The sequence below is a fragment of the Collinsella sp. AF11-11 genome (assembly GCF_003465485.1).
Lineage (GTDB): Bacteria > Actinomycetota > Coriobacteriia > Coriobacteriales > Coriobacteriaceae > Collinsella.
The window spans coordinates 1-207,682 of sequence record NZ_QSAS01000003.1; the positions used below are offsets into that span (position 1 = coordinate 1).

Annotated in this window: 172 protein-coding genes and 6 tRNA genes; 139 read left to right on the plus strand and 39 right to left on the minus strand. The window is 58.6% G+C overall.

The features are described from left to right. Nucleotides 1–223: 223 nt before the first annotated feature. The 12 genes from DWV58_RS02890 to DWV58_RS02945 all read left to right on the plus strand — a co-directional run bounded on the left by DWV58_RS02890 (nt 224) and on the right by DWV58_RS02945 (nt 17,513). On the plus strand, nt 224–874 hold the full coding sequence (locus DWV58_RS02890) for a DUF1819 family protein (protein ID WP_158564509.1): 651 nt from the start codon (nt 224–226) through the stop codon (nt 872–874). 1 nt (nt 875) lies between these two features. Beyond that, nucleotides 876–1,568, plus strand: coding sequence for a DUF1788 domain-containing protein (locus DWV58_RS02895; RefSeq protein WP_117776128.1), 693 nt, complete (start codon nt 876–878; stop codon nt 1,566–1,568). Nucleotides 1,569–1,646: 78 nt separating this feature from the next. Then, a complete protein-coding gene (gene brxC / locus DWV58_RS02900) occupies nt 1,647–5,309 on the plus strand; it encodes a BREX system P-loop protein BrxC (RefSeq protein ID WP_117776129.1) in 3,663 nt (1,220 codons plus the stop codon). A 66-nt stretch (nt 5,310–5,375) separates the two neighbouring features. Beyond that, on the plus strand, nt 5,376–7,892 hold the full coding sequence (pglX, locus tag DWV58_RS02905; protein ID WP_117776130.1) for a BREX-1 system adenine-specific DNA-methyltransferase PglX: 2,517 nt from the start codon (nt 5,376–5,378) through the stop codon (nt 7,890–7,892). 68 nt (nt 7,893–7,960) lie between these two features. Continuing rightward, the gene (locus tag DWV58_RS09835; RefSeq protein ID WP_156333782.1) at nt 7,961–8,107 is read left to right on the plus strand and encodes a hypothetical protein; all 147 of its coding nucleotides are present in this window, start codon (nt 7,961–7,963) and stop codon (nt 8,105–8,107) included. Between the two features lie 14 nt (nt 8,108–8,121). Continuing rightward, nucleotides 8,122–8,712: a hypothetical protein gene (locus tag DWV58_RS02910; protein ID WP_117776131.1), complete on the plus strand. Its 591-nt coding sequence runs from the start codon at nt 8,122–8,124 to the stop codon at nt 8,710–8,712. A 176-nt stretch (nt 8,713–8,888) separates the two neighbouring features. Further along, nucleotides 8,889–9,857 carry a hypothetical protein gene (locus DWV58_RS02915; protein WP_117776132.1) on the plus strand — a complete coding sequence of 323 codons (969 nt, stop codon included), beginning with the start codon at nt 8,889–8,891 and terminating at the stop codon, nt 9,855–9,857. A 23-nt stretch (nt 9,858–9,880) separates the two neighbouring features. After that, entirely contained in the window at nt 9,881–12,589 is a 2,709-nt protein-coding gene (gene pglZ / locus DWV58_RS02920) for a BREX-1 system phosphatase PglZ type A (RefSeq protein ID WP_117583759.1), read from the plus strand. 11 nt (nt 12,590–12,600) lie between these two features. Further along, nucleotides 12,601–15,009, plus strand: a complete 2,409-nt coding sequence (gene brxL, locus DWV58_RS02930) for a protease Lon-related BREX system protein BrxL (protein ID WP_199585971.1) — start codon at nt 12,601–12,603, stop codon at nt 15,007–15,009. Between the two features lie 93 nt (nt 15,010–15,102). Then, entirely contained in the window at nt 15,103–16,455 is a 1,353-nt protein-coding gene (locus DWV58_RS02935; RefSeq protein WP_117776134.1) for a hypothetical protein, read from the plus strand. A 27-nt stretch (nt 16,456–16,482) separates the two neighbouring features. Beyond that, entirely contained in the window at nt 16,483–16,680 is a 198-nt protein-coding gene (locus DWV58_RS02940) for a hypothetical protein (RefSeq protein WP_117776135.1), read from the plus strand. Nucleotides 16,681–16,835: 155 nt separating this feature from the next. Further along, the gene (locus DWV58_RS02945) at nt 16,836–17,513 is read left to right on the plus strand and encodes a DUF3800 domain-containing protein (protein ID WP_117776136.1); all 678 of its coding nucleotides are present in this window, start codon (nt 16,836–16,838) and stop codon (nt 17,511–17,513) included. A 14-nt stretch (nt 17,514–17,527) separates the two neighbouring features. On the opposite strand, the gene DWV58_RS02950 is transcribed toward DWV58_RS02945, so the two are convergent. Beyond that, nucleotides 17,528–19,129: a potassium/proton antiporter gene (locus tag DWV58_RS02950; RefSeq protein WP_117776137.1), complete on the minus strand. Its 1,602-nt coding sequence runs from the start codon at nt 19,127–19,129 to the stop codon at nt 17,528–17,530. A gap of 253 nt (nt 19,130–19,382) precedes the next feature. Here DWV58_RS02950 and DWV58_RS02960 point away from each other — a divergent pair, with 253 nt between their 5' ends. Continuing rightward, nucleotides 19,383–20,222 (plus strand): metallophosphoesterase, encoded by an 840-nt coding sequence (locus DWV58_RS02960; protein ID WP_117776138.1) that lies wholly within the window; start codon nt 19,383–19,385, stop codon nt 20,220–20,222. Between the two features lie 389 nt (nt 20,223–20,611). Here the strand turns inward: DWV58_RS02960 and DWV58_RS02965 are convergent, their stop codons facing one another. After that, nucleotides 20,612–22,186, minus strand: a complete 1,575-nt coding sequence (locus tag DWV58_RS02965; protein WP_233540486.1) for a lipopolysaccharide biosynthesis protein — start codon at nt 22,184–22,186, stop codon at nt 20,612–20,614. Between the two features lie 379 nt (nt 22,187–22,565). On the opposite strand from DWV58_RS02965, the gene pckA reads away from it, so the two are divergent. The 5 genes from pckA to DWV58_RS02990 all read left to right on the plus strand — a co-directional run bounded on the left by pckA (nt 22,566) and on the right by DWV58_RS02990 (nt 27,180). Beyond that, complete coding sequence (gene pckA / locus DWV58_RS02970; protein WP_199585973.1) at nt 22,566–24,236, plus strand: phosphoenolpyruvate carboxykinase (ATP); 1,671 nt, start codon at nt 22,566–22,568, stop codon at nt 24,234–24,236. A 227-nt stretch (nt 24,237–24,463) separates the two neighbouring features. Further along, nucleotides 24,464–25,183 (plus strand): B3/4 domain-containing protein, encoded by a 720-nt coding sequence (locus DWV58_RS02975; RefSeq protein WP_117641034.1) that lies wholly within the window; start codon nt 24,464–24,466, stop codon nt 25,181–25,183. A 173-nt stretch (nt 25,184–25,356) separates the two neighbouring features. Continuing rightward, nucleotides 25,357–25,806, plus strand: a complete 450-nt coding sequence (locus DWV58_RS02980; RefSeq protein WP_022093866.1) for a MarR family winged helix-turn-helix transcriptional regulator — start codon at nt 25,357–25,359, stop codon at nt 25,804–25,806. Nucleotides 25,807–25,925: 119 nt separating this feature from the next. Further along, a complete protein-coding gene (locus tag DWV58_RS02985) occupies nt 25,926–26,780 on the plus strand; it encodes a DegV family protein (protein WP_117641033.1) in 855 nt (284 codons plus the stop codon). Nucleotides 26,781–26,859: 79 nt separating this feature from the next. Beyond that, nucleotides 26,860–27,180 carry an MGMT family protein gene (locus tag DWV58_RS02990; RefSeq protein WP_089572047.1) on the plus strand — a complete coding sequence of 107 codons (321 nt, stop codon included), beginning with the start codon at nt 26,860–26,862 and terminating at the stop codon, nt 27,178–27,180. Nucleotides 27,181–27,565: 385 nt separating this feature from the next. On the opposite strand, the gene trpS is transcribed toward DWV58_RS02990, so the two are convergent. Beyond that, on the minus strand, nt 27,566–28,615 hold the full coding sequence (gene trpS / locus DWV58_RS02995) for a tryptophan--tRNA ligase (protein WP_117776139.1): 1,050 nt from the start codon (nt 28,613–28,615) through the stop codon (nt 27,566–27,568). A 159-nt stretch (nt 28,616–28,774) separates the two neighbouring features. Next, nucleotides 28,775–29,974 (minus strand): MraY family glycosyltransferase, encoded by a 1,200-nt coding sequence (locus DWV58_RS03000; RefSeq protein WP_055310678.1) that lies wholly within the window; start codon nt 29,972–29,974, stop codon nt 28,775–28,777. Nucleotides 29,975–30,499: 525 nt separating this feature from the next. Here DWV58_RS03000 and DWV58_RS03005 point away from each other — a divergent pair. The 5 genes from DWV58_RS03005 to proB all read left to right on the plus strand — a co-directional run bounded on the left by DWV58_RS03005 (nt 30,500) and on the right by proB (nt 34,981). After that, entirely contained in the window at nt 30,500–31,438 is a 939-nt protein-coding gene (locus DWV58_RS03005; RefSeq protein WP_117776140.1) for a radical SAM protein, read from the plus strand. A 151-nt stretch (nt 31,439–31,589) separates the two neighbouring features. Further along, a tRNA-Ala gene (locus tag DWV58_RS03010) sits at nt 31,590–31,662 on the plus strand. 64 nt (nt 31,663–31,726) lie between these two features. After that, the gene (locus DWV58_RS03015) at nt 31,727–32,185 is read left to right on the plus strand and encodes a hypothetical protein (RefSeq protein ID WP_117776141.1); all 459 of its coding nucleotides are present in this window, start codon (nt 31,727–31,729) and stop codon (nt 32,183–32,185) included. Nucleotides 32,186–32,269: 84 nt separating this feature from the next. Beyond that, nucleotides 32,270–33,775 carry a nicotinate phosphoribosyltransferase gene (locus DWV58_RS03020; RefSeq protein ID WP_117776142.1) on the plus strand — a complete coding sequence of 502 codons (1,506 nt, stop codon included), beginning with the start codon at nt 32,270–32,272 and terminating at the stop codon, nt 33,773–33,775. A gap of 78 nt (nt 33,776–33,853) precedes the next feature. Further along, nucleotides 33,854–34,981: a glutamate 5-kinase gene (proB, locus tag DWV58_RS03025; protein WP_117776143.1), complete on the plus strand. Its 1,128-nt coding sequence runs from the start codon at nt 33,854–33,856 to the stop codon at nt 34,979–34,981. Nucleotides 34,982–35,080: 99 nt separating this feature from the next. Here proB and DWV58_RS03030 read toward each other — a convergent pair whose 3' ends face one another. Then, nucleotides 35,081–36,499 (minus strand): alpha/beta fold hydrolase, encoded by a 1,419-nt coding sequence (locus DWV58_RS03030; RefSeq protein WP_117776144.1) that lies wholly within the window; start codon nt 36,497–36,499, stop codon nt 35,081–35,083. A gap of 112 nt (nt 36,500–36,611) precedes the next feature. Between DWV58_RS03030 and DWV58_RS03035 the strand changes: the two genes are divergently transcribed. Continuing rightward, complete coding sequence (locus tag DWV58_RS03035; protein ID WP_117776145.1) at nt 36,612–37,898, plus strand: glutamate-5-semialdehyde dehydrogenase; 1,287 nt, start codon at nt 36,612–36,614, stop codon at nt 37,896–37,898. Nucleotides 37,899–38,069: 171 nt separating this feature from the next. Further along, complete coding sequence (locus DWV58_RS03040) at nt 38,070–38,669, plus strand: HD domain-containing protein (protein ID WP_117776146.1); 600 nt, start codon at nt 38,070–38,072, stop codon at nt 38,667–38,669. Nucleotides 38,670–38,838: 169 nt separating this feature from the next. On the opposite strand, the gene DWV58_RS03045 is transcribed toward DWV58_RS03040, so the two are convergent. Together DWV58_RS03045 and DWV58_RS03050 are read right to left on the minus strand one after the other, a co-directional pair. Continuing rightward, complete coding sequence (locus DWV58_RS03045) at nt 38,839–39,597, minus strand: transposase (protein ID WP_158564510.1); 759 nt, start codon at nt 39,595–39,597, stop codon at nt 38,839–38,841. Nucleotides 39,598–39,953: 356 nt separating this feature from the next. Next, nucleotides 39,954–40,439, minus strand: coding sequence for a CarD family transcriptional regulator (locus tag DWV58_RS03050; RefSeq protein ID WP_022094807.1), 486 nt, complete (start codon nt 40,437–40,439; stop codon nt 39,954–39,956). A 342-nt stretch (nt 40,440–40,781) separates the two neighbouring features. Here DWV58_RS03050 and argS point away from each other — a divergent pair, with 342 nt between their 5' ends. From argS to DWV58_RS03070, 4 genes are all read left to right on the plus strand, one after another. Continuing rightward, complete coding sequence (argS, locus tag DWV58_RS03055) at nt 40,782–42,635, plus strand: arginine--tRNA ligase (RefSeq protein ID WP_117776148.1); 1,854 nt, start codon at nt 40,782–40,784, stop codon at nt 42,633–42,635. A 791-nt stretch (nt 42,636–43,426) separates the two neighbouring features. Next, nucleotides 43,427–45,982, plus strand: a complete 2,556-nt coding sequence (gene rho, locus DWV58_RS03060; protein WP_233540487.1) for a transcription termination factor Rho — start codon at nt 43,427–43,429, stop codon at nt 45,980–45,982. A gap of 313 nt (nt 45,983–46,295) precedes the next feature. Continuing rightward, a complete protein-coding gene (locus DWV58_RS03065) occupies nt 46,296–47,696 on the plus strand; it encodes a hypothetical protein (RefSeq protein ID WP_117776149.1) in 1,401 nt (466 codons plus the stop codon). A gap of 7 nt (nt 47,697–47,703) precedes the next feature. Continuing rightward, on the plus strand, nt 47,704–48,153 hold the full coding sequence (locus tag DWV58_RS03070) for a VanZ family protein (RefSeq protein ID WP_117583742.1): 450 nt from the start codon (nt 47,704–47,706) through the stop codon (nt 48,151–48,153). Between the two features lie 115 nt (nt 48,154–48,268). Here the strand turns inward: DWV58_RS03070 and DWV58_RS03075 are convergent, their stop codons facing one another. Next, nucleotides 48,269–49,156 (minus strand): ROK family protein, encoded by an 888-nt coding sequence (locus DWV58_RS03075; protein ID WP_117776150.1) that lies wholly within the window; start codon nt 49,154–49,156, stop codon nt 48,269–48,271. A 141-nt stretch (nt 49,157–49,297) separates the two neighbouring features. Beyond that, nucleotides 49,298–50,479 carry a pyridoxal phosphate-dependent aminotransferase gene (locus DWV58_RS03080; RefSeq protein WP_117776151.1) on the minus strand — a complete coding sequence of 394 codons (1,182 nt, stop codon included), beginning with the start codon at nt 50,477–50,479 and terminating at the stop codon, nt 49,298–49,300. 164 nt (nt 50,480–50,643) lie between these two features. Between DWV58_RS03080 and DWV58_RS03085 the strand changes: the two genes are divergently transcribed. From DWV58_RS03085 to DWV58_RS03095, 3 genes are all read left to right on the plus strand, one after another. Then, a tRNA-His gene (locus DWV58_RS03085) sits at nt 50,644–50,720 on the plus strand. A gap of 22 nt (nt 50,721–50,742) precedes the next feature. Continuing rightward, nucleotides 50,743–50,818 (plus strand) — tRNA-Lys (locus DWV58_RS03090). Nucleotides 50,819–50,861: 43 nt separating this feature from the next. Next, a tRNA-Lys gene (locus DWV58_RS03095) sits at nt 50,862–50,937 on the plus strand. 83 nt (nt 50,938–51,020) lie between these two features. On the opposite strand, the gene dinD is transcribed toward DWV58_RS03095, so the two are convergent. From dinD to DWV58_RS03115, 4 genes are all read right to left on the minus strand, one after another. Then, nucleotides 51,021–51,881 (minus strand): DNA damage-inducible protein D, encoded by an 861-nt coding sequence (gene dinD, locus DWV58_RS03100; RefSeq protein WP_117776152.1) that lies wholly within the window; start codon nt 51,879–51,881, stop codon nt 51,021–51,023. Between the two features lie 161 nt (nt 51,882–52,042). After that, nucleotides 52,043–53,569: an FAD-dependent oxidoreductase gene (locus DWV58_RS03105; RefSeq protein ID WP_117776153.1), complete on the minus strand. Its 1,527-nt coding sequence runs from the start codon at nt 53,567–53,569 to the stop codon at nt 52,043–52,045. A 256-nt stretch (nt 53,570–53,825) separates the two neighbouring features. Then, nucleotides 53,826–54,830, minus strand: a complete 1,005-nt coding sequence (locus DWV58_RS03110) for a GGGtGRT protein (RefSeq protein WP_117640944.1) — start codon at nt 54,828–54,830, stop codon at nt 53,826–53,828. A gap of 18 nt (nt 54,831–54,848) precedes the next feature. Further along, a complete protein-coding gene (locus tag DWV58_RS03115) occupies nt 54,849–55,583 on the minus strand; it encodes an iron-sulfur cluster assembly scaffold protein (protein ID WP_006235554.1) in 735 nt (244 codons plus the stop codon). Nucleotides 55,584–55,986: 403 nt separating this feature from the next. Here DWV58_RS03115 and DWV58_RS03120 point away from each other — a divergent pair, with 403 nt between their 5' ends. Continuing rightward, complete coding sequence (locus DWV58_RS03120) at nt 55,987–56,787, plus strand: transposase (RefSeq protein WP_158564511.1); 801 nt, start codon at nt 55,987–55,989, stop codon at nt 56,785–56,787. Between the two features lie 65 nt (nt 56,788–56,852). Here the strand turns inward: DWV58_RS03120 and sufU are convergent, their stop codons facing one another. Genes sufU through sufC form a run of 5 tightly spaced genes read right to left on the minus strand, consistent with a single transcriptional unit; the run spans nt 56,853 to nt 62,098 of the window. Further along, nucleotides 56,853–57,287: a Fe-S cluster assembly sulfur transfer protein SufU gene (gene sufU, locus DWV58_RS03125; RefSeq protein ID WP_117776155.1), complete on the minus strand. Its 435-nt coding sequence runs from the start codon at nt 57,285–57,287 to the stop codon at nt 56,853–56,855. After that, entirely contained in the window at nt 57,280–58,605 is a 1,326-nt protein-coding gene (locus tag DWV58_RS03130) for an aminotransferase class V-fold PLP-dependent enzyme (RefSeq protein WP_199585977.1), read from the minus strand. The genes sufU and DWV58_RS03130 overlap by 8 nt, the downstream gene beginning before the upstream one ends. Further along, on the minus strand, nt 58,602–59,873 hold the full coding sequence (locus DWV58_RS03135) for a SufD family Fe-S cluster assembly protein (protein ID WP_117758330.1): 1,272 nt from the start codon (nt 59,871–59,873) through the stop codon (nt 58,602–58,604). The genes DWV58_RS03130 and DWV58_RS03135 overlap by 4 nt, the downstream gene beginning before the upstream one ends. Continuing rightward, nucleotides 59,873–61,285 carry a Fe-S cluster assembly protein SufB gene (gene sufB, locus DWV58_RS03140; protein ID WP_022094821.1) on the minus strand — a complete coding sequence of 471 codons (1,413 nt, stop codon included), beginning with the start codon at nt 61,283–61,285 and terminating at the stop codon, nt 59,873–59,875. Before sufB ends, DWV58_RS03135 begins: the two co-directional genes overlap by 1 nt. 12 nt (nt 61,286–61,297) lie before the next feature. After that, entirely contained in the window at nt 61,298–62,098 is an 801-nt protein-coding gene (gene sufC / locus DWV58_RS03145) for a Fe-S cluster assembly ATPase SufC (protein WP_006235561.1), read from the minus strand. Nucleotides 62,099–62,322: 224 nt separating this feature from the next. Between sufC and DWV58_RS03150 the strand changes: the two genes are divergently transcribed. The 5 genes from DWV58_RS03150 (at nt 62,323) to DWV58_RS03170 (ending at nt 67,362) form a co-directional block, all read left to right on the plus strand. Beyond that, nucleotides 62,323–62,754 carry an Rrf2 family transcriptional regulator gene (locus DWV58_RS03150; RefSeq protein WP_055310594.1) on the plus strand — a complete coding sequence of 144 codons (432 nt, stop codon included), beginning with the start codon at nt 62,323–62,325 and terminating at the stop codon, nt 62,752–62,754. 8 nt (nt 62,755–62,762) lie between these two features. Beyond that, nucleotides 62,763–63,050, plus strand: coding sequence for a nucleotidyltransferase family protein (locus DWV58_RS03155; protein WP_089572006.1), 288 nt, complete (start codon nt 62,763–62,765; stop codon nt 63,048–63,050). Next, nucleotides 63,037–63,456 (plus strand): HI0074 family nucleotidyltransferase substrate-binding subunit, encoded by a 420-nt coding sequence (locus tag DWV58_RS03160; RefSeq protein ID WP_089572004.1) that lies wholly within the window; start codon nt 63,037–63,039, stop codon nt 63,454–63,456. Before DWV58_RS03155 ends, DWV58_RS03160 begins: the two co-directional genes overlap by 14 nt. Nucleotides 63,457–63,584: 128 nt before the next feature. Next, nucleotides 63,585–65,363 carry a hypothetical protein gene (locus DWV58_RS03165; protein WP_117629106.1) on the plus strand — a complete coding sequence of 593 codons (1,779 nt, stop codon included), beginning with the start codon at nt 63,585–63,587 and terminating at the stop codon, nt 65,361–65,363. A 202-nt stretch (nt 65,364–65,565) separates the two neighbouring features. Beyond that, complete coding sequence (locus DWV58_RS03170; RefSeq protein ID WP_158551588.1) at nt 65,566–67,362, plus strand: AAA family ATPase; 1,797 nt, start codon at nt 65,566–65,568, stop codon at nt 67,360–67,362. A gap of 24 nt (nt 67,363–67,386) precedes the next feature. Here the strand turns inward: DWV58_RS03170 and DWV58_RS03175 are convergent, their stop codons facing one another. Further along, a complete protein-coding gene (locus DWV58_RS03175; RefSeq protein WP_117776156.1) occupies nt 67,387–68,406 on the minus strand; it encodes a glycosyltransferase in 1,020 nt (339 codons plus the stop codon). Between the two features lie 237 nt (nt 68,407–68,643). Between DWV58_RS03175 and DWV58_RS03180 the strand changes: the two genes are divergently transcribed. Next, nucleotides 68,644–69,984 carry a hypothetical protein gene (locus tag DWV58_RS03180; protein ID WP_117776157.1) on the plus strand — a complete coding sequence of 447 codons (1,341 nt, stop codon included), beginning with the start codon at nt 68,644–68,646 and terminating at the stop codon, nt 69,982–69,984. On the opposite strand, the gene DWV58_RS09840 is transcribed toward DWV58_RS03180, so the two are convergent. The 3 genes from DWV58_RS09840 to DWV58_RS03195 form a co-directional block, all read right to left on the minus strand. After that, nucleotides 69,981–70,226 (minus strand): hypothetical protein, encoded by a 246-nt coding sequence (locus DWV58_RS09840; RefSeq protein ID WP_117776158.1) that lies wholly within the window; start codon nt 70,224–70,226, stop codon nt 69,981–69,983. The two genes, DWV58_RS03180 and DWV58_RS09840, sit on opposite strands and share 4 nt — an antisense overlap. Nucleotides 70,227–70,326: 100 nt before the next feature. Continuing rightward, nucleotides 70,327–71,124 (minus strand): acyltransferase, encoded by a 798-nt coding sequence (locus tag DWV58_RS03190; protein ID WP_117776159.1) that lies wholly within the window; start codon nt 71,122–71,124, stop codon nt 70,327–70,329. A 4-nt stretch (nt 71,125–71,128) separates the two neighbouring features. Further along, complete coding sequence (locus tag DWV58_RS03195) at nt 71,129–72,229, minus strand: glycosyltransferase (protein WP_117776160.1); 1,101 nt, start codon at nt 72,227–72,229, stop codon at nt 71,129–71,131. Between the two features lie 151 nt (nt 72,230–72,380). On the opposite strand from DWV58_RS03195, the gene DWV58_RS03200 reads away from it, so the two are divergent. The 5 genes from DWV58_RS03200 (at nt 72,381) to DWV58_RS03220 (ending at nt 76,568) form a co-directional block, all read left to right on the plus strand. Then, entirely contained in the window at nt 72,381–73,199 is an 819-nt protein-coding gene (locus DWV58_RS03200; protein ID WP_158564512.1) for a SatD family protein, read from the plus strand. Next, nucleotides 73,196–73,942 (plus strand): DUF3307 domain-containing protein, encoded by a 747-nt coding sequence (locus tag DWV58_RS03205; RefSeq protein ID WP_117776162.1) that lies wholly within the window; start codon nt 73,196–73,198, stop codon nt 73,940–73,942. Before DWV58_RS03200 ends, DWV58_RS03205 begins: the two co-directional genes overlap by 4 nt. A 43-nt stretch (nt 73,943–73,985) precedes the next feature. Beyond that, nucleotides 73,986–74,465: a hypothetical protein gene (locus DWV58_RS03210; protein WP_117776163.1), complete on the plus strand. Its 480-nt coding sequence runs from the start codon at nt 73,986–73,988 to the stop codon at nt 74,463–74,465. A gap of 125 nt (nt 74,466–74,590) precedes the next feature. Next, nucleotides 74,591–75,898 carry an ATP-binding protein gene (locus DWV58_RS03215; RefSeq protein WP_158564513.1) on the plus strand — a complete coding sequence of 436 codons (1,308 nt, stop codon included), beginning with the start codon at nt 74,591–74,593 and terminating at the stop codon, nt 75,896–75,898. Between the two features lie 97 nt (nt 75,899–75,995). Then, a complete protein-coding gene (locus tag DWV58_RS03220; RefSeq protein WP_118260275.1) occupies nt 75,996–76,568 on the plus strand; it encodes a hypothetical protein in 573 nt (190 codons plus the stop codon). A 743-nt stretch (nt 76,569–77,311) separates the two neighbouring features. On the opposite strand, the gene DWV58_RS03230 is transcribed toward DWV58_RS03220, so the two are convergent. Together DWV58_RS03230 and DWV58_RS03235 are read right to left on the minus strand one after the other, a co-directional pair. Then, on the minus strand, nt 77,312–77,713 hold the full coding sequence (locus tag DWV58_RS03230) for a transposase (protein WP_233540489.1): 402 nt from the start codon (nt 77,711–77,713) through the stop codon (nt 77,312–77,314). A gap of 187 nt (nt 77,714–77,900) precedes the next feature. Continuing rightward, complete coding sequence (locus tag DWV58_RS03235) at nt 77,901–78,425, minus strand: hypothetical protein (RefSeq protein ID WP_117776167.1); 525 nt, start codon at nt 78,423–78,425, stop codon at nt 77,901–77,903. Nucleotides 78,426–79,421: 996 nt separating this feature from the next. Here DWV58_RS03235 and DWV58_RS03245 point away from each other — a divergent pair. The 18 genes from DWV58_RS03245 (at nt 79,422) to DWV58_RS03325 (ending at nt 111,876) form a co-directional block, all read left to right on the plus strand. Continuing rightward, nucleotides 79,422–80,399: a DUF2971 domain-containing protein gene (locus DWV58_RS03245; protein WP_117776169.1), complete on the plus strand. Its 978-nt coding sequence runs from the start codon at nt 79,422–79,424 to the stop codon at nt 80,397–80,399. A gap of 484 nt (nt 80,400–80,883) precedes the next feature. Beyond that, a complete protein-coding gene (locus DWV58_RS03250) occupies nt 80,884–81,741 on the plus strand; it encodes a DUF4365 domain-containing protein (protein ID WP_158564514.1) in 858 nt (285 codons plus the stop codon). 562 nt (nt 81,742–82,303) lie between these two features. After that, the gene (locus DWV58_RS03255) at nt 82,304–82,990 is read left to right on the plus strand and encodes a hypothetical protein (protein WP_117583721.1); all 687 of its coding nucleotides are present in this window, start codon (nt 82,304–82,306) and stop codon (nt 82,988–82,990) included. A gap of 566 nt (nt 82,991–83,556) precedes the next feature. Next, entirely contained in the window at nt 83,557–86,619 is a 3,063-nt protein-coding gene (locus DWV58_RS03260) for a C39 family peptidase (RefSeq protein ID WP_117776171.1), read from the plus strand. Nucleotides 86,620–86,649: 30 nt separating this feature from the next. Then, entirely contained in the window at nt 86,650–89,766 is a 3,117-nt protein-coding gene (locus tag DWV58_RS03265) for an NlpC/P60 family protein (RefSeq protein WP_158564515.1), read from the plus strand. 144 nt (nt 89,767–89,910) lie between these two features. Continuing rightward, nucleotides 89,911–92,769, plus strand: a complete 2,859-nt coding sequence (locus DWV58_RS03270; RefSeq protein WP_117776173.1) for a GH25 family lysozyme — start codon at nt 89,911–89,913, stop codon at nt 92,767–92,769. A gap of 177 nt (nt 92,770–92,946) precedes the next feature. Beyond that, nucleotides 92,947–95,982 (plus strand): L,D-transpeptidase family protein, encoded by a 3,036-nt coding sequence (locus DWV58_RS03275; protein ID WP_117776174.1) that lies wholly within the window; start codon nt 92,947–92,949, stop codon nt 95,980–95,982. Between the two features lie 184 nt (nt 95,983–96,166). Next, nucleotides 96,167–99,331: a hypothetical protein gene (locus DWV58_RS03280; RefSeq protein ID WP_117776175.1), complete on the plus strand. Its 3,165-nt coding sequence runs from the start codon at nt 96,167–96,169 to the stop codon at nt 99,329–99,331. A 142-nt stretch (nt 99,332–99,473) separates the two neighbouring features. Then, complete coding sequence (locus tag DWV58_RS09795) at nt 99,474–101,099, plus strand: hypothetical protein (RefSeq protein WP_147345858.1); 1,626 nt, start codon at nt 99,474–99,476, stop codon at nt 101,097–101,099. A 20-nt stretch (nt 101,100–101,119) separates the two neighbouring features. Then, nucleotides 101,120–101,512: a GtrA family protein gene (locus DWV58_RS03285; RefSeq protein WP_117776176.1), complete on the plus strand. Its 393-nt coding sequence runs from the start codon at nt 101,120–101,122 to the stop codon at nt 101,510–101,512. An 11-nt stretch (nt 101,513–101,523) separates the two neighbouring features. Beyond that, entirely contained in the window at nt 101,524–102,504 is a 981-nt protein-coding gene (locus DWV58_RS03290) for a glycosyltransferase family 2 protein (RefSeq protein WP_117776177.1), read from the plus strand. Next, nucleotides 102,497–103,312, plus strand: a complete 816-nt coding sequence (locus DWV58_RS03295) for a glycosyltransferase (protein ID WP_117776178.1) — start codon at nt 102,497–102,499, stop codon at nt 103,310–103,312. Before DWV58_RS03290 ends, DWV58_RS03295 begins: the two co-directional genes overlap by 8 nt. 16 nt (nt 103,313–103,328) lie before the next feature. Further along, nucleotides 103,329–104,228 carry a glucose-1-phosphate thymidylyltransferase RfbA gene (rfbA, locus tag DWV58_RS03300; protein ID WP_117776179.1) on the plus strand — a complete coding sequence of 300 codons (900 nt, stop codon included), beginning with the start codon at nt 103,329–103,331 and terminating at the stop codon, nt 104,226–104,228. A gap of 12 nt (nt 104,229–104,240) precedes the next feature. Then, on the plus strand, nt 104,241–105,260 hold the full coding sequence (rfbB, locus tag DWV58_RS03305) for a dTDP-glucose 4,6-dehydratase (RefSeq protein WP_117776180.1): 1,020 nt from the start codon (nt 104,241–104,243) through the stop codon (nt 105,258–105,260). A 14-nt stretch (nt 105,261–105,274) separates the two neighbouring features. Then, nucleotides 105,275–106,723 carry a sugar nucleotide-binding protein gene (locus DWV58_RS03310; RefSeq protein ID WP_117776181.1) on the plus strand — a complete coding sequence of 483 codons (1,449 nt, stop codon included), beginning with the start codon at nt 105,275–105,277 and terminating at the stop codon, nt 106,721–106,723. A gap of 111 nt (nt 106,724–106,834) precedes the next feature. Beyond that, nucleotides 106,835–108,715, plus strand: coding sequence for a glycosyltransferase (locus tag DWV58_RS03315; protein ID WP_117776182.1), 1,881 nt, complete (start codon nt 106,835–106,837; stop codon nt 108,713–108,715). Between the two features lie 99 nt (nt 108,716–108,814). Beyond that, nucleotides 108,815–110,002, plus strand: a complete 1,188-nt coding sequence (locus DWV58_RS03320) for a LicD family protein (RefSeq protein ID WP_117776183.1) — start codon at nt 108,815–108,817, stop codon at nt 110,000–110,002. A 32-nt stretch (nt 110,003–110,034) separates the two neighbouring features. Next, complete coding sequence (locus DWV58_RS03325; protein WP_117776184.1) at nt 110,035–111,876, plus strand: glycosyltransferase; 1,842 nt, start codon at nt 110,035–110,037, stop codon at nt 111,874–111,876. Nucleotides 111,877–112,251: 375 nt separating this feature from the next. Here DWV58_RS03325 and DWV58_RS10130 read toward each other — a convergent pair whose 3' ends face one another. Together DWV58_RS10130 and DWV58_RS03340 are read right to left on the minus strand one after the other, a co-directional pair. Continuing rightward, nucleotides 112,252–112,998, minus strand: a complete 747-nt coding sequence (locus DWV58_RS10130) for an acyltransferase (RefSeq protein WP_117776186.1) — start codon at nt 112,996–112,998, stop codon at nt 112,252–112,254. Nucleotides 112,999–113,003: 5 nt separating this feature from the next. Then, nucleotides 113,004–113,942: a glycosyltransferase family 2 protein gene (locus DWV58_RS03340; RefSeq protein ID WP_117776187.1), complete on the minus strand. Its 939-nt coding sequence runs from the start codon at nt 113,940–113,942 to the stop codon at nt 113,004–113,006. A 161-nt stretch (nt 113,943–114,103) separates the two neighbouring features. On the opposite strand from DWV58_RS03340, the gene DWV58_RS03345 reads away from it, so the two are divergent. The 5 genes from DWV58_RS03345 (at nt 114,104) to DWV58_RS03365 (ending at nt 117,365) form a co-directional block, all read left to right on the plus strand. Next, nucleotides 114,104–114,949: an ABC transporter permease gene (locus DWV58_RS03345; protein ID WP_233540490.1), complete on the plus strand. Its 846-nt coding sequence runs from the start codon at nt 114,104–114,106 to the stop codon at nt 114,947–114,949. 12 nt (nt 114,950–114,961) lie between these two features. Continuing rightward, nucleotides 114,962–115,729: an ABC transporter ATP-binding protein gene (locus DWV58_RS03350; protein WP_117776189.1), complete on the plus strand. Its 768-nt coding sequence runs from the start codon at nt 114,962–114,964 to the stop codon at nt 115,727–115,729. A gap of 54 nt (nt 115,730–115,783) precedes the next feature. After that, nucleotides 115,784–115,860 (plus strand) — tRNA-Arg (locus DWV58_RS03355). A gap of 141 nt (nt 115,861–116,001) precedes the next feature. Then, complete coding sequence (locus tag DWV58_RS03360; protein ID WP_117776269.1) at nt 116,002–116,493, plus strand: helix-turn-helix domain-containing protein; 492 nt, start codon at nt 116,002–116,004, stop codon at nt 116,491–116,493. Nucleotides 116,494–116,522: 29 nt separating this feature from the next. Next, complete coding sequence (locus tag DWV58_RS03365; RefSeq protein WP_233540500.1) at nt 116,523–117,365, plus strand: IS3 family transposase; 843 nt, start codon at nt 116,523–116,525, stop codon at nt 117,363–117,365. A gap of 102 nt (nt 117,366–117,467) precedes the next feature. Here the strand turns inward: DWV58_RS03365 and glf are convergent, their stop codons facing one another. From glf to aroF, 9 genes are all read right to left on the minus strand, one after another. Next, complete coding sequence (gene glf / locus DWV58_RS03370; RefSeq protein ID WP_117776191.1) at nt 117,468–118,592, minus strand: UDP-galactopyranose mutase; 1,125 nt, start codon at nt 118,590–118,592, stop codon at nt 117,468–117,470. A gap of 78 nt (nt 118,593–118,670) precedes the next feature. Further along, on the minus strand, nt 118,671–119,108 hold the full coding sequence (gene aroQ, locus DWV58_RS03375) for a type II 3-dehydroquinate dehydratase (protein ID WP_117776192.1): 438 nt from the start codon (nt 119,106–119,108) through the stop codon (nt 118,671–118,673). A gap of 99 nt (nt 119,109–119,207) precedes the next feature. Further along, nucleotides 119,208–120,446 (minus strand): shikimate kinase, encoded by a 1,239-nt coding sequence (locus tag DWV58_RS03380; RefSeq protein ID WP_117776193.1) that lies wholly within the window; start codon nt 120,444–120,446, stop codon nt 119,208–119,210. Then, the gene (locus tag DWV58_RS03385) at nt 120,447–121,592 is read right to left on the minus strand and encodes a bifunctional chorismate mutase/prephenate dehydratase (RefSeq protein ID WP_117776194.1); all 1,146 of its coding nucleotides are present in this window, start codon (nt 121,590–121,592) and stop codon (nt 120,447–120,449) included. Between the two features lie 43 nt (nt 121,593–121,635). Continuing rightward, on the minus strand, nt 121,636–122,733 hold the full coding sequence (gene aroC / locus DWV58_RS03390) for a chorismate synthase (protein ID WP_117776195.1): 1,098 nt from the start codon (nt 122,731–122,733) through the stop codon (nt 121,636–121,638). A 1-nt stretch (nt 122,734) separates the two neighbouring features. Then, nucleotides 122,735–124,054 carry a 3-phosphoshikimate 1-carboxyvinyltransferase gene (gene aroA / locus DWV58_RS03395; RefSeq protein ID WP_117776196.1) on the minus strand — a complete coding sequence of 440 codons (1,320 nt, stop codon included), beginning with the start codon at nt 124,052–124,054 and terminating at the stop codon, nt 122,735–122,737. Then, on the minus strand, nt 124,048–125,154 hold the full coding sequence (gene aroB, locus DWV58_RS03400) for a 3-dehydroquinate synthase (protein WP_117776197.1): 1,107 nt from the start codon (nt 125,152–125,154) through the stop codon (nt 124,048–124,050). The genes aroA and aroB overlap by 7 nt, the downstream gene beginning before the upstream one ends. Nucleotides 125,155–125,190: 36 nt before the next feature. Continuing rightward, the gene (locus DWV58_RS03405; protein WP_117564237.1) at nt 125,191–126,105 is read right to left on the minus strand and encodes a prephenate dehydrogenase/arogenate dehydrogenase family protein; all 915 of its coding nucleotides are present in this window, start codon (nt 126,103–126,105) and stop codon (nt 125,191–125,193) included. A 3-nt stretch (nt 126,106–126,108) separates the two neighbouring features. Next, nucleotides 126,109–127,131 carry a 3-deoxy-7-phosphoheptulonate synthase gene (aroF, locus tag DWV58_RS03410; protein ID WP_117776198.1) on the minus strand — a complete coding sequence of 341 codons (1,023 nt, stop codon included), beginning with the start codon at nt 127,129–127,131 and terminating at the stop codon, nt 126,109–126,111. A gap of 204 nt (nt 127,132–127,335) precedes the next feature. Between aroF and DWV58_RS03415 the strand changes: the two genes are divergently transcribed. From DWV58_RS03415 to rsfS, 19 genes are all read left to right on the plus strand, one after another. Further along, a tRNA-Arg gene (locus DWV58_RS03415) sits at nt 127,336–127,412 on the plus strand. A 76-nt stretch (nt 127,413–127,488) separates the two neighbouring features. Further along, the gene (locus DWV58_RS03420) at nt 127,489–130,206 is read left to right on the plus strand and encodes an HAD-IC family P-type ATPase (RefSeq protein WP_117776199.1); all 2,718 of its coding nucleotides are present in this window, start codon (nt 127,489–127,491) and stop codon (nt 130,204–130,206) included. A gap of 103 nt (nt 130,207–130,309) precedes the next feature. Beyond that, nucleotides 130,310–131,452, plus strand: coding sequence for a zinc ribbon domain-containing protein (locus tag DWV58_RS03425; protein WP_158550965.1), 1,143 nt, complete (start codon nt 130,310–130,312; stop codon nt 131,450–131,452). 107 nt (nt 131,453–131,559) lie between these two features. Further along, a complete protein-coding gene (locus DWV58_RS03430; protein ID WP_055249980.1) occupies nt 131,560–132,102 on the plus strand; it encodes a peptidylprolyl isomerase in 543 nt (180 codons plus the stop codon). A gap of 11 nt (nt 132,103–132,113) precedes the next feature. Next, complete coding sequence (locus DWV58_RS03435) at nt 132,114–133,418, plus strand: tetratricopeptide repeat protein (RefSeq protein ID WP_231500813.1); 1,305 nt, start codon at nt 132,114–132,116, stop codon at nt 133,416–133,418. Nucleotides 133,419–133,545: 127 nt separating this feature from the next. Next, complete coding sequence (locus DWV58_RS03440) at nt 133,546–134,577, plus strand: rod shape-determining protein (RefSeq protein ID WP_006236061.1); 1,032 nt, start codon at nt 133,546–133,548, stop codon at nt 134,575–134,577. 78 nt (nt 134,578–134,655) lie between these two features. Then, nucleotides 134,656–135,597: a rod shape-determining protein MreC gene (gene mreC / locus DWV58_RS03445; protein WP_117776200.1), complete on the plus strand. Its 942-nt coding sequence runs from the start codon at nt 134,656–134,658 to the stop codon at nt 135,595–135,597. Between the two features lie 11 nt (nt 135,598–135,608). After that, nucleotides 135,609–136,175, plus strand: a complete 567-nt coding sequence (locus tag DWV58_RS03450; protein WP_233540491.1) for a hypothetical protein — start codon at nt 135,609–135,611, stop codon at nt 136,173–136,175. A 13-nt stretch (nt 136,176–136,188) separates the two neighbouring features. After that, entirely contained in the window at nt 136,189–138,258 is a 2,070-nt protein-coding gene (mrdA, locus tag DWV58_RS03455) for a penicillin-binding protein 2 (RefSeq protein ID WP_117776202.1), read from the plus strand. A gap of 9 nt (nt 138,259–138,267) precedes the next feature. Further along, complete coding sequence (locus tag DWV58_RS03460; RefSeq protein ID WP_055249988.1) at nt 138,268–139,494, plus strand: FtsW/RodA/SpoVE family cell cycle protein; 1,227 nt, start codon at nt 138,268–138,270, stop codon at nt 139,492–139,494. A gap of 18 nt (nt 139,495–139,512) precedes the next feature. Beyond that, nucleotides 139,513–140,442 carry a YcjF family protein gene (locus tag DWV58_RS03465; RefSeq protein ID WP_117776203.1) on the plus strand — a complete coding sequence of 310 codons (930 nt, stop codon included), beginning with the start codon at nt 139,513–139,515 and terminating at the stop codon, nt 140,440–140,442. Nucleotides 140,443–140,452: 10 nt separating this feature from the next. Beyond that, nucleotides 140,453–142,330 carry a TIGR03960 family B12-binding radical SAM protein gene (locus DWV58_RS03470; protein ID WP_117776204.1) on the plus strand — a complete coding sequence of 626 codons (1,878 nt, stop codon included), beginning with the start codon at nt 140,453–140,455 and terminating at the stop codon, nt 142,328–142,330. Then, nucleotides 142,327–143,139 (plus strand): TIGR03936 family radical SAM-associated protein, encoded by an 813-nt coding sequence (locus DWV58_RS03475; RefSeq protein ID WP_117776205.1) that lies wholly within the window; start codon nt 142,327–142,329, stop codon nt 143,137–143,139. The genes DWV58_RS03470 and DWV58_RS03475 overlap by 4 nt, the downstream gene beginning before the upstream one ends. Before the next feature lie 67 nt (nt 143,140–143,206). Beyond that, nucleotides 143,207–143,581 (plus strand): 50S ribosomal protein L21, encoded by a 375-nt coding sequence (rplU, locus tag DWV58_RS03480; protein WP_035138585.1) that lies wholly within the window; start codon nt 143,207–143,209, stop codon nt 143,579–143,581. Between the two features lie 33 nt (nt 143,582–143,614). Then, nucleotides 143,615–143,872, plus strand: coding sequence for a 50S ribosomal protein L27 (rpmA, locus tag DWV58_RS03485; RefSeq protein WP_006236075.1), 258 nt, complete (start codon nt 143,615–143,617; stop codon nt 143,870–143,872). 84 nt (nt 143,873–143,956) lie between these two features. Next, entirely contained in the window at nt 143,957–145,423 is a 1,467-nt protein-coding gene (gene obgE / locus DWV58_RS03490; RefSeq protein WP_199585979.1) for a GTPase ObgE, read from the plus strand. 3 nt (nt 145,424–145,426) lie between these two features. Beyond that, nucleotides 145,427–146,104, plus strand: coding sequence for a nicotinate-nucleotide adenylyltransferase (gene nadD, locus DWV58_RS03495; protein WP_117637231.1), 678 nt, complete (start codon nt 145,427–145,429; stop codon nt 146,102–146,104). A gap of 86 nt (nt 146,105–146,190) precedes the next feature. Continuing rightward, complete coding sequence (gene yqeK / locus DWV58_RS03500) at nt 146,191–146,724, plus strand: bis(5'-nucleosyl)-tetraphosphatase (symmetrical) YqeK (RefSeq protein WP_192924102.1); 534 nt, start codon at nt 146,191–146,193, stop codon at nt 146,722–146,724. Nucleotides 146,725–146,752: 28 nt separating this feature from the next. Next, on the plus strand, nt 146,753–147,208 hold the full coding sequence (gene rsfS, locus DWV58_RS03505; protein WP_035138582.1) for a ribosome silencing factor: 456 nt from the start codon (nt 146,753–146,755) through the stop codon (nt 147,206–147,208). Nucleotides 147,209–147,308: 100 nt separating this feature from the next. On the opposite strand, the gene dinB is transcribed toward rsfS, so the two are convergent. Then, on the minus strand, nt 147,309–148,562 hold the full coding sequence (gene dinB / locus DWV58_RS03510; protein WP_199585981.1) for a DNA polymerase IV: 1,254 nt from the start codon (nt 148,560–148,562) through the stop codon (nt 147,309–147,311). A gap of 201 nt (nt 148,563–148,763) precedes the next feature. On the opposite strand from dinB, the gene rpsP reads away from it, so the two are divergent. The 26 genes from rpsP (at nt 148,764) to DWV58_RS03640 (ending at nt 175,494) form a co-directional block, all read left to right on the plus strand. Then, on the plus strand, nt 148,764–149,105 hold the full coding sequence (rpsP, locus tag DWV58_RS03515) for a 30S ribosomal protein S16 (RefSeq protein ID WP_022094749.1): 342 nt from the start codon (nt 148,764–148,766) through the stop codon (nt 149,103–149,105). A gap of 42 nt (nt 149,106–149,147) precedes the next feature. Beyond that, complete coding sequence (locus DWV58_RS03520) at nt 149,148–149,393, plus strand: KH domain-containing protein (protein WP_171021534.1); 246 nt, start codon at nt 149,148–149,150, stop codon at nt 149,391–149,393. A 34-nt stretch (nt 149,394–149,427) separates the two neighbouring features. Next, on the plus strand, nt 149,428–149,919 hold the full coding sequence (rimM, locus tag DWV58_RS03525) for a ribosome maturation factor RimM (protein WP_226812527.1): 492 nt from the start codon (nt 149,428–149,430) through the stop codon (nt 149,917–149,919). Between the two features lie 10 nt (nt 149,920–149,929). Next, entirely contained in the window at nt 149,930–150,688 is a 759-nt protein-coding gene (gene trmD, locus DWV58_RS03530) for a tRNA (guanosine(37)-N1)-methyltransferase TrmD (RefSeq protein WP_117776208.1), read from the plus strand. A gap of 2 nt (nt 150,689–150,690) precedes the next feature. Further along, complete coding sequence (gene lepB, locus DWV58_RS03535; protein WP_117776209.1) at nt 150,691–151,254, plus strand: signal peptidase I; 564 nt, start codon at nt 150,691–150,693, stop codon at nt 151,252–151,254. 59 nt (nt 151,255–151,313) lie between these two features. Beyond that, nucleotides 151,314–152,225: a glycine--tRNA ligase subunit alpha gene (locus tag DWV58_RS03540; protein WP_006236091.1), complete on the plus strand. Its 912-nt coding sequence runs from the start codon at nt 151,314–151,316 to the stop codon at nt 152,223–152,225. 3 nt (nt 152,226–152,228) lie between these two features. Further along, nucleotides 152,229–154,325 carry a glycine--tRNA ligase subunit beta gene (glyS, locus tag DWV58_RS03545; RefSeq protein WP_117776210.1) on the plus strand — a complete coding sequence of 699 codons (2,097 nt, stop codon included), beginning with the start codon at nt 152,229–152,231 and terminating at the stop codon, nt 154,323–154,325. A gap of 34 nt (nt 154,326–154,359) precedes the next feature. Further along, the gene (locus DWV58_RS03550) at nt 154,360–155,235 is read left to right on the plus strand and encodes a pyruvate, water dikinase regulatory protein (protein ID WP_117776211.1); all 876 of its coding nucleotides are present in this window, start codon (nt 154,360–154,362) and stop codon (nt 155,233–155,235) included. A gap of 329 nt (nt 155,236–155,564) precedes the next feature. Next, nucleotides 155,565–158,315, plus strand: coding sequence for a pyruvate, phosphate dikinase (gene ppdK / locus DWV58_RS03555; protein WP_117776212.1), 2,751 nt, complete (start codon nt 155,565–155,567; stop codon nt 158,313–158,315). 209 nt (nt 158,316–158,524) lie between these two features. Next, the gene (gene rplS, locus DWV58_RS03560) at nt 158,525–158,866 is read left to right on the plus strand and encodes a 50S ribosomal protein L19 (protein WP_006236098.1); all 342 of its coding nucleotides are present in this window, start codon (nt 158,525–158,527) and stop codon (nt 158,864–158,866) included. A gap of 93 nt (nt 158,867–158,959) precedes the next feature. Continuing rightward, entirely contained in the window at nt 158,960–159,748 is a 789-nt protein-coding gene (locus DWV58_RS03565; RefSeq protein ID WP_117639929.1) for a ribonuclease HII, read from the plus strand. A gap of 189 nt (nt 159,749–159,937) precedes the next feature. Further along, complete coding sequence (locus DWV58_RS03570; RefSeq protein ID WP_035138570.1) at nt 159,938–160,423, plus strand: YraN family protein; 486 nt, start codon at nt 159,938–159,940, stop codon at nt 160,421–160,423. Next, on the plus strand, nt 160,423–161,946 hold the full coding sequence (locus DWV58_RS03575) for a YifB family Mg chelatase-like AAA ATPase (protein WP_117776213.1): 1,524 nt from the start codon (nt 160,423–160,425) through the stop codon (nt 161,944–161,946). Before DWV58_RS03570 ends, DWV58_RS03575 begins: the two co-directional genes overlap by 1 nt. Next, nucleotides 161,943–162,878, plus strand: a complete 936-nt coding sequence (locus DWV58_RS03580; RefSeq protein WP_370448357.1) for a DNA-processing protein DprA — start codon at nt 161,943–161,945, stop codon at nt 162,876–162,878. Before DWV58_RS03575 ends, DWV58_RS03580 begins: the two co-directional genes overlap by 4 nt. 14 nt (nt 162,879–162,892) lie before the next feature. Continuing rightward, nucleotides 162,893–164,230, plus strand: coding sequence for a methylenetetrahydrofolate--tRNA-(uracil(54)-C(5))-methyltransferase (FADH(2)-oxidizing) TrmFO (trmFO, locus tag DWV58_RS03585; RefSeq protein ID WP_117736673.1), 1,338 nt, complete (start codon nt 162,893–162,895; stop codon nt 164,228–164,230). Between the two features lie 8 nt (nt 164,231–164,238). Continuing rightward, on the plus strand, nt 164,239–165,147 hold the full coding sequence (locus tag DWV58_RS03590) for a tyrosine recombinase XerC (protein WP_370448358.1): 909 nt from the start codon (nt 164,239–164,241) through the stop codon (nt 165,145–165,147). A 219-nt stretch (nt 165,148–165,366) separates the two neighbouring features. Beyond that, nucleotides 165,367–166,095: a 30S ribosomal protein S2 gene (gene rpsB / locus DWV58_RS03595; RefSeq protein ID WP_117776215.1), complete on the plus strand. Its 729-nt coding sequence runs from the start codon at nt 165,367–165,369 to the stop codon at nt 166,093–166,095. Between the two features lie 45 nt (nt 166,096–166,140). Next, nucleotides 166,141–167,010: a translation elongation factor Ts gene (gene tsf, locus DWV58_RS03600; RefSeq protein ID WP_117776216.1), complete on the plus strand. Its 870-nt coding sequence runs from the start codon at nt 166,141–166,143 to the stop codon at nt 167,008–167,010. A gap of 117 nt (nt 167,011–167,127) precedes the next feature. Beyond that, a complete protein-coding gene (pyrH, locus tag DWV58_RS03605) occupies nt 167,128–167,850 on the plus strand; it encodes a UMP kinase (RefSeq protein ID WP_117776217.1) in 723 nt (240 codons plus the stop codon). A gap of 2 nt (nt 167,851–167,852) precedes the next feature. Further along, nucleotides 167,853–168,389: a ribosome recycling factor gene (gene frr, locus DWV58_RS03610; RefSeq protein ID WP_006236112.1), complete on the plus strand. Its 537-nt coding sequence runs from the start codon at nt 167,853–167,855 to the stop codon at nt 168,387–168,389. A gap of 1 nt (nt 168,390) precedes the next feature. Further along, entirely contained in the window at nt 168,391–169,185 is a 795-nt protein-coding gene (locus DWV58_RS03615) for an isoprenyl transferase (RefSeq protein ID WP_117776218.1), read from the plus strand. A 2-nt stretch (nt 169,186–169,187) separates the two neighbouring features. Beyond that, nucleotides 169,188–170,102: a phosphatidate cytidylyltransferase gene (locus DWV58_RS03620; RefSeq protein WP_233502990.1), complete on the plus strand. Its 915-nt coding sequence runs from the start codon at nt 169,188–169,190 to the stop codon at nt 170,100–170,102. Beyond that, nucleotides 170,102–171,289: a 1-deoxy-D-xylulose-5-phosphate reductoisomerase gene (gene dxr / locus DWV58_RS03625; RefSeq protein WP_117776219.1), complete on the plus strand. Its 1,188-nt coding sequence runs from the start codon at nt 170,102–170,104 to the stop codon at nt 171,287–171,289. The genes DWV58_RS03620 and dxr overlap by 1 nt, the downstream gene beginning before the upstream one ends. A gap of 25 nt (nt 171,290–171,314) precedes the next feature. Then, nucleotides 171,315–172,676: an RIP metalloprotease gene (locus tag DWV58_RS03630; RefSeq protein WP_117776220.1), complete on the plus strand. Its 1,362-nt coding sequence runs from the start codon at nt 171,315–171,317 to the stop codon at nt 172,674–172,676. 13 nt (nt 172,677–172,689) lie between these two features. Continuing rightward, complete coding sequence (ispG, locus tag DWV58_RS03635) at nt 172,690–173,772, plus strand: flavodoxin-dependent (E)-4-hydroxy-3-methylbut-2-enyl-diphosphate synthase (protein ID WP_117773531.1); 1,083 nt, start codon at nt 172,690–172,692, stop codon at nt 173,770–173,772. Next, nucleotides 173,773–175,494 carry a proline--tRNA ligase gene (locus DWV58_RS03640; protein WP_233540493.1) on the plus strand — a complete coding sequence of 574 codons (1,722 nt, stop codon included), beginning with the start codon at nt 173,773–173,775 and terminating at the stop codon, nt 175,492–175,494. A gap of 179 nt (nt 175,495–175,673) precedes the next feature. Here DWV58_RS03640 and DWV58_RS03645 read toward each other — a convergent pair whose 3' ends face one another. The 3 genes from DWV58_RS03645 to rpmB form a co-directional block, all read right to left on the minus strand. After that, entirely contained in the window at nt 175,674–176,438 is a 765-nt protein-coding gene (locus DWV58_RS03645) for an aminoglycoside phosphotransferase family protein (protein ID WP_006236119.1), read from the minus strand. A gap of 88 nt (nt 176,439–176,526) precedes the next feature. Beyond that, on the minus strand, nt 176,527–179,175 hold the full coding sequence (adhE, locus tag DWV58_RS03650) for a bifunctional acetaldehyde-CoA/alcohol dehydrogenase (RefSeq protein WP_117776221.1): 2,649 nt from the start codon (nt 179,173–179,175) through the stop codon (nt 176,527–176,529). Nucleotides 179,176–179,689: 514 nt separating this feature from the next. Further along, a complete protein-coding gene (gene rpmB / locus DWV58_RS03655; protein WP_022094725.1) occupies nt 179,690–179,878 on the minus strand; it encodes a 50S ribosomal protein L28 in 189 nt (62 codons plus the stop codon). 452 nt (nt 179,879–180,330) lie between these two features. Here rpmB and pyrR point away from each other — a divergent pair, with 452 nt between their 5' ends. The 27 genes from pyrR to DWV58_RS03790 all read left to right on the plus strand — a co-directional run bounded on the left by pyrR (nt 180,331) and on the right by DWV58_RS03790 (nt 207,376). After that, a complete protein-coding gene (gene pyrR, locus DWV58_RS03660) occupies nt 180,331–180,915 on the plus strand; it encodes a bifunctional pyr operon transcriptional regulator/uracil phosphoribosyltransferase PyrR (RefSeq protein WP_006236123.1) in 585 nt (194 codons plus the stop codon). A 4-nt stretch (nt 180,916–180,919) separates the two neighbouring features. Continuing rightward, nucleotides 180,920–181,864 (plus strand): aspartate carbamoyltransferase catalytic subunit, encoded by a 945-nt coding sequence (locus DWV58_RS03665; RefSeq protein WP_117776222.1) that lies wholly within the window; start codon nt 180,920–180,922, stop codon nt 181,862–181,864. After that, nucleotides 181,848–183,137 carry a dihydroorotase gene (locus DWV58_RS03670; protein WP_117639911.1) on the plus strand — a complete coding sequence of 430 codons (1,290 nt, stop codon included), beginning with the start codon at nt 181,848–181,850 and terminating at the stop codon, nt 183,135–183,137. Before DWV58_RS03665 ends, DWV58_RS03670 begins: the two co-directional genes overlap by 17 nt. Nucleotides 183,138–183,253: 116 nt before the next feature. Then, nucleotides 183,254–184,021, plus strand: coding sequence for a dihydroorotate dehydrogenase electron transfer subunit (locus tag DWV58_RS03675; protein WP_117639908.1), 768 nt, complete (start codon nt 183,254–183,256; stop codon nt 184,019–184,021). Between the two features lie 14 nt (nt 184,022–184,035). Further along, complete coding sequence (locus tag DWV58_RS03680; protein WP_006236128.1) at nt 184,036–184,944, plus strand: dihydroorotate dehydrogenase; 909 nt, start codon at nt 184,036–184,038, stop codon at nt 184,942–184,944. Beyond that, complete coding sequence (gene pyrF, locus DWV58_RS03685; RefSeq protein WP_117776223.1) at nt 184,938–185,654, plus strand: orotidine-5'-phosphate decarboxylase; 717 nt, start codon at nt 184,938–184,940, stop codon at nt 185,652–185,654. Before DWV58_RS03680 ends, pyrF begins: the two co-directional genes overlap by 7 nt. A gap of 239 nt (nt 185,655–185,893) precedes the next feature. Further along, the gene (mihF, locus tag DWV58_RS03690) at nt 185,894–186,202 is read left to right on the plus strand and encodes an integration host factor, actinobacterial type (RefSeq protein ID WP_006236130.1); all 309 of its coding nucleotides are present in this window, start codon (nt 185,894–185,896) and stop codon (nt 186,200–186,202) included. Then, entirely contained in the window at nt 186,203–186,772 is a 570-nt protein-coding gene (gene gmk, locus DWV58_RS03695) for a guanylate kinase (protein WP_099431806.1), read from the plus strand. Nucleotides 186,773–186,777: 5 nt separating this feature from the next. Beyond that, a complete protein-coding gene (locus DWV58_RS03700) occupies nt 186,778–187,059 on the plus strand; it encodes a DNA-directed RNA polymerase subunit omega (protein ID WP_035138532.1) in 282 nt (93 codons plus the stop codon). After that, the gene (gene thiI, locus DWV58_RS03705) at nt 187,060–188,304 is read left to right on the plus strand and encodes a tRNA uracil 4-sulfurtransferase ThiI (RefSeq protein ID WP_117776224.1); all 1,245 of its coding nucleotides are present in this window, start codon (nt 187,060–187,062) and stop codon (nt 188,302–188,304) included. It begins immediately after the preceding gene. A gap of 213 nt (nt 188,305–188,517) precedes the next feature. Then, the gene (locus DWV58_RS03710) at nt 188,518–189,231 is read left to right on the plus strand and encodes a helix-hairpin-helix domain-containing protein (RefSeq protein ID WP_158564516.1); all 714 of its coding nucleotides are present in this window, start codon (nt 188,518–188,520) and stop codon (nt 189,229–189,231) included. Beyond that, nucleotides 189,228–191,531, plus strand: a complete 2,304-nt coding sequence (locus DWV58_RS03715) for a DNA internalization-related competence protein ComEC/Rec2 (RefSeq protein WP_117776226.1) — start codon at nt 189,228–189,230, stop codon at nt 191,529–191,531. Before DWV58_RS03710 ends, DWV58_RS03715 begins: the two co-directional genes overlap by 4 nt. Nucleotides 191,532–191,609: 78 nt before the next feature. Next, the gene (holA, locus tag DWV58_RS03720; protein ID WP_117776227.1) at nt 191,610–192,572 is read left to right on the plus strand and encodes a DNA polymerase III subunit delta; all 963 of its coding nucleotides are present in this window, start codon (nt 191,610–191,612) and stop codon (nt 192,570–192,572) included. 133 nt (nt 192,573–192,705) lie between these two features. Beyond that, nucleotides 192,706–192,972 carry a 30S ribosomal protein S20 gene (gene rpsT, locus DWV58_RS03725; protein WP_022094714.1) on the plus strand — a complete coding sequence of 89 codons (267 nt, stop codon included), beginning with the start codon at nt 192,706–192,708 and terminating at the stop codon, nt 192,970–192,972. A gap of 96 nt (nt 192,973–193,068) precedes the next feature. Further along, nucleotides 193,069–194,880: a translation elongation factor 4 gene (lepA, locus tag DWV58_RS03730; protein ID WP_117776228.1), complete on the plus strand. Its 1,812-nt coding sequence runs from the start codon at nt 193,069–193,071 to the stop codon at nt 194,878–194,880. 4 nt (nt 194,881–194,884) lie between these two features. Further along, the gene (gene dusB, locus DWV58_RS03735) at nt 194,885–195,928 is read left to right on the plus strand and encodes a tRNA dihydrouridine synthase DusB (protein ID WP_117776229.1); all 1,044 of its coding nucleotides are present in this window, start codon (nt 194,885–194,887) and stop codon (nt 195,926–195,928) included. Nucleotides 195,929–195,930: 2 nt separating this feature from the next. After that, nucleotides 195,931–197,163: a radical SAM family heme chaperone HemW gene (gene hemW, locus DWV58_RS03740; protein WP_117776230.1), complete on the plus strand. Its 1,233-nt coding sequence runs from the start codon at nt 195,931–195,933 to the stop codon at nt 197,161–197,163. A gap of 58 nt (nt 197,164–197,221) precedes the next feature. Further along, nucleotides 197,222–198,325, plus strand: a complete 1,104-nt coding sequence (locus DWV58_RS03745) for a DnaJ domain-containing protein (protein WP_187362361.1) — start codon at nt 197,222–197,224, stop codon at nt 198,323–198,325. A gap of 81 nt (nt 198,326–198,406) precedes the next feature. Beyond that, nucleotides 198,407–199,555, plus strand: coding sequence for a molecular chaperone DnaJ (gene dnaJ, locus DWV58_RS03750; RefSeq protein ID WP_117776231.1), 1,149 nt, complete (start codon nt 198,407–198,409; stop codon nt 199,553–199,555). A 9-nt stretch (nt 199,556–199,564) separates the two neighbouring features. Further along, the gene (locus DWV58_RS03755; RefSeq protein ID WP_117776232.1) at nt 199,565–200,857 is read left to right on the plus strand and encodes a MiaB/RimO family radical SAM methylthiotransferase; all 1,293 of its coding nucleotides are present in this window, start codon (nt 199,565–199,567) and stop codon (nt 200,855–200,857) included. Then, nucleotides 200,838–201,824 (plus strand): PhoH family protein, encoded by a 987-nt coding sequence (locus DWV58_RS03760; RefSeq protein WP_089573386.1) that lies wholly within the window; start codon nt 200,838–200,840, stop codon nt 201,822–201,824. Before DWV58_RS03755 ends, DWV58_RS03760 begins: the two co-directional genes overlap by 20 nt. After that, a complete protein-coding gene (ybeY, locus tag DWV58_RS03765) occupies nt 201,821–202,330 on the plus strand; it encodes an rRNA maturation RNase YbeY (RefSeq protein WP_117654802.1) in 510 nt (169 codons plus the stop codon). The genes DWV58_RS03760 and ybeY overlap by 4 nt, the downstream gene beginning before the upstream one ends. Nucleotides 202,331–202,339: 9 nt before the next feature. Continuing rightward, nucleotides 202,340–202,717, plus strand: coding sequence for a diacylglycerol kinase family protein (locus DWV58_RS03770; protein WP_117639888.1), 378 nt, complete (start codon nt 202,340–202,342; stop codon nt 202,715–202,717). 12 nt (nt 202,718–202,729) lie between these two features. After that, the gene (gene era, locus DWV58_RS03775; RefSeq protein WP_187362360.1) at nt 202,730–203,797 is read left to right on the plus strand and encodes a GTPase Era; all 1,068 of its coding nucleotides are present in this window, start codon (nt 202,730–202,732) and stop codon (nt 203,795–203,797) included. A 15-nt stretch (nt 203,798–203,812) separates the two neighbouring features. After that, nucleotides 203,813–204,562, plus strand: coding sequence for a DNA repair protein RecO (gene recO, locus DWV58_RS03780; protein WP_117776233.1), 750 nt, complete (start codon nt 203,813–203,815; stop codon nt 204,560–204,562). A gap of 138 nt (nt 204,563–204,700) precedes the next feature. Continuing rightward, nucleotides 204,701–204,979, plus strand: a complete 279-nt coding sequence (gene rpsO, locus DWV58_RS03785; RefSeq protein WP_006235963.1) for a 30S ribosomal protein S15 — start codon at nt 204,701–204,703, stop codon at nt 204,977–204,979. 150 nt (nt 204,980–205,129) lie between these two features. Next, complete coding sequence (locus DWV58_RS03790; protein WP_117776234.1) at nt 205,130–207,376, plus strand: polyribonucleotide nucleotidyltransferase; 2,247 nt, start codon at nt 205,130–205,132, stop codon at nt 207,374–207,376. The last annotated feature ends 306 nt before the right edge of the window (nt 207,377–207,682 follow it).

Sequence of the window (207,682 nt, forward strand, 5' to 3'; positions counted from 1 at the left end):
GTGCGGATGAATGTGGGAAGTGTTCGGATGAAGTTGCCAATCAAGGTTTAATTTTGTTGCTCAACATTTGACACGCTGGGCGTGGTAACTTTTTTACCAACTGGTATGATTAATGACACGTGCGCCGCGCCTGCCTGCCGGGCTGCGGCGCATTCGTGACAGCCTCTGACACCCTTGGAGCGTGCACTGTGGATGTAACCACAAAAAGCGTTCGGGGGGGGGGGTGCTCACCCGCGAGCAATTCCTCCCGTATGAGATGCGCATCGTCGCTGGCCTGCGTACGCAGGGCGCAAGCGACGAACAGGTCATTGTACGCGTAAAGAGCGATAACCTCTTTCAATATCCTACGGAGCGCATGGTTGCCAACCGCGCAGCCGTGTGCCTTCGCCGCCTCGACGCCATGGTGCCCACGGACGCCGCGTGCGCCGCGCGCGGCATCGACCCCAATACTGCCGCCGAGGCTGCGTTATCCCTAACCGGCCTTATGGCATCTGGTACTCCCGCGCAGGCGGACCAGGCCATCTTTTACAGCATGATCTGCCGCTACGACATCGTGCGCGAGCTCGTGCTCGTCGAGGTAGGGGAGCGCCTGCAAAACTTCGACTATGCCTTCACGGCGGCTGACCTCAACGCCTTTATGACGCGCTTTACCACGGAGTATCCGGACGCGGCCCGCTGGACCGAGGCCACGGTCAAGCGCATTAAGGGCTCGCTGCGCCAGACGCTCCGCCACGCCGGCCTTATAGGCGAGGGTCAGGGCCCGGAGTCCGAACGCCTGTCCCCGCTCTTTCTCGACCCCGAGGTCGAGCAGGGCCTGGTCCAGCTGGGCGAGCAGCCGCTTATCGCGGCCCTTACCGGCAGGGCGGTGATGTAGCGTGGCTTCCGTCAACAGCGCCGCCGACCCTGCTATCACCCCAGCGACTGATCTCACCACCAATATCGGCATCCATTCCCGCAAGAGCGTCGTGGCGGCGTATGCCCGCTCCGAGCACTCTCGTCGGGAATTTGAGCGCCGCGCGCAGCTTCTGCGCGAGTGCCTGTGCAGCGAGGACTTTTTGGCCAACAAGGGCATAGGCAATGAGATCGGCTTCCACACCTTTTGCTATGACCCCGCGCTGGAGTTTGAGGCGCGTGCATTATTTGACGCCCTTTCACGCGATGCCGAGGCCGACAAGCTTCCGTGCACGCTCAAGGTCGTGAACCTCTACGACGCCGTGCTGGCAATTCTCGAAAAGCGCCGTGTCCTTAAGGCCATCCCACGCCAAGAGGAGCGCCGCGGTACCCAGCGCGTGCTCGAGGACGTGGCCAAGTTCGCCTCGTCCGAGAAAGTCGCCGCGTACATCCTTGAGCAGACCGAGCCGCACGCGCCTGGAGACGTCGTTCTCCTCACCGGCGCGGGCGAGGTTTTCCCGTTCTTTCGCATACACACGCTTCTCCACTGCATGCTTGCGGATTTTGATGAGGTGCCTGTGATCGCTGCCTATCCGGGCAGCTTCAACGGCTCTTCTTTCCAACTCTTTAACCGTCTGCCTGCCGATAACTACTACCGCGCCATCGATATCTCGTAAGCACGGCTCCCCGCAGATAAGGCCCTGTCGCCGGTAACAACCCTTTGCCATAACGTTCCCAAACCCAAAGGAGCACCCATGGACAACACGATCATTCGCGACCTCTTTGTAAAAGACATCAACCGCTCCATCAACGGCGTGGTCAAGGTCCAGGATTCAAAAGATGGGTCCATCCGCCAGGAGCTTGACGAGTACGTGGTGACGCGCGAGTTGCAGAGGCACTTTGCCACGTTCTTCAAGGCCTACGGCGATGCCATCGATGAGTCCACCGACAAGATCGGCGTGTGGATCAGTGGCTTCTTCGGTTCCGGTAAATCGCACTTCCTCAAGATGCTGAGCTACCTGCTCGAGAATCGCCAGATCGGTGGTAAGAGCGCCATCCGCTACTTTGACGGCAAAATCGTCGACCCCATGGTCGCGGCTGCCATGGAGCGCGCGTGCTCGGTGCCCACGCAGGCCATCCTCTTTAACATCGATAGCAAGGCGGGCCAGTGGAAGCAGGGTGATACGGCTCCCACGGCGCTGCTTCGCGGCTTTGAGCGCATGTTCTACGAGGCGCGCGGCTTCTACGGCGAGGACCTCAAGCTTGCAAAGCTCGAGGACTACATCGATTCCCTGGGCAAGACCCAGGAGTTCCGCGAGGCCTTTGAGCGCGTCAACGGCGAGGCCTGGCTCCAGACCCGCGATACCTACAGCTACTTTGAGGACGACGTCGTCGAGGTGCTGCAGAGCGTGCTCGGCATGAGCGAGAAGGCCGCATGGAACTGGCTCGAGGGTTCTGAGGACGAGGTTTTGGCCCCTGATGTCTTTGCCAAAAAGGTCAAGGACTATGTGGACGCTCAGGCAGCGGCCCACGGCGGCAACTTCCGTTTGCTCTTTATGGTCGATGAGGTGGGTCAGTTTATTACAAACGACCAGGACCCAAGCCTTATGCTGAGCCTTCAGACCATCGTCGAGGAGCTGGGTGCCGCCTGCGGTGGCCGCGTGTGGGTGATGGTCACGAGCCAGGAGGCCATCGACAACCTGAGTCTGCCCGTGGGCAACGACTTTTCAAAGATTCAAGGCCGCTTCAATACCCGCCTTTCGCTTTCCAGTTCCAGCGTGGACGAGGTCATCCAGCGCCGTGTGCTCGAGAAGACCGCGCCGGCGGCCGATATGCTTGCACGGGTCTACGAGCAAGACACCGCCGTGCTCAAAAACAACTTTACCTTTGAGGGTGGCTCGCGCTCCGACCTTGCCGGCTACGCCAACTCCAAGGATTTTGTGGCCAGCTACCCGTTTGTGGGCTATCAGTTTAAGCTCCTGCCCGACGTGATGACCGAGGTGCGCAAGCACGGTGTCAAGGCCAAGCACATGTCCACGGGCGAGCGCTCCATGCTGAGCGCATTCCAGGAGAGCGCTCAGGTCATCCAGCATGACCAGACCGGTGTGCTCGTGCCGTTCTGGCGCTTCTTCGACACTATCTCCAAAGATCTTGAGCACGGCATCAGCCAGGTGGTTGACCGCGCGGTCCGTGCGGCCGAGAACGCGGAGGGCCTTGAACCCTACGACGTTCAGGTGCTCAAGCTCCTGTACCTGATTCGTTACATCGGCTACGTCAAGGCCACGGTCGAGAACATCTCCATCCTCATGATCGATAGCCTCGACGTGGACAAGCGCGCCCTCAAGGACCGCGTCAAGGAATCCCTCGCCCGTTTGGAGCGCGAGAACTACGTGTCACGCCAGGGCGATACCTATAGCTTCCTCACCGACGAGGAGCAGGAGATAGCGCAGGAGATCGCACGCACCCCGATCGACAACGCACAGGTGATCGAGTCTATCAAAAAGCGCCTGTTCGACAGCATCTACACCGCGCGCAAGCTCAACCGCGGGGCCAACGACTTCCCGTTTGACCGCTATGTGGACGGCTCAATCCACGGTACCAGCATGGGCGGGATGGAGCTTTACGTGGCGACTATGGCGAGCGACCTGGGCCGTGCGGACGATACCGAGCTGGCCTTGGCTTCTTCGGGCAAAGCCATCGTGGCCTTGAGTGACGAGGCGGATTATTGGGCTCCACTCGTCAACGCCGCCAAGATCCGCAAGTACGCCAAGACGCGAAATCTCCAGGAGCTTCAGCCGAGTACGCGCCAGATCGTCGAGTCCAAGATGCGCGAGGCGGCCTATAACGAGAAAGAGGCCGATACCCTTTTGAGCGAGGCCGTGCTCCATGCACGTTGCGCGGTCAACGGCCGCATGGTTGAGGTCCGCGCGGCCAAACCCGTTCAGGTTTTTGAGCAAGTGCTGGCGCAGCTGTGCGATGTGGTCTTTGATAAGGCCGACTATATCGGTGCGCCGGTCACGAGCGATTCCGATATTCGCTCCACTCTGGCGGGCAACGTTCAAGTGGGGCTCGCTGGCATGGACGCGGGTAACACGCGTGCGCTCAAGGAGGTCGAGGACTACCTCAAAGTGCAGCACCAGCGCCACCTGGATACCGCTATGGGCGATATCCAGCGCCAGTACCAGCAAAGGCCCTTTGGCTGGCGCGAGGTCGACATCGCAAATGTGGTGGCGCAGCTTGTGGTGGAGCAGCGCGCGCAGGTGCTGTTTGGCGGTCAGACGGTTCAAGCTAACGACAGCCGCATGGTGGCGCTCCTGCGCAAGGATGCCGATAAGGCCCAGGTGCGCTTGCGCATGCGCATGAGCGACCGGTTGCTACGCGCCGCGGGCGAACTCATGTGTGACCTGTTTGATCTCAAGACCGTGCCCTCCAACGAGGATAAGCTCGTGGCCGAGCTCAAAGAGCGCCTTGAGGGCTTGCGCGAGGCGTGCCTCGCCATAGCACGCGACTACTACACGGGCATCAAGCCGGCCTACCCGTATCCCGGTGAGGACGAGTGCGAGAAGATGCGCTCGGAGGTGGCCGACGTCCTTAAGGACCAGAACGAGGCCGAGGCGTTCTTGACCACGTTCACCAAGCATGAGGAGCGCTTGCTCGATGCTAAGGAAGACTTTGACAAGGTGGTTGAGTTCGTCGAGTCCAATCAACGAACAGCGTTTGACCACGCCAGGGATTTCTTGAACCGCACCGAGGGTATCGAGTATGCCTCCGATGACATTCCCAGCGCGGTGGAGAACGTGGCAAAGGTGCGTGAGATCCTCAAAGATCCCAAGCCCTACGGCCGTATTAAAGACCTGCAGCCGCTTATGGATCCCGTCGAGGATGACATGAAAAAGCTGCTGGGCATCCGCCGCAATGAGTTTTTGTGTCGCATCGAGAGCGATCTGCAAGACCTGCGGGCGCAGGCCGAGAGTCAAAAGGGCTTTGTCAATCAGGCCAAGGATGCCATAGCAGACGCCGGCACCAAATACGAGTCGTTCAAAAACCGTGCCCACAGCGCTCAAAGTCTCAACGAACTGAGCGTTGTTGCAACTAACTGGGGCGACTGGCTCAGTGCGGCGGCCAACGAGATGTACGACGCTGTGGATGAGGCCCGCGTGCGTATGGACAACGAGCGCCGCACCACCGAGGTCATGAGTACGGGTGAGGTGGTCAAGAAGGTCTCCAACAAGGGCGCCGCATCGTCTGCTCCCGTGCCCGCGCCCAAGCCCCAGCGCAAGATCAAGACTGTGCGCCGCGCCGATCTGGCCAAGCCGAGTCGTCTCTTGTCCGCAGAGGATGTGGAGCGCTACGTGGACGACTTGCGCTCCCGCCTTATGCAGGCGCTCGCTGCAAACGACGAGATCCGTATCAACTAACCCGCGGAGCCACCGGTGCCAAAGCGCGCACCGGTGGCTTATGGCGTTTAGAAAGGCTCATCAACCATGAACGATTCTGCTCTTAAGAGCTTCTGCACCTGGGCCCGTACGGAGCTCATCAAAGGCGTGGAGGCGCAGATGGTGCGCTACGGCATCACCGAACCTGCACCCGCGCCCGTTGGGTCCGAGACCGTTAGCGGCCTGCCCCTAAGTCCGGCTGAGATTGAGCAACGCGACGAACTGCTGCGCATGCAGGCAGAGGTGGGTCACGAGGCGCTGCGCGACCGTGCGGCCTACACCTGGTTCAACCGCATCGTGGCCATTCGCTTCATGGATGCACGCGGATGGCTTCCCAGCCGCATGCGCATGCTAAGTCGTGCGGACGGCAGCCATGGCAGCGAGGCCGTGGAGAACGCACTGGACGTAGAGATAGCGACGGCCGATACCGATCGCATAGCCGAGCTCAAGATGGCGGGCTTGGATGAACCGCTGTGGCGCTATCTGTTTGTTGCTCAGTGCGAGGAGCTTGCCGATTGCCTGCCGGGTGTCTTTGAGCGCGTGGGCGGAGCCATGGAGCTGCTGTTGCCCCAGGGCCTCATGATGTCCGACGGCGTGGTGGGCAAGCTCAATGCCGTCCTCACTGACGAGGACTGGCGCAAGGGCGTGACCGTTCTGGGCTGGATGTATCAGTACTACAACGCTGACGTTAAAGACGAGTTCTTCAAGTCCAAGCGCAAGGCAGCGGCGGCGGACATCGCGCCCGCCACGCAGCTCTTCACCCCCGAGTGGATCGTGCGTTACATGGTCGAGAACTCGCTCGGCCGTCTGTGGATGCTCAATAACCCGGGGAGTTCGCTGCGCGAGCGCATGGAATATTACATCGAGCCCGATGCTGGACACGAGGACTTCATACGCATCTCGAGCCCCGAGGAGATAACCCTCTGTGACCCCGCATGCGGCTCGGGCCATATCCTGGTCTATGCGTTCGAATTGCTCTTCCATATGTACGAGGAGCGCGGCTATCGTGAGCGCGAAATTCCCGAGCTCATTCTTACTGAAAACCTCGCTGGCATGGAGATCGATCCCCGTGCAGCGCAGATCGCGGAACTGGCGCTTGCCATGTGCGCCCGCGAGCACGATCGTCGCTTTTTCAAGCGCGCCGTGCGCGCCGACGTTACCGTGCTCTCGAGCATCCCGCTGGGAGAGGACGAGCTCCCGGGCAACAAGAAGCTCGCCGAGGAGCTGAGCCATTTGGGCGAGATCGGTTCGCTGCTCAATCCTTCAGAGGACGAGATCGACGAGCTCAAGGCTGCCGCCGCGAGTTGTTCCGATGACCATTTTGCCGCTACGGCCAAAACTAAGCTCGAAAGCGCTGCCGCCATCTGCGAGAAGCTGTCCCGTCGTTTTACCTGCACCGTTGCGAATCCTCCGTATATGGGCAGCAGCAGCTTTAATCCATTCATGAGCAAGTGGGTCAAGAGAAACTATCCCGACGTGAAGAGTGACCTGTTCTCTTCGTTCATCGTGCGCATTATGGACTTTGCTGGCGAGCACGGCGAAGTCGGAATGATGACTCCATTTGTTTGGATGTTTATCGGTAGCTACGAGAAGCTTCGAAATAGGCTTATCGATGACAAGACCCTAACCACGCTCATTCAGCTCGAGTATTCTGGCTTTGCAGGGGCAACCGTGCCCATCTGCACGTTTACCTATCACAATTCGCATATCGATGGTTATAAAGGCGGATACGTTCGTCTTGCCGATTTTACTGGCCCCGCGGTTCAGGCTCCCAAGGCGCTGGAGGCCATCCAAAACCCCGACTGTGGCTGGTTCTACCGCCGCAACGCCGACACCTTCAAACAAATCCCCGGCACTCCCATAGCCTACTGGGCCAGCGATGCTCTTGTTGAATCGTTCACAAAAGGAAAGAGGCTCGATGCCATTGCTACTCCGCGACAGGGCTTGGCGACGAGCGATAATGGCCGCTTTTTGAGGAAATGGTGGGAAGTGGTGCCTTCCAACACATCGCGAGATTGCAGTGGCAGGCCCGAGGCAAAGCAAAGTGGTTCCCGTTGGTTTCCGATTATTCGGGGCGGCTCCTATCGAAAGTGGTGGGGTGACTACGATGAGGTGGTTAATTGGTTTGATGACGGTCGGGAGATGAAGGAAGCAATTCTGTCCAAGTATACCTATCTCTCTACACCTGATTTTGTGATCAAGAACCAGAACGACTATTTCAAGCCCGCAGTTTCCTGGTCTAAAATTTCTTCCAGCCTCGCCTCCTTTAGGTTTGCACCTCGAGGGATGCTTTTTGAGGTAGCTGGAGCATGTCTTTTTGCGGAGCCGAACGAGCTTCGATACATCCAGGCTTTCTGCAACTGTTCCATTGCCGAAATTGATTTGGCGTTTATGTCGCCGACTCTAAACTTTGAGGTAGGCCAAATCGGTCAGTTACCGATCATCCAAGATAAGGCCGCCGAACCGACTGTTTGTTCACTCGTTGAAGACTCTCGCTCAATTTCAAAGGCTGACTATGACTCGTTTGAAACTTCTTGGGATTTCAAGCGTCATCCTTTAATTTAGCTGTCTTGTTAGGACTCACCTATCTTTAACAAAAGAACGTCATTGGATAGATTGGATTGAAATTAAATATGTCTGAAAAAAAGAAAGATGACAAGAAAAGAAAAGATGAAGGGGCGGGAGCAAAGAAGCCGGTCACGATTCCTGGACCCATAACAAGGTTAACGCAATTTACTTATGAAAAACCGGCGGGTTTACCTGATCGAAAAACCAAGTAGTAAAGGTGACTTTCATGGGCAAAAAGAACAAGCGACATGACGTCGATAAAAGCGCTCTCTCCAAGGAGGGGCAGATTAGCGATTACTTGAGAGACATTGTTCTTTCCTCACTTGAATTTGAAAAAGAGAGGGGGGATAGCTTAAATCGCTACGTTGATAACCTCATGGTTACCATCACGATTCTGTCCGTTGCGTACCTGGCGCCTCTCGACTATATTTCAAATATTCAAGGTCTTGAGGAAGTTTATGGGATTTCAACGAGGCAAATACTGTTTGTCTATTTGATTCTTCTTGGTCTTCTTGGCTGTGCTCTTGTTATAGCTGTCAGTGCAATATTTTTAAGGAGCAATATTGCACTCGCATCTCCTTCTGAACAATTTGATAGGTATTCGACTACTTACAAAGAGGCTTGCGACGAGGGCGGGCAAATTAGGGAACGGGACTTGCTTAAGTCCTACTGCTCTTCCCTAAACATTACCTATCGGGCTTACCTTTTGAAACATAACAACATGTGGAAGCGATTGAAAATATCAACTGGCCTGACTGTTCTGTCATTAATCATGGCATTCGTTTTTCTGTCCCATCTTTTTTTGACTTTATTGTAGTTGTCGTCTCTCACTTATGGGATTTATTGATAGCCAGACTTGTCCTGAAGATATCGGTCGAGCATCGGAAGGCTTTCGCTGTTTTTCAGCTCACGAGTCTTGGTGTTTATTGATTGATGGAATGGGCTCGGGTTTTCTAACTTCTACTGTATTGATAAATTGAAAGGTCTGTAGTTATGGCCACTTTGCTTCAAGATAAATACGAGGCTCGCAAGGCCGAGGTCAATGCTCGCTTTGAGCAACTTCGCGCTAACGAGGAAGAGCTCAACCGAATCTTTGCCAAGATCTACAACATGGAGGGCGAAGTGCCCATCGAGGTCGAGGACAAGTACGTTTCGGTGGCGCGCATCTTTGACACCGCCGACGAGATTCCCGAGAGCTATAAGGGCAACAAACACGTGCGTACCAAGCGCGACGAGATCACCTCGCTCATAAGCTATGCCGTGGGCTGCATGTTTGGCCGCTATTCGCTGGACGTGGACGGTCTGGTCCTGGCCGACCAGGGCGCCACGGTCTCTGACTATCTGGCCAAGATGCCCGATCCCGATCACGTGACCTTTATGCCCGATGGCGACAACGTGTTGCCCATTACCGATGACGAGTACTTTGACGACGACATCGTGCGCTATTTTATTGACTTTGTGCGTACCGTGTACGGCGAGGAGACGCTCGAGCAGAACCTGGCCTTTATTGCCGAGGTGCTCGGCGGCAAGGGCACCTCGCGTGAGGTCATCCGCACCTACTTTTTGAAGGACTTCTTTAAGGACCACTGTCAGACCTACAAGAAGCGCCCCATCTACTGGCTGTTCGACAGCGGCAAAAAGAACGGCTTCAAGTGCCTTGTTTACATGCATCGCTATCAGCCCGACCTGTTGGCTCGCATCCGAACCGACTATGTGCATGAGCAGCAGGAGCGCTATCGCTCGCAGATCGGCTATGCCAACGATGCCCTTGCCAGTGCTGAGCGTGGTGAGCGCGTGCGCTTGGATAAGCGTGTCAAAAAGCTCAATGACCAGCTTAAAGAGACCATCGGCTACGAGGAGAAGTTGCACCACTTGGCAGACCAGATGATTAAGATCGACCTGGATGACGGCGTCAAGGTCAACTACGCCAAGTTTCAGGATGTACTGGCAAAGATCAAGTAAATGCAGATACGGTAAGGATATTCATGCCCAAGATCGATGTAGAAGAACAGCTTAAGCTGCGGTTTTTGCAGCCGTTGTCCGCATGCGCGCCGCGCCGTGTGGTGGTTTGGCACGATGCGGACGGCGAGTTTGCTCCTGAGTTTGAGCGATTGGCTGCCGAGGGTTTCGACGGCGTGGGGGCCGATGCCGGCGTAATGCCTGCTCACGGTGACTTTGAGCGTCCGGTGCGGTTTGTTGAGGCCTGCGAGGGCCGCATGTTTGCCGTCAAGAAGCTCATCAACCGCGATGACCTTGCGAACGATATCTTGCTGTATCGCCGTTGCCCGCGCGGCAGGCTTGAGGGCGATTGGCTTGCCGATGTTGAGCTGTATGCCGATCAGTTCCAGGCTGACTATCTTTCGCTTTTAGCTGATCAGCTGGGCATCGAGAATATCGACGCCGTGCGCGAGAGCCTGCGCGAGCACAAGACCTTCTTTGATGCCAAGACCCGCTGTGCTAAGTTTGCCGCGTGCGTTCCGCACGTCGCGGGCGCATCCGATATCGAGCTTGGAATCCTTACGGTGATCTTTGGCGGCAAGGAGCCGGGCGACGCGCGGCCCGCGTTTGTGCTGCGCGGCTGCATGGCCACACTGCTGCACGAGGGCCCCGAGGCGCTGGCTGCGCTGGTGGATAAGTACAGCTTGCGCGACGTCCTCTCTGCCTTTATGCTGCGCTGCTATGGGTTTGATGGGCCGCTGTACGAGCGCGACTCACTGCTTATGCTTGCATCCCATGTGCTCCTTACGGCGGCATCCACCGCGCTTCCCGAGGGGGCGCTCAAGGGACTCGAAAGCTATGTGGCTCCCGCCTACGGCCCCTATTGTCTTGAGGCGGTGCGTACGTGGGACCAGGCCGCCGATGTCCAGGCATCGAGCGAGGACCTATTTGAGATCTGCCGTTTGGTAGAGGATGCCCGTGGACTCTTTGCGCGGTTCGAGACCCTGCCAATCGATGCGTTGGTCTCGCTTGACGTGTTCCCGTGCGTCAACGAGGCTGTGCTCTCACAGTTGTTCAGCTCGTTTGCTCAGGGTGCGGACCGTGTTGAGAGTGCGCGCACATTTGCTGCGCGCCGTTGCGACCTAAGCTGGTACCGTCGTGTTGAGAGCTACTTTGACTTGCTTGCCGCTGTGGCCGATATGTGCGCGTTTAGGCAGGCACACGCGGGCGGGTTCCATCTGGCGCAACCCCAGCAGGTGTGGGATGCCTATACGTCCGATTGGTATTCCATGGATGCTGCCTATCGCCATATGTGCACCGCGTATTTGCGGGCGCGCTCTGTCGAGTGCGATGTGCTCGAGGAGCCTGCCCGAGCCGTGGTGGACTGGGCGGAGAATCTCTACAGCAACTGGTTTTTGGCCGATGCCAATGCCTGCTGGACATCCGCTGCGCAAGGGGAGTGGGCCGATTGCGGCTACATCGATGGCCCTGCACGGCAGGATGAATTCTACTGGCATGTGCTGCCCACCTTTGTGGGGTCTGCCAAAACGACGGTCGTTATCGTAAGCGACGCGCTGCGCTATGAGGTGGCCCGTGATGTCGCGGCGCTTCTCGAGCGCGAGCGCGGCGGCAACGTCAGGGTTTCTAGCATGCAGGCGGTCTTTCCCTCCATCACCGAGGTGGGCATGCCCGCGCTGCTGCCGCACCAAGCGCTTGAACTTGCAGCGGATGGCTCGCTTGTGTTGGCTGACGGCATGCCCACTGCGACGACTCCGCAGCGCGAGGCCGTACTTACCCACGTTGAGCCCACGGCCCGCGCTTTGCGCTCGAGCGCATACCTCAACATGGCGGGAACCGAGCGCAAGGCACTGCTCAAGGACTCCAAGCTCGTTTTTCTCTACCACAACAAGATCGATGCTACGGGCGAGAAGGCCGCTACGCAGGATGACGTCTTCGATGCCTGTGCGGACACCGTGGAGGAACTTGCTGCGTTGGCGCGTCGCGTGTGCACCGACGCCCCGGGCGCGCGTGTTGTTATAACGGCGGACCACGGCTTTATCTACACGCGTCGGGAGCTCAGCGAGTGCCAGATGCTCGGCAAGCCAGACCTTCCCTTCCTTGACGCTCCTGTCATGCACGGCAAGCGTCATCTGGTGGTGCCCAACGAGGCCGTGGCCAAGCTTTCGGAAGAGGCATGCGGGGTGTTTGTTAATGTTGGCATGGGACGTTTGGGTGCCGGTTTTGAGGGATTTGCCCCGCGCGAGAACGTGCACTTCAAGCGTCCCGGCGGCACTAACAACTACGTCCACGGCGGCATGAGCCTGCAGGAGCTCTGCGTGCCCGTTATCGGTTTTTGGCGTGCGCGCTCGGGTTCCAAGGACTTTGTCGACACGCGCGCGGCGACGCTGCGCGTGCTAAGCGAGGGACGCCGAGTGACCAACTCGCTCTTCTCGGTCAACTTGATCCAGGAAGAACCTGCCCAAGGTAAGGTCTTGCCGTGCGAGTACGAGCTGGTGTTTACCGATGCAAGTGGCAACGAGGTGAGCGATACGGTCAAGGCGCATGCCAACAAGACTTCTGTTAACTCGCAGGAGCGCGTGGTGCATGCCAAGTTTGCGTTGCATGCAGCGGATGGATTCTCGGCCAAGGGTCCGTACTATCTGGTCTGCCGCGAGCGCGAGACGGGCAAGATCGTTTGGCGCGAGACGTACACCATCGCTGTTTCGTTTGCCCCTGTTGCTGACTTTGGTTTTTAGGAGTGTGCCCTATGTTTGATAGCCATGACGACGATCTGTGGGAAGTTCCCTCGATTGATGTGAATGCGCCCGTGCAGGCTGCTGTGCCTGTAGGGGAAGCCGTGCCTGCCCCGGAGGCTGAGACTGTCGAGCCTGCCTCGGAGGCTGAGGCTGCTGCGGAGGCCGTGGCTTCCACGCTTGTCCCGGAGCCGACGGAGACCGCTGCGCCCGCTGAGGCCGAGGTGCCCGTCGAGGACGAGTCCTCGACCGATGGCTATGCCCAGGCCGCGGCCGAGGCTCCCGAGGACGACGGTTACGACATGGATGTGCTGGACGGTAAGCTGCTCGAGCACTTTGGCGGCAAGATCGTGCGCAAGGACCTGACGGCCCTTATGAAGCGCGGCGCCAACGTGCCCACCTTTGTGCTGGAGTACCTGCTGGGCATGTACTGCTCAACCGACGACGAGGACGCCGTGGCGGAGGGCCTGGGGCGCATCCGCAAGATCCTCACCGATAACTACGTGCGTCCCGACGAGTCCGAGCGCATTAAGTCCAAGATTCGCGAGCTGGGTCGCTTTACCATCATCGATAAGGTGACGGCCAAGCTCGACGAGTACAAAGACATCTACGTGGCGTCGTTTGCCAACCTGACCATTGAGCCGTTTGTGATGCCGGCCGAGTACGTGCGCGACTATTCCAAGATTCTCCAGGGTGGTATTTGGTGCATTATGAGCATCGAGTATCGTCGTCCCATGGAAGAGGAAGACGAGTTTGGCATGGAAGTCTTTGGCGACGATGCGCCGCGCCGCTCCAAGGCTAAGCGCAAAAAGCGCGGGCCCGAGGACTCTCCGTTTAGCGTGGCGTCGCTCACGCCCATCCAGATGCCCAACCTGGACCTGGACGCCATGATCGAGGAGCGTCAGTATTTCTCGCGCGACGAGTGGCTCAACATGCTGCTGCGCTCTGCCGGCTATGAGCCCAGCGAGCTTTCGGAGAAGGAGCGCCTGCACTTTATCGAGCGCATGGTGCCGCTGATCGAGCGCAACTACAATCTGTGCGAGCTTGGTCCTCGCGGCACCGGCAAGAGCCATATCTACAAAGAGGTTTCGCCCTACGCCATTTTGCTTTCGGGCGGGCAGACCACCACGGCCAACCTGTTCGGCCGTATGAACTCCATGCGCGCCGATCGCGTGGGCTTGGTGGGTCATTGGGATTGCGTGACGTTCGACGAGGTCGCCGGCATGCGCTTTAAGGACACCAACGCCGTACAGATCATGAAGGACTATATGGCGAGTGGCAGCTACGCGCGCGGCCGCGACCAGATTAACGCCGATGCCTCCATGGTTTTTGAGGGCAACATCAACGACACCGTGCAAAACGTCCTTAAGACCACGCACCTGTTTGATCCGTTCCCGCCGGAGTTTAACAACGATTCGGCCTTCTTCGACCGTATCCACTATTACCTGCCGGGCTGGGAGATTCCCAAGATGCGTTCGAGCCTGCTGACCGGGCATTACGGCTTAATCACCGACTGCCTGTCGGAGTTTTGCAAGGAGATGCGCCGCAAGGACTTTACGCATCATATCGACCGCTACTTCCGCTTTAACAGCGACTTTAACAAGCGTGACGAGATCGCCGTGCGCAAGTCCTTTAGCGGCCTGGCCAAGCTGCTGTTCCCCGACGAGGCTATGGACAAGGACGACGTTCGCTGGCTGCTGGACTACGCCATCGAGGGCCGCCGCCGTGTAAAGGAACAGCTCAAGATTATGGCGGGCGTCGAGTTTATCGACGTCAACCTGGGCTATATGGATGCCGACAATCCGCAGGACGTGCACGTGGTGCGCGTGCCCGAGCAGTCCGAGGATACGCTGATTCCCGACGGGCCGCTGTTGTCCGGCCACGTGTTTGGTGTGGGCAGGTCGCAGGGCGGCGAGGTTGCCGTGTACAAGCTGGAGAACAAGGCCGTTGCCGGCGAGTGCAAGTTTAAGCACGAGGGCGTTGCCTTTAATAAGCCGGTGCGCGATACGCTGGAAGCCGCGTTTGACAACTTTGTGAACCTGGCGAACCGTGTGGCGCCGGGCATGCACATTGGCTCCAAGGATTATTTGCTGTTCTACAACGACCTGCAGAGCAAGGGCCTGTCCGAGGAAGTTTCGCTCGCCGAGTTTGTGGGACTTTGCTCTGCGGCATGCAATCGCCCGGTGATGCCCGCGCTGGCGATTCCGGGAATCTTGCGCATGTCGGGTTCTATGGACGAGATCCGTGGGCTCGAGGACATTATGCGCGTGGCCAAAAACGCCGGCGCCAAGCGCGTGATTTTGCCGCTGAGCGCTATCGCGGGCCTGCAGAGCGTTTCCTCCGAGATTATTTCGGGACTGAGTCCGGTGTTCTACATGGATGGTGACCCGGTTGATGCTGCGAAGAAGGCGTTGGATCTATAGGGATGCGAGCGCGCGGGCTTGCGTGCGCGAGGTGTTTGATGCGCACGTGAGCCCGCGGGCATGTTGGCGCGCTGCGCGTGAGGAGGCCTTGCCATGGCGGAAGAACGTTCTGTTAGCGAGCTGCTCGATGAGCTCTTTGGCTTTGAGTCGGTAGCCAAGCGTCAGACGGCGCTTGAGCAGTGCGATCGCGGGGAGTTATTGCGCAAGGCGCGCTCCCGCGAGCTGCTGGGCGTGATCGGGGGCGTCGAGGCTGCCGAGCGTGCTGCGCGTGAGTCTGCCGTGCGGGCCGTTGACGGGTATGTACGCCGCGTTGAATTTGATTCTCTTGCGCGCGCTCGCAAACAGGTAGGCGTTGTGGGCCCGTTGCAGATGGAGCGGCGCTACGCTGCCTTTTTGCGTATGGAGGACAAGGCCGAGCTGTTGGCCCGCTTGGAGCAGACGCTTGCGTTTATCGAGGTAAAGCTGCGTGCCAATACGGCGGACAGGGTTCGTGCGGCATACGATGCTGCGGGGGCTTTGGTGTTGCAGGGCGCGGCGCGTCTGAGTGACGTGCGCGTTGTGGATGCCGCACCCTTGGATGCCAATCTGCTATGCACGCAGTTGGAGCAACTGCGTTGTGCCGCCGACGCAACGGACCTTGCCGGCATGATCACGGCGACGTTTGAGTCCGAGCTGAGTGCGACCGGCCCGCAGGGTGTTGACGCGTTTGCGAGCGATGTGGCTGGCGATGTGGCGCTGGAGCGCGAGCTTACTAATGTGCGCGGTGCTGCGCAGCGAGCGCGCTTGGCAGCCCAAGCGTATCGGGCCGAACGCGCTGCCCGCGTTGCAGGGAGCACGGTGGAGCCGGTATCGTTGCCGGAGTCTGCTCGCGTTGCGTGCGGGACGGGGTGCGATGCCGTAGAGCTTTCCGAGTTGCTCGCTCAGGTAAAGAAGTCGTTTGAGACCTATAGGCGCGTTGTTGCCGACGGCGGGTTGTTCTGTGCCTTTGGTGCCGGTTCGCCGCATGGGATTTGCCGCGGCAGTAGCTATTTCGACTACGATGATCGGTTTGACGAAGACGTGTTGGTGGGCGAGTACGACGGTGCTACCAGGCACAATGTTCGGCGCGAAGTTGCGATTCCCGAGCTTGTGGACGAGGCTTCGGCCGACGGCGGCGACTCGCTCGAGGTTGCCGTGGCGCGCATGCGTGAGTTTAACGGACGGCGCTACGATGGTGTGCTGGACGAGGATCCTGCGCGCCATGTGAATGCGTTTTGGTATGGACTCAAAAAGCTCAGCCAGTATTGCGAGGCCGCTGTGCGTGTGGATGAGCGCGCTTGGGATTGCTTTATCGATAAGGTTCAGTTTGCCTATGACGAGCCCGCGGGGCGCTTGGCCACGCAGATGGACGACAAACAGGTTGCGGCTTTCGTTGCAGCCGTGAATGTGCTCGGCGCTGCTGAGTAGGGGCCTGATCCGGTAGGGGGTTTCACCATGAAGATCGATGTTGATGTTGACCAGCTGCGCGAGAGTTTACTCGACCGTGCGGGGAGTGCAGCCGGCGTGGGCTTTCCAGTCGCTATGCTCGACGTAGTGGATATCGAGGATGAGTCGCCCCAAGAGCTCCTGACCCGTGCTGAACGCGAAGGCCTCGACCTCCGCGACTTTGCCGTCGACGATGACGCTGAATGATGGCCATCTTTGTTATTGACGAACATATGTTTGTATTTTATACTCATGCTTGAACATACGTCCAACTTCATGGTATAAACTAGGTGGTCATCTCTTAAGAGAGGGCTTCCAAGTGCCGGGGACGTTTTCCCCGGCTTTTTTATTAAGGATTGCCCATGCGAGAGCTGAGTATCTTTATTGATGAATCTGGAAGCGATGATCTTCGTGAAAGATACTATCTTGTGGCCTTTGTTTTTCATGAACAAGATATTCCCATCGCTGAGGGAATAGAGAAATATGAAAGGGCGGTAGCCGAAAGCGGATTGCCGCTTCTTCCGTTCCATGCTTCTCCTCTCATGAATGGAAAAGATCAGTTCAAGGACTTGGGCATCAGCGAGAGAAAAAGGCTGTTCTCACTATTTCGAGTTATGTTTCGACATTTGCCCATCTCGTACAAGGTGTTTGTATTCAAGACGCATCGGTACCGAACTCTTAAACAGATTGCTGATGCGATGCGGCGTGAAATCATCGATTTCATATTCGACAATTTGAGTTGGTTTCAGCAGTTTGATGCTGTAAAGATTTACTACGACGGAGGACAGGGTTCGGTTTCGAGTGCGCTTCACAAGGCAATCGATTACGCTTTGGCTAAAAATGCAGTTATCTATAAGCCGACAACTTCATCGGATTACTATTTGGCTCAGGCCGCGGACTATGTCTGTACCATTGAGTTCACGAGTCTGAAATATCAGGCAAATAAGCAGACTAATACTGACCAGAAGTTTTTTGGTGGTAGTACTGCGTTTAAAAAAGGCTTACTAAAAGAAGTTAGAAAGAAGGCCGTCCCAAATTAGCTGCCCTGTGGCCGCTACGACGCCAGCGTGGCGATGACGGCTTCGTCGCCGGCGTATATGAGGGTGTTGCCATCGGGGATGATCGTCTGGCCTTCGCGCTTGAGCATCACCACAATAAACGGATGCTTGCCTTGCGGCACATCGCGCAGGCGCTGGCCGGCCAGGCGACCGTGGGGGGTCACGGTGACCTCGCGCAGCGTAACCTCGGCACGCTCTTCAAACGTCGGGGCGGCCATAACCAGAAGGTCGCCTTCCTCGATCACGGTATCGCCGTTGGGCAGCACGGGGTGCGCGCCGTCGCGCAGCACCAGAACCACAAGCATGTCCGTCGCACTGCCAATGTCGGCGAGCGAACGTCCGGCAAACGGATGTCCAGCTCCCATCTTGAGCTTGACGAACGACATGCCGTCCTCGTCGCGGTAATCGTTAAAGGTGCGGCGCACGTCGCCTTCCGCGTCGATCATATCGAGTTTCTTCGCCACTGCTGGCAGCAGCGAGCCCTGCACCACAATGCTTGACACGGCAATCACAAACACCAGGTCAAACAGGTCGTGACCACCGGGAACACCGGTTACCACGGCAAAGAGACTAAATACGACCGAAGCCGCGCCGCGCAGACCCGCCCAGCTTACGAGCGCAACCTGGCGAGGGTTGGTCTTAAAGGGCACCAGCAGCAGGCCCACGGCGATGGGGCGGCTCACGAAGAGCATAAACGCCATGAGCGCCAGGCCGGGTAGCAGCATTTGCGGCAGGCGCGCGGGCGTGACGAGTAGGCCCAGCAAAAAGAAGATGGTCATCTCGGCCATCTCGGTGAGGGTGTCAAAGAAGTGCGCCAGCTCGACCTTGCCGGTGATGTCGCTCGCGCCCAGCACAATGCCGGCCAGGTACACGGCCAAAAAGCCGTTGCCGCCCAGGTAGCTCGGCAGCGCGTAGGCGACGATTGCCACGGCGAACAAAAAGATGGTCTGCGCGCCCTCGGCTGTTGCGCGTGCGCGTTCAATCAGGTGGCCCGCCGCCCAGCCGATGGCAAGGCCCAGGCCCACGCCCAGGATAATCTGCTTGGCCAGCAGTGTGGGAATGTTGATGTCGCCGCCGGCTGCGAGTGTGGCGAGCACGGCGGTGAGCATGTAGGCGACGGGGTCGTTGGAGCCCGATTCGACCTCGAGCAGCGAGTCGGTGCCGCCCCTCAGCGAAAGGCTGTGCTCGCGCAGAACGCTAAAGACGCTGGCCGCGTCGGTGGACGCCACAACCGATCCCAGCAGCAGGCCGCCGATCCAGTCGAAGCCCAGTACAAAGTGCGCGAACACGCCGGTAATGCCGGCAGTGATGACGACGCCGAGCGTGCTCAGCAGCACCGCAGGCGCGGCGACGGGCTTGGCACGGTCGATGTTGGTGTTAAAACCGCCGTAGAACATGATGAACAGCAGCGCCGTGCTGCAGACGGTTTCGGTGAGCGCGTAGTCGCTAAAGTCGATGTGAGCCGGGCCGTTGACGCCCAACAGCATGCCGAGCGCGATAAAGATGAGCAGGGTGGGGAAGGGGAGTTTTTTGCCGACGGGCTTGATGGTCAGGCACAGAATAATAACGAGGCCGATAAAGAGAAGGATCTGGTTCATGGATGGTGTCCGCTCCTGGGTGGTTGGCGTGGCACGGTCAGTTGTCTGCGGTTATTTGTACCCAAAGATGGTGGGTTTATGGGGTTGGATTGCGGGCGTGCGCGATATCGTCATAGACGGCTGCCGTCTTTGCCTCTGCTTGGAAACCCTTTCCAGCTTTATTGCAACGGAGTACAATGGGTAACGTTTAAGTTCAACTTGAAGTTTTAGTTGCGGCGCCGGGCTTCGGCCGCAATGCAAGGAGAGGCGTACCATGGCGATCTATGTGACATCTGATGCTCACGGGCACGTGCGTGCGCTTGACGAGGCCCTGTCTAAGATCTCGTTGACGTCCGACGACACGCTGTACGTGCTGGGCGACATGATCGATCGCGGGCCCGATCCGGTCGGCGTTATTAAGCTCGTGCGCTCGCTGCCCAACGCCCGCGTGCTCAAGGGTAATCACGAGCAGATCATGCTCGATGCCATCATTGGCCAGGATCCGCTCGATGCCGAGACCTGGGATATCAACGGTGGCTGGACGACGCGCGAGCAGCTCAACGACATGGAATTTGAGGCATACGAGGAGCTCGTGCGATGGATGGCCGCGCTGCCGCTCTACGCGGTGGCCGAGACCGAGGAGCGCCCGTATCTGCTGGTACATGCTGGAATCGAGATGAAGGCGGCGCGCGCGTTTTTGCTTGAGCATGGCGTCGATTGTGCCGATGGCGTCGGAGCGGTGGGTGCCGATCGCGAGCTGCTGCAGCAGATGCTCGCGGTGCAGTCGTCCGATGACCTGCTGTGGATTCGTCACGGCTATTGGGATGCGCCGACGGGACTGCTTTCTGCCGAGGGCGAGGGCCCGGTCGTGGTGAGCGGCCACACGCCCACGGTGTCGCTTGGGCGCTATTGCGTGGTGGATGGCCTGGCGGGGCTCGATGAGGAATCGGGCCGGGGGCGTTTTGTGCGCCTGGGCGGCGAGGATACCGCCGGCGTGCCCGATCGCATCGATATCGACTGCGCCGCCGCCACCGGCTCCGAGTTCGGCCGCGTCGGCATCCTGCGCCTGGATGACGGGGCCGAGTTCTATGCGAACATCAACCCGGGCGAATAATCGGTGCAAAGGGTAGCTAATTTGGGACGGGGCTTTTTTGACTACTTTCGAAGAGTAGCGCCTTCTTGCTCGGTAAGCGCTAGAAATGAGGAGCGTCTGCGTCCTCGGCAGCGCGAAAATGCTCGAAAAACCGTCGCAACGGAGTCAAACGACGTCGCGACGGTTCTTTTTTGGCTGCCCGCTGGCTAAGTGAGTAGGCTTTTTTGGAAATGCCGAGCAGCCGGCAAATTTGCCTCAACAAAACCGCAGGTCATTGACTTGTGTTTTGCCGGTGTGGTCAGGGATTCGGCAAAAGTCTACTCACTTAGTTTTGCGTGATGCATATTGTCCGCAACGAGACCCCAGCCGGGGTGATTCCATCGCAAATTCCGGTGACCGGGGGCAGCTAATTAGGCGCCGTATGGGTTGCGGTCGCGTTCGATGCGTTGGCGGATGTGGGCGTACTCGATAATCAGTAGCACCAGGAGTAGGGCCATGATGGCTAGGTAGCTCACCACAGCGCCCATCAGACCCAGCAGCTTAATCAGGATCACCGGCACCACCACGCTTACGGCGAAGCAGATCAGGTAGATCTTGGTGACATCGCCGGCGTGGCGCAACACCGTGATAATGGCATAGATAAAGTCGATTGCCGCGGTGACGCCGCCGGCGACAACCATTAGCAGTGCAAGCGTGCGGTAGCGCTCAAAGTTGAGGCCGTACATAAAGCTCATGAGGGGAATGCCGGGGCCTGCCATAAATGCGGCGCACGCTCCAGTAATGACTACGATCAGTGCCATAACGGCAACAATAATCAGATCAAAGCGGCGACGCTTGCGCGGATTCGCCCAAATGCTCGACAGACGTAGGAGCTGCGGTTTATAGATAAATCCAATGCTCAACAAAATGGCCTGCGCCGGAAAAAACAGTGCATTAAAGTACAGCTGATATTTGTATGCCAGCGTGCCCTCCATCACAAACTTGGGCATGCTCTCGATAAGGTTGAACAGGAACAGCGCACCAAAGAGCGGGGCGCACTGGACAAACAGGTGGCCAGCCTCGCGCAGACTCATGCGGCGTGATTTTTCGGTTTCGAGCAGGGCGAGCGGGGCGGTGACCAGTACGAGCGAGGCAATCGCGGCGATGCCCATGGCCATGGCCGCGATGGGCATGCTGCGCGTGAGGAACAGTGCCACGCTAAAGACCGCGATGACGCCGGCGGAACGCAGCGTTTGGCTCATGCCTGCCAAATAGAGCTTGTCGGCCTGCTGCAGGCGGCCCTCGTACACGTCGGCAATGCCGTCGATCACCTTATACAGGTAGACGCCCAGGCCGATTGTGGCCATCTGCGCATCGTAGCCGCGGGCGCTGCTGTATACCAGGCCGCATGCCAGCGCGAGCGCTCCGCAGATCCAGCGGTTGAGCTGGTAAGAGGCAAAGGACGTCTTTTCGTCGATGTCCGAGACCTGGAAATTGCGCACGCCGTAGTTGCACGCGATCATGATGAGCGTGCCGGTGACAAAGGCGATGGAGAATTTGCCAGCCTCCTCGGCGCCCACGAGCTGTGTGGACACGATGGTGAGCAACGGAAACGCCATGCCCCATACGGCGGTGCCCAGGGTATTCCAAAGGTAGTCGCGACGGGTGGCGTGATCTTCGTACTCGGCTTCTTGCGTGGAGAAGCCGCCGCCGTAGACGGCTCCGAGCAGGCGGTTCCACCAGGCATTGACCATGCGGTGGATGGGGCCGGGCTGGCGATCGCGCTCGCGGCGACGGCGTGTGGCCTGGCTGCTGTCGGGACCGCCGGCGTTACGCTGGCTTAGCTCTTGGATTCGTGCGAGCTCCTCGGCGGTGTGCGATGCGGGGAACAGGCCGTTCTCGATGCGTCCGCCCTGCCCGTGCGCCCCGTCCGATACGGTGGGGTCGGCGACGCCATTGTGGCGGGCGATGGCGCGGCGAATGCTATCGATGGGCGTGATGCTCAAAGCGGAGTCCTTTCTATTGCTGCGCTCTAGTATAGACGCGACGGTGTTCGTTCGTGTTTTTGAACAGGTTGTTCGATAATTTCGGCGGCGCCATTCAGTAGCCGGCACTCGGGGACGTTCCTTATGTGCCGGCACTTTAGGAACGTCCCCGAGTGCCGGCATCCGGGGACGCTCCTTGGTTGTTGCCTGTTCAAGAGTGTCCCTAACGATTAGTCGTTTAAAAACGTCCCCAATGACTAGGCCGCTTGCCTGCGATTTTTGACCGTTGGGCGGGCTTGCCGCCCTTGCCGCAAAAACGTTTTTGCATATCGGGTACAACGGGCTTTACGTGAGTAAAGTGCGCGCCTCGTCCACGTGTCGCGCTTTTAAAGGAGGCCCCATGCCAGGTGTTACCCCTGCAGAAGTTCTGTCCAACTTTGGCATTACGCTGGTCGAAGATCCTGCCGAGAACCAGCCCCGCCTGCTGGTCGACCTGCCGGCAGCCGAGCTCGTCGAGCACGCCATCCGTCGCAACGAAGGTCGTATGGCCTCCAACGGCGCGCTGGTGATCGAGACGGGGGAGCGCACTGGCCGCTCGCCTAATGACCGCTTTATCGTTGACACCCCCGATGTTCACGACAAGATTGCCTGGGGTGCCGTCAACCGCCCGCTGTCTGTCGAGAGCTACGAGGCCATCAAGGCCGGCATCGTCGACTATCTCAACGAGCGCGACGTGTTCGTCACTCGCGGTATGGCCGGTGCCGACCGCAACCATACGCGTCGTCTGCTTGTCGCCTGCGAGCGTGCCAGCCAGGCGCTCTTTATTAAGCAGATGCTCGCCCGCCCGCTCGCCCGCGAAATCGCGCGCACCGGCGAGCCGGACTTTTGCGTGCTCGCCGCTCCTGGCTACCAGTGCGATTCCGCCATTAAGGGCCTCAACTCCAGCGCCGCCGTGGTCATCAACTTCCAGGAACGCGTGATTCTGGTCGCCGGCACCGGCTACTCCGGTGAGATCAAAAAGTCGATCTTCAGCGTCATGAACTACCTGCTGCCCGTCGAGGACGACGTGCTGCCCATGCACTGCTCGGCCAGCATGGATCCTGTCACGCACGAGACCGCCGTGTTCTTTGGCCTGTCCGGCACCGGCAAGACCACGCTTTCGGCCAACCCCACGCGGCTGCTGATCGGCGACGACGAGCACGGTTGGTCCGACATGGGCATCTTCAACATCGAGGGTGGCTGCTACGCCAAATGCGAGGGCCTGGACGCGTTCCACGAGCCCGAGATCTTCAACGCCGTCCGCTTTGGTGCCATCTGCGAAAACGTGGTGCTCGACGAGAACCGCAAGCCCAACTACGACGACGTCTCGATCACGCACAACACGCGCGTGGCCTACCCCGTCGAGCATATCCCCAACGCGTGGACCAAGGGCATGGGCACCACTCCAAGCGTCGTGCTCTTCCTGACCTGCGATGCCTTTGGCGTGCTGCCGCCCATCTCGCGCCTGACGGCCGACGCCGCCATGTATCACTTTGTGACGGGCTTTACGGCCAAGATCCCCGGCACCGAGGTCGGCGTCACCGAGCCCACGCCCACGTTCTCTTCGCTGTTTGGCGAGCCGTTTATGCCACTCGACCCCATGGTCTATGCCAAGATGCTCGGTGAGCGCATCGCCGACGGCCGCACGCGTGTGTACCTGGTCAACACCGGCTGGATTGGCGGCGGCTACGGCGTGGGCCATCGCATCGAGCTTGCCTACACGCGCGCCCTGGTGGCCCGCGCCCTCGACGGTACCATCGAGGACAGCGAATTCGTGCATGACGATATCTTTAACGTTGACATCCCCACCACGTGCCACGGCGTGCCCGACGGCATCCTGGTGCCGCGCCAGTACTGGCAGAGCACCGCGCGCTACGACGAGGCGGCGCACAACTTGGCCGTGATGTTCGAGGAGAACTTCGAGAAGAAGTACTCGCACCTGCCCGAGTCCGTGAAGGCCGCCGGTCCGCACGCTCAGGTGCACGCCGACGCCCGTCATCGCGGCCGCGGCCTGCTGGGACTCCGACACTAGCGTTGCTTCAGACCCAAAACCACCATAAAGGGGACAGGCACCTTTGTGGTGGTTTTACTCGCGCGGATGACTCGGGTTACAATACGCCTGACATATTGCCCCCTTCTCCGGATGGGGGCAGCGTAAGCGCTCTTGTGGCGGCACCGTAGGACTTTGAAGGTGGCCGTCGTAAGGGCGCTTTTTGTTTAGGCACCCGGGCTCGGGCGCATGCTATGAAGGGAGAGCACATGAAGAGTTTCGTTGCCGAGGATTCGTTTTGGGAGCTATTTCCGCAGGCGGCTGTCGGTGTTGTGGTCGTAAAGGGCATGAAGCCCGCGGCTCAGATTCCTCAAGAGGACGTTGATGCGATTGCCGCGTTGCTCGACCGCGCCAATATCGATGCGGAGCGTCACCTGACGAGTGATACCATCAGCGAGAATGCGCCGGTTAAGGCATGGCGCGAGGCATATCGCCTATTCAAGACCAAGAAGGGCGCGCGTTGCTCAATTGAGAACCTGCTCAAGCGCGTGCTCAAAGGCAAGCCGGTGGGCCACATTACGCCCGCGGTGGACATCTACAACACGGTGTCGCTGTCCTACGCGCTGCCCGTAGGCGGCGAGGATTTGCACGCGATTGAGGGAGACCTTTGCCTGAAGGTGACCGACGGTGGCGATTCATTTCTGCCGCTTGGCGAGGAGACAGATGACCCGACGCTTCCCGGCGAGCTCGCCTACATCGATGATGCGGGCGCCGTATGCCGCTGCTGGAACTGGCGCGATGGCGTTCGAACGGCGTTGTCCGATGATTCGGCCGATGCTTTCCTGGCGATTGAGTGCGTGGAGCCCGAGCGGATGGGGGATTGCCAGGCCGCGATCGATCGCTTAGCCGAGCTGCTCGAGCGCTATCTGGGAGCGACGGTTGTCGTTAAAACGCTTGTGACCCGCGACAATCCTTGCGTGGGGCTGTAGCGAAGTCTGCGGATCAAACTCGATGCCCCAAACCACCACAAAGGTGCCTGTCCCCTTTGTGGTGGTTTTTATGTTGATGGGTTAACAAATGGGATATTTGGGTACAGGTGTTACCTTGTGCGGCTAAGATGTTTACCCGTAAGCATTATGCAAGCGAAAGGCGGTCGTCTCCCATGCAGCAGAACGACGAGACACGTTTCGAGGACTTTGTCGGACTGATCAGCGGGCTCTACAAGGAGATCCAGCGTATCAAGACGTCCGAAGGCGCAAGGCTGGGCCTCAAGGGCTCCGACGTTATGTGCCTGTACTATCTTGAGCGCAGCAAGGACGGCCTGACTGGCGCCGACCTCGCCCGCATGGCCGGCGTTACCCGTGCCGCCGTTTCGCGCACACTGGCACATCTGGAGGAGGGCGGCTACGTCGAGGTTGACGACTCGGGTGATGCGGCCGTCAAGTATCGTGCTCCGGTGCGCCTGACTGCCCTGGGCGGCGAGAGCATGAGCGAGGCCGATCGCATCATTCGCGAGGTGCTCGATACCACCGGCAAGGCCATGGGCGTGGAGCAGCGCGAGCAGATGTATGCATCGCTGCGCACGATCCTCAACACCCTGCGCGAGATCTAGAGCCGCGCTGGCGCTAGCTTTCAGCCAAGAACTGCATCGTCCCGTTTGAGCGCGTACGCCGTGCCGGGACATTGCTGTCAAAATTCCCTGCGCGAGACCTGCGCAAGAAAGGATTCGTTATGTCCGTCCGCATTATTACCGATTCCGCCAGCGATATGTCGCCGGCGGAGCACCCCGCTCTGCGTGTTCTGCCGCTGTCCGTCACCTTTGGCACCGATGTGTATATGGATGGCGTCGACATCGATCACCAGCGCTTTTACGAGATGCTTGTGGAGCGCGATGAGCTGCCCAAGACCGGTCAGGTCAACCCGTACGCCTTTTCGCAGGCGATTGCCGAAGCGCGTGAGGCCGGCGATGAGGCCGTGATTATTACCGTGGGCGCCAAGCTCTCGGGCACCAACCAGAGTGCTCGTACGGCACTTGCCGAGGCGCCGGGCGGCGACATGTTCGTCGTGGACAGCAATAACGTGACCTTGGGCGAGCGCGTGCTGGTCGAGTATGCGCTGCGCCTGGTGGACGAGGGCCAGGGCGCGGCTCAGGTTGCGGCGGCTGTCGAGGCCGTGCGCGACCGCGTGGTCGTCATCGGCCTGCTCGAGACGTTGGAGTACCTGGTGCGCGGCGGTCGCCTGTCTGCTGCGGCCGGTGCCGTGGGTACGCTGCTCAACGTAAAGCCCGTGGTGGCTGCCGAGGACGGTCTGATCGTGCAGCTGGGCAAGGCGCGCGGTTCCAAGAACGGACGTAACCTGCTCAACCAGAAGGTCGAAAAGGCGGGCGGCATCGACTTTTCCATGCCGCTGGCGCTCGGCTATACGGGCCTTTCGGATGCGGTGCTCAAGAAGTATATCGAGGACAGCGCGGCACTGTGGGCTGGCCACACCGAGGGCGAACTGCCCGTTCACACCATCGGCGCCACCATCGGCACCCATGTAGGCCCCGGCGCCGTAGCCGTAGCCTTCTTCCAGCCCGTTAACTAGCCCACCTGCCAAAACCACCACAAAGGGGACAGGCACCTTTGTGGTGGTTTATGCTATTCCGGGTGGAAGGGAGCGAGCAATGGCGTCTGAGGGCTTTTTTGAGCGGGTGTACGAGGTGGTCGAGCAGATTCCCGAGGGGATGGTCGCCACGTATGGTCAGGTGGCGCTGCTTGCTGGACGTCCACGAAGTGCGCGGTACGTGGGGTATGCCCTGCATGGCAATCCGCGCCCCGGCGAGATTCCCTGTCACCGCGTGGTGTTTGCCGATGGCCGCATATGCGATGGTTTTGCTTTTGGCGGTCCCGATGCTCAACGTGAGCTTTTGCTAGGGGAGGGTGTGGCGTTTAAGGACGACATGCACGTCGACTTGGCCGCCTGTCGCTGGCCTGCAGGGCTCTAGCGGCTCTGCCGTGGTTAAAACCACCACAAAGGTGCCTGTCCCCTTTGTGGTGGTTCTAGTTTACCTGAGCTAACTTATGGAGAAGCTATGGGGGAACATATTGACGCTACAAAGTAAACCACGGTGAACTATATTGTATTCAGCAACGGAGCAGGCAATAGGCGATGAAAAAGCCTGCCCTGTTGAGTTTGATTCGCATTCCTCCCCTCTGTGCGATTCAACGGTGTACTTCGGGAACGGGCCCGCTGGCAACTGACTGCCGGCGGGCCCGTTCCCGTTTATCGGGGGAGTGCAATGGACGGAGCCGAGCTGGTCGGGCTCCAAAAACGGCGGACGCCGTAGCGCCCGCCCCATAACAATCGAAAGCTCAAGCCAGCAGATCGGTCTAGTACACCATGCCCATGGCGTCCCGAACCTCGGCCAGGGTCTGCTCGGCGATCTCGTTGGCACGACGGTTGCCCTCGTGCAGCACGTCCTTCACATAGTCCAGATCGTTCTCGTAGCGCTGGCGACGCTCGCGGATCGGCGCAAAGTACTCGTTGACGGCCTCGGTCACGTACTTCTTGAGCTGGCCGGAGCCGCCCATGCCAATCTCCTCGGCAATCTCGACCTCGGATCGGCCGGTGCAGATGGCAGCCGTCGAAAGCAGGCCGGACACGCCGGGGCGGTTCTCGGGGTCGAACGTGATCATGCGCTCGGAGTCGGTCTGGCTCTTCTTGATGCGCTTGGCCGTCTCCTCGGCGGTCATCGAGATATTGATGGCGTTGCCGTAGCTCTTGCTCATCTTGCGGCCGTCCAGGCCGGGCAGCAGCGGGGTCTCGGACAGCAGCGCCTCGACCTCGGGGAACACCTTGCCGTAGCGGTTGTTAAAGCGGCGGGCGATGGTGCGGGTGAGCTCGATGTGCGGCAGCTGGTCGCGACCGACCGGCACCACGTTGCCCTTGCAGAACAGGATGTCGCAGGCCTGGTGCACCGGGTAGGTGAGCAGAAGGCCGGTAAGTTCGTGGCCCGAGGCCTCCATCTCGGCCTTGACGGTGGGGTTGCGCGCCAGCTCTGCCTCGGACACCAGCGACAGGAACGGCAGCATGAGCTGGTTGGCAGCGGGCACGGCGGAGTGTGCGTAGATCATGGTCTTGTCGGGGTCGATGCCGCAGGCAAGGTAGTCCATGACCATGTTGTACACGTTGTCCTGGATGTGCTCGGTGGTGTCGCGGTCGGTGATGACCTGGTAGTCGGCAATGAGCACGTTGGTCTTGGCGCCCATGTTCTGCAGCTCGACGCGGCCCTTGAGGGTGCCAAAGTAGTGGCCCAGGTGCAGACGGCCGGTGGGGCGGTCGCCGGTGAGCATGGTGAACTTCTCGGGCGTCTTGGCCAGGCCCTCGCGAATGGCGTTGCTCTTTTGCAGCGCGACTTCGTAGCTGTTCTCGTTTGGCATGATTGCTCCTTACGTATGTTCATGGGTCAAGATGATAACGCGTTTATTGGAGGGGTGGGGCGTAAGTAGGCGAGGGGCGGGAGAGGGGTGGCTTGTGCGATGGGCGCGGCGCGGCCGCGCTTGGCCAACGGTGCCTTGGCACATCCTCGGCAGCTTGCCCTAGAGCTTGTGGTGGCGCTCTTCTTTGCGCTCCTCGGCTGCCTGCTCCTCCTGCTTAAAAGCGGGGTCGTCGGGGGTGACCAGCTCGTCCTCGTGCGTGCGCTTGTTGTAATGGTGGCGCAGCACGGGTTCAAACAGGTGCAGGTGCTTGGCGAAGGCAGCCGAGCCAATGGCGAGCACGGTAAAGATGAGCACGCGCATGGGCACCTCGACCTGGTTAATCGCGGCGGCGCCGGCCGAAAGCATGATGCACCAGGCATAGATGAGCAGCACGGCCTGTTTTTGGTTGTAGCCTTCTTGGATCAGGCGGTGGTGGATGTGGCCCTTGTCGGCCTGCCCGATGCTAATGTGGGCGCGCTTGCGGCGCACAATGGCGCTAAACGTGTCGATGATGGGCACGCCGGCAACGATGAGCGGGATGATAAGCGAGGTGAGCGCGGCAGTGCGGCTCACGTTGAGCAGCGAGATGGAGCCCAGCGCAAAGCCCAGAAGCAGCGACCCCGAGTCGCCCAAGAAGATGCTTGCGGGGTTGAAGTTGTAGCGCAAAAAGGCCAGACAGGCGCCAAAGAGCGCAATGGAGAGCGCGGCGGCGTCGATGCGGCCCGAGAGAACGGCCATCGAAAACATGGTGAACGACGCGATGCCGCAGATGCCCGTGGCCAAGCCGTCGAGGCCGTCGATGAGGTTAATGATGTTGGTGAATGCCACCAGATAGATCACGGTGATGGGGTAGGCGAGCCATCCGAGCATGATCTCGCCGGGGGCAAACGGGTTGACGATGACGCCGATTTTTAGGCCGCCCATGCAGGCGATAAGCGCGGCGAGGACCTGTCCGGCCAGCTTTTGCTTGGGCGTGAGCTGGAAGACGTCGTCGATAGCGCCGGTCGCAAAGATGACGGTAAAGGAGAGCGCCAGCATGGGATAGCTAATGTGAAGGCGCGGGTGCGGTACCAGGACGGGTGGCCAGCCTAGGTACCAGGTGCCTAGGATTTGCACAATGCAGGCAACGACCAGGCCCAAAAACACCGCCGTTCCGCCCAAACGCGGGATGGGCTTGGTGTTGATGCGGCGCTTAGAAGGATAGTCGACGGCATCGAGCTTAATTGCCAAGCGCTTGACCAGGGGCACCGCGAGGAAGGTCGTGATAAAAGCCGCCGCTGCCACGCATAGGTACGGTATGTAGCTCGGGGATGAAGCCATGAATCTAAAAACCGCCAAGCGTCGAAGGAAAAGGTCAGAAGAACGCCATGCGCAAAGGGCATAGCCGAACCATAATACTCGACCAAGGGGGGTGCATGTAATTGCACGCAGCGATAATCACGCGCTTACCAGATATTGGGATGTTGCCGATGGCTTGTCGGGATGCCGGCGGGGATCCATATGGACTGTATGGTGATTTTCGGCAAAAGAAAACCACCCCCCACGTTACGAAAATGAACCCACCTAAAACAGGTGGGTGCCCTCATCGACTGTTCCAGCGTCCTTAACAACGAAGGATACCTGTACTAGGTACGACTGTGTGGGCTCCCTAAATAAACGCGACGGTTCACCCAGTTGCTCCGCGGGGGGCGGAATACCTACATCATAAAGCGGCACTTTATCGATTCCAGTCTTGACATTACAAAAATCGTGTCGGACGATTACGGCGCCTTAGGGACGGAGCCGTCTACGCGGTCTGGCCCTTTACGTTTGAGCTGCTGAATCGTTGTTTTGGAGCATGTTTTTATGCCGACGTCGTTGACCGAACTTTTTTCGCCCGCCTGCCATTTGTGTCCGCGCCGTTGCGGTGCGGCGCGCGATGAGGGCGCGCGCGGCGTATGCGGTGCTAACGACACGCTCAGGGTGGCCCGCGCGGCGCTTCATATGTGGGAGGAGCCGCCTATCTCGGGCGAGGCCGGTTCGGGCACGATCTTCTTTAGCGGTTGCTCGCTTAAATGTATCTACTGCCAGAACCACGAGATCTCGACCGGCAATTTTGGCCTTGAGATTTCGTCTGAGCGTCTGGTCGAGATTATGCTGGAACTGCAGGACCAGGGTGCCAACAACATCAATTTGGTGACGGCGACGCACTATGCGCACCTGTTGCCTGCCGCGATTGCCGCGGCACGGGCGCGCGGGCTGGTCATCCCGATCGTCTACAACACGAGTGGTTACGAGCGTGCGAGTGCCGTGGCGGCGCTGGGCGACCTGGTCGATGTGTGGCTCACCGACTTTAAATATGCCGATGCCGGGCTTGCGCAGTCGCTTTCTCATATTAAGGACTACCCGCGCGTGGCCGTGTCGGGTCTGGCCCAGATGGCGCGCGAGATCGATCGCCGCGGGGGAGAGTTGGTGGACGAGGACGGACTTATGAAGCGCGGTATGATCGTGCGCCACCTGGTGCTTCCGGGGCATGCGGACGATTCGTGTCGCGTACTGGACCTAGTGTGGCAGACGGTGGGCGATGTACCGATCTCGGTCATGAACCAGTACACGCCCAATGCGCTTATGCGCGAGCAGGGCAGCGACTTGGCACGCGCCGTGACGCGCGAGGAGTACGAGCAGGTGCTCGACCATGCCGACGACCTGGGCTTTACGACGATGTTCTGGCAAGAGGGCGGCGCGGTAGACGAGAGCTTCACCCCGGTCTTCGACACCACCGGCGTCCTCACCAGCGCAAAGTAGGGCGTTCGTCGATGATTTTTCTGGGACGGGGATTAAAAAATCATCGAGAGGATCGCCTGTCCGAAAAGTTGTCAAAATACCCGCGCCCCAAAAAGACTGGTTATTGGGCGTTGACAGTTGGCGAGCCGTAGGTAAAATATCAACTTGTCCTGGGGACGTAGCTCAGTTGGGAGAGCGCTGCCGTCGCATGGCAGAGGCCGAGGGTTCGACTCCCTTCGTCTCCACCCTTGGATTTGATAAGCCGCTGACATTGTGTCGGCGGCTTTTTTTAAAAGAAAGGGCTGTACCATGGCCGAGCTTGAGTCCCAACCATTGTCCGACGAGGAGCGCGCTGAGTTGGAAGAGCTCCGCGCCGAGAAGGCCCGCCGCGAGGCTCGTGAAGAGGCCCGTCGCGAGCGTGAGGAGCTGGCTGTCCTGCGTGCCGAGCGTGCGAAGGCCGAGGAGATCGCCGCGAACGCCGCATCCGCATCGGCGCCCGCGCCCGCACCCAAGCCCGCTGCTGCGAAGCCTGCACCTGCCGCGCCCAAACCTCAGCCTAAAAAGGCCGCTCGTCCCAAGTCCGTCGAGCCTAAGCCGAGTCGTGACGAGATGACCTTTGCCCAGCGCATGGTTACCTCCAAGGAGCCTACGGGCGAGAACGAGATCCCTGGCATGGCGCCGGCTCAAAAAATCATCATTGTCCTTGCCCTCATCGCGTTTGTTATCTTTATGGGCTGCACGATCCTGACCAGCATGGGCCTGCTCTAACCGATTTGCATCGGGCGTCATGTCCGCATGCTCTGCTCTCGTCCAACCCTCAAATTCTGCACCACACATCCGAAAGGTCGCCCCATGGCTTTGACCGACATCTCTCATCCCACCGACATCGCAATGCTCACCGATCTGTACGAGCTCACTATGGCCCAGGGCCTGTGGGAGAGCGGCAAGGCCAATGAGCAGGGTTGTTTTACCGCGTTTTACCGCGACCATCCCTTTGGCAGCGCCTATGCCGTCATGTGCGGCACCGCCGAGCTGCCCGAGCTGGTCGAGAATCTGCGTTTTACGCCCGAGGACATCGACTACCTCGCCTCGCTCCAGGCCCCTGCTGGCGGTGCGATGTTCAAGTCTGGATTCCTCGACTACCTGCGCGATTTTCGTGCGCATGTAAACATCGACGCCGTGCCCGAGGGCGAGCTCGTCTTTCCGCGCGAGCCCATGGTGCGCGTCACCGGCCCCGCGCTGGAGTGCCAGCTGCTCGAGACGGCGCTGCTCAACATCGTCGGGTTCCAGACGCTTGTCGCCACCAAGACGGCGCGCGTGGTGCTCGCCGCCGACGGTCGCCCCGTGGCGGAGTTTGGCCTGCGCCGAGCCCAGGGTCCCGATGGCGGCCTGGCCGTTGCGCGCGCGAGCTACGTTGCCGGCTGCTCCTCTACGTCCAATGTGCTCGCCGGCCGCCGCTATGGTATTCCCGTCTTTGGCACGCATGCGCACAGCTGGGTGATGAGCTTCGATTCCGAGCTCGAGGCCTTCCGCGCCTTTGCCAAGTCGAGCCCCAAGAACTGTACGCTGCTCATCGACACCTATGACGTGCGCGAGGGCTGCGAGCATGCCATTACGGTTGCCAAGGAGATGGAGGCGGTGGGCGAGCGCCTGTCGGCTATTCGCATCGACTCCGGCGACCTCGCCAAGCTCTCCAAGTATGTTCGCGGCCGTTTTGATGCCGAGGGCCTGCCCTATGTGGGGATCTCGGTTTCCAACGATCTTGACGAGTACACGATTCAGTCGCTGCTGGACCAGGGCGCGCCCATCGATAGCTTTGGCGTGGGTACCAAGCTTGCGACCTGCTATGACCAGCCGGCGCTGGGCGGCGTGTACAAGCTTTCCGCCCGCCGTGCGAGCGAGGCAGATCCATGGACGCCGGTGGTCAAGCTCTCCGAGCAGCCCTACAAGCGCACGATCCCGGGTGTGCAACGCGTGCGCCGTTATTACGACGGCTTTGGCGGCCCGGTCTGCGACATGATCTACGACGAGGACCATCTGGCGGGGGAGGGCGCCGCGCGCGGCAATACCCTCGTGGCCGTGAATGATGCCGCCCTGGTGACCGACGTGTCCGAACTTGAGTATCGCGAGCTGCTGGTGCCGATCGTGCGCGACGGCAGCGCGGTGGCTCCGCGTGAGAGCATCCAGGACGCGCGCGAGCGCTGTGTTTGGGCGCTCGATCATCTGGACGCAGCTTTCAAGCGCTTCCTGTACCCGCAGACCTATGTGGTGGGCATGGAGCAGGGCCTGGCTCAGGTGCGCGACGAGCTCGTGCGCAAGAATATGGCCGCGGCTTCTGCTTTTCCCTGGGCTCACTAATTCTTTGGGCGGTAGGGGCGAGTCACGCTCCCTTGGCCGCCGCTCGGCCGTTCGCTGAACAGTTGATTGGTTTGACGTATGACGACTTCTTATAAAACGATGGTGGTAAAGATCGGTTCGTCCACGGTGGTGGGCGCCGATGGCAAGGTCAACCGCGCCTTTATCGGCGGACTTGCCGATCAAGCCGCAGCGCTGCGCAAGCTCGGCTGGCGTCTGGTCGTGGTGAGCTCGGGCGCTATTGCCTGTGGCTATCCCGTGCTGGGCTTCGACCGCAAGCCGGTCGGTGACCTGCCGAGCTTACAGGCTTGCGCCTCGGCCGGTCAGTGCATCATCTCGTCGGCCTACGACGAGGAGTTCCATGCGCGCGACCTGCTCACCTCGCTCGTGCTGCTCACGCGCCACGATACGGCCCGCCGCACGTCCTACCTGCATGCGCGCGACGCCCTGCTGCGCCTCGTGGAGCTTGGCGTGGTGCCGATCGTCAACGAGAACGATACCGTTACCGTCGATGAGATCAAGTTTGGTGACAACGACACACTGGCGGCGCTTGTGAGCTGCCTGGTTTCTGCCGATCTGTGCGTGACGCTCTCGGACATCGATGGTCTCTATACTGCCAATCCGCACGAGGACCCGACGGCCGAGTTTGTTCCTGTCGTGCATAAGATCGATGCCAAGATTATTGCCTCGGCGGGCGATTCTTCCACATCGGTGGGCACGGGCGGCATGATTACCAAGATTCGCGCGAGCCGTATCCTGATGACGGCGGGCATTCAGAGCGTGATTTGCTCGGGCGAGGAACCCGATGCGCTCGTGCGCCTCGCCCGCGGCGAGAGCGTGGGCACGCTGTTCGATCCGCCGGCGGAGCGTCTGGACATCGCACCCCGCAAGCTGTGGATCGCACTGGGCGACAAGGCGCACGGCTCGGTGACGGTCGATGATGGTGCCGCGAAGGCGCTGGTTAGCCGTGGCTCTTCCTTGCTTGCGGTGGGTATTCGCGAGGTCGATGGCCAGTTTGCCGAGGGCGATGTGCTCGATGTGTGCGATCCGAGCGGTATGGTCGTCGCCCGCGGTATCGCTGAGGCCGATTCGGACGTGCTGGAGCTTGCTGCCGGTCGCCGCCAGGACCAGATCGCCAGCAACCGCCTGCTCGCTAACCTGGCCGAGAAGCCGGCGATACACAGGGATAACTTGATCGTATTTGCATAAAGAAAGACAGCGCTGCGGATCGTTTCCCGCAGCGCTGTCTTTCTCGTGCCGGCACTTGGGGACGTTCCTTATGTGCCGGCACTTTGGGACACTCCTTTGCTAGAAGATCTGGCGCAGGTCTCCGCGGTTGAGGGCTTCGTCGAAGAGGTGCTTGAATACCACGCTGCCGTGCAGGCCGTCGTGCTCGAACTCGTTGGTCACCCAGGCATGCGAGTTGCCCACGCGGCTGAGCGTATCAAGCTGCAGGCCCGAATCCACGTACATGTCGTCGAAATACACCGCGGCCTGCAGGGGCACCTCGTTGCACGCCAGTCGCTGCGGGTCGTAGATCTTGTCCCAGCTGGTGTCTTCCATCAGCAGGTCCATGGCGGGCTTGAAGGGCTTGAGCTCGGGCATCTGCTCGAACATCCACGGGAACATGGCCTCGCCGGTAAACATGAGCGGGCGCGCGAGTGTGTCGAACTCGGCACGATGGGCCTTCTCCTCTGCTGCGGCCCAGCGAATGGGCATGGTGTCGCCGTCGGCGTAGATAAACTCCTGCAGTGTCCAGTACAGCGGGTTCGTGCGTGTGTTGGTGCGCTCGAAGGCGCGCATCAAAAAGCTGTCGGATACTGAGGAGCCGCAGCTCAGCGTACCGTCGCCGTCAACAAAAGCGTGATCGATAATCCAATGCATGCGCTCAAAGCTCGGCTTCATGCCAAAGTCGCTGCCCATGAGCTGTAGGCGCTCGACCGTCATCGGCGAGCCGTCGGGCAGCACGGGCTTCTGAGCCTCGAGCGCATCGGCCAGGGCTGCCACGCGCTCGACGTCGGCAGGGTAGCGGTCGTAATACTGCTGCGTCTTGGCGACCATGCGCGGGAAGGTGTGCGCGTAGACTTCGCTTGCGCTCGCCGGCACGTGGGGGATGCCGCCGCAGGTAAAGCTTGCCGCCACGCCCTCGGGGAAGAGCGACAGATAGCTCAGCGTCAAAAAGCCGCCGTAGCTCTGCCCGAGTGTGACCCAGGGCCTGCCGCCAAAGCCTACCAGGCGCAGGTACTCAAAATCGCGCACGATAGAGCTGGCGAGGTGACGCTTGAGGAAGTCCGCCTGCGAGCGGGCCGCATCGGCGCCGGCTGCCTCGGCGCGCTCGCCCAAGGCCGCGATCGTGCGTCCGTCAACACAGCTGCTGCGTCCGGTGCCGCGCTGGTCGGGCAGGACCACGCGGAAGTGCTTGACGGCCTCCTCGATCCAGCCGTCGCTCGTGGGCGACAGCGGACGCGGGCTCTCGCCGCCGGGGCCGCCCTGCAAAAAGAGAAGGAGCGGCAGGTCGTCGTTGATGCGGTCGGGTGCGCAAACCACGCGGTAGAAGAGCTTGATGCTCTCGGGCGCGCCAGCGATGGGCGCCGGCATGGCGCCGCGGCGCATGGTGCTGCCGACGGCCAAAAGCATGGGCTCCAGGCCGCGCCAGTCGAGGGGGACATCGATGCTGTGGTCCTCGACATACAGGCCGGGGACGTGGTACGAAGTGATGAGCGCCATGTGATGCTTCCGTTCGTTGCGGTGTTTCGGGTTGACCAATTCTACCGCCGTGGGCGAGGCCATGCGCAAATCGGCTACCATGGTTGCAAACTTCTAGGAGAAAGGGCCGCCCATGTCGGTCGATATAGCCACGTATGTCCACGATCTTGCCGTTGCCGCCAAGGCAGCGTCGGCCTCGCTTGCCACGGCGAGCGATGAACAGCGCCAGGAGGCCGTGCGCGCCATGGCCGCAGCGCTGCGCAACGGTATCGACTCCATCGTCGCCGCCAACGAGCTCGATATGTCCGCCGCGCGCGATGCGGGTACCTCGGCCGGACTGCTCGATCGTCTGCTGCTGACGCCCGAGCGCGTCGAGGGCATGGCCGCCGGCCTGGAAAAGCTCGCCGAGCTGCCCGATCCTGTGGGCCGCGTGCTCGACCACCGCGTGCTCGCAAGCGGCGTGGACCTCACCCGCGTGAGCGTGCCGTTGGGCCTGGTCGCCATGGTCTACGAGGCACGCCCCAACGTGACGGCCGACGCCGCGGGCATCTGCATCCGCACCGGCAACGCCTGTATTCTGCGCGGCGGCTCGCTGGCCTATCACTCGTGTGCCATGATTGCCGAGCTACTGGCCGATGCCCTCGAGGCCAAGGGCTTCCCGCGTGAGGCCGTCTCGATGATTGAGTCTACCGACCGCGAGGCAACCGGCGAGCTCATGAAGCTTCGCGGCATCGTCGATGTGCTCATTCCGCGTGGCGGTGCAGGCCTGATCCAGCGCTGCGTGCGTGAATCGCTTGTGCCGGTGATCGAGACGGGCACGGGCAATTGCCATATCTACGTGCATGAATCCGCCGACTTTGATAAGGCACTCAACATTATCGTTAATGCCAAGACCCAGCGCGTAGGCGTGTGCAATGCCGCCGAGTCGCTGCTGGTCGACCGTGCTGTGGCCGATGCGTTTTTGCCTGCGGTCGTGGCCGTGCTGCATGATCACGGCGTGTTCATTCACGGCGACGAGGCAACCTGCGCCGCATGCGCCGATGCCGGGCTTGCCGAGGGTGATGACTACGTCGCCGCGACTGAGGAGGACTGGGGCCGCGAGTATCTGGCGCTCGAGATGAGCGTGAAGGTCGTGGCAAACGAGGACGAGGCCATCGCGCACATCAACCGCTACGGCACGATGCACTCCGAGGCCATCGTTGCCGAGGACACGGATGCTTGCGAGCGCTTCCTGGACGCGGTCGATGCCTCGGCCGTGTACGCCAACGCCAGCACGCGCTTTACCGACGGCGGCGAGTTTGGCCTGGGCGCCGAGATCGGCATCTCGACCCAAAAGCTCCACGCCCGTGGCCCCTTTGCCGCCGAGGCCCTCACCACCTACAAATACAAGCTCCGCGGCACCGGCCAGGTCCGTCCCTAAACCTACCAAAAAGGGACAGGTTTATTTTGGCAGGTTTTATCTGCGGTTTTGCCGGGCGACACGTTCGCCCGGCTTTTTTCTCCGCATAACTTTTTTGCCTTTCGGCTTGAGTCGCGGCGATATACGATAGTGACACCGTGTCCTAACATCGACTCACCTGGAGGTATTGCCATGTCCCAGACGCTTTCCGCCGGAATCACCCGCGACCGCGCGTTTGAACTGCTTAACGAGCACAACAAAGACCCGTTCCACATCACCCATGGCGAGACGGTCGAGGGCACCATGCGCTACTTTGCGCGCGAGTTCGACCCCGAGAACGAGGAGTTTTGGGGCATCGTCGGCCTGCTGCACGACCTGGATTGGGAGGAGCATGAGGACGACCCCATGAACCATACCATCTATGCAGCCGAGATTCTGGAGGGCGAGGGCGCATCGCCTGAGCTTATCCGCGCCATCCAGACGCACACGTCCGATTTCAACTCTTCGCTGCCCAAGCCCGAGTTGCAGATGGAAAAGATTCTGTTTGCCTGTGATGAGCTCACCGGACTGATCGGCGCTGCCGTCATCATGCGCCCGAGCAAGAGCGTCATGGACTTTACGACCAAGTCGCTCAAGAAGAAGTTCAAGGACAAGCGCTTTGCCGCCGGCTGCTCGCGCGACGTGATTTCGCAGGGCGCCGAGATGCTCGGCTGGGAGCTCCCCGAGCTCTTTGACCGCACCATCGCGGCCATGCAGTCCTTCGCGCCCGACCGCGACACCTTCCAGGCCTAACCTGCCAAAAAGGGACAGGTTTATTTTGGTAGGTTTTATCTGGGAAAACGCTTCCGTTGGATGTTTTCAGCGGAAGCGTTTTCTGTTTGACATGGTGACGCTGGCGAATGGCGGCGCCTCGCGGCAGACAGCTGCGCTTCGCCGTATCCGTAACTCGGCAAACGCGACGCTACGACGCGTTCTTGATAACCCATGTTCCCAGGCCGGTCAGCAGCTGAACCTGCTTAATCGTTAGCCCTTGTTTTCGAAGCGCGAGAATCGCCTCATTGCGAAGTGGCTTGGAGGCGGATTTGAGTTCCGTCGGAGCACATCCTGCGACACTCTGCACGATTGCCGTGCCAAATTCGCATAGATCTTCCTCGCGAACCTTGGCTGTTGCGCTGGGGCGATAGGGAAGCGACGGCGTACTTTCCATGAGCCGAAGGTATGAGCGAGGTGTTGGGAATATAACACCGACAACGCTGCCGGTAACATGCGGCCGTGACCTGGCACTCATGAGATACTCGCGATGGCTGCTCCAGGGATATTCGTCGTATGCTGCCAGCCCCGCTTTTTGTGGATTTAAATGAATGTATCGAATTGCCTCGAGTAAATATACTTCTGACTTAATGGGCGAATCCCAAAACCGCTCCTGAAACACGTGGCCGATATGCCCCGTCCGCGCATTGTACCTGCCCGCATACGATACGGCTATCGCATGCATCGCGTCGCTCTTGCGGTCGTCCGGATCGTCGATGAGCAGATGAATGTGGTTTCCCATAAGGCACCAAGCGATAAGCTCGATATTGTGTTTGGGGAGGATCGCATCGAGGATCTGAAGCATGGCGATTCGGTCCTCGGCATCGTTAAACAGCAATTGCCCTCCGTTTCCACGCAACGTGATGTGGAAATAACCGGTTGGTGACTTTGAACGAGGTTTTCTCGGCATGGCCCCTCCTTTAGCTTGGATGGGCTGAAGATACCTCATTCGGAGGCTTCGGCTGTCGAGATTCAGTTCACCGACTATAGCTGCTACCTGCCGAAATGTTATTGCGTTTTCAAATTGATGCTTTTTAATGGTAATTGAGCAAGACGGACGCGCTTGTTGCGGATACGGGCGTTTGTTGCGTCGATCTGGACGGCCCTCGCGTGATGTCATCGCAAATGGGCTTCACACATTTCTACGGATATAGAAAAATGGCCGGGCGCTCACAAACAAAACGGAGCACCCGGCCATTTACTGGTTGTTTGTTGACGTTTGGCCAGATAAAACCTGCCAAAATAAACCTGTCCCTTTTTGGCAGGTTAGTTGAGGGCGGCTTGGGCTAGGCGGGCTTCGGCGTCCTCCTCGGTGACGCCCAAGGCCACGGCAAACTCCTCGATGGAGCGGCGCTTGGCCTCCTTGAGTACGCGCATGTAGTAGGAGCTGGGCTTTTTATCAGCTTCCTCGGCCTGGCGAATGCGGTGCATCATGGTCTTTGCCACGCGGACCGTCTCGGGCGCGCCCAGCTTGAGCTGCTGTTTAAAGTGCGTCTCCTCAAGCGAGCTGTTGCGCTCGGTAAAGGTGTCGCACTCCAGCTCGTCATAGTGGCTCAGCAGGTGCTCGGCATCTTGCTGCGAGATAGCGGCGTGCAAACGGTCAGCCTGCGCCACGGGGTACATGAGGATCGTCTGCGCATGTCCCTGCTTGGTCTCGAGCAGCAGCATGGGCTGCGGTGTGTCGTCCCTAAAGCCGACGACGGTGCAGACTCCCTGACCCGGATGAATGACGTGTTGACCGATTGAGAACATGCTACCTCCAACTTATACGAATTTGCGTATGCTAAGAATACCACGCTGACGTGCGCAAACCATTACTTTATGCAGGAAAAGCACACAACTCCGATAGGTAAGAGTATTCGATAAATAGAACGGCTTATTCATACGTTTATGCATTTCTAGAACGTGTATAAACAGCAGGCAAATCGCCAACTTTGTACCGCCGCGCAAGAGCGGTAGTCATTTTTGTGCATATGCAATATCTATTAGCTTTACCCTGCGACAGTAGTTACCGCTTGTGATAGAGTGCTACAAACTCTGGCTTTTGCCCTACGAGTGACCAAGAGCTCGGGGGCTTTAACACAAGGAGGATCTATGCCCGAGAAGATTGAAGAGCTGGTACGCGCTGCGCTTGCTGCGGCCCAGGAGGCCGGCGACCTTTCCGCATTTGAACTTGACGATTGCGCTATCGAGCGACCGGCTGACACTTCTCATGGCGAGTGGACCTCCACCATGGCCCTGAAGTCCGCCAAGCTGGCTCATTGCGCCCCGCGCAAGATTGCCGAGGCCGTCGTCGCCCATATGCCCGAGGACCCCGCGATCGAGAAGGTCGAGATCGCAGGCCCCGGCTTCATCAACTTCTACCTCTCCGTTGCCGTCAAGAATGCCATCTTTGGCGAGGCTCGCGAGAAGGGTATGGACTTCGCTAAGTCTAACGTCGGTGGTGGCCTGAAGACCCAGGTCGAGTTCGTTTCCGCTAACCCCGTCGGCCCCATGCACATCGGCCACGGCCGCTGGGCCGCGCTGGGCGACTCGCTCTGCCGTGTTATGGACCACGCCGGTTACGACATCCAGCGTGAGTTCTACATCAACGACCACGGCTCTCAGATGAACACCTTCGGCAACTCCATCAGCACGCGCTATATGCAGCTTGCCGACATCATCGCCAAGCAGGGCGTGGATATCGACGAGGCTCACAAGCTGCTGATCGCCGACCGCGACGCCTTTGTTGCCGACGAGAACGACGAGCACCCCGAGACCCATCCGTATCAGGACAACTTTGCCGAGACTCTGGGCAAGGACTCCTACGGCGGCGACTACATCATCGACGAGGCTGCCGAGTTCTGGCGCACCGACGGCGATAAGTGGGTCGACGCCGATCCTCGGGAGCGCATGGAGAGCTTCCGCGAGCGCGGCTACGTAAAGATGGTCGACAACATGCGCGACCTCTGCCACGCCGTCAATTGCGACTTCGATCGTTGGTACTCCGAGCGTTCGCTGTACGTGAAGGACACCGAGGGTGAGACCGCCGGCACCTCTGCCGTCGACCGCGCTTTTGAGAAGCTCGACAAGATGGGCTACCTCTATACCAAGGACGGCGCCCTGTGGTTCCGCTCCACCGACCTGGGCGATGACAAGGACCGCGTCCTGATCAAGTCCGACGGCGAGTACACCTACTTCGCCTCCGACGTTGCCTATCACTGGGATAAGTTCCAGCGCGTCGACCACGTCATCGACATCTGGGGCGCCGACCACCACGGCTACATCGAGCGCGTCCGCTGCGTCTGCGACGCTCTTGGCTATCCCGGAAAGTTTGAGGTTCTGCTGGGCCAGCTCGTCAACCTGCTGCGCAACGGCAAGCCCGTCCGTATGTCCAAGCGCAAGGGCACCATGGTGACCCTGCAGGAGCTCGTCGACGAGGTCGGCTCCGATGCCGCTCGCTACACGCTCATCTCCAAGAGCTCCAACCAGATGGTCGACTTCGACATCGAGGCCGTTAAGAAGCGCGACAACTCCAACCCGGTGTACTACGTGCAGTACGCTCACGCTCGCGTCTGCTCCATTCTGCGCCGTGCCGCTGACGTAACGCCTGAGCAGGCCGACGAGATGGGCATGAAGGCCGTTGCCGCCAAGGCCATCGGTGAGAACGTCGATTACTCGCTGTTGACCGACCCGACCGAGCTCGCCCTTTCGCGTAAGCTCAACGAGCTCACCGACCTGATCGCCAGCTGCGCTCGCGACCGCGCCCCGTTCCGTCTGACGCACTTTGCCGAGGAACTCGCTGGTGACTTCCACAGCTTCTACGCTGCCTGCCAGGTGCTGCCGAGCGAGGGCCGTCCCGTCGACCCCGAGCTTTCGCGTGCCCGTCTGGCCGCTTGCGACGCCGTCCGCGTGACGCTCGCCCTGGTGCTCACCCTTGTTGGCGTCTCCGCTCCCGAGCAGATGTAAGCTACGGGTCATTTGACCGTGTAGGTTCGGCTTTGCTGAACCCTATAAGCCCGATCTCCATGCGGAGGTCGGGCTTTTTTCGTTTGGCGGGGCTTTTAGGCGTGTTGGAAAATGCTACCAAATCGCAACTATACCGGTTTACGGGGCTGAATCGCCAACTGGCGACCATGGTGCCAATAGCAAAATTAAACCCGCAGGTAGATGGCTTATTGTTTCTTGAAAATGCAGGGTATGGTTGGCTTGCAGCATTCTGGCCCCGTAATCCGGCATAGTTGTGAAAATTGTCCCTTGGGGACGGGGGGGGGAACGGATCATTTTTGTCTTGTGGAAGGGTGGCGGGATACCGTCCGTCGCGAATCGTGCCCATCTCCTACGTTTTGCCGCTTACCCCGAACCATGCCGTAAAGTTCGATATTAAAACCGCAGGTAGCGGACTCGCTGTTTTTGATAAAACAAGGGTATGGTCAGGGGTCCGGGGGCAAGCGTAGTAGATAGGCGCGTTTCGTGGCGCGGCGAATCCCGACGCCACGGATTTGCCCCCTAGTCGCTTCATTTCAAGGCGCCTTAGGGGAAGAGTGTCCCTTTTGACTAGTCGTTTAAGAACGTCCCCAATGACTAAGTTGCAGGTGGCGGCGGTTGTGTTACACTAACGCTGCGTATATGACGCAATCATCTCGATACAGATCAATGATGTCCGTCGTTTTGAACGGAACTAGACTGTTTAGCCGCCCTGAAGGTTTATGCAGGGAGCATGTGATCACAGGGCTTGAAAAGAAAGTTGAGCAAACACTGTGTCTGATCAACAGCAAGAAAACGAAATAACGACGACGCAGGCCGCTCCCGCTGCACCGGTTGCGTCGGACCAGGTCGCGGCGCCCGCGCAAGCCTCGGCTCCTGAGACGCCTAAGGCTGCTTCGACACCTACGCCTGCGGCGGCTGAGAAGGCCGTGCCTGCAACTGGCGAGGAGGCTGCTCCGGCAAAGCCCAAGCGTACGCGCCGCACGACCAAGTCTGCTGCTGACGGCGAGGAGGTCACCAAGCCCAAGCGCCGTACCACGCGCACGACGCGCGCCAAGCGCACCGTTGCAGCTGACTCCTCGGCGCCGATTTCCGATGAGGTCGCGCAGGCACGTGCGTTGGCGCAGATTAGCGAGGCTCAGGTGGTGCGCGCCCGCCGTCGTGCTGCCGAGCGCGAGGCCGCGGCTCTGACCGAGCTCGCAGCTCCGTCTGTGCCCGAGACGCCTGCCGCCGACCAGCCGACCGAGAAGCCGGCACCGCGCACACGCCGTCTCACGGCTGCTAAAGCCGAGCAGGTTGCTGAACAGGCAGCCCCCGAGCTCACTGAGGCTTCGGTCCGTTCCGCGGCAGGGGAGGGCACATCGCCTGCTGAGCCCGCTGCGCCTGTCGAGGCCAGCGAAGTTCCTGTTGTCGATCCGGCTTTGCGCCCGCACCGTCGCGGTCGCAAGCCCAAGGCCTTCGTCGAGGCAGAGAAGGCCGCAGCCGCAGCTGCAGCCGCTCGGGATGCTGCGGCGACCGCCGAGTCTGCAACCGCTGCCGATGCACCCGTCCAGGATGCTACGACTTCCGAGGCCGCTCCCGCCGATGTCGAGCCCACCGACGTCCGTCCTGGTCGCAGCCATCGTACTGCTGCTAAGCGCACGTCCAAGGCCAAGGCTGCCAAGAAGGGTGCGTCCGAGGATTCCGCCGAGACGACCGCCGATGCATCGACTGATGCCGCCGAGCCCCAAGACGTCGAACAACCTGCGTCCGAGAAGCCCAAGCGCGGTCGTAAGAAGTCCGCTAAGGCCAAGGCGTCCGAGCAGCAGGCTGATGTCGAAGTGCAGGTCGATTCCGGCGCCGAGGCCAATGACGCCGCTGCGGCCAATGCCGACGCCGCCGCAACCGATGGCGCCGCGCCCGCTGAGGCCGATGACAACGCTCGCCCCAACCGTCGCCAGCACAAGCGCAACGACGAGCGCAATGAGCGCAAGGACGAGCGCAACAACGACCGTCGCAACCGCCAGCGCGATCGCAAACAGCGCAACAAGGAGCGCAACGCCGCCCCCACCGAGCCCACGCTTTCGCGCGAGGAGCTCGCTGCCATGAAGGTCGCCGAACTGCGCGAGAAGGCCAAGGAGTTCGAGATCGAGACGACCGGCAAGAAGAAAGCCGAGCTCGTCGAGGAGATCTACGTCACCGCCGCGAAGGCCGAGGGCTTCCGCGACATCAAGGGCATTCTGCAGATTCGCCCGGACAGCTCCGGCATCATCCACGCCCATGGTTACATGAAGTCCAACGACGACGCCTTCGTGCCCGCCTACCTCATCCGCTCCGCGCGCCTGCGCACGGGCGACGTCATCGAGGGCTCGCTGCGTCCTTCGCGCGGCGGCGACAAGCGCGCCGGCCTCGCCAAAATCACGACCGTCAACGGTCTGGACCCCGAGCAGATTCGCAACCGTCCCAAGTTCGGCGACCTCACCCCGGTCTATCCCAACGAGCCGCTGCGCATGGAGCACGGCAAGGACTCCATTACCGGTCGCGCCATCGACATCGTGTCGCCGATCGGCAAGGGTCAGCGTGGCCTGATCGTGTCCCCGCCCAAGGCCGGCAAGACCACGATCCTCAAAAAGATCTGCCAGTCTATTTCGATTAACAACCCCGAGGTGCACCTCATCTGCCTGCTCGTCGACGAGCGCCCCGAAGAAGTCACCGATATGCAGCGTTCCATCAAGGGCGAGGTTGTGGCGTCGACCTTCGATATGCCCGCCGACAACCACACCCGCGTGGCCGAGCTCGTCATCGAGCGCGCCAAGCGCATTGTGGAGCTGGGCGGCGATGTCGTGGTGGTGCTCGACTCCATCACGCGTCTTGCCCGCGCCTACAACTTGGCGGCGCCCGCCTCGGGCCGTATCCTTTCGGGCGGCGTCGATTCGGCGGCCCTGTATCCGCCCAAGCGCTTCCTGGGTGCAGCCCGTAATATCGAGAACGGTGGCTCGCTCACCATCCTGGCCTCTGCCCTCATCGATACCGGTTCCAAGATGGACGAGGTCATCTTTGAGGAGTTCAAGGGCACCGGCAACATGGAGCTTAAGCTCGACCGCGACCTGGCCGACCGTCGCATCTTCCCGGCTATCGACCCCGTTGCCTCCGGTACACGTAACGAGGACCTGTTGGTCGACGAGCAGATGCGTCCGTTTGTCTTTGGTCTGCGTCGCATTCTTGCCGGCATGAACAACACCGAGCGCGCAGCCGCGTCGTTTATCAAGGGTCTTAAGGGCACCAACACCAACCAGGAGTTCCTGGTGCGTTCGGCCAAAAAACACAGCGACTACGAGCAGACGTTCTAGGTTGTCATCCACACGCAGCGATAGTCATCAATGCAATAAAGGGTCGGGGCTTTGAGCCTCGGCCCTTTTCCATATCGCCGTTCGTCACCATTTTTTGACCATAAGACCGACGAGCAGCAGGTTTCCCGTTTCAATCCGACATCGTCGCTTGCAATCGACGGGGCGGTTTCGCATAATAGCTTTTAAGCTTCGCGACGGAAAACGCAGATGAAACGAACCATATACCGTTGCTTTGGGGCATAGCCCCGCTTCATCTTCTCTCGCGCAGCCAACTGAATGATGCGATTTGGGTGCTGGAAGATGGGGAGAGCTCATGGCTTCTTCTGATGCAACACAACGAGCAGTCCTTGCCGGACTTTCGTGCGGGATCGGCCTTGCCGCTCCCGTGGTTATGTATGCCGCGACGCTGCCGTTTTCGTCGGTGAACGAGACGGTCGTGGCGGGTGCGGTTCCCTTCGCCGTGGGCGCGGTGGCAGGCGTGGGTATCTATGCCGCCTCGCTGGGCATCTCCGAGTACCGTGCGCAGCGTGAAGAGCGTCTGTTCCAGCCCGATGCCATGGGCGGTGCCGCCAATCTCAATCAGCATCAAAGCGAGTTCAAGACCGCCTCGATTCCAGTTCAGCAGCAGGATGCGACTCCTTACGCTGCGGCTTCTGCTTCTCAGGCTCAGTCGGAGCAGTCTACCTCGGCATTCCTTTCCGGCCTGACTGGTGCGTTCCAGCGCCGTCATGCCGATGATGGTGTCCCTACCATCGCTCGAGCCGCAGATGCTATGGACGAGGACGAGGCTTGGTCCATGATCGACAGCATGCTCGACGACGATTCGCCGGTGAGCTGCGACCCTGCACACTCGCGCGACGTCTATCAAGTCGCCATCGACGAGCTCACCAATGGCGGGCAGATCGGCTCCTTCAATCGCGATGACATCGCCGCCGCGGCACGCGCCGTGTCTGGCTCCCAGGCCGCCCCTGCGGGCAGCACGGCGGCTTTCGTGGCACTCGTCGCCAACGCGGCAGCCAATAACGCCTACAGCGCTACCTCGGCGGACGAGAACGCTTCTGCCGACAATTCGTACGTTGATGAAGCCATGGCCGCGGACGAGGAGGCCGTTGCCGCCCGCCGTGCCGCCGAAAGCTCGCTTTGGGGCGCTCCTGCCCAGCAGCAGGCGGCCGAGGCAGCGCCGTACAATGCAAACCTCGCCAGCATGCCTATCATCTCCGGTGCCGCAGACATCGATCTCGATGACCTCGATGAGCCTGCAGCCATCACCGCATCGATTGATGCCCAAGATCGCATCGACACCGGCGACCTTCCGGACGCCTCGCTCGAGGTTGATGTCCCCATGGCCGATTACTCGGGCCACGAGGGTATGTGGGCCGCCGCCACCGCGATTCTGGATGAGATTGACGAGCCTGCTCCTGTTTCAGCCCCCGCTCCCGTCGCTGCCCCTCAGCCTGCTGCCCCCGCCTATGTCGGCCGTCACAGCGCTGTGTTCCCCGAGGATACTGCCCGTATCTCGCGTGAGAGCATCGAGCGGGCCGAGGCTATTGCCGCCGGCATTATGGAAAATCGTCGTCACGAGCGCGTCAATCAGATCCTCGAGGAAGAGATCGAGCGTCTTCAGTCCTCTACCGCCAAGCGTACGGGCCGTGCTTATCTGAGCGTTATCGAGGGCGGTACCGCCAGCTTCGCGCCGCTCCGTGCGGAGGCATAACTTCTGCATGGTTAAGATCAATCGAAAATGGGCGGTCGTAACCTGCCTGATGGCGCTCTTGATCTGGGGCAATTCGCTGGTTCCCGGCTCGGGGTCGGGCTCACTGAGCCTAACGGTCATGGAAGCTATCCGCGGTTTCCTGCACGGCGTGGGACTTCCATATGAATGGGTGACCAACTTTGTTGTTCGTAAGTGCGCGCATTTTACCGAGTATTTGGTGCTCGGCATCCTGGCAACGCACGCCTTTGATTTTGAGGGCCGACGCACCTTTGACGTGCTGCTGCCCACGGCAGTGTTCCTGCTGCTGATTCCCTCGATCGACGAGACGATTCAGCTCTTTGTGCCGGGACGCGCCGGCATGATCACCGATGTGATGATCGACTGCTGTGGAGCGGCAACGGGCGTTGTGCTCCGATATCTCTTACGGTCGCTGATGTGCGCCAAAAAGGCCGCCTAAGGACGCATTGTTTGGTCCTAGGCGGCCTTTTTTATTGGAGGGCTTATATGAGGTGTGGCGGCGTCGTTCCATAGGTCGGATTTGCCGGGTGCGCCACGCCCTGTGGGTGCGTCTGTTACTGAAGCGCCTGTGCGCCTAGGGCCAGGCAGCCCATGATGCCCTGCTTGCCCTCGAGGCTGTTGACGATGTAGGTATCGATGTCGTTGACCTCGGGCGTGACGATATAGCCGTTGAGCATCTCGGCGCACTTCTTGCGCGCGAGCGGCACGATGGGGGTGTGGTCGGCCACGCCGCCGCCGATGACGATCTTCTGCGGCGCATAGCACAGGATGAAGGTCATGAGCGCCTGCGCCAGATAGCCGGCGAGCAGATCCATGGCCTCCGGGTCATCGGCCATCTCTCCGGCGCTCTTGCCACCCCAGCGCTTTTTAACGCCGGGACCGGCGATGAGGCCCTCGAGGCAGTTGTCGTGGAAGGGGCAGCCGCTGTGCTCGCCAATGGTGTCGCGCGGGTCGCGCGTGACCAGGATGTGACCGGCCTCGGGGTGCATCATGCCGTGCACGAGCTGGCCGCCCGAAAGCACGCCGGCGCCCACGCCGGTGCCGATGGTCAGATACGCCACGTCAGTGAGGCCCTGGGCGCAACCAAAGGTGACCTCGCCCAGGCAGGCGACGTTGACGTCGGTGTCGTAGCCGCAGGGAATGTCGAGCTCGTTTTGAATGGTGCCCAGCAGGTCAAAGTAGCGCCATGCCGTCTTGGGGGTCTCCAAGATCTTGCCGTACTGGGGCGAGGCGGGGTTGACTGCGGTGGGGCCAAAGGCGCCGATGCCCAGTGCGGCGATGCCCTTGTTTGCAAACCATGCGTTGACGGCCTCGACGGTCTCCTGCGGGGTCGTGGTCGCGATCTGCTCGCACTCCAGGACCATACCGTCTGCATAGCCCGTGGCGCAGACCATCTTGGTGCCGCCGGCCTCGAGCGCTCCGATAAGCTGCTGCTCTGCCATAGTGTTCCTCTCTCTATGACGAGTTGCTCTGTCACTAAAGTATAGCGCCCTAAACAATGTAAGAAAGCGCTATAAAAAGAATCCTCGCAACGCGGTGGACGGTGCGAGGCTTCTTTGGTTCCTATAGTTGTCGGGCTGTCCTTACCAGCGCGGCTTGATTTTATCTCGCAGAGACTTGAGGTTCTCCAGCGCCGCGTTGAGCGTCTCGTCTCGCTTGGCAAAGTGGAAGCGGATGAGGTGGTTGACGGGCTCGCGGAAGAAGCTGGAGCCCGGAACGGCGCCCACGCCCACCTTGGAGGCCAGATCCTCGCAGAAGTTGAGGTCGCTGTCATAGCCAAACTCAGAGATGTCCATCATCACGTAGTAGGCGCCCTGCGGCACGTTGTGCGTGAGGCCGATGCTGTCGAGTCCCTGACAGAATAGGTCGCGCTTGGCGGTGTAGAGGTCGAGGACCTCCTGGTAATAGCTGTCGTCGAAGTTGAGGGCGGTGACGACGGCCTCTTGCAGGGGAGCGGCGGCGCCTACGGTGAGGAAGTCGTGGACCTTCTTGATGCGCTCGGTGATTTCGGCAGGGGCGATAGTGTAGCCCAGACGCCAGCCGGTGATGGAGTAGGTCTTGGACAGCGAGCTGCAGCTGATGGTTCGCTCGAACATGCCGGGCAGCGTGGCCATATAGACGTGCTCGTGGGGCGCGTAGACGATGTGCTCGTATACCTCGTCGGTGATGCAGTAGGCGTCGTACTTTTTGCACAGGTCTGCGATAAAGGTGAGCTCCTCGCGGGTAAAGACCTTGCCACAGGGGTTGGACGGGTTGCATAGGACGATTGCCTTGGGATCGTTGTCTCGGAAGGCTGCCTCGAGGACCTCACGGTCGAAGTCAAAGGTGGGCGGGTTGAGCGGCACATAGATGGGCTCAGCGCCCGAGAGGATCGTGTCGGCGCCGTAGTTCTCGTAGAACGGCGAGAAAATGACGACCTTGTCGCCGGGGTTTGTGACCGTCATCATGGCGGCCATCATGGCCTCGGTGGAGCCGCAGGTGACCACGATGTTCTCGTTGGGGTTGATCGGCATGCCCATAAAGTGCTCCTGCTTGGTGGCAAGCGCCTCGCGCATGGCCTGGGAGCCCCAGGTGATGGAGTACTGGTGGTAAAGCGGCTTGGGGTCGGTGGCAATGGTGCTGAGGCTATCGAGCAGCTGCGCCGGGGGATCGAAATCGGGGAAGCCCTGCGACAGGTTGACGGCACCATACTTGTTGGAGATGCGCGTCATGCGGCGGATGACCGAATCGGTAAACGCCGCCGTGCGGTTGGAGAGTTCTTTCATGCCTATCCTTTCGAGCATTGGGTGGAGCAAGTTTACTCCTATGGAACCGATGGGATTTGCTCGAAACGGGCTCGAAAAACTCTTTTCAAAATTCTTGAAAATTGGGGCTTGCATCGCGTGGCGTTCCTTGCAATAATAGTCGAGCGCGAAGCGCACAGGACACGGTGGGTGTAGCTCAGTTGGCTAGAGCGACGGGTTGTGGTCCCGTAGGTCGAGGGTTCGAGTCCCTTTACCCACCCCAGTTCTTGCTTCGTGTTGATATCGGGTCGTTAGCTCAGTTGGTAGAGCAGGGGACTCTTAATCCCAAGGTCCAGGGTTCGACCCCCTGACGGCCCACCACACGATATCTCCTCTAAAGTCCGCTATAACGGACTTTAGCTTTGGGTCGTTAGCTCAGTTGGTAGAGCAGGGGACTCTTAATCCCAAGGTCCAGGGTTCGACCCCCTGACGGCCCACCAAAGCATGTTAAGACGGTCAGCGAAAGTTGGCCGTCTTTTTTGTTAACCTCGCATGGGGTCGAACCCGTAAGGGCACAGACGCTTTACAAGTCGAGCCTGCCCTGGGGGTCGGTGAATCCGTCTGTACCCTCCTTGAGCTTTTTCTCGTCTGCTTTCACGCGACGTTCGAGCTTCTTTGTATCTTCGGCAGGCGGTAGGTTCTCGGGTACAATTCCGCGGTCGATGAGGCTGCCACGCACGCTTGTGTTGTTCTCGACGTGCTCTTGCTTGATCTGGTCCAGACCGTACAGGTCGTGTTCCTCGGCGTTGAAGGCCGTCATCGAGTTCGTAAGGTCCTTTGCTTTGATGAGAACATCGGCTAGCCTGTCCGCCAATGCCGAGCTCTTGGATACGCCGAGCTGTTGCTTCATTTCCGCCGTGCTTCTGCCGCCGAATAACGCTTCGTCGCCCTTCGACTTGATGATCGCGAATCCTTTGGAGTCCACGCCGCGTTTGAACGCAATACCCGAGAGCTGTATCTCTGAATCGGATAGCGAGTGGCGCGCCTGTAAGCTCTGAATCTCTGCAAAGCGCTGCTCTATGAGCTCTTGGCGGCGCGTCTGCACGGCAAAGTATGCCTGGGCGAGCGCGATCTCTGGCTTGTTTGAATCTCCGTTTTGGGCGATTAAATAGCATGCATAGCGCGTAAGCTTGTAGTCTTTAACCGCGCGAGCGGCGACACCGGCAGTTATCATTTTCGTGGTGTCACGAAAATGGGAATCAACTGGAGTTTTATTTGTTTCGCACGAGACTTTTGCCCTCTTAACAACTTCGGCGAAGTTCTCCCATCGAGTGTATCCCATGGGTTCCATTAAATCGCGTGCGAGCCAATACTCAACGCCGTCTTCCACATTGGCGTAGCTATCAAGTTCGACACGCCACTTCTCGATATCTCTACTGTCCATATCTCCTCCTCGCTGATCTATTGTCTATGCGCGCTTTGCCCGCTCTGTACTCAGAATAAGGATACGCTGCCGTGTGGACACGAATGGGCCCCGTGCCACTTCGAGGTCACGGGGCCCATAGATATCGATTAGTTGTGCTCTGCTCTAGATAGGTGTCCAGTTTAATTCGATCGATAGTGCGAACCCAGGCTTTCGGTCCGCTTGCGCATGGCTTTGACCATCTCCGTTGCCAGCTGATTCTGCGATTGCAGGCGGGCGAGGGCTGCGATCTCGCTGTCATTGGCATGCGGCTTGCTCAGCGCCGTTGCCTCGTCTTTCAGGCTTTCAAGCTGTTGCAGGGCCTTGGATAGACCTGCTTCGGTCCTGTTGATCATGCAATAGGTGCTCATCGTGTGCTTAAGGCTGTGTGTCAGGCGTTCGGCATCTGTTGTGGCAATGCCATACTGAGGGAGGGCGATATCCATCGGAGCGGCCGCCTCGGGAGCGTCCAGCGCTGCTCGAGCTGCCGATACGCCCGCGATGCGTCCGAACACGATGCCGTTGGCGCTTGACAGGCCGCCAATGCGATCGGCGCCGTGCATACCGCCTGTTGCCTCGCCACAGGCGTAGAGGCCCTCAACGCCCGTGTACGCGGTCTTGTCGATCTTGATACCGCCGTTGGCGGCGTGAGCATACATCGCCACACGCATCTCGTCGCTCGGCGCGATGCCATGCTCGTCTTGCAGCCAGGTAGCAAAGGTCTGCACAAACTCGGGGATGTCCTCGCGAGGGAAGTTGTAGTGGAGCGCCAGGCCTTCGGCACCCGCTTGATCGATGGCGAGGTCGATGGCGCGGGAGACCAAGCGCGACGTGAAGGGGCCATATCCGGATCGCTGCTCAAGCAGATCGTTTAGCTTGCCGTCGGCAATATCGACCGGCTGGTCGAACTTGACGTAGCGCCAGGTCTTTTCGTTAAAGACCAGGTTGCGCTTGGGCTCGATGAAGCCGGGCATCATCTGCATGAATTCTATATTAGTAAGCGATGCGCCGTGCGCCAGTGCGATGGCCTGCGAGGAGCTGAGCACATCAGCCGACGTAAGGCTGCGCTCGAACAGGCCGCCTGTGCCACCGGCTGCGATGATCGTGGCCTTGGCAGCAAAGGGCACGATTCGATTTTCGGTAAGGTCGTAGAGCACGGTTCCGGTGATTCTGCCGTTCGTGTTCTCAACAAGGTCGATAAGCTCATGGCGGGGGAGCAGGCGAATGCCGAGCGACTCGATCCGGGTCGTCAGAGCGTCCTCAAGGGGCTTGCGGGTGAGGCCGCGCCACATGCGCGTCTTGTGGTCAAAGCAGGGGATAAACTGCTTTTGCTGAGCGCTCTCAGCGCTTTGCGGACGCTGGAGCTCAACGCCCAGGTCTTGCTCGAGCCATTCAATTGCCTGGGGAATGCCGTGGACAAACGTCTGGACAAGCTCGGGGTCGGCGACGCCGCCACCAACGGTCTGGATGGTATCGATGAGGTCTTGTTCGTCGTCTTCGTTAACGGGTCCGATAAGCCCCAGGCCCCAGGTTCCGGGGAAGAAGCTCGATCCACTCATAGTCTTGCCGGCGCTTGCCACAGCGACGGTTGCGCCCGTGCGTGCCGCTTCGATGGCGGCGCAAAGGCCCGCAATGCCAGATCCAATTACCAGTACATCAGTCGATTCCATCGGATTCCTTTCTCGTCCGGCGCATTGTCGCATGGGTGATCGGCAATGGGGCCGCAAAGACTCGGCAAATCGGTAAAGGGCAAATATGGCAGGTGGGCGTCATGGACGCTCTGACGTTTCATCTCGTCACATCTCGTATTTCGCCCCAACTGATATATCGGCATTCGCTACCCTGCGATAGCGCAAACAAAAAGAGCCGCTACCTCGAAAGGTAGCGGCTCTAAAGCTCAACTATATGAGCATCGCGCGGGCGCGATTAGGCCTTGAGGGCCTCCTCGACGGCGACAGCGCAGGCGACGGTGGCACCGACCATGGGGTTGTTGCCCATGCCGATGAGACCCATCATGTCAACGTGCGCAGGCACGGAGGAAGAACCGGCGAACTGGGCGTCGGAGTGCATACGGCCCATGGTGTCGGTCATGCCGTAAGAGGCAGGGCCGGCGCCCATGTTGTCCGGGTGCAGGGTACGGCCAGTGCCGCCACCAGAAGCGACGGAGAAGTACTTCTTGCCAGCCTCGATGCGCTCCTTCTTGTAGGTGCCAGCGACGGGGTGCTGGAAGCGCGTGGGGTTGGTGGAGTTGCCGGTGATCGAGATGTCGACGTTCTCGTGCCACATGATGGCAACGCCCTCGCGGACGTCGTCGGAGCCGTAGCAGTTAACGGCAGCGCGGGGACCATCGGAGTAGGGGATGGTCTCGACGACCTTGAGCTCGCCCGTGTAGTAGTCGAACTGGGTCTTCACGTAGGTGAAGCCGTTGATGCGGGCGATGATCTGAGCAGCGTCCTTGCCCAGACCGTTGAGGATAACGCGCAGCGGCTTCTTGCGAGCCTTGTTGGCGTTCAGAGCCAGGCCGATAGCGCCCTCAGCGGCAGCGAAGGACTCGTGGCCGGCCAGGAAGGCGAAGCACTCAGTGTCGTCGGAGAGCAGCATAGCGCCCAGGTTGCCGTGGCCCAGACCGACCTTGCGGTCCTCGGCGACGGAGCCGGGAACGGTGAAGGCCTGGATGCCCTCGCCGATGATGGCGGCAGCCTCAGAAGCGGACTTGGCGCCACGCTTGACAGCGAGAGCGCAGCCGAGGGTGTAGGCCCACTCAGCGTTCTGGAAGGCGATGGACTGGGTGTTGTTGACGATCTCACGCGGGTTGAAGCCCTTGTCGGTGCAGATCTGCAGAGCTTCCTCGAGGGAGGCGATGCCGTTGTCGGCGAGGCACTTGTTGATCTTGTCAGCGCGGCGCTCGTAACCTTCGAACGTAACAGTCATAGTTATTTCCCTCCCTTTCTACTCGTGAACCGGGAACACGCTGGCGACGGAGTGAGTCTCCTCGTCGGTGCGCGGGTCGATGTACTTGGCAGCGTTCTCCCACTGACCATAGTGGCCCATAGCGCCAGCGATGGCCTCCTCGGGGGTCTTGCCGGCCTTGACGGCGTCGGTGAACTTACCGAGGTTCAGGAACTCGAACGCGATGATCTCGTTCTTGTCGTTGAGAGCCATGCGGGTGACGTAGCCCTGAGCGAGCTCGAGGTAACGAGCGCCCTTGGCCTTGGTGCCGAACATGGTGCCGACCTGAGAGCGAAGGCCCTTGCCGAGGTCGTCGAGGGAGGCGCCCACGGGCAGGCCGCCCTCGGAGAACGCGGTCTGGCTGCGGCCGTAAACGATCTGCAGGAAGATCTCGCGCATAGCAACGTTGATGGCGTCGCAGACGAGGTCGGTGTTGAGGGCCTCGAGGATGGTCTTACCGGGAAGGATCTCGGAAGCCATGGCGGCAGAGTGGGTCATGCCCGAGCAGCCGATGGTCTCAACGAGGGCCTCCTCGATGATGCCGTCCTTGACGTTCAGCGTGAGCTTGCAGGCGCCCTGCTGAGGTGCGCACCAACCCACACCGTGCGTAAGACCGGAGATGTCGGAAATCTCCTTAGCCTGGACCCACTTGCCCTCCTCGGGGATGGGTGCGGGGCCGTGGTATGCACCCTTGGCAACGGGGCACATGTTCTCCACTTCCTGTGAGTACTGCATGCCTCTCCTCTCTATCGTGTTGGCGTCCCGTCTGGGGGTCGTGGCTGGCGATTGCCGGGCGACCCTTCGAAAGGGACATGACATGCAGCCCCTATAATACCGCGAAATGCACGGAATATTCGGCGAACGGCTCAGTTTTCGTAGCGAGAAGTCCGGAAGTTTTAATTGAAACGGTTTAACTCTATATTCTGTGGTCGTGAACTTTTGTAGAGGGGGTTCGTCTTGGGCAAGCTTTTGGTCAGCTCTTGTAAGCGTTGCAGGGGCTGACCTGTTGCAACGGTGCCGTTCGCCGCCTGTTTATTGCCTTTGGCCGCGCGAATGTATTGTTTTGCGTGAATGTTTTGGTGGCATGCTTCAATCGTGTTGTATTGGATGGCAAGCAGATCCAGGCGAAGGGAGCGCCATGCAGCGCGTTTGGAGAACGGTTACCGGCTTTTACCATGTTTGTGCCCGCGGTACGGGCAAGCAGCTCATCTTTGAGGGCGATGAAGACCGGTGGGAGTTTTTGGAGCTGATGCGCGAGTGCTGCCGCGAGGCGGGCGTGACGGTTATCGCCTGGTGCCTTATGGGCAATCACGTGCATCTGGTGCTGGCAGATTACGAGGACGCGATGAGCGCGGCGATGCACCGGCTGCTTTTGACGTACGCGCGGCGGTTCAATAAACGCACGGGGCGCACAGGTCATCTGTTCCAGAACCGTTTTGACCGGCGCTCGCTCGATACCGACCGTTATCTAATGGCTGCCATTTGCTATGTTCACGCTAATCCGCAGGAGGCGGGTATCGCCCTGATCGAGCGCTATCCGTGGAGCAGCTTTGCCGAGTATCTGAGAGCGTATGACAACGATACGACGAGGGGATTTTCGGACCCTTCTTGTGTGCTTGAGCTCTTTGAGTCTGCCAAGGGGTTTCTGGATTATTCTCTGTCGATGCCCGATGGTTCCGATCCGGTGATTCACGATATGGATGAGACAGAGTGGGAGCGGCGTGCGTTTGCCGACAAGATGGCGAAGCGCCTGGGCGTGCCGCTCAACGAACTCAAGACCGTAGCGCCCTCGCGGCGAGATGGAATCATTTTCGCCCTGCACGATGTCGGCTACACGGTGCGCGAGATCGAACGATATACGGGAATCAGCAAGAGTACCGTCTCTCGTATCGTGCGCGCTTATGTTCGGGTGAATGCTCAGGCTGAGGGCTCGGAATAGAAAATGGCCGAACCACTCTTGTCAAGCGATTCGGCCAACAAAATTCTTAAGATTTGGGACAAATACTACTGATTATTTTGTCCCGTGAGCATGCCGTCGAGGGTGCGCCAGGCGAGCTCGGCGCATTTGACGCGGGCGGGCATGTGCGAGATGTCCTGGAGCTGGGCGGCTTCGTCCAGGTCTTCCAAGTCCTCCTCGGAGAGCTGCTCGCCGCGGATCATGGCGAGGAAGAGCTCTGCCAGGTGGCGAGCTTCCTCGACGGTCTCGCCGGTGATGAGGTCGGCCATGATGTCGGCACTGGCCTGGCTGATGGCGCAGCCGTGACCGGTAAAGGAGGCCTCCTCGATCACGTTGTTCTCGACACGCAGCTGCAAGGTGAGCTCGTCTCCGCAGCTAGGGTTGATGCCGTCGTGCTCGTGCGTGGGAGCATCCATCTCGTACTTATAGTCGGGGTGCGAGTTGTGCTCCATAAATGTGGTGGAGGTGTACAGATTACCCATTGAATGTGCTCCAAACGTGATGCAGGCCGGCGATGAACTTGTCGATGTCGGCCTTGTCGTTGTAGAAGGCCACGCTGGCGCGGCAGCAGGCAAGGTTCTCGACGCCCAGCCAGGTGAGCAGCGGCTGCGCGCAGTGGTGACCGGCGCGGATGCAGACGCCGTCCATGTCCATGATGCTCGCGACATCGTGCGGGTGGATGCCCTTGACATTAAAGCTCACGACGCCGTGGTGGTTATCCCAATAGATTGAGCCGATGATCTGGACAAAGTCGAGCTGCATGAGCTCGCCCATCAGGTAGTGGACGAGTGCCTGCTCGCGTGCCTGGATGTTTTCGTAGCCCACCGTGTTGACGAGGTAGTCGAGGGCGGCGCCTGTGGCGAAGATGCCGGCGGCGTCCTGCGTGCCGGCCTCGAACTTCTCGGGGACGGGAGCCCAGACGGCGTCCTGCTCAGTAACCGAGTCGATCATCTCACCGCCGGTAAGCATGGGCGGCATGGCGTTGAGCAGGTCCATCTTGCCCCACAGCACGCCGATGCCCATGGGGCCCATGGCCTTGTGCGCACTAAAGGCAAAGAAGTCGGCGCCCAGGTCGGCCACATCGACCGGCATGTGCGGCAGCGACTGCGCGCCGTCGACGACCAGGTAGCCGCCGTACTTGTGCACGAGTTTGCCGAGGTTCTTGACCGGGTTCTCGACGCCCAGCACGTTGGAGACCTGTCCCACGGCTAGGATCTTGGTCTTGGGACCCACCTTGGCAAGAACCTCCTCGGTGGTGAGCTGGCCGGTCTTGGTGGGGTAGAGGTAGACGAGCTTGGCGCCGGTCTCGCGGCAGTCCTGCTGCCACGGAATCAGGTTGGAGTGGTGCTCCATAATGGTGATGACGACCTCGTCGCCCGGTTCGAGCACTGTGGGCGCAAAGCTCTTAGCGACCAGGTTGAGCGACTCGCTCGTGTTGCGGGTGAAGACGACCTCGTTGGCCTGTGAGGCGCCGATGAGGTCAGCGATCTGCTGGCGGACCTTCGCGATGGCGTCGGTGGCCTCGACGGACAGCGAGTACAGGCCGCGCAGGGGGTTGGCGTTCATGCGCTGGTAGAAGTCGCGTTCGGCGTCGAGCACACAGGCAGGGCGCTGCGCGGTGGCGGCGCTATCGAGGAAGGCGATCTCGGGGTGCTGCTGGAACAGCGGGAACTGGCCCTTGTAGGGGTTGGTCTCGATGTCCACGGTGGGCCAGCCGCGCGAAGCCTCGTCGCTGGCGTCGAGCTCCATGGGCTCGGGGGCAGTACAGGTATCGCATTTAACGTGCTCGGTGTCGATCATGCGAGCTCCTCTTCAAAGTTGTCGATCAGGTTGTTGCCTAGGCGGACGACGGCGGCGCGGGTGCGCTCGTCGGTGGCGGAAAGCGCGGCGTCCTCCAGCTTGGCGCGGATGAACAGGTCCTCGGCGGCGTTTTGGTCAAGGCCGCGGCAGGCGAGGTAGAACAGCTGCTCGTCGCGGACGTGGCCGATGGTGGCGCCGTGGTTGCCGGCGACGTCGTCCTCGTCGCAGAGAATGACGGGAACGGTCTTGTTGTCGACGCCCTTGTTGGCCAAAAGCACCGTCTCGCGTTCGGTGCCGGTTGCACCCTTGCAGCCGTGCACGAGGTCGATGGTGCCACGGTAGACCTTCTTGGACGTGCCGGTCAGCACGCCGTTGGCGTCGATCTCGCACTCGGTCTTGCGACCGCGGTGGCGCAGCTCGTAGTTAAAGTCGCGCACCTGCTCGCGGGCGCCCAGGTAATCGGTATCGATGGTCACCTTGGCGGTGTCGCCCAGCAGGTCGCCGGCAAGGCCGGTGGCGCTGGCGCCGGCACCCAGGACGGTGTGCTGCACGTTGACGCGCGCGCCCTCGTCCAGGAACAGGCCGGTGTCGTCGAGTGCGATCCAGCTGTCGTCGAGTGTCTGCGTGCAGGTCACGTTGACGGTGGCGTACTCGTGGGCGCACACGCGTAGCACGGAGCCCACGACACCCTCGCCGGTAACAGGAGAGTCTAGGGCAATATGCAGGTCGAGCGTTGCCTGCGGGCGAGCGACGACGTCGATGGCGGCGATGGCCGCGGCGGCATCGACACCGCTCACACGCACGGTAACCGTGGCGTGCTGGTATGCGGGCACATCGATGACGATGCGCTTGGTAGCGTGCTCGGCCAAGTAGGCGTAGGCAGCCTCGCCCATGCCGGTTTCGAAGGCCTCGGCAGGGGAGAGCTCCTCCTCGAGCTTGATGGCGCCGGCCTGGTAGACGGAGGTGGCGGGCACGTCGAGCTCGGTCTCGGGCGTGATGCGGGCGCGGTCGGCGGCATCACCGGGGGCGGAGGAGCGGCGCTCGGGGAAGCGCTCGGCCATGGCGTCCATGGCGGCGTCGAACGCGTCTGTCACGCCAATAAACTGCTCGCCCAAGCCTTCGACCTCAACGGCCTCCGCGGGAGCGGCGGCAAGCTCGTCAGAGAGCTCGAGCTTGGTCTGATTCATCTTCAGCCAGCCCCAAGTGGCAGCCGGCATCGCGTTGACCTGCTCAAGGGTGGTAGCAGCGGTGTTGGTTTCCTGTTTCATTATCCGATCGCTCCTTCCATCTCGAGCTTGATCAGGTTGTTCATCTCGACGGCGTACTCCAGCGGCAGCTCCTTGGAGACCGGGTTGGCAAAGCCGTTGACGATCATGGTGCGGGCCTCTTCCTCCGAGATGCCGCGGCTCATCAGGTAGAACACCTTGTCGTCGCCGATGCGGCCGATGGTGGCCTCGTGGCCGATGTCGACGTTCTTGGCGCGGATGTCCATGGCGGGGATGGTGTCGGAGCGGCTCTGGTCGTCGAGCATGAGCGACTGGCAGCTCACGGTTGCCTTGGAACCCTCGGCCTTGGGCGTGGCCACGATGGAGCTGCGGAAGGTCTGAATGCCGCCGCTCTTGGAGATGCCCTTGGTCTCGACGGTTGCCGAGGTCTCGGGGGCGTTGAGCACGACCTTACAGCCGGTATCGAGGTTCTGCCCGGCGCCGGCAAAGGTGATGCCGGTAAAGCTCGACCGGGCGCGGCGGCCGTTGAGCACACTCATGGGGTAGAGGTAGCCCACGTGGCTGCCGAAGGAGCCACTGATCCACTCTATGTCGCCATCCTCGTCCACGCGCGCACGCTTGGTGTTGAGGTTGTACATGTTTTTGGACCAGTTCTCGATGGTCGAGTAGCGCAGGTGCGCACGCTTGCCCACAAAGAGCTCGACGGCGCCGGCGTGGAGGTTGGCAACGTTGTACTTGGGCGCGGAGCAACCCTCGATGAAGTGCAGGTCGGCGTCGTCCTCGACGATGATGAGCGTGTGCTCAAACTGGCCGGCGCCCTTGGCGTTAAGGCGGAAGTAGCTCTGCAGCGGGAAGTCCAACTTGGTGCCCTTGGGCACGTAGACAAACGAGCCGCCCGACCATACGGCGCCGTGCAGGGCCGCAAACTTGTGGTCGGTGGGCGGGATGAGCGTCATAAACTTCTCGTGGATGAGCGGCTCCCACTGCGGGTCGTGCAGGGCCTCCTCGATGCCGGAATAGACGATACCCATCTTGGACGCGGTGTCCTGCATGTTGTGGTAGACCAGCTCAGAGTCGTACTGCGCGCCGACGCCCGCCAGGTAGCTGCGCTCGGCCTCGGGGATGCCCAGGCGCTCAAAGGTGTTCTTGATGTCGTCGGGCACCGACTCCCAGTCGTGCTTTTGGTCGGTGTTGGGCTTGACGTAGGTGACGATGTTGTCCATGTCCAGGCCCTCGATGGAGGGGCCCCACGTCGGGTCGGGAAAACGATTGAAGATCTCGAGGGACTTTAAGCGCAGATCGAGCATCCACTGTGGCTCGTCCTTCTTGGCGCTGATCTCGCGCACGATGTCGGGCGTGATGCCGGCGTCGAGGCGCTCGAATCCCTCCTCGCCGTAGGTGAAGTCGTAGAGGCTGCGGTCGATGTCCGCGACCTCGGTGCGGTTCTTGGTCATTGCGTCGCCCCTTTACGCCTGCTGCTCGGCAGCGGCGGCCTCGGCCTGGGCGCGCTGCTCGGCGGCCTCGCGCTCGAAGGTCTCAAAGCCGTTCTTGTCGATCCAGGGGATCAGCGAGGCATCGTCCTCGCGCACGATGTGGCCCTTGACCATAACGTGGACGCGGTCGACATCCAGGTGCTCCAGGATGCGCGTGTTGTGCGTGATGATGAGCATGGAGCCGTCGCAGCTCTTGCGGTAGGCGTCCATACCGTGGCTGACGGTGGACAGGGCGTCGACGTCCAGGCCGGAGTCGGTCTCGTCCAAGATGGCGAGCTTGGGCTGCAGCAGCAGAAGCTGGAGCATCTCGACCTTCTTTTTCTCGCCGCCCGAGAAGCCCACGCCCAGCTCACGGTTGAGGTAGGCGGTATCCATGTTAAGCTCGGCCGCGAGCTCCTTGACGCGACGACGGAATTCCTTGCCCTTCATCTCCAGGCCGGGGCGGCCGGCGATACTGGCGCGCAAAAAGCTCGACAGTGGCACGCCGGGGATCTCGACAGGGGCCTGGAAGCTCAGGAACAGGCCGGCGCGCGAGCGCTTGTCGGTGGTGAGCTCGGTGATGTCCTGGCCGTCAAAGACGATGCGGCCGTCGTTGACCGTGTAGACGGGGTCGCCCATGACCAGGTGGCCGAGGGTAGACTTGCCGGCGCCGTTGGGGCCCATCAGCACGTGGGTCTCGCCGGCGGCGACGTTGAGGTTGACATTGTGGAGGATGGTCTTCTCGTCCACGGAGGCGGTGAGACCTTCGATGGAAAGCAGCGGATTTGCGCTCATGCTGTCCCTCTCTGTATATGGTGTACTCATAGGTGTACTAAACCCTAGGAATCTTCTCGGAATAAAGTTACTATGGGTTCGGCGTTAGTCAAGGGAAAACCCGACTAATCCACTCGACTTTTCAAATTCTGGGACAAAATAACCTGTTGTGTTTGTCCCACTTATTTAAGATTTGGGACAAACAAACCTGGTTATGTTGTTCCAGATGCGATGGGAGGGTAGGTATGCTCATTTCTTCTAAGGGCCGCTATGCCCTCCGACTGATGATCTATATCGCGGCGCTTGGTGACGCCGAGGGCAAGATTGCCCTTCGCGAGGTCGCCGACCGCGAGCATATCTCGCAAAAGTATTTGGAGCAGCTGGTTCGTCCGCTTATGAAGGCGGGCCTGCTTAAGAGTGTGCGCGGCAAGGGCGGCGGCTACATGATGGCCAAGGACCCGGCCGAGGTGCGTGCCGGCGACATCCTGCGTGCCGTTGAGGGCAGCACGGCCCCGGTGGCGTGCGATGGCATCGACAACAGCTGCACCCGCAGCGACCTTTGCTCGACCGTCAAGTTCTGGCGTGGTCTGGACGACGTGATCGAAAAGTACGTCGACGGCGTGACGTTGGCCGACCTGGCCGCCGTCCCCGAGATCAACTTTGACATTAAGCTGTAGGGCTGCAAATGACATCTCTCGACAAGGTGTATAAGCAAATTGAAGTTTTTGCTCGGGAATGTGACGCCGAGAAGGTTGTGCTGTTTGGTTCCCGCGCTCGAGGTGACAACTTGCCTAAGAGCGATATTGACATCGCCGTAGCAGGTTGCCGGGATTTCGGCCGGTTGTCATATTTGATCGAGGAGCGTCTTGATACTCTTTTAGATGTAGATGTCGTCAATCTCGACGAGTCCTTATCGCGTCAATTGCTCGATGAAATTGCCAGGGATGGTGTGATTCTGTATGAAAAAATATGAGAACTTTGTCAGCGCCTTGGCGAATCTTGAGGATGCGCCCAATCAGGATCTCAACAATGATTTTGTTCAGAGTGGTTTGATTAATAAGTTCAATCTTCAATTTGAACTGAGCTGGAAGCTCCTTAAGCGTCTGCTCGAGTATGAGGGCGCCACGCTTGCCGCGTCGGGGTCTCCTCGTGCCATCTTGAAGGAGTCCTACCGATTCTACGACTTTATTGATGAGGCGGCCTGGCTAGATATGCTCAAAGACCGCAATACGAACGTCCATATCTATGACAACAAGCTCGCTCAAGATTTGATTCAGCGCATCTTGAACGTATATATTCCCGCTTTTTGTCAGTTGAGGGACGGGCTGATGGAGCGATACGGCGAGCTTCTGATGGCGCCCGACGACCAGTTTGTTTAATTCCTTAAGTTTTCGCGGAGGGTTGTTGCCGTTTACCGAGAGGTTGTTGTGCAACAACGGGTGAGCTGCAATACTTATTTTTATCTTTGCAAACTGCACTTTAACTATACCAATGCAGGGAGGATCTTATGCAGCCCAAGCATTCTGCGATTGTCGCGGGCCTGACGCTGGCGCTTTCGTTTGGCGCCGTTACCGCACCCGCGCCCGCCGTCGCCGAGGAGCCCACGCCGGGCGTTGCCTCGGATGCCACCGATATTGATAAGGGTCTCTATACCCAGCAGTCCTTCTCGGGCGTGCTGAGGTCGGTCCAGGGCGTTTCGTTTGTTAACGTGACCCCCGAGATGAAGTACTTTACCAAGTACGAGAGCCATGGCAACTATAACCAGGGCTTTTCGTATGGCGACGGCTATAACGCGCTGGGCTATTACCAGTTCGACCGTCGATGGTCGCTCATTCCGTTTATGAAGCAGGCCTACAACTACAACCCCGAAAAATACAGCATGCTCAAGGATGCGATTGATCGCGGCAGCGAGATTTCCAACACGAGCAATGCCATGTACGAGAACGGCCAGCTCACCGAGCTGGGCCGTATTGCGCAGGAGGCCTTCCAAGGTGCGTACAACACCGATCCTGTTGAGTTCTCAGCACTTCAAGATGCCTATGCGTATAACTCGTACTATGCGGTGACCGAGGCGTGGCTCAAGAGCGGCTTGGGCATTGATATTTCGGGCCGCGCCGACTGCGTCAAGGGCATGGTGTGGAGCATCACCAACATGTGCGGCACCGGTGGCTGCAGGGACTTTTTCCGCTGGGCGAATCTTTCTAACGGTATGAGTGATCGCGAGTTTGTGACGGCGCTTTCCAACAGCGTGGTCAATAACGTGGCGACCAAGTATTCGAGCCAGCCCCAGTATCATGAGGGCTGGAAGAACCGCTACCGCAACGAGCTGAAGGACTGCTTGGCTTATATCGCCGAGGATGAGGCTGCCGCTGCGACGCCCGTGCAGCCCGAGCCTACGCCGGCACCCTCGCCGACACCTGATTCGAATGACGACTCGAGTGACGATGCCAACGATGACAGGATGGATGCGCCCTCGACCGATACTGACGGTGATGGTTCTGCTGGTGGTACTACCAACGACGGCTCTACCTCGAACGGCTCCGATTCGAACGGCTCTGCTGCGGGCGATTCGTCTTCAAGCTCTGCCGGCAATACGGACAGCGACGCTTCTGGTTCGACCGGTGCTGGCACCTCTAACTCATCCACCGGCTCGAGCGATTCGTCCGCTGACACCGGCTCTAACAACGGCTCTGGCTCTGATGCAACACCTGATTCCGATGCTTCCAAGGACGACTCGAATAAGGTGCCGGACGCCCCCGTTGCTTCGCCGGACAAGAAGCCTTCTTTCTCCGTGCAGCTTGGTTCTACGCTGGGCTCTTCGCTGATGGCTGGCGTCAATAATGGCTCGACCCAGAACAAGGACAACTCTGATCAGGTTTCCACGGAAAAGACCGAGGCCGCAAAGGGCGACTCCAAGGGCAAGGCTTCCGAAAAGGCTGAATCCGATAAGGGTCCTAGCTCTGATGAGAAGGGCGACAAGTCCGGTCAGAAGAAGGACGAGAGCAAGACCGAGGGCGAAAAGAAACAGCCCGAAGACGACGACAAGAGCGGTGCTGACAACCAGGTCCAAGAGCAAAATGACTCCAAGACGGTGACCACTACAACCACGACGACTACAACGACCAAGTCATCTGGCGGTAACATGCCCAAGACGGGCGACCTTATCGTTATGGCGAGCCTTGCCAGTGCAAGCTTGGCCACACTGGGCGCTACGTCTATCGTAAGTGGTAAGCATAAGCTCGATCAGCAGAAGAAAGCTTCTGGGGAGGACGGCTCGGAGGAGTAGCCTCTTGGTTGCTAGATAACTAAAGAGTTGGGACGGGGTCCGGTGCGAATGCATCGGGCCCCGTTTTGTTGTGCAACGATTAGTTATGCCCCCTCACACCTCTTGTTGCTACCGTTGCCCGATATGTTCGCACGGCGTCGTCGGTACGCGCGAGGCGGTCATTACAATTGGCATCGTGCAGCGATTTAGGGGGAACGTTTTGGTGTCTGAACAGGCAAATGTTGATTGTGCTGCTGGCTTTGGCGTGCGCTTGATCGGCTGTGCCGACGATGCGGTTTTGCCCATTGGCATGCACGACTATGCGGAGGCCCTTGGTTGCTGCATGCTGGTTGACAAGACCATGTTTATTGCCGATGTGTTGGACTGCGACGCGTCCGTTGTGGTGTGCTGTCGACCCGAGGGTTTTGGCAAGAGCATGAACTTGTCGATGCTTAGGGCTTTTCTGGAGCGTCCAGCGGTCGGTCGCTCTGGTCAGCGTTTGTTTGCCGATGCTCAGATTTGGGATGCGAACGGCGGGCGCTATCGGGATGAGTATGCTTGCTATCCGGTGATATCGCTGGACTTTTCTGGCGTCGCGAGGCGTGGCCCCGCTATTGCCGGCGTCGTGCGCGATGCCCTTTCGGGCGAGTGCGCTCGCTTGTTGGCGCTCTTGGAGGCTCCGGATTTAGCTCGAGATAAGGTGCGTCACATCGAACGTGTCGCGCGTGGCGTGGCGAGCGCGGACGAGGTTGACTCGGTGCTCGGTGTGCTCATAGAGCTGCTGGAGGTTGCCTGCGATGAGCAGGTTGTATTGCTCGTTGATGGGTACGATGCGGCGTGGTCTCGCCGTGCGAGCGCGAGGGACGCTTCCGTCGCCGATCCGGCAGAACTACTTGACCGTGTGCTGTTTGACGCCATTGCCACTGCGCGCGATTCGTTGCGGCTGACGTGTCTGATGGGGGAGTGTCCCGGTCCTGCCGAAGCGGCGCTTTCTTCGCGCGGCTGCTCGTATTGTCTGACGACGCCGCTGTCGGCGTGGTGTGACCGATGTTTCGGTTTTTCGGATGCCGAGGTCGATTCTCTTTTGAATCATGCTGGGCGCGAGGAATACCTGGATGATGCGCGTGAATGGCTCGAGGGGTATCGGTTTGGCAGGGCCTATTGCTCGAGTCCAGAGCGTGTGATCGGTTTTCTGGGCCGAGGCTGCACGGCGCCTGTGCGTGCCGATCTGTATGGATATGTCGATTGCCTGAGTAGGGTAGTTGCCGGGTGGAATCTCGACCGCCTTTCGGTCTTGTTTGATTTGCTCGAGGCCCATGGGCGCGCTGAGGTCCCGCTTTGTTTGGGCACTGCAGAGCCAGATGTCTCGCCTGACGATGGCATGTGGACAGCGCTGTATCTGTCCGGTTTTCTCACGACGGATATGACTGAGGAGCCAGAGCATGGCGATCGCCTCCGTGCTTTGCGATTGCCCAATAACGAGCTTCGCCAGGCCTTGCGTCTAGTGATTATTGAGTGGTTTGAGTGCGCTGCAGAAGACATTCGAGACGTCGATGCGTTTCGCGACGGGCTGTGCCATGGGAACGAGGATACCGTGAGGCGGGCGCTAAGCCGCATCTTGGGAGATGCGGGAATCGGTGCGACCGACCCAGATACACCGCTGCCATATCACCTACTCTTGCAAGGACTCTGCTTTGGATTGCCGGGCTATGCCAATCCTGCTTCGAGGCGAAAGTGTGGCGCGGATCGCTGGGACATCCAGGTTTTTCCTACGGGCGCCGTGTTCGACATAGCCGATACGATCGGTATGCTGGGCGAGCGCCCGCTGATAACGATTAACTTGATGTATGACCCCGATGTGGATGCGCTGGGCCTGGAATTGCTGGCCGTGCAGGCGCTACTCGACATAGAGCGCGACGGCATCGACGAAATCCGTGTGCCGCGCCCCGGCGTGGGTCGCATGCGCTGGGGGTTCGGTTTTGATGGGCAGCATGTGGCTACGGTGTGCCAGCGGCTTTAAGCACCAAGGTGTTTCCGGCTTCCGTTACTCGGCGTCCTTCAGGGGCGGCATGGGCTTCCAGTTGGGGTCCTTGACGATCTTGCGGGCGTCCTTCATGCCACGGCGCAGCGCCGGAATACCGGTCTTAAAGCACTTGTCAACGGTGGCCAGGCGAATGAACTCCTTGCAGAAGGTCGCGGCGTTGCCCAGACGGAACAGCATGGGGTGATAGTCGCCATAGATCTGCATGTAGCGGGCCAGATAACCGCGGTTGCGCATGATGTAGTAGCGGTTGGTGTCGCTCGTGGAGTTGAGTTGGCGCTTACCGGCGATGTCCCAGTTAGAGACAGCGCGGGCGCGCTTGAGCACCACGTCGGCAACAACGGCGGCGGGGAAGTGCTGGCTGGCCACGTAGCCATAGCAGGCATCGTCGCCGTAGATGAAGAAGCGCGCATCGGGCAGGCCGATCTTGTCGACCACGCGGCGCGAGAACATGCCGCCCTCAAAGCACAGCTGGTTCATGGCGCGATAGCCCTCGGGGCCCAAGTCCCACTTGGCGACGGGGTTAGGAATGCCGAGCGAAAGGATGAGCTGGTACTGCCAAAAGAAGGCGCCGCCGTCGAAGTCTAGGCGCGAACCCTGGATAACATCGTAGCGGTCGGTCCATTTGGCCAAGCGCTCGATGCCTTCGGGGATGACGAGCACGTCGTCGTCCATGACCCAGAACCACTGGGCACCCAGGTCGTAGGCGCATTTAGTGCCGGCGGAGAAGCCGCCCGCACCGCCGCCGTTTTCGAGCTGCGGGGCGTAGATGACACGGTCGGTTCCGCCCTGCGCGTCGGGCTGCTCGGTGTCGATGCCCCACAGGTTGGCCAGGCGCTCGTTGAATGCGGCGCACATGGCCTCGGTCTCGCGCGAATTCTCGTTATCTACAATCACGATGCGCCAGGGCGTTGCCGTGAGCTCGGTCATGGAGCCGAACAAGTTAGCCAGGAGTTCCTGGCGCTTGTACGTAACGACGACGATGGCGAGCTTATCGATGGGAGCGGGAAGGGTGGAAGTCATGAACGAGAATATCCTTTCGCGTGGGCAGCATATCGGCCCTGCGGAATAAACAACGTGTCCCATGGGACACGACTATTGTAAGCGTAGGCGGGCGCCCGCGGGTAATGTTCCGCTAATCACCAAGAACGTTTGCTGCAAGCCTGGTTGACGTGTGGGCGTAGCGAGATTGCATGCGCGCATTGTGGTATTACATAGGTGCCGATTCTTGTGAACGCAATCTTTCTGTTTGGATGACCTGTGAATAAAACTCGTTTGGCCTCCCTTGCCGATAGCCTTTCCGTCAAGGTCATGTTGCTGTTTTTGGTTCTTCAGGTCGCATTTGTCCTGAGCAATACCGCGGCGAATTGCCTACCGAGGCCCGTTATCGAGTCGCATGCGCAGGGTTCGGAGTCCTCGACCCTGTTGTCTGACATGTATGTCTACGACCACCGTGTTGCAGCTGGTCCTGTTTGCTTTGATAACAATCGTTTTGTCATTGAAGTCGCACAGCAAAAGGATCAAGGTTCTCCGTTTAAGACGATGGCTGTTGCCGAGATCGATGACGTTACGAAAGCCGGCGGGATTACGCACCAGCAGTACTACCGGTATTGGCACGGATGGCAGCTACTTACGAATGTCTGCCTGCTTATTGGCGGTATCGACGTTGTCGTGGTGCCCGCGGCTGCTCTGGCGATTGCCGGCTCCGCTTGCGCTTACGTTGCCTTGCGCGAGCGGTTTTCAATGCCAGTGACGTTGGGTTTCCTTGCAATCCTGTTGTTCTCGACCAATCATTTTTTCAATGTTATCGGCGATCTGCTGCTGTGTATCTCGTTTTTTGTGGCGCTCATCATGATGTCTTGCATGAGCCTTCGTTTGGACTCGGCCCCGAACGCACGGGTTTTCACAAGCCGCCTTGTCCTTTGGTCGATAGCGACTGGCGCCGTGTTTTCGTTTCTTGACTTTTTAACGATTCCTGCCGCAGTTGTCGCCCTGCATTGCTTTTTCGCCTTTATTGCGCTCCCCGAGGGCGAGCGTCCCAAGCGCTGCGTCGTTACGATGCTGCAGGCGCTCTTTGGGTTTGGGCTTTCGTTTGTCTTTACCTGGGCGATGAAATGGGTTGTCGCTGCATCGGTGTTGGGTTTGAACGAGGTCTTTTCGAACGTTCTGGACGAGATGGGCCTTTGGTCTGCACACGGTGCGTCGTCGCTGCTGCCTCAAGCTGACTGGCCTCAGATTTTGAAGGAGTTTTATTGCATGAGCCCGCAGCTGTTTGCCATTTGCTCAACTGCTGGTTATGCGATGCTCTCGAACGTCGTTTGTCTTGTTTCGTTTGCTGCCGTATTGGTGACCTGGATTGCCGTACTCGTATGCTCAATACGGGTTGGCGCGCAAGAGGGTCGTCGTCGCAAAGTGTTGATCCAGTCGCTGCTCATGGCACTGCCTCTGGTGGTTGTTCTGGGTTATTTCGTAGTTATGCACGACCATGCGATCGTTCATATTCCGGTATTTGGCTGCAAGAATTGGGCGATTGTTTTTGCGATTTTATTTGCTTCTGGTGTAAGCGCGCTTCGTGGTCTGCAGGGTCAGAAGGACGTCTAACTGTTCATATGGGCCTTGATGGTGTCGACCACAGTCCGGCGAACGATATCCACGAGGAGCAGGGCAAGCGCGAGACAAAGGCTCATAAGGATTCCGAGCAAAATGGCGGCGGCTGGACGGGGCTCTCCCGTTTGGATGCCTGTCGCCATGGTGTAGATTGCATTGTCGAAGATGGGTCGCCAGACGTTGCAGGTAAACGATTGTACGGCGTAGAAAGCGAGCGTTCCTGCGGCGAGAGACATGATTGTCTTGTCTGCAGCTGAGACTTCGTGGCGCGGCTGATGGAGCGCTGCGGCGGCAACGGATGCGGCGGCCAAGATAAAGGATATGACGGAAGTGGACTTATAAGAGAGCTTCCAGAGCGCGTCGTACTGGCAATTTGCCGATAGCAGGAGCTCGAGCGCGACGGTGGCTGCAATGAGTCCGATAAGCACGATCTTGGATTTTTGAGCGCCGGATGCGTTGCTGTGGCATTCGAGGACAAAACGCATTTCTCCAGCTGCAAAACGCGACCAGGTAGGTAACGGCGCTCATGAGCTTGCGCCACAAAATGATACCGGCAGCTTCGTTTGCCGTCGCCGCGATGTAGCAGTTGATTCCAAATGTTGCGAGCACGAGAAGTGCTACGACAAACGGGGCCCTTATGCTGCCGATTCGCTGCCGTATCGTCGCAATCACTGGGACGAGCAATACGGATGCCGCGTAGACCCAGATAAACTCAATGCCCAGCGTAAGCCAGCCAATCTCATGTAGGGAGATTTCGGGTAGGGGATAGACGTACATCGAGACAAGCAGGCAGACAGCGCAATAAAAGAGTGTGGGCAAGACGATCTTCTTTAACCGCGCAAACGATTTACGAGTGAGGCCCTGCGCGGACGAACCGTTTTGGAGGGCGCGTACCGCCGAGGGAATAAGGAAGTACCCCGAGATCATAAAAAAGACCTCGTTGGCCCAGCAACCTAGCAGGTTAATAAAGCCGAGCGCACCGGAGTAAGGGAAGACGGCGAGTGGCGCATATTCCGGTAGGCCGGTGCAGACGGCTTGGAAGGTCCACTGAAACGTGTGGAATATGGCGATCCCAGCGACCGCGACCAAGCGCAGCGCTTCGATTGAGGTATTTCTGCTTGCTTTTCTGCCCATCAGACTATTTTCCAGCGCGCGCGTTGTATGAACCAAAGTGGGATGCAATCATTTTTAGAGTTTGCTTGGGCCCTTTGTTCCATACGTTATACAAGCCTTCGCCCACGAGGTCCTTGGCGTATGCGCAGTAGCTGATTTTAGGGTTGGCGATGCCCATATACTCGGCATAGAGCTTTTTAGCCGCGGGAGTAACGCGAGGATTGGCAAATACCAGCTCTTGCGGCATGCGTTCGAACATCCTGTGGATGGCCTGCTCGATTTCGGGGTGACCGTCAATTCCTGTGTGCTCAATCATGATGCCCATATAGGTGAAGCCACGTGTGATTTGCGGTGTCCAGACGGCGGAGTCGGTGACGTTGAGCCGCTCAAGAATATCGACCATATCGTTCCAGCGATTAAACGGCATCAAGGGGTCACGCTTTGCCAGGGCGGCTGCCTTTTCGGGTGTTTCCTCGCGGTAGCAGTAATACGGCTTGGGCCAGTAAGCGATGGCCTTTGCCTGGCAGAGCGTTTCGACAAGGAATGGATTGTCGGCCCAGCCCGCACCGGGGATTTCCTTAAACCAGATATTGTTTTGCATCAGAAAGTCGCGACGATAGATTGCCGACCAAATGGACGGATGATGGGCCAGCAGGTGTGGAGCGTCGTGAATGGTGAACGGTTGCCGGGGTGGATTGATGCGACCGCGATATGCGCAATGTAGTTTGACCTCTTGGGGGGTATCGGGGTTGCGAATGATCCAATACGGGGTCTCAATAATATCGAGCTTGTTCGGATTGCCAAATTCGCGCTTGGCAAAGGCAAGCGTGTCGGAGTACATTCCGGGCTCGATCCAGTCATCGGGCTCGAGGATGGCAATCCAGTCGCCCTTTGCCTCGCGAATGCCCAGATTGCAGGTTGCGCCGTAACCCTGGTTTGCCTTATCAATCACTCGAACGCGTGAGTCGCGCGCAGCGAAACCTTGCATAATAGCGAGCGAGTTGTCGGTGGATCCGTCGTTGATGGCGAGGATTTCCAGTTCGATATTCTTTTCGTTTAATAAGCTGCCTATAGCCTGAGAAAGATACGGCTCGGCATTGTAGGTGGGCACGATTACGGTCAGCATTTAAACACTTTCTCTAGGCGATTTGGAAGAATTATAGCCTATTACAACGCAACGATTTCAGTTGCATCCGCCATGAAGAAACTAAAACCGTTGCAAATGAGCGAAAGCAACTAAAATAGTTGCTATAATCGCCATGAGGAAAGGAAGCCTGATGAACAATAGATATTCGGCCCTCATGGTTGATATGAGACATTCGAGATGTCTTTCGGACAGTAGGAGGCAAAGCGCGCAGGAAGATCTTGCGAACGCTATGGACTGCACAAACGAGCTGTTTAAAACTGAGCTCGAAATGCCGCTTATGTTTAGTGCGGGCGATGAATTGCAGGGTCTATTTCGTAGTACGGCTGGCGCATTCTTGGCATACAGATTTATTAAGATACTCGTCCAGACGGTTGATCTTAGGGGCGGTATTGGAGTGGGAGAATGGAAAACTCGGATGCAGTCCGCATTGTCGACGGAACAAGACGGGTCAGCATACCATTGTGCGCGTAGAGCAATTGCTGAGTCTGAAAAGGATAAGTACAGCGATTTAAAGATCATTGATGTTTCGGGCGTTTCGCGCGAGAAGGAACTGTGCGCGGCGGGTTGTCTAGAAATAATTGATCGCAGAAACGAGTCGCAGCGTAATTACTGTGAGGTTGTTGAATTACTGCGACCGCTTATGCTGCATGATGACAGAGACGCGACTTTGAGCAAAAGGTATGCTGAGCTAATCGAGGCGCGTATAGGCAAAAAGTACGGCGCTAAAAGCAATCCGAGCGATTGCGCGCCAGTGGCGTTGGGCAGCTCTCTCAACCTCAACGTAGATAGCATCAGGGCTAGTCATGTAGGGCTTGCGGGACAAATGGGTGTTGCGATGGGGAAGACGAGGCAGGGGCTCGAGAAAAGCCTTAGGCTCGCGAACGTTGTAAGAGAAAGAGAGCTGGCTGCTTTCGCCGTTCATTTCCTTAATGAAATGGAGCCGTCATGAGGGTGTTCGGGTGTTTCCTTCTATTCCACATGCTGTTCGATTTTTATTTTCAGACGAATAAGATGGCAGATAAGAAGGATAGCAATAGAATTGCCCTTGGTCTGCACTGTTTAATTTACGCGGCCGGCGCCGCAGCAACAGTAGCTCTTCTGTTTGAGGCGAGTGTAGCCGCCACGGCTGCGTCCTTTACAGTATTTGCTCTTTCACACTGGTTTATCGATGGCAGCCTGAGAAGAAAGATTGCAGGGCTTGATCTCTCACCGGTTGGTAGTTTTTTGATCGATCAGATGCTGCATATTGTACTTTTGTTTATGTTGAGCGTTCTATGTTGTCACCTCTGGGTCATGCGGCCAATTGCTTCGAATCTCTTGGGCAACCGTGGAGCTGAGCTCTCTTGGGTTTCGACATTGTGCTTTTGCGGACGCCCCTGCAGCATCGCTATTGCCAAGGTCCTCCAATTTCTCCGAAACCCTGGTACGGAGCAGTCGGCGTGCACATCAAATGCACATTCAGGCAAGTGGATTGGAATATTTGAAAGACTGATTGTCGCGGCGCTTTCTCTGCTGAACCAATATTCGGCTATTGCATTTATTTTTACTGCAAAAAGTATCGCGCGCTTTAAACAGCTGGAAAGTGACAAGGATTTCGCTGAGGTTTATTTGCTGGGTTCATTGGCGAGCGTGTTTCTAGCAATGGCTTCTGCGGTCTTATTTATGTACTTGTTTAATAGCGCTGGTTGCTGATGCTAATAAAAGCGTTAATAGGAGAAGGACTGAGAGGGGGCCCATGAATAATTCATCTGATGATTTCAGAAAAGAGCTTATTAACAAAATAAAGCCGTGCATTCATAACTTGACCATGCGGCCCGGTTTTTTTCGCGGTGAATATTGTGAATCCTATGATAGATTTGTTGCTGGAGAGGCGGTGTCGTTTCTCTACGTGCGTGATCCAGGGCCATTAAATAACATGTCAGACGCCGATTTTATCGACGTGTTTCTTCACGGGAACAATATTCGTAACTGTTTCTATTTTATTAGAAACTCTGAAAATCCAGTAGTACGAGAAGAGAATAAAGATCTGTATTTCGACAAAAGCCTAACGAAGAAGGAATTTCTTGACAGCATTTATGAGCAGCTGAAGCAAATGGAAGCTATTGACTGCTTCTCAAAGGATGAGATAGATGATCTTGTTTGTGCAATTGGGAACAGTTTGATTAACATTGAAAATCCTAGCGTCAAGGCAGTTTTTGGTAGCCGCAGGTTTTAGAAGTGCCCTACCTTTCTTTGCATAATTAAATGGCATCTTTTGTGCACTCCTCATTAGGGGCGTCCCTTAGAAGCCAATTTCTCTGTGCGATAATCTAAGCACTGTATATATCAAGTTGAGAGCTGGTGACATGCAATGAAAATCAATGTATAAACATCGGTAGAGTTGCTGAGGCTGATGTTGAAATTGATGGTATTGCCGTAGTCGCAGGAGAGAACGGAACGGGAAAAAGCACGGTCGGGAAAGCTCTCTATGCGGCGTTCAACAGTATGTCCGATTCTGAAAATAAAATCGATCGCATGAGGCGCTATAGCGTTGAGCGTGCTCTCAGAAAGGCTTATATAGGCGGTCCTTTCGGTTCCACGCCTCGCCACAGGCGAAGTGCTGGAAGAATATCCGATTTTATCGATAGGGTTTTTTCGGGTAAGTACACGAGAGATGAACTAATTGATGAGATAAAGGACTATTACGGGAAGGAAATCTCTCGTGAAATTGAATCCGATTTCACGAATGGTGTGGCAGGAGTCGCAGATCAAATTATCGAGATCATGGATATTTCCGATGACGAAGCGTTCCGTGCAATTGCGACAAACAGATTCCGAAGCGAGTTCAACGGCCAGATAAATTCTGTTTTCGACGATGAATCCGGAAGAGTCGAGCTCCAGATAAAGGGCTCTTCTACGCTTTTCTCAATCGCAGGTGATGAGGTAACGGAGGTGTGCGACAGAAGAACCTTGCGATTCAGGGCGCATTATCTAGACGATCCGTTCCTGATTGACTCGCTCGCGGGCCCCTACGGCTCCGCTTTTCGTTCCAGAACTCTACTTGGGCATCAGGAGGAGCTTCGCCAAGACCTGATTAGGTCTACCATCCGCAACGATGACAAAGAGTCCTCGCTATTCGACGAAATTGCAATGGAACGGCACCTGAACGTCCTTATGGAGAAAGTCGTCTCCTTATGTCCGGGTCATTTCGAGAAGAGCGGCAGTCGCGATCACCTTATATATCTTGAAGGGGGTTTTGTTCGAGGGCTAGAGCCAGGCAACCTTTCTGCCGGCTTGAAGACGTTCGCTATCATGAAGGTGCTCTTGAAGTCTGGGGCGCTTGAAGCCGGAGGAACCATTATCCTCGATGAGCCTGAGATTCATCTTCATCCCGCATGGCAGCTTGCCTTTGCCGAGATAATCGTGCTGCTCCAGAAGGAGCTCGGAATGCATGTCTTGATGAGTACCCATAGTCCATATTTCTTGAATGCGATCGAAGTGTATTCTAAAAAGTACGGAATTGATGGATTGTGCTCATACTATCTTGCGGAAACCTGCGCCGATGGACGCTCTCGTTTGACCGACATAACCCGCTCAACGGAAGTGGCCTATGAGAAGTTAGCAGCTCCTTTTGATATTCTTGAGAGGGAGGAGTGCGGTCTTGAGTAGCGACTTGTGCATTTCCTGCCCGCATCCGAAGACTCCCGAGGTGCATGATGACGGTGATGAGTGTGTCCGTTGCAGAACCTGTATTCTAAAGGACTGCATGTCCTCAGTATCCAAAACATCTAAAGATGGGGAGTCTTCCCTAGTTGATGACGACTTCTCTATTGTTAATTTTGACTCCGTTACCGAGAGCTACTGCAAAAGAGTTAATAGGCGAATGGATCTTCCGCGCTCTGCTGATGCACTATATTGTGACCGGGAAACGTTATATCTAATTGAATTCAAAAACGGTAGTCTGACGAAGGGGCTGGGAAAGAGGCTTAATTCAAAGCTTGATGAAGAGCTCGGCATCAATCTTGGCCAGAGGGACGCTCTCGTTGAGAAATGCAAGGACAGCGTTTTGATCTGTTCGGATTTATGGGGAAAGAGAACAAGTTGGTTTCGCGAGCACTGCGTTTTTGTTTTGGTGTACAACGGAAACAAGAATGAGCCGACGAATCAGTCGGCGTCAAAGCTGATTTCCGACTCGATTAGGAAAAAGGCACGCTTTGGGCTTTCGGACAAATTAAAAGGATTTTGCGTGAAGGACGTCTTGACGCTAACAGAAAGTGAATTTTCTAGAACGCTCCTACCGGCTTGGCGAGGCGCAATGGAATCAAGAGAGGACATTTAGGATCAGATTGTGCAGTTTAGATAACGGGTGATGTAGCACCTGCCCCAAGCTGTGGTAGGTCGCGTCGGCCATCGGGATATGGCGTACGACCCTTGCGGTCGGGTCCCATCTACCGCACGCCTGTTGGACCCGGAAGAGGCCAACGCGCCAGTCGGGATGCGCCTGGGTGTTCCGCGGCGACATTCCCGAGTAGCGCCAAAGGCAGCGCTTCAGCCTCGAGCACAGGTCGTTCACTATCTCCATCCGCTCCAGGCGGACTGGGTCGTTGACGTTTGCCCCGTGCGCCTCACTCTCGACCCCGCCATCCTTGGCTAGCGTGCCGTGCGCCGTATCCCGGGCGTTTCGGCGCACGTACGAACGCCCGCCCGGAGGGATTGTCATCAAACAAAGTTCCGGGTGGGCGCTTGGGTATGAATTTATCGTAACTTGTCGTTACTCCTCGGGCATCAATTAACGCAATTCTACCTTCCAAGTCAGCTTGGCAAAATACATAGTGACCCTTTCCGTTGTATCCTTTGTTAATTAATGCCTTGTATCCGAGAATCTCTTTGGTTTTTAACGCAAACGCTTGGCATGATCTTCTGAGAAGGTGCGCCGCTAATGTCAGATGATCTTCGCCGTCAATTTGAGACAGGTGACCTTCGTAGTCAATCTTTTCGAGGGTAGTGTCGAGAAAGTTGGTGCAGCGCCCGATCCGAAACGAGTCGGCCCGGCGTCCGGGAACCTGGAACACGGTTGATATCCTATGCCGCCTCGATCCTGTCCGCAAGCTCGAGGCCGGATTCGATCATCTTCCTGGCCTCCGCCTCCAGCCGCTCCCAGTCGACCGTCCCGTCGATTCCACGCGTGCGGCCCTCGTCGTAGAGCTCCCTCATCTTTGCCTCCGAGAAGTATCTGGACTCCTGCCATATCTCGTCCTGCTCGCACATGACCGCGCCCGCGAGCCGCACCAGCGAGCCCGTTGACGGGAACACCTGCACGACGCGCGACCTGCGCTTTATCTCTCGGTTGGTCCGCTCCTGGACATTGTTGGTGCGCAGGCGCTTCCAGTGGGTTGGCGGGAAGTCGAGGTAGGCCAGCGCGTCCGGCTCGGCCTCCTCGAGGATCGCCGCCGCCCTCGGGCAGCAGCTCTCTGCTCGTGGCAAAGACACTTCCCATGGTGCCTCACGAGTATGTTTCCTAAGAAACTGCAGGCCTACCTCGACTGGTACGTTCGCCTTTTGCGGGTCAACAGGGTCCACGAGAGGTTGGACCCGACCACTAAAAGCGATGTACCATGTGCTGAGGTCCGTGAAAGCCTTTCGCAGCTTAGGGTGGATGGGGTACCATCTGCTATCCAAAGCGTTGAACAATAAAATATAATAGTACCGCTGCCATCGTTCCAAATAAGACTCGAGCTACAGGGTGGAATCTAAAGTACTTTACCGAGGGCAATATATTTTTAGAGACAAAAAATCCGATTAGCAGTACTTCAAGTGCGCTAAGCATATTAGTGAATAAATTGATTGAGGCATAATTGACGGTTGCGTCGTTTTTAACTAATCCCGCAACTGTGTTTAGCATAGATACTAAAATTGCCAGCACACTAATGATAATACTGAAAACGTTTGCGGATTCTTTGTTAGATTCACTCTTATGTTCTTCGTCAAATTGTCGAAGAGCCATTCTGCCTTGCAATGTCAGGAAAACGTTTGAGTGCTCATGTCGAATATAGCCAAGGGCCATTAAATCCTTCAGTGATTCAGTATGTTTTATCCTTTTCAATTCGCTATCTGTTAAGGGAGCACCGTTTGATTTGAGGAATGAGTACATAATTTCATCGGCTCCAAAGGGGATTGTGGTGTTTTTATCTTTCAATTTTGATTCGCTCCTTGCATATTCAGCGCTTGCATTGCTACTGCGTTACTTTTCTGACCTGATGACTGCATTTGCTCAAATTAATGTGATTTTTTAAATGCTTAAATTCTCCGAGTGGTTGTAGGTGCCGCCAAGATTCTTTCGATAATTGATTGAGCCAGTCTCGCTCTGTCCGATGCCCTAGCCCTTATTCTTGTCTTCAGTTCGTCGATCTCTTCCGACTTTGTGATTTCCAGATACCTCCTCTTTATCCGCTCGTGCTCAACGGTGCGCACGAACCTTGCTGTGACGAGCATGGGACCGAGTTTCCATCGATGAAGGTGCTGACGAACCTCACCCTTTGCCTGACCTTGTAGTTTATCCGGTCGATGCCGTTGTTGGCTCGGGCGGGGAGTCCGTGTAGGCGAGTGTGCCTGAATCGGAATCCGTTCTGCGCGGTGAGCTCGCGCATGCTTGACCGCTTCCTCATATGGTTCTCGTTGACCGGGCTGACAAGGCACGCCGACAGTCATAGGTGCGACGCGTTCGAGGTTCAGTTTCGGACGGAACCCACTAGAATGTGCGAGATGACCTAGGGGCACCTTGCGGCTGTACTGGGGTTACTGGAAGGGGCGGCAATATCGTTGGATTAACTTTCTTTAACTGAGACTTTTTTAATTGACACGCACATATAAATCTTTTCTGCATACTCGACTGCTTCTGCAGTCTCTGCGGCGCTCCGTCATTGATAAATCACCTGACAGAGAGGGGAATTCGATGTCATAGCTGGCGTCTTTATTGGAGGATAAGATTGCTTGATAGCTATATGTTTTCATCTCTGGTCATCTCAGACTATTAAAGATATTGTTGGCAGCTTTTATGATTTCCGGTACGTTCCAATCGGAATCATTTTTTGGTAGTTTATAGACATGACTTCTGCTTCGTGTGCGCATTCAGTTTTTTGCACTGGATAAAATCAACTGCATCTAATTTAGCTAGATTGGGAAGCGATATTGCATGGTGCTAAGCTTGACGCAGAAAGAAACATATCGGGAGACGCTGGCTAATCTCGTTGCCAAGCAAAACGATGGCGTTTCCATTGTTTCCGCAGGGAAGGAGCTGGAAGCTCTATCGACTTTTCTCGTCCCACGAATGCTTTACCGCTATCGTCCTCCAACTGAATACGCTTTTGCCGACCTAGAAAACGCAACTGTTACATTTTCTCATCCAAGGGTTTTCAGCGATCAGCGCGACTCGGTGCCGATCTATAACTGGAATGGTATAGATGAAATCGAAAGTTATCTCAATGATGATGAACAAGCGTTAGAGATAATTAATCAAATTGATTTTAGACGACTTGCGTTTGTTTTAGGGGCTCTGGGGGTTCCTTTAAATCGAGCAAGAATTGATGAGTTCGAGATGCTATCCGATGAGGGGAGAGTTAGCCTTTTTCGCTCGGCTGTTAAAAACTTGCGTTTATTTGTTGGAGGATTTATTGCTCCAGTTCATCAGAATAACTGCCGAAATTGTTGCCGCATTTTGTGCCTAACAGACAATCCTAGCGATTCAAATATGTGGAATGTTTATTCCGAAAACCAAGCGGGTTTCGTTCTTGCTTACGACAGAGAAGCTATTTGCAATTGCAATATTGCTAACGGAATGCGTACTGAGATATTGCCAATTTTATATGATGACAAACCATTTAATTGCGACCCCCAAATTGCTTGGACTGCTGCTAGGATGCTTGGTCTTAATGTGGGCAGCGACGACATGCTTAGTGATCTGCGGGCAATTTACAGAAAGGGCAGTGCGTTTGAGTGGGAGAACGAATTTCGTGGCTGTCTTGTACCAGAGCCAGATGAGCTTGAGATGAATTATGTACAACGCCCATGCAAGCCGTTGCGAGTTATTCTTGGGAGCAGGATGACTCAAGAGGATAGAGAGCGTTGCATTTTCGCGGCGAATAAACTGGATATTCCTGTAGATGAACAGTGATAGTTATCCGTTAATAGTGCCGTATAGTCATTTGTTTGTCAGCTGAATCGTGTACTAGTGGACTCCTGAGTTGGCGATTGCTATATCTACTGGGACATTTCGAAAGATAATTTGATGTAATTTACGTTAATGGGAGTTGTTTATCTAAGATTTTCTTATCAAATTGGGATTATTACTTGGTTCTTGGTGAGCCCGTGAGCACGTAATACTGAGCAGTTTAATCAAGCGGGTCGCTCCCCGGGGATTGGGGGCGCTGCTCTTGGCCAATGGTTTTACCGCGTGGTTACTCTGGCGTGCTCGAGCAGGAAGGATGAAGGAGATGATCCATGCCCCTGGACACAGCGAGTGCTTCTTGTTTTATGGGTTATTGTGTCCTTAACCGCTTATTTGATATCAACTGACACGCAGTCTAATTATGTGGGCTATTATCTTTATTTTGTCGTTATTAGGTGCCTTTGCGTTAAGACTGATGGAGATGATTCATATGGCATATCCTCCGAAACGTCCAAGTAGCCACATAATTGAAACAGCGGCATGCTCTTTCGTCACCTCCCTTATGCCTTCTGAAAGCTGGGTTGTTCGAGACTTAACAGAACGTGATTTTGGAATCGATAAAATTTTTGAGCGCTTTGAAAACGGATTCGCTACTGGTGAATTAATGGCAATTCAGGTGAAGGGAACAGATAAACCTCTCGAAGATAAACCTGAAATTCCATTTTCCATTGATACGAAGACGCTTTTATACGCTGAAATGTTTGCAATACCCTTTCTTTTAATCAGGTGCTCTTTGGCGGATGATGGAGCGTGCTATTTTGTTTGGTTGCAAGAGTATATTCGTGTTCGTTTGAATTTTGATAATTCGTCTTGGCGAAAGCAAGGGTCAAATACTATTTTGATTCCAGCTTCCAATAGATTGGGCGATACCTCTGCTGAAAGTCGGTTAATCCATATCTCTCGGTTTCCAAAAATGAAAGAGTCATGGCTTAAATATTATATAGATACATGTGATTTAGCGTATCAACTTCCAAATTTTATTGAGGAGGATACCATCACATTAGATTTCGCAATACAATATGTTTTGCCTGCTCTTGATAGCCTTAAGAAGGCTAATAACATGCTTGGTTTTATTTCTAACCACCTTGTGGCTACTAAATTGAGCCAAGCTATTGAGCTTGGAAAACGTATTTGCGACAAAGAGTTTGAAAGCGAATTAACTGAATCGTTTTTTAAATTCGTTTGCCTGTGTTCTGATGTGCGCAAATCTATAGATATGCTATCACTTAGATTCGACGTCGATCATATGAGGTTTTTATATGAGTTCGAAGGCGTAGCGGAGTATTAGCGATCTGTCTTTTGCTGTGGGCTGAATGTAATGCGGGATTTCTTGTTGAATACTTTAATCCACTGCTTATCTTCAAGAGATTGATTTCCGAACTCAGCCGAACACATTAAGCGAATAGTCCGTTCCCGCAGCTAGCCGAACGCCCCCGAGGTCCCATTCGGGCTCCCGGGGGCGGCATTTTCCCAGTTGAAGGAACGGTGGAGATGTGTTTCGATAGGTCCGGTGGCCATGCTCCGCCTGCCGCCCGGCATCTCTTCCCGCTGGCCGGAGTTCTTCTTGACGGGCGATCCGTGGCTTGGGGCAAACCTATCCTCCGAGAGCGAGTACTTCTCGCTTCGGCGCGAAGCAATCCCAAGATCCGGCATAGTACGCTCAAGAGCCGCGAGGGCGGTGGAAGGTTTAGCTTCGTTATTGGTTTTTGGTGGTGTTATATCTGTTTGAATTTAATTCATAGGGTTGTAGCGCCTCAAAGCTGGTGGCTCTCCCTGATGGATGGTTTTTAATAAACCATATCTTTAGTGAATTCTAATGATATAAAGTTGTGGACTTATGGGAGTGGCGTATGGATGAGTTGAGTCGAGCGCATTATGATATGGAATCTATTGTTTCAAATATCGTGACTATTTTGGAAAACTGTAAAAGTATCGGAGATTCATTGGGGCTGCCGATGGATGCAGTAAGCATCGTGTTTGATGAAACGTTGGACGGCATTTCATTCTTTAAGGCCGTCAAAGCGGTGGCTTCAATCCCTGATCAGCTCTTTTTTAATAAGGTTGAACGCTTCCTTGTCGGACTGGATTCCGTCGATGACGAACAGCGTCGTTCGTTCTTTGCTAAGAACGAGAAGAAGTTGATCGAGAATTTTGAAACTACCTTGAATTTGATCAATAAAGTTGAAGACAGACGAAAGGTGGATTATCTAAGTAAGCTGTTCTCGGCCTTCATTGAGGAAAGCATAGGATACAACGAGTATTTGAGGCTTGCTGGTTTGGTTGCAAATACTCCTTCTACTGATTTGCAGGCGCTTTGCTCCTTAGATTTACGTGGTGACATACATCTCAATGATGTCGAGAAAGAATCTCTCGCGCAGAACGGCTGGCTGATATACGCCGGGCAAGAAGTTCTTGAATTTGATTCATTAAGCGAGAATGACCTTCAGAAATCTGATGATCAGCTATATAAGGCCAGCAAATCTGCTGTCAGTTTTGTGAACCTGATGCGCAGCAAGACTGATAAGGGTCCTATTTAGACCTCAATTTCCTTCAGGCCCGTGCGTAGCCTGCTTTAGAGGCTTGAGTTGTAGATAACACTTTTTGAGCCTTGCTCCGTGTGACAGCACGTAAAAGCTGTACTGTGTTTGGGCAGGTAAAAGTCCAAGACGATTAGATATCCGAGAGGATATCGAGCCCGCGCCTGGGACTTTGATTCCGGCGACAATTAGGTTTCCATGAGGATATCGCGGCTGACAGCCAACAGAAAACCGCCCTATACGCTCCTTCCGCGCGCCGCCTGCTCAAACGATTTGCGCCGAATTGCCTGTTGCTATGGCCTGTCCGTGCGTTTTGCTAGGCGGGCTTTCTTTTACCGCGGACACGGAGAGCATGCTTATAGGCAACGTTGCGTGCTGCGAGCCAGGCGTTTCGGGCGTTGGCTGGGTGTGGATCGATGCCGGTCGTCTGGAACTCAATGGTTATACGAATGAGGCCATTGGCGCCGAAGGTGACCTTGTGGCTAACCGTTCGGCGCACCATGGCTTGGCTCGCGTCCCCCCAATCTAGTAGACTCTAAACCGTTGCTAGATTAGGGGGATTTTCCATGAAGCGCTCCATGAAACGAGTTTCCGGGGCCGTCGTCGCGCTCGCGCTCGCGGCCGCCCTGGCCCTGTGCGGGCCCGCGGCTTACGGCGAGCCCGCCGCCCAGCCCGAGGCCCCACAGGCCGGCGGGGGCCAGGCGGAGCCCGCCCGGGCCGAGGAGGCCGCGCCCGTCTCGCTCTCGTACTCGGCCCACGTCTCCGATATCGGCTGGATGGGCGCCGTCGCCGGCGGCGGCGTCGCCGGCACGACCGGCAGGGGGCTCCCCCTCGAGGCGCTGCGCCTCGTTCTGTCCGACGCCTCGACCGGCGAGCCCCTCGGCTCCGACGCCATATCCGTCGAGGCCCACGTCTCCGGCGTCGGCTGGCAGGCCGCCGTCGGCAACGGCGGCACCGCCGGCACCACCGGGCAGTCCCGCGCCGTCGAGGCCCTGAGGGTCAGGCTGTCCGGGGAGCTGTCCGCCCGCTACACCGTCTGGTACCGCGTCCACTCCGCCGAGTTCGGGTGGCTCGGCTGGGCGTGCGACGGCGCCGACGCCGGCTCGGCGGGCTACGGCCGCGCCGTCCAGGCCGTCCAGGTCGCGGTCCTGCCCAAGGGCGACCCCGCCCCGGGCGACACGTCCACGCCCTTCGTCGACAGGTCCTCCGAGCCCCCCTCGGTCTCCTACCGCGCCCACGTCGCCGGCATCGGCTGGCAGGGCGCCGTCTCGGGCGGCGCCGCGGCCGGCACCACCGGGCAGGGCCGCGCCCTCGAGGCCCTCTCGGGCTCCGTGTCCTGGTACGGGCACGGCTCCTCCTCCCTCGAGGTGAGGGCCCACGTCTCGAACGTCGGCTGGCAGGGCTGGACCTCGGGCGCCGCCGGCACCACCGGGCGCTCCCTGGCGGTCGAGGCGCTCCAGTTCAGGCTCTCCGGCGAGGCCGCCTCGTCCTACGATGTCTGGTACCGCGTGCACTGCTCCGACTACGGCTGGCTCGGCTGGGCCAAGGACGGCGCGTCCGCGGGCACGGTGGGCCTGTCGAAGGCCGTCCAGGCCGTCCAGGTCGTGCTCGTCCCCAAGGGCGGCGCCGCGCCGGGCCCGGCCGGCGGCGCCTTCCGCGGCGCCGGCGAGCGCCTGTCCGGCTCGGCCCTCTCCGTCTCCGGCTCGCCGGCGGGCTCGTCGTTCTCCGGCGGGGTCCTGACGCTCGGCTCCGAGAGGGGCCCCGTGCTGGGCTCCGTCGCCGCGACCGTCGACAACCTCGAGTCCGACGGGTCGGTCGGCTACCGCGGCCTCCTGCTCGGCTCCGGCTGGCAGGGGGAGCCGAGCTCCGACGGGGCGCAGCTCGTCGCCACGGGCGGCGGGTTCCAGCTCAAGGCCGTCCGCTTCGAGCTGTCCGGCGGCCTCGCCGAGCGCTACGACGTCTGGTGCCGTTCCTGCGACTCCGCGCGCGGCTGGACCGGCTGGGCGAGCGCCGGCGAGCCCTCCGGCGTCGAGTCGGGCGCCTCGGGCCTCACCGCGGTCCAGGTCGCCCTCGTCGCGAAGGGCTCCGGCGCCCCCGGCCCGACCGAGGGGGCCTTCGTCTCCGGCGCCGCCCCCGGCCCGTCGCTCGTCCTGCAGGGCCATGTCGCGGAGCGCGGCTGGCTGCAGGCGGTGGGCGGCGGCGAGGACGTCGGCACGACCGGCAGGGGCCTCGCGCTCCAGGCGGTGCGCGCCTACCTCGAGGGGGCGGGCGAGGGGAGCTCCGTCTCCGTCGCGGCCCACGTGGCCGGCATCGGCTGGCAGGACGCCGCCTCCGCCCCCTCCTACGCCGGCACGGTGGGGCAGGGCCGCGCCGTCCAGGCCGTGAGGGTGTCCCTCTCCGGCCCCGTCTCCGATTCCTACGACGTCTGGTACCGCGTCCACGCGGCGGGCTACGGCTGGCTCGGCTGGGCCAAGGACGGCGAGGCCGCGGGCACCGAGGGCCTCGGCGTCCAGGCCGAGGCGCTCCAGGTCGTCCTCGTCGAGAAGGGCGGCGACGCCCCCTCGTCGGGCGCCCCCGCCGAGCTCTCCGTTCCCTCGCTCAGCCTCAGGGCTCACGTCTCCGGCGTCGGCTGGCAGCCCGCCGTCGGCAACGGCGGCACCGCCGGCACCACCGGCCAGTCCCGCGCGGTCGAGGCGATCTCGGCCGAGGTCTCCTCGCCGGTCTCCGGCGGCCTGTCCTACAGCGCGCACGTCTCCGGCGTCGGCTGGCAGGACGAGGTCTCGGGCGGCGCCCTGGCCGGCACCACCGGCCAGGGCAGGGCGGTCGAGTGCGTCAAGATGCGCCTGACCGGCGGCCTCTCCGAGTACTACGACGTGTGGTACCGCGCCTACGTGCAGGACTACGGCTGGCTCGGCTGGGCCAGCGACGGGGCCCGCGCCGGCACGACCGGCATCGGCTACCGCGTCGAGGCGCTCCAGGTCCGCATCCTCGCGAAGGGCTCCGCGGCCCCGGGTCCCACGGACGGCGCGTACAGGGACCGCCCATTGCATCCGAATTCGGTTGTCCTCAACGTTCCCTGCACAATGCAGAATCCTGAGCTTCCGACTGGTTGCGAGTCCGTTGCATTGACTAATGCGCTCAACTATTACGGATTTGGGCTGGGCAAAACCGTTATTGCAGATGCGTATATGCCTAAGAGCAGCTGGGATTTTGTGACGGCGTTTTGGGGTAATCCGCATGGTGCTTCGAACGGAAACTGCATATCCGCTCCCGGCTTGACCAATACGGCTAATTCTTTTTTGATTAGTCGTGGAAGCAGTTTGCGGGCGTATGACGTCACGGGCACTGGTTTCTATGATCTTTATTCCTATTTGGAAGCCGGACATCCCGTTATTATCTGGTCAACGATTGGTATGCAAAACTTGGGAAGCTGCTATGCGACCCAGGCATATGGCGGAAGGGTCTATCGAACCTACACCAATTCCCATACCGTCGTTCTTAGGGGCTTTAATCGTTCCCTGGGTACCGTTTACATGGCTGATTCACTCGCTGGCTATGTCTCTAACTCCGCCCAGCGCATTGCTTCGTTATACTCGCAACGAGGGGCACAGGCGATTGTCCTTAAGTAGGTTCGTTAATTGATGAAGGAAGGTGGAATCGTGAGACGTCTCTTTGATGTGTCCGTTTCTATTCTCATGGCTGCTGTGTTGCTCATGAGTCAATCATGGGCCGTGACTGCTGCATATGCTGATTATTCAGTTAACGGATCTACTGACTCAACTAACTTGAATTCTGAAGACTCGAACGCTATTGATGATGGTTCAGGCCCTGAAGGACAAGAGTCGAATGCGTCCCCTGTTGTTAACGAGTCTCAAGACACGCAACAGGGTTCATCCGAAGATGTAAGCGAGGTCGTTGCTGACGATTCTGCCGTACGCAATCAGCTGACTGTCAAAAACGTAAGTGTTTCTGCCCATGTGCAGAATATTGGCTGGATGGATCCGGTTGGTTCGGGTAAGGTTGCCGGAACGACGGGTAGGGGCCTTAATCTCGAGGCGCTTAAAATCTCACTTGAAGTGGATGGAGCCGCGTCTCAAGAACAGATTGCCGCCGCCATATCCGTCGAGGCCCACGTCTCGAACGTCGGCTGGCAGCCCGCCGTCGGCAACGGCGGCACCGCCGGCACGACCGGCCAGTCCCGGGCCGTCGAGGCCCTGAGGGTCAGGCTGTCCGGCGAGCTGTCCGCCCGCTACACCGTCTGGTACCGCGTCCACTCCGCGGAGTTCGGGTGGCTCGGCTGGGCGTGCGACGGCGCCGACGCCGGCTCGGCGGGCTACGGCCGCGCCGTCCAGGCCGTCCAGGTCGCGGTCCTGCCCAAGGGCGACCCCGCCCCGGGCGATACTACCTCTCCCTTTAAGAACCGTAGCGATGATCCCGCTTCGATTTCCGTTCGCTCGCATACCTCGAATATTGGCTGGATGTCGCCCGTTAGAAGTGGATCTGTTGCGGGGACAACTGGTAGGGGCCTTCCCATGGAGGCTCTTGAAGCCCAGCTTGGCTGGTATGGCCACTCGGGTTCTATTGAGCTTCGTGGTCATGTCTCGAATGTTGGCTGGCAGCAGTGGTCTAAGGGGCACTGCGGCACGACTGGAAAGTCTCAGCGCCTCGAGGCCGTCCAGATTCGCTTGACCGGCGAGGCGGCCGATAAATATGACATTTGGTATTGCGCTCATGTGTCAGGCATAGGCTGGCTCGATTGGGCCTGTAATGGTGCTGCTGCTGGTTCTGCCGGTAAGGGCAGGGCTATCGAAGCGGTCAAAGTGGTTCTCGTGGAGAAAGGCGGAGCGGCGCCCGGTTCCTCGGCTAAGGTCTTTATTGGCGATCCAGACGCAGTTACGGTTTCCGGATCGGCCGTTTCTGGGGAGAGTCTTGGCTCCTCTTCTGGTCAAAAGGCCACGATCGGGGGCAAGGGTGCTAAACTGCTGAACTCTATTGCCCTGAGCGTTGCCGGTCAAACTGATAACGGGTCTATTTCTTATTCCGTTATGGATGGGTATTCAGGCTGGGGCGTTTCTTCATCGGATGGTGGCGCTGCCAAGGCGGTATCCGGTGCACCCATAAAAGCGATAAAAATGTCGTTGATCGGTCAACTTGCTGCCAATTATGACATTTGGTATCGAGTATGCGATTCCGGTAATGGCTGGACTGGCTGGGCGTCAAATGGTCAGGCATGTGGCGTTTCTGGTGGTTCTTCCGGTTTGTGCGGCATCGATGTTGCACTTGTAAATAAGGGTCAGTCTTCACCTGGCTCCTCTGCCAATGCATTTATCGAAACGCCTGGAATCGGTCTTGTATCTCAGGCGCACGTTGCTTCTGCGGGCTGGTTAGCTCCTGTTGGCAACGGTGAAACCGCTGGCCAGACGGGCAAGTCCCGCTCCCTGCAGGCTTTGTATGTTGCAACTCAGGGCATCGATGCCTCCGTCGAAGTGTCGGCACATGTTGCGAATATCGGCTGGCAGCCATACGTCTCGGGTGCTTCCTATGCTGGCACTGTTGGCAAGGGCCTCGCAATTCAGGCGGTTAAATTAAGGCTGACCGGGAACGACGCTTCAAAATATGATATTTACTACCGTATTCATGCTGCAGACTATGGTTGGCTTGGTTGGGCTAAAAATGAAGCTGCGGCTGGCACCGTTGGACTGTCTAAGCAGGCCGAGGCAATTCAAATTAAGTTGGTTGCCAAGGGTTCGTCCGACGCTCCTGTTCAAGACCATGATGCGTTGATCAAGCTTCCTGGGCTATCCGCTAAGGCAAATTGCTCCGGTCTTGGCTGGCAAGCGCCTGTTGGCAATGGCAGTGTTGCTGGAACGGTTGGACAGAACCGTGCCATGGAGGCCATGCAACTGTCGCTTTCCGATAGCTCCATGAGTGGCGGCATTTCGTATTCTGCCCATGTATCCAATATCGGTTGGCAGTCCGCTGTTTCAGATGGGGCTACATCGGGAACTGTTGGCCAAGGACAGCAAATCCAGGCTGTGAAGATTAACTTGACTGGCGATGTTTCCAATTACTTTGATGTTTGGTATCGCGTCCATGTGTCAAATTATGGTTGGCTTGGCTGGACCAAAAATGGATCATCGGCGGGCACCACGAAGCTTGGCATTCCTGTTCAGGCCTTACAGGTAAAGATTGTCCCTAAGGGCGCTTCCGCACCAGGCTCTACGTCTGATTCGTATTTTGAGACCTATCGATATATGGGATATCAGACCCCCGGCTCTTATCCAAAGGTTAGTTGCAATAGCGTACAGCTTCCTTCGTATTGCACCGGTTACTTCACGTATGTCACGCCTTCTCGAATTCCTTATAACGCTTCGCGACAGGATTGCATCAACGCCTTTATCCAGCGTGCACGTGAATATATCGGAACGCGTTATATCGAGCCTTGGTCTTCTTGGCCGGGGGATGCGGTTGATTGTTCGGGATTAGTGCTGCAATGTTTGTATGCGACTGGCATGGATATGGGTTGGTATAACCCCTATAACCATCGTTGGCTGCCTGAGCAGACGTATAACTCTATGAACTGGTATCGTAGCAACACGTTTATGCCGGTTAGCACCTCTGCCATGCAGAGGGGAGATGTGGTCTACTACCAGGGTCATATTGGAATCTATATCGGTAACGGTCGAATTATCGATTCGTGGCCGGGAATTGGAGTTACCGAACGTTCGGTTAACGCTCCCGGTCGTGTGATCGGTGCCGCAAGACCTTTTGCATAGAGCCTATTGAGGCGCTCCGTAATAGGAGCGCCTCTTTTTGTGTCGGGGGCATTGCTTTTCCAAGCTCAAAATGTGTTCTATGAAGTGCGGTAATATAACCATTGATTGTGTTGCTGTATTCAGCTGTTATCTTGGGGGATATACATGAAACGTCTAAAAGCGTATGCGGTTTTGGCTTGCGCGCTAGTAATGATTTGGTCGCAAGTCGCTCAGCCTTACTGTGCATATGCGCTGTCAGCTGAATCTGGCACTATCTCGCAATCGACATCTCAAGCGTCTGAAGAGCACGGATCCCAAGATGAAAGTTCCCAGGGAACACAGGTTGATTCTTCTGATTCCCAAGGTCAAACTGAATGGTACGGCGACGATGCAAATGCTGCTCGTCCTGACGAGGATTCAGACTTTAGTTCCGATGATCAGGCCGGGGTTGGTGCTGATGAGCCGGGCACTGATGATTCTGATGGTGAGGCTTCGGGCGATGTTTCCATCGAGACAGATTCCTCTGAATCCGACTCCCTAGAGCCTAACTCTTGGCGTTATGAAAACGGTGTCCTCATCAATGCGGGCAGCGACGACATCGATGCGCAGTCTTTTGCTGACGAAGCTTTGCCCAATGGTGCCGTTGCTCGTGGTATCGATGTCAGCAACTGTCAGGGGAAGATTGACTGGAATCAGGTTAAAGCCGCTGGGATTGATTTTGCCATTCTCAAGGTTGGACCTGTTTACGGAAAACCTGACGATTCTTTTGAGAGGAATGCTGCTGAATGTGAGCGCCTCGGTATTCCTTATGGTGTGTATTACTACTCCTACGCCCGTTCTGTAAAGGATGCCAATAAAGAGGCTGACAGGACACTTGCTTGGCTCGGTGGCCATCATCCGTCGCTTCCCGTTTACTACGATCTTGAGGATAGCTATATCCTGCAGGATCCAAATTTCAGCAAAGATAAGCTCGCCCAGATTGCGCAGGCTTTTTGTAACCGTATGGAGGCCGTTGGCTTTAAGTCGGGTATCTATGCGAACCTTAACTGGCTCAACAACTACTTGGATAGTCCGTCTCTGAGCGGTTATGACCATTGGGTCGCTCAATATAATTGGCGTTGCGATTATGCTGGCAGCTACAGTTTCTGGCAGTATTCAAACAGCGGCAATGTCCCGGGCGTTAACGGACGCTGTGACATGAACTATTGCTTCAACGGTTCTCTTCTGAACGTAGACGACAGCAAGATGCATATTCAGTATGAGGCGCATGTCTCGAATATTGGCTGGATGAGCAGCAAGCGTGACGGATCTACAGCTGGCACTACAGGGCAGTCTAAATCAGTGGAGGATCTTAAGGTCAGCATCTTGAATCCCGTTGAAGATGGCTCTGTGCAAATTAACGCCAATGTAAGTGGCATCGGCTGGCAGGGCTGGGACACCCCCTCGGCCTCCGAGGGCGGAACCACCGGCCAGGGCCGTGCCGTCGAGGCCGTGCGCCTGAGGCTCACGGGCTCCCTCGCGAAGGACTACGACGTCTACTACCGCGTCCACGCCTCCAACATCGGCTGGATGGCCTGGGCCAAGGACGGCGGGGAGGCCGGCACCACGGGCTTCGGCAGGAGCGTCGAGGCCGTCCAGATCAGGCTGGTCAAGAAGGGCGACGCCGCCCCCTCTTCCGACGGCGCCAACGTCGACTACGCCTTCAAGAAGAAGCCCATGTCCCTGACCTATCGGGCCCACGTCTCCAACGTGGGCTGGCAGGGCGCTGTGTCCGACGGGGCGACCGCCGGCACCACCGGCCGCGGCCTCGCCCTCGAGGACCTCAAGCTCTCGCTCGACAGCTCCGACTACTCGGACGGCTCTTCCGTCCAGATCGATGCCCATGTCTCGGGCATCGGCTGGCAGGGCTGGGACACCCCCTCGGCCTCCGAGGGCGGAACCACCGGCCAGGGCCGTGCCGTCGAGGCCGTGCGCCTGAGGCTCACGGGCTCCCTCGCGAAGGACTACGACGTCTACTACCGCGTCCACGCCTCCAACATCGGCTGGATGGCCTGGGCCAAGGACGGCGGGGAGGCCGGTACTACCGGTATGTCCTGTTCCCTCGAGGCTGTTCAGATTAAGCTCATTAAGAAGGGCGCTTCTCATCCTGATACGTCGGGATATTCCCATCTTGAAATACCTACGTTGACGTATTCCTCTCAGGTTAAAGGTGCTTGGCAGAATTCTGTCTCGGCCGGAGAGATGTCCGGTACAACTGGTCAGGGAATTCCCATCACCGGGTTTTCGGCTAAAACTTGTTCATCTGTTGCCGGCGGGATTAATTATCAACTGCATCTTTCGAATGTAGGTTGGACTTCTGGTAAGTCAAACGGGGATCAACTGTCGTCTGCTACTGAGTCCAATTCGGTTGAAGCAATTAAAGTCTCCCTGTCAGGTGACTTGGCAACTTATTTCGATGTCTGGTATAGGGTCCATGTCGATAACGTCGGCTGGCTTGGTTGGACTAGAAATGGTACAGTTGCCGGTAGCACTGGTTATGGAACGCATGTCCAAGCTGTCCAAGTTCGCCTTACAAGGAAGGGCGCCAATGCCCCCGGAAGCACCGTTTCGCCGTGTTTGCTTGGGCAACCTTCCGCGTTTGCAAATCCCATGCAGAAGAAGATTGTAGATCTTGCCCGACAGGTACCGTCTCCTGGTCCGGGATTGTGCTCCGAGTGGATTGCAGATATCTACGAGCGTGCCGGATTTAGGAACGTCCATACGGATGCCTGCGATTACTACTGGGATTATTGCAAATACACCGATTATTCTCAGCTGAAAGTCGGAATGGTCATTGCCGTTCCTTCGCATACGCATACACGCATGGGCAGCATTTACGGTCACGTTTGTCTTTATATCGGCAATAATCAGGTAATGGATAACGTCGGTCAGATTAGGACACTCGATATGGCGTATTGGTTGGATTATTATTCCACCTCATACAAGCCAAAATGGGGCTGGTATGACAACGTGCCGCTTGCATAGCTGATCGTAATTCGTGTCTTCACACAGGTTCTAACAGATACTCTGACTTAAACGAACGGGTCGTTTTGCAACGGTCCGTTCGTTTCTACTTAAGTGCCATTCACGTTTTCGGTATTTAAGCAATTGCCGAAACGGTAAATAATGATGCTAAAGATGGTCGAGTGATGGGGGAGTCGAATGAAAAAGACGCAACGGTTGCTAGCAACGGCAATGACGCCATTACTAATCCTCCAATGTCTTCTGACGCCCCTTTCTGTCTGGGCTGATACCTTACAGGTGCAGCCGGAGGCTACTGATTATTCCGACGGTGCTGCCAGCAGCTCGAAAGACGAGGGCCCCGTCTTAAGTAACGAACAACAGGGGGCTGAAGTCGAGCAGCCGACTGTGTCAGACGATGACTCTTCCTCATCCGTTTCTAGCGAGTCTACCTCCAATGCAACTGATTCGGCGAAACCCGAAAATGATGTATCCACTGTATTTGGCTCTGTTTCATACCAGACTCATGTGCAGGATATTGGCTGGCAAGCTCCCGTTTCAAATGGAATGACTGCCGGCACTACAGGTCGTGCAAAGCGCGTCGAAGCCCTCAAGATCAATCTGCTTTCACAGGATGGCAGCCCTTTGGGGAATGACAGCATTTCGGTCCAATCACACATTTCCGGGATCGGATGGGAGCTTCAGCCGGTTGGCAACGGGCGGGCTTCTGGAACAGTTGGACAGTCGCGAGCCATCGAGGCAATCAAGCTATCCTTGTCGGGCAGTCTTTCTGATTCGTATGACATTTGGTATCGCGTTCATTCTGCAAATGTTGGTTGGCTTGGCTGGGCCTCAAATGGTGAACCTGCTGGAACACAGGGCTATGCTTACCAGATCGAAGCTATTCAGATTAAGGTGCTTCCAAAATATGCTCAAGATGCGCCAGCGCGTGGCGATGCCTTTAGGGATCATTCTCAGGAACCGCCTACCGTTTCCTATCGATCTCATGTCTCTAATGTCGGACGGATGGGTGCTGTCGCGGACGGAAAGACATCGGGGGTCATTGACTCAAGAAATGCAATTGAGGCACTGTCGCTTGGTGTTAATTGGTATGGTCACGGAGGCTCTATTTCCTCTCGCGCGCATGTCTCTGGCATTGGTTGGCAAGACTGGTCTTCAGGCGTCATTGGCACGACCGGGCAGTCTCGATCCATTGAGGCCGTTCAGTTTAAGCTGAACGGCGAGATTTCTGCAACTTATGGCATTTGGTACCGTGTGTATGCTTCCAAATTGGGCGGATGGCTGGGCTGGACGTCTAACGGGTCTCCTGCGGGCTCGGTGGGGAAGGGTGCCGCCATTCAGGGTGTTCAGATTTTATTGGTCGAAAAAAGCGGATCTGCTCCCGGCGATACGTTGAACCATTTCATTGGGGCAACGGATGTTCTAAGCGGGAGCTCGCTCGGTCTTAACGGAAAAAGCCTGGGCTCCGTACAAGGCAAATCAATCTTATTGGGCTCTGAGAACGGCTCTGAACCTTTAACCTCGCTCTCTATCTCGTTTGATAATCAAGAGATTTTAGGCTCAATTGACTATTTCGGCTTCTTTGAATTTGGCGGATGGAGTGGTGCTGTTTCTGACGGTGCTGCGCTTAACTCTAAAAACGATGGGCGTGTTTTAAAGGCGGTGAGATTGACTCTTACTGGAGATTTGTCTAAAGCCTATGACGTTTGGTATCGCTGTTTTGATTCCAAAAAAGGATGGCTTGGTTGGGCGTGCAATGGCTCGGATGCGGGGGCAACGATATCGGGTTCATTCCTTAAGGCTGTCGAAGTAAGGATTGTCGGTAAAGGCGCCGGCGCTCCCGGGATAACGGACGGAGCATTTGTTTCTGATGCTTCCGCCGATTGCGCCCACGTTGTATATCAGGCTCATTCGGCTAACCGTGGGTGGTCTCCATCTGTTTTAGATGGGCAAGATGCCGGCACAACGGGAAAATCGCTTTCGCTTCAAGCTTTAAACGTGTCGTTGTCCGGTGTGGATGACGATTCTCAAATTGAGGCAAGAGCACATGTTGCCAATATTGGTTGGCAGGAATGGCGATCTGCCGGTTATGTTGGGACCGTTGGACAAGGATTGGCCATTCAGGCTCTTGAGCTGCGCTTAAATGGTTCCCTCGCGAATCAATATGACATTTACTATCGAGTTCATTCGGCTGGTTATGGCTGGTTGGGTTGGGCCAAAAACGGCGATTCCGCTGGAACTACCGGGCTTAATATCCAGATAGAAGCTGTTCAAATTAAGCTTGTGGCGAATGGCGGGGATCCTGGCACGTCGTCTAAGCCCGCATTTATCTCGACGCCAGCTCTGACGCTCCAGGTGCATGTCGCCACACTTGGCTGGATGAATCCTGTTGGTAATGGCGGTGTTGCGGGTACGACTGACAGATCACTTGCGATTGAGGCGCTGAAGCTAAATGTCTCCAGTAGCGTATCGGGCGGTATTGAGTACTCCGCTCATGTGCAGGATGTGGGTTGGCAAGGCTGGGCTTCCAATGGGAATGTCGCTGGCACGGTAGGCCGCGCAAAGCGTACCGAGGCTCTTAAGATCAGGTTGACCGGTGATTTATCGAACTACTTTGATGTTTGGTATCGAGCATATTGCCAAGACTTCGGATGGCTCGATTGGGCTTCAAACGGGCAGCCTGCGGGCACATCTACGATAGGCTGCAGAGTCGAGTCGGTTCAAGTGAAGGTTGTTCCCAAAGGCGCTGGTGCTCCCGGTCCTACTGGGCGCCCGTTTACCGATCAGCCCTTACTACCTGCCGATATGATGGCCATGCTTAATCGAGCTAATAGATATTCGAGCAATTCAAGCTGGCTCATTATGGTTGACAGGCAAGCATGCCGCCTTGGAGTTATTCGTGGACAGCGCGGGTCGTGGAGTTATGCTCAATACTGGGTTTGCTCTACTGGTGTCCCTAGTACTCCAACGCCTACGGGTGAGTATACCGTCACCGGCAAGGGTCACTCGTTTGGACATGGGTATACCTGCTACTACTATACGCAGTTTTACGGGGACTATCTGTTTCATTCAATACCGTACTACCAGGGAACTTTTAATCCCATGGACAGCCGGATGGGATTGCATATTTCACAAGGCTGCGTGCGTTTGCCCATTGATCGCGCTAAATGGATTTGGGATAACGTGCCTCTTGCTACCAAGGTGGTAATCTACTAGTTATTCCCGTAGACGCTGAGAGTTTGTTAGCGGGCCCTTTCCTGTTGCCGTTGTCTTAGCAACGGGAAAGGGCCCTTGCCTTTGGATGGGCTCCTTTTTCTTCGTTCACCTAATTGGTGACATTAATGAAGCTAACTCTCGATAGTATGGTTATTGACGGCTGTCTATCTAGGAGGCGATTCTCTTGAAAAGGCAATTTAGAGCATTTGTTGTTCTGATTTCCTGCTTCATGTCGATGCTGCTATTGAGCCCTTTGGCTTGTTGGGCGGATCAAAATGTTGGTACCAACGAATATGAATCCGTTCCAGAGGCCCAATCAGACTCTTCGGATCAAACTGCTGTTGTAGCCGATGAATCAGCGCCTTCGATCGATGCTGCCGTGGAGTCCAAAGAGGAGATCCCGGATGTCAGCTATAAATCTCATATTTCTGGCATTGGTTGGGAGTCGACGTTTACATCGAATGGTTCGATCTCTGGCACAACGGGCCAGTCTCGTAGGCTTGAGGCGCTCAGAGTTTCTCTTCCTAATTCAGAAGACCTTGGTATCGAATACCGCTCGCATGTGCAAAATGAAGGCTGGCAGGATTGGGTTTCTAATGGAGCCGTCTCCGGCACAACGGGGAGGGGCCTTCAGATTGAAGCTGTCGAGCTCAAGCTGACGGGTGACAGGTCGGCTTCTTATGACCTGTATTATCGCGTTCATGCTTCTAATTTCGGTTGGCTTGGTTGGGCCTCAAATGGGTCGACTGCGGGAACCACCGGTTGGTCCTATGCCGTTGAAGCAATACAGATCGTCATTGTAAAGAAGGGTGATGCGGCGCCCGGTGATACCGCTGGTGCCTATGTCCCGTATGTCTTTAATTGCTCTCTTTCTCAGGTTGGGGAGACGACTAAAGTGACCCTGAATATTCCGCACGTTGAGGAAATAAAACGACTCGGCATCGCTGATTCGATAAGGGTGGCGGGCTCCATGTCGTATGGAGGGAAGGTCACCCGTTCCGTTTCAAGTACGATTGCACTCGGAGATTTGGATTCCGGCTCCAGCGAAATTGAATTTAACGATTATGGTCCGTTTGACGTTACGTTGCAGTATTTGAAGAACGGAAACATCGTTCATGAGGACCATCAGCCAATCGGCATTTCTGCGAGTGAATACAACCTTGCCCCTTTGAGTGCTTCTTTCCCCGTTGTTCTCTATTCGCTATCTTTCTGGGACATCAGCACCTCTTCTGCTGGAACGACCATTCCGTCAATCGTAATGCTCGATCGTCCAAATGCCTATAACTGGAACTCGCTTCCATCCGGGATGTATGGCCTTCCGTATTTGACTCATGATGAGAATGCTTCTAGTTCAAGCTATCAGGCGTTTGCGGATTATGTCGCTGCTCTCTTCAAGATCAACCCCAAGGCAAAGTTCAATCTGTATATCAATGACATCACCTGCTCGTTGATCCATAGGATGATTTACGCCAATAAGATTCCCACTGGCCAATACTCCATTCGGCTGTTGTCCGATGGATCCGCCACGTATGTCTTTACCAACGAGGCCTTCGACGTAAAGGATCCAGATTCTAAGCAAGCGGAACTGATTGCTTTATGGAATGCTGCCAAGAATAAGGAATACGAAACCGGTGAGGTGTCAAAGTCGTATAGCGATTATCACGATCGCTGGGATTCTATGTATGCTGTGCTGAGTATTGAGCCTGGCACTCAGTGGTGGATGACTCGAACCAATCTGTTTACGAGCGGTGACGATAATGCCTTTGCGAATAAGATCGCATCCGATCCTAACGTTAAGAAGATGAACGTTTCGAGCATGCTTACGAGCCTGCAGAATAGGGGAGAGGACACGGTCCAAGCGTTTAAGGCTCTGTACAACTTTAACGATGGTTATTTTGATGCGGCTACTCAGCAGGGCAAAAAGGTAATGATGCTGCTTGGAACGTATGTTACTTACGAGCAGAATTTTGACGACTATGCCAACTTGACCGAGGTTATCTATGGCGATGACTATTTGTATTATTACAAGGGGCATCCAAACACGCCGACGGGCATGTATCCCCAAAAGCAGGAACAGCTTGACCGTCTGGGCATTACCGATGTCGATTCTTCCGTTGCTGCAGAGCTGATTCTCTTCTTTAATCCGGAGATCGGTCTGTCTGGATATGGGTCTAGTACGTATAACTCGGCCAGCGCCGATGCTGCTGGTGGACTTTGGAATTCAACGAAGTCCGAAGCGTTGAAGCCCGGCGCTGCTATCGATTATTCGATTATGGATTGGTTTGCTTCGCCTATTACTGAGGACTCAGACGAGGCTATCAGGTCCCTTTGCAAGCAAGGTGACTCCTGTTATCTCGTGGAGTTTTCGGATTCCATACTTGCTACGGCCAATTACGACTTTGCTATCTATTCGCATAATAGTGGAGCTCTAACTTATTTCAAGAAGGGCGAGTCGGGCTACGACGTCGTCAAGGTGTCACGAGGCTCGCTTGATGTTTTGGCAACTTCGCATGTTTCGAATGACGGCTGGCAGTCGGCTTGCAAGGGCGGAAATGTTTCTGGCACCGTTGGTCAGTCCAAAGCTGTCGAGGCTATTACTCTCAACCTGCAGAATGCTCCCTACGATGGCAGCTTGGAGTACAGGGCGCATGTTTCCGATTACGGTTGGCAAGATTATGTGAAAGAGGGAGAAGTTTCCGGTTCTACGGGTCAGAGCAAGTCTGTCCAGGCTATTCAAATTCGACTTACTGGTGAGATGGCTAATCGTTATGACGTTTACTATCGTGCTCATGTTCAGGACAAGGGCTGGCTTGGTTGGGCCTGCAATGATCAGGTTGCCGGAACGACTGGGTTTGGCTTGAGGCTCGAGGCATACCAGGTCGTTTTGGTTGAAAAGGGTTCGCCTGCTCCAGGGGATACGAATCAGCCCTCGATTCAGAGAACGTTTTCGATTAAGGCTCATGTTTCAAACCTTGGTTGGCAGGAACCTGTTTATGAGGGCATGACGGCGGGCACAACTGGTCGAAATCTTGCTATTGAGGCGTTGACGATTAGCAAGCCCGACCTTGGGTATTCCGGTAACATCGAGTATCGAGCTCACGTTCAGAATATCGGCTGGCAAAAGTGGGTCAAGAACGGCAAGCTGGCCGGCACCACGGGTAAGTCTCTTTCTATTGAAGCTGTAGAAATTAAGCTTACGGGTGATCTCTCCAAGCATTATGACGTTGTTTATAGGGCGCATGTGCAGGGCAAGGGTTGGCTCGATTGGGTTAAATCGGGCGAGTGGGCAGGTACGACTGGAGAAGCCCTGCATATGGAAGCGTTTGAGGTTAAGTTGGTTGATAAATAGTAAGTGATGTAAGTCTATCATCTATCCGCTATTGCAGTAATTCAGTGGTTTAGTCCAACTGTATTAGTTTAATCTTGAAGGAGTTTATGATTTTTCGTAAACTCCTTTAGCTTAGCTACTAATTAATTGTAGGGACTCGTTTATGAATTCATGTGCAAAACGATGCAAGTCTTATGGCGTTTTATTTGCTGTAATGTTTGTGGCTGCGTTATTAGTCGCAATTTATTATTGCAATTTGAAAACAGGGTTTCATGTTGACGAGCTGTGGACTTTCGGCCTCTCGAATAGTTTTTATTTTCCACATATTTTTTGGGAAAACAATATGGATGCCAACTGGATGGATCCTACGTTCATTCAGTCTTATTTGACAGTTGATACAGGGCATGTGTTTCGGTTTGATTCGGTTTTATATAATCTGAGTAATGACGCACATCCTCCTCTCTATTTTTTCATTATTCATACCGTTTGCTCACTGTTTCCGAATGAATTTAGCAAATGGTTTGGCTTGGTTCCTAATCTATGTTTCTATTCACTCAGTTTAGTATTTTTATTTAAGCTTTCTTACAAAGTGTTTCAGAGTAAGCCAGTCGCTCTAATTTTAATGGCACTTTGGGCTTTCAGTCCCATAGCGTTAAATCTAGTGACCTACATTCGAATGTATCTGTTATTGGTGACACTTGCCCTAGCATTTCTTGATGCGTTATACGATATGTTTAATGTTGCTTTCGCCAATCGATCGGTTTATTTCCGCCTATTTGTTATTTCTTTATTGGGGTTTTTAACTCACTTCTATTTCTATATTTATCTCTTTTTTGTTTCCTGTTTTTTTACTATTTATTTTTGGGCAAGAAAAGGGTGGATGTTCTCCTTTAAATATGGAGTCACGATTGTCTTATCGGTTTGTCTGTCATTTATCATATTTCCTCCAGCATTAAGCAACATGTTTGGGAATCATTATGTCGAATCGGCCTCATCGCAATCAGGGGTAATGGTATTACTTAGACGAATTTGGCAATTTCTAGGTTCGTCGTCCGTTGATTTGTTCTTCGGATCAAGGCTTCTTTTGATTGCCAGCTTCTGTTTGTCAATTGCCCTTTGTTTCTACTTGCTATGGAATAAAAAAATTAATCGTGAGCATCCTGAGTCGATTTATATAGTTTTATTATTTAATTCATCCCTTGTTTTTTACGTCACAGCTTGCTATGTATCTCCTTTTACTTCGTCAAGATACATATGCTTAGCATATCCAGGATTACTGCTATTTGGATTTGGAATGTTCTTGTATCTATTTAGATATTTGCAAATTCGCTATAGAAATAATACTGATTTCAATTTTCGGGGCACTATTTTAGTTTCTGTTGTATTTGTTTGCGCAATTATTGCTGCAGATTCTGTTTTCTTTTCTTCCAATGCTTTGTATTTATATCCGAAATCTGCTGACAATGAAGCCGCAGTAGAGAAGTACGCGGGTTCAACGGGGCTCTTTGTCTCTTATGATTACTATCAGCTCACTGCGAAGCTATTAGAAGTTGCCAAATTGTCTCGCATTCATGCGCTGATTCCTGATCAGAAAGCTATTAGCAGTTTTTGCGATAGAAATTATATTGATTCTGATGATCTGGTTGTTTACATGAATAATCACGACTGCGAAGAAGAGGTTCTTTCTCAACTGAAAGATGAACTAGGATATAGTGGTTTTAAAAAACTGCCCGGATATACTCAAATCGATGATGGAACCTCTTGTTTTGTTTATGTCCTTTATAGATAACAGTGGGAAAAGGGTCTTTAATGAAACGAGATTCGGTGATTCAATTTCTGAAGTTTTCGATTGTTGGACTTTCAAATACAATCGTTTCTTACTTAGTCTACGCGGCACTCCTTTTTATTGGAGTGAACTATATTGTCGCCAATATAGTTTCATATTTTGCTGGTGTCATCAATTCCTTCTATTGGAACAATAAATTTGTTTTTGATAATGAGAGATCGGATTTGAGTTCACTTATTTCAAGTTTTTCCAAGCTGCTTGCTTCGAGTGCTTTTACTGGATTGATTATCAACAACATCCTTTTGTACTTTTGGGTTAGTGTGCTTGGAATTTCTTCTATTCTTGGTCCACTGCTTAACTTGTTTGTAACTTATCCTCTTAATTATATTTTAAGTAAGTATTGGGCATTTAAGTGATGGGTGCTTGCATGACAAAGATGGACATATTGCCGATTCTCTATCTCGTGGTTCCTTGTTATAACGAGGAGAGCGTTTTGCGGGAAACCTCTAAAAGGCTTTTTGAGAAGTTTTCCACTTTAGTAAAATTGTCTCAGATTAATGCGAACAGTAAGGTTTTGTTAGTTGACGATGGGTCATCCGATAAGACTTGGGAGATCATCGAAAGTCTTCATCAATCTAATTCCTTATTCTGTGGACTTAAGCTCTCTAGGAATTGTGGCCATCAGAAGGCTTTACTTTCTGGGTTACACAAGGCAGCGGAGTTTGCTGATTTAATAGCATCGATGGACGCTGATTTACAAGATGATATCAATGCGCTTGATGAAATGGTTTCAAGAGCTCGCGAAGGCTATGAAGTTGTATATGGTGTACGAAATGATCGTTCTAGTGATTCCTTTCTAAAACGTTTTACCGCACAATCTTTTTATCGCTTACAGTCTTCGTTGGGTGTCGATGCTGTTTATAACCATGCTGACTATAGATTGATGTCCAAGCGTGCTGTTCTTGCATTGTCTCAATTCCGTGAGGTTAATCTATTTCTTCGTGGTTTGGTTCCTTTAGTTGGTTTCAAATCTTGCTGCGTGTATTATTCGCGAGGGAAACGGTTTGCCGGCGAATCTAAATACACGCTCGGTAAAATGTTGTCATTTGCTTTTGAAGGTATAACGTCTTTTAGTACTAAACCGATTAGGATAATTACTCTCACCGGTTTAATCATTTCTATTTTTAGTTTATTTGCACTTGTATATCTTTTAATTGGTCATTTTATTGGCGATGTACAAGTTGGCTGGACAAGCATCATTATGTCAATTTGGTGTCTTGGCGGACTTCAACTTTTGGCTTTGGGTGTCATCGGCGAGTACGTTGGAAAGACTTATATGGAGACGAAGCATCGTCCTCGCTATTTTATTGAGGAATTTTTGTCCGATAAGGAGGACAAGGATGCCTAAAGTTAGTGTGTTGATGCCTTGTTTTAATGGTGCTAAGTACATTTTGAAGGCAATTGATTCGGTGTTAAGCCAGTCTTTCCGCGATTTCGAATTATTAATTTTCGATGATCAGTCAACTGATGGAACATTTGAGATTGTTTCCAAGCTAACGGATTCTCGAATTAAGGTATTTAGGAACTCCAGTAATCTCGGTCTTGTTGGAAACTGGAATAATGCCATTGAGAATTCTTCTGGCGAGTATATTCATTTCCTCTTTCAGGATGATATTTTGTTACCCGGGGCTCTTGAGTCTGAGGTTGCAGCACTGGATGCTAATCCAAAGTGCTCCCTCTGCTTCAGCGCTTCATGTGTTATTGACTCGAATGGTGCCATTACAATGAAGAGGAGACCTTTTAAGCGGGATATGGTTTTAAAAGGCTCTGATTTTGCCCGCAAGACATTTCGAACTCATAATATCTATGGAGAGCCTTCTAATGTCATGTTTCGTAGAGATTGCTGGCAAAAGGTTGGACCCTTTAATGATTCTTTGTGTTACTCCCCTGATTGGGAGTATTGGATTCGTCTATCACTTAATGGTGATGTCTGCTATCTAGACTCAATTTATTCCTATTTTAGAGTGTGCAACGAATCTACTACGAACTCACTTTTTAAGGATAAAAAAGAGCAATTGAAACGCGATGAGTTTGATTTTGTGCGAGCAATCTGTTCACTCGATGGTATCAATATATCGTCGGTTGATTTAACCGCTCGTAAATTGTCGCTCTCAATCAGGAACATTGCTAAACGGATTTATTTTTCCGTTCACTGACTTTGGAAGTGATTGAATGAAAGGCATCATCCTCGCCGGCGGGTCCGGCACGCGCCTGTACCCGCTCACGCTCGTGACCTCCAAGCAGCTGCTTCCGGTCTACGACAAGCCCATGATCTACTACCCGCTCAGCACACTCATGCTGGCGGGCATCCGGGACATCCTGGTCATCTCCACGCCGACCGACCTGCCCAACTTCGAGCGCCTGCTCGGGGACGGCTCGCGCTACGGCGTGAGCCTCTCCTACGCCGAGCAGCCCAGCCCGGACGGCCTGGCCCAGGCCTTCACCATCGGCGAGGAGTTCATCGCCGGCGAGCCGTGCGCCCTCGTCCTCGGCGACAACATCTTCTACGGCAACGGCCTGTCCCGCCACCTGACGCGCGCCGTCCAGAACGCCGCGTCGGGCCGCGCCACGGTCTTCGGCTACCACGTGGACGACCCCGAGCGCTTCGGCGTCGTCGAGTTCGACGGCGAGGGGAGGGCCGTCTCCATCGAGGAGAAGCCCGCCGAGCCCAAGAGCTCCTACGCCGTCACCGGCCTGTACTTCTACCCGGGCGACGTGGCCGCCAAGGCGCATAGGGTCGAGCCGTCGGCCCGCGGCGAGCTGGAGATCACCACGCTCAACCAGATGTACCTGGAGGAGGGGACGCTGTCCGTCGTGACCCTCGGCCGCGGGTACGCCTGGCTCGACACCGGCACCATGGAGAGCCTGCACGAGGCGGCGGAGTTCGTCCGCGCCGTGGAGCACTCCCAGGACCTGCCCGTGTCCGTGCCCGAGGAGATCGCCTGGGAGAACGGCTGGATCACGACCGCAGAGCTGGAGGAGGCAGCCAAGGCCTACGGCAAGTCGGTCTACGGCCAGCACCTCAAGAAGGTCGCCGCCGGCGAGATCGTCAACAGCCCGCGCGAGTACTAGGAGAAACCCCTCATGTCTGATATCTTCGAGCCCAGGAACATCATCGTCACGGGCGGCTGCGGATTCATCGGCAGCAACTTCGTGCACTACGTGGTCAACAACCACCCCGAGGTGCACGTGACCGTCCTGGACAAGCTGACCTACGCCGGCAACCCCGAGAACATCGCCGGGCTGCCCGCCGACCGCGTGGAGCTCGTCGTGGGCGACATCTGCGACGCGGAGCTGCTCGACAGGCTCGTCCCCGGCCACGACGCGATCGTGCACTACGCCGCCGAGAGCCACAACGACAACTCCATCGCCGACCCCGAGCCCTTCCTGCGCACCAACGTCGAGGGCACCTTCCGCCTGCTGGAGGCCGTCCGCAAATACGGCGTCCGCTACCACCACGTCTCCACCGACGAGGTCTACGGCGACCTCGCGCTCGACGACCCGGCGAAGTTCACCGAGGAGACGCCGTACCGCCCGAGCTCGCCGTACAGCTCGACGAAGGCTTCCTCCGACATGCTCGTGCGCGCATGGACCCGCACCTACGGGCTTCGCACCACGATCTCCAACTGCTCCAACAACTACGGCCCCTACCAGCACGTGGAGAAGTTCATCCCCAGGCAGATCACGAACATCATCGACGGCGTGCGCCCCAAGCTCTACGGGAAGGGCGAGAACGTCCGCGACTGGATCCACACCGAGGACCACTCCAGCGCCGTCTGGGACATCCTCACGAAGGGCGAGATGGGGGAGACCTACCTCATCGGCGCAAATGGCGAGAAGGACAACATCACCGTGCTGCGCATGATCCTGGAGGCCATGGGGCGCGACCCCGAGGACTTCGACTGGGTCGCCGACCGCCCCGGCCACGACCGCCGCTACGCCATCGACTCCACCAAGCTCCAGCGCGAGCTGGGCTGGAGGCCGGCGCACACCGACTTCGCCGAGGGGCTCAAGGCCACCATCGACTGGTACGTGGCGAACGAGGCCTGGTGGCGCCCGGCCAAGGAGGCCACCGAGGCGCGCTACCGCGCACAGGGCCAGTAGGAGGGGATAGATCTATGGCAGACATCTCATTCGAGAAGGAACTTGCCGTCGCCGAGACCGGCATAGAGGGCCTGAAGGTCGTCGACCTGGCCGTCCACGGCGATTCGCGCGGCTGGTTCAAGGAGAACTGGCAGCGCGCCAAGATGACCGCCCTGGGCATCCCGGACCTCTGCGTCGTCCAGAACAACGTCTCCTACAACGACAGCCGCGGCGTCACCCGCGGCATCCACGCGGAGCCCTGGGACAAGTTCATCTCCGTGGCCCGCGGCTCGGTCTTCGGGGCCTGGGTGGACCTGCGCGAGGGAAGCGAGACCTTCGGCAAGGTGTTCACGACCGTTCTGGATCCCAGCAAGGCCATCTACGTCCCGCGCGGCGTTGGCAACTCCTTCCAGGCCCTGGAGGACGGCACCGCCTACACCTACCTGGTGGACGCCCACTGGTCGCTCGAGCTGAAGAGGACCTACACCTTCGTGAACCTCGCCGACCCCGAGCTCGCCATCGAGTGGCCCATCCCGCTGGACCAGGCCACCGTCTCCGAGGCCGACCTGAACCACCCGATGCTCGCCGACGTCGTCCCCATGGCGCCGAAGCGCACCCTCGTCACCGGCTGCAACGGCCAGCTGGGGCATGCGGTGCGCGCGCTGGCCGAGGAGCGCGGCGTGGCCAAGGACTTCGACTTCTGCGACATCGACACCTTCGACATGTCCGACCCGGAGGCCTATTCGCAGTACGACTGGTCGCTCTACGGCACCGTGATCAACTGCGGCGCCTACACGGCGGTCGACAGGGCCGAGACCCCCGAGGGCCGCGCGGCCGCCTGGAAGGCCAACGCGACCGGGCCGGCGCTTCTCGCCCGCACCTGCGCCGCGCACGGCATCACGCTCGTCCACGTGTCCTCCGACTACGTCTTCGACGGCACGGCCGAGGTCCACACGGAGGACGAGCCCCTCAGCCCGCTGTCCGTCTACGGCCAGACCAAGGCCGCCGGCGACATCGCCGTAGCCGGGTGCCCCCGCCACTACATCATGCGCAGCTCCTGGGTCATCGGCGAGGGGCACAACTTCGTGAAGACCATGAGGGGGCTGTCCGACCGCGTCGCCGACCCCGAGGACGGGCTCGAGCAGGTCACGGTCGTCGACGACCAGCTGGGCCGCCTGACCTTCACGCGCGACATGGCGGCTGCCATCTTCCACGTGCTGGGGACCCATGCGCCCTACGGCACCTACAACTGCACCGGCTCCGGCGCCGTGAAGTCCTGGGCGGACATCGCCCGCGCCGTCTTCGAGGCCGCCAACGGCAACGGCGACAGGGTCGTGCCGGTCGGCACCGCCGACTACTACGCGAACGCCGAGGGCCCCATCGCACCGCGCCCGGTTCACTCCGCACTCGACCTGTCCAGGCTCGAGTCGGTCGGCTTCCGAATGCCCGACTGGGAGGAAGAGCTAAAACTTCATTTTGATTAGATGCCTTTAGTACATTGTTTGCATTCTTAAAATCAGTGAGAATGCAAACAATGCCATGGGCATTTATGCCATTTTGCCAAGTTGCACCAGGAATTTTTTGGATGGTTTTCAATGCATTTTAAACTTGCAAATTTGATTTTTAACGGATCTGATGCGATGCTGCAGTATCCATTGCTTTGCTATAGGGCAACGGAGGGTCTTGTTATTCCAACTTCGAATGACGCTATTGAAATCATGAAATCGACCAATGTTGATTTCACAACATATTTTAATGCGCTATCCATTTATAAGTGGCGAAAATACACTACTGCAAAGGCGTTTTATCTTCATATCGAGTATTGCGGCTCCGCCTTAACGCTTCAGCAGACGTATGCAAATAATTATTCTTGGATTCCTTCTACAATTGATGGCTCTGCGGTTAGTTTGCAACGATCCGATGAATGGAGTGCAGCTGAAATCGAACTCTCCCTTTGTGAGGGAGAGATTCTGCACGCTTTTAATATCAGTACTGAAGGCCCTGTTAATATTCGGAATGCGTATTATTATTGCGATTGTGAAGAACTGGATATTCATCCAGTTGAGCTAGCGCTTGCAACTACTACGTTTAAAAAAGAAGACTATATTGTCCGTAACGTATCTCTTTTACAAAAGAACATTATTGATTCTGATGAAGAGATTGCTGATCATTTCCACGTACACATTATTGATAATGGCTGTTCGCTGAATAGTGCAAACTTGGATTCATCGCGTGTTACTGTTCATCCAAATCCTAATGTTGGCGGGTCTGGTGGTTTTGCTCGGGGGATGATTGAGTCACTTGAGCAGAATCCTAAAGCGACTCATGTTCTTCTGATGGACGATGATGTCGAGGTTCTTCCCGAGAGTTTTATCCGCACTTTCAACCTGCTCTCTCTTCTCAAAGAAGAATATGCTGAGGCCTTTTTATCGGGTGCCATGATGAGCTTGGAAGAGCCCAATTTGCGTACCGAGGATTTAGGGTTCTTTACTGCTAAGGGAACTTTTTCTCCCCTTAAGCCTGCAGGCTATATGACCTCACTTCATGATGTCGTTGAGACCGAGATATATAAGGCCCCAACTGGCCTTTATGAGGACACTGCCCAACAGTATGCTGGCTGGTGGTATTGCGTTATACCTACCGCAACGATTGAGCGCGAGGGGCTGCCTTTGCCTTTATTTGTTCGTTCGGATGACGCCGAGTACGCGCTTCGCTGCAAGCCCAAGTTCATGTCCATGAATGGTATTTGCGTTTGGCATAATTCCTTTAAGTTTAAGTATAGTGCTGCCGTGGAGCGTTATCAGGTAAGCCGAAATACGCTAATCAGTCAGGCGACAACTGGAGCTGCGCCTCTCTCTGATTTTCTTTATGAGATTCGTCGTGAAGTTGAGCTCGACTTGAAGAAATTTAATTACGATGAAGCTGCTCTTGCCGTAAAAGGTCTTGAAGATTTTTTGAGAGGTCCGGAGTGGATTTCTCATCCGGTTGCTGAAGCTCGCTTTATGGCGGCAAATCGTGAAAGGGAACAATTGATTCCCATCGAGCAGCTCATTCCTCAGGCGCTAGAGCTGGGCGTCGACTTAACGCAGTTAACTTTTGGCAATTTGAGCCTCGAAGGGGACAGGTCTAGGCTGAAGGCATTTAAGGATTATCTGACCATTAATGGCCATCGCTTTGTTAATGACTCTGCTAAGCGCAGGGGTAAGGTCTCTGTCATTGATGCTGCGGGATGGGTTTATCCCGCCGGTAAAATCAGGGACGTTGACACGCTTATTGTTGTAGATATGCCAAATAAAAAGGGCGCCATTAGACACATGGATAAGAAGCGATTCAAAGAGGTTTGGACTCGTTTTCGTAAAGCCGAGAAGGACTTCAAACGTAACAAAGACAAGATTTATTCCGAATACGCTTCGTATAGAGATGTCTTTACTTCGATCGATTTCTGGAAACAGTATTTGAAAGAGGCGTCGGAGTAGCCTTCATATGAGTGGGTTTCAAAGTGGGACCCACTCATTCTTTTGTATCATATGAGTAATTATGCTTCGTTTATTGTTAGTCGTTGGGAAGGTTAAGCCATGTCCTTGCTTTCTACTATTAAAAGAGTCCTTCCTGGTTCATCTCGATCGTTACATGCTATGCATGATGATATGGACCATCGCTTTGACGAGGTATTTTCGCGTATCGAGCAGGCTGATAACGGCATCAATATGAATATCAATTACAAATTCGATACTCGTTTATTTCCAGAAATTGAATTGCTCAAGCAACGCCAACAAAGTCTGTCAGAACAAATGAGCCTTCGCTTTGAATTGCTAGCGCGACGTGCGTACCCCGATCTCACCCCTTTTGAGCTCCGTTGCAAAATCTTTGATGCGTTGCCCAACGCCGAGGGCGATATTCGATTGATGCAGCAGGCAAACGCAGCGTTGATGAGTAAGCTAGACGCGATTTGTACTGCCAATAATATTCAATACTGGCTTTCTTATGGTTCTCTTGTTGGCACCTTGTCTCGATCGAGTTTTATTCCTTGGGACGACGATATTGATATTTGTATGATTAGATCCGATGTGGATAAGCTCACTGCCGCTTTGAAAAACGACCCTGAATATCAAATCACTCTCGTATATGACTGGTTTGTAAAGTGTCGTCAAGTTCGCTTTTGTTCAACTAATTCGCTTATACCTTGTTTTGTGGACATTTCGATTTACGACCGGGCGGCCGAGAATTCCAAGCGTGCGAACGATCAGCTTAGGCAACTCAGAATTGAGCTTATGGATTTCTTTGACAAAAATGAACGTGAGTTTAGTTTTTGGAAAGATAATCCTTGGATGGTTCATCCCGACAGTGGTCTTAGCGTGCAGTGCGGGGATGTTGACTTGGAGGCTCAGAGAACAGTTGTTTCTTCTGCGGAGATTGATCTTGTCCAGAGCGTATTCGATTCGTTTAACGAAAAGGCTCATGATCTAGGTTTGTTGACCGATGAGTCTCATGGTGATTTTGCATACGCGATTGATAACGTTTTTGATGCCCCTAAACGTAAAATAATTTGGGACTGCAACGATATCCTTCCCGTAAGAAAGCATCCGTTTGACAGCTTCTCTTTTTTGGTTCCCGCGAAAGCGGAAAAGGTCGCTGATGATTGCTATCCTGGATGGCCTTACATATTAATGGACATCTGTGGGCATGATCATTTTGCTAAGGATGTTTTGTCTGATCCCGATGTTCGCTCCGCGATGGCAAGGTTTGTCGACGAATGTAATTAGTAGTTACAACGGCTTTGATTAAGGTATTTAAAATGCAGTTTAAACTTGCGAATGTTGTACTTAAAGTTGAAAAGCATGCAAAGGATTTTCCCGAACTCTACTATCGCGTGCTCTCCGGTGATGTCTCATATAGTGACGATTTTCATTCACTTCATATCAATGGAAACGTTGACTTTCTGACGTATGTGAATGGCTTATCTGCTGGCAAATGGCATCAGTATGCATCTGTTGACAGCGTTGTCTTGCATATGGCTTTATTTGGCAGAGGCCGGGTTGTCGTTCATGGAGTGAGATCTTGCGAACTGAATCCCGTCGAGCTTAAATCGTATCCTTTTGATGGCGATAAAGTTGATCCTTGCGTTCTCGATATCGATATCGATACAACCGGCTACGACTTGATCGGTTTTAGGATTGAGAGTGATGAGGGCTATTCCGTAGACCTCTTGAACGCCTCTTATCTGACTGATGTTCCTGAGGACTCAATTAACCAGATCAATCTTGCTCTTTCTACTACTACATTTAGGAATGAGCAGTACATTCTTCCGAATATTGAACTCGTTAAAGCGGGCATCTCCAAAGAGGACGGTCCGATTCGCGATCACTTCCACATGTTTGTCGTCGACAATGGGCAGACGCTCGATTCTGCATCACTTTCCGATGAGCTAGTCACCGTGCTTCCGAATCCCAATACGGGCGGTTCGGGAGGATTCGCACGTGGAATGATGGCGGCCACTGAAGCTCCTAGTCAGTTCACCCATATCATTTTGATGGATGACGATGTCTCTATCATGCCCGAGAGTTTGATTCGTGCGTTTAACCTGCTCTCTCTTGCTAGGGGCAAATATAAGGATGCCTTTATTAACGGTGCCATGCTTTCGATGGAGGACCCAACTCGTCAGTTTGAGGATGTCTCGTATGTGGCGACCACCGGTGCCTATCGTCGAGTAAAAGAAGATCTGAATGTCGGCAAGCTGTCCGATATCCTCGAAAACGAACGTACAAACGTCGAGGTTGACCAGGCTTACGGAGCCTGGTGGTATAGCTGCATTCCGGTGAAGGCTATCGAAAAGAACGGCCTTCCCATGCCTTTCTTTATTCGCTGCGACGACGTTGAGTTTGGCATGCGCAATAAGCCTGTCTACATGACTATGAATTGCATTTGCGTGTGGCATGCAAGCTTTGAGGGGCGTTTCCGCGCTTCGGTTGATTGCTACCAGTACTTCCGTAACTTCTTTGCCATGACTGCTCTCGATGATTGTGCTGATGAGAAGATGTTTGTCCTTCGTATTCAGCGAGGGGTACGTCAGAACTTGCGCGATATGGACTATCAGGCTGCCGAGTTTATTCTTGATGGCTTTGAGGATTATCTGCGTGGCCCTGAGTATCTCCAGAAGCTTGATGGCGCCGCGACGATGATCGGCAAGGGTAAGTTAAACGAAAGGCTGATTCCTGTTTCCGAAATGGATCCAGAGCTTCTTCGCAAGGCCGGGGTTACGGAGCAAGTGCTCGCTAATGTTAATCTGGAATCCCATCCTTCGAAGTTTATGAAGTACTGGAGATCTATTCCTTACGACAAGCACTATCTTCCCGATGCGCTGTTGCGCGGTAAGCCCGGCTATGTAGTTAAGAATGGCAGTTGTACGCTTGAGGGCAACTCGACGCGTTGCAAGACGCTGGTCTTTCTTGATCCGACCCGCGAGAAGGGGTCGGTTCGCACGATGGATCGAGTACGATTTAAGAGCATTCGGCGCCGAGAGCACGAACTGATGAAGCGCTATCGTAAAGAAGGCAAGAGCGTTAGAGGAGCATGGAAAGATTCCATGCCGTATATGACTTCACGAGAGTTCTGGGAAGAGTACTTGGGACTTAAATAAGAAGAGGCCCAGACTGAGTCCGGGCCTCTTCTTATTTATCTATCTTAGAATTTCAGCCGGTGCTGCCTGATTTTTGACTGAATGGGCCCAATGATCAATGTGTCGACCAACGATGCTATCGCTAACGCCAATCCATATGCCAACGCCGTCGCGAGTAGCCAGGTGAGCAGCCGTAACGGCCAAGCTAGCGTCGCATATCCACCATTCAAAGCGGTGGCATAGACAATATTGATGGCGAATTCAATCGTTGTGTACTGAAGGAGATAGATTGAGTAAGACCTTTTCGCAGACCATTCAATGGCTTTAGATAATACATCCGAAGAGATTTTAAGCCTGTCTATAGCAATAAATACGGCAACAGTTGTAACCATCCAGTTATATTGGGTCCGCTCGTTCGAATCCGAAATACGCGCTAATAATGTCTAGGATAAAGAATAGAATGCCGGCAACCTTAATTAGGCGAACTTCTCTTATGTCCAGTAACGGGCTGACGCGTTTAATGAAATATCCCATACAAAAGAACGTAAAATACGTTCCTCCGAGTAGCGATATGGGTATAAAGCGCTGAAACATACTTATGGCAGCCGCAAGGGTTATATGCTGAGAGTTGATGAGCAAGGACTTTGTAACGCATGATAGCCCGCCCCACGCATAAATTCCTAGGGTTACGAATAAGGCTATTTTGCAGGTACGATCATCGAGCGCATCAAACATTTTCGATAGTATCGGTGCTACCAAAATGAAAGGTATGAGTGCCGGGACAAACCACCAACCGCCTTGAACCAGGTCGCTTGTATATCGTATATAGTTCGTATCCTGTAATGAGCCGGTGGCAGTTTTGAATGCGTACAATAGTCCGGCATATACGAAGATGGGTAGCAATAGAGACAGGGCCTTATCGAATAGGTAATCCTTGTAACTTTTCTTAAGTGGCTTAAATGCGAAATAGCCAGACAGGCAGAAGAAAATTGGATCACAGATAATGGCAGCCGTGCTTGCTATTGGACTCGCGTTGATGTTTCTAAAGCTGCCCAGTTGTGGTGCAATGTGGACGACAACAACCAAAAACATCGATAGGGCTCTTAGGAGGTCCCAGTTTGTAAGACGTTTGCTTGTGCTCATTGGATTCACTCACCTTTTGTTTTGTGCGTCTTATATACCTGTAGCTCCCATTGCTTTCGTTCAACTTTCGCAACCGAGTCGAGGATAAGCCCCGTTGCCAGGCTTAGCCCGCATAGGAACATAAACGAGACGGCGAGCATTGCGGTGGGGAAGCGAGGGACTAATCCGGTCTGGAAGTACTCTGCGACGATTGGTATACCGAGAGCGAGCCCTATGATGGCAAAGATGATCGCGATAAGACTGAAGAACTTGAGCGGACGATAGTCTTTAAAGAGCGTGCCAATCATTGCGATGACCTTGATGCCGTCGCTTACCGTGTTGAGTTTTGATTCGGAGCCGGCGGGTCGATCTCGATACTCCACCGGCACGTCTTGAATGCGCCAGCGGTGGTCGACGGCGTGGATGGAGAGCTCGGTTTCGATCTGGAAGCCCTCGCTCAAGACGGGGAAGGTCTTGACGAAGGGCTTGCTCATGGCTCGGTAGCCGGTCATCACGTCGTCAAAGCTGTAGCCGTAAATCCACTTGATCATGGCGCGAACAAGGTTGTTGCCAAAGCCGTGAAAGGCTCGTTTATTCTCTTCGGCATAGGTGCCGTTTGACAGGCGATCGCCAACGGTCATATCTGCTTCGCCGTTAAGGATGGGATTGCAGAGTGACTTGGCAGCTTCGGCGGGGTAGGTATCGTCGCCGTCGACCATCAAGTAGCATTCGGCATCGACATCACGGAACATTTGGCGGCACACGTTGCCTTTGCCCTGCCTGGGCTCGTGGCGCACTGTTGCCCCGTGTTGCTTTGCGATTTGCGAAGTGCCATCGGACGAGTTGTTATCGTAAACGTAGACAATTGCACCGGGCAGCTCTCGATGAAAATCGTCGACAACTTTGCCAATCGTCAGCGCTTCGTTGTAACAGGGGATTATGACGGCGGTATTCGAATAGTCCATGTAGGACCTCCTTTAATGACTCATCTGGTCGAAAGTATACCTATCGCCTGCCCCTTTGATTAGATATGGGTTAGTTCTCCAGATTTGTTGCGGTGGGTTATCGTCAACGTGGGAGGGCTATACTTTCCACTGTTATGTTTTACGAGACAAGGAGATGGTCCGTGGCTGACAATGTAGAGAGTCAGAAAGCGGTGGCTAAACCGGCCTCTCACGCTAAAAATGATTTTGAAAAGGACAAGTTCATTCTTAAGCAGCTTGTCACCAAAGATTTTAAAATCAAATATCGTCGCAGTGTTTTGGGCGTGGCATGGTCCGTGCTTAACCCGCTGCTGATGATGGTTGTTATGTCGATCGTGTTTTCGACGATTTTTGGCCAGAGCCGCAATGGGTCAATTACGCCTGAAATGTATCCGTTATATCTGATTGTCGGTAACATTACGTTCTCTGTCATGTCCGAGTCGACGAACCAGGCGCTCATGTCCATCATTTGGGCGTCTTCTCTGCTCAAGAAGGTTAAGGTCCATCGCTGGGTGTTTCCGGTGCAGAAGGTGCTGTTTTCTCTTGTCAACTTTTCCTTCTCTTTGGTTGCCGTCGCCCTTGTTATGCTCTTTTTCCGTGTTGTCCCTACCTGGCATTTAATTCTGCTGCCGGTTTGCCTGCTGTTGCTTATGTGCTTCTGCATGGGCTTGGGCATGATGTTGTCGGCGCTGGCGGTCTTTTTCCGCGACGTTATGCACCTGTGGACCGTTGTTATCACGGCCTGGATGTATCTGACGCCTATTTTCTGGACGACCGATTACATCAGCCAAATGGCACATTGGATCCAGGTGCTGGTGGTCTTGAATCCCATGTACAACTATCTCCAGTTTATGCGTGATATCTTCCTGTTCAATACCGTGCCTTCTGCGCTTACGTTCGGCTTATGTGTTGCCTGGGCTGTTCTTGCTCTTGCTATTGGCTATACCGTATTTCATAAGACCGAGCACAAGTTTATTCTCTACATCTAAGGAGTGCTGTTTATGACTGAATCTGCTATTGATTACAGCAAGCAGCCCCTTGCTGTTGAGGTTAAAGACGTTACCATGATTTTCAACATGGCGTCCGAGTCCCTGACAAACCTCAAGGAGTATTTTATTAAGCTCGCCAAGCACGAGCTGTTCTTTGAGGAGTTCCGTGCACTTAAGCACATTTCGTTTGATGTGCATCGCGGCGAGGTCGTTGGTCTTGTTGGTACTAACGGTTCCGGTAAGTCTACGATGCTCAAGATCATCGCTGGCGTTTTGGAGCCCAGCGAAGGCGAGGTTAAGGTCCACGGCAATATCGCGCCACTGATTGAGCTCGGTGCCGGCTTTGACCCGGAGCTTACCGCACGTGAGAATATCTATCTGAACGGTGCGCTCCTTGGATACACCAAGGAGTTTATTGACGCTAGCTTTGACGAGATCATCGAGTTTGCTGAGCTCAAAGACTTTGTTGACATGCCCTTGAAGAACTTCTCTTCGGGTATGGTCGCGCGCATTGCCTTTGCTATCGCCACGATTACCGAGCCCGATATCCTGATCGTCGATGAGACGCTTTCTGTTGGCGATGTCTTTTTCCAGCAGAAGTGTGAGCGTCGCATTCAGCACTTTATCGAGAGTGGTGACGTCACGGTCTTGTTCGTTTCTCACTCCATGGAGCAGGTTGAGCGCATTTGCCAGCGTGCTGTTTGGATTGAGAAGGGCGACCTGCGTATGGATGGTCCCGTGGATGAGGTCTGCAAGGCATACCACGACCAGTTCAAGTAGGTTATAATCTTTTAGTCGCGCGAACTTGTACCCGCTTGGACGTGCGGCTTTTATGCTCCATTAGCTCAGTTGGATAGAGCAGGGGACTTCTAATCCCAAGGTCGACGGTTCGAATCCGCCATGGAGCACCAATAGAGTTTTTGAAGACCCGGTTTAATGCCGGGTCTTTGTTTTTTTTGCATGTGGGCGTGCAGTTCTCCCTCAACAATAAGCCCGGTGTAGCATTGAACTGCCTCCCATTTCTTGGACATGAGAAATGGGAGGCTTTCTTTATGCGCGTTGATTTGAGAGTGAAGCATGATATCGAGGCCAGGAAGGCGGCCATAGGGCTCTTCGAGCTCGGGCGCGGGTATAAATCTGCCGCGATTGCCCTTTCGCTTCCCGTGGAAGCCGTGAGAAGATGGCAGGAGATATACCGCGCATTCGGGAGCGAGGTGCTGCTGCGCATGGACGGAAAGCAGGGCAGGTACACATACGAGCAGAAGGTCGCCGCCGCCTCCGCCGTCGTCGACGGCGGCATGACGAAGACCGAGGCGATGGCGGCGTTCGGCATAATGTCGATGTCGCCGCTCAAGAAGTGGTGCGCGCTATACCGCCGGGGCGGCGCGGAGGCCCTGCGCCCGAGGCCCAAGGGCCGGCCGAAGGGTTCCAGGGCGAGGCCGCGGACCCGCGAGGAGGAGCTCGAGGAGCGGTGCCGTAGGCTCGAGGCCGAGGTGGCCTACCTAAAAAAATTACGCGCCCTGGTCGAGAGGGACGGGCTCTGACCAGGGCGAAGGCCGAAGCGGTCGCGGCCCTGCGCGCCGAGGGGCACGCGCTCGGGCACCTGCTCGCATGCGCCGAGCTCAAGCGGTCGACCTACTACTACGCCCTCGCGCACCCGCCGAGGCCCACGCGCCCCGAGCTCTGGGAGGCGGCCGCCGAGATCTTCTCGCGCACCGCCAACGGCTGCGGGCACCGGCAGATAGCGATGTGCCTCAGGGCGGAAGAGGGGGCCGTGATAGCCGACAAGACCGTGCTCAAGATGATGCGCGAGATGGGGATTCGCTGCGGTATCAGACGCGAGACGGCCTACCACAGGTACAACTCGTACAGGGGCGTCGTCGGCAGGACGTTCGAGAACGTGATCGCGAGGGATTTCGACGCCGGGGCCCCGTGGCGGAAGCTGGGAACGGACGTCACCGAGTTCAAGGTGGCGGGCGGCAAGGCCTACTGGGCCCCGACGCTGGACTTCTGCACCAAGGAGATTGTGGCGAGCGACATATCGACCACGCCCGACATGGCCCAGCAGGTCAGGATGCTCGACGAGCTGCTGTCCAAGATCCCCGAGGGCGCCGCCCCGACCATGCACTCGGACCGGGGCTGGCAGTACCAGCGCGCCTCGTACACATCCAGGCTCGAGGCCGCCGGCATCGTCCAGAGCATGTCCAGGAAGGCGAACTGCATCGACAACGCCGCCACCGAGCAGCTCTTCGGCCACGTCAAGGACGAGTTCTACCGGGGCCGCGAGTGGGAGACGTTCGAGGATTTCAAACGCGACCCGGAGGAATACATAGTCCACTGGAACACGAGCCGGAGGCAGGTAAGATTGAAGGGCCTGACCCCGGAGGAGTTCCGGAATCAGGCCCTCGCGGCCTAGTCGCTATTTAGGGCGTCCAAGATTTGGGACGCAGTTCACATCGCTGCACCGGGCTTATTGCTTCTTGCGAATTTGGTTGTCGGTCTCGAGTCGTCGAGCTCCCTACGCCTTAGTCGGTTCCACGCCCAGCTCGTTGCGGACGAGTTCGAAGGCTGCGGCGATGGCCTTGTCCATGTCGTAGTACTTGTAGCCGCCCAGACGACCGGCAAAGACCACGTCGCCCTCCTGCGCAGCCAGCTCCTCGTACTGCTTGTAGAGGGCCTCGTTCTTGGCGTCGTTGATGGGGTAGTAGGGCTCGTCGCCGGGCTTCCAGTCGGCCGGGTACTCGCGCGTGATGACGGTCTTGTCCTGCGTGCCGAACTCAAAGTGCTTGTGCTCGATGATGCGCGTGTAGGGGATCTCGCGCTCGGTGTAGTTGACCACGGCCACGCCCTGATGGTCGGTCTCGTCGAGCGTCTCGGTCTCGAAGCGCAGGCTGCGGTACTCCAGCGTGCCCAGCTTGAAGTCGTAGAACGCGTCGATGGGGCCGCAGTAGATCGTCTTGGCGGCGATATCGGGCTCGGCGGCGACCAGCTCCTTGTACTCCACGCCGCAGCGCACCTCGATGCCCTCGAGCATGTTGGCGACCATCTTGGTGTAGCCGCCCATGGGGATGCCCTGGTAGCGGTCGTTGAAGTAGTTGTTGTCGTAGGTAAAACGGCAGGGGAGGCGCTTGATGATGCTGGCGGGCAGGTCCTTGCAGTCGCGGCCCCACTGCTTCTCGGTGTAACCCTTCACGAGCGTCTCGAAGATGTCACGGCCGACGAGCGACAGCGCCTGCTCCTCGAGGTTCTGCGGCTCGCCGATGTTCTCGGCGGCCACCTGCTCGGCGATCTTGGCCTTGGCGTCGGCCGGCGTGACGACGCCCGGCCACATCTTGGCGAAGGTGTTCATGTTGAAGGGCATGTTGTACATGTTGCCGTGGAAGTTGGCTACCGGCGAGTTGACGTAGTTGTTGAACTCGGCGAAGCGGTTGACGTAGTCCCAGACATCCTTCATGGAAGTGTGGAAGATATGCGCGCCGTAGCGGTGGACCTGGATGCCCTCGACGTCCTCGGTGTAGATATTGCCGGCAATGTGATCGCGGCGATCGATGACCAGGACCGACTTGCCGGCGCGCTTGGCGGCATTGGCAAAGACGGCGCCCGAAAGGCCGGCACCGACGACAAGGTAATCGTACTGGGACATGGATATGCTCCTTTGTATGTCAATTGGACAGTTACTTTAGTTTAGGGACAAACGTTTCTGACTTATTTCCCCCAATGATTAGTGTAGCAGATACCCTTTCAGCAGCTCCAGCGCGTGGGCGTAGCCCTGCAAGCCCTCGCCGGTGATGGTGGCGAAGCAGGCTAGGCGTGCATAGCTCATCTGGCGGAAGTCCTCGCGCGTCTCGACGGCGCTGATGTGGACCTCGACGGCAGGGATGGCGACGGCCTTGAGGGCATCGAGGATCGCGACGCTCGTGTGCGTGTAGGCCGCCGGGTTGATGACGATGCCGTCGACCTTGCCGTAGGCCTCCTGGATCTTGTCGACGATGCTGCCCTCGTGGTTGGATTGGAAGACCTCGACCTCGTTAAAGCCCTGCGTGGCGCCTGCCTCCTGGCAGATCTGGACCAAACGGTCGTAGTTATCGCTTCCGTAGATGCCCGGCTCGCGAATGCCGAGCATGTTGAGGTTGGGGCCGTTGATGACGAGTGCCTTCATGGTTGCTTCCTTTGCAGTTGGTTGGCGTGGCTGGTCTTGCGATCTTCGGCGTTTGCCCAGATAAAACCTGCCAAAATAAACCTGTCCCTTTTTGGCAGGTTAGAGGGTCTCGACGATGGCGGCCGCGGTGTTGGCGGCGCAGTCGCGTGAGTCGATGATGTGGTCGGCCCAGGCGCGGTAGCGCGGCATGCGCTGCTCGGCCAGCTTGTCGATACCATCGCGGGCGGTGATGGGGCGTCCCTTGTGGGCGAGTTCGTCGAGCTTGCGGTTGAGCATCACGATCTGGCTGTTCTGGTGCAGTAGCGGGTAGTTCTCGTCGCGCGTGACCACGCCGCCGCCCGTGGAAAGCACCAGGCCGCTGCACTTGGAGATGCCGGCCAGCACCGCCGTCTCCTGCTCGCGGAAGGCCGCCTCGCCGCTCTCGACGATAAAGTCGGCGCAGGGCCTGCCCAGGCGCTCCTCGAGGGCGCGGTCCAGGTCGATGTGCTCTCGCCCCGTGAGCAGGGCAATCTGCTCGCCCACACGGGTCTTGCCCGAGCCCGGCATGCCGATCAGCGCGATGTTCTGCTCGCGGCGTGACAGGCGCTCCGTTACGTCCAGAATGCGCTCGCGCGGAGTGACCTGGCCGGTGTAGCGCTCAACGGCTTGCGCCGCCTGGGCCACGAGCATGAGCAGACCGCCGATGTAGGGGATGCCGCGGCGCTCGGCCTCGAGCATGAGTCCCGTGCGAGCGGGGTTGTAGACAATGTCGATGACGCCCTCGAGCGCATCGAGCCCCTCGAGCGTACAAGGCGCGTCGGGGCAATGGGGGAACATGCCGGCGGGCGTGCAGTTGACGAGCAGGGCGGCATCGGACTGCTGCGCGATGTTGTCGTAGTTGACTTCGCTCGTACGGCCGACCGGCACGACGATGGCGCCCAGGTCGCCGAGCACCATGCTGGCAGTGGTGCCGGCGCCACCGGTGGCACCGAGCACGAGGGCCTTCTTGCCGGCAACCTGGGCGCCCAGCTCTTCAACCAAGCACTGGAAACCGAAGTAGTCGGTGTTGTCGCCGCGCAGGCGGCCGTCGGGCAGGCGCGTGATGGTGTTGACGTTGCCCATGCGCTCGGCCAGGGGACTCAGCTCGTCCAGATAGTCCATGACGGCGCGCTTGTAGGGGATGGTCACGTTGGTGCCCTCCCATTCGTCACCCGTCATAAAAGCCTGGAGGTCCTCGGGCTCGCGCTCAAAACGCACGTACTCAAGCCCCGCGAGCTCTTTGTAGATGGTCGGGGTGTAGCTGTGGCCCAGCACGCGGCCCAGCACGCCGTAGGGGCGGGTTGCGGCAGTATCGGTCATCTAGAGCACCTCCGTGTAGCTGCCAAAGTAGGTGAAGCTCTCGCACACGTCGTCGATGGAATCGAGCAGGTCATCGAGGGCCTTGCTGCCAAAGGGGCAGTCCAGGTCAAAGTAGAACATAAACTCAAAGTCGTGCCCGGGGATGGGGCGGCTCTCGAGCTTGATGAGGTTGATATTGAGCGCGTAGAAGCGCTCGAGTACGCGATAGAGTGCGCCCGGCTCGTTGGCCGTGGTGATCATGAGCGAGGTGCGGTTGGCGCCGGGGTAGACGCGTGGCTCGCGGCTGATGACGACAAAGCGCGTGTAGTTGTTGTCCGAGTCCTGGATGTTGGGCTCCAGTACCTCCAGGCCGTAGAGTGCGGCGCAGCTGCGCGATGCGATGGCGGCAACATCGGTGCGCTCGGAGCTGGCGACCATCTCGGCCGACATGGCGGTGTTGGGGTACTTGGTGGCGTGCAGGCCGTGCGCCTCGATAAAGCCAGCGCACTGCGCGATGGCCTGACCGTGGCTGTAGACCTCGCGTATGCCCGCGAGCTTGGTGCCGGGCTTGACGAGCAGGTTGTGGTCGATTTTGAGGCGGAGCGAGCGCACGATGTGGAAGTCGAACTGGGCGAGCAGGTCGTAGACGGCGTTGACCGAGCCGGCGGTGGAGTTCTCGATGGGCAGCACGCCAAACTCGCAGAAGCCGTCGCGCACGGCACACATGACGCCCTCGAAGGTCTCGAAAAACGCGATGTCGGGCACGTCGAAGAGCTTGCACGCGGCGATTTGGCTGTAAGCGCCCTCAACACCCTGGCAGGCGACGGTGGTCGTTTGAGGGAAGGGCGTGTCGGAGGCTGCAGCCGTGGCGTGGGCCTTTTGCGAGACGGTGATGCCCTTGAGCTCGTTGATGTAGCGCTGCTGCTCGGCCTTGCTCATGCTCATGAGGAGACGGAACAGGGTGATGGTCTGCGCCTCGTAGCGCTCGGGCGCGCGGCTGGCGAGGTTGTTGAGCTTGGAGCGCTCACGGGCGGGGTCGAAGACGGCCTTGCCCATCTCGATTTTTGACTTGGCGACCTCGGTGGCAATGTCCATGCGCTCAACAAAGCTGTTGAGGAGCGTGGTGTCGATGCCATCGATGGCCTGGCGGATGTCAGCAAGGTCCATGGAGACCCCTTTCACGTGTCGGGGGATGTTGAGGGGTGGGTAGTTAGCGCTGGTCTGCGTCCTCTAGGAGGGCGTCCCAGATGGCGAGGGCGGCGGCTGCCTCGGCTACGGGGACGGCTCGGGGGACGATGCAGGGATCGTGGCGGCCGTGGACCGAGAGCTCGGCATTTTCCATGGCGTCCATGTCTACGGTCTGCTGCTCGCGGCCAATGGAGGGCGTCGGCTTTACGGCCATGCGCCACATGACGGGCGCGCCGGTCGAAATACCGCCCAGGATGCCGCCGGCGTTATTGGACTCGACCTCGATCTTGCCGGTCTCGGCATCGATGCGATATGGGTCGTTGTTCTCGCTGCCGCGCATGGCGGCCACGGCAAAGCCCATGCCAAACTCCACGCCCTTTACGGCGGGAATCCCAAACGCGATCTGCGCGATGCGGTTTTCGATGCCGTCGAACATGGGGTCGCCGATGCCCGCGGGCAGGCCGTAGATACCGCACTCCACGATGCCGCCGATGCTGTCGAGCTCGTCGCGCGCGGCCAGAATCTCCTCGCGCATGCGAGTGCCAGCTGCGGCGTCAATGCACGGCAGGTCGTTCGAAAGGACCGCCTTGCGGTCGGCCTCGCGATAGACCATGTCGTCCATGGGCAGGTCGGAGATGCCACCGATCTGCGCCACGTGCGCCATCACGTTAATGGCGCGGGCCTCGAGCGCCTGCAGCGCGATGCCGCCCGCGATGCATAAGGGCGCCGTCAGGCGGCCGGAGAAGTGTCCGCCGCCGGCGACGTCGTGCATGTTGTGGTACTTCACGCGTGCCGGGAAATCCGCATGGCCCGGGCGGGGCTTGCGGCGCAGCTCGGAGTAGTCCTTGGAGCGCGTGTTGGTGTTCTCGATGATCGCGGCGATAGGCGCGCCCGTGGTGTGTCCATCAACCACACCGGCGATAATGTGGACGGCATCGGCCTCGCGACGCTTGGTCGAGGTCTCGTCGCGACCGGGGGCGCGACGATCCAAAAAGGCCTGCAGCTGCTCCAGGTCAACGGCGATACCTGCTGGAATGCCATCGAGCGAGCAGCCGATAGCGGGGGAGTGCGACTGGCCGAAGATGCTCAGATGCAATACGTTGCCAAAGGTCGAGGACATGCTATTCCTCCTCGAGCGTGACCTTGCCGCCCAAAAGGCGGTAGTGGTCGAAGAAATCGGGATAGGACTTGTTGACGGCCTCGGCGCCGTGGATCACGACCTCGCCGGTGGCGCGACTTGCGGCGATGGCTGCCATCATGGCGATGCGGTGGTCGTTGTGCGAATCGACCTCGCCGCCGATAAAGGCGTCGACACCCTTGATGATGAGGTCATCGCCGGCAATGCGTACCTGCGCGCCCAACGCGGTGAGCTCTCGGGTGGTGGTGATCAGGCGGTCGGATTCCTTGATGCGCAGACGGGCGCAATCGCGGATAAAGGTGCGGCCCTGCGCCAGCGAGGCCACGGCAGAGATAACGGGCACCAGGTCGGGAATGTCGTGGGCACTCATCTCAAAGCCGGCGAGCTTGTCGGACTGCACGGTGGCGGCGTTGGTGGAGCGCACGATGCGGGCGCCAAAGCGCGAAAGCGCGGCAAGCACGTTGCGGTCGCCCTGTGCAGAGCTCAGCGACACGCCCTCGACGGTGATGGGGTCGGTACCGATGGCGCCGGCGCACAGCCAAAAGGCAGCGTTGGACCAGTCGCCCTCGACGGCTACGCTGCCGGGCGTGCGGTACGAGCCACTGCTCACGCGGAAGTTCGTGACCTCGGGCTGGCCGTCCTTGGCCGGAATACGCTCGACGTTGACCTCGACGCCGAAGGCCTTCATGGCCTGGATCGTCAGGTTGATGTAGGGGCGGCTCTCGATAAGGCCGCATACCTGCACGCAGGAGGGCTGGGCCAGCAGCGGGGCGGCCAGCAGCAGGCCCGAGATATACTGCGAGCTCACGTTGCCCGGAAGCACAAAGGTGCCCGGGCGCATGCGGCCGCTCGTCTTGAGCGGAAAACCGCCCAGACCCTGTAGGTCGCAGCCGGCGGCGATGATCTCGTCCGAGAGCGGGGAGAGCGGGCGGGCGCCCAAGCGCCCCTGACCCACAAAAGTTGCTTCTGCACCCAGCGCGCAAACGACAGGCAGCATAAAGCGGAGCGTGGAGCCGCTTTCACCGCAGTCAAGCGTGCCGCCGGCAAGGGCCTTGAGCAGGCCAAACTCAACACTCTTCATGGTGGGGTGGACCTGGAAGCCGTCCTCGACGGTCTCGATGCGAGCACCCAGGGCCGTAAGGCAACGCACCGTGGCCTCGATGTCGGCGCAGGTGGTGTTGCAGGTGACGTGCGTCTCGCCGTTGGCGAGCGCAGCGCAGATGATGAGGCGATGCGCCATCGACTTGGACGCGATGGCGGGAACGGTGCCCTTGAGCGGGGACGGGGTGATGCGGGCTAGCATGCGGATGCGTCTCCCTTCTGGCCGAGGCCCTCGGCAATGAGTTCGTGGAAAGTGGAAAGTGGCGTGCGGTCGATGCTGCAGCGGCCAATGCCGTGCGGAATCACCAGGTCGATGGTGTCGCCCGCGCGCTTCTTGTCGTGGAGCGCCTCGGCAAAGACGGTATCGGCATCTAGGTCGCAGCGGGTCTTGAGGCCATGGCGGGCGCAGAGCTCCTCAATACGACCGGGCAGTGCAGCATCGCAAGCGCCGTGCAGGGCCGCGGCGCGCGTGATGATGCCCATGCCGATCGACACGCAGTTGCCGTGTCCGAGTTCAAAGTGCTCGCAGGCCTCGACGGCGTGTCCGGCGCTGTGTCCAAAGTTGAGGAGCTTACGCTGGTTGGTTTCGCGCTCGTCGGCGACGACCACGGCGCGCTTGATGTCGATATTGCGGGCGATGATGAGCGCTACGCGGGCCACATCGCGGTTGAGCAGCTCCAGCGTGAGCGGGGTCTTCTCCAGCTCGGCGAAAAGCTCCGGGTCGGCGATCACGGCTTGCTTGACGACCTCGCCGCAGCCGTCGGCGAACTGCTCGGGCGTGAGGGTGGCCAGGCACCCCACGTCGGCAATAACCACGCTCGGCTGCCAAAAGGCGCCGGCCAGGTTCTTGCCGGCAGCCAGGTCTATGGCGGTCTTGCCGCCCACCGACGAATCCACCATGGCGAGCAGGCTCGTGGGGATCTGCACAAACTTGCAGCCGCGCATGTAGGTGGCGGCCACAAAGCCCCCCACGTCGCCCACGACGCCGCCGCCGAGTGCCACGATCACGTCGGAGCGCGAAAGCTCGTGCTCGGCCACAAACTCCAAAATGGCAACATAGGTTTCGGCGCGCTTATGGGCCTCGCCGGCCTCGAAGGTGCAGATGCTCACCTCGTAGCCTGACGCCTCCAGGCTCTGCTTAACGGGCATCTGGTAGAGCGGGCCCACGTTGGTGTCCGTCGCGATGACGGCCTTGGTGCCGCCGGCAGTGGCACGCACGAGCGGTCCCGCCTGCTCCAGCAAAAACGTGCCAACATGCACCTGGTAGGGGCGTGCAGTGTCGATATCGATGGTAATCGCCATAAGCTTCGGTCCTTTCGACCTGGCGTGATGGGTTGTCTAGTGGGAGGCCTCGTCGTCGAGTGCGCGCTTAATGCGGTCGCCCTCGGCAAGGAGATTCTCCAGATAGCGCTGGTCGCGGTCCTTGAGCGCACGGCTGTAGGCGCCAAGCGATTCGATCAGATGGTCGATCTCAAAGGCGAGCGCGTCGGCGTCGTCGATCATGAGCTCGGACCACATTTGCGGGTTGAGGTGCGCCACGCGGGTGAGATCGCGGTAGCTGCCGGCCGAAAAGCCGTGGTGGACCTGAGCGGTCGGGCTCTTAACATAGGCGTTGGAAACGACGTGCGCGAGCTGGCTCGTAAAGGCGATGACGCGGTCGTGCTCGGCGGCGCTGGTCACGCTGAACTTGCCAAAGCCCAAGGGGCGTACCATCTCGCGCACCTGGCCCAAAAGCTCCAGTTTGAGCGCATCGTCCACCGCGGGCGGTACGAGCACGAGCGGGGCGCCCTGGAACAGGTCGGCGCGGGAGTGCGCATAGCCCGAGTACTGCGTGCCCGCCATGGGGTGCGCGCCCACAAAGTAAAAGCCGTGCTCGCGGGCTAGCTCAAAGGCGCGCTCGCACACGATGCCCTTGACGCCCACCGTGTCGATCACCACGGGGCCCATGATGGCCTCGGTGTCGGTGGCGTCGGCGAGCGCCTGGGCGTGCGCCTCGAGCCACTCGATGCATGCCTCGGGATAGCAGGCAAGGACGATGATGTCGCATTCGCCGAGCGTCTTGTCGTTAAGCTCTCCGGCGACAGTGCCCATGCTGGCGGCCGTCATGACATCGTCATCGGGGTCCCAGGCCAGCACGCGGACGCCCGCCTGCGCATAGCCGCGGGCAAAGCTGCCGCCGATGAGGCCCAGGCCGACGATGCCGGCGCACTTGGGGCCGCCCTGGTTAACGCGCGCGTTTCTCACTGTACCCATGGGCTACTCCATGGTCTCATGGCAGACAACCTCGCGAATGGCTCGGATGCGGCGCATGGTGTCGTCGAACTGATCGGGGGTGAGGGCCTGAGCGCCGTCGGACCATGCGCGGCTGGGCTCGTCGTGGACCTCGATCTCTAGGCCGTTGGCACCGCAGGCGGTCGCGGCGAGCGCCATGGGCTCAACGTAGCGGGTGTAGCCGGTGGCGTGGCTGGGGTCGGCGACGACGGGCAGGTGCGACAGGTGGTGCAGCACCGGCACGGCATTGAGGTCGAAGGTGTTGCGGGTGCGGGTCTCGAAGGTGCGGATGCCGCGCTCGCACAGGATGACGTTGTCGTTGCCCTCGCTCATGATGTACTCGGCGGCCATGAGCAGCTCATCGATCGTGCCGGACATGCCGCGCTTAAGCAAGATCGGAGTCTTGGTCTTGCCGACCTCTTTGAGCAGAGGGAAGTTCTGGGCGTTGCGGGCGCCGATCTGCATGACGTCGATCTTCTTGTCCAGGAAGACCTGCACGTCGCGCGGGTCCATGATCTCGGTGACGATCGGCATGTCGAGCTCGGCAGACGCCTCGCACAGCAGGTCCAGACCGGCGGGGCCCATGCCCTGGTAGGCGTACGGGGAAGTGCGGGGCTTGTAGGCACCGCCGCGCAGCATCGTGGCACCGGCGGCCTTCACGCGGCGGGCGATGCGGATGAGGTTCTCGCCCTCGACGGAGCACGGGCCGGCGATGACCTGGAACTGATCGCCGCCGATCTTGACGCCGTGGCCGCAGTCGATGACGGAGTCCTCGGGGTGGAACTTGCGGTTGGCGCGCTTGAACGGCTCGGAGACGCGCTGCACGCGCTCGACGACATCCATGGACTCGAGCAGGAACGGGTCGATCTTGGTCGTATCGCCCACCAGGCCGATGATCGTCTCATTCTCGCCGCGCGAGACATCGGTCTTCAGGCCCTTTTTCTCAATCCAGCTGACGATATGGCTGACGGCCTCGTCGCTGGCGCCCTCTTTTAAAATTGCAATCATGGTGTGCCTCTCACCTCGATGGATAACCCTTGCAAAAACGGCCCGCATCGCGAGCCGTGTACATATGGTGCATGAGAGTTTATACTATCTGACTCGCTTTTGCCTTCTAAAGTGGGCCGTTGAGCCGCGTCTTCCTCGGAATTGCAAAGCTTTTTCTTTTATTTTGATAGCCCGTGGTGCACTTGGGTATAATGCCAAACGTTGGCCCTATTAGCTCAGGGGATTAGAGCGTCTGCCTCCGGAGCAGAAGGCCGTTGGTTCGAATCCAACATGGGGCACCATCGAACGTGAGACCGTCCGAACCTCGCATGGTCCGGGCGGTTTTTCTTATACCGACGCGACGTGATGGGACGTGGTATGGCAGCAACGGATATCGAGCGCGGACTCTCGACCGCCGAGGTCGAGGAGCGCATCGCCGCCGGTAAGATCAACCGCAACATGGAGCTCAAGACCAAGTCGGTCAAAGAGCTCATCATCGAGAACCTCTGCACGCTGTTCAATTTGATCAACGTGATTTTGGCGTTCCTAGTCATTTTGACCGGTTCGTTTAAGAATCTGACGTTCCTGTTCGTAGTGTTCCTCAATACTGCTATTGGCGTCATCCAGTCCATGCGTTCCAAGAAGATGGTCGATAAGCTCACGCTGCTGACCTCCAAGAAGGCCATTGCGGTGCGCGACGGCGCCGAGGTGGAGCTCGACCTGGACCAGATCGTGCTCGACGATATCATCCGCCTGGGGCGCGGCGACCAGATTCCCGCTGACGCCGTGGTGGTTTCGGGCGAGGCGCTCGTGAACGAGAGCCTGCTGACGGGTGAGAGCGACCTCATTAAGAAACAGCCCGGTTCCGAGCTCATGAGCGGCAGCTTTATCGACTCGGGCCTGCTGCGCGCCCGCGTGATCCATGTCGGCGCCGACAGCTACGTGGCCAAAATTAATAACGAGGCGAAGTACGTCAAAAAGGTCAATTCCGAGATCATGAACGCGCTTAACGCCATCGTGCGCTTTGCGAGCATCATCATGATCCCGCTCGGTTTGGCGTTGTTTGCCTCGAGCGTGAGCGAGCTGTGGGATGCCGCGGGAACCCCAGGCAATAGCGCGCTTTCGTGGTGCTTCTCCGAGCTGTTGGCTGGTCATGTGCCTTCGTCGGCGCTGCTGTCCACGGTGGGCGCCCTGCTGGGCATGATCCCGCAAGGCCTGGTGCTGCTGACCTCGTCGGTGCTCGCCATCGCCACGGTGCGCCTGGCCCGCCGCAAGGTACTCGCGCAGCAGCTCTACTGCATTGAGACGCTCGCGCGCGTCGACGTGCTGTGCCTGGACAAGACGGGCACCATCACGTCGGGCCGCATGGAGGTCGAGGGTACCTATCCGCTGCCGGTCGAGGGTATGGGTGCGGGGGAGGGCGACGCCGCCGTTCCCGTCGATACCACGGTGCTCGATTTTGCGCTGGCTAACGTCGCACGTGCGACCTCGGCCGATGCCAACGAGACCTGTCAGGCGCTGCTCAACTATTACGCCGACCGTCCGGTCGAGGTGTCCGAGCCGCTGTCGGTCATTCCGTTCTCGTCTTCCAAAAAGTGGAGCGGCGCGTCGTTTGCACAGGGCTCATATGTGATGGGTGCGGCGCAGTTTGTGCTCTCTGATCGTGCGTTTGCCCAGGTCGAGAACCGTGTCGCCGAGCTTGCCGATACCTGCCGCGTGCTCGTGGTGGCGCGCGTTGACGGCTTTACGCCCGATGGCGATATGGTGGGCGAGGCCGAGCCCGTGGGCTTTGTGACCATACGCGACGAGATCCGTACCTCGGCGGCCGAGACCATCGGCTACTTTAACGAGCAGGGCGTGACTCTCAACGTGATCAGTGGCGACGACCCGCGTACGGTGTCGTCGATCGCGCGCGTGGTGGGCGTGCCGGGGGCGGACGCTTATGTGGACGCCACGACGCTCGATACGCCGGCCAAGCTCGATGCCGCAGTGGACCGCTACCATGTCTTTGGCCGTGTGACCCCGCAGCAGAAGCGCGAGCTCGTGCAGGCGCTCAAGCGCCGCGAGCACACCGTGGCCATGACAGGCGACGGCGTCAACGACGTGCTGGCGCTCAAGGAGGCCGACTGCTCCGTGGCCATGGCGGCCGGCTCCGATGCCGCGCGTAACGTGGCCGAGATCGTGCTCGTCGACAACGACTTTGCCTCGATGCCCGCCGTGGTGGCCGAGGGCCGTCGCTCCATCAACAACCTGCAGCGTTCGGCTTCGCTGTTCCTGACTAAGACGCTGTTCTCGATGGGCCTGGCGGCGCTGTGCATCGCACTGCCGCCGTACCCTTTCGAGCCGATTCAGATGACGCTCATCAACTTCTTCTGCATTGGCGCGCCGGGCTTTGTGTTGGGCCTGGAGCCCAACAATGCTCGCGTGAAGGGGTCGTTCCTGACGAACGTGCTCAAGCGGGCACTGCCGGCGTCGCTTGCGGTCATTTTGGCCGCGGCGCTCGATATCTTTGTGGCGCGCGTGTTCGGCTTTAACCAGCTCACGCTGTCTACGATGTGCCTACTTACGTCGTGCGCGGCGAGTGTCAGCCTGATCTGGCGTATCTCGCAGCCCCTCACGCCCTTACGTGTGGCGCTCTTTGTGTTTGTAGTTGCCGGCATCCTGACGGGCGTTATCGGATTCCCGAAGCTGCTGTCTATTGCCAACCTGTCGATGGGCCAGATGGTTATCTTGGCTGTCATCGTGGTCATCACCTGCTCGGTGTTCTTTAAGCTCGCCACGATGATGGATTCTCTCAAGCCGCGTCGTCGTCATGCCGCAACTGGTTTTGGCCGCGGTGTGCGCGTCCGCTTGGGTCGCGGTGGCGGCAAGGTGAGCTCGACGGGTTCGACGGCCGAGCGTTTTGCCAAGCGCGTCGCCGCCGACATGGCGCAGCGCCGCGAAGCTCGCACCGTTCGTGAGGCCGAGGCCCGCGCACTCGAGGGCGTGGCCCAGGCCCAGCCCAAGAAAAAGAAGAGTACCGGAGTCAAGCGCTCCCGCGTAACCAAGTCCGCCCAAGGCATCAAAGTCTCGATGCCGAGCAAAAAGAAGAAGTAACTACGCGCCCTGGCGATGTTGAATTGGTGCCTTGCTCCTGTGGGGCCTTGGCGATGTTATGCTCTAACCTCGATTGTTTGAATTGCTTCGAAAAGAGGATGCCGTGATCTGTCCGCATTGCCTTAAGACCATCGAGGACGGCGCCTCGTTCTGCCCCTACTGCAACGCCTATGTGGGTCCGGGCGATGGTCCCGAGCACACCGAATTCGTGTTCTGTGAGGGCTGCGGTGCCCGTCTTTCTCCGCATGATCGTACGTGCCCCAAATGCGGACGCCCCGCTCCGGGTATCCTCTCCGAGGACGCGGCCGCATCCGACCTGGCAGCGGGCCGCACGGCGGGCTTTCCGCGCCTAACGCAAGAGCAGATCGATACCGAGGTGCCGCATGCGCCGGCCTCTGCCGCTGCGGTGCTTTCGGACGCCGCCGACCCCAATGAGACCTGCGTGCTGCCGGCTTTCGATAAGGATTTCGGTATCCCCAAGGTCGATATTCCCATGCCCGTTTCCCTGCATGACGATGCTCAAAAACCCAAGCGCAAGGTGCACCCCGACGAGGACGCCTATCACAAGCACAAGCGTCATATTCCCAAGCCGCTTATCGTCATCGCGGTCCTTGCCGTCGTTTGCGGCGGTGCCTATTGGTTCGTGACGACCGATCCCATGGGTGTTATGCCCGGCTTCTACGACCAGTTTGGCCAAGCTGCACAAACCACCTTCCCCACGCGCCAAAAGGGCGAGGCGACTGAGGACGATACCAAGCAGGGCGATTCTGCCGAGGTGGTCCAGGAAGAAACCGTGCTCACCGATGATCAGCTCTATACCAGGCTCGACGGTCTGTATCAGACCATCGTGTCCTACGCTGACGAAGACCAGATCGGCGAGGTCATCGATTCCTTTAACAACGGCTATCTCCGAACGCCGCTGTCCACCCGTCAGGAGCTGTCGCAGAGTGCCTACGCCCTGCGCGACCAGATCAAAAAGACGCAAGATGAGCTCAACAACCTTAAGTACCAGGACGATTCGGTCTATGCGGATGACATCGCCCACTTAAAGCAGCTTGCCGAGTGGATGTATGAGCGCGTCGACGTGATCTGCCAGAGCTGGGATATTTCGCTGGCCATTCCCGATGGCGAGTCGATGAGTTCCCACCAAAGCGAGATCCTGGCGCCCATCGCGCAGGGCGGCAATAGCGCGCTGAACCAGTACGATGCCAATGTGGGTTCCTGGAAGCCGCAGCAGCGTTCCTAAAACTAGTTCGCCATAGTCGGCATAACCTACGTACGCAATTGATGTAAGCCCGTGCTTATTGCTACAATTCGTACAAATATGCTTTAAACGCACGAGGAAGGAACCACATGTTTGGTTTTAAGAAAGAGCTCTACACGCCCGAGTATCAGCTTGTCGGCGACGAGTGCGCCGTAATCGAGACGTCGAAGGGTACCATCAAGGTCAAGTTTGACGGCGAGGGCGCTCCCATTCATGTCGCGAACTTCTGCGAGCTTTCCACGATGGGTTTCTATGATGGCCTTAAGTTCCATCGCTATGTGCCCGGTTTTGTTATCCAAGGTGGCGACCCCAATACCCGCGACATGTCCGGCGCCGACGTCGCCGCCGGTCTTGAGGGCCCCGACGGCATGCCCGGTACCGGTGGCCCCGGCTACTGCATCAAGGGCGAGTTCGCCACCAATCCGCGCAACAGCCATGTCGATGGCGCCCTTGCCATGGCACGCTCCATGGACCCCGATTCCGCGGGTTCGCAGTTCTACTTCTGCCTGGGCGCCCAGCATAACCTCGATTCCGGTTACACCGTCTTTGGTACCACGGTCGAGGGTCTCGATGTGATTTCGCAGCTGCGTGCCGGCGACGAGATCGTCCATGTCGAGATCGTTCACGAGTAAAGGGGACTTCCTTGAATAGCCAGCTGATCCAACAGGGCCGCGCCGCTTACCGCGCGGGTGATTTTTCCGCTGCAGCCCAGATGCTTGGGGCGGCAAAGACTCCCGATGAGATTATGGGCGAGGCAGATCACCTTCGTGGCAACGCCTTGATGCACCTGGGCATGTATGCCGAGGCCGCCGAGGCCTATGCCGCCGCCCTCAACGACGGCACCTACGGCAAGCGCGGCGCGCTGCTCACCAACCGCGGCAAGGCGCTTGCCGCCGTGGGCGACTACACGACGGCCGCTCAGGCGTTCTCTGCTGCTACGCAGGATGCTTCCTATGCCACGCCGTTCAAGGCCTATCTGGGCCTGGGCAATGCGCTGTTCCAGTCGGGCGACTATGCCAACGCAGGAACCGCCTTCCGTCAGGCTGCCATCGACGGCGCCAATCCGGCTCCTGCCGCCGCACTCGGCGAGCTCGGTCGTTGCTTCATTAAGCTCGGCCGTCCGGCGGATGCCGTGGAGACCTACCGCACGGCTATCGACTTTGCCGGCCCCCGCGACGACACGCGTGCGCTCAACGCCGGCATGGGTCAGGCGCTTTCTGCCGCCGGCCGTCCCTCCGACGCACTCGACGCCTTTAACGCCGCTACTGCCGATGGCATCTACCAGCTCACCTCCGAGCAGGCCGATGAGCTTGCCCGCGTGCACGATTCGCTTGCCGCGCTGTCTGCCCAGACGGCTATGGCCACGGCTCCGGCGCCCGCGATGGACGCTCCTGCCGTCGATCCGCTCGATCCTACGGGCGCGACCGGTCAGTTTATGCCCGATCCCTCGGACACCGGCTTCTTTACGCTGTCCGAGTCCGAGATGGTCCAGCAGGACCGTCAGGATCGTAAGCAGGCCAAGGTCCGTCGTCGCCATCGCCACACGGGTCTTAAAGTCTTCATCGTGCTGCTTCTGCTCATTTTGATCGCCGCGGGCGGTCTGGGCTTTGCCTACACGCGCGGCTTTGGCTTCCCGTCTCAGGAGTCTGTCGTTACCGATCTGTTCCAGGCTGCCGGCGACGGTGACGCCGCAAAGGCCGAGTCTTGCCTGGCCTCGAGCCTGTCCGAGGACGCTAAGTCGATGATCATCTCCTCGATTCCGCAGGGTGCCACCGTGTCCGTCGAGGGCATGGATCAGTCCATGACCGAGACGACCGCCAAGGTGAAGGCATCGCTGTCCAAGGGCGGCGAGCAGGAGTACACCGTCAAATTCGTGCGCTCCGACAACCATATCGGCTGGGCCGTTTCTTCGCTTGATATGGATTTCTCGGCTGCTGACAACCAGTAGTGACCTTATGGGATTTAGCTTTGCCCGGCGCTTCACCGCAAGTGAGGCGCCGGGCTTGCGCTAGTATGATGAGCTAGTAGTTTTCCAGCAATCATCCAACACATCAGGAGTTGCGTTGTTTTCTTTGATGGATATGTTCTTCGGTAGCTATGCGGGCGATCTTGCCATCGACCTCGGCACCGCCAATACGCTTGTCTCCGTGCGCGGCAAGGGCATCGTCATTCGCGAGCCCTCTGTTGTCGCCATCGACAAGAACGACGAGCGCATCTTGGCGGTCGGTATCGAGGCAAAGCGCATGCTCGGCCGTACGCCCGGCAACATCGTGGCCGTTCGTCCCCTGAAGGACGGCGTCATCGCCGACTTCGATGTTACCGAGGCCATGCTTCGCTACTTTATCGACAAGGCGTCCGAGAAGCGCTATCCGTGGACTCCGCGTCCGCGTGTTGTCGTCTGCGTTCCCTCCGGTGTCACGTCGGTCGAGAAGCGCGCTGTCTTTGAGGCCACGATCCAGGCCGGTGCCCGCCAGGCCTATCTGATCGAAGAGCCCATGGCGGCTGCCATCGGCGCCGACCTGCCCGTCGAGGAACCCACCGGCTCCATGGTCATCGACATCGGTGGCGGTACCACCGAGGTTGCCGTTATCGCTATGGGCGGCATCGTCGTCTCGCAGTCCATCCGTATTGCCGGCGACGAGTTCGATCAGGCCATCCTCACGCACGTTCGTGATGCCTACAACCTGGCCATCGGCGAGCGTACGGCAGAGGACATCAAGATCAAGGTCGGCTCCGCCGTGCCGCTCAAGGATGAGCTCGACGTCGAGGTCAACGGCCGCGACGTGATCACCGGTCTGCCCAAGACCGTGCGCATCGAGAGCGAGGAGATTCGTCGCGCACTCAACAAGCCGCTCGACGAGATGGCCAAGGCCGTCAAGGACGCACTCGACGCTACGCCTCCCGATCTTGCCTCGGACCTTATGTACTATGGCATTTTGCTGACCGGTGGCGGCGCGCTGCTGCGCGGTCTCGATGTGCGCCTGCGCGATGAGACCGGCGTTTCGGTCAACGTCAGCCCCACGGCGCTCGATAACGTTGTTAACGGCTGTGCCCGCGTGCTCGAGGCCAATGCGTTTGATGGCGGCTTCGTCCAGACCAATGCTTAATTTCCAAAAGGTGGATTCCATTTGGCACGATCTTCGGGTTTCTCCACAAATCTGAATACCAAGCGACAATCAACGGGTATGCGCCCGTTGATTGTTTTCAGCCTGATTTCGGTGTTGCTGCTCACGTTTTACATCCGCGAGGGCGAGGCAGGACCGATTCATGCCGTGCGCTCGGGCGTGACGACGATTACCTCGCCGGTGCGCTTTGTGGGCTCGGCTGTGGCGGCTCCCTTCAATGCGATCGGTAACGTGTTCTCTAACCTTACGGCGTCGCAGGACACGCTTGACGAGCTTAAGAAGCAAAACGAGGAACTGACCTCTAAGGTTGCCGAGCTCTCCGAGGCTCAAAAGACCGCCGAGCGACTGGAGGGGCTGGTCGGCCTGCAGTCGACCTACAACCTCAAATCAACCGCAGCTCGTATCGTCGGCGCTTCGGGCGATGCCTGGACCTCGACCGTCACCATCGATAAGGGTTCTGCCGACGGTCTTACCATCAACATGCCTGTGGCGAGTTCTGCCGGTGTCATAGGCCAGATTATCGAGGTCTCGGCCAAGACGTCCACCGTGCGCCTGATTGGCGATGAGAACTCGGGCGTGTCCGCTATGGTGCAGGACACGCGCGCCCAGGGCATGCTGCAGGGTCAGGCTGACGGCACGCTGCGTCTTGAGTACGTGAGCGTCGATTCCGACGTTAAGGTTGGCGACATCATCGTGACCTCGGGCATTGGCGGTGTGTTCCCCAAGGGTCTACCGCTCGGCACCGTCTCGTCTGTTGAGAAATCGGCTAACGACGTGTACTACACCATTGTGGTGCGCGCCCAGACGACGGCCGAGAACAACGAGGAAGTGCTGGTCATTACCTCGCTGACCGACGAACAGTCGGCCTCGGATGAGGACGTGAACACGGCCAACAGCACGCCGCAGGGAACGTCGCGCGATGCTGCGACCAAGACGAAGGACGAGAGCCCGGATGACAGTTCCGACACGTCCGAGACGACCGATTCCGGCTCGAGCGAATAGGGGGCATGTCCATGGATCTACACGAGCAGGGGATGAACTCCCGCACGTTTGTAATCGCCGCCATTGTGTGCGTGCTGCTGCAGGCAGGCCTGGCACCGCAGATCTCCATTGCGGGCGGTCGCGTCAACTTTATGATTATCCTGGTGTGCCTAAGCGTGTTCTCGGGCGACCCGACCCGTGCCGTCGTGTGCGGTTTTTGCAGCGGCTTGTTCTATGACCTTTCCGCTGCCGTGCCGGTGGGCGTTATGTCGCTCCTGCTGACCGTGGGTTCTTTTGCCCTGGTGCATAGCGCTGCCGGTCAGACGGGCGGTGCCCCGAGTGCGCGCGGCATCACGGTGGGCGCCTTCGCGTTCGTCATTAATGTGATCTACAGCATCATCTTGCTGTTTATGGGTTTGGAGACGAGCTTTGTCGTGGCGATCTTCGGCCATGCGCTGCCGTCTTCGATCCTGACGGGTCTGGTTGCCATTCCGTTTTTGATGTCCGGCGTCGTGCCGCAGTCCGGTTATGGATTCTCCGCACGTGGCGGACGCCAGACGGGCATGCGCTTTAAGCCCAAGACCCGTAAGCTCAAATAGGGGAGGCTCGTAGATGTCTTCCCAGATGACGGTTATTATCGCCGGTATCGTGCTGGTTGTGGCCATCGTGGTCGCACTGGTCATTATGCGTCGCGGCGATTCTCGTTTTACCTACGATACGCAGCATGGGACGGCCCCGCGCGCCACCGAGGGCGAGGGCAATACCGCGGCGACCGCCTTTAAGGGCCGCTTCTCCATCCTCACCACGGGTGTGGGCGCGATGTTCGCGGCGCTTGCCGTCAAGCTGTGGGGCATGCAGATGGTCTCGTCGGACTATTACGAAAAGCAGGCTAATAGCAATCAGACGCGCACCGTTACCACACCCGCTGTGCGCGGCCGCATCCTCGACCGCAATGGCGTGGCGCTTGTCCAGAACCGTCCCTCACTTGCTGTCGTGGCCTACCGCGACCTTGCCGAGGATGAGGTTCTGGTTCGCCATCTTGCCAACGTGCTCGGTATGCCCTACGTGGCGGTGCTGCGCAATATTCAGGACAATTCCGAGGGCGCTCAGAGCCTGCATACCATCGCGACGGACGTCCGTCGCTCCACGGTTGCCTATATTCAGGAGCACGCCGGCGAGTTCCCGGGCGTCAAGATTGCCGAGCGTACCGAGCGCCAGTATCCATATGGCGAGACGGCATGCCATATCTTGGGCTATACCGGCACCATTACCTCCGAGCAGCTCGAGGCCCAGAATAAGAAAACCTCTGGTGATGATGATGCTTCTGCTGGCCGGATTACGTACCAGTCGGGCGATATCGTGGGCCAGGCGGGTGTTGAGAGCTACTACGAAAACCTGCTGCAGGGTATTCGTGGCGAGCAGACCGTCAAGGTCGATGCCTCGGGCAATGTGACCGGTCAGGCCGGCGCCGTGCCCGCCAAGGCCGGCTCCGACATTAAGCTCACGCTCGATCTTAAGATCCAACAGGCCTGTGAGACGGCGCTGGCGAGCGCCATCGAGCTTGCCAAGACCACTGGCTACAGCAATGCCGGCAACGGCGCTGTGGTGTGTCTCGATCCCAACAATGGCGAGATCCTGGGCATGGCGAGCGAGCCCAAGTTCGATCCGTCCGTCTTTATCGGCGGCGTCTCAAATGACGTGTGGACCGAGCTCAATGATGACAAGGGTTCGCACCCGCTGCTCAACCGCGCCATTAGCGGACAGTACATGTCGGCCTCGACCATCAAGCCGCTCTCGGCACTGGCCGGTCTTGAGTTTGGAACCTACACTTCAACGCAGACAACCAACTGCACGGGCTATTGGACGGGCCTGGGCAAGGCTTGGGGCAAGCGCTGCTGGCTGACGTCTGGCCACGGCACCATGACGCTGCAGTCGGGTATCGCCAACTCGTGCGACCCCGTCTTCTACGACATGGGCAAGGCCTTCTTTTATGACGAGCAACATTCCGAGGGCCTGCAGGAGGTCTTTCGTCGCTGGGGCCTAGGCAAGACCTGCGGTATCGATCTGCCGAGTGAGGGCGCGGGCCGTATTCCCGATGCCGAGTGGAAAGAGTCGTACTTTACCGACGCCTCTGCCGAGGACCGCAAGTGGAATGCCGGCGATATGACCAACATTGCCATCGGCCAAGGCGACATCCTGGTGACGCCCCTGCAGATGGCGTGCGCCTATATGGGTCTTGCCAACGGCGGCAAACAGTACGTGCCTCACGTGTTTTTGTCTGCCGTGTCGCGCGATGGCGACGGCGATGCCTATAAGTACAACGGCAAGGGCAAGAAGAAGCGCCTGGAGGCCAAGATCAACAGCGATTCGGATTTGACTCTTGTTCGCAACGGCATGCACGACGTGATTTACACGGCATCGACGTCCCTGGCGGCTCACTTTGGCACCCTGACGCCGCAGGTATACGGCAAGTCGGGCACGGGCGAGAAAAGCGGCGAGGACGAATACGCGTGGTTCTGCGCCTATGCGCCGGCCGATGATCCCAAGTATGTCATCGCTACTGTCCTGGAGCAGGGCGGCGGTGGCTCAGATACCGCGATGCATGTCGTGCGCGACGTGCTCGGCGCGATTTATGACGAGCCCGATACCTCTTCGGCCTCGGGCGATTCTTCGGTTCGATAGGAGGTTGCGATGGATTTTTCTCCGGCGGATCTGTTCCGTTCAACCAAGACCGGCTCTCGCAGCAGCCTGGACCGCGTCAACAAGCAACTTTCGGCCTCGCGCGGTACGTTTCGCCAAAAGGTGCATATCGGTGTGCTGCTGGCTACCGTCGCGCTCGTTGCCTATGGCGCCATCATTATTTGGTCGGCGTCACAGTTTAAGGCCGACGCCTCATTCTCGCGCCACCTGCTGGGCATTGGCATTGGCGCGGTGCTTGCGGTGCTCGTCTGGCGTACCGATCTGCGCGGCATCTCTAACTTCTCGACGGCGCTGCTCGTCATTGACCTTATTGTGATCTTCTCGCCCAAGATTCCGGGCCTGTCCTATACGGGCGGTCTGGGCATGACGGGCTGGATCAAGATTCCCGGTATCGGCTTGACATTCCAGCCGGTTGAGCTTGCCAAGCTCATCACCATCTTCTTTATCGCCACGCTTGGCTCGCAGTATAACGGCCGCATCGATACCGTTCGCGACTACGTCAAGCTCTGCGGCATGCTGTCCATTCCGTTTTTGGCCGTCGTCGCCATGGGCGACCTGGGCTCGGGCCTGGTCGTGCTGGTCTCGGGCGCCATCGTCATCTGCATGAGCGGTGCACGCCGCGAATGGGTGCTGTCGACCCTGGCCCTGCTCGTGGGCCTGGTGGCCCTCGTCCTGGCGCTCGATTCGGTCTTTGATTCGTTGCTCGGCCACGATGTGCTCATCAAGCAGTATCAGATGAACCGCCTGACGGTCTTTATCGACCCCGATAATGCCGATTCGGACGATGCCTACAACCTGCAGCAGTCGCTTATCGCCGTTGGCTCGGGTGGCTTCTTTGGTAAGGGTTTGGGCCATGCGACGCAGTCGGCCGGCGGCTTTCTGCCTGAGTTCCACACCGACTTCGTCTTCGCCTTCCTGTCCGAGACCTTTGGCTTTTGCGGTTCCTTTTTGCTCCTATGCCTCTACGTGCTGCTGATCTTTTCGACGATTCGCGTCGCCTTTAAGTGTGAGTCGCTGTTCTTGCGCCTATCGTGTGTGGGCATCGTTGGCATGTGGGCGTTCCAGACCTTCGAAAACATCGGCATGTGCATCGGCATGATGCCGATTACCGGTATTCCGCTACCGTTTATTAGCTTCGGTTCGTCTTCGATGATGATTCAGCTGCTGACGGTGGGTATCGTACAATCCATATGGCGGCATCGTTCGGGCGCCGCGTAATCGCTGGAGGGGTTTGCTATGAAAATTCCCGTAGATAAGCTGACCCGCGCTTTTAAGATGGGCGCGTCCGTTAAGAAGGATTCCGATACGCCGGTGCGCGTCTCGGTCTATCTGGATTCGTCCGCCTCGCGCTTTCTGGCCGAGACGGTGCGTGACGCCTTTGTGCCGCAGACGACCTCGGGCATTGTGCGCGTCGAGCGTCTGGGGGAGGAGCGAATTGCTCCAAAGACCGATACCGATGTGGTGCTGGTGCTCTCGTGCGGCTCCGACCGCTTGGAGAGTGCCGTGCAGGAGCTCGTGATCGCCGGCGCGCCCGTGTGCGTGCTTGCCGAGTCTGCTGTGGAGGTGCCGTTTATCGAGGAGTCCACGCCCATGCTCGGCGTGGTGGCGGCAACCGATAAGACGTTTCTGCTCGAGACGCTTGCCCGCTGGATTCTCGATCGCACCGACAAGGAAACGGCTTTTGCGGCGAACTTTGCCTTTATGCGCATCGCGGCGGCCAATCGTATCATCACCTCGTGCGCGCTCACCAATATGGCGACCGGTGCGCTGGTGTTTTTGCCGGGCGCCGATTATCCCGTTATGGCGCTGGCGCAGGTGGGCATGCTCTTTGAGCTCGCTGCCGTCTTTGGACGCGGCATTAAGCCTGAGCGCGGCTATGAGGTCGCGGGCGTGCTTGCCGGCGGTCTTGTGATCCGCGCGGTCACCCGCGCACTCGTCAAGCAGACGCCGCATATTGGGTTTGCCGTCAAGGCGCTCACTGCTGCCGCGGGCACCTATGGCATGGGCCGTGCGCTCGTTTCGCTCTACGAGCGCGATGTCGACTACAGCCGTGCCAACGAGGTGGTCACTGCCACGTTCTCCCGCGTTCGCGATCTGGTGACCACGGTCGCGGGTGCTACCCGTCCTATGGCGTCCTACCAAGACGCATCCGATCTCGCTGCTTAGGGGTTTTCCGTTGCGCGTTGCATACCAAGACTGTTTTCATTTAATTGAGCCGCTGCTCGCCAAGGTCGAAAAGCCGAGTCGCTATATTGATCACGAGTGGGGCACGCTTTCCAAGGCCGATGCCGACTACCGTTGCTGCTTGATCTACCCGGATGTGTACGAGGTTGGTCTGCCCAACCAGGGTATCGCCATCCTCTACAACATTCTTAACCAGGCCGAGGGCATCTCCTGCGAGCGCGGCTATGTGCCGTGGCCCGACATGGGTGACGCCATGCGCGAGGCGGGCATTCCGCTGCTGTCGCTCGAAGGTGCTGCCCCCGTCGCTTCGTTTGATATCGTCGGTCTGCATGTGCCGCACGAGATGGCGGTGACGAACTTCCTCGAGGCACTCGATCTCGCTGGCATTCCGCTGTTAGCGGCCGACCGAGGCGAAGACGACCCCATCATCATCGCCGGCGGTCCCTCGGTGTATAACCCCGAGCCGTACGCGGCCTTCTTCGATGCCATCCTCATCGGCGAGGGCGAGGAATCGCTGCTCGAGACCTGCCAGCTGCATCGCCGCCTGCGCGACGAAGGAGTCCCGCGCGCGCAGATTGTTGAGCAGCTTGCATCCATTGCCGGCAACTACGTGCCGTCGCTCTATGAGGTTTGTCACGACGAACCCTGCTCGCCGCATGGCTACACCGTGCCTCGCGAGGGCAAGGATGCGCCGACCGTGGTCTACAAACGCGTCGTCGAGGATTTCGGCGCCACGAATCCGCTGTCGCAGTCGTGCGTACCCTATGCGCAACTGGTCCACGATCGCCTGTCTATCGAGATTCTGCGCGGCTGCGCCCGCGGCTGTCGTTTTTGCCAGGCCGGCATGACGTATCGCCCGGTGCGCGAGCGCTCGGCCGACCAGATCGTCTCGTCGGTGATTCAGGGTCTGGAAAAGACCGGCTATGACGAGGTGTCGCTGACCTCGCTCTCCACGACCGACCACTCCTGCATTCGCGACGTGCTCGGCAGGCTCAACCGTCGCCTGGAGGATACGGGTATTCGCGTGTCTATTCCGTCGCAGCGCTTGGATTCGTTTGGCGTGGATATGGCCGAGTCGGTCGCCGGCGAAAAGAAGGGCGGCCTGACGTTCGCGCCCGAGGCCGGCAGCCAGCGCATGCGCGACATCATTAACAAGAACGTGACCGAGGAGGACCTGGACCGTGCGGCCAAGGCGGCCTTCGAGGCCGGCTGGAACCGCATGAAGCTCTACTTTATGATGGGCCTTCCCGGCGAGCGCGACGAGGACATCGTGGCCATCGCCAATCTGGCCGATCACGTGCTGGAGCTCGGTCGTTCCGTGGTGCCCAAGGCTCGTCGCGGCTCGATCTCGGTGTCGATCTCGGTTTCGGTCTTTATCCCCAAGGCTGCCACGCCGTTCCAGTGGTGCCCGCAGCTCGACTACGACGACGTCAAGCGTCGCCAGAAGCTGCTCATCACGAGCGTTCGCAACCGTGCCGTCCGCGTGCATTACCACGATGCCGAGACCTCGCTCATCGAGGCCGCGCTCTCCCGCGCCGGTCGTGACATGACGCCCGTCATCATCGATGCTTGGCGCTCGGGGTCTCGCTTTGACGCCTGGGTAGAGCATTTCTCGCTCGATAACTGGAAGGAGGCTGCTGCCAAAAACGGCATCGACCTCAATGAGCTCGTGCACCTGCCCTACGAGTTGGACTGGCATCTGCCGTGGGAGCATGTGAGCCCCGGCTGCACGCGCGGCTTCCTCGAGCGCGAGTACCGTCGCTCGCTCGAGGGTGTCACGACTCCCGACTGCACCCGCACGTCGTGCACCGGCTGCGGAATCTGCCCCACGCTCCACGCCAAGAATGTATTGATGGGTGATCGCGCATGAGTGAGCGCCTGACCGACAGCCCCACGCTCTTTAGACTTCGTGTTCGCTATGGCAAACGCGATCGCCTTAAGTACCTGGGCCATCTCGAAGTAATCCATACCATTGAGCGCATCGTGCGCCGTGCGGGACTTCCCTATGCCGTCACGCAGGGCTTCTCTCCGCACATGCGCGTGGGCTTCTCTTCGGCGCTACCGGTGGGTACGTCGTCGACCTGCGAGTGGTATGACCTGTTTATGACCGAGTTCGTGGCGCTCGACGAGGCGTTTGGGCGCCTGGCTGCGGCCTCTCCGGCCGATCTGGCGCCCATCGAGGCGGCGTACATCGACGTGCGCACGCCGGCGCTCACGGCTCAGCTTACGCGTCTGTCGTACCGTATCGACTTGCACCTGGACCCCGAAGCCCCCGTGAGCGCCGACGAGGTGCGCGCTGCGATTGACACGCTGCGCGCGGGTCATGGTATTGACTATGCGCGCGGCAAAAAGAGCAAGCGCTTAGACCTTGACCACACACTGGTGGGCTATGAGATCACGGCGGGGGAGCGTCCGGACCATCTGGTGCTCATGCTCGACACCCATGCCGACAACGAGGGCTCCATGCGTCCGGAGATTTTGCTTTCTGCTGCTGATGTTTTGTTGCAGGGCTTGACCCCGGGCGTCGATGCACCTATTGTTTCCACCGGTATGCAAGACCTCGTGACCATCTGCTCCTACGATGTCGAGCGTCAGAATCAAGCATGCGAGGACGACGAGGGCCGACTCGTCAGCCCCATACCTGTGCGAACTTGTGGATTTGCTCCACATACTCGTTGACGGGGGTATTTTCGCCTGCTACTATATTCGGCTGTTGCACTAACTGATGCATGAAGGGCAAGTAAACATGTACGCAATCGTTAACACGGGCGGCAAGCAGTACAAGGTCGCCACCGACGATGTCATCACCGTCGAGAAGATCGAGGGCAATGAGGGCGATAAGGTCACCCTGCCGGTCATCTTCCTCAACGATGGTAAGAAGATCGTCACCGATCCCGACAAGCTGGCCAAGGCCAAGGTTACCGCTCAGATCGTTGAGCAGTTCAAGGGCGAGAAGCAGCTGGTCTTCAAGTTCCACAAGCGTAAGCGCTATCGTCGTCTGAAGGGTCACCGTCAGCAGCTCACCAAGCTGAAGATCGTGAAGGTCCAGGCTACGTCCCGCGCCAAGAAGGCTGTCAAGGCAGAGGCCGAGGCTGTTGCCGAGGCTCCCGTCGCCGAGTAGATTACACTCGTAACGAAAGAGTAGGTATACACAATGGCACACAAAAAAGGACTCGGTTCCTCCCGTAATGGCCGTGACTCCCGCGGTCAGCGCCTTGGCACGAAGCGCTATGCCGGCCAGACGGTAACCACGGGCACGATTCTCGTCCGTCAGCACGGCACGCACATCCACCCGGGTGAGAACGTTGGCCGTGGCAAGGACGACACGCTGTTCGCGCTGGTCGACGGTACCGTTGAGTTCCACAAGGGTATCAAGCACAGGGTCAGCGTACGCCCGCTCGCGAACGCGTAATTCACCCTTCATAGAGCACATATGTGGGAGGCACTTGAGTTTTAGGATTCAAGGGTCTCCCTCTTTTTGTAGGAGGCGATTCTGTTGTCACAGTTCACCGATATCAGCCGCATTAACGTGTGCGGCGGCGACGGCGGAGCCGGATGCATGTCGTTTAGGCGCGAGGCATTTGTCCCCAAGGGCGGCCCCGATGGCGGCGACGGCGGTCGTGGCGGCAATGTCGTCATCCAGGCCGATGCTCAGCTGTCTTCGTTGATCGATTACCGCTTTAAGCATCACTTCCGCGCCGAACGCGGCACGCACGGGCAGGGTGCCCGTCGTAACGGCAAGAGCGGCGAGGACCTGATCCTGAAGGTTCCCATGGGCACCGTGGTGCGCGAGCTCGACCCCGAGACGCAGACCCCGATGTTCGAGATTGCCGACCTGGTGCACGATGGCGAGCGCGTTGTCGTGGCGCCCGGCGGTGCCGGTGGCCTGGGCAACACGCACTTTGTGACGTCGGTGCGCCGCGCGCCCGCGTTCGCTCAGCTGGGCGAACCGGCCGAGGAGCACTGGATTGAGCTTGAGATGAAGCTTATGGCCGATGCCGCACTCGTGGGCTTCCCCTCGGTGGGCAAGTCCTCGCTTATCGCGCGCATGAGTGCCGCCCGTCCCAAGATCGCCGACTATCCGTTTACAACGCTCGTGCCGAACCTCGGCATGGTGCGTGCCGGTGAGTATTCTTACGTCGTTGCCGACGTTCCTGGTTTGATCGAGGGCGCAAGCGAGGGCAAGGGCCTGGGCCATCAGTTCCTGCGCCACATTGAGCGCACGGCGCTCATCATGCATGTCGTTGACATGACGGGCGGGTTTGAGGATCGCGACCCGGTTGAGGATTACCGTATCATCAACCGTGAGCTCGAGCAGTATGGCGCCGAGCTTTCGGAGCGTCCGCAGATCGTCGTCGCCAACAAGTGCGATGCGCCGGGCACGGCCGACAAGATTGCCGACCTCAAGCGTGCGGCACTCGACGACGGCCATATGTTCTTTGCCGTGTCCGCCGTGACGGGCGCCGGTCTCAATACGCTGATGCTTGCCGTAGGCGAGCAGGTGGCTAAGCTTCGCGCCGAGCTGGCGGTCTCTGATGAGCCGGTCGATCTGCGCGACGAGGAGTGGGAGCGCCGCCGTCTGCAGCGCGAGAAGCGGTTCCGCATTGTCCAGGAAGAGCCCGGCGCCTTCCGCGTGGTCGGTCGTGCCATCGAGCGCATGGTCATCCAGACCGACTGGGAAAACGAGGAAGCCGTCATCTACCTGCAGCATAAGTTTGCGCGTATGGGTGTTGACGACGCGCTCGAGAAGGCCGGTTGCCATGCGGGCGACGAGGTCCGCATTTGCCAGCGCGCCTTTGACTTTGAGGGCGCTGGGGACTTCTCGGAGTACGAGGAGCTCGAGGACGCTGGCGATGACGTTGCCGTTGAGGCCCTTGACGTGACCGATGCTCCGGATGAGGGCGTCGAGGCTATCGATGCGGCGGATGCCGCGGACGATGCCGAGACCTCGGAGGGCGAGTAAGCCATGTCGCTGCGCGGTGGAATCGGTTTGCCCGAGCTGCCCATAAAAGAGGGCAAAGAGTTTCGGCTTGGCATTATGGGCGGCACATTCGACCCGATTCATTACGGGCACCTGGTGACTGCCGAGCAGGCGCGCGAGTCGCTCGACTTGGACGCTGTGCTCTTTATGCCGGCGGGCTCTCCCGCCTTTAAGCTTGACAAGCCGGTGACGCCTGCCGAGGACCGTTATGCCATGACGGTCCTCGCCACCGCCGCGAACCCGGCCTTTTTGGCGAGCCGGTTCGAGATTGACCGTCCGGGCGTAACCTATACGGCCGATACGCTTCATGCCCTTCGCGACTTTTACCCGCCGCAGGTAAAGCTCTACTTTATTACGGGCGCCGACGCGATTATCGATATTGTGACCTGGCATGATGCCGAGCGAATCGCTGAGCTTGCTACCTTTATTGCGGCGACGCGACCGGGTTTTGATATCGATACGGCGCGTGCCCGAATCAAAGAGTCGGGGCTGCCGTTCGATGTGCGCTATATTCAGATTCCGGCGCTGGCGATCAGCTCGACGAACATTCGTAAGCGAGTTGCCCGCGGCATGAGCGTGCGCTATCTTACGAGCGAGTCTGTGCTCGGCTACATTCGCAAGCGCAGGCTATATGCCGATTTGGGCCAAGAAGATTTTGAGTGATGGGGGCTACGTTGTCGGTAGAGGATCAGTTTGAGGGCGATGAGCGCGCGCTGCTCAAGCGCATTCAAGAGCTGCTCGATGTTCGCATGAAAGATAAGCGCAAGCGCTATGTGCATTCGCTGGGTGTTGCCGAGACCGCACTTCATCTGGCCGAGGTCTACGGCGTTGACCGCTTTGATGCGGCTGCCGCCGGCTTAATTCACGACTGGGACAAGGTTCTTTCCGATGACGAGCTCGTGGCCCGCGCGCTTCACTATGGCATCAAGGTTGCCGGCTCTCCTTCCGCCGCGACGCCGCTTTTGCATGGCCCTGTTGCCGCCTATGAGCTTCCGCAGCTTTTTCCCGAGCTGTCGCCGGCTGTTTTCCAGGCTGTCGACCGTCACACCGTGGGTGCCTGCGACATGACGCCGCTCGATATGGTGGTCTTTGTGGCAGATGCCATCGAGCCCAACCGCCACGGCGACTATGCCCATGCGCTGCGCAAGATGGTGGGGGAGTCGACGCTTGACGAGTTGTTCTTCTCCTGTTTTGCGCAGGGTCTGGTCTATGTGATCCAGTCCGGGCGCTATCTTTATCCCACGGCTATTACGATTTACAACCATTACGCCCAGCTGCGCTAGCTCGGGTGTGTCTAGAAAGAGGTATTCCATGGCCGACGAGACCATGACTGACGAGCAGATTCTTGAAGGTGTGGAGCACAAGAGTTTCGTTGCCACGTCCGACCGCACCGCCGCCTCGCTGTCCGCGAGCGGTGTCGCCGCCGAGGATGTCGCCCGCGCCGCCGCGCAGGCCGCCTACGACAAGAAGGGCGAGGACGTGCAGGTGCTCGACCTGACCGAGCTTTCCGACGTGTGCGACTACTTTGTGCTTGCCACCGGTACCAACAACCGCCAGGTCGATTCGATCGTCGACGAGATCGAGGAGAAGGTCGCCGAGGCTTGCGGCGAGCATCCGTTCTCCATCGAGGGCCGCGAGCAGAAGACCTGGATGCTCATGGACTACGGCTCGGTTGTCGTCCACGTCTTCACTCCCGAAGCCCGCGACTTCTACCGCCTAGAAAAGCTCTGGGGTGACGCCCCCCAGCTCCCCCTCAATCTCCTCTAGTAGCTCATTTGATACGGGGCTTTTTAGCTAGCTTCGCGCATTTCGCCGGGCAGTTGCGGTTTTCCGCACCTGCCCGGCTTTCTTTTTTGCCTAAAGGCGGTTAATCGTTGAAGCGGGATTGGCGGCCGAAAGATAGGGCGGTGTCGCCGAACTTGTCTCGGACGGCGTCGATAGCGACCGAGAGGTCGCGACGGTCGCTTGATTGGGCTCCGCGGTCGTCGACTTCGCAGAACAGGTCGGTCTGGATGCCGCCTTGGTGGTCGAAGTCGCTCATGCCGATGCCCGCTAAGCGAACATGCATGCCTTCCTGCCAGATGTTGTCGAGCAGTTCGAGTGCAACCGCCACGAAGATGTTCTCATCGTCGGTCGGATGAGGCAGCCGGCGCTGTGCCGTACGCCCGCTGCCATACGAATACTTAAGCTTGAGCGTTACCGTGCCGCCCGTCAGTCCCTGACGGCGCAGGCGGCGTCCAACCGACTCACCCAGCAGCGCAATCGCCGCTTCGATGTCCCCGCGCTCAGTCAAATCTTTCGCAAAGGTGCGTTCATTGCTGACCGACTTGACCTCGCGCTCTTCATCGAGACTCGTGACTTCGGAGATTTCAAGTCCCAGCGCACGCTGACGCATACGTTCGCCGTTGACGCCAAAAATAGAGGCCAAGGTGGATTCCGGCGCGCGTGACAGCTCGCCGAGCGTGTAGATGCGCATACGGCGCAGTCGCTCCTCGGCCGAGCGCCCGATGCCGCTCATGGCAGATACCGGCAGCGCGGCCAAAAAGCGCTGCTCGGTTCCGGGGCGCACGATGGTCAGCCCAAACGGCTTATCCCGCTCGCTTGCGATCTTTGCGACCGTCTTGTTGCAGCCCACGCCAATGGAGCACGTCACTCCCAGCGCTGCCACACGGTCGCTTATACGCCGTGCAACCAGCAGTGGGTCCTCGGGCGCAAAGCGACCCGGTGTGATATCGATAAAGGCTTCGTCGATGGATACGCGCTCAACGCGCGGCGTCTCCTCGGCAAGAATCGCCATGACCTGCGCGCTCACCTCGCGGTAGCGATCAAAGTGCCCGTGCGTCCAAATGGCTTGCGGGCACAAGCGCCGCGCCTCGGCCGAGGCCATGGCAGAGTGCACGCCAAAGCGGCGCGCCTCATACGAACACGTGGACACGACGCCACGCGAATCGGCGTCTCCGCCCACGATGAGTGGCTTTCCGCGCCATTCGGGATGATCGAGCATCTCCACGCTCGCAAAAAACGCATCGAGGTCCATGAGGCCCACCGCCGGACCCGTCCAGGGGGGCGGCGTGACGCCCATGGCATCCTCATAACCGTATGTATGTTCGCGTCTTTCCATGTCATGAGTATACCGCGCAGCTCATGTGGGGTGCGTGTATGTGCTTGCAAATCCCGAATTCTTGTCTAAGATATGGATTTGCCCTCGACTACACCGAAGAAGTTGGTCTCACGGACTTCACCTGCCCGCGTCGATGGCGTATTATGTTCAACTGTTTGTTTGTAGTTGCAGCCTAAAGCTGCTTGGTTGGAGGAGTTTCCTTTGGCAGTCAAGATTCGCCTTGCTCGTCACGGCGCTAAGAAGCGTCCGTACTACCGTGTCGTCGTCGCCGATTCCCGCGCCCCGCGTGACGGTCGTATCATCGAGGAGGTTGGCCGCTACAACCCGATGACCGCCCCCAAGACCATCAACCTCGACCTCGAGAAGATCGCCGACTGGCAGTCCAAGGGCGCTCAGCTCACCGACGCCGTCGCCGCTCTGGTCAAGGCCGCCAACGAGGGCGAGAAGACCGAGACCGTCGTCAAGAAGTCCAAGAAGCAGCTCGCCAAAGAGGCCGAGGCCGCTAAGGCTGCCGCTGAGGCCGCTGAGGGCGCCGAGGAGTAAATCGTGCCTGAGGTTGACGCTGCACAGCTCGAGGGTGAGGCAATGCTCTCAGATCGCATCGCCGATCTCGTCGAATATCTCGTTGTTCAGATCGTCGACGACCCGGATTCCGTGAGCCTTGAGGTCATCGATGGTGACGACGCCTCTACGATCGAGGTTTCTGTCGCCGAGGATGACGTCGCTAAGGTCATCGGCCGTCGTGGCCGTACCATCAAGGCCATTCGCACGCTCGCCCGTGCACTGGCCGCTCGCCTCGACACTGCTGTCGAGGTAGAGGTTCTGGGCTAGGACCTTGAGGTCCCAGTACAAAAACATCGCCCGTGTGGTCAAGCCGCACGGAAGGAAGGGGGAGGTCCTCGCGCAGCCGCTGCGGGGGCTTCCTTCTGTATTAGAGCCGGGTATGCGTGTCGCCCTGACGCCGCCGGCGCTCAAGCGCGACCGCTTTTGCACGGTCGTGTCCGTCACCGATACGGGCGATGGCGATCTGGTCTCGTTTGAGGGCATTGACGACTTGACGGCCGCCGAGGGCATCACGGGATGCTATGTGTTGGCAAATCGTGACGATTTTGAGCTCGATTCACTCGACGCCGCCTATACCGACCTGATGGGTCGCGAGGTGGTCGACGAGCGCTTCGGTTCACTCGGCACGATCGTCGAGATCATGTCGACGCCCGCTAACGATGTTTGGGTTGTCGAGGGTGATCGGTACGGCGAGGTACTGATTCCCGTGATCGAGCAGGTTGTGCTCGATCTTCCCGACACAGGAACAATTTCCGTCCACGTTATGGACGGCCTGATCGATATGGACAAGTAGGGAGGACAACATGCTGATTGAGACCCTTTCGGTCTTTCCCGAGATGTTTGAGCCCGTCATGTCCACATCGATTTTGGGTCGCGCCCGCAAGGCCGGCCTTTTTGATTTTAAGGCGTATAACCTGCGCGACTGGACGCACGACCGCCATCGTACCGTCGATGACGAGCCGTACGGCGGCGGGCAGGGCATGCTCATGAAGGTCGAGCCTATTGCCGAGGCCATCGAGGCTATTAGCTCCGAGGGTCCTAAGCCCACCGTGGTGTTTTTTACCCCCTGTGGCGAACCCTTTACACAGCATGTGGCCGAGCGCCTGCTCAAAAGCGAGCGCTTGCTGTTTGTGTGCAGCCGTTACGAGGGTGTCGACGAGCGTGCCTATGCGCATGCCGACGAGCGCCTGTCGATCGGCGATTACGTGCTCACGGGCGGCGAGCTTCCCGCTATGGTCGTTGCCGATGCCGTCGTACGCCTGATTCCCGGCGCCCTTGGTGACGAGATGAGCAACGTCGACGAGTCGTTCTCGACCGCCGAGGACGGAGGCCTGCTCGAGTATGCGCAGTACACTCGCCCTGCTGAATTCAACGGCGAGGGCGTGCCGCCGGTGCTCGTGAGCGGTGACCATGCCAAGGTTGACGCCTGGCGCCGTAAGAATGCCATCGAGCGCACCTGCCGCTGGCGTCCCGACCTGATCGAGACGGCACGGCTTACGCCCCAGGAGCGCGCATACGCGCAGGAGATTCTGGACGCTTCGTATTCGCAGAGCGAGGAGTGAGAATGGTTCCATCGCAGCATTCCGCGTTGAGGGGCGCTTTTGAGTGGGTCGCGGTCATCGCGATCGCGCTCGTGGCCACCTTCCTGATCCGCACCTTTGTGGTCGAGCCCTTTGTGGTACCCACCGGCTCCATGGAGGACACGATCGAGATTGGCGACCAGATCCTGGCACAAAAGGTGAGCCTCGAGCTCGGTCAGCCCGTCAAACAGGGTGATATCGTGGTGTTCCATAACCCCGATGCCACGTCCGAGCATGACGTGCTGGTAAAGCGCGTCATCGCCACGGCCGGTCAGACGGTCGACCTTCAGGACGGCAAGGTCGTCGTCGACGGCAAGGCGCTCGATGAGGACTATACGACCGGCATGAGCTGGCCGCTTTCGGTCCAGGCGCCCGCCGCCCAGGTGAGCTATCCCTACACCGTCCCCGACGGCTGCGTGTGGGTGATGGGCGACAACCGCGAGAACTCAGCCGACTCACGCTACTTTGGTCCCGTTGATCGCTCTGATTTGATCGCCGTGGCGCTCGTGCGTTACTGGCCGCTTAACCGTCTGGGCGCTATCGACTAAAAAACGCTATAGTACAGTACCTAACCGTGTAATCGTTTCGACGAGGGGATATTAGAGGCATGAACGCTTCATCGCTTTCCTTCCAAGACATCATCCTGCGCCTCCAGCAGTACTGGGGCGAGCAGGGCTGCGTCATTATGCAGCCCTATGACTCCGAGGTCGGTGCCGGTACCTTCCACACCGCGACCACGCTGCGCTCGCTCGGTCCCGCCGAGTGGCGCACCTGCTATGCGCAGCCCTGCCGCCGTCCCGCCGACGGCCGCTACGGCGAGAATCCCAACCGCATGCAGCACTACTATCAGTTCCAGGTGCTCATCAAGCCCTCGCCGGTCAACGCCCAGGAGCTTTATCTGGGGTCTCTTGCCGCCATTGGCTTGGACCCCAACGACCATGACGTTCGTTTTGTCGAGGACGACTGGGAGAGCCCGACGCTCGGCGCCTGGGGCCTTGGCTGGGAGGTCTGGCTCAACGGCATGGAGGTTACGCAGTTCACGTACTTCCAGCAGGTGGGCGGTATCGAGGTCGACCCCGTGCCCGTCGAGATCACCTATGGCCTGGAGCGTATCGCTATGTACGCCCAGGGCGTCAACTCGGTCTACGATCTGGTGTGGAGCTACCTGCCCGATGGCACGCCCATGACCTACGGCGACGTGTTCCTCGAGAACGAGCGCGAGTTCAGTGCCTATAACTTTGAGGTCGCTAACGTCGAGATGATGCGTCAGAAGTTTGACGACTACGAGGCCGAGTGCCATTCCTGCCTGGAGCGCAAGCTGCCGTTGCCGGCCTACGACTGCGTCATGAAGTGCAGTCACGCCTTTAACCTGCTCGATGCCCGCGGCGCCCTGTCCGCGGTCGAGCGTGCCAACTACATCCTGCGCGTCCGCGCCGTCGCCAAGGCGTGCTGCGAGGCCTACATGGCCGAGGTCGCCGGAGTGAACGAGAATGCCGACCAGGAAGGCGAGGTGGCGTAAGCCATGGCAGACGCTAAGGATTTCCTGTTTGAGATCGGTACGGAGGAAATGCCCTCTGCACCGCTGAATAATGCCGTCAAGCAGCTTGGCACCATGATCGCCAAGGGCCTCGATGAGGCCGGTCTGGCCCATGGCGAGGTCCGCGTGATCTCGAGCCCGCGTCGCCTGGCTGCGCTCGTTGCCGACGTTGCCACCGCGACCGATGAGGTTCACGAGGTCAAGCGTGGCCCTGCGGCCAACATCGCCTTCGACGCTGACGGTAACGCCACCAAGGCCGCCCAGGGCTTCGCCCGCAAGTGCGGTGTGGCTGCCGAGGATCTGGTCCGTCGCGAGGACACCGACGGCCGCGAGTACGTCTTTGCTGAGAAGAATATTCCTTCCGCACCGGCTACGCCGATTCTGACCGCTCTGTGCGAGAAGACCATCGCCGGCCTGCAGTGGCCCAACTACCGCTCTCAGCGCTGGGGCCACGAGCACGCCACCTTCGTGCGCCCGGTCCGTTGGATCTGCTGCCTTCTGGGCGAGGACGTTGTGCCCGTGTCGTTTGCCGACGTGACGAGCGGCAATACCACGCGCGGCCATCGCGTGCTTGGCCCCGGTGACCACGTTGTCGCTAGCCCCGCCGCCTACGAGCAAGTGCTCGAGGACGCCGGCGTCCTCTCTGCCGAGCGTCGTCGCGAGGCGATTCTCGCCGGTATCGCCGAGGTCGAGGCTGCCCGTCCCGGCTGCCATGTCGATACGCCCAAGAAGGTCTTCGAGGAGGTTATCAACCTCTGCGAGTGGCCGACGGTGCTCGTCGGTACCTTCGATGAGGAGTTCCTCAAGGTCCCGCACGAGATCATCTGCGAGTCCATGCTCACCAACCAGCGCTACTTCCCGATCTATGACGGCGAGGGCAAGCTCACGCGTGAGTTCGTGGTCGTTTCCAACAGCAAGCCCGAGAATGCCGAGCGTGTGATCGACGGCAACGAGCGTGTCGTACGCGCCCGCCTGGACGACGCCAAGTTCTTCTACGAGGAGGATCTGAAGATCTCCCTCGACGAGTTCCGTGAGCGCTTGGCCAAGGTTGCTTTCCAGGAGAAGCTTGGCAGCGTGCTCGCCAAGTCCGAGCGTATTGAGCAGCTCGCGCTCGTCATCGCTCGCGAGGCCCATCTGGGTGCCCACCTTGCCGCCGATGCCGGCCGTGCCGCGCACCTGTGCAAGGCAGACCTGGTGTCCAACGCCGTCGTCGAGTTCACGAGCCAGCAGGGCGTGATGGGCGGTTACTACGCCACCGCGATGGGGGAGAACGACGAGGTCGCCCATGCCATCCGCGATCACTATCGTCCCCGCTTTGCCGGTGACGAGCTGCCCGAGGGCACCGCTGGCTGCATCGTGGCCTGCGCCGACAAGCTCGATACCATCGCCGGTATCTTTGCCATCGGCGAGCCCCCGACCGGCTCCTCCGACCCCTACGCGCTGCGTCGTGCCGCTATCGGCATCATCAACATCCTGCGCGACCGCCTGCCGATTGACCCCACGTCGCTCATCGACTTTGCCCTCCAGCTCTATAGCGAGCAGGGCATTGCGTTCGACGCCGCCGAGGTCGCCCAGCAGGTTCGTGACTTCTTCCATGGCCGCCTGGTGAGCATGGCCCGCGACGAAAAGATCCCGGCCGATACCGTTGCCGCCGTCTCCGCGGTGCACATTATCGCCCCGTCCGTCTTCTTCGCCCGCTGCGCCGCCCTCGACGAGGCCCGCAAGAACGACGCTGAGACGTTCGACAACCTGGCGACCGCCTATGCCCGCGCCGCGCATATCTCCAAGCCCGAGCTGGGTGCGGAGTACGACCGCAGCCTGATGGGCGAGGCCGAGCTCGCGCTCGCCGACGCCTCCGAGGCCGCTCAGACCGCCGTCGATGCCGCCCTTGCTGCCGAGGATTACCCTGCCGCGTTTGCCGCTCTGGCCGCCCTGCGTGCCCCCATCGACCGTTTCTTTGACGAGGTTATGGTCATGGACAAGGACGAGCAGCTTCGCGATAATCGCCTTAAGCTGCTCAACCGCTTTGAGGCCGTTTTCTCCGGCATCGCCAACATTGGTGAGCTTGCCCGCAAAAAGTAAGCTAGCCTGCGCATAAGCGCAAAAGGAGCCCCGCATGGATTGCCCGGTCACTGCTCGTCCCACCGTTATCGTTATCTCCGACTCGCTCGGTGATACCGCTTGTGAGGTGGTGCTTGCGGCGTCCGGGCAATTTGATGAAGGGGCTTTTCGTGTTTTACGCCTGCCTAAGGTGACCTCGGTGGAGCAGGTCAAATCGTTTGTGGGCCCGAGAGTCGATGCCGACCATCGCGATATCGCCGTGTTCCATACCATCGTCGACCCGGCGCTTCGGGCTCGCGTGCTCGACTACTTGGGCATGCTGCACATTCGCTCGGTCGACCTGATCGGCCCGTCGCTCGCGGTGCTGTCGTCGCTTATTGGCGTGCCGCCTAAAGGAGTGGCGGGTGTGATCCATAAGACCGATGACCGGTATTTCCATCGTATCGAGGCCATGGAGTACTTTGTCGAGCACGATGACGGGCGCGGCTGCGATGATCTGTCGGGTGCCGATATCGTTCTGCTGGGCGTGTCGCGCACATCCAAGACGCCGCTGTCGATGTATTTGGCCTATCAGGGTTACAAGGTTGCCAATGTTCCGTTGGCCCATGGCATGAAGCCGCCTAAGTCGATTTACGAGGTCGACCCGATGCGTCTGTTCGGCCTGATTTCGACCGTCGGCGTCATCTCCGAGATTCGCGATAGCCGCCTGGGCGACGACTATGCCCGCGCCGTTGCCGGCTCCTATGCCGAGCCCGAGAGTGTACGCAGTGAGCTCGAGGAGGCTCGTGCCCTCATGAAACGTCTGGGTTGCTTTGTGGTGCGTACCGACGGCAAGGCGATCGAGGAGAGTGCCTCCGAGATCATCGCTCATCTCGAAGTGATTCAAGAGGCAAGAGCCCGCCGCGCCGCCCGCCGCGCTCAACAGCAGTAGTCCTTTCTGGGATATTTTTTCGGGGACGGGGATTAATAAATCATCCAAGATGACAAGGTAACTAAAATTGCCCGGTCTCAAATTGACTGGTCTTGGTAAAGCGATTTAGCAAGAAACTTGCATTTAACTTGCGAATTTATTCTAGTGGTATCTTCATAAGGTAACCACCTTTACCTACCGTTTACCGCAAGTTTTAGCACGTTTACCAAACCGCGTATCCTCTGCTTAAGCCCGTTCAAATCCCGCCGTATAGTTCCCTCACGGCCCGCATCCGGCGGGTCGATTCGTTACCACGGTCGTGCGCGAGAGCGCATGGAAGGGGAAGTATCGTGAGCGATTGCAAGAGGGTTTACCGTTTTGGAACCGATGCCCAGGGCACTTGTGTCACCGAGGGCGACAAGTCCATGAACTTCGTGCTTGGCGGCAAAGGCGCTAACCTTGCCGAGATGAGTCGTATCGGCCTGCCGGTTCCCGGTGGCTTTACCATTACCTGCCAGACCTGCGTTGAGTACTCTGGTGCCGGCAACGTGTGGCCGGAGGGCGCACTCGATGAGATTGTTGCCGCCGAGGCCGATCTCGAGGCCCGCTGCGGCAAGAAGCTCGGCGACGCCCGTGATCCGCTGCTCGTCTCGGTGCGCTCGGGTGCTCCGTTTTCCATGCCCGGCATGATGGACACGGTCCTCAACCTGGGCCTCAACGACGACTCCGTCCAGGGCCTTATCGCCCAGACGCAGAGCCCGCGCTTTGCCTGGGATAGCTACCGCCGCTTTATCCAGATGTTCTCCAATGTCGTCATGGGTGTCGATGCCGACCTGTTCGAGAACGCCCTGACCCAGGCACGCCTGGTCGCCGGCGTTCGCGCCGATTCCGATCTTTCGGCCGAGGACCTGCAGGAGCTCGTCGAGACCTTCAAGGGCATATTCTCCGACAACGTCGAGGCCGCCCTGTACCCCGAGCTCGAGGTCGCGGACGGCAAGCCCATCTTCCCGCACGATCCGGAGCTTCAGCTGCGCCTTGCCATCCAGGCCGTCTTTGGCAGCTGGATGAACGAGCGCGCCTGCATCTACCGCAAGCAGCATGGCATTTCCGATGACCTTGGAACCGCCGTCAACGTCCAGGCTATGGCCTTTGGCAATAAGGGCGAGACCTCGGCGACCGGCGTCGCCTTTACGCGCAACCCGGCCGACGGCACCAAAGAGTTCTACGGCGACTTTCTGGTCAATGCCCAGGGCGAGGACGTCGTCGCCGGCATCCGCAACACCGAGCCCATCGCCGACCTCAAGACCACCCCGGGCCTCGAGTCCGCAGGTGAGGAGCTTGAGCGTGTCTTCCTGAAGCTTGAGGATCACTACCGCGACATGTGCGACATCGAGTTTACCATCGAGCAGGGCAAGCTCTGGATGCTCCAGACCCGCGTGGGCAAGCGTACCGCAACCGCCGCTCTGCGCATCGCTATCGAGATGGTCGAGGAAGGCCTCATCACCCGTGAGGAGGCCGTGAGCCGCATCGACCCCGCGCAGCTCGACCAGCTCCTGCACCCGCAGTTCGACTCCTCTAAGAAGTACGAGGCGCTCGCACGCGGCCTTAACGCCAGCCCCGGTGCCGCCGTGGGTGAGGTCGTGTTCTCGAGCGATGACGCCGTCGCGCGTTCTGCCGAGGGCCATAAGGTCATTCTGGTCCGCTGGGAGACCAACCCCGATGACCTGAAGGGTATGGTCGCCGCCGAGGGTATCTTGACGAGCCATGGTGGCAAGACGAGCCACGCCGCCGTTATCGCCCGTGGCATGGGTACCCCCTGCGTCTGTGGTGTCGAGCGTTTCCATATCGACGCGGCCGAGAAGGTCGTGCGCATCGAGGGCAGCGACCGCGTGCTGCGCGAGGGCGATGTCATCTCCATCGACGGCACCCAGGGTATCGTCGTCGACGGCGCGGTTGACCTGGTCTCTGCAGAGCTCACCGGCGACCTGGACACCATCCTGTCTTGGGCCGATGAGATCCGTTTGGACGAGACCGACGGTCACGCCAACCACGTGCGCGTCAACGCCGACAACCCCGAGGATGCCGAGCTCGCGCTCGAGTTTGGCGCCGAGGCCATCGGTCTATGCCGCACCGAGCACATGTTCCTGGGCGATCGCAAGAACATCATCCAGAGCTTTATCCTGTCTGACGATGAGGCCGTGAAGCAGCAGGCCCTGGCCGACTTGCTCAAGGTTCAGACCGAGGACTTCCTGGCGATGTTCAAGACCATGTCCGGTCGCGATGTGGTCGTCCGCCTGCTCGATCCGCCGCTTCATGAGTTCCTTGATAATCCTCGCGAGCTCGAGGTCGCCATCACCAAGAAGGAGGCCGCCGGCGCTCCCGAGGAGGAGCTCACTGCCCTGCGCGCCCGCCTGCGTCGCATCGACGGCATGGTCGAGTCCAACCCCATGCTGGGCTTGCGCGGCGTGCGCCTGTCCGTCGTCTTTGGCGATCTGCCGCTCATGCAGGTTCGCGCCGTCGCCACGGCCGCTGCCCGCCTTATCAAGGAGGGTGTCGACCCGCGCCCCGAGATCATGGTTCCGCTCGTTTCCATCACGGCCGAGCATGTCCAGACCCGCGAGGTCATTGAGCGCGTAATCGCCGAGGTTTCCGCCGAAGAGGGCGTCGGGCTCAATATTCCCGTGGGCACGATGCTCGAGCTGCCGCGTGCCTGCATGGTCGCTGACGAGATCGCCCATCATGCCGACTTCTTCTGCTTTGGCACCAACGACCTCACCCAGACGACCTTTGGCTTCTCGCGCGATGACGCCGAGGCCAAGTTCATCCCGCTGTACATGCATAAAAAGATCCTGAAAGACAACCCCTTCGAGACCATCGACGCGGCGGTGCTGGAGTTCGTGCGCCTGGCCGTCGAGAAGGGCCGCGCCACCAATCCCGACATGCACTTTGGCGTGTGCGGCGAGCACGGCGGCGACCCCAAGTCCATCAAGGGCCTGTTTAACGTGGCCGACGTGGACTACGTGTCCTGCTCGCCCTATCGCGTGCCCCTCGCGCGCCTGGCTGCCGCTCAGGCCAAGCTCGAGGCCAAGCGCAACGCCTAACGTTTTGGGTGTAGACGCCTAGTGTAGCCCCCCTCATGCCGCCCGTCTCATTCGCGAGGCGGGCGGTTATCATGTGCGGGTTTTGTCTTTTTGTCTGCGTAAAAAATTGTTCTTGCAGCAGAAACCCGCGCGTGTATACTCGAATACGTTTGTTCAACTACGTGCCGGCCAAGATGGTACGGCACCTCTAGAAGAGTAAGGAATTGCACATGGATTACATCCGCGCAATCGAGCGTCAGCAGATCCGCGAGGACATTCCTCAGGTTCGCGTCGCCGACAACGTCAAGGTTCACTACCGCATTAAGGAAGGCGACCGCGAGCGCATTCAGGTCTTCCAGGGCGACGTCATCCGCATGGCCGGCGCCGGTGCCCGCGAGACCTTCACCGTCCGCAAGATGTCCTTCGGTGTCGGTGTTGAGCGTACCTTCCCGCTTCACAGCCCCAAGATCGCCAAGCTCGAGGTCGTTCGTCATGGTCGCGTCCGTCGCGCCAAGCTGTACTACCTCCGCGACAAGGTGGGCAAGGCTGCTCGCATCCCCGAGAAGCGCTAAGAAGATCGCAGCGTCTGTCCACTCGTTTGGACACAAGGGTCACCTTCGGGTGGCCCTTCTTTTTATCTGATTTGCATGCAAGGAGGGCCTGGTATGGCCAATATGACGAGCTCGGTTTCGGCATCGCAGGTTGCCGGTGAGTTGGCGAGCGCTACGTTTGAGGAGATCCCCGCCCTCGTGGAGCATTATCGCGAGGACCCGCGCCAGCAGGTGATCAAGGCTTGCGAGCGTGCTCTTAAGCGCCATGCCAAGGAACTTGCCGAGCGCGAGCGCGTCAATGACATGTACGAGCTTATGCATGAGCTTGGCGGCGATGGGGTAGTCGTTGGTGTCGACGAGGTAGGTCGCGGATCGGTGGCCGGTCCTTTGACGGTATGCGCCGTCTGCCTTCCTATGGAGCCGCGCGTCTGGGGCATCAACGATTCCAAAAAGCTCACGCCGGCGCGCCGCGAGTTGCTCTCAGTGAAGATTGCCGAGGTGGCGACGGCAATTGGTTTTTGCCATATCGCGCCTAAGGATATCGATGAGATGGGCATGGCCCGCGCCATTCGAGCCGCTGTCGCGGGCGCCGTGGCCGATACGGGGCTCGAGCCCGATTGCGTGCTTATGGACGGTAACCCCTTGGGCGCCGTTCCCAACGAGCGCGACGTGGTGAAGGGCGATGCCAAGATCGCCTGTATCGCCGCGGCGTCCATCATGGCCAAGGTCACGCGTGATGAGATGATGGTCGAGTACGATGCCGAGTATCCCGAGTACCATTTGGCCGAATCGAAAGGCTACGCAAGCCCCGAGCACATCGAGGCCATTCGCAAACATGGACTTTGTCCACTGCACCGCGTGAGCTTTTGCGGAAACTTTCTGCAGACTGAGCGCCTTTTCTAGGTCAATTGTGGAGACAGGGACCTCAGGGGTTTTATAAACCTGCTGGTAGCGGGCCGTATGCAACACCATTGCTGCGTACGGCCCGTTTTTTGACGGCATTTGGTCAGCTTTTGGTTTGCTTCCGGTACTTACCCGCATGAAAGGTGCCCTCATCATCGGGGCAATGCAGCGTGCGGGAAAGGAGACCCCATGAGTGCCGCAAGCAAAAAGAGCAAGACGCAGCAGCTCAAGGAGCGTTGGGAAAACGGCGAGCTCGACTGCGGGGCGATGACGCCCGAGTTTATCAAGGGACTCAGTCCCCGCGAGCTGGGCATGCTGGGCGAGCTGATCACCATCGACTACTTTAACGAGCGCGGCTACACCTTGCTGGAGCAGGGTTATCGTTGCACCGAGGGCGAGGCCGATCTGGTGCTGCTCGATGAGCTCGACGATGTCGTGGTGATGGCCGAGGTCAAGACCAGACGCGTTGCACTGGATTGCAGCACGCGGGTCTTTCCCGAGGAGGCCGTGGACGCTCAAAAGCAACGCCGCTACCGCCGCATCGCAAGTTGCTATCTCATGGAGCATTATCCGCTCAAGGCGATTCGCTTCGATGCCGTGGGTGTCACCATTCGTGGCGGGCATATCGCTGAGATCGAGCATCAGTACAACGCGTTCGATTGGCAGGTGTCGTGATGGCGTTCGAGACGTTTGCCGTTCACGCGGCCTGCATCCGTGGCGTCGAGGCGATTCACGTCACGGTCGAGGTCTCGCTTGCCGGTGGTGTTCCGGGCATCCAGATGCTCGGCATTCCGAGTATGGAGGTGATGGAGTCACGCGGTCGTATTCGCTGCGCGATGCGCTCCGCCGGGTTCGAGATCCCACGCTCGGGCATTACGGTCAACCTAGCGCCCGGCGATATTCGCAAGACCGGTAGCGGCTTTGATCTGCCCATCGCCATCGCGGTTCTGGCGGCCGATGGGCAGATTCCCCGTGACAACCTCGATCGCTGCCTTATCGCCGGCGAGCTCGGCTTGGACGGTACGGTGCTTCCCGTCAAGGGCGAGGTGGCGTTTCAGTTATTGGCGCGTGATATGGGGCTGTCCTTTATCGCCGGCAGGTCCGATCAGCATGTGCCGCTTGCGGGCGTGGATTGCGGATTTATCGATCATTTGTCTCAGCTTGCCCATGGCATGGGCGATGCCGCACGGCACTACTTGGATTCTGAAGTGCTCGAGGCGACCTTTGAGCCCGAACTCGACTATGCCGACGTACTGGGGCAGGAGGTCGCCAAGCGCGGCATGGCACTGGCGGTAGCGGGTGAGCTCGGTTTGCTTATGATCGGGTCCCCGGGATCGGGCAAGACGATGCTCGCGCGTCGTATGACCGGCATCCTGCCCGAGCTTTCCGTTGAGGATCAACAGGAGGCGCTGTGCATCCATTCGGTCTTGGGTGAGAACATCGATGGCTTGTTGGCGGGGCACCGGCCCTTCCGCAGTCCCCACCACAGTATTTCGACCGCAGGCCTTATCGGCGGCGGGCGCCCGGTGCACCCGGGTGAGATCAGCCTTGCTCATGGCGGCGTGCTCTTTTTGGACGAGCTTGCCGAGTTTCCCACGGGTGTGCTGCAGACGCTGCGTCAGCCCATCGAACGCGGCTATGTGAGGATCGTGCGCGTCGACGGGGCCTTTACCTTCCCGTCGCGCTTTCAGCTGCTGGCTGCGAGTAACCCTTGCCCCTGCGGCTTTTTGGGCGATCGCGAGGTGCCGTGTCGCTGCTCGGCGGCGATGGTCGAGCGCTATCGGTCTAAACTGTGCGGTCCTTTGGCCGACCGTATCGACATGATGATCGATGTGACCCGTCCCGACCCCCAAGTGATTATCGAGGGTGCGGAGGGTATGTCGTCTGCCGAGTTACGTGACTACGTTGTGCGCGGTCGCGCTTTTCGCGCTTGGCGCGAATCCCGTATGGACGATGCGGATGCCGAGGCCGAGGATGACGAGACACGGTCCATTGACGGCGTCGTTTCGACCTTTGAGCTCGATGATGCGGCAGAGAAGTGTGTGCTCGGCCTGTCGAAGCGCACACATCTCACGGGTCGCGGCATCGTGCGACTGGTGCGTATCGCGCGTACAATCGCCGACGTCGCCGAGAGCGAGCAAGTGACGCAGGACCACGTGCTCGAGGCAGCGATGTACCAGGGAAGGAGGGACCAATGATGGCCGAGGGGACCTACGAGCTGCATCCAGGTGATGCGTTGTATCCCGAGACCGTTTTGGAGCTTTCTGATGTACCCCAGACGCTCTATGTGCGCGGCAACCCCGAGGTGCTTTCGACGCCCGCGCTCTCCATCATCGGCGCGCGCAAGGCCTCGCCGTATGGTCTTGCCGTGGCAGAGCTTGCGGCAAAGGTGGCGGTCGAGGCGGGAGTGACGGTAGTTTCGGGCGGCGCGGTCGGTTGTGACCAGGCCTCGGGTTGGGCTGCGGTCAACGCTGGCGGCAAACACGTCGTGGTGCTGGGGACGGGCGCCGACGTGGTCTATCCGCGCTCGAGCGCGGGGCTTATTACGCGCACGCTCGATACGGGTGGCGCGGTCGTGTCGATCTCCCCGTGGGGCATGGGTCCGCGCAAGTTTGCCTTTCCGCGCCGCAATCGCGTGATCGCGGCCCTGTCGCAAGCCCTCTTTGTATCCGAGGCGGGTATGCCTTCCGGGACGTTTTCTACAGCCGAGGCTGCTATGGATTTGGGGCGAGAACTTCTCGCTGTGCCGGGGTCGATCCTATCGCCCGAGTCGCGTGGCACGAATTACCTCATTGCGAACGGTGCCTGCTGCATCATCGACGAGGAATCTATCGAGATGGCTATCTCACGCATCTACGGCACTCTGCGCTACTCGCGCCCCGATGCTCCCGGCATTGCCGACCTGGATCAAACACAGCAGACCGTGATGCATGCGCTCATCGCCTCTCCGCTCAAGGTCGACGACATCGCGGCGCTCGTCTCGCTCGATGCTGTCGGCGTACTCAAACTCTTGGGTTCGCTTGAACTCGAGGGCCTTATCGAGCGCATGATGGATGGAAGGTATGCGCCCTCCAAGTTTGCCCTTCACGCCCAGACGCCCTTCGGTCACAATGGAAAACGTGTCAATTAGAAAGGTGTTTGCAGATGCAGTTCGATCAGGTGACGGTTATCGGTGGCGGTCTGGCGGGTTCGGAGTGCGCGATTCAGCTGGCAGACCGCGGGTTTGCCGTAAAGCTGCGCGAGATGCGCCCCCAGGTGAGCTCCCCGGCCCACCATACCGATCACCTGGCAGAGCTCGTCTGTTCCAATTCGTTTAAATCGACCCGTCCGGACTCTGCGGCGGGCTTGTTAAAGGCCGAGCTTGAGCGCATGGGTTCAGTCCTGCTCGATTGCGCCCATCGCGCGGCTGTTCCCGCCGGTGGTGCCTTGGCGGTCGACCGCGTCAAGTTTTCCGAGCTTGTCGAGGCCGAGGTTGCCGCCCGTCCCAATATCGAGGTCGTGCACGGCGAGGTCACGCAGATTCCCGAGGGCCACGTGGTCATTGCCGCGGGCCCGCTGTGTTCACCGGCGCTGAGCGAAGAGGTCATGAAGCTCGTCGGTGGCGACGCCCTTGCGTTCTTCGATGCCGCGGCGCCGATCGTCGATGCCTCCACGCTCGATATGGACGTGCTGTTTTCGCAGTCGCGCTACGAGGAGCAGGGGAGCGGCGACTATCTCAACGCTCCGCTCAACAAGGAGGAGTACGAGGCCTTTATCGAGGCACTTACCACGGCCGACCGCGTGGTGCTCAAAGACTTTGAGGGCGGCGATCTGTTTCAGGCCTGCCAACCTGCCGAGGAAGTTGCGCGCACCGGCAAGGACGCCATTCGCTTTGGCGCCATGAAGCCCGTCGGCCTCACCGACCCGCGTACCGGACGTCGCCCTTGGGCGGCGATTCAGCTGCGTGCCGAGAACAAGGAGAAGACCGCCTATAACCTGGTGGGCTTCCAGACCAACCTGACCTTTGGCGAGCAGAAGCGCGTCTTCCATATGGTGCCGGGCCTGGAGAACGCTGAGTTCTTCCGCTACGGTGTCATGCACCGCAATACCTTTGTCGACGCCCCGCACGTGCTCGATGGCACCTTTGCCGTGCCTGGTACCGGCGTGCGCCTGGCCGGTCAGATCACCGGCACCGAGGGGTACATGGAAGCCGTGGCGACCGGTCTGCTCGCGGCGCTCAACACCTATGCCGAGGCTATCGGCGCCGCGGGCGTCGAGTTGCCCCGCGTGGGCGCCCTGGGCGCGCTCGTGGGCTATGCGACCGATCCTGCCACCGTGGGCTACCAGCCCATGCATGTCAACTTTGGCCTGGTGCCGCCACTCGAGGATGGTAAGCGCCGCAGCAAGCGCGACCGCTACCAGGCCTATGCGGACCGTGCGCTCGAGGCCCTTGATGCCTATCTGGCCACTCGCCCCGATCTGTTTGGAGGCGACCGGTCATAGCCTTTGACCTGTACGACACCGTCGACTCGTTTATCGCCTATATCGCACGTGTCGAGGGGCTTTCTCCCAATACGGTGACGGCCTATGGCTCGAGGCTGGAGCGCTTTGCTGCCTGGTGCGAGCGCGAGGATATTGATGCTTTCGCTGCCGACGTGCGCACCATTCGTCGCTATCTTGCCGAGCTTTCGCGTGAGCAGGTGGCTCCCCGAACGCTTGCGGCGCATCTGTCGGCTATCCGATCGCTCTATCGATGGATGGCTGCCGAGGGGGTCGTGGAGGGCGATGCAGTCTCGGCGATCGCATCGCCCAAGCTGCCGCGTGACCTGCCGGGCGTCCTTACGACCAAGCAGGTCGAGGCGCTGCTCAAGACGCCTGATACCTCAACACCCGCGGGACTGCGCGATGCGGCGATGCTCGAGCTGCTCTATGCCTCAGGCGCCCGTATCTCTGAGCTCGCAGCACTCAATGTGGAGTCCATTGCGTGGTCCGAACGCACGCTGCGCCTGTGGGGCAAGGGGAGCAAAGAACGTATCGTCCCTCTGTATCGTCGTGCGCTCGAGGCGACGCGTCTCTATATTGAGGAGGGGAGGCCGGAGTTGCTCGCTCAGGCAAAGCGTCGTGACCCCGCTACCGGGCCGCATCCGCTGCTTATATCGGCGCGCGGTAATCGCATGAGTGCCGCCATGCTCAGGCGGCGGTTTCATATGCTGGCGACGCTCGCCGGCATTCCGGCCGACATCGCCCCGCATGCGATGCGCCATACCTTTGCGACCGACTTGCTCGAGGGCGGCGCGGACCTGCGCTCGGTTCAAGAGCTGCTAGGTCATGCGAGCCTGTCCACGACGCAGATCTACACGCATCTCACACCCGATCGGCTTAAGCGGGCTGTGGCTCAAGCCCATCCCCGCGGCGAATAGTGGCTGGGACGTCCCGCGCCGCGCTCAGGTGTGTGGTTTTGATTGCGGGTTGGCAGGAAGATGCATTCCTGCTATCATTCATTGGGTTGCTTCACGGCAACAGGTTTTTATCACGCACGCGCGGCTACTTCATACCGTGGTGCCCGGGCTTTGGTAGCACATGTCCGGGTTGGTTTTGGAGGATGACCCCGCGCGGAGGCAAACCACAGGAGGTTTAACATGGCTACCAAGATTAATATCCGCACCCTGCTCGAGGCCGGCTGCCACTTCGGTCACCAGACCCGTCGCTGGAACCCCAAGATGAAGCCGTTCATCTTCGGTGAGCGCAACGGCATCTACATCCTCGACCTCAAGCAGACCATCCTCGACGCCGACCAGGCCTACACTTTCGTCAAGAACGTCGCCAAGGGCGGCAACGTGCTGTTCGTCGGCACCAAGAAGCAGGCTCAGGAGGCCGTCAAGAACGCCGCTGAGCGCGCCAACATGCCTTACATCAACCAGCGTTGGCTCGGCGGCATGCTGACCAACTTCGTCACCATCCGCTCCCGCATCAACCGCATGGAGGAGCTTGAGGCCATGGTCGAGGACGGCCGCATGGCAGTGCTCCCCAAGAAGGAGCAGGCTGTTCTCGGCAAGGAGCTCACCAAGCTCCAGACCAACCTCGGTGGCGCCCGCGACATGAAGGGTCTGCCCCAGGCTCTCTTCGTCATCGACACCAAGCGCGAGGAGAACGCCATCAAGGAGGCTCGGCGCCTGAACATCCCCGTCGTCGCTCTGATCGACACCAACTCCGATCCCGACGAGGTCGAGTACGGCATCCCCTGCAACGATGACGCTATCTCTGCTGTCACCCTTATGTGCGAGCTCATGGCTGACGCCTGCCTCGCTGGCTCCGGCAAGGAGCAGGTCTCCGAGGCCGAGATGGCCGCTGAGCCCAAGGCCGAGTAAATCAGTCTTAGTTAATTCTTTTTCATCTCTTTGAAAGGAACCACAATGGCCCAGATTACCGCCGCTATGGTCAAGCAGCTCCGCGAGATGACCGACTCCCCGATGATGGAGTGCAAGAAGGCTCTCGTCGAGGCTGACGGCGACATGGACGCCGCTGTCGACGTTCTGCGCAAGAACGGCCTCGCCAAGGCTGCTAAGAAGGCTGGCCGCGAGACCAACGAGGGCGCTGTAGCCGCGTTCGTCTCCGAGGATGGCAAGACCGGCGCTCTGCTTGAGCTCTCCTGCGAGACCGACTTCGTTGGCTCCAACGCCAAGTTCACCGGCTTTGCTTCCAAGGTCGCCGAGGTTGTCGCCACCACCGAGCCGGCCGATGTCGATGCTCTGCTCGAGAAGCCGATGGGCGAGGAGACCGTTTCCTCCGAGCTCACCGAGATGATTCACATCATGGGCGAGAACATGAAGATCTCCCGCTTCGCTGCCCGCAAGGCCGAGAACGGCGCGCTCGCTTCTTACATCCACATGGGTGGTAAGATCGGCGTCCTCGTCGAGCTTGCTTTCGAGAAGGCCGAGACCGCTCAGGCTGAGTCCTTCAAGACCTTCGCTCACGACGTTGCCCTTCAGGTTGCCGCCGTCGCCCCGATCTGCGCTACCCGCGATCAGGTTCCGGCCGAGACCGTCGAGCACGAGAAGCAGATCTACATGGCTCAGGCTGCCGAGTCCGGCAAGCCCGAGGCTATCCAGGAGAAGATGGCTGTCGGCCGTCTGGAGAAGTTCTACAAGCAGTCCGTGCTCACCGAGCAGGAGTTCATCAAGGACAGCTCCCTCACCATCAAGAAGTACGCTGAGCAGGTCTCCAAGGAGCTCGGCGACACCATTACCGTCGTTGCCTTTGACCGTCTGGTCCGTGGCGAGTAAATAAGCTCTTGTAGCTGGTAATGAGCAGGCTGTGGGTTTTACTCACAGCCTGCTTTTTCATGGCTCTTATCAGAGCCTTTGATATCATATTGAGAGTCTAATTAAAGGAGGATCGCTTTGTCCGACATCCGATATAAACGCGTGCTTCTTAAGCTTTCCGGCGAAGCACTGATGGGCGACGGCCAATATGGCATTGACCCCAAGGTTACCGACCATCTTGCCAAGCAGGTCAAGGAGCTGCTCGCCGTTGGCCATGAGGTCGGCGTCGTTGTCGGCGGCGGCAATATTTTCCGCGGCATGGCAGGCGCTGCCGGTGGCATGGAGCGTGCTCAGGCCGACTACATGGGCATGCTGGCAACCGTTATGAACGCGCTCGCCCTGCAGGATGCCTTCGAGCATAACGATGTTCCCTGCCGCGTGATGAGCGCTATCCAGATGAACGAGATCTGCGAGCCCTATATTCGCCGTCGCGCTATCAACCACCTTTCCAAGGGCAACGTTGTTATTTTTGCCGCCGGTTTGGGTAATCCGTACTTTACGACCGACACCGCCGCGGCTCTTCGTGCGTGCGAGATCGGCGCCGAGATTCTGATTAAAGCCACCAAGGTTGACGGCATCTACGACAAGGATCCCGTCAAGTGCGCCGATGCCGTCCGTTTTGACAAGATTACCTATCACGAGGTTCTCGTTCGCGGCCTGCAGGTTATGGATTCCACGGCTACGGCTCTGTGCCAGGATAACCGTATGCCTATTTTGGTCCTCAACATCGATGGCGAGGACACCGTCAAGCGCGCGCTCGCGGGTGAGCCCGTCGGCACGCTCGTCTATCAGGAGGATTAAGCATGGCAGAGAACATCACCGCCCATATGGACAAGTCGCTCGAGTCCCTCAAGCATAACTTCTCCAAGGTTCGTACCGGCCGCGCCAATGCCAACATTCTGTCCGACATCACCGTCGATTATTACGGTGTTCCCACGCCGGTCACGCAGGTTGCCGCCGTCAAGACCCCCGAGGCCCACATGCTGCTCATCGAGCCGTGGGACAAGGCGCTCATCAATGCTATCGTCAAGGCCATCGGCGCTTCCGATCTGGGTATTACCCCCAACTCCGATGGCACCGTCGTTCGTCTTCCGTTCCCGGCTCCCACTGAGGAGCGCCGTCGCGAGCTCGTCAAGGAGTGCCGCGAGTACGCCGAGCAGGCCAAGGTGTCTATCCGTAACATCCGTCGCGACTTTAACAACAAGCTCGAGCGCGATGAGGAGCTCACCGAGGACGATGTCCGTCGCGAGCAGGCCAAGGTCCAGAAGCACACCGATGAGTATGTCGCCAAGGTCGAGGAGCTTCTGAAGGAAAAAGAAGCCGAGGTCATGGAGATCTAAGGTGCAATACGACGAGCATAAACTGGTCGAGTACTTTGCCGACGCCCCTGCGGGCGTCGGTTTTTCCGACCTTGACCTCAATAACATTCCGCACCATATCTCGTGCATCATGGACGGCAACGGTCGTTGGGCCACGTCGCGCGGTCTTGCGCGCACTGAGGGCCACAAGGCGGGTATCGTCTCCCTTCGCGAGATCATTACCGCCTGCGTGCGCCTGGGCGTCGACGTGCTTTCTGCCTATGCGTTTTCTACCGAAAACTGGAACCGTCCGCAGCATGAGGTAAACGTCTTGATGCATCTGTTTGCCAAGACGTTTATCGACGAGCTGCCGCTTCTGAAGCGCGAAAATGTGCGCGTTGTCTTTTTGGGTGACATTTCCGCGCTGCCCAAGAAGACCCGCGACGTTTTTGAACGCGGTCTTGCCGAGTGCGCCGATCACACCGGTATGACGCTGGCGCTTGCCGTCAACTACGGCGCGCGTGCCGAGATTACCCGCGCTGTCCGTCAAATCGCACTTGACACTGCCGCCGGTAAGATCGATCCTGCCGCAATTGATGACGACATGGTGGCTTCCCACCTCTATACCGCCGGCCTTCCCGATCCTGAGCTTGTGATTCGCACTTCTGGTGAGCTGCGCCTTTCGAACTATCTGCTGTGGCAGGTGGCTTATTCCGAATTCTACGTCACCGATACCTATTGGCCCGACTTTGATCGTTGGGGCCTTGTCGACGCCATTTTGGCCTATCAGGGCCGTGACCGTAGGTTTGGTGGACTGAGCAAGACCGAGGAGGCTTAATCGTGTCCGATCGTCCCAAGGCATCTGCTCCCAAGACGCCAGTTTCCGCGGCGCCTGCGCGCAAGGCTGCCGCTGCGGGAGCACCTGCAGCAAAGAGCGGCACCGGTTCGTGGCTGGCGGGCTTTATTACCCGTGCCGCCGCCGGTATCGTCTACGCCGTTGTCTTTATCCTGTGCCTGGTTTTGGGTATCGTGCCCACGGCCATCTTTGTTTCTGTCATGAGCGGTCTGTGCTGCTATGAGTTTTTCCGTATGACAAGGCTCGATGGCAAGATGGCTAACGAGCGCATGGGTATCGCTGCCGCCGTACTCTTTCCGCTGTCGGCGTTGGGCGATTCGATGTTGCTGAATGCCCTGCTTTTTGCCTTGATGCTCGCTGTGGGCATTTGGTATGTCTGGTCGCCGCGTACCCGCATCTCTGATGTGGCCGTGACGCTCATGGGTCCCATCTACACTGGCTTTATGCTGTCGGCTATCGTGCTGCTGCGCGATGCCGTGCCCGGTTTTGCCGGCGCCCTGCTTTCAGTGGGCGTTTGCGCGTCCCTTTGGGTCTCCGATTCGTTTGCCTACATCGTGGGCAGCCGTATCGGCAAGCACAAGATGGTTCCCAAGATCTCTCCCAAAAAGAGCTGGGAGGGGTTTGCCGGCGGCATCTTGGGCTCGGTTTTGATTTGGCTCATCCTGTGGGCGACGCACTTCTACAAGCTCAGCCTGCCCTATGCGCTGCTGTGCGGCGTGGTCGTGTCCATTCTGGGCGTTATCGGCGACCTTATCGAGTCGCGCATCAAGCGCGGTGTGGGCGTCAAGGATTCCGGCAACCTTATCCCGGGCCACGGCGGAATGCTCGATCGTAGCGATTCGCTTATCTTCGGCTGCATCACCGCGCAGCTGTTGCTGATGATCGGAGGCGTGCTGTAATGTCCTTCCAGACGACGTATGGCCCCGATGGACGCCTTCGCGTTGCCATCCTGGGTTGTACGGGCTCTATCGGCACCCAGGCGCTCGATGTGTGCCGCCAGCATGCCGATCGCCTGCAGGTGACGGCGCTGTCCGTTAACTCCAGTACCTCCGAGCTCGTTGCCGCTGCCCGCGAGTTCTCGGTTCCGGCGGTTGCCGTGGCCGATGTCGATCATGGCGATGACGCCGTGCTGCAGGAGTTGCCCGAGGGAACGAAGCTCGGCGTTGGCGCGCAGGCGGTTTGCGAGCTCGCGCATCGCGACGATGTCGACTGCGTGCTTGTCGCTATTGTGGGCGCCGCCGGTCTCGAGGCGAGCCATGCGGCCTTGACCTCGAATAAGCGCCTTGCCCTTGCCAACAAGGAGTCCCTCGTCGTCGGTGGCGACTTGCTTATGCCGTTGGCACAGCCGGGCCAGCTTATTCCGGTCGACTCTGAGCATTCCGCCATCTACCAGTGCTATCTGGGGGAGAACCCGCGCGAGGCCCACTGCATTTGGCTCACCTGCTCGGGCGGTCCGTTCTTTGGCCGCACGCGCGACGAGCTCGATCGCGTGACGCGTGCCGATGCCCTCGCGCATCCCACGTGGGCCATGGGTGCCAAGATCACCATTGACTCCGCCACCCTCATGAACAAGGGCCTGGAGCGCATTGAGGCCATGCATCTGTTTAACTGCGACCTCGATTTCATTAACGTGGTCGTGCAGCGTCAGTCCAAGATTCACTCTATGGTCGAGTTCGCCGACGGCTCCGTGATGGCGCATCTCGGTGCATCCGACATGCGTATTCCCATCCAGTTCGCGTTCTCGTATCCCGAGCGTTGGGATACTCCGGCGCCTCGTATCGATTTCCGCGAGCTGGGGCAGCTCACGTTTGATGCTGCCGACATGGATACCTTCCGCTGTCTGGCACTGGCCGAGCGTGCCGGCAAGACGGGTGGCACCATGCCGTGCGTGCTCAATGCCGCCAACGAGGTCGCCGTCGATGCCTTCCTGCACGATGGCTGCAGCTTTACCGATATCGATCGCATTGTGGAATCCTGCATGGACGCCCACGATATGCAGGTGGTCGATTCGTTTGAGCAGCTTCGCGACATCGATGCGTGGGCGCGTGAAAAGGCTGCGCAGGTGCTCGCCGCAACCCGTTCCTAACCCATAAGGATTGCTTTTTCGTTTTATGGATACTGTTCTGAGCGTTCTCTCATCGGTCTTTTGGGGCCTGCTGATGCTTTCCGTCCTCGTGTTTTTGCACGAGGGCGGCCACTTTTTGGCGGCGCGTGCCTGCGGCGTCCGTGTGACCGAGTTCTTTTTGGGTCTGCCGTGCCGCTTTGACATCCATTACACGTCGCGTCGCATTGGAACCAAGTTTGGCGTGACCCCGCTGCTGCTGGGTGGCTACGCTGCCATCTGCGGTATGGATCCGACCGATGTTTCGTGCGCCGATCGCGTGCTCGCGGCTATCTATCGTCATGGTCGCGTGACCGTGGCCGACCTTGCTGTCGAGCTCGAACTTTCCGAGGAGGATGTGCTCGAGGCATGCGCCCTTTTGCTGGGCTGGGGCTCCATCGCGCCCTGGTATGAGGAAGGGGAGAAGCCCTCGCCGAGCTACTATCCCACCAAATATCAGACGTTGCCACGAGACACGGCAGGCTATACCACCTTTGATGGTCGCCGTTTCGATCGCGAACATGCGACTGCCGAGGGCGATGTGTGGGAGCTGCCGTGCGGCGAGGCCGAGTTCCTTGCGCAAGAACGCTCGCACACCTATCTTGGCCAAGGCTTTCTCAAGCGCGCCTTTATGCTGCTCGCAGGCATTATCGTCAATATCTTGACGGGTTTTTTGCTTCTTATGAGCATCTATTCCATTGCGGGTGTCACCGTGCCGATGGATACCAACGTGATCGGTCAGGTTGACGAGGGGTCTATTGCCGCCAAGGCGGGTATCGAGGGCGGTGACGCGATCCTTTCGGTTGACGGTGTCTCATGTTCCACTTGGATGGATGTCTACGATGCCATCGGCAAGGCTGCCGGTAAGGACGATATCGCCATCGAGTACGAGCGTGACGGCAAGCAGCATTCGACCACGGTTGCGCTCAAAGAGGACGAGCGCCTAGGTGTGTATGCCTCTACGCAGGTGGTCCGTTTAGACCCCATCACGTCGGCTCGCCTGTCGTTCTCCTATGTCGTGCAGACAGCGGATGGCGTGATGCGCCTGCTCCAGCCGCAGCATACGATGGAGATTCTCGATCAGTCTTCTTCGATCGTTGGTATTAGCGTTATGTCCTCACAGGCCGCTGCTGCCGGCCCTGCCACGTTCCTTTCGTTTGCCGCCCTCATTTCGTTCTCGCTTGGCTTTATGAACCTGCTGCCCATCCCACCACTCGATGGCGGCAAGCTGGTCATCGAGATCATTCAAAAGATTGCGGGCCGCGAGCTGCCGCTCAAAGTGCAGACAATCGTCAGCTATGTCGGCATCGCGCTCTTTGCACTGCTGTTTGTCTATATGCTTCGTTCCGACATCCTTCGTTTTATTCTGTAGGGGAGTGTTTGGATTGTCTTTATCCCATCCTTTGCCTCGCGAGTTGACACGCCCCGTGCATGTGGGCGGCGTGCAGATCGGTGGTGGCGCTCCGGTCGTGGTTCAGTCTATGACCTGCACCGATACTGCTGATGCCCAGGCAACGCTTGCGCAAGTGTGCGCGTTGGCGCAGGCTGGCTGCGATATCGTGCGCGTGAGCGTGCCTACCGAGGCTGCGCTCGAGGGCTTTCGCACGATTTGTGCCGAGTCTCCGGTGCCAATCGTCGCCGATATCCATTTTAACCATAAGCTTGCCATTGGCGCTGTCGAGGCTGGTGCCTCTAAGCTGCGCATCAACCCCGGCAATATCGGCGATTGGGCCAAGGTTGACGCTGTCATCGATGCCGCGGGTGCCGCGGGCTGCGCGATTCGCATTGGCGTGAACGCGGGCTCGCTTGAGCAAGATATTGCCGAGCGCGACGACCTCACGCAGCCCGAAAAGCTCGTGATGTCGAGCGAACGCTTTGTGCGGCACTTTGAGGACCGTGGGTTTACCAACATCGTGCTATCCGCCAAGGCCCATAGCGTACAGACGACGCTTGATACCTATCGCGCCCTGTCGCGCGAGATACCGCATGTTCCGCTCCACCTGGGCGTGACGGAGGCGGGGACCAAGCTTCAGGGCACCATCAAGAGCTCTGTAGGCTTGGGTATCTTGCTTTCCGAAGGCATCGGTGACACCATGCGTGTGTCGCTCACGGCCGATCCGGTTGAGGAGCCGCCGGTCGCCTGGGGAATTTTGCAGTCACTGGGCCTGCGTCGCCGTGGTCCCGAGATTGTCTCTTGCCCCACGTGCGCCCGCTGCCAGGTTAACCTCATTCCCATCGCCGAGGAAGTAACCGAGCGGCTTAAGAACTATGCCGCGCCGCTTTCGATTGCCGTCATGGGATGTGCCGTTAATGGCCCCGGTGAGGCTTCTGATGCCGACCTGGGCGTTGCTTGCGGACGTGGTCAGGCCTTGCTCTTTTCGCATGGCCAGATCATTGGTAAAGTAGCTGAGGATCAAATTGTCGACGCGCTTATGGCCGAGGTCGACAAACTAATTGAGGAGAAATAAATGACCCGAGCAATGTATATGTCTAAGCTCTATGCGCCGACGCTCAAAGAGGATCCGGCGGACGCTGAGCTCGCCAGCCACCGCCTGCTGCTCCGTGCCGGCATGATCCGCAAAGAGGCCGCCGGTCTGTATTCCTACCTGCCGCTTGCTTGGCGCTCGATCCGCAAGATTGAGAATATCGTGCGAGACGAGATGGACGCTGCCGGCGCCCAGGAGCTTATGATGCCTATCATGGTCGACGCCGAGTTGTGGCGTGAGTCCGGCCGCATCGACGCCTATGGCAAGGAGCTTGTGCGCTTTGACGACCGTCACGGTCGCGAGTTCGTCCTGGGTCCCACGCACGAGGAGACCGTCACGGCCCTGGTGCGCAACGAGCTGCGCTCCTACAAACAGCTGCCCGTTAACCTGTACCACATTCAGGACAAGTTCCGCGACGAGTTCCGTCCCCGCTTTGGCCTGATGCGCGGCCGCGAGTTCATCATGAAGGACGCCTACAGCTTCTCCGCCACGCAGGAGAGTCTGCAGGAGGAGTACGACAAGATGAAGCAGGCCTACGCCAACATCTGCGAGCGCTGCTACATCAAGGCTCTGCCCGTTGTCGCCGACTCCGGCGAGATCGGTGGCGATACCTCCGTCGAGTACATGGCTTTGGCTGACGCCGGCGAGGCTTCGCTCGTCTACTGCGACGATTGCGGCTTTGCAGCCGACGATGAGGCCGCAAGCACCAAGGTCGTTGTGACCGAGGGTCCTGGCGACGGTGCGCTTACCAAGGTCGAGACTCCGGGCATGGGCACCATCGAGGCCGTTGCAAAGTTCTTCGGCTTCCCCGAGAACGGCACGCGCAAGTCTCTGGCACTCATCGACGCCGAGGGCAAGCCCGTCGTGGCCATTGTCCCGGGCGACCACGAGCTCAACGATTGCAAGGCCGAGCATGTCTTTGGCAAGGGCTATCGCATGATGACGGACGAGGAGCTTCAGGCGAACGGTCTGCACAAGGGCTTTATCGGACCGGTCAACCTGCCCGAGGGCATCCGTCTGGTGTGCGACGAGAGCCTGCGCGAGTCCAGGCAGTGGGCCTGCGGTGCCAACGAGGTCGACTATCACTTTACCGGTGCCTGCCCCGATCGCGACTTTACCGTCGATGAGTGGGCCGACCTGGTTACTGTCGTTGCCGGCGATCCCTGTCCGCACTGCGGCAAGCCGCTCTCTGCTGCCCGCGGCATCGAGGTTTCCCAGGTCTTCCAGCTGGGCACCAAGTACTCCGAGGCCATGGGTGCCACCTTTATGGACGAGGACGGCAAGGAGAAGCCGCTTATCATGGGTTGCTACGGCGTTGGCGTGTCTCGCTCGCTCGCTGCCGTCGTGGAGCAGCACAACGACGAGCACGGCATCGTTTGGCCGGTCTCCGTTGCCCCGTACGAGGTTGCGGTGATTCCGCTCGACCCCAAGAAGGAGGAGTGCGCTTCTGTCTGCGAGCAGATCGTTGATGGCCTGTGCAGCGAGGGTATCGAGGTCGTCGTCGACGATCGCGATGAGCGTCCCGGCTTTAAGTTTGCCGACAACGACCTTATGGGCTTCCCGTATCAGGTGGTGCTCGGCAAGCGTGGCCTTAAGAACGGCACCGTCGAGCTCAAGGACCGTGCCACGGGCGAGCGCGAGGACGTGGCGATCGACGAGGTCGTTGCCAAGGTTTCCAAGCTTGTGAAGGCGGCACGCCGTTAATTGGCGATTTCGCTTGTAGTTCGATATACGGGACGGCCCCGCATTTCTCCAGATAGGGGAGATGCGGGGCCGTCCTTTTGTCTTCTCGGCGTGCTCAATCGCTAAAAGGAAAACCCCACAGCCCATGTGAGCTGCGGGGTTCTCTTTGTGCCTCCGATGCGAAATAAATCGCTCAGATATTACTGATAATCGACGACGTCGATCCAGTTCTTAAGGAACTCATCGTTCACGTTGCGCTTACGAGCGAGCTCGGAAGCGGCTACGATGCTCGTCCACTGACGCACGACCTGCATGGGCATGTCGGCGCGGTCGCAGTAGAGCTCCAGGTAGGCCTCGGCCTGATCCTTGCTGTTGAGGGCAAAGAGCAGGTAGGTGGTGGCAACGTCGGCAGCAGGGGAGCCCTGGGTGGCGTGTGCCCAGTCGCAGACGTACAGCTGGCCGTCATCGCCGACGATGACGTTGGAGGGGTTGAAATCGCCGTGGCAGACCTTGAACTCCTTGGTCATGCCGTCCAAGCGCTCCTGAAGGTTGTAGCGCGTGGTGGCATTGAGCTGATCAAGGCTGTCGATCATGCGGGCGAACTTGTCGCGCTGACGGTTGAGCAGCGGGGAGGTGTAGCCGTGGATCTCGATCTGGAGGTCGACGAACATCTCGAGGTACTCACCGAAGCGCTGGGGCTCGGCAGTCATCTTCTCGGCAAGGGTGGTACCCGGGACCTTCTCGGTCACGAGCGCCCAGCCGTTGGCGTTCTCGAGCTGGGAAACCTCGAGAGCCTTGGGGCTGCGGATGCCGCACTCATTGATGCGGGCAAGATTCAAAGCCTCGTTGAACACGTCGGAGACGGGCTTGGTCTCGTTAAAGACCTTGACGATCTTGTCGCCCAGGTCGTAAACGACCTTGTTGCCACGGCGGACGAGCTCGGTCTTGGAATCGGGTAGCAGCATGGTTGCATCCTTTCAACGATGCGATAGAAGCGACGGCGGGGGTGTGTGAAACACCCGTGCACCCCCGCCGTTAAAAACCGTGCTAGAACTAGCAGACGGCGTAATCCTGAGGCTCGCGGCCGTAGTAGGCGTCCAGATAGAGCTCCTTGATCTCGCTCATGAGCGGGTAGCGCGGGTTAGCGCCGGTGCACTGGTCGTTGAATGCCTGCTCGGTCATCTCGTCGAGGGTGTCGAGGAAGTACTGCTCGTCGACACCGTAGTCGGCGATGGTCTTCTTGACGCCGATGAAGTCCTTGAGTTCCTCGAGCTTCGTGATGAAGTTCTCGAAGACCTCCTTGTCGTCCTTGCCCTCAATGCCGCAGTACTTGGCCATCTCGGCGTAGTTGTGCAGCGCGTTGGGGTAAGGATACTGAGAGAAGGTACCCATCTTGACGGGAGCCTCGGCGGCGTTGTAGCGCATAACGCGGGTCAGGATGACGGCGTTGGCGATGCCGTGGGGCAGGTGATGGAAAGCGCCGAGCTTGTGGGCCATGGAGTGGTTGAGGCCCAGGAAGGCGTTGGCGAAGGCCATACCGGCCATGCAGGAGGCGTTGTGCATCTCCTCGCGGGCGTGCGGGTCCTTGGCGCCGTTCGTGAAGCTGGAGGGCAGGTTCTCAAAGACGAGCTTGGCAGCGCGCTCGGAGAGGCCCTTGGTGTAGTCGGAAGCCATGATGGAGACGTAGGACTCGATGGCGTGGGTCATGACGTCGATGCCGGAGGCAGCGGTCAGGCCGCGCGGGGCGGTCATGCAGTTGTCGGCGTCGACGATAGCCATGTTGGGGAGCAGCGCGTAGTCGGCGAGCGGCCACTTGATGCCGGTCTCCTTGTCGGTGATGATGGCGAACGGCGTGCACTCGGAGCCGGTACCCGAAGAGGTCGGGACGGCGACGAAGTAGGCCTTCTTGCCCATCTCGGGGAAAGTGAAGATACGCTTGCGGATGTCCATGAAGTCCATGGCCATGTCCTCAAACTTGCACTCGGGGTGCTCGTACATCATCCACATGATCTTGCCGGCGTCCATAGCGGAGCCACCGCCGACGGCGATGATGACGTCCGGCTCAAAGAGAGCCATCTGCTTGGCGCCGCGACGTGCGCACTGCAGCGACGGATCGGGCTCGACGTCGTAGAAGCAGTCGTGGGCGATGCCCATCTCGTCGAGCTTGGCCTCGATGGCGCGGGTGTTGCCATTCTTGAAGAGGAACTGGTCGGTGACGATGAAGGCGCGCTTCTTGCCCATGACGGTACCGAGCTCGTCGAGAGCGACGGGCGTGGAACCCTTCTTGAAGTAGACCTTCTCGGGAGCGCGGAACCACAGCATGTTCTCACGGCGCTCGGCCACAGTCTTAACGTTGATCAAGTGCTTCACCCCAACGTTCTCGGAGACGGAGTTGCCGCCCCAGGAGCCGCAGCCCAGGGTCAGAGACGGCTTCATGCCAAAGTTGTACAGATCACCGATGCCGCCGTGCGAGGACGGGGTGTTGATGACGATACGGCAGGCCTTCATGACGTGCTCGAACAGGCTGATCTTCTCGGCCTGGGCGGGGTGCACGTACAGAGAGGCGGTGTGGCCCGGGCCACCGGCGAGCACCAGGTGCTCGGCCTTGTCGACGGCCTCCTGGAAGTCCTTGGCGTGATACATGGCCAGGACCGGGGAGAGCTTCTCGTGGGAGAACTCCTCCTTGGCGGGGTCGGTGGAGGTGACCTCGGCGATCAGGATCTTGGTCTTGGCAGGAACCTCGATGCCGGCGAGCTCGGCGATCTTGGCGGCAGCCATGCCGGGAATGCGGTGATCGAGAGCGCCGTTCTTGAACATGGCGGCACGCAGGGCCTCCATCTCGGCACCCTGCTTGACGAAGTAGCAGCCGCGCTTCTGGAACTCGGCTTTGACCTGGTCATAGATGGTGTCGATGACGGTCACGGACTGCTCGGAAGCGCAGATCATGCCGTTGTCGAAGGTCTTGGAGTGGATGATGGAGTTGACGGCGAGCAGCACGTCGGCGGTGTCGTCGATGATGACCGGGGTGTTACCGGCGCCAACGCCCAGGGCGGGCTTGCCCGAGGAGTAGGCGGCCTTGACCATGCCCGGGCCACCGGTGGCGAGGATGATGTCGACGTCGCGCATGACCATGTTGGTCAGCTCGATGGAGGGGACATCGACCCAGCCGATGATGCCCTCGGGGGCGCCGGCCTTGACGGCGGCGTCAAGCACGAGCTTGGCGGCGGCGATGGTGCACTTGGCGGCTGCCGGGTGCGGGGAGATGATGATGCCGTTGCGGGTCTTCAGGCTGATCAGCGTCTTGAAGATCGCGGTGGAGGTGGGGTTGGTCGTCGGGATGACGGCGCCCACGATGCCGATGGGCTCGGCGATCTTGGTGATGCCGTAAGCCTCGTCGCGCTCCAGAACGCCACAGGTCTTGGTGTTCTTGTAAGCGTTGTAGATGTACTCTGCGGCGTAGTGGTTCTTGATGACCTTGTCCTCAAGAACGCCGCGGCCGGTCTCCTCGATGGCCATCTTCGCCAACGGGATACGAGCCTTGTTGGCGGCCATGGCGGCCTCATAGAAGATCTTGTCGACCTGCTCCTGCGTGTACGTAGCAAAAAGCGCCTGGGCCTCTCGCATCTGAGCGAGCTTAGCCTCAAGCGCCTCTACGTTGTCCACAATTGCGGGAGTAGTGTTTTCCGGTGACTTTTTCACCATTTGTGTCTCCTTGCGATCGGAGATTTACCCTACGACTTGCATGATAGCAAGAAAATATTCGGCGAACGGCAAGATTCCCGTAAAAGGCATACTAAAACGCTTCAATATACTGAAGCGTTTTAACTAAAACTATCTGCCAGTGCATCGCCCCGCTCATTAGGGACAGACTAAAACAAGTATTTCAATGGGAAAACGGGGAGAACGGGGCATCTGTTTGATAATCGCTATTCGCGGGTCGCTGTTGAGTCGGACACGCAGGCGGTGCAGCTTCTCGATTATATCCATCTCAATCCTGTGAAAAGTGCAATCGACTCACTCGAGACGTACCGTTGGTCAAGCTTTAAGGCATATCAGCTAGGCTATGATTCCTTTGACATCTGCAAACACTCATGTAAGTCTGTCCCCAATGAGTGCAAAAGGCGCCCTCCTTAGGGGAGGGCGCCTTTGGTAAGTTCTATGTGAACGCGAGGTCTTTGACCCGGAGAGTCCGAGGTACTTGTTGGTAAGACCTTATTTAGGAGCGCGCAACCTTGCCAGACTTGAGGCAGGTGGAGCAAACGTTCATCTTGCGACGGTGACCATCGACGACGACGTAGACGCGCTGGATGTTGGGGCGGAACTTACGGTTGGTGACGCGGTGAGAGTGGCTGATGGAGCGACCGGCAACGGGGTGCTTACCGCAAACTTCGCAAACTTTGGACATAACTGACCCTCCTTGGGCGACAAACGAACATGTCGCGTTAACAAACAAGCCTGAACTATAGCACAGAAGCAGCTCCCTGTGCGTAATCTACACAGAGATATTCCTCTTTTGGCGATAGTGCTCACGCCACGGCCCTGGACGTAGATCCGATTTGCGTGCAGCAGAGGGGATTATGCCAGCTCGTGCGTGCGTTTTCAAGCTCGTCCCACAAATATATATAGGTTTATGGAGCACCTGCGCCCGTTTACGGATTGCCCTGTATTTATGCTCGCAATTAAGCTCGAGGTTGGCTACACTATCCCTTGACCATTAAAGGGGTACGAGATACCCACATGGAATTACATAGCTGCCAAAGAGCAGCCCTTCCTGTGGGTGTCTGGTCCGCTTTAAGCGGTCGGGCATCTATTTTTTTTGACTGTGTCAGCAGTCAAGACATGTGAGGAAGGAGATCGATGGGCACGACTTCCCCCAAGGCGGTCATCATGGACGAGACCGCCGTCAATCGAGCGATGACCCGTATCGCGCACGAGATTCTCGAGCGCAACGAGGGCTGTGAAGACCTCGCTCTGGTCGGCATCGTCACGCGCGGCGACCTTCTGGCAAAGAAGCTCGCCGAGGAGATCAAGGAGATCGAGGGCGTCGACGTTCCGCTCGGCAGCCTGGACATCAGCTTCTACCGCGATGACTATGCGACCAATTTCGCTCCCGCGATCCACGCTACCAACATTCCCTTCAGCGTCGACGGCAAGCGCGTCGTGCTGGTGGACGACATCCTGTATACGGGCCGTACTATCCGCGCCGCTCTGGATGCCGTCATGGACCTGGGCCGTCCGAGCCGCATCGAGCTGGCAGTTCTCGTTGACCGCGGTCACCGTGAGCTCCCCATCTCGCCGGACTTTGTCGGCAAGAACGTTCCCTCGTCGCATGAGGAGAACGTGCACCTATATATGAAGGAAGTCGACGGCCACACCGCCGTCGAGATTAACGACGTCGCGCCGGGTTCCCACGTGGGCTCCGCGCCGCTGGGAGGTGAGTAGTACCGTGGCGTTCAACCATAAGCACCTGATCGACATTACCGAGTACTCCGAAGAGGACATCAAGCTCATCCTCGAGACCGCCAAGGCGTTCTCCGAGGTCAATGAGCGTGCGATCAAGAAGGTCCCCACGCTCAAGGGCAAGACCATCGTCAACATGTTCAACGAGCCTTCGACGCGCACCCGCAGCTCCTTCGAGCTCGCCGAGAAGCGTCTTTCGGCCGACAGCCTCAACTTTGGCGGCTCCTCGACCTCCACGGTCAAGGGCGAGAGCCTCGTCGACACCGTCGAGACCCTCAACGCCTACAAGATTGATTGCATCGTCGTTCGCGATAAGCACGCCGGTGCTCCCTACATCGTCACGCAGAACTCGCCCGCGAGCGTCATCTGCGCCGGCGACGGCAAGCACAACCATCCCACGCAGGCCCTGCTCGACCTGTACACCATCTGGGAGCACAAGGGCGACTTCCACGGTCTTAAGGCCGCCGTCGTCGGCGATATCGCGCACTCCCGCGTCTGCGGCTCGCTGATCCCCGCCCTTAAGATCATGGGCTGCGAGACCTACGCCGTCGCCCCCGGCACGCTGCTGCCGCCGGCGCCCGAGGTCCTGGGCTGCGACCACGTGACGAGCGACCTCGATTCGGTACTCCCCGAGCTGGACGTCGTCTACATGCTGCGCGTGCAGCAGGAGCGCCTCGAGGGCGCTCCGTTCCCGACCATTCGTGAGTACCACAAGCTCTTCGGCCTGACCAAGGACCGCGAGAAGCTCATGAAGCCCGACGCGATCATCTGTCACCCGGGCCCCATCAACCGCGGCGTCGAGTTCGACTCCTATATGGCCGACCACCCGCAACGCTCCGTCATCCTGGAGCAGGTCTACGCCGGTATCTGCGTGCGTATGGCTATCCTGTATCTGCTGCTTGGAGGTGCCGATAATGGCCTTGCTTCTTAAGAATGCCCACGTCGTCGACCCGTCCGTCGAGCTTGACGGTGTCGTTGACGTCCTGATTGACGGCGATAAGATCGCCGAGGTCGGCGAGAATCTCGCCGTCGAGGGAGCCGAGGTCCGCGACCTTTCCGGCAAATATCTCGTCCCCGGCCTGGTGGATATGCACGTTCACCTTCGCGAGCCCGGCTACGAGGTCAAAGAGGACATCGAGAGCGGCACCCGTGCAGCTGCCAAGGGCGGCTTTACCGGCGTGTGCGCCATGCCCAACACCGATCCCGTCACCGATAACGGCACCGTCGTGGAGTTCGTCAAGTCCCGCGCTGCCGAGGTCGGCCACTGCCGCGTCTATCCGTCGGGAGCCATGACCCGCGGTCTTAAGGGCGAGGCCATGTCCGAGATGGGCGATATGGTCGCCCACGGCGCCGTCGCCTTCACTGACGACGGTCGTGGCGTGCAGGGCGCGGGCATGCTCCGTCGCTGCATGGACTACGGCAAGATGTTCGGCAAGGTCTTTATGAGCCACTGCCAGGACGAGGACCTGGTCGGCCACGGCCAGATCAACGAGGGCAAGGTCTCGACCCGTCTGGCTCTCGAGGGCTGGCCGGCTGCCGGCGAGGAGCTCCAGATCGCCCGCGACATCGAGATCGCCAAGCTGACCGGTGCCAAGCTGCACATCCAGCACATCTCCACCGCCCATGGCCTGGAGCTCGTGCGTGCCGGTAAGGCAGCTGGCGTGCAGGTCACCTGCGAGGCCACGCCGCACCACATGTTCCTGACCGAGAACGACCTGGACGAGACCTACAACACCTCGCTCAAGGTCAACCCGCCGCTGCGTACCGACGAGGACGCCGAGGCTATCCGTCAGGGCGTCATCGACGGTACCGTCGACGCTATCGTCACCGATCACGCTCCCCATACTCCGTGGGAGAAGGCCCGCGAGTTCGAGCTGGCGCCCTTCGGCATGATCGGCCTCGAGACTTCGCTGTCGCTCGTGCTCACCGAGCTGGTCAACACGGGCAAGATGAGCATGGGTCGCATGGTCGAGCTCATGGCCATCAAGCCTCGTGAGATCCTGGGCCTCGACCAGGTTCAGGTCAAGGCGGGCTCCGTTGCCGACCTGACTGTCTTCGACGCGTCTGCCACCTGGACGGTCGGCGAGGACGGCTACGAGTCGCGTGCCGAGAATTCCGGTTTTGCCGGCCGCACGCTCACCGGTCGTGCCACCGATGTGTTTGTCGGCGGCAAGCAGACGCTCGCCGACGGCTGCATCTGCTAGCATAGCCTTATCGCTTTTGTGCGCGGCGCCCTTGCGGTGCCGCGCTTTCTGTTCGCCTGAACCATGCAACCGCATGGGGGATTGGAGCGTCTATGCCCACACCTTCCACTGCACGCATGCACGACTTCGAGGTCGTCTCGAACAAGGAGATCGCCGAGGGCATCTTCTCGCTCGTAATCTCGGCCCCCAAGCTTGCAAGTGCGCTCAAGCCCGGTCAGTTTGTGAACATCGCCGTGCCCGGCGATGCCTCTTCGCTGCTTCGCGTGCCCCTGAGCTTCTATCGCGCCGACGCCCAGGCCGGCACCGTCGAGCTGTGGTACGCCGTCGTGGGCGACGACACCCGCCGTCTGTCGCAGATGGCCCCCGGTTCCACTTCTAACCTGCTGGGCCCTGGCGGCCGCGGCTGGCTTGTTCCCGAGGGCACCAGGAAGGCGCTGCTCGTTGCGGGCGGCATCGGTGTTCCGCCCGTGCTGTGCCTTGCCGGCATGCTCGTCGAGCAGGGTGTGGCCGTCGACGTGTGCCTGGGCTTTGGCACCGCGTCCAAGGCCGTGGGAGTCGATGAGTTCCGCGCGCTGTGCGATACGGTCAACGTGTGCACCGACGACGGCTCGCTCGGCACGCACGGTTTTTGCACCGATCCTGCCGCTGAGCTGCTTGGCGAGGGCGGCTACGACTACGTCGCCAGCTGCGGCCCCGCTGTCATGATGAAGAAAGTCGCCGCCGCTGCCGCCGAGGCCGGTGCGTACTGCGAGGTGTCCCTCGAGCGCATGATGAGCTGTGGCTTTGGCGCCTGCAACACCTGCAATGTCGAGACGGTCGACGGTATGAAGGGTGCTTGCATGTGCGGCCCCGTGTTCGATGCTTCCAAGGTGGTGGTCTTCTAGTGGGTACCGTTAACATGGCCGTCGATTTCGGCGGCGTCAAGATGCAGAACCCCATCAACACCGCAGCCGGTACCTTTGGCTACGGTTGGCAGTTCCAGAATTTCTTCGATGTTTCCCAGCTGGGCGCCATTACCACCAAGGGCTGTGCCGCCGAACCCTGGCCGGGCAACCCTGCGCCTCGCATGGCCGAGATTCCTGGCGGTATGATCAACTCCGTGGGACTGCAGAACCCCGGTGTCGCCGCCTTTGCCCGTGAGTCCGGCCCGTGGCTCGAGCAGCTGTCCAAGGACGGTTGCCAGGTCATTTGCCAGGTTGCCGGGCACTCCGTTGACGAGTTTGTCCGCGCACTCGAGATGTATGTCGAGCTGTGCCCCTGGGCTGCCGGCTACGAGATCAACGTGAGCTGCCCTAATATCGCCGCCGGCGGTGCCGCCATGGGCTCCACGCCCGAGGGCGCCTCTTCCGTTATGGCTGCTTGCCGCAAGGTGACCGATAAGCCGCTGTTCGTGAAGATGGCGCCGGTCAACGTCGCCGAGATCGCCAAGGCCCTCGAGGCTGCCGGCGCCGACGGCCTTTCGGTCATCAACTCCATCCAGGGCATGGCCATCGACGTCCATACCCGCAAGTCTCGCGTGGCCAAGCCCAAGGGCGGCCTTTCGGGCCCGCTGTGCCACCACATCGCCGTGCGCATGGTCTGGGAGGTTGCCCAGGCCGTCGATATCCCCATCAACGGTGTCGGCGGTGTCATGACTGGCGAGGATGCGGCTGAGTTTATCCTGGCCGGCGCCACCTGCGTGTCGGTCGGCATGGCCAACTTCGTCGATCCGTGCGCTTCGCTTAAGATCGCGCATGAGCTCGAGGCCTGGGCCGAGTCCCAGGGCGTAAAGGACATCAACGAGCTGGTGGGTGCTTTCGAATGCTAGAGAATGATGCCCGCGACCGTGTTATCGTCGCCCTCGACTGCGACCGTGAGCGCGCGCTCGAGCTCGCCCACGAGCTTTCGGGCCATGCCGCCTGGCTCAAGGTCGGCATGACGCTCTATTACGCTGAGGGTCCCCAGATCGTCAAGACCTTTAAGGACCTTGGCTTTAAGGTCTTCCTCGACCTTAAGTTCCATGACATTCCGCATCAGGTGCGCGGCGCTGCCCGCTCGGCCTCGCTTGCCGGTGCCGACCTGCTTTCGGTCCACGGCCTGGGCTCGGGTGCTATGCTCGCTGCCTGCCGCGAGGGTGCCGAGGAGGCGCGTGAGGACCGCGCCAAGCTCGTCGCCATCACCGTGCTCACGAGCATGAATCAGGATACCTTGAGCGAGATCGGCGTCGAGTCTCCCGTGGCCGAGGAGGCCGCCCGCTTGGCAAAGCTTGCTCAGGCCAACGGCATCGATGGCATCGTGTGCTCACCGATGGAGGCTCACGACATGCGTGAGCTGCTGGGTCCTGATGCCCTGATCGTGACTCCGGGTGTGCGTTCGGTGGGTGCCGCCCTTGGTGACCAGTCCCGCGTGGCGACGCCTTCCCAGGCTATCGAGCGTGGCGCAAGCCACATTGTGGTGGGCCGTCCCATCACCGGTGCCGACGATCCGGTTGCCGCCTTTGACGCCATCGTCGCCGAGCTGGTCGAAAACGTTGCGTAAAAGATTCCCCTAAGTCACCACTTTTGGGTCTCATTAGCACAAAATAGCCCCTGTGCCTGCGTAAACTTTCCCATCCTTTGTGTGGAATCGCAGGTCAGGGGCTTAACTTTGGGCGCAGTATATTGCACTTTTTGCGGGTATCGTCTAACCTATGGAGCCGCGATTAGGCATTTTGTACGTTCTACGTGCTAAAATGCCAATTATTGAATCAGATATAACCCAACTATTTGGAGGTACGAATGGCACTCCCTCAGCTTACCGACGAGCAGCGCAAGCAGGCTCTTGAGAAGGCTGCTGCCGCACGTCACGCCCGCGCTGAGCTTCGCGAGCAGATCAAGAAGGGCGAGAAGTCCCTCGAGTCCGTGCTCAACTCCGATGACCCCATCGCTTCCCGCATGAAGGTTTCCACCCTCATCGAGTCTCTCCCCGGTTATGGCAAGGCCAAGGCCGCCAAGATCATGGAGGAGCTCGGTATCTCCGCTACTCGTCGCGTCCAGGGCCTCGGTGTCCGTCAGCGCGAGCAGCTCCTCGAGCAGCTGACCAAATAAGTGAGCGCTCAGGATTCCAAGCTCTTTGTGATTTCTGGACCGTCAGGCGCAGGCAAGGGTACGCTCGTCACTCGTGTGCGCGAGCGCCGCTCGAACCTGGGTCTGACGGTTTCGGCTACCACGCGAGCACCACGCAAAGGTGAGGTCGACGGCGTCAACTACTTTTTTCTGACGCGCGAGGAGTTCGACCGCCGCGTGGCAAACGGTGAGTTTGTTGAGTGGGCCGAGGTCCACGGTAACTGCTACGGCACGTTGGTGAGCGAGGTCACATCCAAGCTCGCCTCGGGCTCGTCTCTGATTTTGGAGATCGATGTCCAGGGCGCCCTGCAGGTGAAGGAGCGTTTCCCCGAGGCCGTGCTGATCTTTATCAAGCCGCCTTCGCTTGAGGTGCTCCGCGAGCGTCTAGTCGGTCGCGGTACCGAGACGCCCGAGACGATTGAGCTGCGTATGGCAAACGCCGCCGATGAGCTTGCCCTTGCCGACCGCTACGACGACGTCGTGGTGAATGACGATCTCGACCGCGCGACCGATGAGCTCGTTCGCGTTCTCGATATGCATGAAAGGATCTGAGGTCCGTGTCCGTTGTAAAGCCTTGCATTGACGATCTTCTGGAGAAGACCGATCACAACCGCTTCCTGCTCGCTTCGCTTGCCTCCAAGCGCGCCTGCGACATCAATAGCATGCTGCGTGGCCAGCACAACCGCGTGCTTGCCGTCCAGGATGTCGATGACATCACCATCGGGCTTTCCGGTGCCGATACCATCTCGATGGCTATGGACGAGATTGTCGACGGCGACATCTCTTACGACGAGGCCCGTTACGAGAAGGCGCTCGGCCACAAGGTTGCTGAAGCCTAAATGGCAGCTCGCGTCTGCCTGGTCCACTATCACGAGGTTGGACTGAAGGGCAAGAACCGCGCACATTTTGAGCATATCCTCATGGATAACATCAAGGCGGCCTTGGCCGCCTTTTCCGTGAACGCCGTGTCTCGAATTTCCGGTTATATCCTCGTGACCTTTAACGAGCATCAGGCCGACGAGGCGGCGCGTGTCATTCGCACCGTCCCCGGCGTTGCCCGTGTTTCCCTGGCGTATCACACCAACCGCGACCCGCAGGAGTACTGCGCCGCCGCTGTGAAGGCGCTGCGCGAGTTTGGTTCCTTCGATTCGTTTAAGGTGCACGCCAAGCGCTCCAATACCGACTATGAGCTCACCTCGATCGATATCAATCGACAGGTTGGCGAGGTGCTGTGTGAGGCCTTCCCCGATAAAAAGGTTCAAATGCACGACCCCGATGTGATGGTGCACGTACTGGTGGTCCAGGGTAGCGTTTATGTGTACGCGCGCTCCGAGCGCGGCGTGGGCGGTCTGCCGGTGGGTTCTGCCGGCAAGGTCGTGACGCTGCTGTCGTCGGGTATCGATTCTCCGGTGGCGACCTGGATGCTCGCGCGTCGCGGCGCGGTGTGCGTGCCGGTGCATTTCTCCGGTCGTCCGCAGACGCCCGATACGAGCGAGTATTTGGTGCAGGACATCATCCGTGCGCTTGAGCCGGGTGTCCAGATCGGTCGTCTGTACGTGGTTCCGTTTGGCGACTGCCAGCGTGAGATTTCGGTCACCTGCCCCAGCAACCTGCGTGTGATCATGTATCGTCGCATTATGTATTCGGTTGCCGAGCGCATTGCGCACATCGAGGGCGCCAAGGCCATCGTTACGGGCGAATCGCTTGGGCAGGTTGCCTCCCAAACGCTTGAGAACATCATGGCCGTCAACGAGGCCGTGAAGATTCCCGTGTTCCGTCCGCTCATCGGTTCGGACAAGCAGGAGATCATCGCGCGTGCCGAGGAGATCGGTACGTTCGATATCTCGACTGAGGCCGCTCCCGACTGCTGCACGCTGTTTATGCCGCGCCGTCCCGAGACGCACGCTAAGCTCGATGCCGTGCATGAGGCCTGGGAGTTGCTCGATCATGAGGAGATGATCGAGCGCCTGCTCAAGCAGACCGAGTACATCGACTTCGAGAGCAACACGTATAAGGCCCCTAAGACCTTAAAACGCAAACATTCGGAGCTTGCTCCGCGTGAGATTTACCAAGATCACGAGTAAATTTGTGTATAGACCGACGATGCGCCTGCATCGTCGGTCTTTTGGTATCTGGGTATTTTGCGGCTAAGTGTTCATTTGCTGACGTATGTCTGAATAAATGGACAGATTTGTGCAAGGTTTTGGTCAGCTTTTGTTTTGACCTCGAAAACCGGTTTTGGGGCGTGGCTGTTGCGGAGCTCCTTTCCTGACACGATGGTGTTGGGAGGTTTTGCTATGGCGCAGCGCGAACAACACGAACGAGTCAAAAAGATGGACCGCTGGGCGGGAAAACTGCTCGGTCATAAGGCAGTGGTGATGGCGATACTGGTCGTCATTGCGATGGCGAGTGGACTGGCAATGGCGAACCTTAGCGGCGGTGCCGGCGGCGTGTCGTTTGAGCGCACTGATGGTTCGGGCTCGTTAGTGGAGCCGGGATCCGGCGATGCCTCGAGCGGAAAGACATCCGAAGGCTCTTCGCCTAAGGCTTCTGCCGCGGCAGAGGTCTATGTCGATGTCGATGGCGCCGTTGTGTCGCCCGGCGTATATCGTCTCAAGGACGGCGCGCGGGTGGCTCAGGCGATTGATGCCGCCGGCGGGCTGGCGCCCGAGGCAGATGTTACAGGGCTCAATCGGGCATCTAAGGTCGTCGATGGACAGAAGATTCACGTTCCAATGGTAGGGGAGCAGCAGGCGTCCATTGCGGAAGCCGGTGTTGATGGTGGGACTTCCGCATCATCAGGCGTCGGTGGCGCAACAGGCCTAGTAAACATTAATACGGCAAGCTCGGCAGAGCTGCAGACGCTCTCGGGAATCGGTCCCTCCATGGCACAGTCGATTATCGATGAGCGGACAAAGAACGGTGCTTTCGCCTCGGTTGACGATCTGATGCGTGTGTCGGGAATCGGCGAGAAGAAGCTTGCCAAAATCAAAGATTGCATCTGCGTATGAGTGCGACCGAGCGCGAGCATGTGATGCCTCCGCGGCCCCTGATTCCGTGGACGATGGCCTTGTGTGCCGGCATGTGCATGAGCTGCATCTTGGTGCTCAACATGGCCGCTGATGCGCTGCTTAGGGAGCGGGCGCCGGCGTTCGGGCCGCTATGGGCCATTCCCGTTGCGGCGGCGGTATTCGTTGTACTGGCTCAATCTTGTGCGCGGCTTGCCCCTTTGAAGCGGTGGCTGTATGCCGCGTCCGTCGGTCTCGTGGCGGGAGCGGTCGTCTCGGCGTGGTGGGCTGTGGGTGCGCTCAGCGCCTCGAGGGCGCTCGACGGTCGAGCGGCAAGCGGCCTCGAGTTTGTCGTGCAGGGTGATCCATCCATAAACGACGACGTGTATTCCTATACCTGCGAGGCACGCGCGGACGGTAAGAACTTGGCAACGGTTCGCCTATCGTGTGATCGTGAGCTCAAGGTCGGGGCGCACGTGTGTGTTATCGGTCGCGTTTCGCGTTTTGAGAACGATGCATATGGACGATCGCGCGTGCTCCGAGGCGAGGTGCGCAAGGTTAAAGCCGTTCGGATTTTATCGGTCGATGAGGGTTCTCCGGGGCCGCTGCTTCGGCTGCGAAATGGGCTGCTTGCATCCATCGCGCCTGCGACCGACCCGGCGCGTGCGCTCATAGCCGGTGTCGTCTGCGGTCGTTCGGCCGAGCTACGCGCCCAGCCGGCGGGCGACTGGTTTTCTGTGACGGGAACGGCACATCTTATCGCCGTCTCGGGCAGCCATTTGGCTATCGTGGGGTTTGTAATCGAGGGCGTATTGCAAAAGACTCGGTGCTCACGTGGTCTTCAGCGGGCGATATTGGCGATAACGCTTGTGGGCTACGCTGCATTTACGGGCGCGTCTCCCTCGGCCGTGCGCGCGTGCTGCATGGTGTTCGCGACGCTTGTCGTAAACGGCGCGGGGCGTCGCCGGCACGGCCTTTCGGCGCTCTTCGCAACCATGTCCATCTTTGTGCTACTGCGGCCGACGGTGCTGTTCGAGATGGGCTTTCAGCTTTCATGTGCCAGCGTCTTAGCCATTCTGTGCTTTTGCTCTTATGCGACCTACGCTTTGGGTGAGCTGGGCTTGCCATCGGGCGTTGCCGGCATGCTTTCCGTCACGCTGTGCTCGCAACTGGCGACACTTCCCATTACCGTTCCTGCCTTCGGTACGTTCTCGCTCATTGCTCCGTTGGCAAATGCGGTCATCGGTCCGGTGGTGAGCGTACTGCTCGCTGTGTCGATCGTTCTGGCTCCCTTTTCGCTTGTGGGACCGTTGCGGACTTGGGCGCTCGTTGTGCCCATGATTGCCGCCCGTTGCGCGCTGTTCTTCGAGCAACTGTTTGCCGCCATGCCGGGTGCATCCGTGAGCGTGCCGCCCGATAGCATGTGGATTTACCTAGTGCCGTGTTTGCTGGCGGTTCTGCTGGTCTGGTGGCCGCGTCCCCGTGCACGTCCTATGGCGGTGGGGCTTGCATGCCTGATGCTCTTGGCTGCGATTCCGTACGTCTATTGGGATCGATTCGCTCCGCCTTCGGTGACGGTGCTCGATGTGGGCCAGGCCGATGCGATTCTTATCCGCCAAGGCGGCGCAGTAGCTCTCGTCGACTGCGGGCTCGACGAGCGTGTGGTTGCGGCGTTGGTTTGCAATAACGTGCACCATATCGATGCCGTCTTTGTGACGCATTGGGATGAGGACCACTGGGGTGGTTTGCCTGCCGTGCTCGAACAGTTTTCGGTCGGAACGATTGCCGTGGCGGCGGATGCGCTGGAGGATGCTCCTGCCGAGGTATTGAACCGACCTGGCGTGGAGTATCGGCAGGTGCGCCGTGGGGATACGGTCGACATCGGCTCATTTTGCGCTCGTGTGATGTGGCCATTCGAGTCCGTGGATGGCGAGGGAAATGAGGACTCGCTTGTCCTGCTGCTCTCTTATGTTCAGGAAGGCAAGGGCCTGCGCATGCTCCTCACCGGTGATGCCGAGCTCGACCAAGAGCGGGAATTCGTGCAGGAGGTGGGGGACATCGATGTCCTTAAACTTGGGCATCACGGCTCCAAGGTTTCAGTCGATGGTGAGTTGCTGGACGTCCTGAAGCCCGAGCTTTCCCTCGCGAGCGCGGGCGAGGGGAATCGATACGGCCATCCGTCCGATGCCTGCATCGATGCCGTGAAGGAAGCGGGTGGTGTGTTCGCGTGTACCATCGAACACGGCGACATTACCGTCACGCCGACTGCGAATGGTTTTGCGATGCGATGCCAGCGACCGTGACGACGTCGTTGGCGTGCGGTGGGCCCCTGGGCTAGAATGGCACGGAACGAATGCGAAGGCCTGCGGGAGGGGAGCGCAATGTCCGAAACCGGTCTGCTGCCGGCATATCTGATCGTCGGTACCGACGGAGTCAAGCGCGATCACGCCGTCTCGCGTATGAAAGCGCGTCTGGAAAAGTCGGGCATGGTCGAGTTCAACCTCGACGAGCGCGACATGACCAAGGACCCCGATATCGAGTCTATTATCGGATCGCTTAACACCTTTCCCATGGGCAGCGAGTTTCGATTGGTAATCCTTGATGGCTGCTCAAAGCTCGCCAAAGCGGTTTCGGAGCCGCTCGTCGAGTATCTGGCGAGTCCCAGCCCCACAACGGTCTGCCTCATCATCGCCGACTCGCTTGCCAAGAACACGCGCCTGTATAAGGCGATCGCCAAGATCGACAAGAAGGCCGTGATCGATTGCTCCGGCACCAAGCGCTGGGAACTGCCGCGCCGCGTGCAGCAGATGGCGACGCAGCACGGCAAGTCGATCTCGATGGCGGCCGCCGAGGAACTCGTCTCGCGTTCGGGTGAAAACACTCGCATGCTTGATAACGACTTGGCTAGGCTTGCCCAGATGGTCGAGTCGCCTCAGATTGAACTTGCCGACGTTGAGCGCTGGATTGTACGTACGGCCGAGGTTCAACCCTGGGATTTTCTCAATGCGGTCTCGGCTCGCGATATGCGGCGTTCGCTCGAGCTCTTTAAGCTCCTGCCCTCCAAGAGCTACGTGTGGACTTACACATTGCTGTGCGGTCGCATTCGCGAGCTGATCGTCGCCAAGGCGCTCGATGCGCGTGGACAGGGTCGTGAGCTGGCCGCAACGCTCAAGCTCCAGTCCTGGCAGGTCAAGAATCACCTGACTTGGGCGCGTCGCTTTTCGATGACCGAGCTCGTCGCAGCGCTCGAGGGTGCGGTCGATGTGGAGCTCGCGCTCAAGGGCTCTGCCGATTCTGAGACCGCGCTTTTGCTCTGGATTACGAACATCTTGAGAAAATCGTGATGATACCTGCCTATTTGACAAATTCGTTCTATCCCTTTGAGAGGGAGCGTGCTATAGTAGGCGCTTGCATGACCTCACCGTGTCTCAGGGGTGTCATACATTTTTTGCAAGGAACTCGAAAGGAACTCCAGAAGTGGCAAACATCAAGTCTCAGAAGAAGCGTATCCGCACCAATGAGGCAGCTCGCATGCGTAACAAGGCTGTCAAGTCCGAGCTCAAGACGCTGACCAAGCACGTCCAGTCCGCCGTCGCCGAGGGCGACGCCGAGAAGGCCCAGGCTGCCCTCAAGACCGTCACGAAGCGTCTCGACATGGCTGCTGCCAAGCATGTTATCCACAAGAACCAGGCTTCCAACCGCAAGTCCGGTCTTGCCAAGCTCGTGAACAGCATCAACGCCTAAGTTGTAAATTTCACACCACACAGATTACGCGCATAAATGGAGCCTGTTTTATGGAACAGGCTCCATTTTTTGTACCGCTCGGGTAAGATAGTCCGCATGAATACTTCAATTGACATTTCCCACATCCGCAACTTCTCAATCGTTGCGCACATCGACCATGGCAAGTCTACGATCAGTGACCGTATCCTCGAGCTCACCCATACCGTTGACGAACGCGACATGGAGTCGCAGCTGCTCGACACCATGGATATCGAGCGCGAGCGCGGCATCACGATCAAGTCCAATGCCGTCCGCGTTTCCTATGACGCCGACGATGGTGAGACGTATCAGTTCAATCTGATCGATACGCCGGGCCACGTGGACTTTACCTATGAGGTCTCGCGCTCGCTGGCCGCCTGCGAAGGCGCGGTGCTCGTCGTCGACGCCACGCAGGGCGTCGAGGCGCAGACCGTCTCCAACGCGACGCTCGCCATGAACGCCAATCTGGACATTGTGCCGGCCATCAACAAGATCGACCTTCCCTCGGCCCATCCCGACGAGGTTAAGACCGAGATCGAGGATGACCTGGCGATCCCTGCCGATGATGCCGTGTGCGTCTCGGGCAAGACCGGCGAGGGCATTCACGATTTGCTGGAGTCCATTGTCTTTTTGATCTCTCCGCCCAAGGGCGATGCGAACGCGCCGCTCAAGGCACTTATCTTGGATTCTTACTTCGATGAGTACCGCGGCGTCGTTGCTACGGTGCGCGTCTTTGACGGCTCCATCAAAAAGGGCGATACCCTGCTTATGATGCAGGCCAAGGGCGATTTTTTGGTCGATGGCGTGGGTGTCAAGCGTCCCGCCGAGACGCCGGTCGACGCGCTGACCGTTGGCGAGGTGGGCTACGTGGTCACGGGCCTGAAGGACCCCGAGGCCGTGCGCGTGGGCGATACCCTCACGTGGGCCTCGAACCCCTGCCCCGAGCCTCTGCCGGGCTACCGCGAGGCCAAGCCCATGGTCTATACGGGCCTGTTCCCGATCGACAACAAGGACTACGAGAACCTGCGTGACGCGCTCGATAAACTGCACGTCAACGATCCGTCGTTGGTGTGGGAGCCCGAGACCTCGGTGGCGCTCGGCTTTGGCTTCCGCGTGGGCTTCCTGGGCCTGCTGCACATGGAAGTCGTCAAGGAACGCCTGGAGCGCGAGTTCAACCTGGACCTCATTGCCACGAGTCCCTCGGTTGACTATCACGTCTACAAGACCGACGGCGAGATGATCGATGTCCGCAGTCCGCAGGACCTTCCCGAGGCCACACGCATCGATCGTATTGAGGAACCCTACCTCAAGGCAAAGATCATCTGCCCGCCTGAGTACACGGGTGCCGTCATGCAGCTCGCCATCGAGCACCGCGGCGTCACGACCGACATGATCCACCTGACGAGCAAATCGGTCGAGATGCGCTTCGATATGCCGCTCGCCGAGCTCATCTTGGACTTCTTCGATCAGCTCAAGAGCCGCACCAAGGGTTACGCCTCGCTCGACTATGAGTTCAACGAATATCGCCCCTCCGAGCTCGTCAAGCTCGACATCCTGCTTTCGGGCGACGAGGTGGACGCGCTTTCGTTTATCGTCCATAAGGACAAGGCATATGGCCTGGCCCGTGGCCTGTGCGACAAGCTCAAGGAGATCATCCCGCGTCAGCTGTTCGAGGTGCCCATCCAGGGTGCTATCGGCAACAAGATCATCGCCCGTTCCACCGTCAAGGCGCGTCGCAAGGACGTTCTTGCCAAGTGCTACGGCGGCGATATCTCGCGTAAGCGCAAGCTGCTCGAGAAGCAGAAAGAGGGCAAGAAGCGTATGAAGGCCATCGGATCGGTCGAGGTCCCGCAGGAGGCCTTTATGGCGATCCTCAAGGTGGACGAGTAGGTCTATGGCTCTTTCCGAATATATTCTGCGGCTGCTGGGCGCCTATGCCGAGCAGCCGTTCCTTATGGCTCCCATGGCGGGCGTTACCGACCCCGCCTATCGCATCATGTGTCGCCGCCGCGGCGCCAACCTTGCCTACAGCGAGATGGTGAGCGTGGCAGGCCTTGCCTATGCCAGCAACAAAACGTGGCGCCTGGTGCTGCCGGCTGACGAGGAACAGCAGATTTGCGTGCAGCTCTTTGGCTCCAAGCCCGATCAGTTTGCGAGCGCCGTCGCCGCCGTCGAGGAGCGCGTTGGCGATCGCCTGTCGCTCATCGATATTAATATGGCATGTCCCGCCCGCAAGGTCGTTACCAAGGGCGAGGGCTCGGCGCTCATGCGCACGCCCGACCTGGCCGAGAAGATCGTCGAGGCCACGGTGGGCGCGGCGCACGTGCCCGTGACCGTCAAGATTCGCAAGGGCTTTTATGCCGAGGACCGCAATGCCGCGACATTTGCCCAGATGCTTGAGGGCGCAGGGGCTGCCGCAGTCGCCGTGCATGGTCGTTGCGCCACGCAGCTCTACACGGGCCAGGCCGATTGGTCGGTCGTCGATGAGGTTGCCGACGCTGTCGAGATTCCCGTGATTGGTTCGGGCGATGTGTTCTCGGCCGAGGACGCTGCTGAGCATCTGCACGGCTCGGGTGCCAGCGCGGTGTTTATCGCGCGCGGCATCTACGGCAATCCGTGGGTGTTCGGCGATGCCCGAGCCCTTGCACTCGATGGCACGCCGGTTCCTTCTCGCTCCTCGGTCGATCGCCTGGAGGCTCTGCGCGAGCACCTGACGTTGACGCACGAGCTTCTGCCGCTCATGTCGCGTGCTCGCACGTACGCAAGCTGGTACTTAAAGGGCATGCCCCATGCCGCCGCCTGGCGCGCTCAGGTGGTGCGTTGCTCTACGTACGAGGAGTTCATGTCGCTGGTCGATGATATCGAGCGCGATGTGGTGGCCTGCGAGGCCGCGCTTGCCGCCGGTGAGTCGGTGCCCGATCATCCGCTGGAGGCTTAAGGGTGGCCGTTACCGCGCTGTACGTGCACGTGCCGTTCTGTGCCCAAAAGTGCCGCTACTGCGACTTCGACTCGCGCAGCTTTGCTTCGTGTGATTTGGATGCCGCGCTCGATTCCTATTTTGAGCAGTTGTTCGCGCGTCTCGATGCTTTTGGCAAGGCTGGGGCCCTCGACCAGATCCGCACCGTCTATGTTGGCGGCGGCACGCCGTCGCTGGCGGGGGAGCGCCTGGTGGAGCTGGCGCGGCGTATTCGTGCGTGGTGCGCCCCCGTTGAGTTTACCTGCGAGGCCAATCCCGAGTCGCTGACCGCCGAGCTTGCTACTGCGCTTGCCAAGGTTGGTGTCACACGCGTTTCTCTGGGCGTGCAAACGCTCGATAACACCGAACTTACCGCCATCGGCCGCATTCACGATGCCGATCGGGCGCTCGCCGCCATCGCGACGGTCAAGGACGCTGGGCTTGACGTGTCGTGCGACCTTATGTGCGGACTTCCCGGGCAGACCGCAGCGAGTTGGAAGCGTACGCTCGAGGGCGTGCTGGCGGCGGTTCCGCATCATGTGTCGGTTTACCCGCTCACGCTCGAGGTGGGGACGCCCCTCTATCGCATGGCGTGCCGTGACGAGTCGCTCGAGCCCGACGAGGATTTTCAGGCCGCCTGCATGGACGTGGCGCGCGAGCTCCTGGGTGCCGCCGGCTATCACCCGTATGAGGTGGCGAGCTACGCGCTCGACGGCCATGAATGCGCCCATAACATTGCCTACTGGACCGGACGGGGCTACCTGGGCCTGGGCCGTTCTGCCGCCGGTATGCTTGATACTGGGGATTTCGACCGTCTTGCAGGTTTGTTCCCCGGCGTGTCTGCTCGAGGCGACGCGTACCGTGTGCGTTTGGTTCAGCGCGACGATGACGCGACGTCGTTTGAGGCCGAATACCTGTCGCAGCGAGAGGCTGCGGCCGAAGACCTGATGCTCGCTTGTCGCATGACGCGCGGTATTGCGTCCGACCTGTTGGTTCGCGCGGCTCGTGTCATCCCGGCCGATGAGCTGACAGCCGCTTGTGATCGCGCACTCGAATTGGGTCTTGCCACTTGGGTGCCCGAGACGCTCGGGGTCCATGAGGGACCCTTTACTTCGGCAGATGTCGTCGCGGGCCATGTTCGAGCTCGTTTAGCACCGACACACTTGGGCTGGCTCGATGGAAATGTTCTGTTCGAGCTGTTTTGGGATCTAGCTTAGGCCGCTCGGGTAGAATTACCGGAATATATACGCTGCTGTGAGCAGGAGGTTGCCGCGCATGGCGACGATGAACGAAAAAGATTACTACGAGATTCTAGGTGTCTCCAAGGACGCCACCTCGCGTGATATTCAAAAGGCCTTCCAGCAAAAGGCCCGTAAGCTCCATCCGGACGTCAACAAAGAGCCGGATGCCGAGGAAAAGTTTAAAGAGGTTTCCGAGGCCTACGCCGTGCTTTCGGATGAGCAAAAACGTGCGCGCTACGATGCCATGCGTTCTGGCAATCCCTTTGCCGGTGCCCCTACGGCTTCGCCCTATGGTGGCGGCTATGCCGGCAACACGGGCTATGGCAATCCCTTTGAGGGCGGCTTTCCTTTTGGCGGTGCCTGGGGCCAGCAGCGTCGCGGCCAGGCTGCCTACAATCCCGAGAACGGCGCCAACGTGGTCGTCGATATCAAACTGGACGCCAAGGAGGCCAAGGACGGTGCCCGCAAGACCGTCCGCTATACGCGCTTCGATACCTGTGGTCACTGCGGCGGCTCGGGTTCTGTCTCCTCCGAGCATGCCCATACCTGCCCGAGCTGCGGTGGCCGCGGGCACATCGACGTCGACTTGTCCTTCCTGTTTGGTGCGGGCACGTTCCAGTCGGTCTGCCCCGAGTGCGGCGGTTCCGGTAAGGTCGTGGCCGACCCCTGCCCCGATTGCGGTGGCAGCGGTCGTACTCGCGTAACCTCCGAGCAGACGATTGAGTTTCCTGCCGGCACGCACGATGGCGACGAGGTCCGCATTAGCGGCATGGGTCACGCCGGCACTAACGGTGCCGCTGGCGGTGATCTAGTCGGCCGTGCCCATGTCGAGTCCGAGCGCTTGGAAGGCAAAGCTCGTACCGGTTTTTACCTGATGGGCATCGTGGCGCCGTTTTTGGTACTCTCGGCCATCTCGGGCGTGTTCTCGGCCTTTGCCGTGATGTGCTTTATTCCGTTTACCATGGGCCTGTTCATGGTGCTTTCGGACGGCGTGCTTCATCGCAGCCTGCTGTGGTGGAAGCGCGGTGCGATGCAGTTTGCCAACGGTTTTGCCAATGGCTTCATGTTCGCGCTCGTGTCGGTTTGGTTCGCGAGCTGCTCGCAACGGGCCATGCTTTCGCCTTACGGAATGCAATAACATCAAACCCTCTGTTTGCGGTCGGCCCAGCTTGGGTATAGGACGCACTGTGACAATAATGAAAGTCGGAAGGATTCGGTCGTGTCGGAAAATAGGGATTACTACGAGGTACTTGGCGTCGACAAGGATGCCGACGCGCGGACGATTAAGCGCGCGTTTCTAAAGAAGGCCCGTACCGTACACCCGGACGTTTCGGACGACCCCGAGGCCGAGGCCAAGTTCAAGGAGCTCAACGAGGCCTATTCCGTTCTTTCCGATGAGCAGAAGCGTGCTAACTACGACCGTTACGGCACTGCCGACGGCCCTGGTGGTTCGGGCTACGTCGATATCAACGATATCTTTGGTGGTATGGGCATGGACGACTTGTTCTCGTCGTTTTTTGGCGGCGGTGCCGGCGGTGGCGCCCGCAGCCGTCGCGAGCGTCGTCGCGGTCGTGACATGGCCATCTCGCTTTCGGTGACGCTCGAGGAGGCGGCGCTCGGCTGCAAAAAGACAATCAGCTATGACCGCCTTGCTCCTTGCGAGGACTGCAATGGCACCGGTAGGGCAGAGGGCGCACAGGAAAAGCAGTGCGGCCGCTGCCACGGCACGGGCTATGTCACGACGGTTCAGCGATCGTTTTTGGGCCAGGTTCAGTCTTCCTCGCCTTGCCCCGACTGCCATGGCGAGGGCACGGTTATCGACCATCCCTGCGAGACCTGCGATGGTCAGGGCCGCACGCCTTCGCATGAAAAGATTGACATCGATATTCCCGCCGGCGTTTCGACCGGTCGACAGCTGCGTGTGAGCGGCTTTGGCGAGGCCGGTCTTCGCGGCGAGCCTTCGGGCGACTTGATTGTCAACGTGCGCGTTGCCGACCATGAGCGCTTTAAGCGCAACGGTGACGACCTGTACCTGGTGAGCGATATCTCGATTGCGCAGGCTGCGCTCGGCTGCGAGATCGAGGTCGAGGGCATTATGCCCGACGAGGTCGTTAAGGTGTGCGTCCCCGCCGGCGCCCAGTACGGCGACACCGTGAGCGTCAATAATTACGGCATGCCGCGCATTGGCGGTGGCGGTTCGCGTGGCCGCTTGATCGTGCAACTGCGCGTGGTCGTTCCCACCAATCTTTCCAATAAGCAGCGCGAGCTGCTCCGTGCTTTTGCCGATGAGATGGGCGATGACGTCGCTTCCGGTAAGAAGTCGGTGACCGACCGTATCAAGAGTGCCCTCGACGATATCCTCGATTAAGGAGCCCGCGTGCTCGCACCCCATATTTCCGTCGTCAACCTCGGCTGCCGTGTCAACCGGGTTGAGTCTGACCGTATCACTGCCGATCTTATGCGCCTGGGTTTTGCTATGGTGGAGCCCCAGGATGCCGACCTGATCGTCATTAACACCTGTGCCGTTACGGGCGAGGCCGAGGCCAAGACCCGTAAGGCCGTTCGTCATGCGCTGGCCTATCCGGGCGAGCCTTACGTGGTCGTAACCGGCTGCGTCGTCAACCTGCATCCCGAGGAGCTGCTGGAGCTCTCCGATCGCGTGATCGCCGAGCCGTCCAAGATTGACGTCGCCGAGCGCGTCTGCGAGGTGCTGGGTGTTGAATCCGATAGCGTGCCCGCCTGTAGCGATGGCGACGTGGTCGATGCGCTCGGTCGCTCTCGCCTGGGCGTGAAGATTCAGGACGGCTGCAACCATCGCTGCACCTATTGCATTGTGTGGAAGGCACGCGGCCCCGAGCGCTCCGTGCCCGTCGAGTCCGTGCTCGAGCAAGTTCGCGAGGCCCAGGAGGCCGGCGTGCCCGAGGTGGTGCTGACCGGTGTGAACCTGGGTGCCTACGATGGCAAGAGCGCGACCGACGAGCATGTCGAAATCGATGAGCTGCTCGAGGCCATCATGGAGCGCACGTCTATTCCGCATGTGCGCATTTCCTCGGTCGAGCCCATGGATATCTCTGAGCGCCTGCTTAAGGTTATGGCGCGCTATCCGCAGCGTATCGCCCCGTTTTTGCACCTGCCCGTGCAGTCCGGCTGCACGGCGACCTTGCATCGCATGGGCCGTCCCTATAGCGCCGAGGCGTTTGAGGATACGGTGCGCATGATTCGCGCCAACTTGCCTCAGGCGTCCCTTTCGTGCGACGTCATCGTCGGTTTTCCCGGTGAGACGGATGAGGAGTTCGAGGAGTCGCTGGCGCTATGCCGTCGCGTGGGCTTTTCGCGCATGCATGTGTTCCGCTACAGTAAGCGTCCCGGCACACTTGCCGCCGATATGCCCGACCAGGTACCGCCAGAGGTTATGGCTGAGCGCAGCCGCCGTATGCGGGCCGCGGCGCAGGAACTCGCCATCGCCGATGTTCGTCGTCGCGTGGGAACCGTTGAGCGCGCCGTGCTCGAGTATGGTGACAACCTGACGCTCGGCTCGTTCCATCATGCCCGTCTTGACGATACCTGTGGACTTACAGCCCCGTGCCTGCTCGATGTTGCTATCATCGAAGTCGATGATTCCGGCTTGGTCCATGCGCGCAGGGAGGTTCATGGAAGCCTCGAAGATTAGACTTACCGTTCCCGAGGGGATTGATCCCTCGCGCGTTTTGGGCGCCGGCGACGGCGTCCTTCGTGCGCTCGAGAGCTTGGTTCGCGCCCACGTGGTCGCCCGTGGCGACAGTATCGCCGTGAGCGGTGACCCGGATGAGGTCGAGCTCGTGGTGCGCTTTTTTGAGCATGCTTTTCGCGAGGCGGCTGCCGGACGCACGCTGTCTGCCGACGATGTCTCGCGTTGCTTGGCTGTCCTGCGCGATGGAGAGCATGATGCCTCGTCGCTGCGCGATGACGTGCTGCTGTCGTATCGCGGCCGCGTTATTCGTCCCAAGACGCTCGGCCAAAAACGCTATGTTGACGCCATCCGCTCGCATACCATCACGTTTGGCCTGGGTCCCGCCGGTACCGGTAAGACCTATCTGGCCATGGCGCTCGCCGTTGCCGCGCTCAAGCGTCACGAGGTGGGTCGCCTAATCTTGACGCGCCCGGTTGTCGAGGCGGGGGAGAACCTGGGCTTTTTGCCCGGTACCCTCGAGGAAAAGATCGATCCGTACATGCGCCCGCTCTACGACGCCCTTTTTGACATGATGGATCGCGAGCGCACCGATGAGCTTATGGAACGTGGCGTGATCGAGATCGCCCCGCTCGCCTACATGCGCGGCCGTACGCTGAGCGATGCGTTCGTGGTGCTCGATGAGGCACAAAACACGACACCCGAGCAGATGAAGATGTTCCTGACGCGCCTGGGCTTCAACTCCAAGTTCGTGATTACCGGCGACTTGAGTCAGCGCGACCTGGTGGGTCGTCGTGGCGGCTTGGCGGATGTCGAGAAGATTTTGGGCCGTGTCGACGATGTGGCATTTTCTCACCTCGAGCGTGCCGACGTGGTGCGTCATGCCCTGGTGGGTCGTATCGTCGAGGCATATGATGCTTATGATGACGTGCGTGAGCAGCGTTCGCGCGACCGAAAGGAGTCCCGTTGAGTGTATTGATCAGCAACGATGCCGAGCTCGATACGCTGCTCGACGCGCAAGAGGTGGAGCACATCTGCGAGGTCGTGCTTGCCGCCGAGGGCGTTGAGCGTGAAGTTGAGATTTCCCTTTCGTATGTCGACGAGGACGAGATGCACGAGCTCAACCACGAGTGGCGCGGTATCGACCGCACCACCGATGTGCTCTCGTTTGAGTGCGATTCGGCCTTTGACGATGACATTCCCGCCGATGAGACGCTCGAGCTCGGCGATATTATCTTGGCCCCGCAGGTTATTGCCCGTCAGGCCCCCGGTTTTGGCAATAGTCCCGCTGATGAGTGCCGTCTGATGCTCGTACACGGAATGCTGCACCTGCTGGGCTATGACCACATCGAGGACGACGAGGCCGAGGTCATGGAGGCCCGCGAGGACGCCATCCTGCGCGATCTGGCGCTCGAGCGCGGCGAGGACCCCAAGCTAGTCCACGTCGGCCCCATCACCAACCATGCCCACGACTAGGAGCCGTCTATGATTCCCGGATCGAACAAGGACCATCCGTCCTTTTTAAAGTCGTTTTCTTACGCCATGGAGGGCTTCGTCACCGCCGTCAAGACCGAGCGCAACATTAAGGTCATGCTCGTGGCGGGCGTGTGCACCGTCATTGCCGGCTGCATCGTGGGGCTCGACATTGCCGAGTGGGCCACGATTATCATCTGTTGTGGCCTGGTGATTCACGGCGAGCTGTGCAACACCGCTATGGAGGCTATCGTCGACCTAGCGACCCAGGAGCTCCATCCGCTGGCCAAGCGTGCGAAGGACATCGCCGCCGCCTCTGTATACGTTCTTTCCATCACCGCCGCGATTGTGGGCGTGCTGGTATTTGCCCACGCGCTCGGCTTTATTTAGAAAGGGATTCCCATGTCCGACAATATGCAGTCTACCGATGAGATTTTGGACGACGAGTCCCCGGATGCTAAGGCGACCGAGGCCTATGAGGAAGTCGAGGAGTTCGACCCGTTTGAGGGCATGAGCGACGAGGAGCTCGACGCCCTGTGCGATGAGGACGACAGCCTCGCGGGCTTTGGCGACGTTGAGCCCGGTTTCCGCAGTGGCTTCGTGGCCTTGGTCGGCCGCCCCAACGCCGGTAAGTCAACGCTGCTCAACGCCTGCTATGGCAAAAAGGTCGCCATCACCTCGCCGGTGGCCCAGACGACCCGCCGCCGCATGCGCGCCGTCGTCAACCGCCCCGGCTACCAGCTGGTCTTTGTCGATACCCCGGGTATCCACAAGCCCAAGGACGGTCTAGGGTCCGAGCTGAACAAGAGCGCGCTGTTCGAGCTGAACGATGTCGATGTTGTCGCGTTTTTGATTGATGCCACCAAACCGATCGGCAGGGGAGACGCCTGGGTTGCCGAGCGTGTCAAGAATGCCCGTTCCAAGAAGGTCCTGGTGCTCACCAAGGCCGATGAAGCCGACCCCGCACAGGTCATGGAGCAGCTTAAGGCCGCCCACGAGCTTATGGAATATGACGACGAGATCGTGACGTCGTCGGTCAAGAACTTTAACGTCGATGCCTTCATCGAGACCGTTGCGCACTTTTTGCCCGAGGGTCCGCGTTGGTTCCCCGAGGACATGGGTACCGACGCTTCCGACGAGACGCTCGTTGCCGAGTTTGTGCGCGAAAAGGTCTTGCGCCGCACCCGTGATGAGATTCCGCACTCCGTTGGCGTTATTTGCGATGCGCTCGAGCAGACCAAGAAGGTGCTGCGTGTGCACGCCACCATTTATGTCGAGCGTGAGGGCCAAAAGGGCATCATCATCGGCAAGGGCGGCGAGATGATCAAGCATATCGGTATCGACGCCCGTCGCGATCTTGAGCGCATCTTTGGCACGCAGGTCTTTTTGGAGTTGGACGTGAAGGTCAAGGCCGGTTGGCGCGACGACGAGGCTCAGATTCGCCGTTTTGGCTACAACGCCGAGGACTAAGGACGCGCAGCGCGCATGGCAGGCTCCCGGACATATCGCACGAAGGTGCTCGTGCTCGACAAGACCAAGCTCAAAGAGACCGATCTGATTCTGACGATGCTTGACGAGCGGGGTCGCCAGGTTCGTGCCGTGGCAAAGGGGGCCCGCAAACCCGGTGGGCGCTTGGCGGCGCGCTGCGAATTATTCTGTACCGTCGATATGCTGCTCGCACATGGACGCTCGCTCGACGTTGTTTCTCAGGCCGAGCTTTTGGAAGCGCCACTCGGTGCCGCTCCTGACTACGAGACGATCTGTGCCGCCAGCGCGATTGCCGAGGTTGCGCGCGTGTGCTCGTTCGAGGATGCCGAGGATCCATTTACCTTTGCCATCACGCAGCGGGCGCTTGCCCTGGTGGGCAGCGGGCTCGACGCGGCACATATGGACCTGCTCGTGGCGGCCTTTGTTTTTAAACTTCTGTCGCACGTGGGCTATCGACCCGATTTTTCGGCCTGCGTGCTGTGCGGAGACCCCATGCTGTCGTACTTTTCGCCCCAGGCGGGCGGGCTCATGTGCGGTTCGTGCGCGTCGAGCGTTCCGGGTGCCGAGCTGGTTTCGACCGGTGAGGTCGAGTGGCTGCGCGCTCTGATGTCCATGACATTCGATGCCCTTATGGACGAGCTGATCGATCCGCATACGGCTGCGTTTTTGCTGGGGCTTTCGCATGTTTGGGCCGCCACGCACACCGATCAGCGGCTCCGTGCGATGGAATTCATGTTGGGTCGGTGATGATGCGCAGGCGCGCGTCGCTTGTGGTAACATACCGACCTGTTGGTACCTCGACCTTGGATGTTCGCTCCACCGGCGGCTTCCCAGTCCGAGGCGAATGGAGTCGCCCACAGGCGACGCGAAACGAAAGGTGAAACAATGACTGTTTCCAAAGAGCGCAAGGCGGAGCTGACCGCCCAGTTCGGTAACTCCCCGGTCGATACCGGTAACCCCAAGGTTCAGGTCGCCATCCTGTCCGAGCGCATCAAGGAGCTGACCGAGCACATGAAGTCCCACCAGAAGGACTTCCACACCCGTCGTGGCCTGCTTATGCTCGTTGGCCGTCGTCGTCGTCTTCTCTCCTACATCAAGAAGAACGACATCGTCGAGTACCGTGAGCTCATCAAGGCTCTGGGCATCCGCGACAACATCCAGTAAGGATTTGTACATGCTAAGAGCGTCCTGCGCAGCGGGGCGCTCTTTTTGTGTAAGGGCGTGAACAATCACGCTCTGAAGCGTGGCGGGGGCAGGGGGCCCGCGCCACATGAGAAGCCCGCAGGCAAGGGGCCTGTGGGGTAAAGGAGAACAATGACACTCGTATCCAAGACCTTTGAGCTGTACGGCAAGACCTACACCTTTGAGTCCGGCGAGCTTGCCAAGCAGGCCACCGGCGCTTGTCTGGTCAAGCAGGGCGACACCACGATGCTCGACACCGTGGTCGTCTCCAAGGAGCGCAAGAATTACGACTTCTTCCCGCTGACCGTCGACTTCAACGAGAAGATGTACGCCGCCGGCCGTATCCCGGGTGGCTACCTTAAGCGCGAGGGCCGTCCCAGCGAGAAGGCCACGCTCACGGCTCGTATGATCGACCGTCCGATCCGCCCGAGCTTCCCGGACGGCTTCCGCAACGAGGTACATATCGTCGCTACCTCGCTCGTCGCCGACCAGGTCAACCCCTTTGACGTCATCAACGTCATGGGTGCTTCGCTGGCCATGACGCTCGGCGGCGTGCCCTTCGAGGGCCCGCTTGCCTGTGTGCGCATCGGCCGCAACGTGGAGACCGGCGAGTTTATCGTCAATCCCACCTATGAGGAGCGCGAGAACTCCGACCTGGACCTGGAGCTGGGCGGCTCTGCCGACTTCATCTCGATGGTCGAGGCCGGCGCCGAGGAGATCTCCGAGGACGACATGCTTGCCGCCATGAAGTTTGGCCAGGAGGCCCTTGCCGCCTTCTGCCAAGCTCAAGACGAGTTCGTTGCCGAGTGGGAGCAGGTCAACGGCGCCATCGTCAAGAAGGAGTACCCGCTCGACCAGCCCGTCGAGGAGGTCCAGGAGCGCATCTTCGCCCACTACGACGAGATGGCCGCCGCCCTTCGCGACGCCGACAAGCACTCCCGTATCGGTAAGGTCGAGGCTCTGAAGGAGTCCATCCGCGCCGAGTTCACCGAGGAGGAGCAGGCCGCTTGGGAGCGCGAGATCCCCGTGGCGCTCAAGAAGCTCGAGAAGAAGGCCATGCGCACCATGGTCGTCGAGACCGGCGAGCGCGTCGACGGCCGTGCCGCCGATGAGATTCGCCCCATCATGGTGAAGGACAACTACCTGCCGCTCGTTCACGGCTCCGGCCTGTTCCAGCGTGGCCAGACCCAGGTGCTTTCCGTCCTGTCGCTCGGCATGCTCAACGAGGGTCAGCGTCTGGATACCATCGAGCCCACCGAGGGCAAGCGCTACATGCACCACTACAACTTCCCGCCTTTCTGCACCGGCGAGACCGGTCGCATGGGCAGCCCCAAGCGCCGCGAGATCGGTCACGGAAACCTGGCCGAGCGCGCTTTGCTTCCGGTGCTCCCCGACGAGAACGAGTTCCCCTATGCCATCCGCGTCGTCTCCGAGGTCATGGAGTCCAACGGCTCCTCTTCGATGGCTTCGACCTGCGGCTCCACGCTCGCCCTTATGGACGGCGGCGTGCCCATTAAGCGCCCGGTCTCCGGTATCGCCATGGGCCTGATCCAGGAGGAGGGCAAGACCGTGGTCCTGTCCGACATCCAGGGTCTCGAGGACTTCCTTGGCGACATGGACTTTAAGGTCACCGGCACCACCGAGGGCATTACCGCTCTGCAGATGGACAACAAGGCCACCGGCCTTACCTTCGACATCCTGGCCCGCGCCCTGCAGCAGGCCAAGGAGGGTCGCGCCTTCATCCTGCAGAAGATGCTCGATGTGATCCCCGAGCCGCGCCACACCACGCGCAGCACCGCCCCGCGCATTGTCTCCATCCAGGTTCCGACCGACAAGATCCGCGACGTCATCGGTTCCGGCGGTAAGGTCATCCGCGGCATTCAGGACGAGACCGGCGCTTCGGTCGACATCCAGGAGGACGGCACCGTCTTTGTCGGCGGCACCGGCGAGTCCGTCGACCAGGCCGTCGAGCGTATCAAGCTCATCATCAAGGTTCCCGAGCCGGGCGAGGAGTACACCGGTCGCGTTGTCTCCATCCAGCCCTTCGGCGCCTTCGTCAACCTGCTGCCCGGCAAGGACGGCCTGCTGCACATCTCCCGCGTCGCCAAGGGCCGCGTGGAGAAGGTCGAGGATGTCCTTAACGTGGGCGACGAGGTCAAGGTCGTCGTCATTGAGGTCGACGATCGCGGCAAGATCTCGCTCGATCGTCTTGACAAGCCCGAGGCCCCGGCTCGCGCCGAGGGTACCTCCGAGGGCGACGGCGAGCACTTCCAGCGCCGTGAGCGTCCGCGTCGCGAGCGCTCCGAGCGCAGCGACCGTCCGCGCCGTCCCGGCGACAACGGAGGCCGCAAGCCCCGCCGCCACCACGACGCCGAGTAACAGCCGCACATAAGCAGCTCAACAAGGGCGACTCCGGACAGGGGTCGCCCTTTTGCTTGCGCCCGGGAGGGCCGCATATGAAGTTTCCTGCTCTACAGTACTGCGCAAGACGGAAAGCACATTAAGTGCTTTCCTTCGCGTGCGGAACTCGCGATAAACTTCATATGCGGCCCTCCCGGGCGCAAGCAAAAGGACTGGTTAGTGCCGCTCGCTATTTAGTTAGACAGTCTATTCAGTAGTCAGATTTCAGATCTGTAGATAGCCGCAGCAGCATCTTCCCAGATAAAACCGACCAAAATAAACCTG

What these genes read in the sequence shown, in the direction of transcription:
- brxC (WP_117776129.1), top strand. Translation starts at nt 1,647, where the DNA reads ATGGACAACACGATCATTCGCGACCTCTTTGTAAAAGACATCAACCGC.
- pglX (WP_117776130.1), top strand. Translation starts at nt 5,376, where the DNA reads ATGAACGATTCTGCTCTTAAGAGCTTCTGCACCTGGGCCCGTACGGAG.
- DWV58_RS09835 (WP_156333782.1), top strand. Translation starts at nt 7,961, where the DNA reads ATGTCTGAAAAAAAGAAAGATGACAAGAAAAGAAAAGATGAAGGGGCG.
- DWV58_RS02910 (WP_117776131.1), top strand. Translation starts at nt 8,122, where the DNA reads ATGGGCAAAAAGAACAAGCGACATGACGTCGATAAAAGCGCTCTCTCC.
- DWV58_RS02915 (WP_117776132.1), top strand. Translation starts at nt 8,889, where the DNA reads ATGGCCACTTTGCTTCAAGATAAATACGAGGCTCGCAAGGCCGAGGTC.
- pglZ (WP_117583759.1), top strand. Translation starts at nt 9,881, where the DNA reads ATGCCCAAGATCGATGTAGAAGAACAGCTTAAGCTGCGGTTTTTGCAG.
- brxL (WP_199585971.1), top strand. Translation starts at nt 12,601, where the DNA reads ATGTTTGATAGCCATGACGACGATCTGTGGGAAGTTCCCTCGATTGAT.
- DWV58_RS02935 (WP_117776134.1), top strand. Translation starts at nt 15,103, where the DNA reads ATGGCGGAAGAACGTTCTGTTAGCGAGCTGCTCGATGAGCTCTTTGGC.
- DWV58_RS02940 (WP_117776135.1), top strand. Translation starts at nt 16,483, where the DNA reads ATGAAGATCGATGTTGATGTTGACCAGCTGCGCGAGAGTTTACTCGAC.
- DWV58_RS02945 (WP_117776136.1), top strand. Translation starts at nt 16,836, where the DNA reads ATGCGAGAGCTGAGTATCTTTATTGATGAATCTGGAAGCGATGATCTT.
- DWV58_RS02950 (WP_117776137.1), bottom strand. Translation starts at nt 19,129, where the DNA reads ATGAACCAGATCCTTCTCTTTATCGGCCTCGTTATTATTCTGTGCCTG.
- DWV58_RS02960 (WP_117776138.1), top strand. Translation starts at nt 19,383, where the DNA reads ATGGCGATCTATGTGACATCTGATGCTCACGGGCACGTGCGTGCGCTT.
- pckA (WP_199585973.1), top strand. Translation starts at nt 22,566, where the DNA reads ATGCCAGGTGTTACCCCTGCAGAAGTTCTGTCCAACTTTGGCATTACG.
- DWV58_RS02975 (WP_117641034.1), top strand. Translation starts at nt 24,464, where the DNA reads ATGAAGAGTTTCGTTGCCGAGGATTCGTTTTGGGAGCTATTTCCGCAG.
- DWV58_RS02980 (WP_022093866.1), top strand. Translation starts at nt 25,357, where the DNA reads ATGCAGCAGAACGACGAGACACGTTTCGAGGACTTTGTCGGACTGATC.
- DWV58_RS02985 (WP_117641033.1), top strand. Translation starts at nt 25,926, where the DNA reads ATGTCCGTCCGCATTATTACCGATTCCGCCAGCGATATGTCGCCGGCG.
- DWV58_RS02990 (WP_089572047.1), top strand. Translation starts at nt 26,860, where the DNA reads ATGGCGTCTGAGGGCTTTTTTGAGCGGGTGTACGAGGTGGTCGAGCAG.
- trpS (WP_117776139.1), bottom strand. Translation starts at nt 28,615, where the DNA reads ATGCCAAACGAGAACAGCTACGAAGTCGCGCTGCAAAAGAGCAACGCC.
- DWV58_RS03000 (WP_055310678.1), bottom strand. Translation starts at nt 29,974, where the DNA reads ATGGCTTCATCCCCGAGCTACATACCGTACCTATGCGTGGCAGCGGCG.
- DWV58_RS03005 (WP_117776140.1), top strand. Translation starts at nt 30,500, where the DNA reads ATGCCGACGTCGTTGACCGAACTTTTTTCGCCCGCCTGCCATTTGTGT.
- DWV58_RS03015 (WP_117776141.1), top strand. Translation starts at nt 31,727, where the DNA reads ATGGCCGAGCTTGAGTCCCAACCATTGTCCGACGAGGAGCGCGCTGAG.
- DWV58_RS03020 (WP_117776142.1), top strand. Translation starts at nt 32,270, where the DNA reads ATGGCTTTGACCGACATCTCTCATCCCACCGACATCGCAATGCTCACC.
- proB (WP_117776143.1), top strand. Translation starts at nt 33,854, where the DNA reads ATGACGACTTCTTATAAAACGATGGTGGTAAAGATCGGTTCGTCCACG.
- DWV58_RS03030 (WP_117776144.1), bottom strand. Translation starts at nt 36,499, where the DNA reads ATGGCGCTCATCACTTCGTACCACGTCCCCGGCCTGTATGTCGAGGAC.
- DWV58_RS03035 (WP_117776145.1), top strand. Translation starts at nt 36,612, where the DNA reads ATGTCGGTCGATATAGCCACGTATGTCCACGATCTTGCCGTTGCCGCC.
- DWV58_RS03040 (WP_117776146.1), top strand. Translation starts at nt 38,070, where the DNA reads ATGTCCCAGACGCTTTCCGCCGGAATCACCCGCGACCGCGCGTTTGAA.
- DWV58_RS03045 (WP_158564510.1), bottom strand. Translation starts at nt 39,597, where the DNA reads ATGCCGAGAAAACCTCGTTCAAAGTCACCAACCGGTTATTTCCACATC.
- DWV58_RS03050 (WP_022094807.1), bottom strand. Translation starts at nt 40,439, where the DNA reads ATGTTCTCAATCGGTCAACACGTCATTCATCCGGGTCAGGGAGTCTGC.
- argS (WP_117776148.1), top strand. Translation starts at nt 40,782, where the DNA reads ATGCCCGAGAAGATTGAAGAGCTGGTACGCGCTGCGCTTGCTGCGGCC.
- DWV58_RS03065 (WP_117776149.1), top strand. Translation starts at nt 46,296, where the DNA reads ATGGCTTCTTCTGATGCAACACAACGAGCAGTCCTTGCCGGACTTTCG.
- DWV58_RS03070 (WP_117583742.1), top strand. Translation starts at nt 47,704, where the DNA reads ATGGTTAAGATCAATCGAAAATGGGCGGTCGTAACCTGCCTGATGGCG.
- DWV58_RS03075 (WP_117776150.1), bottom strand. Translation starts at nt 49,156, where the DNA reads ATGGCAGAGCAGCAGCTTATCGGAGCGCTCGAGGCCGGCGGCACCAAG.
- DWV58_RS03080 (WP_117776151.1), bottom strand. Translation starts at nt 50,479, where the DNA reads ATGAAAGAACTCTCCAACCGCACGGCGGCGTTTACCGATTCGGTCATC.
- dinD (WP_117776152.1), bottom strand. Translation starts at nt 51,881, where the DNA reads ATGGACAGTAGAGATATCGAGAAGTGGCGTGTCGAACTTGATAGCTAC.
- DWV58_RS03105 (WP_117776153.1), bottom strand. Translation starts at nt 53,569, where the DNA reads ATGGAATCGACTGATGTACTGGTAATTGGATCTGGCATTGCGGGCCTT.
- DWV58_RS03110 (WP_117640944.1), bottom strand. Translation starts at nt 54,830, where the DNA reads ATGACTGTTACGTTCGAAGGTTACGAGCGCCGCGCTGACAAGATCAAC.
- DWV58_RS03115 (WP_006235554.1), bottom strand. Translation starts at nt 55,583, where the DNA reads ATGCAGTACTCACAGGAAGTGGAGAACATGTGCCCCGTTGCCAAGGGT.
- DWV58_RS03120 (WP_158564511.1), top strand. Translation starts at nt 55,987, where the DNA reads ATGCAGCGCGTTTGGAGAACGGTTACCGGCTTTTACCATGTTTGTGCC.
- sufU (WP_117776155.1), bottom strand. Translation starts at nt 57,287, where the DNA reads ATGGGTAATCTGTACACCTCCACCACATTTATGGAGCACAACTCGCAC.
- DWV58_RS03130 (WP_199585977.1), bottom strand. Translation starts at nt 58,605, where the DNA reads ATGATCGACACCGAGCACGTTAAATGCGATACCTGTACTGCCCCCGAG.
- DWV58_RS03135 (WP_117758330.1), bottom strand. Translation starts at nt 59,873, where the DNA reads ATGAAACAGGAAACCAACACCGCTGCTACCACCCTTGAGCAGGTCAAC.
- sufB (WP_022094821.1), bottom strand. Translation starts at nt 61,285, where the DNA reads ATGACCAAGAACCGCACCGAGGTCGCGGACATCGACCGCAGCCTCTAC.
- sufC (WP_006235561.1), bottom strand. Translation starts at nt 62,098, where the DNA reads ATGAGCGCAAATCCGCTGCTTTCCATCGAAGGTCTCACCGCCTCCGTG.
- DWV58_RS03150 (WP_055310594.1), top strand. Translation starts at nt 62,323, where the DNA reads ATGCTCATTTCTTCTAAGGGCCGCTATGCCCTCCGACTGATGATCTAT.
- DWV58_RS03155 (WP_089572006.1), top strand. Translation starts at nt 62,763, where the DNA reads ATGACATCTCTCGACAAGGTGTATAAGCAAATTGAAGTTTTTGCTCGG.
- DWV58_RS03160 (WP_089572004.1), top strand. Translation starts at nt 63,037, where the DNA reads ATGAAAAAATATGAGAACTTTGTCAGCGCCTTGGCGAATCTTGAGGAT.
- DWV58_RS03165 (WP_117629106.1), top strand. Translation starts at nt 63,585, where the DNA reads ATGCAGCCCAAGCATTCTGCGATTGTCGCGGGCCTGACGCTGGCGCTT.
- DWV58_RS03175 (WP_117776156.1), bottom strand. Translation starts at nt 68,406, where the DNA reads ATGACTTCCACCCTTCCCGCTCCCATCGATAAGCTCGCCATCGTCGTC.
- DWV58_RS09840 (WP_117776158.1), bottom strand. Translation starts at nt 70,226, where the DNA reads ATGTCTCTCGCCGCAGGAACGCTCGCTTTCTACGCCGTACAATCGTTT.
- DWV58_RS03190 (WP_117776159.1), bottom strand. Translation starts at nt 71,124, where the DNA reads ATGGGCAGAAAAGCAAGCAGAAATACCTCAATCGAAGCGCTGCGCTTG.
- DWV58_RS03195 (WP_117776160.1), bottom strand. Translation starts at nt 72,229, where the DNA reads ATGCTGACCGTAATCGTGCCCACCTACAATGCCGAGCCGTATCTTTCT.
- DWV58_RS03200 (WP_158564512.1), top strand. Translation starts at nt 72,381, where the DNA reads ATGAACAATAGATATTCGGCCCTCATGGTTGATATGAGACATTCGAGA.
- DWV58_RS03205 (WP_117776162.1), top strand. Translation starts at nt 73,196, where the DNA reads ATGAGGGTGTTCGGGTGTTTCCTTCTATTCCACATGCTGTTCGATTTT.
- DWV58_RS03210 (WP_117776163.1), top strand. Translation starts at nt 73,986, where the DNA reads ATGAATAATTCATCTGATGATTTCAGAAAAGAGCTTATTAACAAAATA.
- DWV58_RS03220 (WP_118260275.1), top strand. Translation starts at nt 75,996, where the DNA reads ATGTCCTCAGTATCCAAAACATCTAAAGATGGGGAGTCTTCCCTAGTT.
- DWV58_RS03245 (WP_117776169.1), top strand. Translation starts at nt 79,422, where the DNA reads ATGGTGCTAAGCTTGACGCAGAAAGAAACATATCGGGAGACGCTGGCT.
- DWV58_RS03250 (WP_158564514.1), top strand. Translation starts at nt 80,884, where the DNA reads ATGGCATATCCTCCGAAACGTCCAAGTAGCCACATAATTGAAACAGCG.
- DWV58_RS03255 (WP_117583721.1), top strand. Translation starts at nt 82,304, where the DNA reads ATGGATGAGTTGAGTCGAGCGCATTATGATATGGAATCTATTGTTTCA.
- DWV58_RS03260 (WP_117776171.1), top strand. Translation starts at nt 83,557, where the DNA reads ATGAAGCGCTCCATGAAACGAGTTTCCGGGGCCGTCGTCGCGCTCGCG.
- DWV58_RS03270 (WP_117776173.1), top strand. Translation starts at nt 89,911, where the DNA reads ATGAAACGTCTAAAAGCGTATGCGGTTTTGGCTTGCGCGCTAGTAATG.
- DWV58_RS03275 (WP_117776174.1), top strand. Translation starts at nt 92,947, where the DNA reads ATGAAAAAGACGCAACGGTTGCTAGCAACGGCAATGACGCCATTACTA.
- DWV58_RS09795 (WP_147345858.1), top strand. Translation starts at nt 99,474, where the DNA reads ATGAATTCATGTGCAAAACGATGCAAGTCTTATGGCGTTTTATTTGCT.
- DWV58_RS03285 (WP_117776176.1), top strand. Translation starts at nt 101,120, where the DNA reads ATGAAACGAGATTCGGTGATTCAATTTCTGAAGTTTTCGATTGTTGGA.
- DWV58_RS03290 (WP_117776177.1), top strand. Translation starts at nt 101,524, where the DNA reads ATGACAAAGATGGACATATTGCCGATTCTCTATCTCGTGGTTCCTTGT.
- DWV58_RS03295 (WP_117776178.1), top strand. Translation starts at nt 102,497, where the DNA reads ATGCCTAAAGTTAGTGTGTTGATGCCTTGTTTTAATGGTGCTAAGTAC.
- rfbA (WP_117776179.1), top strand. Translation starts at nt 103,329, where the DNA reads ATGAAAGGCATCATCCTCGCCGGCGGGTCCGGCACGCGCCTGTACCCG.
- rfbB (WP_117776180.1), top strand. Translation starts at nt 104,241, where the DNA reads ATGTCTGATATCTTCGAGCCCAGGAACATCATCGTCACGGGCGGCTGC.
- DWV58_RS03310 (WP_117776181.1), top strand. Translation starts at nt 105,275, where the DNA reads ATGGCAGACATCTCATTCGAGAAGGAACTTGCCGTCGCCGAGACCGGC.
- DWV58_RS03315 (WP_117776182.1), top strand. Translation starts at nt 106,835, where the DNA reads ATGCATTTTAAACTTGCAAATTTGATTTTTAACGGATCTGATGCGATG.
- DWV58_RS03320 (WP_117776183.1), top strand. Translation starts at nt 108,815, where the DNA reads ATGTCCTTGCTTTCTACTATTAAAAGAGTCCTTCCTGGTTCATCTCGA.
- DWV58_RS03325 (WP_117776184.1), top strand. Translation starts at nt 110,035, where the DNA reads ATGCAGTTTAAACTTGCGAATGTTGTACTTAAAGTTGAAAAGCATGCA.
- DWV58_RS10130 (WP_117776186.1), bottom strand. Translation starts at nt 112,998, where the DNA reads ATGAGCACAAGCAAACGTCTTACAAACTGGGACCTCCTAAGAGCCCTA.
- DWV58_RS03340 (WP_117776187.1), bottom strand. Translation starts at nt 113,942, where the DNA reads ATGGACTATTCGAATACCGCCGTCATAATCCCCTGTTACAACGAAGCG.
- DWV58_RS03350 (WP_117776189.1), top strand. Translation starts at nt 114,962, where the DNA reads ATGACTGAATCTGCTATTGATTACAGCAAGCAGCCCCTTGCTGTTGAG.
- DWV58_RS03360 (WP_117776269.1), top strand. Translation starts at nt 116,002, where the DNA reads ATGCGCGTTGATTTGAGAGTGAAGCATGATATCGAGGCCAGGAAGGCG.
- glf (WP_117776191.1), bottom strand. Translation starts at nt 118,592, where the DNA reads ATGTCCCAGTACGATTACCTTGTCGTCGGTGCCGGCCTTTCGGGCGCC.
- aroQ (WP_117776192.1), bottom strand. Translation starts at nt 119,108, where the DNA reads ATGAAGGCACTCGTCATCAACGGCCCCAACCTCAACATGCTCGGCATT.
- DWV58_RS03380 (WP_117776193.1), bottom strand. Translation starts at nt 120,446, where the DNA reads ATGACCGATACTGCCGCAACCCGCCCCTACGGCGTGCTGGGCCGCGTG.
- DWV58_RS03385 (WP_117776194.1), bottom strand. Translation starts at nt 121,592, where the DNA reads ATGGACCTTGCTGACATCCGCCAGGCCATCGATGGCATCGACACCACG.
- aroC (WP_117776195.1), bottom strand. Translation starts at nt 122,733, where the DNA reads ATGTCCTCGACCTTTGGCAACGTATTGCATCTGAGCATCTTCGGCCAG.
- aroA (WP_117776196.1), bottom strand. Translation starts at nt 124,054, where the DNA reads ATGCTAGCCCGCATCACCCCGTCCCCGCTCAAGGGCACCGTTCCCGCC.
- aroB (WP_117776197.1), bottom strand. Translation starts at nt 125,154, where the DNA reads ATGGCGATTACCATCGATATCGACACTGCACGCCCCTACCAGGTGCAT.
- DWV58_RS03405 (WP_117564237.1), bottom strand. Translation starts at nt 126,105, where the DNA reads ATGGGTACAGTGAGAAACGCGCGCGTTAACCAGGGCGGCCCCAAGTGC.
- aroF (WP_117776198.1), bottom strand. Translation starts at nt 127,131, where the DNA reads ATGATTGCAATTTTAAAAGAGGGCGCCAGCGACGAGGCCGTCAGCCAT.
- DWV58_RS03420 (WP_117776199.1), top strand. Translation starts at nt 127,489, where the DNA reads ATGGCAGCAACGGATATCGAGCGCGGACTCTCGACCGCCGAGGTCGAG.
- DWV58_RS03430 (WP_055249980.1), top strand. Translation starts at nt 131,560, where the DNA reads ATGTTTGGTTTTAAGAAAGAGCTCTACACGCCCGAGTATCAGCTTGTC.
- DWV58_RS03440 (WP_006236061.1), top strand. Translation starts at nt 133,546, where the DNA reads ATGGATATGTTCTTCGGTAGCTATGCGGGCGATCTTGCCATCGACCTC.
- mreC (WP_117776200.1), top strand. Translation starts at nt 134,656, where the DNA reads ATGCGCCCGTTGATTGTTTTCAGCCTGATTTCGGTGTTGCTGCTCACG.
- DWV58_RS03450 (WP_233540491.1), top strand. Translation starts at nt 135,609, where the DNA reads ATGGATCTACACGAGCAGGGGATGAACTCCCGCACGTTTGTAATCGCC.
- mrdA (WP_117776202.1), top strand. Translation starts at nt 136,189, where the DNA reads ATGTCTTCCCAGATGACGGTTATTATCGCCGGTATCGTGCTGGTTGTG.
- DWV58_RS03460 (WP_055249988.1), top strand. Translation starts at nt 138,268, where the DNA reads ATGGATTTTTCTCCGGCGGATCTGTTCCGTTCAACCAAGACCGGCTCT.
- DWV58_RS03465 (WP_117776203.1), top strand. Translation starts at nt 139,513, where the DNA reads ATGAAAATTCCCGTAGATAAGCTGACCCGCGCTTTTAAGATGGGCGCG.
- DWV58_RS03475 (WP_117776205.1), top strand. Translation starts at nt 142,327, where the DNA reads ATGAGTGAGCGCCTGACCGACAGCCCCACGCTCTTTAGACTTCGTGTT.
- rplU (WP_035138585.1), top strand. Translation starts at nt 143,207, where the DNA reads ATGTACGCAATCGTTAACACGGGCGGCAAGCAGTACAAGGTCGCCACC.
- rpmA (WP_006236075.1), top strand. Translation starts at nt 143,615, where the DNA reads ATGGCACACAAAAAAGGACTCGGTTCCTCCCGTAATGGCCGTGACTCC.
- nadD (WP_117637231.1), top strand. Translation starts at nt 145,427, where the DNA reads ATGTCGCTGCGCGGTGGAATCGGTTTGCCCGAGCTGCCCATAAAAGAG.
- yqeK (WP_192924102.1), top strand. Translation starts at nt 146,191, where the DNA reads ATGAAAGATAAGCGCAAGCGCTATGTGCATTCGCTGGGTGTTGCCGAG.
- rsfS (WP_035138582.1), top strand. Translation starts at nt 146,753, where the DNA reads ATGGCCGACGAGACCATGACTGACGAGCAGATTCTTGAAGGTGTGGAG.
- dinB (WP_199585981.1), bottom strand. Translation starts at nt 148,562, where the DNA reads ATGGAAAGACGCGAACATACATACGGTTATGAGGATGCCATGGGCGTC.
- DWV58_RS03520 (WP_171021534.1), top strand. Translation starts at nt 149,148, where the DNA reads ATGCTCTCAGATCGCATCGCCGATCTCGTCGAATATCTCGTTGTTCAG.
- trmD (WP_117776208.1), top strand. Translation starts at nt 149,930, where the DNA reads ATGCTGATTGAGACCCTTTCGGTCTTTCCCGAGATGTTTGAGCCCGTC.
- lepB (WP_117776209.1), top strand. Translation starts at nt 150,691, where the DNA reads ATGGTTCCATCGCAGCATTCCGCGTTGAGGGGCGCTTTTGAGTGGGTC.
- DWV58_RS03540 (WP_006236091.1), top strand. Translation starts at nt 151,314, where the DNA reads ATGAACGCTTCATCGCTTTCCTTCCAAGACATCATCCTGCGCCTCCAG.
- glyS (WP_117776210.1), top strand. Translation starts at nt 152,229, where the DNA reads ATGGCAGACGCTAAGGATTTCCTGTTTGAGATCGGTACGGAGGAAATG.
- DWV58_RS03550 (WP_117776211.1), top strand. Translation starts at nt 154,360, where the DNA reads ATGGATTGCCCGGTCACTGCTCGTCCCACCGTTATCGTTATCTCCGAC.
- rplS (WP_006236098.1), top strand. Translation starts at nt 158,525, where the DNA reads ATGGATTACATCCGCGCAATCGAGCGTCAGCAGATCCGCGAGGACATT.
- DWV58_RS03565 (WP_117639929.1), top strand. Translation starts at nt 158,960, where the DNA reads ATGGCCAATATGACGAGCTCGGTTTCGGCATCGCAGGTTGCCGGTGAG.
- DWV58_RS03570 (WP_035138570.1), top strand. Translation starts at nt 159,938, where the DNA reads ATGAGTGCCGCAAGCAAAAAGAGCAAGACGCAGCAGCTCAAGGAGCGT.
- DWV58_RS03575 (WP_117776213.1), top strand. Translation starts at nt 160,423, where the DNA reads ATGGCGTTCGAGACGTTTGCCGTTCACGCGGCCTGCATCCGTGGCGTC.
- DWV58_RS03580 (WP_370448357.1), top strand. Translation starts at nt 161,943, where the DNA reads ATGATGGCCGAGGGGACCTACGAGCTGCATCCAGGTGATGCGTTGTAT.
- trmFO (WP_117736673.1), top strand. Translation starts at nt 162,893, where the DNA reads ATGCAGTTCGATCAGGTGACGGTTATCGGTGGCGGTCTGGCGGGTTCG.
- rpsB (WP_117776215.1), top strand. Translation starts at nt 165,367, where the DNA reads ATGGCTACCAAGATTAATATCCGCACCCTGCTCGAGGCCGGCTGCCAC.
- tsf (WP_117776216.1), top strand. Translation starts at nt 166,141, where the DNA reads ATGGCCCAGATTACCGCCGCTATGGTCAAGCAGCTCCGCGAGATGACC.
- frr (WP_006236112.1), top strand. Translation starts at nt 167,853, where the DNA reads ATGGCAGAGAACATCACCGCCCATATGGACAAGTCGCTCGAGTCCCTC.
- dxr (WP_117776219.1), top strand. Translation starts at nt 170,102, where the DNA reads ATGTCCTTCCAGACGACGTATGGCCCCGATGGACGCCTTCGCGTTGCC.
- DWV58_RS03630 (WP_117776220.1), top strand. Translation starts at nt 171,315, where the DNA reads ATGGATACTGTTCTGAGCGTTCTCTCATCGGTCTTTTGGGGCCTGCTG.
- DWV58_RS03640 (WP_233540493.1), top strand. Translation starts at nt 173,773, where the DNA reads ATGACCCGAGCAATGTATATGTCTAAGCTCTATGCGCCGACGCTCAAA.
- DWV58_RS03645 (WP_006236119.1), bottom strand. Translation starts at nt 176,438, where the DNA reads ATGCTGCTACCCGATTCCAAGACCGAGCTCGTCCGCCGTGGCAACAAG.
- adhE (WP_117776221.1), bottom strand. Translation starts at nt 179,175, where the DNA reads ATGGTGAAAAAGTCACCGGAAAACACTACTCCCGCAATTGTGGACAAC.
- rpmB (WP_022094725.1), bottom strand. Translation starts at nt 179,878, where the DNA reads ATGTCCAAAGTTTGCGAAGTTTGCGGTAAGCACCCCGTTGCCGGTCGC.
- pyrR (WP_006236123.1), top strand. Translation starts at nt 180,331, where the DNA reads ATGGGCACGACTTCCCCCAAGGCGGTCATCATGGACGAGACCGCCGTC.
- DWV58_RS03670 (WP_117639911.1), top strand. Translation starts at nt 181,848, where the DNA reads ATGGCCTTGCTTCTTAAGAATGCCCACGTCGTCGACCCGTCCGTCGAG.
- DWV58_RS03675 (WP_117639908.1), top strand. Translation starts at nt 183,254, where the DNA reads ATGCACGACTTCGAGGTCGTCTCGAACAAGGAGATCGCCGAGGGCATC.
- DWV58_RS03680 (WP_006236128.1), top strand. Translation starts at nt 184,036, where the DNA reads ATGGCCGTCGATTTCGGCGGCGTCAAGATGCAGAACCCCATCAACACC.
- pyrF (WP_117776223.1), top strand. Translation starts at nt 184,938, where the DNA reads ATGCTAGAGAATGATGCCCGCGACCGTGTTATCGTCGCCCTCGACTGC.
- mihF (WP_006236130.1), top strand. Translation starts at nt 185,894, where the DNA reads ATGGCACTCCCTCAGCTTACCGACGAGCAGCGCAAGCAGGCTCTTGAG.
- thiI (WP_117776224.1), top strand. Translation starts at nt 187,060, where the DNA reads ATGGCAGCTCGCGTCTGCCTGGTCCACTATCACGAGGTTGGACTGAAG.
- DWV58_RS03710 (WP_158564516.1), top strand. Translation starts at nt 188,518, where the DNA reads ATGGCGCAGCGCGAACAACACGAACGAGTCAAAAAGATGGACCGCTGG.
- DWV58_RS03715 (WP_117776226.1), top strand. Translation starts at nt 189,228, where the DNA reads ATGAGTGCGACCGAGCGCGAGCATGTGATGCCTCCGCGGCCCCTGATT.
- holA (WP_117776227.1), top strand. Translation starts at nt 191,610, where the DNA reads ATGTCCGAAACCGGTCTGCTGCCGGCATATCTGATCGTCGGTACCGAC.
- lepA (WP_117776228.1), top strand. Translation starts at nt 193,069, where the DNA reads ATGAATACTTCAATTGACATTTCCCACATCCGCAACTTCTCAATCGTT.
- dusB (WP_117776229.1), top strand. Translation starts at nt 194,885, where the DNA reads ATGGCTCTTTCCGAATATATTCTGCGGCTGCTGGGCGCCTATGCCGAG.
- DWV58_RS03745 (WP_187362361.1), top strand. Translation starts at nt 197,222, where the DNA reads ATGGCGACGATGAACGAAAAAGATTACTACGAGATTCTAGGTGTCTCC.
- DWV58_RS03760 (WP_089573386.1), top strand. Translation starts at nt 200,838, where the DNA reads ATGGAAGCCTCGAAGATTAGACTTACCGTTCCCGAGGGGATTGATCCC.
- DWV58_RS03770 (WP_117639888.1), top strand. Translation starts at nt 202,340, where the DNA reads ATGATTCCCGGATCGAACAAGGACCATCCGTCCTTTTTAAAGTCGTTT.
- era (WP_187362360.1), top strand. Translation starts at nt 202,730, where the DNA reads ATGTCCGACAATATGCAGTCTACCGATGAGATTTTGGACGACGAGTCC.
- recO (WP_117776233.1), top strand. Translation starts at nt 203,813, where the DNA reads ATGGCAGGCTCCCGGACATATCGCACGAAGGTGCTCGTGCTCGACAAG.
- rpsO (WP_006235963.1), top strand. Translation starts at nt 204,701, where the DNA reads ATGACTGTTTCCAAAGAGCGCAAGGCGGAGCTGACCGCCCAGTTCGGT.
- DWV58_RS03790 (WP_117776234.1), top strand. Translation starts at nt 205,130, where the DNA reads ATGACACTCGTATCCAAGACCTTTGAGCTGTACGGCAAGACCTACACC.